At 69.8% G+C, this 230686-nt stretch carries 204 protein-coding genes, 5 tRNA genes, 1 other RNA gene, 8 pseudogenes and 1 riboswitch (2 of these 219 running past the window's edge); of the genes and pseudogenes, 100 read left to right on the top strand and 118 right to left on the bottom strand.

Annotated features, from left to right (window positions below):
• The 3 genes from QF027_RS42375 to QF027_RS42365 all read right to left on the bottom strand — a co-directional run.
• Positions 1 to 109, bottom strand: partial view of a DUF2218 domain-containing protein gene (locus tag QF027_RS42375; RefSeq protein WP_307080724.1) — the beginning only. The gene continues 221 nt to the left of window position 1, outside the view; the window shows 109 of its 330 coding nt (coding positions 1–109); it begins with the start codon at positions 107 to 109; its stop codon lies beyond the left edge, outside the window.
• A 108-nt stretch (positions 110 to 217) separates the two neighbouring features.
• Positions 218 to 1156 (bottom strand): carbohydrate kinase family protein, encoded by a 939-nt coding sequence (locus QF027_RS42370; protein ID WP_306973632.1) that lies wholly within the window; start codon positions 1154 to 1156, stop codon positions 218 to 220.
• Positions 1153 to 1830 (bottom strand): class II aldolase/adducin family protein, encoded by a 678-nt coding sequence (locus QF027_RS42365; protein WP_307080723.1) that lies wholly within the window; start codon positions 1828 to 1830, stop codon positions 1153 to 1155. Before QF027_RS42365 ends, QF027_RS42370 begins: the two co-directional genes overlap by 4 nt.
• An 80-nt stretch (positions 1831 to 1910) precedes the next feature.
• Here QF027_RS42365 and QF027_RS42360 point away from each other — a divergent pair, with 80 nt between their 5' ends.
• Both QF027_RS42360 and QF027_RS42355 read left to right on the top strand, forming a co-directional pair.
• The gene (locus QF027_RS42360) at positions 1911 to 2570 is read left to right on the top strand and encodes a TetR/AcrR family transcriptional regulator (protein WP_306973636.1); all 660 of its coding nucleotides are present in this window, start codon (positions 1911 to 1913) and stop codon (positions 2568 to 2570) included.
• A gap of 24 nt (positions 2571 to 2594) precedes the next feature.
• On the top strand, positions 2595 to 2864 hold the full coding sequence (locus QF027_RS42355) for a DUF1905 domain-containing protein (protein ID WP_373432470.1): 270 nt from the start codon (positions 2595 to 2597) through the stop codon (positions 2862 to 2864).
• A gap of 234 nt (positions 2865 to 3098) precedes the next feature.
• Here the strand turns inward: QF027_RS42355 and QF027_RS42350 are convergent, their stop codons facing one another.
• On the bottom strand, positions 3099 to 3263 hold the full coding sequence (locus QF027_RS42350) for a hypothetical protein (protein WP_306986857.1): 165 nt from the start codon (positions 3261 to 3263) through the stop codon (positions 3099 to 3101).
• 106 nt (positions 3264 to 3369) lie between these two features.
• Here QF027_RS42350 and QF027_RS42340 point away from each other — a divergent pair, with 106 nt between their 5' ends.
• Complete coding sequence (locus tag QF027_RS42340; RefSeq protein ID WP_307082687.1) at positions 3370 to 4425, top strand: glycoside hydrolase family 43 protein; 1056 nt, start codon at positions 3370 to 3372, stop codon at positions 4423 to 4425.
• Here QF027_RS42340 and QF027_RS42335 read toward each other — a convergent pair.
• The 5 genes from QF027_RS42335 to QF027_RS42315 form a co-directional block, all read right to left on the bottom strand.
• A complete protein-coding gene (locus QF027_RS42335; RefSeq protein WP_307080721.1) occupies positions 4415 to 6523 on the bottom strand; it encodes a beta-L-arabinofuranosidase domain-containing protein in 2109 nt (702 codons plus the stop codon). The two genes, QF027_RS42340 and QF027_RS42335, sit on opposite strands and share 11 nt — an antisense overlap.
• 201 nt (positions 6524 to 6724) lie before the next feature.
• Positions 6725 to 8602 (bottom strand): glycoside hydrolase family 127 protein, encoded by a 1878-nt coding sequence (locus QF027_RS42330; protein WP_307080719.1) that lies wholly within the window; start codon positions 8600 to 8602, stop codon positions 6725 to 6727.
• 4 nt (positions 8603 to 8606) lie between these two features.
• Positions 8607 to 8927 carry a carbohydrate ABC transporter permease gene (locus QF027_RS42325; protein ID WP_307082685.1) on the bottom strand — a complete coding sequence of 107 codons (321 nt, stop codon included), beginning with the start codon at positions 8925 to 8927 and terminating at the stop codon, positions 8607 to 8609.
• Between the two features lie 516 nt (positions 8928 to 9443).
• Positions 9444 to 10400, bottom strand: a complete 957-nt coding sequence (locus QF027_RS42320; protein ID WP_307080718.1) for a carbohydrate ABC transporter permease — start codon at positions 10398 to 10400, stop codon at positions 9444 to 9446.
• A 32-nt stretch (positions 10401 to 10432) separates the two neighbouring features.
• Positions 10433 to 11746, bottom strand: coding sequence for an ABC transporter substrate-binding protein (locus QF027_RS42315; protein ID WP_307080716.1), 1314 nt, complete (start codon positions 11744 to 11746; stop codon positions 10433 to 10435).
• A 173-nt stretch (positions 11747 to 11919) separates the two neighbouring features.
• On the opposite strand from QF027_RS42315, the gene QF027_RS42310 reads away from it, so the two are divergent.
• The 3 genes from QF027_RS42310 (at position 11920) to QF027_RS42300 (ending at position 17828) form a co-directional block, all read left to right on the top strand.
• Entirely contained in the window at positions 11920 to 12948 is a 1029-nt protein-coding gene (locus QF027_RS42310; RefSeq protein ID WP_307080713.1) for a LacI family DNA-binding transcriptional regulator, read from the top strand.
• A gap of 108 nt (positions 12949 to 13056) precedes the next feature.
• Positions 13057 to 16347 carry a discoidin domain-containing protein gene (locus QF027_RS42305; protein ID WP_307080711.1) on the top strand — a complete coding sequence of 1097 codons (3291 nt, stop codon included), beginning with the start codon at positions 13057 to 13059 and terminating at the stop codon, positions 16345 to 16347.
• On the top strand, positions 16344 to 17828 hold the full coding sequence (locus tag QF027_RS42300) for a family 43 glycosylhydrolase (RefSeq protein WP_307080709.1): 1485 nt from the start codon (positions 16344 to 16346) through the stop codon (positions 17826 to 17828). Before QF027_RS42305 ends, QF027_RS42300 begins: the two co-directional genes overlap by 4 nt.
• Here the strand turns inward: QF027_RS42300 and QF027_RS42295 are convergent.
• Both QF027_RS42295 and QF027_RS42290 read right to left on the bottom strand, forming a co-directional pair.
• Entirely contained in the window at positions 17817 to 19172 is a 1356-nt protein-coding gene (locus QF027_RS42295; protein WP_307080708.1) for an alpha/beta hydrolase, read from the bottom strand. The two genes, QF027_RS42300 and QF027_RS42295, sit on opposite strands and share 12 nt — an antisense overlap.
• A 127-nt stretch (positions 19173 to 19299) precedes the next feature.
• Positions 19300 to 19959 (bottom strand): GntR family transcriptional regulator, encoded by a 660-nt coding sequence (locus QF027_RS42290; RefSeq protein ID WP_307080706.1) that lies wholly within the window; start codon positions 19957 to 19959, stop codon positions 19300 to 19302.
• Between the two features lie 95 nt (positions 19960 to 20054).
• Here QF027_RS42290 and glyA point away from each other — a divergent pair, with 95 nt between their 5' ends.
• From glyA to QF027_RS42265, 5 genes are read left to right on the top strand one after another with little or no spacing between them, the layout of a single operon-like run.
• Positions 20055 to 21359, top strand: coding sequence for a serine hydroxymethyltransferase (gene glyA, locus QF027_RS42285; protein WP_307080704.1), 1305 nt, complete (start codon positions 20055 to 20057; stop codon positions 21357 to 21359).
• A complete protein-coding gene (locus QF027_RS42280; RefSeq protein WP_306973663.1) occupies positions 21356 to 22576 on the top strand; it encodes a sarcosine oxidase subunit beta family protein in 1221 nt (406 codons plus the stop codon). The genes glyA and QF027_RS42280 overlap by 4 nt, the downstream gene beginning before the upstream one ends.
• A gap of 18 nt (positions 22577 to 22594) precedes the next feature.
• Positions 22595 to 22876: a sarcosine oxidase subunit delta gene (locus QF027_RS42275; protein ID WP_037716130.1), complete on the top strand. Its 282-nt coding sequence runs from the start codon at positions 22595 to 22597 to the stop codon at positions 22874 to 22876.
• Positions 22873 to 25698: a sarcosine oxidase subunit alpha family protein gene (locus QF027_RS42270; protein ID WP_307080702.1), complete on the top strand. Its 2826-nt coding sequence runs from the start codon at positions 22873 to 22875 to the stop codon at positions 25696 to 25698. The genes QF027_RS42275 and QF027_RS42270 overlap by 4 nt, the downstream gene beginning before the upstream one ends.
• The gene (locus QF027_RS42265) at positions 25691 to 26311 is read left to right on the top strand and encodes a sarcosine oxidase subunit gamma (RefSeq protein WP_306973671.1); all 621 of its coding nucleotides are present in this window, start codon (positions 25691 to 25693) and stop codon (positions 26309 to 26311) included. Before QF027_RS42270 ends, QF027_RS42265 begins: the two co-directional genes overlap by 8 nt.
• Positions 26312 to 26383: 72 nt before the next feature.
• On the opposite strand, the gene QF027_RS42260 is transcribed toward QF027_RS42265, so the two are convergent.
• The 10 genes from QF027_RS42260 to QF027_RS42215 all read right to left on the bottom strand — a co-directional run bounded on the left by QF027_RS42260 (position 26384) and on the right by QF027_RS42215 (position 33623).
• A tRNA-Pro gene (locus QF027_RS42260) sits at positions 26384 to 26460 on the bottom strand.
• A gap of 91 nt (positions 26461 to 26551) precedes the next feature.
• Positions 26552 to 26917: an MmcQ/YjbR family DNA-binding protein gene (locus tag QF027_RS42255; RefSeq protein ID WP_306973673.1), complete on the bottom strand. Its 366-nt coding sequence runs from the start codon at positions 26915 to 26917 to the stop codon at positions 26552 to 26554.
• 30 nt (positions 26918 to 26947) lie between these two features.
• Positions 26948 to 27481: a GNAT family N-acetyltransferase gene (locus QF027_RS42250; RefSeq protein ID WP_306973675.1), complete on the bottom strand. Its 534-nt coding sequence runs from the start codon at positions 27479 to 27481 to the stop codon at positions 26948 to 26950.
• Complete coding sequence (locus tag QF027_RS42245) at positions 27478 to 28056, bottom strand: helix-turn-helix domain-containing protein (protein WP_307080700.1); 579 nt, start codon at positions 28054 to 28056, stop codon at positions 27478 to 27480. The genes QF027_RS42250 and QF027_RS42245 overlap by 4 nt, the downstream gene beginning before the upstream one ends.
• A 52-nt stretch (positions 28057 to 28108) precedes the next feature.
• Positions 28109 to 29011 carry a LysR family transcriptional regulator gene (locus QF027_RS42240; RefSeq protein WP_306973679.1) on the bottom strand — a complete coding sequence of 301 codons (903 nt, stop codon included), beginning with the start codon at positions 29009 to 29011 and terminating at the stop codon, positions 28109 to 28111.
• Positions 29012 to 29038: 27 nt separating this feature from the next.
• On the bottom strand, positions 29039 to 30232 hold the full coding sequence (locus QF027_RS42235; RefSeq protein ID WP_306973681.1) for a glycine C-acetyltransferase: 1194 nt from the start codon (positions 30230 to 30232) through the stop codon (positions 29039 to 29041).
• 14 nt (positions 30233 to 30246) lie between these two features.
• Entirely contained in the window at positions 30247 to 31275 is a 1029-nt protein-coding gene (gene tdh, locus QF027_RS42230; protein WP_307080698.1) for an L-threonine 3-dehydrogenase, read from the bottom strand.
• A 147-nt stretch (positions 31276 to 31422) separates the two neighbouring features.
• Positions 31423 to 31812 (bottom strand): SgcJ/EcaC family oxidoreductase, encoded by a 390-nt coding sequence (locus tag QF027_RS42225; protein ID WP_307080697.1) that lies wholly within the window; start codon positions 31810 to 31812, stop codon positions 31423 to 31425.
• A 32-nt stretch (positions 31813 to 31844) separates the two neighbouring features.
• Positions 31845 to 32558, bottom strand: coding sequence for an SDR family NAD(P)-dependent oxidoreductase (locus QF027_RS42220; protein ID WP_307080695.1), 714 nt, complete (start codon positions 32556 to 32558; stop codon positions 31845 to 31847).
• A gap of 126 nt (positions 32559 to 32684) precedes the next feature.
• Positions 32685 to 33623: a LysR family transcriptional regulator gene (locus tag QF027_RS42215; RefSeq protein WP_306973690.1), complete on the bottom strand. Its 939-nt coding sequence runs from the start codon at positions 33621 to 33623 to the stop codon at positions 32685 to 32687.
• 108 nt (positions 33624 to 33731) lie between these two features.
• On the opposite strand from QF027_RS42215, the gene QF027_RS42210 reads away from it, so the two are divergent.
• The 3 genes and pseudogenes from QF027_RS42210 to QF027_RS42200 all read left to right on the top strand — a co-directional run bounded on the left by QF027_RS42210 (position 33732) and on the right by QF027_RS42200 (position 35075).
• Entirely contained in the window at positions 33732 to 34022 is a 291-nt protein-coding gene (locus QF027_RS42210; protein WP_306973692.1) for a muconolactone Delta-isomerase family protein, read from the top strand.
• Between the two features lie 35 nt (positions 34023 to 34057).
• Positions 34058 to 34440: pseudogene (locus QF027_RS42205) on the top strand (YbfB/YjiJ family MFS transporter); the annotation flags it as partial.
• A 41-nt stretch (positions 34441 to 34481) separates the two neighbouring features.
• Positions 34482 to 35075, top strand: a complete 594-nt coding sequence (locus QF027_RS42200) for a GOLPH3/VPS74 family protein (RefSeq protein WP_306973694.1) — start codon at positions 34482 to 34484, stop codon at positions 35073 to 35075.
• Here QF027_RS42200 and QF027_RS42195 read toward each other — a convergent pair.
• The 7 genes and pseudogenes from QF027_RS42195 to QF027_RS42165 form a co-directional block, all read right to left on the bottom strand.
• Positions 35072 to 35675, bottom strand: a pseudogene (locus QF027_RS42195) (TetR/AcrR family transcriptional regulator). The gene QF027_RS42200 and the pseudogene QF027_RS42195 overlap by 4 nt on opposite strands.
• A gap of 53 nt (positions 35676 to 35728) precedes the next feature.
• Complete coding sequence (locus tag QF027_RS42190; protein ID WP_307080693.1) at positions 35729 to 36307, bottom strand: GAF domain-containing protein; 579 nt, start codon at positions 36305 to 36307, stop codon at positions 35729 to 35731.
• Positions 36308 to 36368: 61 nt separating this feature from the next.
• Positions 36369 to 36968 (bottom strand): GTP-binding protein, encoded by a 600-nt coding sequence (locus tag QF027_RS42185; protein ID WP_306973700.1) that lies wholly within the window; start codon positions 36966 to 36968, stop codon positions 36369 to 36371.
• The gene (locus tag QF027_RS42180; protein ID WP_057610221.1) at positions 36946 to 37317 is read right to left on the bottom strand and encodes a DUF742 domain-containing protein; all 372 of its coding nucleotides are present in this window, start codon (positions 37315 to 37317) and stop codon (positions 36946 to 36948) included. Before QF027_RS42180 ends, QF027_RS42185 begins: the two co-directional genes overlap by 23 nt.
• Positions 37318 to 37319: 2 nt before the next feature.
• The gene (locus tag QF027_RS42175; RefSeq protein ID WP_306973703.1) at positions 37320 to 37754 is read right to left on the bottom strand and encodes a roadblock/LC7 domain-containing protein; all 435 of its coding nucleotides are present in this window, start codon (positions 37752 to 37754) and stop codon (positions 37320 to 37322) included.
• Between the two features lie 68 nt (positions 37755 to 37822).
• Positions 37823 to 40699 (bottom strand): ATP-binding protein, encoded by a 2877-nt coding sequence (locus QF027_RS42170; protein ID WP_307080691.1) that lies wholly within the window; start codon positions 40697 to 40699, stop codon positions 37823 to 37825.
• 1147 nt (positions 40700 to 41846) lie between these two features.
• Positions 41847 to 43022, bottom strand: a complete 1176-nt coding sequence (locus QF027_RS42165; protein ID WP_307080689.1) for an MBL fold metallo-hydrolase — start codon at positions 43020 to 43022, stop codon at positions 41847 to 41849.
• A gap of 175 nt (positions 43023 to 43197) precedes the next feature.
• On the opposite strand from QF027_RS42165, the gene QF027_RS42160 reads away from it, so the two are divergent.
• Complete coding sequence (locus QF027_RS42160; protein ID WP_307080687.1) at positions 43198 to 44376, top strand: Glu/Leu/Phe/Val dehydrogenase dimerization domain-containing protein; 1179 nt, start codon at positions 43198 to 43200, stop codon at positions 44374 to 44376.
• Positions 44377 to 44426: 50 nt separating this feature from the next.
• Positions 44427 to 45050: a TetR/AcrR family transcriptional regulator gene (locus QF027_RS42155; RefSeq protein WP_307080684.1), complete on the top strand. Its 624-nt coding sequence runs from the start codon at positions 44427 to 44429 to the stop codon at positions 45048 to 45050.
• A 24-nt stretch (positions 45051 to 45074) separates the two neighbouring features.
• On the opposite strand, the gene QF027_RS42150 is transcribed toward QF027_RS42155, so the two are convergent.
• From QF027_RS42150 to QF027_RS42130, 5 genes and pseudogenes are all read right to left on the bottom strand, one after another.
• On the bottom strand, positions 45075 to 45860 hold the full coding sequence (locus tag QF027_RS42150; protein WP_306986462.1) for an SGNH/GDSL hydrolase family protein: 786 nt from the start codon (positions 45858 to 45860) through the stop codon (positions 45075 to 45077).
• 142 nt (positions 45861 to 46002) lie between these two features.
• A pseudogene (locus QF027_RS42145) lies at positions 46003 to 46721 on the bottom strand (DUF6250 domain-containing protein).
• On the bottom strand, positions 46705 to 47085 hold the full coding sequence (locus QF027_RS42140; protein ID WP_307080681.1) for a hypothetical protein: 381 nt from the start codon (positions 47083 to 47085) through the stop codon (positions 46705 to 46707). The pseudogene QF027_RS42145 and the gene QF027_RS42140 overlap by 17 nt, the downstream one beginning before the upstream one ends.
• Before the next feature lie 169 nt (positions 47086 to 47254).
• Complete coding sequence (locus QF027_RS42135) at positions 47255 to 48187, bottom strand: M23 family metallopeptidase (RefSeq protein WP_307080679.1); 933 nt, start codon at positions 48185 to 48187, stop codon at positions 47255 to 47257.
• A gap of 2 nt (positions 48188 to 48189) precedes the next feature.
• A riboswitch (cyclic di-AMP (ydaO/yuaA leader) is annotated at positions 48190 to 48361 on the bottom strand.
• Positions 48362 to 48658: 297 nt separating this feature from the next.
• Complete coding sequence (locus tag QF027_RS42130; RefSeq protein ID WP_307080677.1) at positions 48659 to 50734, bottom strand: alpha-galactosidase; 2076 nt, start codon at positions 50732 to 50734, stop codon at positions 48659 to 48661.
• Between the two features lie 207 nt (positions 50735 to 50941).
• On the opposite strand from QF027_RS42130, the gene QF027_RS42125 reads away from it, so the two are divergent.
• Positions 50942 to 51739: a tyrosine-protein phosphatase gene (locus QF027_RS42125; protein ID WP_307080675.1), complete on the top strand. Its 798-nt coding sequence runs from the start codon at positions 50942 to 50944 to the stop codon at positions 51737 to 51739.
• Between the two features lie 318 nt (positions 51740 to 52057).
• On the opposite strand, the gene QF027_RS42120 is transcribed toward QF027_RS42125, so the two are convergent.
• The 20 genes and pseudogenes from QF027_RS42120 to QF027_RS42025 form a co-directional block, all read right to left on the bottom strand.
• Positions 52058 to 52180: a DUF6126 family protein gene (locus tag QF027_RS42120; protein ID WP_306973723.1), complete on the bottom strand. Its 123-nt coding sequence runs from the start codon at positions 52178 to 52180 to the stop codon at positions 52058 to 52060.
• A complete protein-coding gene (locus tag QF027_RS42115; RefSeq protein ID WP_306973725.1) occupies positions 52177 to 52782 on the bottom strand; it encodes a helix-turn-helix domain-containing protein in 606 nt (201 codons plus the stop codon). Before QF027_RS42115 ends, QF027_RS42120 begins: the two co-directional genes overlap by 4 nt.
• A 72-nt stretch (positions 52783 to 52854) precedes the next feature.
• Positions 52855 to 54241 (bottom strand): annotated as a pseudogene (locus QF027_RS42110) (aspartate aminotransferase family protein).
• The gene (gene dxs, locus QF027_RS42105) at positions 54238 to 56136 is read right to left on the bottom strand and encodes a 1-deoxy-D-xylulose-5-phosphate synthase (RefSeq protein WP_306973729.1); all 1899 of its coding nucleotides are present in this window, start codon (positions 56134 to 56136) and stop codon (positions 54238 to 54240) included. Before dxs ends, QF027_RS42110 begins: the two are co-directional and overlap by 4 nt.
• Before the next feature lie 27 nt (positions 56137 to 56163).
• On the bottom strand, positions 56164 to 57321 hold the full coding sequence (gene ispG / locus QF027_RS42100) for a flavodoxin-dependent (E)-4-hydroxy-3-methylbut-2-enyl-diphosphate synthase (RefSeq protein WP_306973731.1): 1158 nt from the start codon (positions 57319 to 57321) through the stop codon (positions 56164 to 56166).
• A 4-nt stretch (positions 57322 to 57325) separates the two neighbouring features.
• A complete protein-coding gene (gene hpnH, locus QF027_RS42095) occupies positions 57326 to 58348 on the bottom strand; it encodes an adenosyl-hopene transferase HpnH (protein WP_037716058.1) in 1023 nt (340 codons plus the stop codon).
• 5 nt (positions 58349 to 58353) lie between these two features.
• Positions 58354 to 58995 (bottom strand): phosphorylase family protein, encoded by a 642-nt coding sequence (locus tag QF027_RS42090; RefSeq protein WP_307080673.1) that lies wholly within the window; start codon positions 58993 to 58995, stop codon positions 58354 to 58356.
• The gene (gene shc / locus QF027_RS42085) at positions 58995 to 60986 is read right to left on the bottom strand and encodes a squalene--hopene cyclase (RefSeq protein WP_307080670.1); all 1992 of its coding nucleotides are present in this window, start codon (positions 60984 to 60986) and stop codon (positions 58995 to 58997) included. Before shc ends, QF027_RS42090 begins: the two co-directional genes overlap by 1 nt.
• 121 nt (positions 60987 to 61107) lie before the next feature.
• Entirely contained in the window at positions 61108 to 62172 is a 1065-nt protein-coding gene (locus QF027_RS42080; RefSeq protein ID WP_306986463.1) for a polyprenyl synthetase family protein, read from the bottom strand.
• A 71-nt stretch (positions 62173 to 62243) separates the two neighbouring features.
• Positions 62244 to 63638 carry a hydroxysqualene dehydroxylase HpnE gene (hpnE, locus tag QF027_RS42075; RefSeq protein WP_307080668.1) on the bottom strand — a complete coding sequence of 465 codons (1395 nt, stop codon included), beginning with the start codon at positions 63636 to 63638 and terminating at the stop codon, positions 62244 to 62246.
• On the bottom strand, positions 63635 to 63775 hold the full coding sequence (locus QF027_RS42070; RefSeq protein ID WP_306973741.1) for a DUF6380 family protein: 141 nt from the start codon (positions 63773 to 63775) through the stop codon (positions 63635 to 63637). Before QF027_RS42070 ends, hpnE begins: the two co-directional genes overlap by 4 nt.
• Positions 63775 to 64725 (bottom strand): presqualene diphosphate synthase HpnD, encoded by a 951-nt coding sequence (gene hpnD, locus QF027_RS42065; protein ID WP_306973743.1) that lies wholly within the window; start codon positions 64723 to 64725, stop codon positions 63775 to 63777. The genes QF027_RS42070 and hpnD overlap by 1 nt, the downstream gene beginning before the upstream one ends.
• Positions 64722 to 65624, bottom strand: a complete 903-nt coding sequence (gene hpnC, locus QF027_RS42060) for a squalene synthase HpnC (protein ID WP_307080666.1) — start codon at positions 65622 to 65624, stop codon at positions 64722 to 64724. The genes hpnD and hpnC overlap by 4 nt, the downstream gene beginning before the upstream one ends.
• Positions 65625 to 66011: 387 nt before the next feature.
• Positions 66012 to 66824 carry an ABC transporter ATP-binding protein gene (locus QF027_RS42055; protein ID WP_307080664.1) on the bottom strand — a complete coding sequence of 271 codons (813 nt, stop codon included), beginning with the start codon at positions 66822 to 66824 and terminating at the stop codon, positions 66012 to 66014.
• The gene (locus QF027_RS42050; RefSeq protein ID WP_307080662.1) at positions 66817 to 67746 is read right to left on the bottom strand and encodes an ABC transporter permease; all 930 of its coding nucleotides are present in this window, start codon (positions 67744 to 67746) and stop codon (positions 66817 to 66819) included. Before QF027_RS42050 ends, QF027_RS42055 begins: the two co-directional genes overlap by 8 nt.
• 97 nt (positions 67747 to 67843) lie before the next feature.
• Positions 67844 to 68716, bottom strand: a complete 873-nt coding sequence (locus tag QF027_RS42045; RefSeq protein ID WP_373431049.1) for a glycosyltransferase family 2 protein — start codon at positions 68714 to 68716, stop codon at positions 67844 to 67846.
• An 8-nt stretch (positions 68717 to 68724) separates the two neighbouring features.
• A complete protein-coding gene (locus QF027_RS42040) occupies positions 68725 to 69504 on the bottom strand; it encodes a CDP-alcohol phosphatidyltransferase family protein (protein WP_266556869.1) in 780 nt (259 codons plus the stop codon).
• Positions 69482 to 70543 (bottom strand): iron-containing alcohol dehydrogenase family protein, encoded by a 1062-nt coding sequence (locus QF027_RS42035; RefSeq protein WP_306973755.1) that lies wholly within the window; start codon positions 70541 to 70543, stop codon positions 69482 to 69484. Before QF027_RS42035 ends, QF027_RS42040 begins: the two co-directional genes overlap by 23 nt.
• Positions 70531 to 71283 (bottom strand): phosphocholine cytidylyltransferase family protein, encoded by a 753-nt coding sequence (locus QF027_RS42030; RefSeq protein WP_306973757.1) that lies wholly within the window; start codon positions 71281 to 71283, stop codon positions 70531 to 70533. Before QF027_RS42030 ends, QF027_RS42035 begins: the two co-directional genes overlap by 13 nt.
• Complete coding sequence (locus tag QF027_RS42025; protein WP_307080660.1) at positions 71280 to 73073, bottom strand: DUF5941 domain-containing protein; 1794 nt, start codon at positions 73071 to 73073, stop codon at positions 71280 to 71282. Before QF027_RS42025 ends, QF027_RS42030 begins: the two co-directional genes overlap by 4 nt.
• 277 nt (positions 73074 to 73350) lie before the next feature.
• On the opposite strand from QF027_RS42025, the gene galE reads away from it, so the two are divergent.
• The 3 genes from galE to idi all read left to right on the top strand — a co-directional run bounded on the left by galE (position 73351) and on the right by idi (position 76174).
• Positions 73351 to 74313: a UDP-glucose 4-epimerase GalE gene (gene galE / locus QF027_RS42020; protein WP_307080657.1), complete on the top strand. Its 963-nt coding sequence runs from the start codon at positions 73351 to 73353 to the stop codon at positions 74311 to 74313.
• A 144-nt stretch (positions 74314 to 74457) separates the two neighbouring features.
• A complete protein-coding gene (locus QF027_RS42015; protein WP_306973764.1) occupies positions 74458 to 75393 on the top strand; it encodes a cation diffusion facilitator family transporter in 936 nt (311 codons plus the stop codon).
• A 187-nt stretch (positions 75394 to 75580) separates the two neighbouring features.
• Entirely contained in the window at positions 75581 to 76174 is a 594-nt protein-coding gene (gene idi, locus QF027_RS42010; RefSeq protein WP_307080655.1) for an isopentenyl-diphosphate Delta-isomerase, read from the top strand.
• Between the two features lie 6 nt (positions 76175 to 76180).
• On the opposite strand, the gene QF027_RS42005 is transcribed toward idi, so the two are convergent.
• Complete coding sequence (locus QF027_RS42005) at positions 76181 to 76690, bottom strand: ATP-binding protein (RefSeq protein ID WP_266392499.1); 510 nt, start codon at positions 76688 to 76690, stop codon at positions 76181 to 76183.
• Between the two features lie 401 nt (positions 76691 to 77091).
• Between QF027_RS42005 and QF027_RS42000 the strand changes: the two genes are divergently transcribed.
• Positions 77092 to 77856 (top strand): enoyl-CoA hydratase/isomerase family protein, encoded by a 765-nt coding sequence (locus QF027_RS42000; RefSeq protein WP_307080652.1) that lies wholly within the window; start codon positions 77092 to 77094, stop codon positions 77854 to 77856.
• On the opposite strand, the gene QF027_RS41995 is transcribed toward QF027_RS42000, so the two are convergent.
• Entirely contained in the window at positions 77828 to 78478 is a 651-nt protein-coding gene (locus tag QF027_RS41995; RefSeq protein WP_306973769.1) for a DJ-1/PfpI family protein, read from the bottom strand. The two genes, QF027_RS42000 and QF027_RS41995, sit on opposite strands and share 29 nt — an antisense overlap.
• A gap of 10 nt (positions 78479 to 78488) precedes the next feature.
• Positions 78489 to 79448 carry a GlxA family transcriptional regulator gene (locus QF027_RS41990; RefSeq protein WP_307080650.1) on the bottom strand — a complete coding sequence of 320 codons (960 nt, stop codon included), beginning with the start codon at positions 79446 to 79448 and terminating at the stop codon, positions 78489 to 78491.
• A gap of 113 nt (positions 79449 to 79561) precedes the next feature.
• On the opposite strand from QF027_RS41990, the gene QF027_RS41985 reads away from it, so the two are divergent.
• From QF027_RS41985 to QF027_RS41975, 3 genes are all read left to right on the top strand, one after another.
• A complete protein-coding gene (locus tag QF027_RS41985) occupies positions 79562 to 80431 on the top strand; it encodes an SCO6745 family protein (protein ID WP_307080649.1) in 870 nt (289 codons plus the stop codon).
• 101 nt (positions 80432 to 80532) lie between these two features.
• Positions 80533 to 80664, top strand: a complete 132-nt coding sequence (locus QF027_RS41980) for an LPFR motif small protein (protein ID WP_252100478.1) — start codon at positions 80533 to 80535, stop codon at positions 80662 to 80664.
• A 94-nt stretch (positions 80665 to 80758) separates the two neighbouring features.
• Positions 80759 to 83122 carry a Tex family protein gene (locus tag QF027_RS41975; protein ID WP_307080646.1) on the top strand — a complete coding sequence of 788 codons (2364 nt, stop codon included), beginning with the start codon at positions 80759 to 80761 and terminating at the stop codon, positions 83120 to 83122.
• Positions 83123 to 83201: 79 nt separating this feature from the next.
• Here the strand turns inward: QF027_RS41975 and QF027_RS41970 are convergent, their stop codons facing one another.
• From QF027_RS41970 to QF027_RS41950, 5 genes are all read right to left on the bottom strand, one after another.
• The gene (locus tag QF027_RS41970) at positions 83202 to 84845 is read right to left on the bottom strand and encodes an ABC-F family ATP-binding cassette domain-containing protein (RefSeq protein WP_306973777.1); all 1644 of its coding nucleotides are present in this window, start codon (positions 84843 to 84845) and stop codon (positions 83202 to 83204) included.
• Positions 84846 to 84893: 48 nt separating this feature from the next.
• Entirely contained in the window at positions 84894 to 85919 is a 1026-nt protein-coding gene (locus tag QF027_RS41965; RefSeq protein ID WP_307080644.1) for an oxidoreductase, read from the bottom strand.
• A 189-nt stretch (positions 85920 to 86108) separates the two neighbouring features.
• On the bottom strand, positions 86109 to 87809 hold the full coding sequence (locus QF027_RS41960) for a BCCT family transporter (protein WP_306973781.1): 1701 nt from the start codon (positions 87807 to 87809) through the stop codon (positions 86109 to 86111).
• Positions 87810 to 87897: 88 nt separating this feature from the next.
• Entirely contained in the window at positions 87898 to 89139 is a 1242-nt protein-coding gene (locus QF027_RS41955; RefSeq protein WP_307080642.1) for a M14 family metallopeptidase, read from the bottom strand.
• A complete protein-coding gene (locus QF027_RS41950; RefSeq protein WP_307080639.1) occupies positions 89136 to 91109 on the bottom strand; it encodes a Xaa-Pro dipeptidyl-peptidase in 1974 nt (657 codons plus the stop codon). Before QF027_RS41950 ends, QF027_RS41955 begins: the two co-directional genes overlap by 4 nt.
• Positions 91110 to 91270: 161 nt before the next feature.
• Here QF027_RS41950 and QF027_RS41945 point away from each other — a divergent pair, with 161 nt between their 5' ends.
• Positions 91271 to 92785 (top strand): M1 family metallopeptidase, encoded by a 1515-nt coding sequence (locus QF027_RS41945; protein ID WP_306973787.1) that lies wholly within the window; start codon positions 91271 to 91273, stop codon positions 92783 to 92785.
• A gap of 26 nt (positions 92786 to 92811) precedes the next feature.
• Here the strand turns inward: QF027_RS41945 and QF027_RS41940 are convergent, their stop codons facing one another.
• From QF027_RS41940 to QF027_RS41920, 5 genes are all read right to left on the bottom strand, one after another.
• Positions 92812 to 93498 (bottom strand): DUF6766 family protein, encoded by a 687-nt coding sequence (locus tag QF027_RS41940; protein WP_307080637.1) that lies wholly within the window; start codon positions 93496 to 93498, stop codon positions 92812 to 92814.
• A gap of 86 nt (positions 93499 to 93584) precedes the next feature.
• Positions 93585 to 93998, bottom strand: coding sequence for a hypothetical protein (locus QF027_RS41935; protein ID WP_307080635.1), 414 nt, complete (start codon positions 93996 to 93998; stop codon positions 93585 to 93587).
• Positions 93995 to 94930 (bottom strand): adenosine kinase, encoded by a 936-nt coding sequence (locus tag QF027_RS41930; protein WP_307080634.1) that lies wholly within the window; start codon positions 94928 to 94930, stop codon positions 93995 to 93997. The genes QF027_RS41935 and QF027_RS41930 overlap by 4 nt, the downstream gene beginning before the upstream one ends.
• Before the next feature lies 1 nt (position 94931).
• A complete protein-coding gene (locus QF027_RS41925; protein ID WP_307080633.1) occupies positions 94932 to 95414 on the bottom strand; it encodes a macro domain-containing protein in 483 nt (160 codons plus the stop codon).
• Between the two features lie 39 nt (positions 95415 to 95453).
• Positions 95454 to 96920, bottom strand: a complete 1467-nt coding sequence (locus QF027_RS41920) for an amino acid permease (protein ID WP_307080632.1) — start codon at positions 96918 to 96920, stop codon at positions 95454 to 95456.
• Between the two features lie 221 nt (positions 96921 to 97141).
• Here QF027_RS41920 and QF027_RS41915 point away from each other — a divergent pair, with 221 nt between their 5' ends.
• Positions 97142 to 97861: a MerR family transcriptional regulator gene (locus QF027_RS41915; protein WP_307080631.1), complete on the top strand. Its 720-nt coding sequence runs from the start codon at positions 97142 to 97144 to the stop codon at positions 97859 to 97861.
• Positions 97862 to 97901: 40 nt separating this feature from the next.
• On the opposite strand, the gene QF027_RS41910 is transcribed toward QF027_RS41915, so the two are convergent.
• The 6 genes from QF027_RS41910 to QF027_RS41885 form a co-directional block, all read right to left on the bottom strand.
• Complete coding sequence (locus tag QF027_RS41910) at positions 97902 to 99530, bottom strand: thiamine pyrophosphate-binding protein (RefSeq protein ID WP_307080630.1); 1629 nt, start codon at positions 99528 to 99530, stop codon at positions 97902 to 97904.
• Between the two features lie 248 nt (positions 99531 to 99778).
• Positions 99779 to 101956, bottom strand: a complete 2178-nt coding sequence (locus QF027_RS41905) for a 3-hydroxyacyl-CoA dehydrogenase NAD-binding domain-containing protein (RefSeq protein WP_307080629.1) — start codon at positions 101954 to 101956, stop codon at positions 99779 to 99781.
• 42 nt (positions 101957 to 101998) lie between these two features.
• Complete coding sequence (locus tag QF027_RS41900) at positions 101999 to 103213, bottom strand: acetyl-CoA C-acetyltransferase (protein ID WP_057610171.1); 1215 nt, start codon at positions 103211 to 103213, stop codon at positions 101999 to 102001.
• A gap of 18 nt (positions 103214 to 103231) precedes the next feature.
• Positions 103232 to 104374: an acyl-CoA dehydrogenase family protein gene (locus QF027_RS41895; protein WP_306973803.1), complete on the bottom strand. Its 1143-nt coding sequence runs from the start codon at positions 104372 to 104374 to the stop codon at positions 103232 to 103234.
• A 10-nt stretch (positions 104375 to 104384) separates the two neighbouring features.
• Positions 104385 to 105521 (bottom strand): CaiB/BaiF CoA transferase family protein, encoded by a 1137-nt coding sequence (locus QF027_RS41890; protein WP_306973805.1) that lies wholly within the window; start codon positions 105519 to 105521, stop codon positions 104385 to 104387.
• 109 nt (positions 105522 to 105630) lie between these two features.
• The gene (locus QF027_RS41885) at positions 105631 to 105960 is read right to left on the bottom strand and encodes an MmcQ/YjbR family DNA-binding protein (RefSeq protein WP_307082683.1); all 330 of its coding nucleotides are present in this window, start codon (positions 105958 to 105960) and stop codon (positions 105631 to 105633) included.
• Between the two features lie 91 nt (positions 105961 to 106051).
• On the opposite strand from QF027_RS41885, the gene QF027_RS41880 reads away from it, so the two are divergent.
• Positions 106052 to 107230, top strand: coding sequence for a saccharopine dehydrogenase family protein (locus QF027_RS41880; RefSeq protein WP_307080628.1), 1179 nt, complete (start codon positions 106052 to 106054; stop codon positions 107228 to 107230).
• A 7-nt stretch (positions 107231 to 107237) separates the two neighbouring features.
• Here the strand turns inward: QF027_RS41880 and mmpA are convergent, their stop codons facing one another.
• Together mmpA and QF027_RS41870 are read right to left on the bottom strand one after the other, a co-directional pair.
• Positions 107238 to 107396 carry a morphogenic membrane protein MmpA gene (gene mmpA, locus QF027_RS41875; RefSeq protein WP_306973809.1) on the bottom strand — a complete coding sequence of 53 codons (159 nt, stop codon included), beginning with the start codon at positions 107394 to 107396 and terminating at the stop codon, positions 107238 to 107240.
• Positions 107397 to 107495: 99 nt separating this feature from the next.
• Positions 107496 to 108185 (bottom strand): endonuclease V, encoded by a 690-nt coding sequence (locus QF027_RS41870; RefSeq protein ID WP_306973811.1) that lies wholly within the window; start codon positions 108183 to 108185, stop codon positions 107496 to 107498.
• Between the two features lie 42 nt (positions 108186 to 108227).
• On the opposite strand from QF027_RS41870, the gene QF027_RS41865 reads away from it, so the two are divergent.
• Positions 108228 to 108524, top strand: a complete 297-nt coding sequence (locus QF027_RS41865; protein ID WP_306973813.1) for a YciI family protein — start codon at positions 108228 to 108230, stop codon at positions 108522 to 108524.
• A gap of 3 nt (positions 108525 to 108527) precedes the next feature.
• Here the strand turns inward: QF027_RS41865 and QF027_RS41860 are convergent, their stop codons facing one another.
• Together QF027_RS41860 and QF027_RS41855 are read right to left on the bottom strand one after the other, a co-directional pair.
• On the bottom strand, positions 108528 to 108857 hold the full coding sequence (locus QF027_RS41860) for a plasmid stabilization protein (RefSeq protein WP_306973815.1): 330 nt from the start codon (positions 108855 to 108857) through the stop codon (positions 108528 to 108530).
• A 50-nt stretch (positions 108858 to 108907) separates the two neighbouring features.
• Positions 108908 to 110020, bottom strand: coding sequence for a WD40/YVTN/BNR-like repeat-containing protein (locus QF027_RS41855; protein ID WP_307080627.1), 1113 nt, complete (start codon positions 110018 to 110020; stop codon positions 108908 to 108910).
• Between the two features lie 240 nt (positions 110021 to 110260).
• Here QF027_RS41855 and QF027_RS41850 point away from each other — a divergent pair, with 240 nt between their 5' ends.
• Positions 110261 to 110677: an SsgA family sporulation/cell division regulator gene (locus tag QF027_RS41850; RefSeq protein ID WP_266510441.1), complete on the top strand. Its 417-nt coding sequence runs from the start codon at positions 110261 to 110263 to the stop codon at positions 110675 to 110677.
• An 810-nt stretch (positions 110678 to 111487) separates the two neighbouring features.
• Here the strand turns inward: QF027_RS41850 and QF027_RS41840 are convergent.
• Positions 111488 to 112135: a GOLPH3/VPS74 family protein gene (locus QF027_RS41840; protein ID WP_306973819.1), complete on the bottom strand. Its 648-nt coding sequence runs from the start codon at positions 112133 to 112135 to the stop codon at positions 111488 to 111490.
• 284 nt (positions 112136 to 112419) lie between these two features.
• On the opposite strand from QF027_RS41840, the gene QF027_RS41835 reads away from it, so the two are divergent.
• From QF027_RS41835 to QF027_RS41815, 5 genes are all read left to right on the top strand, one after another.
• Positions 112420 to 114042: an ABC-F family ATP-binding cassette domain-containing protein gene (locus tag QF027_RS41835; RefSeq protein WP_306973820.1), complete on the top strand. Its 1623-nt coding sequence runs from the start codon at positions 112420 to 112422 to the stop codon at positions 114040 to 114042.
• Positions 114043 to 114112: 70 nt separating this feature from the next.
• Positions 114113 to 114382, top strand: a complete 270-nt coding sequence (locus tag QF027_RS41830) for a DUF6194 family protein (RefSeq protein WP_373430930.1) — start codon at positions 114113 to 114115, stop codon at positions 114380 to 114382.
• Between the two features lie 129 nt (positions 114383 to 114511).
• Entirely contained in the window at positions 114512 to 115288 is a 777-nt protein-coding gene (ddaH, locus tag QF027_RS41825; protein WP_057610159.1) for a dimethylargininase, read from the top strand.
• Positions 115289 to 115492: 204 nt separating this feature from the next.
• Positions 115493 to 116473: an acyl-ACP desaturase gene (locus tag QF027_RS41820; RefSeq protein WP_307080626.1), complete on the top strand. Its 981-nt coding sequence runs from the start codon at positions 115493 to 115495 to the stop codon at positions 116471 to 116473.
• Between the two features lie 118 nt (positions 116474 to 116591).
• Positions 116592 to 116924: a hypothetical protein gene (locus tag QF027_RS41815; protein WP_307080625.1), complete on the top strand. Its 333-nt coding sequence runs from the start codon at positions 116592 to 116594 to the stop codon at positions 116922 to 116924.
• Positions 116925 to 117026: 102 nt separating this feature from the next.
• Here the strand turns inward: QF027_RS41815 and QF027_RS41810 are convergent.
• A tRNA-OTHER gene (locus QF027_RS41810) sits at positions 117027 to 117102 on the bottom strand.
• 84 nt (positions 117103 to 117186) lie between these two features.
• On the opposite strand from QF027_RS41810, the gene QF027_RS41805 reads away from it, so the two are divergent.
• The 4 genes from QF027_RS41805 (at position 117187) to QF027_RS41790 (ending at position 122136) form a co-directional block, all read left to right on the top strand.
• Positions 117187 to 117948, top strand: coding sequence for an IclR family transcriptional regulator (locus QF027_RS41805; RefSeq protein WP_307080624.1), 762 nt, complete (start codon positions 117187 to 117189; stop codon positions 117946 to 117948).
• Between the two features lie 95 nt (positions 117949 to 118043).
• A complete protein-coding gene (locus QF027_RS41800) occupies positions 118044 to 119237 on the top strand; it encodes a PP2C family protein-serine/threonine phosphatase (protein WP_306973831.1) in 1194 nt (397 codons plus the stop codon).
• Positions 119238 to 119728: 491 nt separating this feature from the next.
• The gene (locus QF027_RS41795) at positions 119729 to 121720 is read left to right on the top strand and encodes a nitrate- and nitrite sensing domain-containing protein (protein ID WP_306973834.1); all 1992 of its coding nucleotides are present in this window, start codon (positions 119729 to 119731) and stop codon (positions 121718 to 121720) included.
• Complete coding sequence (locus QF027_RS41790; RefSeq protein WP_306973836.1) at positions 121717 to 122136, top strand: roadblock/LC7 domain-containing protein; 420 nt, start codon at positions 121717 to 121719, stop codon at positions 122134 to 122136. The genes QF027_RS41795 and QF027_RS41790 overlap by 4 nt, the downstream gene beginning before the upstream one ends.
• A gap of 176 nt (positions 122137 to 122312) precedes the next feature.
• Here the strand turns inward: QF027_RS41790 and QF027_RS41785 are convergent.
• The 5 genes and pseudogenes from QF027_RS41785 to QF027_RS41765 all read right to left on the bottom strand — a co-directional run.
• Positions 122313 to 123062: pseudogene (locus QF027_RS41785) on the bottom strand (SDR family NAD(P)-dependent oxidoreductase); the annotation flags it as partial.
• A gap of 28 nt (positions 123063 to 123090) precedes the next feature.
• Positions 123091 to 123162 (bottom strand) — tRNA-Ala (locus QF027_RS41780).
• Positions 123163 to 123170: 8 nt separating this feature from the next.
• Positions 123171 to 123242, bottom strand: a tRNA-Glu gene (locus QF027_RS41775).
• An 8-nt stretch (positions 123243 to 123250) separates the two neighbouring features.
• Positions 123251 to 123322 (bottom strand) — tRNA-Gly (locus tag QF027_RS41770).
• A 41-nt stretch (positions 123323 to 123363) separates the two neighbouring features.
• Positions 123364 to 123612: a WhiB family transcriptional regulator gene (locus QF027_RS41765; RefSeq protein ID WP_266514717.1), complete on the bottom strand. Its 249-nt coding sequence runs from the start codon at positions 123610 to 123612 to the stop codon at positions 123364 to 123366.
• 373 nt (positions 123613 to 123985) lie between these two features.
• Between QF027_RS41765 and QF027_RS41760 the strand changes: the two genes are divergently transcribed.
• On the top strand, positions 123986 to 124777 hold the full coding sequence (locus tag QF027_RS41760) for a VOC family protein (RefSeq protein ID WP_306973838.1): 792 nt from the start codon (positions 123986 to 123988) through the stop codon (positions 124775 to 124777).
• 13 nt (positions 124778 to 124790) lie between these two features.
• On the opposite strand, the gene QF027_RS41755 is transcribed toward QF027_RS41760, so the two are convergent.
• The 3 genes from QF027_RS41755 to QF027_RS41745 all read right to left on the bottom strand — a co-directional run bounded on the left by QF027_RS41755 (position 124791) and on the right by QF027_RS41745 (position 127881).
• Positions 124791 to 125816: a LacI family DNA-binding transcriptional regulator gene (locus QF027_RS41755; protein ID WP_306973840.1), complete on the bottom strand. Its 1026-nt coding sequence runs from the start codon at positions 125814 to 125816 to the stop codon at positions 124791 to 124793.
• A gap of 164 nt (positions 125817 to 125980) precedes the next feature.
• Positions 125981 to 126895, bottom strand: coding sequence for an ornithine cyclodeaminase family protein (locus tag QF027_RS41750; protein WP_306973843.1), 915 nt, complete (start codon positions 126893 to 126895; stop codon positions 125981 to 125983).
• A 14-nt stretch (positions 126896 to 126909) separates the two neighbouring features.
• The gene (locus QF027_RS41745; RefSeq protein WP_306986468.1) at positions 126910 to 127881 is read right to left on the bottom strand and encodes a multicopper oxidase domain-containing protein; all 972 of its coding nucleotides are present in this window, start codon (positions 127879 to 127881) and stop codon (positions 126910 to 126912) included.
• Between the two features lie 198 nt (positions 127882 to 128079).
• Between QF027_RS41745 and QF027_RS41740 the strand changes: the two genes are divergently transcribed.
• Positions 128080 to 130578, top strand: coding sequence for a ThuA domain-containing protein (locus QF027_RS41740; protein WP_307080623.1), 2499 nt, complete (start codon positions 128080 to 128082; stop codon positions 130576 to 130578).
• Positions 130578 to 132770: an OmpL47-type beta-barrel domain-containing protein gene (locus tag QF027_RS41735; protein ID WP_307080622.1), complete on the top strand. Its 2193-nt coding sequence runs from the start codon at positions 130578 to 130580 to the stop codon at positions 132768 to 132770. Before QF027_RS41740 ends, QF027_RS41735 begins: the two co-directional genes overlap by 1 nt.
• Here the strand turns inward: QF027_RS41735 and ligD are convergent.
• Positions 132757 to 133782: a non-homologous end-joining DNA ligase gene (ligD, locus tag QF027_RS41730; protein ID WP_307080621.1), complete on the bottom strand. Its 1026-nt coding sequence runs from the start codon at positions 133780 to 133782 to the stop codon at positions 132757 to 132759. The two genes, QF027_RS41735 and ligD, sit on opposite strands and share 14 nt — an antisense overlap.
• Before the next feature lie 65 nt (positions 133783 to 133847).
• On the opposite strand from ligD, the gene QF027_RS41725 reads away from it, so the two are divergent.
• Entirely contained in the window at positions 133848 to 134909 is a 1062-nt protein-coding gene (locus QF027_RS41725) for an ATP-dependent DNA ligase (protein ID WP_306973852.1), read from the top strand.
• A 9-nt stretch (positions 134910 to 134918) separates the two neighbouring features.
• Here the strand turns inward: QF027_RS41725 and QF027_RS41720 are convergent, their stop codons facing one another.
• Positions 134919 to 136109 carry a zinc-dependent alcohol dehydrogenase gene (locus QF027_RS41720; protein ID WP_306973854.1) on the bottom strand — a complete coding sequence of 397 codons (1191 nt, stop codon included), beginning with the start codon at positions 136107 to 136109 and terminating at the stop codon, positions 134919 to 134921.
• Between the two features lie 184 nt (positions 136110 to 136293).
• On the opposite strand from QF027_RS41720, the gene QF027_RS41715 reads away from it, so the two are divergent.
• The gene (locus QF027_RS41715) at positions 136294 to 137319 is read left to right on the top strand and encodes a DUF3048 domain-containing protein (RefSeq protein WP_307080620.1); all 1026 of its coding nucleotides are present in this window, start codon (positions 136294 to 136296) and stop codon (positions 137317 to 137319) included.
• Here the strand turns inward: QF027_RS41715 and QF027_RS41710 are convergent, their stop codons facing one another.
• Positions 137320 to 137784 (bottom strand): MarR family winged helix-turn-helix transcriptional regulator, encoded by a 465-nt coding sequence (locus tag QF027_RS41710; protein ID WP_306973858.1) that lies wholly within the window; start codon positions 137782 to 137784, stop codon positions 137320 to 137322.
• Positions 137785 to 137917: 133 nt separating this feature from the next.
• Here QF027_RS41710 and QF027_RS41705 point away from each other — a divergent pair.
• The 7 genes and pseudogenes from QF027_RS41705 to QF027_RS41675 form a co-directional block, all read left to right on the top strand.
• Positions 137918 to 138203, top strand: a pseudogene (locus QF027_RS41705) (CoA-transferase); the annotation flags it as partial.
• Positions 138203 to 138433, top strand: a pseudogene (locus QF027_RS41700) (hypothetical protein); the annotation flags it as partial. The pseudogenes QF027_RS41705 and QF027_RS41700, both read left to right, overlap by 1 nt.
• A gap of 21 nt (positions 138434 to 138454) precedes the next feature.
• Positions 138455 to 139228 carry a protocatechuate 3,4-dioxygenase subunit beta gene (gene pcaH / locus QF027_RS41695; protein WP_306973860.1) on the top strand — a complete coding sequence of 258 codons (774 nt, stop codon included), beginning with the start codon at positions 138455 to 138457 and terminating at the stop codon, positions 139226 to 139228.
• 6 nt (positions 139229 to 139234) lie between these two features.
• Entirely contained in the window at positions 139235 to 139840 is a 606-nt protein-coding gene (gene pcaG, locus QF027_RS41690; RefSeq protein WP_307080619.1) for a protocatechuate 3,4-dioxygenase subunit alpha, read from the top strand.
• Positions 139837 to 141168, top strand: coding sequence for a 3-carboxy-cis,cis-muconate cycloisomerase (gene pcaB, locus QF027_RS41685; protein WP_307080618.1), 1332 nt, complete (start codon positions 139837 to 139839; stop codon positions 141166 to 141168). The genes pcaG and pcaB overlap by 4 nt, the downstream gene beginning before the upstream one ends.
• Positions 141165 to 142286: a bifunctional 3-oxoadipate enol-lactonase/4-carboxymuconolactone decarboxylase PcaDC gene (pcaDC, locus tag QF027_RS41680; protein WP_306973865.1), complete on the top strand. Its 1122-nt coding sequence runs from the start codon at positions 141165 to 141167 to the stop codon at positions 142284 to 142286. Before pcaB ends, pcaDC begins: the two co-directional genes overlap by 4 nt.
• Positions 142287 to 142335: 49 nt before the next feature.
• A complete protein-coding gene (locus QF027_RS41675; protein ID WP_307080617.1) occupies positions 142336 to 143127 on the top strand; it encodes an SDR family NAD(P)-dependent oxidoreductase in 792 nt (263 codons plus the stop codon).
• Between the two features lie 25 nt (positions 143128 to 143152).
• Here the strand turns inward: QF027_RS41675 and QF027_RS41670 are convergent, their stop codons facing one another.
• Positions 143153 to 145834, bottom strand: coding sequence for an ATP-binding protein (locus QF027_RS41670; protein WP_307080616.1), 2682 nt, complete (start codon positions 145832 to 145834; stop codon positions 143153 to 143155).
• Positions 145835 to 146131: 297 nt separating this feature from the next.
• Between QF027_RS41670 and QF027_RS41665 the strand changes: the two genes are divergently transcribed.
• Complete coding sequence (locus tag QF027_RS41665) at positions 146132 to 147142, top strand: DUF2510 domain-containing protein (protein WP_307080615.1); 1011 nt, start codon at positions 146132 to 146134, stop codon at positions 147140 to 147142.
• A 150-nt stretch (positions 147143 to 147292) separates the two neighbouring features.
• Here QF027_RS41665 and QF027_RS41660 read toward each other — a convergent pair whose 3' ends face one another.
• Positions 147293 to 147907, bottom strand: a complete 615-nt coding sequence (locus tag QF027_RS41660) for a TetR/AcrR family transcriptional regulator (protein ID WP_306973873.1) — start codon at positions 147905 to 147907, stop codon at positions 147293 to 147295.
• 232 nt (positions 147908 to 148139) lie between these two features.
• On the opposite strand from QF027_RS41660, the gene QF027_RS41655 reads away from it, so the two are divergent.
• Together QF027_RS41655 and QF027_RS41650 are read left to right on the top strand one after the other, a co-directional pair.
• On the top strand, positions 148140 to 148982 hold the full coding sequence (locus tag QF027_RS41655; RefSeq protein ID WP_307080614.1) for a phosphatase PAP2 family protein: 843 nt from the start codon (positions 148140 to 148142) through the stop codon (positions 148980 to 148982).
• Positions 148979 to 149926, top strand: a complete 948-nt coding sequence (locus QF027_RS41650) for a hypothetical protein (protein ID WP_307080613.1) — start codon at positions 148979 to 148981, stop codon at positions 149924 to 149926. Before QF027_RS41655 ends, QF027_RS41650 begins: the two co-directional genes overlap by 4 nt.
• 24 nt (positions 149927 to 149950) lie before the next feature.
• Here the strand turns inward: QF027_RS41650 and QF027_RS41645 are convergent, their stop codons facing one another.
• Complete coding sequence (locus QF027_RS41645; protein WP_306973880.1) at positions 149951 to 150814, bottom strand: phospholipid scramblase-related protein; 864 nt, start codon at positions 150812 to 150814, stop codon at positions 149951 to 149953.
• A 63-nt stretch (positions 150815 to 150877) separates the two neighbouring features.
• Positions 150878 to 152932 (bottom strand): phosphocholine-specific phospholipase C, encoded by a 2055-nt coding sequence (locus tag QF027_RS41640; RefSeq protein WP_307080612.1) that lies wholly within the window; start codon positions 152930 to 152932, stop codon positions 150878 to 150880.
• Between the two features lie 156 nt (positions 152933 to 153088).
• Here QF027_RS41640 and QF027_RS41635 point away from each other — a divergent pair, with 156 nt between their 5' ends.
• Entirely contained in the window at positions 153089 to 154387 is a 1299-nt protein-coding gene (locus QF027_RS41635) for an MFS transporter (protein ID WP_307082680.1), read from the top strand.
• On the opposite strand, the gene QF027_RS41630 is transcribed toward QF027_RS41635, so the two are convergent.
• From QF027_RS41630 to QF027_RS41585, 10 genes are all read right to left on the bottom strand, one after another.
• Positions 154334 to 155305 (bottom strand): sugar phosphate isomerase/epimerase family protein, encoded by a 972-nt coding sequence (locus QF027_RS41630; protein WP_307080611.1) that lies wholly within the window; start codon positions 155303 to 155305, stop codon positions 154334 to 154336. The genes QF027_RS41635 and QF027_RS41630 overlap by 54 nt on opposite strands.
• Entirely contained in the window at positions 155302 to 155913 is a 612-nt protein-coding gene (locus QF027_RS41625; RefSeq protein ID WP_307080610.1) for a nucleoside deaminase, read from the bottom strand. The genes QF027_RS41630 and QF027_RS41625 overlap by 4 nt, the downstream gene beginning before the upstream one ends.
• Before the next feature lie 21 nt (positions 155914 to 155934).
• Positions 155935 to 157443, bottom strand: coding sequence for a GMC oxidoreductase (locus tag QF027_RS41620; protein ID WP_307080609.1), 1509 nt, complete (start codon positions 157441 to 157443; stop codon positions 155935 to 155937).
• A 30-nt stretch (positions 157444 to 157473) separates the two neighbouring features.
• On the bottom strand, positions 157474 to 158619 hold the full coding sequence (locus QF027_RS41615) for an ROK family protein (RefSeq protein WP_307080608.1): 1146 nt from the start codon (positions 158617 to 158619) through the stop codon (positions 157474 to 157476).
• Positions 158613 to 159923 carry a carboxylesterase family protein gene (locus QF027_RS41610; RefSeq protein ID WP_307080607.1) on the bottom strand — a complete coding sequence of 437 codons (1311 nt, stop codon included), beginning with the start codon at positions 159921 to 159923 and terminating at the stop codon, positions 158613 to 158615. Before QF027_RS41610 ends, QF027_RS41615 begins: the two co-directional genes overlap by 7 nt.
• On the bottom strand, positions 159920 to 160741 hold the full coding sequence (locus QF027_RS41605; RefSeq protein ID WP_280861388.1) for a carbohydrate ABC transporter permease: 822 nt from the start codon (positions 160739 to 160741) through the stop codon (positions 159920 to 159922). Before QF027_RS41605 ends, QF027_RS41610 begins: the two co-directional genes overlap by 4 nt.
• Positions 160738 to 161679: a carbohydrate ABC transporter permease gene (locus tag QF027_RS41600; RefSeq protein ID WP_307080606.1), complete on the bottom strand. Its 942-nt coding sequence runs from the start codon at positions 161677 to 161679 to the stop codon at positions 160738 to 160740. The genes QF027_RS41605 and QF027_RS41600 overlap by 4 nt, the downstream gene beginning before the upstream one ends.
• Positions 161679 to 162977, bottom strand: a complete 1299-nt coding sequence (locus QF027_RS41595; RefSeq protein ID WP_307080605.1) for an extracellular solute-binding protein — start codon at positions 162975 to 162977, stop codon at positions 161679 to 161681. Before QF027_RS41595 ends, QF027_RS41600 begins: the two co-directional genes overlap by 1 nt.
• A 198-nt stretch (positions 162978 to 163175) precedes the next feature.
• A complete protein-coding gene (locus tag QF027_RS41590; protein WP_373432015.1) occupies positions 163176 to 164210 on the bottom strand; it encodes a chitinase in 1035 nt (344 codons plus the stop codon).
• Between the two features lie 770 nt (positions 164211 to 164980).
• Positions 164981 to 165187, bottom strand: coding sequence for a hypothetical protein (locus tag QF027_RS41585; protein ID WP_307080604.1), 207 nt, complete (start codon positions 165185 to 165187; stop codon positions 164981 to 164983).
• On the opposite strand from QF027_RS41585, the gene QF027_RS41580 reads away from it, so the two are divergent.
• The 5 genes from QF027_RS41580 (at position 165170) to QF027_RS41560 (ending at position 169244) form a co-directional block, all read left to right on the top strand.
• Positions 165170 to 166471 (top strand): helix-turn-helix domain-containing protein, encoded by a 1302-nt coding sequence (locus QF027_RS41580; protein ID WP_307080603.1) that lies wholly within the window; start codon positions 165170 to 165172, stop codon positions 166469 to 166471. The genes QF027_RS41585 and QF027_RS41580 overlap by 18 nt on opposite strands.
• A complete protein-coding gene (locus QF027_RS41575) occupies positions 166468 to 167040 on the top strand; it encodes a helix-turn-helix domain-containing protein (RefSeq protein ID WP_187827991.1) in 573 nt (190 codons plus the stop codon). The genes QF027_RS41580 and QF027_RS41575 overlap by 4 nt, the downstream gene beginning before the upstream one ends.
• Before the next feature lie 194 nt (positions 167041 to 167234).
• Positions 167235 to 167948 (top strand): ParA family protein, encoded by a 714-nt coding sequence (locus tag QF027_RS41570; protein ID WP_187827992.1) that lies wholly within the window; start codon positions 167235 to 167237, stop codon positions 167946 to 167948.
• A 602-nt stretch (positions 167949 to 168550) separates the two neighbouring features.
• Positions 168551 to 168808: a hypothetical protein gene (locus tag QF027_RS41565; RefSeq protein ID WP_187827993.1), complete on the top strand. Its 258-nt coding sequence runs from the start codon at positions 168551 to 168553 to the stop codon at positions 168806 to 168808.
• Between the two features lie 229 nt (positions 168809 to 169037).
• Positions 169038 to 169244 carry a hypothetical protein gene (locus QF027_RS41560; RefSeq protein ID WP_307080602.1) on the top strand — a complete coding sequence of 69 codons (207 nt, stop codon included), beginning with the start codon at positions 169038 to 169040 and terminating at the stop codon, positions 169242 to 169244.
• Positions 169245 to 170185: 941 nt separating this feature from the next.
• Here the strand turns inward: QF027_RS41560 and QF027_RS41555 are convergent.
• The 8 genes and pseudogenes from QF027_RS41555 to QF027_RS41520 form a co-directional block, all read right to left on the bottom strand.
• Positions 170186 to 170863: an HAD family hydrolase gene (locus QF027_RS41555; protein WP_307080601.1), complete on the bottom strand. Its 678-nt coding sequence runs from the start codon at positions 170861 to 170863 to the stop codon at positions 170186 to 170188.
• Between the two features lie 63 nt (positions 170864 to 170926).
• On the bottom strand, positions 170927 to 172207 hold the full coding sequence (locus QF027_RS41550) for a hypothetical protein (RefSeq protein ID WP_307080600.1): 1281 nt from the start codon (positions 172205 to 172207) through the stop codon (positions 170927 to 170929).
• Positions 172208 to 172250: 43 nt separating this feature from the next.
• Positions 172251 to 173555: an ATP-grasp domain-containing protein gene (locus QF027_RS41545; protein WP_307080599.1), complete on the bottom strand. Its 1305-nt coding sequence runs from the start codon at positions 173553 to 173555 to the stop codon at positions 172251 to 172253.
• A gap of 143 nt (positions 173556 to 173698) precedes the next feature.
• Positions 173699 to 174646: pseudogene (gene egtD, locus QF027_RS41540) on the bottom strand (L-histidine N(alpha)-methyltransferase); the annotation flags it as partial.
• Positions 174643 to 175824 carry an MFS transporter gene (locus tag QF027_RS41535; RefSeq protein ID WP_307080598.1) on the bottom strand — a complete coding sequence of 394 codons (1182 nt, stop codon included), beginning with the start codon at positions 175822 to 175824 and terminating at the stop codon, positions 174643 to 174645. The pseudogene egtD and the gene QF027_RS41535, both read right to left, overlap by 4 nt.
• An 80-nt stretch (positions 175825 to 175904) precedes the next feature.
• Positions 175905 to 176318 (bottom strand): hypothetical protein, encoded by a 414-nt coding sequence (locus tag QF027_RS41530; protein WP_307080597.1) that lies wholly within the window; start codon positions 176316 to 176318, stop codon positions 175905 to 175907.
• 211 nt (positions 176319 to 176529) lie between these two features.
• On the bottom strand, positions 176530 to 177777 hold the full coding sequence (locus QF027_RS41525) for an MFS transporter (protein ID WP_373432469.1): 1248 nt from the start codon (positions 177775 to 177777) through the stop codon (positions 176530 to 176532).
• A 700-nt stretch (positions 177778 to 178477) separates the two neighbouring features.
• The gene (locus QF027_RS41520; protein ID WP_187827160.1) at positions 178478 to 178789 is read right to left on the bottom strand and encodes a hypothetical protein; all 312 of its coding nucleotides are present in this window, start codon (positions 178787 to 178789) and stop codon (positions 178478 to 178480) included.
• A gap of 600 nt (positions 178790 to 179389) precedes the next feature.
• Between QF027_RS41520 and QF027_RS41515 the strand changes: the two genes are divergently transcribed.
• The 5 genes from QF027_RS41515 to QF027_RS41495 all read left to right on the top strand — a co-directional run bounded on the left by QF027_RS41515 (position 179390) and on the right by QF027_RS41495 (position 183986).
• Positions 179390 to 180148, top strand: coding sequence for a hypothetical protein (locus tag QF027_RS41515; protein WP_187827151.1), 759 nt, complete (start codon positions 179390 to 179392; stop codon positions 180146 to 180148).
• Positions 180149 to 181065: 917 nt separating this feature from the next.
• Entirely contained in the window at positions 181066 to 182016 is a 951-nt protein-coding gene (locus QF027_RS41510; RefSeq protein WP_307080595.1) for a quinone oxidoreductase family protein, read from the top strand.
• A 143-nt stretch (positions 182017 to 182159) separates the two neighbouring features.
• On the top strand, positions 182160 to 182999 hold the full coding sequence (locus QF027_RS41505) for an IclR family transcriptional regulator (protein WP_307080594.1): 840 nt from the start codon (positions 182160 to 182162) through the stop codon (positions 182997 to 182999).
• Between the two features lie 168 nt (positions 183000 to 183167).
• Positions 183168 to 183422 carry a hypothetical protein gene (locus QF027_RS41500; protein ID WP_307080593.1) on the top strand — a complete coding sequence of 85 codons (255 nt, stop codon included), beginning with the start codon at positions 183168 to 183170 and terminating at the stop codon, positions 183420 to 183422.
• A 21-nt stretch (positions 183423 to 183443) separates the two neighbouring features.
• Complete coding sequence (locus tag QF027_RS41495) at positions 183444 to 183986, top strand: hypothetical protein (protein WP_307080592.1); 543 nt, start codon at positions 183444 to 183446, stop codon at positions 183984 to 183986.
• Between the two features lie 56 nt (positions 183987 to 184042).
• Here the strand turns inward: QF027_RS41495 and rnpB are convergent.
• Positions 184043 to 184437, bottom strand: an RNA gene (gene rnpB / locus QF027_RS41490) — RNase P RNA component class A.
• 240 nt (positions 184438 to 184677) lie between these two features.
• Between rnpB and QF027_RS41485 the strand changes: the two genes are divergently transcribed.
• From QF027_RS41485 to QF027_RS41475, 3 genes are read left to right on the top strand one after another with little or no spacing between them, the layout of a single operon-like run.
• The gene (locus QF027_RS41485; protein WP_307080591.1) at positions 184678 to 185193 is read left to right on the top strand and encodes a hypothetical protein; all 516 of its coding nucleotides are present in this window, start codon (positions 184678 to 184680) and stop codon (positions 185191 to 185193) included.
• Positions 185194 to 185203: 10 nt separating this feature from the next.
• A complete protein-coding gene (locus QF027_RS41480) occupies positions 185204 to 185563 on the top strand; it encodes a DUF6233 domain-containing protein (RefSeq protein ID WP_307080590.1) in 360 nt (119 codons plus the stop codon).
• A 59-nt stretch (positions 185564 to 185622) separates the two neighbouring features.
• A complete protein-coding gene (locus tag QF027_RS41475; RefSeq protein ID WP_307080589.1) occupies positions 185623 to 186477 on the top strand; it encodes an ATP-dependent DNA ligase in 855 nt (284 codons plus the stop codon).
• A 193-nt stretch (positions 186478 to 186670) separates the two neighbouring features.
• Here QF027_RS41475 and QF027_RS41470 read toward each other — a convergent pair whose 3' ends face one another.
• Positions 186671 to 186952: a hypothetical protein gene (locus tag QF027_RS41470; RefSeq protein ID WP_307080588.1), complete on the bottom strand. Its 282-nt coding sequence runs from the start codon at positions 186950 to 186952 to the stop codon at positions 186671 to 186673.
• A 273-nt stretch (positions 186953 to 187225) separates the two neighbouring features.
• On the opposite strand from QF027_RS41470, the gene QF027_RS41465 reads away from it, so the two are divergent.
• The 6 genes from QF027_RS41465 (at position 187226) to QF027_RS41440 (ending at position 191944) form a co-directional block, all read left to right on the top strand.
• Positions 187226 to 187570 carry an SH3 domain-containing protein gene (locus QF027_RS41465; protein ID WP_307080587.1) on the top strand — a complete coding sequence of 115 codons (345 nt, stop codon included), beginning with the start codon at positions 187226 to 187228 and terminating at the stop codon, positions 187568 to 187570.
• A gap of 586 nt (positions 187571 to 188156) precedes the next feature.
• Positions 188157 to 188525, top strand: coding sequence for an SH3 domain-containing protein (locus tag QF027_RS41460; protein WP_307080586.1), 369 nt, complete (start codon positions 188157 to 188159; stop codon positions 188523 to 188525).
• Positions 188526 to 188861: 336 nt separating this feature from the next.
• The gene (locus tag QF027_RS41455; protein WP_307080585.1) at positions 188862 to 189425 is read left to right on the top strand and encodes a hypothetical protein; all 564 of its coding nucleotides are present in this window, start codon (positions 188862 to 188864) and stop codon (positions 189423 to 189425) included.
• A 58-nt stretch (positions 189426 to 189483) separates the two neighbouring features.
• Positions 189484 to 190116, top strand: coding sequence for a GNAT family N-acetyltransferase (locus QF027_RS41450; RefSeq protein ID WP_307080584.1), 633 nt, complete (start codon positions 189484 to 189486; stop codon positions 190114 to 190116).
• Positions 190117 to 190361: 245 nt separating this feature from the next.
• Positions 190362 to 190985 carry a GNAT family N-acetyltransferase gene (locus QF027_RS41445; protein WP_307080583.1) on the top strand — a complete coding sequence of 208 codons (624 nt, stop codon included), beginning with the start codon at positions 190362 to 190364 and terminating at the stop codon, positions 190983 to 190985.
• A 35-nt stretch (positions 190986 to 191020) separates the two neighbouring features.
• The gene (locus QF027_RS41440) at positions 191021 to 191944 is read left to right on the top strand and encodes an alpha/beta fold hydrolase (protein WP_307080582.1); all 924 of its coding nucleotides are present in this window, start codon (positions 191021 to 191023) and stop codon (positions 191942 to 191944) included.
• A gap of 861 nt (positions 191945 to 192805) precedes the next feature.
• Here the strand turns inward: QF027_RS41440 and QF027_RS41435 are convergent.
• Positions 192806 to 193861 (bottom strand): hypothetical protein, encoded by a 1056-nt coding sequence (locus tag QF027_RS41435; protein WP_307080581.1) that lies wholly within the window; start codon positions 193859 to 193861, stop codon positions 192806 to 192808.
• A 536-nt stretch (positions 193862 to 194397) separates the two neighbouring features.
• Between QF027_RS41435 and QF027_RS41430 the strand changes: the two genes are divergently transcribed.
• From QF027_RS41430 to QF027_RS41325, 22 genes are all read left to right on the top strand, one after another.
• Positions 194398 to 194727: a hypothetical protein gene (locus tag QF027_RS41430; protein WP_307080580.1), complete on the top strand. Its 330-nt coding sequence runs from the start codon at positions 194398 to 194400 to the stop codon at positions 194725 to 194727.
• Between the two features lie 486 nt (positions 194728 to 195213).
• The gene (locus QF027_RS41425; RefSeq protein WP_307080579.1) at positions 195214 to 195999 is read left to right on the top strand and encodes a hypothetical protein; all 786 of its coding nucleotides are present in this window, start codon (positions 195214 to 195216) and stop codon (positions 195997 to 195999) included.
• A 167-nt stretch (positions 196000 to 196166) separates the two neighbouring features.
• The gene (locus QF027_RS41420) at positions 196167 to 197672 is read left to right on the top strand and encodes a hypothetical protein (RefSeq protein ID WP_307080578.1); all 1506 of its coding nucleotides are present in this window, start codon (positions 196167 to 196169) and stop codon (positions 197670 to 197672) included.
• Between the two features lie 558 nt (positions 197673 to 198230).
• Positions 198231 to 199067: a hypothetical protein gene (locus QF027_RS41415; RefSeq protein ID WP_307080577.1), complete on the top strand. Its 837-nt coding sequence runs from the start codon at positions 198231 to 198233 to the stop codon at positions 199065 to 199067.
• 84 nt (positions 199068 to 199151) lie between these two features.
• A complete protein-coding gene (locus tag QF027_RS41410) occupies positions 199152 to 199493 on the top strand; it encodes a hypothetical protein (RefSeq protein ID WP_307080576.1) in 342 nt (113 codons plus the stop codon).
• An 86-nt stretch (positions 199494 to 199579) separates the two neighbouring features.
• Positions 199580 to 201004, top strand: a complete 1425-nt coding sequence (locus QF027_RS41405) for a DNA cytosine methyltransferase (protein WP_307080575.1) — start codon at positions 199580 to 199582, stop codon at positions 201002 to 201004.
• Between the two features lie 98 nt (positions 201005 to 201102).
• Positions 201103 to 201699 (top strand): hypothetical protein, encoded by a 597-nt coding sequence (locus QF027_RS41400; RefSeq protein ID WP_307080574.1) that lies wholly within the window; start codon positions 201103 to 201105, stop codon positions 201697 to 201699.
• Positions 201700 to 201811: 112 nt separating this feature from the next.
• Positions 201812 to 202672: a phosphoadenosine phosphosulfate reductase domain-containing protein gene (locus QF027_RS41395; RefSeq protein WP_307080573.1), complete on the top strand. Its 861-nt coding sequence runs from the start codon at positions 201812 to 201814 to the stop codon at positions 202670 to 202672.
• Positions 202673 to 202962: 290 nt separating this feature from the next.
• Positions 202963 to 203313 (top strand): hypothetical protein, encoded by a 351-nt coding sequence (locus tag QF027_RS41390; protein ID WP_307080572.1) that lies wholly within the window; start codon positions 202963 to 202965, stop codon positions 203311 to 203313.
• A 97-nt stretch (positions 203314 to 203410) separates the two neighbouring features.
• Positions 203411 to 204340: a hypothetical protein gene (locus QF027_RS41385; RefSeq protein ID WP_307080571.1), complete on the top strand. Its 930-nt coding sequence runs from the start codon at positions 203411 to 203413 to the stop codon at positions 204338 to 204340.
• Positions 204341 to 204457: 117 nt separating this feature from the next.
• The gene (locus tag QF027_RS41380; protein WP_307080570.1) at positions 204458 to 205213 is read left to right on the top strand and encodes a hypothetical protein; all 756 of its coding nucleotides are present in this window, start codon (positions 204458 to 204460) and stop codon (positions 205211 to 205213) included.
• 122 nt (positions 205214 to 205335) lie between these two features.
• Positions 205336 to 205548 carry a hypothetical protein gene (locus tag QF027_RS41375; protein WP_307080569.1) on the top strand — a complete coding sequence of 71 codons (213 nt, stop codon included), beginning with the start codon at positions 205336 to 205338 and terminating at the stop codon, positions 205546 to 205548.
• A 638-nt stretch (positions 205549 to 206186) separates the two neighbouring features.
• Positions 206187 to 207077, top strand: coding sequence for a hypothetical protein (locus QF027_RS41370; protein ID WP_307080568.1), 891 nt, complete (start codon positions 206187 to 206189; stop codon positions 207075 to 207077).
• A 403-nt stretch (positions 207078 to 207480) separates the two neighbouring features.
• Complete coding sequence (locus QF027_RS41365; protein WP_307080567.1) at positions 207481 to 207750, top strand: hypothetical protein; 270 nt, start codon at positions 207481 to 207483, stop codon at positions 207748 to 207750.
• Between the two features lie 224 nt (positions 207751 to 207974).
• A complete protein-coding gene (locus QF027_RS41360; RefSeq protein ID WP_307080566.1) occupies positions 207975 to 208592 on the top strand; it encodes a hypothetical protein in 618 nt (205 codons plus the stop codon).
• 121 nt (positions 208593 to 208713) lie between these two features.
• A complete protein-coding gene (locus QF027_RS41355) occupies positions 208714 to 209463 on the top strand; it encodes a hypothetical protein (protein ID WP_307080565.1) in 750 nt (249 codons plus the stop codon).
• A 113-nt stretch (positions 209464 to 209576) separates the two neighbouring features.
• On the top strand, positions 209577 to 210227 hold the full coding sequence (locus QF027_RS41350) for a hypothetical protein (RefSeq protein WP_307080564.1): 651 nt from the start codon (positions 209577 to 209579) through the stop codon (positions 210225 to 210227).
• Positions 210228 to 210325: 98 nt separating this feature from the next.
• Complete coding sequence (locus QF027_RS41345; protein WP_307080563.1) at positions 210326 to 210916, top strand: hypothetical protein; 591 nt, start codon at positions 210326 to 210328, stop codon at positions 210914 to 210916.
• Between the two features lie 68 nt (positions 210917 to 210984).
• The gene (locus tag QF027_RS41340) at positions 210985 to 211515 is read left to right on the top strand and encodes a hypothetical protein (protein ID WP_307080562.1); all 531 of its coding nucleotides are present in this window, start codon (positions 210985 to 210987) and stop codon (positions 211513 to 211515) included.
• A 53-nt stretch (positions 211516 to 211568) separates the two neighbouring features.
• Positions 211569 to 211973 (top strand): hypothetical protein, encoded by a 405-nt coding sequence (locus QF027_RS41335; protein ID WP_307080561.1) that lies wholly within the window; start codon positions 211569 to 211571, stop codon positions 211971 to 211973.
• A 58-nt stretch (positions 211974 to 212031) separates the two neighbouring features.
• Positions 212032 to 212439: a hypothetical protein gene (locus QF027_RS41330; protein ID WP_307080560.1), complete on the top strand. Its 408-nt coding sequence runs from the start codon at positions 212032 to 212034 to the stop codon at positions 212437 to 212439.
• Positions 212417 to 213229, top strand: a complete 813-nt coding sequence (locus QF027_RS41325) for a hypothetical protein (protein WP_307080559.1) — start codon at positions 212417 to 212419, stop codon at positions 213227 to 213229. The genes QF027_RS41330 and QF027_RS41325 overlap by 23 nt, the downstream gene beginning before the upstream one ends.
• Before the next feature lie 508 nt (positions 213230 to 213737).
• Here QF027_RS41325 and QF027_RS41320 read toward each other — a convergent pair.
• Positions 213738 to 214262, bottom strand: a complete 525-nt coding sequence (locus QF027_RS41320; protein WP_307080558.1) for a hypothetical protein — start codon at positions 214260 to 214262, stop codon at positions 213738 to 213740.
• Positions 214263 to 214614: 352 nt separating this feature from the next.
• Here QF027_RS41320 and mobF point away from each other — a divergent pair, with 352 nt between their 5' ends.
• The 3 genes from mobF to QF027_RS41305 are packed head-to-tail and all read left to right on the top strand — an operon-like array spanning position 214615 to position 220391.
• Entirely contained in the window at positions 214615 to 219444 is a 4830-nt protein-coding gene (gene mobF / locus QF027_RS41315; protein ID WP_307080557.1) for a MobF family relaxase, read from the top strand.
• Between the two features lie 16 nt (positions 219445 to 219460).
• On the top strand, positions 219461 to 219760 hold the full coding sequence (locus QF027_RS41310; protein WP_307080556.1) for a hypothetical protein: 300 nt from the start codon (positions 219461 to 219463) through the stop codon (positions 219758 to 219760).
• Positions 219761 to 219800: 40 nt separating this feature from the next.
• A complete protein-coding gene (locus QF027_RS41305; protein WP_307080555.1) occupies positions 219801 to 220391 on the top strand; it encodes a hypothetical protein in 591 nt (196 codons plus the stop codon).
• A 427-nt stretch (positions 220392 to 220818) separates the two neighbouring features.
• Here the strand turns inward: QF027_RS41305 and QF027_RS41300 are convergent, their stop codons facing one another.
• Genes QF027_RS41300 through QF027_RS41290 form a run of 3 tightly spaced genes read right to left on the bottom strand, consistent with a single transcriptional unit; the run spans position 220819 to position 227171 of the window.
• The gene (locus QF027_RS41300; RefSeq protein WP_307080554.1) at positions 220819 to 223920 is read right to left on the bottom strand and encodes a type I restriction endonuclease subunit R; all 3102 of its coding nucleotides are present in this window, start codon (positions 223918 to 223920) and stop codon (positions 220819 to 220821) included.
• A 3-nt stretch (positions 223921 to 223923) separates the two neighbouring features.
• Entirely contained in the window at positions 223924 to 225195 is a 1272-nt protein-coding gene (locus QF027_RS41295) for a restriction endonuclease subunit S (protein ID WP_307080553.1), read from the bottom strand.
• Positions 225192 to 227171, bottom strand: a complete 1980-nt coding sequence (locus QF027_RS41290) for a type I restriction-modification system subunit M (RefSeq protein WP_307080552.1) — start codon at positions 227169 to 227171, stop codon at positions 225192 to 225194. Before QF027_RS41290 ends, QF027_RS41295 begins: the two co-directional genes overlap by 4 nt.
• Before the next feature lie 531 nt (positions 227172 to 227702).
• Here QF027_RS41290 and QF027_RS41285 point away from each other — a divergent pair.
• Positions 227703 to 228872, top strand: a complete 1170-nt coding sequence (locus tag QF027_RS41285) for a hypothetical protein (RefSeq protein ID WP_307080551.1) — start codon at positions 227703 to 227705, stop codon at positions 228870 to 228872.
• Positions 228873 to 228978: 106 nt separating this feature from the next.
• A protein-coding gene (locus QF027_RS41280; protein ID WP_307080550.1) for a hypothetical protein crosses the window boundary here: on the top strand, positions 228979 to 230686 show its 5' portion. 188 nt of this gene lie beyond the right edge of the window; only the first 1708 of its 1896 coding nucleotides appear in the window; its start codon is at positions 228979 to 228981; its stop codon lies beyond the right edge, outside the window.

The raw sequence follows: 230686 nt of genomic DNA, 5'->3' as shown, positions 1-230686 counted from the left end.
CGCTCTCCTCGTCCCACGTGGTGCGGCTGCGACGCCCGAGGTGCGAGGCGAGCTGCTTGGCGTAGCGGTGCGGGCGGTCGGTGGCGACGCGGGCTTCGGAGCGGGGCATGGGTACTCCCGGGAGTGCGGTGGCGCGGTACGAACTCGATGCTGCCGCAACACCGGTCGCCCCACGTCCATTCCGCACCGCTCGCACACCGCGACGTTCGTGTGCGGCCTATGCGCGGGTCTTGCTCGTCATGGAGAACTCGTCGGCCTCCGCCAGGTCGAAGTCGCCGTGGTCGCTGCCCAGGCCCTGCGCCACCAGCGCCGCCGCGGCACTGCCCAGGATCGCCGCCTCGCGTGGCGTACGGCCCAGGCCCACCCCGCGCAGGAAGCCCGCCGAGAAGGCGTCGCCGCAGCCGGTGGTGTCGACGACCTCGACCTCGAAGGCGGGGATGGTCTCCGTGCCCTCGGCGGTGACCAGGAGGGCGCCGTCGCCGCCACGGGTGACCGCGACCAGGCCCACACCCCCGGCCAGGAACTTCTTCGCACCGGTCACCAGGTCCTCTTCCTCGCTGAAGCCGAGGACCTGGTCCTCGTTGGGGAGCAGGTAGTCGACGTACGGGAGCAGCGGTTCGATCTGGTCGAAGGTGCCGAGCTCACCCGGCGCGAGCAGGTCCACCGAGGTGATGACGCCGTGGTCCTTGGCGTGCGCCAGGATGCGGGTGGCGACCTCTGCGCCGATCAGCTCGGGGCCGCCGAGGTGCAGGTGGCTCGCCTCGGCGACCGCGTCCCAGGACACGTCGTCGAGGCCGTAGGTGATGTTGGCGCCGAGCAGGTGGAGGGTGGGGCGGTCACCGTTGGGGCGGATGGGCAGGACGGTCGCGGAGGTGGAGGTGTCGGTACGGCGCACGAGCAACGCGGTGTCGATCCCGGCCTTGTCGAGCAGCTGCGTGAGCAGGTCGCCCGTCGGGTCGGTGCCGATCGCCCCCGCGGTGCGCACCGAGGCGCCCAGCTTGGCGAGGGTGAGGGCGGTGCCCGCGGCCGTGCCGGCGGCGGTCATGCGGATGTCCTCGACCAGGGTCGCGCCCTGGCCCTCGGGTATCTCCTCGACCGGCCGTACCAGCACGTCGAGCACGTGCACACCCATGGTGACGACGTTCTGTGCCTTCATCGGTTCCCCTCCTGTGCGGATTGCGTGGTGCCGTAGTTGCGGGCGAGGGCGGCCTCGATCACCGCGATCTGCTGCTGTTCGTCGAGGATGCGGGGCTGTCCCAGGGCGGCCGCGCGCTGGTAGACACCGCAGGCCCACTCCAGGAGCAGCGCGTGCTCGACCGCCTTGTCGAGGGTCGGGGCGTGGGTGACCGCGCCGTGGTTGGCCATCAGGGCCGCACCGCGCCCCTCCAGCGCGGCGAGGACCGACTCGGCCAGTTCCGGGGTGCCGAAGGTGGCGTACGGCGCGACCCGGACGGTGCCGCCGAGGGCCAGCAACTGGTAGTGGACGCAGGGCAGTTCGTCGAGGACGAGGGAGAGCGCGGTGGCCATCGGGGCGTGGGTGTGCACCACGGCGGCGGTGCCGTAGCGGCGGTAGACGCCCAGGTGGAGGTCGAGCTCCGAGGTGGGCAGCAGGCTTCCGGCCGCGATCTCTCCGTCGAGGTCCACCACGGTCACCTGGTCCGGGGTGAGCTCGGCCAGGACGGCGCCGGTCGCGGTGATCGCCACGTGGTCCTCGACGCGCACGCTGACATTGCCCGCCGTACCGATGAGCAGGCCCTCGGCCCCCAGACGGCGGCAGGCGTCCGCCACGGCGGCCCGCTCCTCGCTCAGCACCGGGCTTGAGTCGGTCATGCGCGCGACGCTAACCTAAACCTGAAACAAAGTCACGTTCACGTTCGGAGGTTGTCACGTGAGTGAGCGAAGGTCGTCCCGTGGCTGAGTCCACCCCGGACGCCGACCCGGCCGCGTGGGTCACCGCCCTGCGCCGCACTCCCCAACAGGCCCGCAGCCGGGCCCGTTTGGCCAGGGTTCTCGAAGCCGCGGAGCGCATCCTGGTCGAGGAGGGTGTCGAGTCGCTCACCACGACCCGGATCGCGTCCGAGGCGCGGGTGTCGGTCGGCTCGCTGTACCAGTACCTGCCCGATCGCGGGGCGATCATCGACGCGCTCGCGGCCGGCTACTTCGCCAAGCTGGAAGCGGCGATGGACGCGCTCGTCGAGGCCGCGGCCGCCGAGCGCTGGGAGGACCCGGTCGGCGTGCTCATCGACGCGTACACGGAGATCTACCGCACCGAACACGGCTTCCGCGCCCTGTGGTTCGGCAGCGGACTGACCGAGCGGACCCGGACCGCGGACCGCGAGCACAAGCGCCGGATGGCCGACGGGATCCGCCGCATCCTGCTCGCCCTGCAGCTCGCCGAGGACGACGAGACCCTCGCCCGCGTCTGCCACGCCGCGATCCTCGCCGCCGACGCCCTCGCCCAGGAGGCCTTCCGCCGGGAAACGAAGGGGGACGCTGCGCTGCTCGAGGAGACCAAGATCATGCTGCGCGGTTATCTCACGGACATCGCGGCGCGGTACAACGGTTCCTGACGTCTTCTGCGCAACGGGGGTCCGATGCAGCTCACCTTCACCGGCCGGGTGATCGAATGGCGCGGCCCGGCGCCCTACTACTTCGTCCCGGTGCCCGACCAGGAGTCCGCCGACATCGGTGAGGTGGCCCTGATGGCCACGTACGGCTGGGGCGTGATCCCGGTCGAGGCCCGGATCGGTGAGGTCACCTTCACGACGTCGCTGTTCCCGAAGGACGGCGGCTATCTGCTGCCGCTCAAGAACGCGGTGCGGGGGCCGGAGGGGCTCGACGCGGGGGACGGCGGGTGGAGATGACGGTCCGCTTCTAGCCACCAGCGCAACCGCGGCGCACTGCGTCGGCGCGGCGACGCCTACCTGGCCGCGGTCCCGCGCGCCGCCGGGGAGATCCCCCGGGTCGTCACTCCGGCCGAACGCCCGGACGCCATGGTGGAGTTCGCCGAAGCGGCGCAGGGTCTGGCCGAGGCGACCAGCCGCCGGTACGAACTCCAGGAGCGGATCGACGGAGCGGGCTCGTCGCGGGATCCGCGGTCAGCCCTCGGACAGCAGGAGGCGACGGGCGCCGCCCTGGCGCGGTTCGAGGCCGCCGAACGCCAGCGGCAGCCCGCGGTCGAGGACCGGGTGGCCGGCCGGTGCGGCGAGGTCACCGCAGGCCCACCGGCTCGCCCTCACCACGGTCTCCGGGACCACGACCATGGGCCTGTGGCACCCGACGGCCCGACCCCTCGCGACCCTGGACGTGACCGACACCGACGAGTGGCTCATGGCCGTCGCCGCGCACGAGATCCTCGCCGGCCCGCTGATGACGACGGACACGTATCGTGCAGCCGTGACCGAGACCGAGCCCCTGCGGCTGCCCGACATGCCGTTGCACGATCCGTTCGTCGTCGCCGATGCCGAGACGCGGACGTACTACCTCTACACCTCCAACGAACCGTCCGTGTCGGGTGTGGAGGGCGTCGGGACGATGGTCTACCGCAGTCGGGATCTGCGGGACTGGGCGCGGCCCGTCGTCGTGTTCCGGACGGACGAGCAGGAGGGGATCTGGGCACGGGACGGCGGGTGGGCGCCGGAGGTGCACGCGTGGGGTGGCAGGTACTACCTGTTCACCACGCTGCACGACGAGGGCCGGGTGCTGCCGGTGCCGCCGGCCGGGCGGTGGGGCACGCCCTTCCAGCTGCCGAACCATGCGCGCGGCACGATCACCGCCGTGTCCGACTCGCTGCTCGGGCCCTTCACCGCCGTCGACCCGTCCGGGCCCACTCCGCCCGCACGTCTCATGACCCTCGACGGCACGCTCCACGTCGATCCGGCCGGGCAGCCCTGGATGGTGTACGCGCACGAGTGGCTGCAAACCGTCGACGGGACGATCGAAGCCGTCCGGTTGGCTCCCGATCTGACCGGAACGGTCGGCGAACCCGTCTTTCTGTTCAAGGGCTCGGACGCGTTCTGGCTCGGTGAGCAGATCCCCGCGGGCGTACCGCACCAGCTCGCGCCCTACGTCACCGACGGCCCGCAGCTCCACCGCACCCCTGACGGTGCCCTCCTCATGCTGTGGTCGACGTACGAGAAGAACACGGCCGGGCCGGACGGCACCGTCAGCGGCGGTTACGTGCAGACCTACGCCGTCTCCAAGTCCGGTGAGCTGACCGGCCCCTGGGAGCAGCGCCGGCCGCTGGTCCGGGACGACAGCGGGCACGGGATGCTGTTCCGGACCTTCGACGGCCGGCTGATGATGATCCTTCACCGTCCCTTCGAGAACGCGCGCGGGAAGCTGTACGAGATGCGGGTCGAGGGTGACGAGCTGCGGGTGCTGCGGCAGTGCACCGACCTGGACGGCGACGACATCAGCGCCTGAGGCCCGAGTTCTGCGCGGCGGTGATCACCCGGTCCCGTTCGGTGGTGCTCAACAGCCCTTTCACGGCCCAGGTATCGGCAAGAGCGCGTACCGCCTGCACGAACACTCCCGAGGACGCGAAAGGCGCCTGTGCCCAGAGCACGTCGAGGAAGGTCAGGCCGTCGCCGCGGGCGCGGTTCGGGACGCCCGAGTCGGTCCGGCCGAAGAGGATGAGCGGTTCGACGCGTTTGAAGTAGGCGTGGTAGCGGGTGTCGTCCGCGAGGTGGAAGGGGGCGAGGATGAGGCCGTGCGTGGTGAAGTGCAGCGGGCGGCCCTCGGGGCGGATCGCGTCGGCGAGGTCGCCGCGGAGTGTGAGGTCCTTGTATAAGGAGAACTCCCGGAAGGTCGTGGCCGGGCTCTGAGCGACCAGCAGGACCGGGCCGTGGAAGAGCGACTGGACCGTCGGATCGTCCGGGGCCCGCTCGACGCGCAGGCGGTAGGGGGTCGAGAGACCGACCCGGTCGCCGGTCCGCCAGTCCCGGTTCAGGGTGAGGTAGCTGCCCGGCACCGCCGCGACCCGCTGCCGTACGCCGTTGACCGTGACGGTGACGCCTGTCGTGGCCCAGGAGGGGATGCGGAGCTTCAGATCCAGTGTGCCGCCGCCCTCGCGGAAGGTCAGGGTGCGCACGCCCTCGTACGGATAGGCGCTCGTCTGCTCGACGACGAGCCCGCGTTCCGGCCAGCGCAGGGTCGAGGCGACGTGGAGGTTGACGTACAGGGCGGTGCCGTCGGCGGAGCGGAAGTAGATCGAGTCCTGGTACTTGGTGTGGTTCTCCATGCCGGTGCCGCCGCAGCAGGTTCCGGTGTTGTCGTACGCGCGCACCACCCCGGGGCCCATCCCGACGAAGTAGGTGGCCTCCGGGCTGCTCGTACTGGCAGCGTCCCGGCGGGAGGCGAGGATGTGGTTGGTCAGGCCTCGCTCGTAGTAGTCGGTGTACGCGGGGTCCGGGTCGTGGAAGAAGAGCCCGCGGCTCAGCTTGAGCATGTTGTACGTCGCGCAGGTCTCGGCGTTGTTGTCGCCCAGGGTGGCCGCGACGGCGCCCCGGGCCCGGAACATCTCGCCCTGTCCTGTGCCGCCCAGGCTGTAGGTGCGGGGGCCTGCGACCATGCCCCAGAAGTTACGGGCCGCGGCGGCGTACCGCTGCTCACCGGTGTGGTCGAACAGCCGGAGGTAGCCGGTGAACTGGGGGATGTGCTGGTTGGCGTGCCGCCCGTCGAGGATGTCCCGGTTCTCGGCACAGGCGTCCAGTAAGGCGGTGTTGTCGAAGCAGCGGGCGGCCGCGAGGTGTGCGGGGCGTCCGGTGAGGGCGTACAGGTCGGCCAGCACCTCGTTCATTCCGCCGTACTCACCGGCGATGTAGATCGACCACATGCGCTCCAACTGGGCCTTGGACAGCCGGCTCAGGCGGCTGTGCACCCAGTCGCCCATCGCTGAGGCCATCCGCAGCGCTTGCTGGCTGCCGCCCAGGGTGTGCGCGTCGAGCAGGCCTCGCATGATCTTGTGACAGGTGTAGTACGGCGCCCAGATCGTGGGGTACGTCGTGTAGCTCTCCAGCAGGATGAACTGCGTCTCCGGGTACGCCGCCAGATAGCCCGGATGACTCGGTTTCGGTGAGCCGTGCTCCGCGAAGGCCTGCCGGCACTCGTCCAGCGCGGTGACCAGGTAGTCCAGCTTGGCCTTGAGGGCGGTCTCCTGGGTACCGGCGTACGCCTGGGCGACGAGGGTCAGGAAGTGGCCGCCGTAGTGGCCGCGCAGGTTGCCGTCGGCGGTCTCCCAGCCGCCGGGCGGCCGGGCGCCCCGGCTGTCGAGGCCCGCGTTGGCGCGGAAGACGGCCAGGATGCGGTCGGCGGGGTAGGAGCGGGCGTAGTCGAGCATGAGGTCGCGCTTGCGGCGGAACACGCCCTCGCCGAGGGTCACTTGGCCGAGCGGGAAGGGCTGCACCGGCCAGTCGGGCGCCGCAGCGGCGTAGGACGGGGTGGCGATCTGCGCGAGGGGCACGGCGGCCGCTGTCGCAGCGGCCAGGCCCAACACGCGTCTGCGGGTGGGGGGCTGGGACATGCCGGTTCTCCGATCGTCGGTCTCGTCTGTGGGGGTCGTCGTCTGTGGGGGTCCTCGTCTGTGCCGGTCCTCGTCTCTGCCGGTCCTCGTCCGTGCCGGTCCTCGTCTGTGCCGGTCCTCGTCTGTGCCGGTCCTCGTCTCTGCTGGTCCTCGTCCGTGCCGGTCCTCGTCCGTGCCGGTCCTCGTCCGTGCCGGTCCTTGTCAGCGCCGGGTAGTCGGCAGCCACACACGCATCGTCGACGGGCCGCGGTTCGCCCAGGAGTGGTACGGCACCAGCACGATCCCCTGCCGCCGGGCGGCGGGCGCCTCGGCCCGGTCCGGTGGCCGGTACGGCCACACCTCGTCGTGCGGCTCGGCGAGTTCACCCGGCGCCACGACCGTGTCGTCCGGACCGTCCACCGGCTCGGCGGCGATGTCCACCCGCACGGCGTCGACCTCCCGTCCGTCCGGCAGGTCCACCGACTCGGCGCAGTACACCAGGGGGCCGCGCTGGACGGCGACCGTGCCGCGCACCGCGTCGATGCGGGGGTCCGGCCCGATCCAGCGCGGGGCGACGGGCAGTTCGAGCCGGATCTCGTCGCCCGGGCGGAAGACGCGGGTGACCGTCGCCGTGCCCGGGACGACGGTGCGACGGGTTCCGTCCGCGTCGACCAGCCGGGCCGTGGCCCCCTCCGTCCACGCCGGGACGCGCAGGGACAGGGTCCATGGACGGTCCGGGGACCGGGTGATCCGTACGGTCACGGTCCCGTCGGACGGGTAGTCGGTGCGGACGCGCAGGGCGACGTGGTCGACGGAGATCTCGGCGTCCGCGTACTGGTGGAGCTGGATGCCGTGGTCGTCGACGGAAGCCAGATACGCGGGCAGCAGGGCCAGGGTGCGGGCCACGTTGGTCGGGCAGCAGGACACCGCGAACCAGGGGGCACGCAGGCTCGATTCGGCACGTGGGCTCACGGCGTCCGCCGCCGGGACGGTGCCGCGTCGGCGGCGGTGCAGGGTGTTGGCGTAGAAGAAGGAGCGGCCGTCCTCGGAGGGTGAGGTCGCCACGACGTTGAACAGGGTCCGTTCGGCGAGGTCGGCGAAGCGGGGTTCGCCGGTGGCGAGGAGGAGTCGCCAGCTGAGCATCACGGAGGCGACGGCGGCGCATGTCTCCGAGTAGGCGCGGTCGGGTGGGAGGACGAAGTCGTCGCCGAAGGACTCGTCGCGGTGGTGGGAGCCCATGCCGCCGGTCAGGTAGGTGCGTCGGGCGACCGTGGTCTCCCACTGCCGTACGACGGCCGCCAGGAGGTCCTCGTCCCCCGTCTCCACGGCGACGTCTACAGCGCCGGCCGCGAGGTAGAGGGCCCGGACGGCGTGGCCGCGCAGGACAGGGGCCTGCCGGACGGGCAGGTCGTCCTGGTAGTAGGCGCGGCCGAACTCGCCGTCGGCGAGACTGCCTCGGCCTCGGCGGTCGATGAACAGTGCCGCCTGGTCGAGGTAGCGCTGTTCGCCGGTCGCTCGGGCCAGTTCGACCAGGGCGGTCTCGATCTCGGGATGTCCGCACACGCCGTCGATGCCGCCGGGGCCGAAGGTGGCGCACACGTGATCGGCGGCCCGCTGGGCGATCTTCGCCAGCTCGCCCTCGCCACGGGTGCGGATCTCCGCCACGCCCGCCTGGATCAAGTGCCCGTAGCAGTACAGCTCGTGGCCCCATTCGAGGTCGCTGTAGCGGGGCTGCTGGCCGGGGCGGCCGAAGGCGGTGTTGAGGTAGCCGTCGGGTTCCTGGGCGGTGGCGATCGTCTCGGTGATCGTGTCGGAGCCGGTGCCTGCCCAGGCCATCGCTTCGAGCAGCTTGTAGACGTCGGAGTCGGCGAACTCCCGTCCCCGCCGCTGCTCCACGGGTGCGCCGAAGTTGGCGGTCCAGCCGACGCGTTCCATCCAGTCGCGGCAGTGGTCGAGGGTGGCGGTGGCGTTGGCCTCCCTGCGCCGGGCCCAGAAGCCGCCGGTGATCCGTACCTCGTCGAGGCCGAGCGGCCGGAGGCGACCGCGACTCGGTGCGACCGGTACGACACGGTCCGTGTTCGTCTTCGACGTCGACTTCAACGCGTCATCCCTTCAGGGCACCCGACATGAACCCGCGCACGTAGTGCCGTTGCAGAAGCAGGAAAGCGAGGAGACAGGGCACGGCGAGCACCACCACGCCCGCCTCGGTGGCGCCGTAGTCGACGGCCCCCATGCTCTGTTGGCGCAGATTCGCGACGGCCAGCGGCAGGGGCGCCTTCTCGCTGTCGGAGATGAGGATCAGCGGGGCGATGAAGTCGTTCCAGGCCGCGAGAAAGGCGAAGAGGCCCACCGTGATCAGTCCCGGCCGCACCGCCGGGAGCAGCACCCGGCGCAGGGCGCCCGCCGTGCCGCAGCCGTCGACCAGGGCCGACTCCTCCAGTTCGCGGGGGACCGCCTCGAAGGAGATCCGCGATCATGAAGGTGGCGAACGGGAGTTGGAACATGGCCAGCACCAGGCTCAGCCCGATCAGGGAGTTCTGGAGGTGCAGCCGGCCGAGGAGGACGTAGAGGGGGATCAGGAGGGTGGCGTACGGGACCATGAGGATGGCCAGGGTCAGCAGGAACAGCAGGTTCTTGCCGGGGAAGCTGAACCGTGCGAAGGCGTAGCCGCCGAGGAGCGACACACCGACGGTGAGCGCGACCGTGAGGGCCGAGACGACGGTCGAGTTGAGGAGGTAGCGCCACAGTCCGGCGTCGTAGTCGAGGAGGGTGCGGTAGTTGCCGAAGCCGTAACCGGACTCCTGGGCGGTGCCGGGCTGGGCGCTGACGGAGGCCCAGGTGTTCCAGAGCAGCGGGAAGAGGAAGATGACGGCAAGGCCGGAGGCGACGACGTAGTACGGAGTCTGTCCGAGAGCCCGGGTGCGCACGGCGCGGTCTCCCTTCATGATTCGTCGGCGTGCCGCAGACCGCGGAACTGCGAGGCGTTGAGGAGGAGCAGAGCGGCCAGCACGATGATCGAAAGGGCCGCCGCGGTACCGAGGTCGAGCCGCTGGAACGCCTCCCGGTAGATCAACTGCACCACTGTCACCGTGCTGTTGTCCGGGCCGCCCTTGGTCAGGACGAAGAACTGGTCGAAGGCGAGCAGCGATCCGGTCACGCACAGCAGCAGGGACAGGGCGAGAGAGGGCCGCAGCAGTGGCAGGGTGATGGAGCGGAAGATCTGGCCGCGGCCGGCGCCGTCCATGCGCGCCGCCTCGTACAGCTCGTGCGGGATGCGCTGGAGGCCGACGAGCAGGATCAGCATGTAGAAGCCGGCGAACTTCCAGACGACGAGGAACACCGTCGACAATAGGGCGGAGGTCGGTGTGCCGAGAAAGGACACCGGGCCGTCGACCAGGCCGAGCTTCTCCAGGGGGCGGCTGAGGGGGCCGGTGGTCGGGCTGTACATCCCCCAGAACAGCAGGGAGGCGGAGGCGAGCCCGAGGGCGCCCGGCAGGAAGTAGACCGTGCGGAAGAAGCCGGTGCCGGAGCGGGACTCCTGCACCAGCAGCGCGAGGAGGAGCGCGAGACCGAGGAGGACGACGGTGACGATCCCCGTGTAGAGGAGTGTGAAGCGGACCGCTGGCCAGAACAGGGTGCTGTCGGTGACGTCCGTGTAGTTCTCGGGAGTGTTGCCGCCCCGGTCGCCGGCGAGCAACGGCCAGTCGTGGAGCGACATCTGGCCGACGAGGAGGAGGGGCAGGACGAAGAGGACGGCGACGAACACGGCTGTCGGGGTGGCGTATCCGAGGCCTTGGAGGGTGCGGGAGTGCCGGAGGATCCTGCGGCGCCGGTGTGGGGCGGCCGTCCGGACCGGGTGCTCGGCGGTTGCCGCCCGGTCCGGTGCCTTCACCTGCATGTCTCTCCTCAGCCGTAGCCCCTGCGGCATGCTCAGTCGGTCAGTGAGGCGGTGACGGCCTCGTTGTCCTTCTCGACCTTCGCCGCGTCACCGAAGACGGCGTCGCGCATCAGCGTCAGCCAGGGGCCGTTGGGGTCGTTGAAGGTCTGGCCGAACTTCAGGGCGTACGGGGTACGGCCGTCCGCCACCAGCTGGTTGATGGTGACCAGGCGCGGGTCGGCCTTGGAGTACTTGTTGGACGCGAGGTCGGTGCGGGCCACCACGTCCTTGTGCGCGGCGACCACGTCGACCTGTGCCTCGTCGCCCACGGACCAGGCGAGGAAGTTCCAGGCCTGGTCGGTCTTGTCGCTGGTGGCGGAGATGCCGATGGCGTCCCCGCCGACGAAGGTGGACTGGCCGCCGTCGGGCCCGGGGATGGGGGCGACACCGAGGTCGAGGTCCTTGGGCATCAGGCCCAGGGTCGTCGACGGCATGGGCATCACGCCGACCTTGCCCTTCGGGAAGACACCGGTCCAGGTCACACCGGTCTCGTCGCGGGCGCCGGGGGCCACGATGTCGTCCTGGACCCAGCCGCGGTAGGTGTCGTAGACCTTCTCGGCGGTGTCGGAGGCCAGGAGGGCCTCGGTGCCCTCCTCGTTCATCACGTCCTCGCCGGCGGCCCAGATCGACGGCCACCACGTGAAGACACCGCAGCCGCCGCAGTTGCCGCCGAAGAAGGTGCCGCTGACGCCACCGCCCAACTTGTCGACGGCCCGCGCCTGTTGGTCCCATTCGGCCAGCGTGGTGGGCGGCTTGTCCGGGTCGAGCTTCGCCCGGCGGTAGAGGTCCTTGTTGTAGAAGAGCACCGAGAGGTCGAGGGTGTGCGGGACGACGTACTTCTTGCCGTCGTACGTGCCGGCCTTGATGTGCGACTGGGCGAGGTCGTCCGCGAAGGGCAGGGCGTCGATGTGGTCGGTGAGGTCGGCGAAGAGCCCGCTGGAGGTGTAGTTCGGGACGAACACCACGTCGGAGGCGAACAGGTCGGGGAGGTCCTTGGAACCGGCGGCCGCGCCGACCTTGGCCTGGTAGTCGTCGGTGGGGACGACGGTCAGTTCGACCTTGTTCTTGTGATGGGCGTTGTACGCCTTGACCAGGGCCTCGCTCTGCGGGCGGGTCGCCGCGCGGGTCCACATGGTCAGCGTGGCGCCGTCGTCGACCCCCTTCGCGTCCGCTGTACCCCCTCCCCCGCCGCCCGAGTCGTCGTCCCCCGATCCGCAGGCCGTGGCCAGGCCGACCGTGGCGACCAGGGCGACTGCGGCGGTGACGAGTCGGCGGACGGGTCCACGCGATCCGAACGGGCTCCCCATGACGATCCCCCTACGTGACGAGCACCCGGAAGAAACGAGCCGAAAAGGCTTTCGTCAAGCTAGAACCGAGCTCACTGCCCGTCAATCCCCCGCGCAGAACAACGAGTTCAGGTGGGCGAGCGAAAATTCTCGCGTACGGTTGAGAGTGCGCGACGCGAGACAGGAGACCCCGCATGACACCCGCCCCCGGCCCCGCTCGTTCGCACACCGCCACCCTCACCGACGTCGCCAGGCTCGCCGGCGTCTCGGTGGCCACGGCGTCCAAGGCCCTCAACGGCCGCAGCCAGGTGCGCGCCGAGACCCGGCAGCGGGTGATCGAGGCGGCCGAGCGGCTGTCGTTCCGGCCCAACCAGCTGGCCCGGGGACTGCTCGCCGGGCGGACCGGCACCGTCGGACTGCTCACCAGCGACCTGGAGGGCAGGTTCAGCATCCCGATCCTCATGGGCGCCGAGGACGCGTTCGGCGCGGGCGAGGTCGCGGTATTCCTGTGCGACGCGCGCGGTGACGCGATCCGTGAGCAGCACCATGTGCGCGCGCTGCTCGGGCGCCGGGTCGACGGGCTGATCGTGGTGGGCAGCCGGACCGATCCACGCCCCTCCCTGGGCCGTGACCTGCCCGTTCCCGTCGTGTACGCGTACGCCCCCTCCGACGACCCGGCGGATCTGTCGATCGTGCCCGACAACGTGGATGCGGGCCGGATCGCGGTGGAGCACCTGCTGGCCTGCGGGCGCACCCGGATCGCGCACATCACCGGCGACCCGGGCTATCTCGCCGCGCGGGACCGGGCGGACGGTGCCCGGGAGGCGCTCGCGGGCGCGGGGCTCGACTTCGTCGGGGAACCGCGCTTCGCGGAGTGGTCGGAGGGGTGGGGGCGGGCGGCCACCGCGATGCTGCTGGAGCGGCACGCCGACGTGGACGCGGTGCTGTGCGGCAGCGACCAGATCGCTCGCGGGGTCATCGAGATCCTGCGGGAGCGCGGCCACCGGGTGCCGGAGGACGTGGCGGTCATGGGCTTCGACAACTGGCAGGTTCTGACCTCGGCCTCCCGGCCGCCGCTGACGAGCGTCGACATGAATCTGGAGCAGGTCGGACGGGCGGCCGCGCAGGCACTGTTCGGGGCGATCGACGGCATTCCCCGCTCGGGGGTGGAGACGCTGCCGTGCCGGGTCGTGATCCGGGGGTCCACGGCTCACCTGTCCTGAACCATGCGGTTGCCGAACTCGGTCATCAGCGACCTCTCTTGACACTCCATCAGCTCGCTCCTACGTTGCGAAAACCTTTTAGGTCGTTTCAGCAAAGGGGAGCATCCGATGCGAAGACGAACTCCGCCGCGAAGGCGAACCGGGACCGTCCCCCAGCGCCTCCTCGTGATCCTGGCGCTCCTCCTGTGTTCCCTCTCCCTCACGGCACCCGCCCATGCCGCGCAGACCATCGGGTTCCCCACCTTCACCGGGCCCGCGATCCCGGCCCCGCCCGTCGCCCAGACCACCGGCGACATGATGCGGGCCATCTACGACGCGGAGAGCTCGGGCACCGACTTCTGGATGGACCGGCTGCTGGCCCGCACCGGCGACGACCCGGCGGGACCCTGGCTGATGAGCCGCGGACGGGCCCTCTTCATGAAGGAGCACGACCCCGCCCGGCTCGGGTTCGCCGGCAAGGTCGCCTACTGGGAGAGCATCAACGACAACAGCGCCTACACGGTCGCGATCACTCCGGGCACCTTCACCGAACAGGTCTCCCAGCGCCGTCAGACACCCAGCCACTGGAAGAGCGTCCACACCAGCGGCTCGGTCTCGGTCGAGCAGACCAAGTTCATCACCGACAACAACGTCGCCGTGACGAACCTGTCGATCAAGAACAACGGCAGCAGCTCGACCACCCTGCAGTTGCGGGCGACTTCGCCGTACGCCACCACGGGCACCGGCAGCGAACTGACCGGCCAGGTCAACGCCTACAACAACCTCACCACCGTCCGGCCCCGGCTCACCGGCGACGGTTTCAGCGCGTCCGGCGGCGGCCTCAACCGGTCGGTGACGATCGCGGCCGGGGCCACGGTGACCGCCAAGGTGGTCATGGGCTTCGTCACCGACGAGATTCCCGAGTCGCTCAGCGAGTACCAGGCCTACGCGGGCTACTCCCCCGCGACCGCCTTCGCGACCCACGTCCGGGCCTACAACCTGTGGTGGGCGCAGAACGTGCCCTACATCGACGTACCCGAGCCGGCGATCAAGAAGAACATCTACTACCGCTGGTGGCTGATGCGCTTCAACAACCTCGACGCCGACATCCCCGGGCAGACGTTCCAGTTCCCGACCTCCACCGAGGGTGTCCTCGGCTACAACAACGCGATCGCGCTGACCCAGCCGATGCACATCGACGACCTCAAGTACCTGCGCAACCCGGCCTATGCGTACGGGGACTGGCTGAGCGTCGGCCAGGTGTCCAAGGGCGGGCGCTTCCTCGACAACCCGGGCGATCCGGCGAACTGGTCGAACAGCTACACCCAGTACATAGCGGAGGCGGCCTGGAAGAGCTACCAGATCCACGGCGGCCAGCCGGCGATCGCAGGTCAGCTCGCCCATTACGCCGAGGACGACGTGAAGGGACAGCTCGCCTACTACGACCACGACAACAACAAGCTGATCGAGTACGACTGGGGCGCCCTGACCGGCAACGACGCCGACGCGGTCTCCTTCCACTGGAAGCCCGGAAACATGGACCGCGCCGAGTCCGCCTACCAGTACAGCGGGGCTCTCGCCGCCGCGCAGGCCTACCAGGCGACCGGCAACACGGCCAAGGCGACGGAGATGCGCACGCTGGCGAACCAGATCAAGGACGCCATCGTCAACGTGCTCTGGAACCCCGACCGGCAGCTGTTCGAGCACCGGTTGAAGTCGACCAACGAGTGGGTGCCCTGGAAGGAGATCAACAACTACTACCCGTTCTCGGTCGGGGCGGTCCCCGACACCGCCACCTACAAGCAGGCGTTGCGCCTCTACGACGACCCCGCCCAGTACCCGGTCTTTCCCTTCTACACGGCCAACCAGGTCGACAAGAAGGCGGCCGCCGACGCGGGCGAGCCCGGCTCCAACAACTTCTCGACGATCAACTCCACCGTCCAGTTCCGGCTCTACTCCTCGGTGCTGCGCAACTATCCCAACTCCTGGACGAAGGCGACGGACTACAAGAAGCTCCTCTACTGGAACGCCTGGGCCCAGTACGTCGGCGGCGACACCCGGTGGCCCGACGCCAACGAGTTCTGGGCGGACTGGAACGGCAGCGCGATCACCTACCGTTCCTGGATCCACCACAACATCCTCGGCAGCAGCAACTGGACCGTGATCGAGGACGTGGCGGGGCTGCGGCCGCGCAACGACGCCAAGGTGGAGCTCTCCCCCATCGACATCGGCTGGGACCACTTCACGGTCAACAACCTCCGTTACCGGGGCGCCGACCTGTCGATCGTCTGGGACGACCCGGCCGACGGTGTGGTGCGCTACCCGGGCATCCCGGAGGGCTACTCGATCTACGTCAACGGCAACCGGGTCGCCACGGTCGGCTCGCTGGTGCCCTTCACCTGGGATCCGGCCACCGGCGACGTCACCACGAGCGGCACGGTCACCCACCACACGGCCGTCGCCGGGCTCAAGGCGCCGAACCAGGTCGTGCAGGACAGCCCGCGCATGGTCGACATGCTCGCCAAGGCCGGCGTCGACCTCACCGCCGACCTGACCGACCTCGCCGCCGAGGCGACCGTGTCCGCCTCCTCCACCGGCTCCGGCAGCACGGTGGGCGGAGCGGTCGACGGCTACCCCACCAACGAACCGTTCTGGGGCGCCGGCGGATCGGCCGCCCAGGACTGGTACGAGCTCAATTTCGGCACGGCCCGCACGCTCAACGAGGTGCGCCTGTACTTCAAGGACAGCCGCCCGGCGAGTACGGCCTACCGAGCACCGTCGGCGTACACCGTCCAGTACTACAACGGCATTTCATGGGTGGACGCCCCGAGCCAGACGAAGAGTCCGGCGGCACCGCGCGCCAACTACAACCTGGTGAGGTTCCCGGCGATCAACGCCCAGCGGGTCCGCATCCTGGCCACCAACGCGTCCGGTGCCAGGACGGGCCTGACCGAGGTCAAGGTGTTCAACCGGGGCGGGGCCCAGCCACCTGCCAACCAGGCACCCTCGGCGACGGCTTCGGCCTCGTACACCTCCTCCTGGGAGAGTGTCGCCGCGGTCAACGACGGCATCGATCCGCCCTCGTCCAATGACACCGTCAACCCGCGCTGGGGCACCTGGCCGGAGACGGGCCAGCAGTGGGCCGAGCTGACCTGGCCGACAGCGAAGACCCTGAAGAGGGCTGAGGTGTACTTCTTCGACGACGACCAGGGCATCGACATGCCCGCCGCCTGGAAGCTCCAGTACTGGAACGGCAGCGCCTACGTCGACGTGCCCGGGGCGAGCGGCTATCCGCTGGCCAAGAACCAGTACAACAGCGTCACCTTCACCCCCACCGACACCACCCGGCTACGCGTGCTGCTCACGAGCAACGGCACGAACTCCGTCGGCCTCCTCGAAGCGAAGGTGTACGGCCCGTGACCAGATCCAGAATCCTCCTGGCCCTGCTCGTTCTGGCAACGGCCCTGCTCGTCGCACCGCCCGCGTCCGCCGCCACCACCTTCACCTCGACAGGGGTGAACCAGAGCGGCGGCAACTGCCTGGATCTACCCGGGGGTTCGACGACGGCGGGTGCTCAACTCCGGGCGTTCACCTGCTCGTCGGGCGCCGACCAGAACCTCGTCTACACACCCGTCTCCGGTACGAGCGACACGTACACGATCACCACCCGCTCCGGGCAGTGCGTCGACGTCAACGGCGCCTCCACGTCGGACAATGCGGCGATCATCCAGTGGCCCTGCCACGGCGGGACGAACCAGCAGTGGCGGCTCGTCCCGGTGACGGTCGCGGGTACCGACAAGACCTTCAACCTGGTGTCCGTCGACTCCGGCAAGTGCGTCGCGCCGAGCGGTGGTTCGTCGGCCTCGAACACCAACCTGGTCCAACTGCCGTGCGCCACAAGCGGCGGCCGGGTGTGGCGACTGCCCGCCTTCACCGGCGGCGGCACCGCCCCGGGCACCTTCACCAACCCGCTCTCCCAGCACGGGCCCGACCCCTGGCTGACGTACTACGACGGTTCCTACTACCTCGCCACCACGACCTGGAACTCCACGGTCACCATGCGCAGGGCGAGCACCCTCGCCGGGCTCGCCACCGCCTCCGACCAGGTGATCTTCAACCTGACCCGGCCCAACGGGGCGGGCACGATGTGGGCTCCGGAGTTCCACCTGCTCGACGGACCCAACGGGAAGCGGTGGTACTTCTACTACACGGCCGGGCGCGAGCCGTACGACCTCGGCACCCAGCGCATCCATGTGCTGGAGAGCGCCGGGCTGGACCCCATGGGCCCCTACAGCTTCAAGGCCGACCTGCTCGACCCCACCCAGGACAACACCTGGGAACTGGACCCGAGCATCCTCCAACTCGACGGGAAGCTCTATCTGTTGGGCACCTTCTACAACGGTTCGCAGCCGATGTTCATCCGGCCGCTGTCCAACCCCTGGACCGCGAGCGGCACCCGGCGTGTGCTGTCCACGCCCACCTACAGCTGGGAGACGGTGGGCGGCGCGGTCAACGAGGGGGCCGAGGTGCTCCAGCGGGGCGGCAGGACGTTCATCGTCTACTCGGCCAGCCACTGCTCCACGCCCGACTACAAGCTGGGGATGCTCACCTACAACGGCGGTGATCCGCTCAGCTCCTCCTCGTGGGTCAAGTCGCCGGACCCGGTCTTCCAGCGGTCCAACGCTAACGGTGTGTACGGCCCCGGCCACAACGGCTTCTTCACGTCGCCCGACGGCACCGAGGACTGGATCGTCTACCACGCCAACAACTCCGCGAGCGGCGGCTGCGACATGAACCGCACCACCCGGGCGCAGAAGTTCACCTGGAACGCCGACGGCACTCCGAACTTCGGCACCCCGGTGGCGCTCGGGGTCACACTGACCGCGCCCTCAGGGGAGTAGTCCGGTGAGGAAAAGTGCGAGGGTGCGGGTGAACGTGTTGTGCTGCGGGGCGGCGAACAACGGGTCGAGATGGTTCATCCCGTTGTCCGTCTCGTACGTCGCGTACGGGATGCGCGAGTCGGCCACGACCTCACGGGCCGCCGAGACGATCGTTCCCCTGGCGTAGCTCGTCTGGAAGGCGTACAGCGGGACGTCCAGGCCTCCGGCGTGCTTCAGCCGCAGGCCCAGAGAGCGGGCCGTGTCGGTGTCGGCGTAGGGGTCGGTGACATCGAGGTCGACCGACAGCCGGGCCGGCCAGTACCACTCCCATACGGCCGGTTCGGGGCCGCCCGCGTACGCGGTGGCGACCCGGCCGATGGGGGTGATGCCGTCGTCGACCCAGCCGCGCGGTTCACCGCTGTCGGCCAGATGTCCCGAGTGCACGCTGATGTCGTTCGGCCAGCCGGCGCCGGCGTCCACCAGGGTGCCCAGCAGGCCCGCGTTGGTGACCGGGACCGGCGGCCGCAGGGCGTCGGGCATACGGGGCTGCAGGACCGAGGGGCCGTCCGGGTCGCGATGGGCGTACCAGCCCGCGAGCTGGTACCAGATCTGGGTGCTCTCCGCCCGGTCACCCAGTCCCACGGCGCTCAGGGTCATGTCGAAGACCGCGCCGTCCTCGATGGCCGCCAGCCGCTCCTTCACCTGCTCCGGCGAGTCGGCGACCGGCTCTCCCGTCCCGTCGAACGCACCACGCACTCCGCCGTCGACCAGCACCAGGGCAGCCACGTCCCGGTACCCGGGGCAGCCGTCGAAGTCCCAGGCGGCGTAGGCCATGGCGGTGGTCGCTCCCCATGAGTGGCCTCCGAGCACCACCCGCCGACCGCCCCGGGCGGCGGCCCGTACGACCGCGCGCAGATCCTCCAGCGTGCGGGACAGGCCCCACCCGGCGGCGAAGGCGGAGGCCGCGGGGTCCTGCGCACGGTAGTGACCGTCCAGGTAGTACGCGGCCGGGTCGGCGGTGCGGAAGCCCGAACGATCGGCGAGGTTCTCCTCCCGCCGGTCGAACGCCCACACCTGCACTCCCGGCACGGCCGCGACCAGGTCCCGGGCCGCCCACCGGAAGTCGTTCGCCGCCCCGAACATCCCCGGAACCATCACCAGCACCGTACGGGCCGTGTCGGGGCCGACCTTCAGCACATGGACGCGGTCCGTCCCCACCGGGCCGCCCCCGTCGCCCACGGTCAGCGGGACATACGGCTCCCGGACCGGTCCGGCGGCCGCGGCCGACCCGGCTCCCGCCGCCAACAGGGCGGCGCCACCGGCCATACCGCCCAGCACCGCCCTACGAGACAGACTTCCCGTCACTTCCGTCGTCCTCTCAACTGACCGCCCACAGACGCCGGATGACAACGTACGCCCCCAACCTGACGTGCCCGCACCCGGAATCGGCCGCGCACCTGATCAGCCCCGGAGGGGCCCCGGCCCGCCGGTCTCAGATCGCCTCGCGGATCGCCTGTTCGAAACCCGCGACGTGGCTGCGGGCGAGCCGCGCCGCCGTGTCGGCGTCGCCGGAGACGATCGCCTCGATCAGCGGTCCGTGCTCCTCGACATGGCCGGCCATGTCGGCGAGCCGGTCCACGAACAGGCACCAGATGCGGGTGGCCAGATTGTCGTGGCGGACGAGGGTGTCCTCCAGGTAGGGGTTGTGCGTGGCGGTGTAGATGGCGCGGTGGACCTGGAGGTCCAGGTGCATGAGCTGGCCGGAGTCCCGCCCGGGAGTCCCGGCGGTTTCGAGTTCCCGCCGCAGGGCCGTCAGGTCGGCCCGGTCGGCGGCCGTGGCGCGCCGCGCGGCCTGCGCCGCGGCCAGGGGTTCCAGTTCCTGGCGCACCTCGGAGATGTGCGCCAGGTCGGTGATGTTCACCTCGGTGGCGAAGGTGCCGCGACGGGGGTAGGTCGTGATCAGGCGTTCGTACTGGAGCCGTTTGAGCGCCTCGCGCACGGGCGTGCGTCCGACGCCGAGGGACTGCCCCAGCTGCTCCTCGTTGATCGGCGCGCCGGGGCGGATCTCGAGCATGACGAGCCGGTCCCGGATGGCGCGGTAGGCGCGCTCCGCGAGCGACAGCTCCTCGAGCTGGGTCGCGACCTGCTGCATGGATGCCCCCTTGACCTGTGCGGCGAGCTCCCATACCTTACCGCAGAGGCTGATATATCAGTTGCTCATTAGCTGGCTCTCAGGATGGTGCACAGATGGCAACGAGTACGTCGCTCACCACGCCCACCTCACCCCTCTCCCTGCCCCTCAGCGAGCTCGACCCGGACGTCGCCACCGCCGTGGCCGCCGAACTGCACCGCCAGCAGTCCACACTCGAGATGATCGCCTCGGAGAACTTCGCCCCGGCCGCCGTGATGGAGGCGCAGGGCTCGGTCCTGACCAACAAGTACGCCGAGGGCTACCCGGGCCGCCGCTACTACGGCGGCTGCGAACACGTCGACGTCATCGAGCGGTTGGCCATCGCCAGGGTCAAGGAGCTCTTCGGCGCCGAGGCCGCGAACGTCCAGCCGCACTCGGGCGCGCAGGCCAACGCGGCCGCGATGTTCGCCCTGCTCGAGCCCGGCGACACGATCCTCGGCCTCGACCTGGCGCACGGCGGGCACCTGACCCACGGCATGCGCCTCAACTACTCGGGCAAGCTCTACAACGTCGTCCCGTACCACGTACGCGAGTCCGACCTGCGCGTCGACATGGACGAGGTCGAACAGCTCGCCCTCGCCCACCGGCCCAAGATGATCGTCGCGGGCTGGTCGGCCTACCCCCGGCAGCTGGACTTCGCCGCGTTCCGCCGGATCGCCGACGCGGTGGGCGCGTATCTGATGGTGGACATGGCCCACTTCGCCGGTCTGGTGGCCGCAGGACTCCACCCGAGCCCGGTGCCGTACGCCGACGTCGTCACGACCACCACCCACAAGACCCTCGGGGGCCCGCGCGGCGGTGTCATCCTCAGCCGCGCCGACCTGGCCAAGAAGATCAACTCGGCGGTCTTCCCCGGCCAGCAGGGCGGCCCGCTGGAGCACGTGATCGCGGCGAAGGCGGTGGCCTTCAAGGTGGCGGCGGGCGAGGAGTTCAAGGAGCGACAGCGGCGCACGCTGCGGGGAGCGAAGATCCTCGCCGGACGGCTGCTCGCCGACGACGTCGCCGAGGCCGGGATCACGGTGCTGACCGGCGGCACCGAGGTCCACCTGGTCCTGGTGGACCTGAGGAACTCCGAGCTCGACGGGAAGCAGGCCGAGGACCGGCTGCACCAGATCGGCATCACCGTCAACCGCAACGCCGTGCCCTTCGACCCGCGCCCGCCGATGGTCTCGTCGGGCCTGCGGATCGGTACGCCCGCCCTGGCCACCCGCGGCTTCGGCGAGACGGAGTTCCGCGAGGTCGCCGACATCATCGCCGAGGCCCTGAAGGGCGAACGGCCCGACGACGAACTGCGCGCCCGGGTCGAGAAGCTCGCCGCCGCCTTCCCGCTCTACCCCCACCTCGACGGAGGCCCGGCATGACCGCCGAACCGCTGCCGGAACACCCGGACTTCCTCTGGCGCAACCCCGACCCGCGCCCCTCGTACGACGTCGTCATCGTCGGCGCGGGCGGGCACGGTCTGGCCACCGCCTACTACCTCGCCAAGAACCACGGCATCACCAATGTGGCCGTCCTGGAGAAAGGCTGGCTCGCGGGCGGCAACATGGCCCGCAACACCACGATCATCCGCTCCAACTACCTGTGGGACGAGAGCGCGGCGATCTACGAGCACGCGCTGAAGCTGTGGGAGCGGCTCCCGGAGGAGCTGGAATACGACTTCCTGTTCAGCCAGCGCGGTGTCCTCAACCTCGCGCACACCCCGCAGGACGTCCGCGAGGGCGTGCGCCGTGTCAACGCCAACCGTCTCAACGGGGTCGACGCCGAGTGGCTGGAGCCGGACGAGGTCGCCAAGGTCTGCCCCATCCTCAACGTCTCGTCCCGCACCCGGTATCCGGTGCTCGGCGCCACCTTCCAGCCGCGCGCCGGCATCGCCAAGCACGACCACGTCGCCTGGGCGCTGGCCCGCCGCGCCGACGAGCTGGGCGTGGACCTGATCCAGGGCTGCGAGGTCACCGGCTTCCTCAGGGACGGCGACCGGGTCGTGGGCGTCGACACCAACCGCGGCCGCATCCACGCCGGCCGGGTCGGTCTCGCGGCCGCCGGGCACAGCAGCGTGCTGGCCGAGCGGGCGGGCGTACGGCTGCCGGTGCAGTCCCACCCCCTGCAGGCCCTGGTCTCCGAGCTGCACGAGCCGGTGCATCCGACCGTCGTCATGTCGAACCACGTGCACGTCTACGTCTCCCAGGCCCACAAGGGCGAGCTGGTGATGGGCGCGGGCGTCGACTCGTACAACGGCTACGGACAACGCGGCTCGTTCCATGTGATCGAGCAGCAGATGGCCGCCGCCGTCGAGCTGTTCCCGATCTTCGCGAGGGCGCATGTGCTGCGCACCTGGGGCGGCATCGTCGACGTCACTCCGGACGCCTCGCCGATCATCGGCAGCACGCCGGTCGAGAACCTGTACGTCAACTGCGGGTGGGGAACCGGCGGTTTCAAGGCCACTCCGGCGGCCGGCTGGACCTTCGCGCACACCATCGCCACCGGCGAACCGCATCCGCTGAACGCCCCCTTCGCCCTCGACCGTTTCACGACCGGTGCGCTGATCGACGAACACGGCGCCGCGGCCGTGGCCCACTGAGGCATTGAGGAGAACGCCGTGCTGCTGATCACCTGCCCATGGTGCGGACCGCGGAACGAGACCGAGTACCACTACGGCGGTCAGGCCCATGTCCCCCACCCCGAGTCCCCCGCCGACCTCACCGACGAGCAGTGGGCCGAGTACGTCTTCTACCGCGACAACCCCAAGGGCCCCTTCGCGGAACGGTGGATGCACAGCATCGGCTGCCGCCGCTGGTTCAACGTCCTGCGCGACACCGCCACCCACGAGGTGCTGACCTCGTACCGGCTCGACGAGCCACGCCCGGGAGGGAACCGATGACCGACCAGCGCTTCCGGCTGCCGCGAGGCGGCCGTGTCGACCGCGGCACCTTGCTGCGATTCACCGTCGACGGACGGGAGTTGACCGGTCACCCCGGCGACACCCTCGCCTCCGCGATGCTGGCGAACGGGCTCGTCGAGGTCGCCCCCTCGCTCTACCGCGGCCGCCCGCGCGGCATCGTCGCCGCGGGTGTCGAGGAGCCGAACGCCCTGGTCCAGCTGGGCGGTTCGTGCTCGGAGGGCATGCTCCCGGCCACGACCGTCGAGCTGTACGACGGCCTGTCCGCCACCACGCTCTCCGGGATGGGCCGCCTGGACCTCACTCCGGATCCCGCCGTCTACGACAAGAAGTACGTCCACACCGACGTCCTGGTCGTCGGCGCCGGGCCGGCCGGTCTCGCAGCCGCCGCCGCTGCCGCCGCCTCCGGCGCCCGCGTGCTCCTCGTCGACGAGCGGCCCGAGCCCGCCGACGGGGAGCGTGCCGACGAGCTGCGCGCCGCGCTCGACGCCGCGCCCGAGGCCGTCGTACTGCATCGGACCACGGCCTTCGGGTCGTACGACGACAACTACGTGCTGGCGCTGCAGCGGCGCACCGACCACCTCGGCGCGGCCGCTCCCGAAGGCGTCTCCCGGCAGCGGCTGTGGCACATACGGGCCCGCCAGGTGGTCCTCGCGACCGGTGCGCACGAGCGTCCGCTGGTCTTCGCGGGCAACGACCGGCCCGGCGTGATGCTCGCCGGGGCCGTGCGCACCTATCTCAACCGGTATGCCGTGGCACCGGGTTCGCGGGCCGTGGTGAGCACGACCAACGACAGCGCCTATGACACGGTCGCCGACCTGTGTGCGGCCGGGATCCCCGTCGCCGTCGTCGTGGACGCGCGCCCCGAACTGTCCGACCGGGCCGCCGAGGTGGCCGCGGCGACCGGGGTACGGGTGCTGACGGGCAGCGCGGTGGTCGGTACGGCGGGCGAGCACCGGCTCACCGGCGTCACCGTGCGCGCCCTCGACGGCGAGGGCCAACTCACTGGTGAACCCGAGTCGTTCACCTGCGATCTGCTCGCCGTGTCGGGCGGCTGGAGTCCGGTGGTGCATCTGCACAGCCAGCGCCAGGGGCGGCTGCGCTGGGACTCCGGGCTCGCCGCGTTCGTGCCGGAGGGGGTCGTACGGGATCAGCAGGTCGTGGGGGCGGCACGGGGGACGTACGACCCCGACGACTGTCTGGCCGAGGGGGGGCGGGCCGGAGCACTGGCCGCGACAGCGGCAGGGTTCCCGGTCCCCGTACCGGCCGAGGTCGCGCGGCGCGCACCCGGCCCGACGCGCGCCCTGTGGCTGGTGCCCGCCCCCGACGGCGAGCCCGGCACCTGGGACAGCCACTTCGTCGACCTCCAGCGCGATGTCACCGTCGCCGACGTCTGGCGCTCCACCGGCGCGGGAATGCGCGGGGTCGAGCACGTCAAGCGGTACACCTCGCTCGGCACGGCGAACGACCAGGGCAAGACGTCCGGCGTCAACGCGATCGGAGTGATCGCCGAGGCCCTGGGTGGTTCGCTCGGAGAGATCGGCACCACGGCCTACCGGGCGCCGTACACGCCGATCGCCTTCGCCGCCCTGGCCGGGCGTGAGCGCGGCGAGTTGTTCGATCCGGAGCGGACCACGTCCCTGCACAGCTGGCATGTGGCGCACGGCGCGGAGTTCGAGGACGTCGGGCAGTGGAAGCGCCCCCGGTACTACCCGCAGACCGGTGAGGACATGGACGCGGCCGTGGCGCGCGAGTGCCGGGCGGCCCGGGAGGGGGTGGCGTTCATGGACGCCTCCACCCTCGGCAAGATCGAGATCTGGGGCGCGGACGCGGGTGAGTTCCTCAACCGGATCTACACGAACGCCTTCAAGAAGCTCAAGCCCGGCACGGCCCGCTACGGCGTCATGTGCAAGCCCGACGGCATGATCTTCGACGACGGTGTGACCCTGCGCCTCGACGACAACCGCTACTTCATGACCACCACGACCGGCGGCGCCGCGGGCGTCCTGGACTGGCTGGAGGAGTGGTCGCAGACCGAGTGGCCCGAGCTCGACGTGCACTGCACCTCGGTGACCGAGCAGTGGGCGACGATCGCCGTCGTCGGTCCGCGGTCGCGCGAGGTGGTCGCGAGTCTGGCCCCTGATGTCGATCTGTCCACCGAGGCTTTCCCCTTCATGGCCTTCCGCGAGACGACCCTGGCCTCCGGCGTCCCGGCCCGGATCTGCCGGATCTCCTTCTCCGGCGAACTCGCCTACGAGGTCAACGTCTCGGCGTGGTACGGCCTCGCGGTCTGGGAGGAGGTGGACGCGATCGGCCGGCCCTACGGCATCACCCCGTACGGCACCGAGACGATGCACGTCCTGCGGGCCGAGAAGGGCTACATCATCGTCGGCCAGGACACCGACGGCACGGTCACCCCGCAGGACGCGGGCATGTCCTGGGTGGTGTCGAAGCAGAAGGACTTCATCGGCAAACGGTCCTTCGCCCGCGCCGACACCGCCCGCACCGACCGCAAGCAACTGGTCGGCCTGCTCCCGGCCGACCGTACGACCCGGCTGCCCGAGGGCACCCAACTCGTCGCGGCGGACGTCTCCTTGGAGACCGTGCCCGTGCCGATGCTCGGCCACGTCACCTCCAGCTACCACAGCCCGGCCCTGGGCCGCCCCTTCGCCCTCGCCCTCGTCGCCGACGGACAGGCGAGGAAGGGCCAGACCCTGCTCGCCCCGGTGGGCGAGGCCCTGGTGCCGGTCGAGGTGACCGACTTCGTCCTCTACGACCCCGAAGGGACCCGGCGAGATGGCTGAACCGATCACGGAGGGACCGGTGGCCCTGCGCACGAGCCCCCTGTCCCACCTTCAGGAGCGGATGCGCGCAGCCGGCGTCGGCGGCGCCCGGGGCGTCACCCTGGCCGAGCTGCCGTTCGTCACGATGGTGAACGTGCGGGTCGCCCCCGCGTCCGAGGCGGCCCACCGGATCGGCAGGACCCTGGGGACGCCGCTCCCCCGCCGGTGCGGCGACACCGCCACCTCGGGCCTCCATACGATCCTGTGGCTCGGCCCCGACGAGTGGCTCGTGCTGTCCCGGGCCGACGCGGGTACCGTGACCGCCCAGGTACGGCAGGCCCTCGACGGCGCTCCCGGCTCGGTCGTGGACGTCTCGGCGAACCGCACCACACTGGAGCTGAGCGGACCTGCCGCCCGGGAGGTGCTGGAGAAGGGCTGCCCGCTGGACCTGCACCCCCGCGTCTTCGGTCCCGGCCGCGCGGTGTCGACCACCGTGGGCCCCATCGCGGTGCTGCTCTGGCAGCTCGACGACGGTCCGACGTACCGCCTGCTCCCGCGGTCCTCGTTCGCCGACTATCTGGCCCGCTGGCTCATCGACGCGATGAGCGAGTACGGCGGGCCGCGGGTCGCCTGACGGGCGCCCCACGGAATACGGAAAAGGCCGTTTTCTCATCCCTGAGAAAACGGCCTCCGACCTGCGTGAAGCTGGTCGGGACGACAGGATTTGAACCTGCGACCCCTTGACCCCCAGTCAAGTGCGCTACCAAGCTGCGCCACGTCCCGGTGCCCGCCTGACCTGGGGTTTCCCCTGGCCGAACGTGCAGAGAAACCATACCGCACTCGGGTCGGTGGTCGCGCACCCCTTTCGCCCTCCTCACCCCCTGGGCGGATCGGGCAGCCCCAGCCCCGGATACGCGTCGAGCAGCCCGGACGGCGCCGCCTGCCGCCAGGAGTCGGCGAGGATGTCCCGCAGTTCGCCGTCGTCCTCGATCGCGGCGAGTCGGGCGCGCACCCACGCGAACTGTGCCTCGTGATCGGCGATCCAGAACTTCCCCGGCTCGGCCAGCACCAGCTCGTCGCGCTCCTCCTTCGGACAGCGCACGGCGAGGGAGGTCTCGTCCTCGGGCAGCGTGGCGAACATCTTCCCCGCGACCCGGAACGTGGGCATGCTCCAGGCGATCTTCTCCGTCGTGTCCGGCAGGGACAGGGCGATACGGCGTACGTCTTCGGCGTCCGGCATGACAGGCACCGTAGCGGCTGCCACTGACAATCACCTGGTCGGAGCGGGCGCCCCGAGCCGCTTGTAGTACAGCGTCGTCGGCCGCAACACCCCGGCGGGATCGGCCGCGTAGTCGGGGATGACACCGGCGCGGGTCCAGCCGGCACTGCCGTAGAGGCGCTCGGCGGGGCTGTCGGTCTCGGTGTCCAGGTGGAGCAGGGTGATTCCGGCCGTGCGGGCGGCCTCCTCCGCGATGCCGAGGAGCCGCCGCCCGAGACCGTGCCCGCGCGCGTCCCGGTGCACCATCAGTTTGACAAGCTCCGCCCGGTGGCGGGAGTTGGGCTTGTCGGGGAAGGCCAGGCTGACGGTACCGACCGCGCGGTGACCGTCGTCCGCCGCCCACACCGCCAGACACCCCGCGGCCACCGCGTCCGCACGCTCCTTCCACCAGGCGACGGCCGCCGCCCGGTCCATCGGTGCGAGGAACCCGATGGAGGCGCCGCCGTCCACCGTGTCGACCAGCAGATCGGCCAACCCGTCCACGCGGGCCGGCAGTCGGACCTCGTCCAGGCGGGTGACGATCACGGCAGGACCACCGCCAGCACGTACCGCACCGGGTCGGGACCCGCGCACCGGAACCGTGTCGGTCCCCACACCCGCAGCCGCAGACAGTCCCCGGTGCCGAGGTGGTGCTCTTCGTCCTGGGCGGTGACGCCGAGCGCACCCTCCAGAACCCAGATGTGCTGCTCCAGGCCCGGCACGGGCGGCCGGTCGTAGGCGATGTCGGAACCGGCGGCGAGCCGTCCCTCGACGAGTTCGCCGCGCAGCCCGGAGTGCGGCGGCGACACGGACCGCCGTACGAACCCGGTGGCCCGGTCCTCCCACACCGTCTGGTCGGCGCCGCGAATCAGCAGCGCGGGCTCGGCCTCGACCTCGCTGAGCAACTGGGACATGGTCCGCCCGTACACCCCGCACAGCCGGTTCAGCAGCGAGGCGGTGGGGCTGATCTCGGCCCGCTCGGCGCGGGAGAGGGTGGACTTGCTGACGCCGCTGCGCTCGGCCAACTCACCCAGAGACCAGCCCCGTTCGGCCCGCAGGGCGGCGAGTCGGACGCCGAGGCGGGTGTCGACGGGGTCGGGCCCGGGTTCATCGCGTTTCATATTCGGGACGATATCCCATACGCGAGAAAGCCCGCTAGCCGTGGCCGTCTCCCTACCCCCCGGCAACGGCTCCGAGCGCGTCGAGCACAGGACGGATGAGGGGGTGCTCCTCCGCTCCCCGCCGCACGGCCGCGAAGACCCGGCGCGTCGGGGCGACCCCGTCCACCGGCCGTACGACCACCCCGGTGAGGTCCATCCCGATCAGCGCCGAACGCGGTACCAACGCCACCCCCGCGTCCGCCGACGCCAGTGCCACCACCGCACGGAAATCGTCCGACGAGTGCTCCAGACGCGGCTGGAACCCGGCGTTCTCGCAGGCCAGGACCACCACGTCATGGCAGGGGTTGCCCGGGTAGGGGCCGATCCACGGGTCCTTGGCGAGCTCGGCCAGCGGCACCTCGCCCGCGTCGGCCAGCCGGTGGCTCACCGGGACGACCGCGTCGAAGGGCTCGGCGTACAGGGGCACGTGGGCCAGGCGGGGATCGTCGGCGGGCGGGGCCCCGCGGTACTCCACGGCGACCGCCACATCGACCTGCCGGTCGAGGACCATCGGCAGGCTGGCGTCGCCCTCGGCGTCCTGGACGCGGAGGTGGATGCCGGGGGCCGTCGAGGCGAGGCGGGCCACCGCGGGTGCCACGACCAGGACGATCCCGGTCGCGAAGGAGGCGACCGTGACCGTGCCGGCCGCGCCCGAGCTGTAGGCGGCCAGCTCGGCCTCCGCCCGCTCCAGCTGGGCCAGGACCGCGTTGGTGTGGCTGAGCAGGATCTCGCCGGCCGCAGTCAGCCGTACGCCCTTCGCACCGCGCTCGACGAGCCGGTGGCCGGTCTCCTGCTCCAGGGCCGTGAGCTGCTGCGAGACCGCGGAGGGGGTGAGATACAGCGCGGCGGCAGCCGCCGTGACCGTGCGGTGGTCGGCCACCGCACGGAGGATGTGGAGCCGCCGCGCTTCGATCATGGGATCGATTATCGCAATTCGTCCGGACTAGGCCGCCAGCTCGGCCCTGGCCGCGACGAAGGCATCGACCGCGCGGTTCACGTCCTCGGTGGAGTGGGCCGCCGAGAGCTGCACCCGGATGCGCGCCTGCCCCTGAGGCACCACCGGGTACGAGAAGCCGATCACGTACACGCCCCGCGCCAGGAGCAGCTCCGCGAGGCGTCCCGCCTTCGTCGCGTCCCCGATCATCACGGGCGCGATGGGGTGATCACCGGGCAGGACGTCGAAACCCTCCTCCGTCATCCGGCGCCGGAACAGCGCGGTGTTCTCCCGCAGCCGCACCCGCAGGTCGTCCGCCGACTCCAGCAGGTCGAGGACCTTCAGGGAGGCCGCGGCGATCACCGGGGCGAGCGTGTTCGAGAAGAGGTACGGCCGTGAGCGCTGGCGCAGGAGCGCGACGATCTCGGCACGGGCGGCGACGTAACCGCCGGAGGCGCCGCCGAGCGCCTTGCCGAGGGTGCCGGTGACGATGTCGACGCGGTCCATGACGCCGTGCAGCTCGGGGGTGCCGCGGCCGCCGGGGCCGACGAAGCCGACGGCGTGCGAGTCGTCGACCATGACCATGGCGTCGTACCGGTCGGCGAGGTCGCAGATGTCCTTCAGCGGGGCGACGTAACCGTCCATGGAGAAGACGCCGTCGGTGACGATCAGCCTGCGCCGGGCGCCCGCGGCCTCCTTCAACTGCCGTTCCAGATCCGCCAGATCACGGTTGGCATACCGGAAGCGGCGGGCCTTGGACAGCCGGATGCCGTCGATGATGGACGCGTGGTTCAGGGCGTCGGAGATCACCGCGTCCTCCGAACCCAGCAGCGTCTCGAAGACACCGCCGTTGGCGTCGAAGCAGGAGGAATACAGGATCGTGTCCTCCTGGCCGAGGAAGGCGGACAGCCGCGCCTCCAGCTCCTTGTGGACCTCCTGCGTGCCGCAGATGAAGCGGACCGAGGCCATGCCGTAGCCCCAGCGGTCCAGGGCGGCGTGGGCGGCGGCGACGACCTCGGGGTGGTCGGCGAGGCCGAGGTAGTTGTTGGCGCAGAAGTTGAGTACCTCGCCGGGGCGGCCGCCCGCGGAGACGTTCACCGTCGCGGACTGCGGGGTGTCGATCACCCGCTCCGGCTTGTGCAGGCCGGCCGCGCGGATCTCGTCGAGGGTGGCGCGCAGGTCGTCGCGCACGGAGTCGAACATCATCAATCCCTACGTCAGTTGGTCCAGTCGAGGATGACCTTGCCGCCGCGGCCGCTCGCCGCGTCGGCGAACGCGGCCTCGAAGTCGCGGTAGCCGTACCGGCCGGTGATCACGGGGGCGAGGTCGAGGCCGCCCTCCAGGAGGACCGACATCGCGTACCAGGTCTCGAACATCTCCCGGCCGTAGATGCCCTTGATGGTGATCATCGAGGTGACGATCCGGGCCCAGTCGACCGGGAACTCCGCGGCCGGCAGTCCCAGCATCGCGATCCGGCCGCCGTGCGTCATGTTGGCGATCATGTCGCGCAGGGCCTCCGGCCGACCGGACATCTCCAGGCCGATGTCGAAACCCTCGCGCAGCCCCAACTCCCGCTGCCCGTCGGCGATCCGCGCCTCCGACACATTCAGCGCGAGGCTCACCCCGATCTTGCGGGCCAGGTCCAGGCGCTCTTCGCTGACGTCGGTGACGACGACGTTGCGCGCACCCGCGTGCCGGGCGACCGCCGCCGCCATCAGTCCGATCGGGCCCGCGCCGGTGATCAGCACGTCCTCGCCGACCAGCGGGAACGACAGCGCGGTGTGCACGGCGTTGCCGAACGGGTCGAAGATCGCGGCCACGTCGAGTTCAACGGGGACGCGGTGCACCCACACATTGGCGACGGGCAGGGCGACGTACTCCGCGAAGGCCCCGTCCCGGCCGACGCCGAGCCCGACCGTGGCCCGGCACAGGTGCCGCCGTCCGGCGAGGCAGTTGCGGCACTTGCCGCAGACGAGGTGCCCCTCGCCGCTCACCCGGTCGCCGATGGTGATCTCCGAGACATCGCGTCCGGTCTCCACGACCTCGCCGACGAACTCGTGCCCCAGGACGAGGGGCGTGCGGATCGCCTGCTGTGCCCAGCCGTCCCAGGACCGGATGTGCAGATCGGTGCCGCAGATGCCGGTGCGCAGCACCTTGATCAGTACGTCCCCGGGGCCGACGGCCGGCTCCGGGACGTCCGCGAGCCACAGTCCGGGCTCCGCCTTCTCCTTGACCAGCGCCTTCACGGCTTGGCTCCTGTGGGTGCGATCCGTGGTCGCGGTCATGCCGAGGCATGCCCGCGACCAGGGTGAGGGGTGGAATCGCTCAGCAATCTGCCGTACGACGCCCCCGTGGTCCATCGAGGATTTCTTAAGCGTCGCCACAGCTGGGCTTCACGCCCGCTGCGGGCCCTCGTCGAGGCGGGAGACCTGGTAGTGGCTGATGTACCAGTCGTCGCCCGCCCGGGTCAGGAGAACCGCGAGCTTGACCGCGAGGGTGGGCCGGTCGGTGAACGTGAAGTCGACGTCCAGGTAGCCCAGGACGAGGCCGTCGGCGGGGCGCCGCGTCTCGAGGATGCGGTACTCCGCCTTCAGGCCGAGCGGCTGGGAGTCGTAGTACTCGGCGACGCCCTGCCGTCCGACGCTGTAGGGATGCAGTCCCTGGAAGAGGGCGTCCTCGGTGAAGAGGGCGGCCACGCGCTCCGGTTGGTGGGCGTCGACAGCGGCCTTCCACCGGTCGAGGACCCCGCTCAGGATCCCCTTGTCGTCCGTCGAACTGGTCATGTCCGCTCCTTGGTCGATGAATTGACGGGTCGTCAGTGTCCGGCGCTCATGCCGCCGTCGACGTGCAGGATCTCGCCGGTGACGAACGGCGCCGTCTCCAGGAAGAGCACGGCGTCCACGATGTCGCTCATTTCGCCCATCCGTCCGACCGGGTGCAGGGCGGCGAGGAACTCGTGGGTCTCTTCCGCGTGCATGGGGGTCTTGATGGTGCCGGGCGACACGGCGTTGACACGGATGCCGCGGGTGGCGTACTCGATGGCGAGGGACTTGGTGGCGGACTGCACTCCGCCCTTGGTCAACGAGGCCAGCACGGAGGGAACCTGGGAGTCCGCGTTGTCGACCAGGCTGGTGGTGACGTTGACGATGTGACCGCCGCCCTGGGCGAGCAGGTGCGGGACGGCCTCCTGGGTGAGATGGAAGACGCCGGCGACGTTGATGCCCGTCACGGTGGCGTAGTCCTCGGCGGTGTACTCGGTGAACGGCTTGGCGACGAAGACGCCCGCGTTGTTCACCACGGTGTCGATGCGGCCGAACCGCTCCACGGCGGCCTCGACGACGCGCCCCGCGGTGGCCGGGTCGGCGATGTCGCCCTGGACGGTGAGGACGTCCACGTCGTCGACGGGTGCGATGGTGCGCGAGGTGGCGACGACGGCGTATCCGAGCTTGCGGTAGCCCTCGACGAGGGCGGCGCCGATGCCCTGCGAGGCGCCGGTGATGATCGCGACCTTCTGGCTCTGCGTGCTCATGGTGACCTTCTTCGAGTCGGGGACCGGTACTAGCCGACCGGTCGACTATTCGAAGGTAGGCCCGTCCACCGGGAGACGGAAGGACGGGCTTCCTACGGCCTGGGAGGCACTGCCTCCCAGCGCAGGTCAGCCGGGGGTCGCGTACGGATCGCCGGCGGGCAGCCAGGCGTCCGGGGCGTGGAGACCGAGGTCGCCGACGCCCTCGCACAGCGCGTCGACGACGGCCAGGACACCGGCGCGCTCCTCCTTCTCGCGCCACACCAGGGACCAGGTCCAGTAGACCTTCGGCCCGACGATCTCGCGGCGGACGAGGTCGGGCGGGAGCGGACTGGTCTGCCCCTTGGGCGAGTTGACGACGGGGCGGGTGCAGCGGCGCACGTGGTCGAAGAACGCGGGGCCGGTGATCGCGCCGTCGGAGATGCGTACCGGACGGGCGCCGGTCGCCTGCGCGAGCTCCTCGGCGTACACGTTCCAGGCGGCCCAGGCGGTGAGATCGTCGTCGATGAGTACATGGACGTCCCGGGCCGCCACGTCGGGTACGTCGCTGGTGTCGCCGCCCCTCGCGACGGCGTAGAGCCGGTCGGCGCCGATCAGCCGGGCCCGCAGCCCTTGCCTGCGGAGGTCCTCGGTGCGCACCCAGCAGACGGCGAGGTCCAGGCTGCCGTCGGCGACGCGCGCGGCCTGGGTGTGGGAGGGGGCGACCCAGGCGTCGAGGTGCACCTGGGCCACCGCTGACGTACGCGACATCAGGTCCGGGGGAAGCCAGTTGACGTATCCGAGCCGCACCGACTGCGAGCCGGTCAGGCTGCCGGCCCGGCGTTTGAGGTCGTCGGCGCGGTCGAGCAGGGCGCGGGTGTGCGGGAGGAGGGCGGCACCGGCCTGGGTGAGGGAGACCTTGCGGCGGTCGCGGTCGAACAGCCGGACGCCCAGGTCCCGTTCGAGGGCCTTGATCTGCTGGGAGAGCGAGGGGCCCGCGATGAGCAACCGCTCGGCGGCCCGACCGAAGTTCAGCTCTTCGGCTACCGCGACGAAGTACCGCAGCTGGCGCAGTTCCACGGGCGCCATCGTACGCCCGCTGGGAGGCTGCGCCTATCAGCAGCGAGGAAGCCGGTCGTGGCATCGGCGCAGGTGACGCGCGCACGATGGGCTCACCAACGACGAGCGGAGCGCGTCATGCGAGAGTTCCTGGTCGAGATCACCACCACCGTTCCCGAGGGCACCGCACAGGAGGAGGTCGACCGGCGGCGGGCCGCCGAGGCCGTCCGCGCGAAGGAACTGACCGCCACCGGCAATCTCGCCCGACTGTGGCGCCCCGTGGGCGAGTTGCGCAGCATCGGGGTGTGGCGGGCCGCCGACGAGGAGGAGCTCCACGAGAAGGTGCTCGGCACCCTGCCGCTGCGCCCGTGGATGACCCTCACCGTCACCCCGCTCGTCTCGCATCCCAACGACCCCGGCGCGAAGTGAGCGCCTCGTCCCCCTGGAGTCATACCGCCCGGGCGGCGGCGCCAATCGCGCTGCCCGCCCTGGTCGGCGGTACGGCCGCGGCGCTCGGCTCGGCGGTGCTGTTCGGCGCCACGTTCATCGGCGTCAGCTCGCTCGCCCTGGCCGTCGGAACGCACCTGCGGTTCCCTCGCTCGGTCGCTCTGCTGACCGCCGGGTACTCGGTCGGACGGATCCTGGGCCCGTCGGCCGCCGCTCCGATGCTGCACCACGGCTACCGTCGGGCCCTCCTCCTGGCCGCCCTCGTGGCCCTGGTCGCAGCCGCGGCGGCACCGTGCTGCGGATCGGTTTTCCGCACCACATGGTCGTAATGGCGCACACAGTCCCCGATCAGCAGCGAGAATCGACCGAGGGCGCCCGGCCCACCGCGGCCGGCCCCTGAGCACTCACCGCCGCACCCGGCCGACTGACATGGAGCCGCTGATGACCACCGCACGGGACCTCGCGATCGTCGTCCTCGATGTGGCCGCCGACAAGCCGGTGGAGCAGGGCGATCTGTCGCTCGTTCTCGCGGGAGCCGAGGTGCTCGACCTCCTCGAGGCCCACGCCCTCGCCCTGGACGGCGACCGCATCCTGCCCCTGGCCCCGTCCCCCACGGGCGACCGTCTGTTGGACGAGGCCGCCGAGGCGCTCGTACGCCAGGAGCCCTACGAGTCGGTCGAGGACTGGCTGTGGCGCCGGGGCCGCGGGTTGTCCGCGGCCTACGTCGACGACCTGGAGCGGGTCGGGCTGACGGCCCGCTCACGGGGCCGGCGGATCCCGCTGCGGACCGGGCGGACGGAGCTGGTCGACTCGGCGGCCAGGCGGCAGGCCGAGGAGCGCCGGGCGGCGGGCGAACCCGTCCTCGCCGCTCTGGTGTCCGCCGCCGGGATCGGTGACGAACCGGCCGGGGAACTCGCCGACGACGCGGCCACCGTACTGGCCGCGGTCGGGGACGCGGTGATGGAACTGGAGGCCGTACGCCAGCGGAAGGTCATCGAGGACGCCGCGTTCGACAACGTCTGGCGCGGTTACTAGGAGCCTGCGACGCCGAGCAGGGATCGGCAGTTGTCCCACAGGGGGCTCAGGCGCTGGGGGCTGTTGTAGAAGCTTGGCGAACATCACCTGGCCCTCCAGTTGGGCCACCACCGCCCGTGCCGCCTCCCGTGGGTGGGACACGGTGGCGTCGCCGCGGTCCCGGGCCTCGGCGACGACCGCCTCGACGATGTCGACCTGCGCGTCGAAGATCTCCTGCAGCCGTCCGCGCAGGGGCTCGGCGTGGTTGCTCAGCTCCAGAGCGAGGTTCCCGAACAGACAGCCCGAGACCGTGCCGCAGCCCTCCTGGACGGCACGCTGGCCGGCCTCGGTCTGCTCGAAGAGCCCGCGCAGCCGCCGCAGGGGGTCCGCGTCTGTGCCCAACACGGTTTCCCACTCCCACCGTTGGGCTGCCCAGTGCTTGTCGACGACGGCGAGCGCGAGGGCCTCCTTGGACTCGAAGAAGTAGGAGAAACCGCCCTTCGGCACCCCGGCCGCCTTGCAGATCTCGGCCACCCTCAGCGCCGAGTAGCCGCGCCCCTCGATGAGCGAGCGCGCGGCACCGAGGCTCTTCTGCCTGGCGTCACTGGTACGTCCCCACAGCAAGTCCACGAGGGTAGTGGACCGGTCGGCTGGCAGTGTGACCGTTCCGCCCGTCACAGCACCGGGAGCCCGTCGGCCTCCCGTCGCTCCAGACGCGCGGCCAGTTCCGACGCCGACAACTTGATGATCTCCAGACCGGACTTCCCCCAGGTCCGGGGCTGCACGTCCGCTGCGCACACCGTGCCCAGCACCATCCCCGCGGAGTCGATGAGCGGCGCGCCCAGATAGGAACGGATGCCGAACTCGTCGACAACCGGGTTGCCCGCGAACCGTGGGTAGTCACGCACGTCCTCCAGGACCAGCGCCTTGCGGCGGGCGATCACATGGGGGCAGAACCCATGGTCGCGCGCCATATAGCGGCCCACTGCCGGCTTGGCCTCGTCGCCGTCCGCCGGGGGCCGGGCCACGGGAATCCTGAGACCGGCGAAGAACTGCCGGTTCTCGCCGATGAAGTTGACCATGGCGTACGGCGCCCCCGTGCACTCGGCGAGCCGCTCGGCGAAGGCGTCCAGAGCGGGCTCCGGGCGCTCCCCGAGGCCCAGCAGGCGCAGCCGTCGCGCCCGGTCCGGGGCCTCCTTGTCCTCCGGGGTGAGCAGCAGACGACCGGCCGGGCGTGGTGGGTCGTAGCTCATGGGCGGGTTCCGTCGCTGTGGACGTCGGTCATATGCGGCTCCGTGGCGGTGTGTGCGGGGTTCACATGTGGGCGCCATGGCTCGGCGCGGGCGCCGGGCTGTGGGCGATGAGATGCCGTACGAGGGTGAGCAGGGTCTGCACACCGGAACTGGAGATCCGTGCGTCGCAGCGCACGATCGGGATCTCCTGCGGGAGGTCGATGGCGGCGCGGACCTCCTCGGGGTCGTAGCGGTACCCCCCGTCGAACTCGTTGATCGCGACGATGAATCCGAGGCCGCGCTGCTCGAAGAAGTCCACGGCCGCGAAGCAGTCCTCCAGTCTGCGGGTGTCGGCGAGGATCACCGCGCCGAGCGCGCCCTCGGACAGTTCGTCCCACATGAACCAGAACCGCTCCTGCCCGGGCGTGCCGAACAGGTACAGGACGTGTTCCGGGTCGAGCGTGATCCTTCCGAAGTCCATGGCCACCGTCGTCTCGACCTTGTTCTCGATACCCTCGAGACTGTCGGTCGCCGCGCTGACCGTGGTGAGCAGTTCCTCCGTGCTGAGGGGAGCGATCTCGCTGACCGCGCCCACGAAGGTCGTCTTGCCTACCCCGAACCCCCCCGCCACCAGGATCTTCAGTGCGGTGGGGAAGGGGTCAGAGCTGTCGTCGTAGTCCATCGAGCACTGCCTCCAGAAGAGCCCGGTCAGTCGGGTTGTGGGTGAACTCGGGGGGCTTGGTGGTCAGCGCCCCGCAGTCGACGAGGTCGGACAGCAGCACCTTGGTGACCACCGCCGGCAGCTTGAGATGGGCGGCGACCTCGGCGACCGAGACGGGCGCGCGGCACAGATCGAGGGCCTGCGCGTGCTCGGGGCCGAGGTAGCCGATGGGGGTGGCACCGGTGGCCCTCACGTGCGACAGCAGGTCGAACGCGATGGACGGCCGGGTGCGGCCGTTGCTGACCGTGAAGGGCCGCACCAGCCGACCGGCCGCGTCGTCGAGCCAGGGCCCGTCGCCGGCCGCCGCCACGCTCAAGGCCTCATCGCCGGGGATTCGACGGCGTGCTGCCGGGGCGCGGTCACCAGGTAGGGACGCACGCTCTTGACGAGCATCGCCATCTCGTAGCCGAGCACCGCCGCGTCGGCCTCGCGGCCGGCGAGTACGGCGAGACAGGTGCCGGAGCCCGCGGTGGTCACGAACAGCAGCGTCGAGTCGAGTTCGACGACGACCTGGCGGACGTCTCCGCCGTCGCCGAAGCGGACACCCGCGCTGCGGCCGAGGGAGTAGAGGCCGGAGGCCAGGGCCGCCATGTGGTCGGCGCTGTCCCCGTCGAGTCCGTGGACCGACTTCACGAGCCCGTCGCAGGACAGCAAAACCGCGCTGTTGGTGTGCGGTACGCGCTGCACGAGGCCGCTCATCAGCCAGTCGAGATCGGATACATGGCCGGTCGGCGCTTCGCTCGCCATGGTGGATCGACTCCTTGAGGTACGAAGGTCTGCGGGAACGCTGGGGGGTGGGGTGGACGCGGGTGTGGTCATCCGGCGGGTGCGCTCCCGTCGTGCCGGGGGGTGGTGCGGTCGAGATCGAGACCGTGCGCGTCGGATATGTGGGGCCGCTCCATGGGAGTTACGTCAATGGGGGCGGCGCCGGTCATGGGGGCGGCGTCCGTGTGGCTCGCGTCGAGGTCGAAGCCGAAGTCGAAGGAGGCGGACGGGGCGGGGGGCGGGCTGGGGCGGGGCTCCAGAGGGGCGGATGCCGCGGAGCCTGTGTCCGTGAGGGCCGCATCTGTGTAAGAGGTGTCCGTATGTGCGCGGCCCGTTGTCGCCCTGTCGGGCTGGGCCGAACCCATGTGGGCGGGGTCCATGTGCAAGGAGTCCATAGGGGCAGGGCTCTTGGGGGTGGAACTCACGGGGGGAGAGGTCATAGGGGTGGGGTCCATGTGTGCGGACACCGTGTGTGCCGGGTCCATGGGGTCGGCCCCCATACGCGGCGACGGCAGCGTCGTGGTCGATTCGCCGGGGGCCGGCTCCAGGTGCTGTTGGGCCTCGGCGAGGCTGATACCGCGCTGGAAGGCCGCCATCAGTCCCGGGTCGTGGCCGGCCGGGTACTCGGGGTCCTGCCGTGGCGTCGGGCCGCCGCGCAGCTGGGGTGCGATGTGCTCCTGGGCGCGGCGCCGGGGCAGTTGTGGCTTGCCCATGGTGCCGCGCACGGTCCCGGTACGCGGGGTGGGCGGCGCGGTCACATGCTCCGCGACCAGCCGCCGGTCGTGGGGCCTGATCCCGGGCACGGCCTCGGCGGGGGTCGGCCGCTCCGCACGGGCCCCACGCACCGGCAGCGGCGCAGGCCGCCCCGAGTGCGCTCCACCCCCCTTCGACCCGTTTCCACCACCGGGCTTCCGACCGGTCACGCCACCGTCCAAGGACCCGCTCCCACCGGACCAGGCCTCACCCCCAGCCGGTGCCTCCGAGCCACCGCCCAGGAAGGACCCACCGCCACTCGCCGATGAGTCACTGCCGCCAGGCACCCGCCCCCCGCCACCCGGTACCCCCGAGCCACCATCCAGGAAGGACCCACCACCACTCGACGGAAAGTCGATGCCGCCAGGCACCTGCCCCCGGGCATCCGACACGTCCCCGCCGCCATCCGGCGAAAACCCGCCACCCGACAGGCGGCCGCCGGCACTCGGAACGCTGCCTCCGCCACTCGGTGCCTCCGAGCCGCCGTTCAGGAAGGACCCACCGCCGCTCGCCAGCGGATCGCTGCCACCAGGCCCACTCCTCCCACCACTCGACGCAGCCCCGCCACCATCCAGGCCAGCATCCGGCGCAGCCCCCTCGTCGGCCGGTACGCCTCCGCCGCCGTGCGTCAGCGACCCGGCACCGTCGGCCATGGGTCCGCCGCCACTCGACGCGCGGTCGCCGTCGCTCGGCGGGCGACCACTGCCGTTCCGTACCGGCCCGCTGCCGTTTCGCACGACCCGGGCGCCCTGCGGCACCGCTCCGCCGCTCTTCGTCGTCGGTGCCGCACTGCCGTTGAGTCCGGACTCCGTGCCCCGGAGCTCCCCCCGGCGCGGGTCGACACCGGGACGCGGCTCGGCGGGCGCGCCCCGGTGCCGTGCCTCATGCCCGGGTCGCGGATGGGCCGGGCGCTGCGCGGACACGGTCGTACCCGCGGTTTCCGGCGACTGCGCACCGATCGCCGCCGGCGCCGAACCCAGCAGCGCCTGCGGCACCACGAGGACGGCCTGGACGCCGCCGTAGATGTTGGTCTGGAGCCGGACATGGATCCCGTGCCGCTTCGCGAGCTGTGACACCACGAACAGCCCGATGCGCCCGTCGGCCAGCAGGCTCGCGACGTTGACCTGGTCGGGATCCGCCAGCAGGGCGTTCATCCGGTGCTGTTCGGTGACGGGCATGCCGAGCCCGCGGTCCTCCACTTCGACGGCGAGCCCGGAGGTCACGAGGTTGGCGCGCAGCAGCACTTGAGTGTGCGGCGCCGAGAACACCGTGGCGTTCTCGACGAGTTCGGCCAGCAGATGGATGACGTCAGCGACGGCGTGCCCACGCAGCGTGCCGTCGATCGGCGGCACGAGTTTGACCCGTGAGTACTGCTCGACCTCGGCGATGGCGGAGCGCAGCACCTCGGTCATGGAGACGGGGTTGCTCCACTGCCGACGCGAGACGGCACCGCCGAGGACGGCGAGGTTCTCGGCGTGCCGACGGATCCGGGTGGCGAGGTGGTCGACGTGGAAGAGCCCCTTGAGCAGGTCGGGGTCCTCGATCTCGTTCTCCAGCTCGTCGAGGATGGAGATCTCGCGGTGCACCAGCGACTGAAGCCGCCTCGCCAGGTTGACGAAGACCTCCAGCTTCTGTTCACTGCCGGCCTGGCTGGAGAGCTGGGCGGCCTGGACGACAGCGGTGACGGCCCCGTCGTGGGCGCGGGCCAGGTCGGCGGCGAGCAGTTCGAAGTCGTCGGCGTCGTCGGGTGGACCGCTGCTCGGGCCGCGCCCCGGCGGAATCTCCCCGCGACGCAGCCCCTCCACCAGCACCCGCAGGTCGGCCTCGCGGCGCGCGCTGCTGCGGCGCAACGCGCCGACGCGGTCGCTCACCGTCTTGGCGGCGCGGTCGGCCGCCACGGCGGCGATGAGGATGGCCGCGAGGGTCACCGAGACGGCTCCGCCCAGGACTCCCCACAGAATGAGGCTGGGTTGTGCCCCGGTGGAGCGGACGGTGAACAGGACAGCCGCACATCCGCTGAGGGCGACCGCGATCGGTGGGAGCACGGCCAGCCGCAGCAGTTGCGGCCGTATGTGCGTCTCCGACAGCGAGGGGGCGGGGCGGGCGACCGGCCGCCCGTGCCGCCCGCCCTCACGGCGGTCTGCGCGTGCGGCCGGGGCACGGAGGTGAGACATCGGTGTCCTTGTAGTGGTCCGTCGGTCCTGTTGGCCGGAGGGTCCCGGGCCGGCCGGCCCGGTTCGGCGGGCTCCGGCGTGTGCCCCTGTGGGCTGCTGGGCGGGGTGCCGAGCGGGGCGCGCGGCGGCATGGTCGTCGGTCACCGGCGCGTCGCCTCCCTCCTCCCCGCACCGCGGCTGTTCGCCGTGGGCATGCGTCATGGCGTACCGGTCGAGAGAACGAAGACTTCAGCCCCTCATCGCCCGGCGGACACTCACAGTAGTCGCCAAGGCTTCAGGCGCGAGCGGCAGTTGACAAAGTCCCCCGCGGAGCGTCCCGCTCTGGTATGAGGTTTCGTACGACAGACCGACAAGGGGACCAGCCGGGAATCCCCGAACGGGTGAATACCGATCAGTCCTGGTCAGAAGCAGTCACATGCGTCCGGCGAGGCTCCAGGGCGTACGCGCACCCCGGCCATCGCGTCAGCCGTTTCCCCGAGTGCGAGAGAACCACCGACACCCCTTCGGAGCATTGGCCCGAGCCTTCCCGATTGTCACTGACCGTGTCGGTCCGCCTCAGCGCCGACCCACCTCAGTCGCCGGCCACGGCAGGGTGAGCCCGTGACGAAGCCGTGCGGGGTGCCCTCGTCCGGGAACGCGGTCAGGACCGGCAACTGCCGCTCGCCGGTGACGAACCCGACGTACCGCGCACGGCCGGAGCACAACCCGCTGACCCGCAATACGGCGTCCGTCAACACCGTCGCGGGTCTACGGCCGCCTCCCGTTCTGTCCCACAAGGCCCGCGGTCACATAGCGGCGAAGGACCCCCTGGCCCGGACGGTCACTGACGTCGCCCTGCCCCTTCCCGCACCTGCCCGCACCGGTCGGCCCCGACCGCACGGGCCGCCTCCACACCACGTCACCCGCGTCCACACACGGAGAACCACCACTTGCGGGGCAGGGTGCCGAGCCCGCCAGCGGCGGCGCGAAGCCCCTGCGTCCACCGCGGTGACGCACCCCGGCCACCGGCCACCGGGGCGCCACCCGATCCCCCGCGCCCTTCAGGTGACGGGGCCGCACCCACCCAGGGGCACGGGGAACCCCGCGTCCAGCCACCACCGGCCCGCAGCCGCCCCACAGCACGGTGAGGCAGATCCGCGACCGCGGATCAGACCTCTGCCACAGGTACGAGCTCCTCCGCCACGGTCGGCAAGGCCGCCCATCCTCCGGCCGGCGCCTTCGCCACCCCCCGCCACCAAGGATCGACCGCCGGGACGGCCCCGGGCTCGAACGGCTCCCCCGGCCGAGGCGTGGCCATCGCGATGCCCGCCTTGTGGGTCAGCAGCATCGTCCGATCCGCGGGTTCCGCCCAAGGATGGTGCGCGAGGTTGAACGTGCCCCAGTGGATCGGCAGCAGCACGCCCTCCGCCGCATCCCCGCCCTGCAGATCCAGATGAGACTGCACCGCCTCTTCAGGCGTCATGTGAATCTCCGGCCAGAACTCCGAATAGGCGCCGAGCTGGATCATCGTCGCGTCGAAGGGCCCGAACGACGCCCCGATGTCCTTGAACCCCTCGAAGTACCCGGTGTCACCGCTGTGGTAGACCCGGTGTTCCCCACTGGAGACGACCCAGGACGCCCACAGCGTGTGCTGGGTGTTCCGCAGCCCCCGCCCGCAGAAGTGCCGAGCCGGGGTGGCCGTCAGCGTCAGCCCGGCGACCTGGGTCGACTCGTGCCAGTCCAGCTCACGCAGCCGGTCGGCGGACACCCCCCAGTGCTCGAGATGCGCGCCCACACCGAGCGGCACGGCGAAGACGGTGTCCGTCCCGGCCAGTTGCTTGATCGTGGGCAGGTCCAGGTGGTCGTAGTGATCGTGGGAGATGACGATCACGTCGACCGGACCGAGCGCGGCGAGCGGCAAGGGCACGGGATGCAGCCGCTTGGGCCCGGCGAAGGGGAACGGAGAGCACCGCTCGCCCCATACGGGATCGAACAGCACCCGCCGTCCGTCGATCTCGGCGAGCACGCTGGAGTGCCCCATCCAGGTCAGCCGCAGTCCGGTGGCGGGCGGCTTGGAGAGGTCGGCGAGCGTCGTGGCATGTACCGGGATCCGGCCTTGCGGAGCACGCTGCTGCCGGGCGTCGCTGTCGAAGTAGGCCTTGGCGAACTCCATCGCCGGCCCGTCGGGCCGGGTCCGCGCGGTTCCGCCGGGGTTCTGGAAGACACCGTCTTTGAAGTGGGGGGATCTCCGGATACGCGCCATGCGCTCACCGCTCGGGTCCGCACCGAAGGCCGCGGGCTGCAGCGCGCGGAGCCCGGAACTCAGGGGACGGAAGCCGGTCACGGTACCTCCAGTGGAGTCGCTGAGGCATCCATTATGGTCCGCCCCTCTGACAGTGCCGGCGTCTGTCCGGTCACACGGGTAAGGACGCCGTCGGAGCGGATCACGTTGACAGAGCGCGGCCGGATGCCAATACTGACCCCCCGTTCAGTAGCCGTCCGCCCGTACCGGAGCCCGTGTGACCACCCCCTTGCTGTCGCTCACCTGGACCGACCACCTCACCGGCCACCAGGGCTTCCTGGTCGTCGACCGGCTGGTACGGGGTGTCGCCAGCGGCGGCCTGCGGATGCGCCCCGGCTGCACGCTGGACGAGGTCACCGGGCTCGCCCGCGGCATGACCATGAAAGAGGCCCTGCACTACGACCCCGAGGCGCGGTACATCCCGCTGGGCGGCGCCAAGGGCGGCATCGACTGCGACCCCCGGGACCCGGCGGCGTACGGCCTCCTCGTGCGCTACCTGCGCGCCATGCGGCCGTACATCGAGAGCCTCTGGACGACCGGCGAGGACCTCGGTCTCAGCCAGGACCTGGTGGACCGGGCGGCCGTGGAGGCCGGCCTGGTCTCCTCGATCCAGGCGGTCTATCCGCTGCTCGACGACGAGGCCACGGCCCGGCGGCGGCTCGCGGACGCTTTCGCCGTCGAGGTCGACGGCATCGGACTCGATGAACTGGTGGGCGGCTGCGGGGTCGCCGAGTCGGTCCTGGCGGCCCTGGACCTGGCGGGAGTGCCGCACGCGGGCACGCGCGTGGCGGTGCAGGGCCTCGGCACCATGGGCGGGGCCACCGCCCGCTTCCTCACGCGCGCGGGGCTCACCGTGGTGGCCGTCGCCGACATCAAGGGCACGGTCTTCAACCCCGAGGGGCTCGACGTCGAGGCGTTGCTGGCCGCCAGGGACACCTACGGCACCGTGGACCGCTCCGCCCTGCGCCCCGCCGACCGCGAACTGCCCGGCGACGCCTGGCTGTCGCTCGACGCGGAGGTACTTGTGCCCGCGGCGGTGTCCTACACGATCGACGTCGCCAACCAGGAGCGGATCAGGGCCCGTTGGATCGTCGAGGCGGCCAACATGCCGGTCCTGCCCGCGGCGGAGGCGCTGCTGGCCGCGCGCGGGATCACCGTACTGCCGGACGTCGTGGTCAACTCCGGGACCAACGCCTGGTGGTGGTGGACCCTGTTCGGTGACATCGGCGCGGACTCGGACGAGGCCTTCGCGCACATACGGCGTTCCATGCGTGCCCTCGTCGAGCAGTTGCTGGCCCGCGCGGAGGCGGACGGGATCTCGCCGCGCGCCGCTGCCCACGCGCTGGTCGCGGACCGGCTGCCGGTGATCGGGGACCGGTTCGGCTGGTACCGCTGACCTGGCGCCTCGGGGCGGCGCCCCACCGAGCGACGGCTTAGGGTGATCCCGTGGCGAGAGTGCGGTTGACAGTGGCCGAGCGGCGCGAGGAGCTGCTGCGGGCCGCCATCGAGCAGATCGAGGCGCGGGGCGTGGCGGCCGTCAGGATCGCCGACGTGGCCTCGGCGCTCGGAGTCAGCAACGCCCTGGTGCTCTACCACTTCGCCACGAAGGAGAAGCTGGTCGCCGCCGCGTTCACCTACGCCGCCGAGGACGATCTGGCCCATCTGCGCAAGCTCCTCGGCCGCCGTACCAGCGCCCTGCGTCGGCTGCGGGCGGCCGTTCGCTGGTACGCGCCGACGGGCCAGGCCAAGGGCTGGCGGCTGTGGATCGAGGGCTGGGCGGTGGCTCTGCGCGAGCCGGCGCTCCAGGAGGTCACCCGCGACCTCGACAGGCAATGGAAGGCGGCACTCGCGGAAGTGATCGCCGAGGGCGTGGCCGCGGGCGAGTTCCACTGCCCGGACCCGCAAGCCACAGCCCTGCGCCTCACGGCCCTCCTGGACGGCCTGGCCGTCCAACTGACGTCCTACGCGGGCGCGGTGCCCAGGTCCCGGGCCCAGACGTGGGTGGACGAGGCCCTGGGCCGGGAACTCGGGCTGGACGGCACGGGGGTCCGCATAGCGGCGGAGGAGTGAAACCCGCCCGGCCCCGGCCACAGCTCAAGCCACCGAAGCGATCCGCGTCTTGATGTCGTCCGGCGACAGCACACCCTTGGCCGTCACGTGGTCCCCGGAGGACTCCCCCCGCAGCCTGCGCCCGATCCACGGCACCAGATACTCCCGAGCCCAGTGGACGTCGTCCCGTCGCACGTCCAGCGGACCGCGCGGCGGAAGCGGCGGCCACGGCTGGTCCGGGTCGGCCGGGACCTCAAGGCCGAGGACCTGGCCCGCGCGGAGCGCCACACGCGTGTGCCCCTCCGGGGAGAGGTGCAGCCGGTCGCCGTCCCAGGCGCGCCGGTCCTGAATGGTCTTCAGGGACCACAGGTCGAGCACCGGACATCCGTACCGGTCGGCGACGGCCCGCACATGTCCGTTGTACGTGGCGATCTTGCCGCGCAGATGCTTGAGCACGGGAACACCACGTGTGTCGAAACCGGTCGTCACCATGACCGTGCCGCACGCCTCGGTGAGCCGGGCGATCGCCCGCTCGAAGCGCTCGGCGACCTCGTCGGGGTCGGTACCGGGGCGGATGATGTCGTTGCCGCCGGCGCAGAACGACACCAGGTCCGGTGCCAGTTCGACGGCCTGCGGAAGCTGGTCCTCGACGATCTGGTCGAGCAGCTTCCCGCGTACGGCGAGATTGCTGTACCTGAAGTCGCCCTCGGGCCGCCGGTCCGCGAGAAGTACCGCGAACCGATCGGCCCAGCCGACGAACGCCCCGTCGGGGCCGGGGTCGCCGACGCCCTCGGTGAAGCTGTCCCCCACCGCCACGTACGACCCGATCACTGAGCTGCTGTCATTCTTCGAATCGTCTGCCACAACCGTTCATGATTCACCTTCGAATGTGACTTACGCGACCGTAGGAAGGGCTTGACGGGCGGTGAGATAAGCCACTCCTAAAGTGTTCGCCAAACGAGGAATAGGTCTCTCATCGGGAATGTTGACGCTGCGACCGCCACACCCTGAAGTCGCGTATCCGGAAGTGGCTCCAGGTGGTCCGGAACGCGAAGTGCCCCCTCGTGTAAGGCTCCGGGTCGGTGTAGTCGAAGACGAGCCGCCCGTTGTCCCACCACTGCACCTTGGAGCCGTCGGAGACGATCCGCACCCGGTTCGGCTCGTTCGCGATGAGCAGCGGCTCGGTGTAGTCGTAGATCAGCGGCCGCACACCGGACTCTCCGACATATCGGCGCAGCCGTGTCGTGGTGTTGTAGTTGGCGCCGTAGCCCGAGTAGTACGTCTTCAGGTAGTCGTACTCCGCGAGCGCCCCGCCCCGCCGGGTGGCGAAGAGGTCGTCGGGGGACCGGACGTCGGCCGCGTTCCAGAAGTTGTTCAGGTCGGACACCCGGTCGTTGGCACCGCCCTCGGAGACGGGCGTGGCGGTGTACTCCAGGACGTACGGTCTTCGAGCGGCTGCCTGAACCAGATCGTCGCGCCGGCGGGCACGTCGACCTCCAGTACTCCGCGCTGCGCGGTGACCGTGCCGCCCTGCTCCAGTTCGACGGCCCAGCGGCCGAGGCCGTGGCGGAAGTCGTCGTGGGCGACGAGGCGACGGTGGCGGGGCGAGGCACTCGCGGCGGCCGCGGGGGCGAGGGCGGCCAGGGCGGCGCCGGCAGCGAGGGTTCCGAAGCCTCTACGTGTGGTCGTCATGAGAGACGGCTCCTTCCAGGGAGGGCCCGGGCACACGAAGGGGCTCGGAGCCCAGGCGGCAGTCGGTGTACGTGGATTGCGGAAGAGCCGCGCACGGTCCGGGCGACTCGGTGGTGTGGTCGGCGGGAGCGGAGACGAACCCGCCGAGCGGGGCGGCCTCGGCGTGGGTGCCCTGGTTCACCACGATCACATCGGCCCGGCGATCCGAACCCGCCCTGGAACCGGCACAGTCCCCGCCATACGCGCCGTACGCGGCGGGCACTCCCTCATCGCCCGTCTGGATCACCCCCTGCACCTCGTCGCCGCCGAAGGTGGCCGGCGCGAACCGCTGCTCAGGCCACCCCTCGTGAAAGCGCTTGCACAACTACGGGGTTCACTCTGTCCCCACCCTCCCCCGCCTGTCGACGCTCCGAGCTCGCCTGCCACAAGAACGCAATGAAGTGATCACGAAGGCGCGGACCGGCTCAGGGCCGGGAACACCGAAGGCCGGACCCGGGGATCGGGGTCCGGCCTTCAGTGGCGCAGGGGTGTTGTCAGCCGACGGCGACGCCCTTCGAGCGGAGGTAGGCGACCGGGTCCACGTCGGAGCCGTAGTCCGGCGTGGTGCGGATCTCGAAGTGCAGGTGCGGGCCGGTGACATTGCCGGTCGCGCCGGACAGGCCGATCTGCTGACCCTCGGTCACGGTCTGGCCGGCCGAGACGGAGAGCTGGGACAGGTGGGCGTACTGCGCGTAGTAGCCGTCGTTCAGCTTGATGACGACCTGGTTGCCGTAGGCACCGCCCCAGCCCGCGGAGACGACCGTGCCCGCGGCCACGGCCTTGAGCGAGGTGCCGGTCGGGACGACGAAGTCGACGCCGGTGTGGTAACCACTGGACCACATGCTGCCCGCCACGCGGTAACCGGTGCCGATCGTGGCACCAGTGACCGGCAGGGTGTAACCGCTGGAGCTGGTGGTGGCCGAGCTCTGGGTGGCGGCGGTCGACTTCGAGGAGGACTTGGACTCCGCCTTCTCCGTCTTCTTCGCCTTCGAGGAGGAGGAAGCGGAGGACTCGGTCTTCGTGGTGCTCGTCCTGGCCTTCTTGCCGATCGAGAGCTTCAGACCGGGGTGGATCAGTGACGGGTCGTCCCCGATGGCCGAGCGGTTGTCGGCGTACAGCTTCTTCCAGCCACCGCTGACATTCTGCTCATCGGCGATCTTCGAAAGATAGTCGTCGGCGCGCACCGAATAGACACGCACCGTGGAGGTCTTCGCGGCGTCCTTCTTCGCGGCCGTCTTTTCGGCGGACTTCTGCGAGACCGGGAGCGACTGAACGGCCTTTTCCGACACGGACTGGGGGGTGGCGGCGTGAGCGCCGGTTGCCCCCATGAACGGGAGGGCGAGAGCGGCGCCTCCGGTTCCGGCGATGGCTATCGAGCGGGCGAAGCGCTGGGACTTCGGACGGCGGTGCTTACCCTTCGCGGGCATGGTGAATTCCTCTCCGGCGCCTGCGAGGTGAGCTGTCGGGTGCGAGCTGGAGATGCCCGGCCGCGTCGAGACGCGACTTAACCCCAAGCCGTTCCGGAGACCGGAACAGGCGGAACTACCTGTGGGTCCCCCGCTCCTGCCGTGCACGGGTGAGTGAGTGAGCGGAATCCGTTCGGCGGCAGGATTGGGCGTCCGACCGGATCGGTGGCGAACGTAAGCGAACAAGACGCAAAGGGACAAGTGAGAGGTTCCCCGTGTGTGCGTTCCTGTTGATCCCTTAAGAGAATTACCGGTCACCCTGCGTGAATCGGACGCCCGTTACCCGGCCCGAATCCCCTTGAAAAGCCTGCACATTACGTGAACATGACGGGCGACACACCGTCACGGATATGACGCTCCTCACGTCACGAATTCACAGGAACCCTGATTTCGGAAGGAGTTGGAAGGAAGCTGTCAATTCGGACAGAAGCCCTAGATGCGGCGCAGCCGGATAACCATCGCATCGAGGTCACCGCGCAAACCGGTACGAAGTCCGTGATGGAGCAACACGGCTCCTCGGTGCACTTCGCCCGTTTCGGGGCATTCGTACGATGCTGTCGGGTCGAGTCCGCGCAGCCGCAGCGCCGGGGCGGGCTCGCCGTGCTGCTGCGCCTGGAGCCAGGCGAGGACGACGGTCTCGTCCCCGAGGACGTACTGCACCGCGCTCAGCCCGCCCCGCGGAGGCCGCAGCCGGTGGAGGTCGCCACGCTGCACCAAGGGCCGGATCTCCTTGTAGAGAGCCACCCACCGCCCCGCTTCGGCGAGCTCCTCCTCGGTCCACTCCGCGAGGTCCCCGCCGACCCCGAGCACTCCGGCCATCGCACTCACGAACCGGAACCGCAGCGAGCTCACCCGGTCGTTGAGCTGAGTGTTGGGGCTGTCGGTGACCCAGGCGGCCATCACGCGCGCGGGGTGGATCTGACTGAAGCCGTACTGAATGGCGAGGCGGTCGAGCGGGTCGGTGTTGTCCGAGGTCCACACCTGGTCGGTGCGGCTGAGCACCCCGAGGTCGATCCGGCCGCCGCCACCCGAGCAGGACTCGAAGGCGACGCCCGGGTGGGCTTCCCGCAAGCGGTCCAAAAGGGCATAGAAGCCGCGTACATGGTCGACCCACAGACGCTGCGGATAGGGGTCGCCGGGCCAGCCCGCATCCGTGAAGCAGCGGTTGAAGTCCCACTTCACATAGTCGATCGGGGCCGAGGAGAGCAGGGTGTCGAGCTGCCCCCACAGGTACTCCTGGACGTCCTCGCGCGCGAGGTTCAGCACGAGCTGATTGCGGAACTCCGTCCGCTTTCGTCCGGCTTGGTACTGCACCCAGTCCGGGTGGGCACGGTAGAGCTCGCTGTCCGGGTTGATCATCTCCGGCTCGACCCAGATGCCGAACTGCATGCCGAGCCCGTGCACGTACTCACCGAGCGGCTTGAGGCCGTTCGGGAAGCGGTCGGGGTTGGGCGCCCAGTCACCGAGCCCGGCCCGGTCACTGGTGCGGGCACCGAACCAGCCGTCGTCGACCACGAACAGCTCGACGCCCATCGCCGCGGCCCGCCGGGCGAGGGTGCCCTGCTGCTCCTCGGAGATGTCGAAGTTCGTGGCCTCCCAGGAGTTGAACAGCACGGGACGGTCCTCGTCCGCGCCCGGGATGACGTACGCCCGCTGGTAGGCGTGCCAGGCACGGCTCGCCCCGCCGAACCCGCCGTCGTTCCAGAGACCGGCGAAGACAGGGGTCGTGAACGACTCCCCGGCCGCCAGCCGGAGCAGACCCGAGTCGTCGTATCCGGCACCTCCGGTGATCTGCACGCGCGCGTCGGGGAGTTGCGCGACGGCGATCCGCCAGGACCCCGACCAGCCGAGGGCGACACCGTAGACCTCGCCGCGCTCCTCGGTGGCGTCGGTGTCGAGGGCGACCCAGGGCAGGTGCTGGTGCCCGGTGTGGCCGCGACGGCTGCCGATGATCTTCTCGCCGTAGGTGAGGGGGGTCTGCGTGAGCAGGGACTCGGCAGCCCAGCGGCCGTGCAGCTGGGACAGCCGCCAGCCGTCCTCACGATCGGGCAGGGTCCAGGTGGCGGAGTCGGCGCGCAGCAGCTCGACGGGGGCCGGCCCCTGGTTGTCCAGGGTCACCCAGCGCTCCAGGACGTCGTGACGCATCCGGTAGTGCAGCGTGACGGTCAGCCCGCCGTCGCGGAACCGCAGCCGCAGCTCGTCGCCCTCGGTCTCGTACGCCTCGAAGCTCCACTCGGTGCCGCGCCGCTCGTCGGTGCGCACGGACAGGGCCGGGCGTGTGAAGCGGGGGCCGCCCTCGACGGGGTACTCTTCGCGTCCGTCGAGCGGGGACTCGAAGGGCCAGTACTCGGGCAGCGGACGTACGGCGAGGGCCTCGGCGTCGGCCAGGGCGATCCTCGGACCCCAGTGCAGATGGAGCAGCTCGTCCTCGGCGGTGAGGTGCAGGGCGTAACTGCTGGCCGGCCCGGACAGAATCCACGTACGGCCGTTCTCAGCGATCTCCAGCATGGTGCCCCTCACAGATTCGAACAGGTGCCAACAGGTGCGCTCAGGCCCCAACATCATCAGGGGCCGACAGCCCTGGTCGCAACGGCTGTGGACAAGTCATTGCCCGGCCCTGTGGACAACTCATTGCCCCAGGAATCCATGTCGTATCGTCGAGAGCGTGCCCCGTCGACGAGCCGCGCCGACGGGGCCCGGCTGGGAGGAGCCCCCGTGACGCAGCAGATCCCGTCGACCGAACCGGAACTGGCAGGTGTCCGCAACTTCCGTGACGTGGGCGGGCTGCCGACGGCAGACGGACGGCGGGTGCGGTACGGCGTGCTCTTCCGCAGCGGTCACCTCGCACACGCGACGGAGGACGACGCGGCCTTCCTGGCCTCCCTGGGTCTGCACACGATCTTCGACTTCCGCAACGCGGCGGACCAGAAGCTGGAGGGCCCGGACGTCGAGCTGCCGGGCGTCGCCAATGTGAACCTGCCGCTGAGCGACCCGGCGGAGGGCACCTGGTTCTGGAAGATGGTCCGCGACGGGGACATAGAGCAGCTGCGCGAGCTCCTCGGCGACGGCAAGGCCGCGGAGCGCATGACCAATTCCTACCGCACGATGATCAAGGAGCGCACCGTCGAGCACTCCCGCGTGCTGCGCTCCCTCGCCGAGGACAGCGTGCCCGCCCTCATGCACTGCGCGGCCGGCAAGGACCGCGCGGGTCTGGCCGTCGCCGTGACCCTGCTCGCCCTGGGCGTGGAGCGCGAGGCGATCGTCGCCGACTACCTGGAGTCGAACGCCAAGCACCGCCGCTACAAGGTGCGCCGCACCAGCACGTCCGCCGACGCCTACTCCCCCGAGGTCATGGAGCTGCTCAGTCCCCTGTTCGAGGCGCGCGCCGAGTATCTGTCGGCGGCCTTCGAGACCATCGAGGAGACATGGGGCAGCGTCGAGGTGTATCTGGAGGAGGGACTCGGCCTGACTCCCGAGATCCGCGAGCGGCTGCGGGAGCGGCTGCTCGACTGAGCCGTACGGCCGCTACCGAACACTTACCCAGTGCTCCACCCTTCAGGGTGGGGGTGTAGGGCATTCTCGCCCCGGCGCCCCGTAGGGGCGCAGCGCCACTGCTGAAGTCGCCTTGTCCGACAACGTAGTTGGCGGACCTACCGCCGGACGGGCGGGAAGTCAGGCCTGTGGAGGCCCTGTAAGACCCCTCCGGGTGGCAGGGGCCCGTGAAGCAGGAACCCAAGGGAGCACCGCGATGGGGGTCCCCCCGGTTCGAGCGAAGCCGAGAACTGGGGGAGGAGCTGACCGGAATCACCTGCGTTCACGCAGGTGAGGGCGTCAATGTCGGGCTCCCACCTCGAAGAGGAAGTAGATGAAGGCCGCGAAGACGTGGCCGACCGCGATGTAGACGATGAGGCGCACCCACAGGGCGCGGGGGAACTTCTCCTCCATGTCTTTCATGGCGTCTCTCCAGGGGTGGGGCCCAGGCACAGCGTGGCCGTGGGACTCTGCAACAGGGTGTGGACGAACAGGAGCTCGACTCCGTCGGGATCCTGGGCGGCGATGCGGTGCGGGGTCAGCGAGTCGAAGTGCGCGCTGTCACCCGGGCCGAGCCGATGCGTGGTGTCACCGAGGCGCAGCCTGAGCCGCCCCTTGAGGACGTAGAGCCATTCCTCGCCGGGATGCACCCGCACGATGTCGCCCTGCGAGCCGTGCGGCACCTGCACCCGCAGGGCCTGCATCCCGCGGCCGGGCGCGCCGGCCTGGAAGTACGTCCAGCCGCCCGCCTCGGTCGCTTCCATGTCGGCCACGCGCACGACGGAGTCCCGCTCCGCGACCGTCTCGCCGAGCAGTTCCGAGACCGTCGTACCGTAGATGCGGGCCAGCGCGAGCAGCATCGGCAGCGACGGCTGGCGCTGACCGGTCTCCAGCCGGGAGAGATGGGCGGGCGACAGCCCCGCGGCACCGGCCGCGGCCTCCAGGGTGAGGGAGGCGCGGCGGCGCAGGGCGCGAAGCTGAGGAGCCACCGAGGGCAGCTCCGTGAAGGCTTCCGGAGGGCTCATACCTCCATTGGGCCCGAGTCTTGCCTCTGCGGCAAATCTCTTGCCTCAGAGGCAAAACATCAGGTCGGGCCGCTACCGGTTGGCCACCGCCTGCTTCACCAGGGTCTTGCTGAAGTCCCACATCAGGCCGCTGCCGCTGTGCGCGTCGTCCATGACGTCGGTGAAGGCGTCGACGAACCGGTCCACCTCCTTTCTCCCCGACGACGAGCGGCGGGATCAGCTTGATGACCTCCAGATGGTCGCCGGAGACCTGGGTGAGGATCCGGTGCCGCTGCAGAAGGGGGACGACCACCATCTGCGCGAACAGGCCCTTGCGCGCGGCCTGGAGCATGGTCCAGCGGCTGCGCAGCTTCAGCGACTTCGGCCGGCCGAACTCGATGCCGATCATCAGGCCGCGGCCGCGGACGTCGGCGAGCAACTCGTACTTGTCGATCAGTGCGGTGAGCCGGGACCTCAGCAGGTCGCCCGTGACGCGGGCGTTCGCGACGATCTGCTCGTTCTCCATGACGGACAGGACCGCGAGCCCGGCCGCCATCGCCTGGGCGTTGGATCCGAAGCTCGCCGAGTGCACGAGCACCCGGTCCATCGACGAGTAGACCTTCTTGAAGATCCAGTCCTTGCCGAGGGTGGCGCCGACCGGTACATAGCCGCCGGAGAGCGCCTTGGCCACGCACACCAGGTCGGGCTCGACCCCGTCCTCGTGCTGGTAGGCGTAGAAGTCCCCGGTACGGCCGAGCCCGGTCTGCACCTCGTCGGCGATGAGCAGCGCCTTGTGTGTGCGCAGCAGCTCCTGCGCGGCCCGCAGATAGCCGGGCGGGGCCTCGTGCACCCCCTTGCCCTGGATCGGCTCGACGACCAGGGCGGCTACGTCGCCCTTCTTCAACTCCCTCGCCAAAGCCTCGAGATCGCCGAGAGGTACGGCCGTGTCGGGCAGCAGGGGCGCGAATCCGTCCCGGAAGCCCGACTCGCCGTTGACCGACAGCGACCCGGTGGTCAGTCCGTGGAAGGCGTGGTCGCAGTACAGGACCCGGGGCTTCCCGGTGGCGTACCGGGCGAACTTCAGCGCGGTCTCCACCGCCTCTGTGCCGCTGTTGCCGAAGAACACCCGGTCCAGGTGCGGGCTGTGGGCGAGGAGCTTCTCGGCCAGCAGCCCGGGCAGCGGCTGGCAGTCGAAGCGGGTGAGGTCGGCGAGCTGGGCGTCGAGGACGTCGTGCAGTGCCTTGCGGACCACGGGGTGGTGGCGCCCCAGGCCCATGACTCCGAACCCGGCGAGCATGTCCAGGTAGTCGTTGCCGTCCGCGTCCCAGAAGTAGGCGCCCTCGCCGCGCTCGTAGACCTTGTCGAAGCCGATGGTGTGCAGCATGCGCGGGAGCTGGTGGTTCAGGTACTTGCCGTGCAGCTCGTAGCGCTCGGCTCCGCGCTCGGCCAGGAGTCTGCCGAGGTCGAACTCCGTGGTCATTCAGCCTTCTCCCTGACTTCGGTCTGTGCCTTCACGGCCAGACTCGCGCTGATCCGCCCCGCCACCTCGACCGGCGTCAGACCGATGTCGGCGAGCACCTCGCCCCGCTTGGCGTGCGCGAGGAACTGTTCCGGGATCCCGAACCGCCGTACGGGTACGTCGACTTCGGCGTCACCGAGCGCCAACGCGACGGCGGCGCCCACTCCGGCGGCCCGGCTGTTGTCCTCGACGACGGCGACCAGCCGGTGTTCCGCGGCGAGGCCCGGCAGCGAGGGGTCGACGGGCTTGACCCAACGGGGGTCCACAACCGTGCAGTTGATGCCCCGCGCTTCCAGCAGCTCGGCGGCCTGGAGGCACACCGGTGCCATCACACCGACGGCGACCAGCAGCACCTCCGGCCGCTCACCGCGATGCAGCACGTCCAGGCCACCGACCCGGTCGACCGCCGGCACCGAAGGCCCCACCGACTCCTTCGGGAACCGCACCAGGGTCGGCGCGTCGTCCACGGCGACCGCCTCCCGCAGCTGCGCCCGCAGCTGGTCGGCGTCCCGAGGAGCGGCGATCCTCAGTCCGGGGACGACCTGGAGGATCGACATGTCCCACATACCGTTGTGGGAGGCCCCGTCGACGCCCGTGACCCCGGCCCGGTCCAGAACGAACGTGACCCCGCAGCGGTGCAGGGCGACGTCCATCAGGAGCTGGTCGAAGGCCCGGTTCAGGAAGGTCGCGTACACGGCGACGACCGGGTGCAGCCCACCCGTGGCGAGACCTGCGGCGGAGACCGCCGCGTGCTGCTCGGCGATACCGACGTCCCACACCCGGTCCGGGAAACGCGCCGCGAACTTGCCCAGCCCCACCGGGTGCAGCATGGCCGCCGTGATCGCCACGACGTCCTCCCGCTCCTGGCCGATCGCGACTATCTCGTCGCCGAACACCGAGGTCCAGGAGGGGCCGTTGGACGGCGCGAGCGGCTCACAGGTGAGGGGGTCCATCACACCGACGGTGTGGAAGTGGTCCTCTTCATGGGCCAGGGCGGGCTCGTAACCGCGCCCCTTCTCCGTCAGGCAGTGGATGAGCACCGGCCCGTGGAAGCGCTTCGCGCGCCTCAGCGCCGACTCCACGGCCCCGATGTCGTGTCCGTCGATCGGGCCGACGTACTTCAGCCCGAGGTCCTCGAACATGCCCTGCGGTGCGAAGGCGTCCTTGAAGCCCTTCTTCGCGCCGTGCAGGGACTCGTAGACGGTGTTGCCGACCAGCGGGGTTCTGAGGAGTACGTCCTTCCCCCAGGCCAGCACCTTCTCGTAGCCGTCGGTCGTGCGCAGGGTGGCCAGGTGGTTGGCGAGCCCGCCGATGGTCGGCGAGTACGACCGCTCGTTGTCGTTGACGACGATGATCAGCGGCCGGTCCTTGGCGGCCGCGATGTTGTTCAGCGCCTCCCAGGCCATACCGCCGGTGAGCGCGCCGTCGCCGATGACCGCGACGACATGTCCCTTCGCCCCCTGCACCTGGCGGGCCTTGGCGAGCCCGTCGGCCCAGCCGAGCGCGGTGGAGGCGTGACTGTTCTCGACGATGTCGTGCTCGGACTCCTCACGCGAGGGGTAGCCGGACAGGCCGCCCTTGCCGCGCAGTTTGGAGAAGTCCTGCCGTCCCGTCAGGATCTTGTGCACATAGCTCTGATGGCCGGTGTCCCACACGATGCGGTCGACCGGTGACTCGAAGACCCGGTGGAGCGCGATGGACAGTTCCACCACCCCCAGGTTGGGCCCGAGGTGTCCGCCGGTCCTGGCGACCGCGTGCACCAGGAACTCCCTGATTTCCTCGGACAGTTCACCAAGATCCGACTCGGACAGCGCCTTCAGGTCGCGTGGTCCCCGGATGTTCTCCAGAATGGTCACGCTCGGGCCCCCTTCGGTCCGTGCTGTTCAACTCACGGTGACGGCCGGCTCCCCCGACGCGACGCCGTCCTGTTCCATCTGTTCGGCGATCTTCATCGCCTCCTCGATGAGGGTCTCCACGATCTTCGACTCGGGGACGGTCTTGATGACCTCGCCCTTGACGAAGATCTGCCCCTTGCCGTTGCCGGAGGCGACCCCGAGGTCCGCCTCCCGCGCCTCGCCGGGACCGTTGACCACACATCCCATCACCGCGACCCGCAGGGGCACTTCCATGCCCTCGAGACCCGCCGTGACCTCGTCGGCCAGCTTGTAGACGTCGACCTGGGCGCGCCCGCAGGAGGGACACGACACGATCTCCAGCCGGCGTTGCCGCAGGTTCAGCGACTCCAGGATCTGGATGCCGACCTTGACCTCCTCGGCGGGCGGCGCGGACAGGGACACCCGGATGGTGTCGCCGATCCCCCTGCTGAGCAGGGCGCCGAAGGCCACCGCCGACTTGATCGTCCCCTGGAAGGCGGGCCCGGCCTCCGTGACCCCCAGGTGCAGCGGGTAGTCGCACTGCTCGGCGAGCAGCGTGTAGGCGCTGACCATCACCACGGGATCGTTGTGCTTGACGGAGATCTTGATGTCCCGGAAGCCGTGCTCCTCGAACAACGACGCTTCCCACAACGCCGATTCGACCAGCGCCTCCGGGGTCGCCCTGCCGTACTTCTGGAGCAGCCGGCGGTCCAGCGACCCGGCGTTGACGCCGATCCGGATCGGCGTGCCGTGGTCCTTCGCGGCCCGCGCGATCTCCTTGACCTTGTCGTCGAACTGCTTGATGTTGCCCGGATTGACGCGTACGGCCGCACAGCCGGCCTCGATCGCCGCGAAGACGTACTTCGGCTGGAAGTGGATGTCCGCGATCACCGGGATCTGCGACTTGCGCGCGATGGTGGCCAGGGCGTCCGCGTCGTCCTGCGTGGGACAGGCGACGCGGACGATCTGGCAGCCGGACGCGGTGAGCTCGGCGATCTGCTGGAGCGTGGCGCCGATGTCCGAGGTGCGCGTGGTCGTCATCGACTGCACCGACACCGGGGCCCCGCCCCCGACCGCCACCGGTCCGACGTGGATCTGCCGCGACAGGCGCCGCTCGGCGATCGGCCGGACCGGTACCTCGGGAACGCCCAAGGAAATGGCGGTCATGGCGCTACTCGCGGTTTCCGGAGACCGTCTCGCGCATGGCGCGCAGCGACTCCTTGAGCGAGCCCATGGTGGCGAGGACGGCGGTGGGCTCGTAGCCGCAGTGCGCCATGCAGTTGGCGCACCGCGGGTCCTTGCCGCGGCCGTACTTGTCCCAGTCGGTCTCCTCGATGAGTTCGCGGTACGTCGGCACGTACCCGTCGCTCATCAGGTAGCAGGGCCGCTGCCAGCCGAACAGGGAGTAGTTCGGGATCGCCCAGGCCGTGCACGGGAAGTCGACCTTGCCCTCCAAAAAGTCCAGGAAGAGCGGGGAGTGGTTGAGCCGCCACTTCTTTCGGTTGCCGCCCGCGAAGGCCTTCTTGAACAGCTCGCGGGTCTGCTCAACGCCCAGGAAGTGCTCCTGGTCGGGCGCCTTCTCGTAGGCGTAGGCGGGCGAGATCATCATCTCGTCGACCTTGAGGTCGTCGTTGAGGAAGTTGAGCACCTCGATGATGGTCTGCGGGGTGTCGGTGTTGAAGAAGGTCGAGTTGGTGGTGACCCGGAAGCCGCGCTTCTTGGCCTCCTTGATCGCCTCCACCGCCTCGTCGAACACACCCTCCTTCGCCACGGACTCGTCGTGCCGCTCACGCAGCCCGTCGATGTGCACCGCGAAGGCGAAGTAGGGGGAAGGCTTGAACTTGTCCATCTTCTTGCGCAGCAGCATGGCGTTGGTGCAGAGGAAGACGTATTTCTTCTTGGCCACCAACTGCCGCACGATCTCGTCGATCTGAGGATGCATCAGCGGCTCACCGCCGGCGATGGACACCATCGGCGCACCCGACTCCAACACCGCCCCGACGGCCTGCGCCACCGGCATGCGCTGCTTGAGAACACCCGCAGGATGCTGGATCTTGCCACAGCCCTCGCATTTGAGGTTGCACGCGAAGAGAGGCTCCAGCTCCACGATCAAGGGGAACTTGTCCCGCTTGCGGAGCTTTTGTTCGGCCAAGTATGTAGCGACCTTGATGGACTGGCGCAGCGGCATGGCCATCTGGCTCACCTCCTGGGGAGCAGCAAGGAACGGTGCCATTCATGGAAAGCTGGAAGAACGGAACGAAGGACGCGGAAGGCTGATATTCCACCGCGTACCGTGCCGATCCGGACGAGTTCATATTGTGGAGCATCCACGACCACCCGGACGGCCGCAACAGGGTGCCCGCCCGCGCGCACGGCGCTCAGGAGTGTGGCCGCGGACTCCATGTCGACCGCGATCGCACCGGTCGCGAGAAGATCCGACCGCTCGTGACCGCGGACGACGTGATCGGAGCCGGTCAGCGGTCCGGTGTGCACGGTACGTCCCGGTACGGCCCGTACCAGCTCCTTGACCAGTAGGTCGGTCTCCACACAGGGAACGGTTCCGTCCGGATCCCGGGTCTCCTCGGCGACCACCAGATCGCCGGGGTGCATCCCTGGGGCGAGCCCCGCGCAGAAGCCGGTGGCCAGGACGGCGGCCCCGGCGAGCGCGGGGTCGGCCAGGCGCCGGGTGACGGACCGTTCCGCCGCCTTGGGGCCCATGCCCGTCCTGAGCAGGGTGACCGGCCCGCCGGCCCCGCCGCGGTCGCCGGTGCGCAGGGCGAGGTGCTCGATGCCGAGAGCGCAGGCGATCAGCAGCGGGGTGGTGGCGGGCTGGTTGCTCATCAGACCGCCTCGGTCCGGGAGAACGGTTCTCCGTGGACGTAACGGCCCAGGGCGGTGAGCGGGAAGACCTGCCGGTAGAGGTGGTAGTTGATGGAGAAGTCCCAGGGGAAACCGGTGCCGGTGAAGTAGGGCTCGTCCCAGGAGCCGTCCTCGCGCTGGGTGCTCGCGAGCCACTCGATGCCGCGCTCGACGGCCTTGGAGTCCTTCTCCCCCGCGGCCAGCAGCGCCATCAGCGCCCAGGCCGTCTGCGAGGCGGTGGAGGCGCCGCGGCCGCTCCACTCCTTGACGTACTTGTAGGAGCGCAGGTCCTCACCCCAGCCGCCGTCGTCGTTCTGCACCTTCTCCAGCCAGGTCACCGCCCGCCGGATCGCCGGGTGCGAGGCGGGCAGTCCGGCGGCGGTCAGCGCGGGGACCACCGACCCTGTCCCGTAGATGTAGTTGACGCCCCAGCGCCCGAACCACGAGCCGTCCGGCTCCTGTTCGGCGAGCAGCCACTCGATGCCGCGCCGGGTACGCGGGTCGTGGGAGAGCCCCTCGATCGCGAGCATCTCCACCACGTGCGCGGTGACATCGGCGGACGGCGGGTCGATGACCTCGCCGAAGTCGCAGAACGGCAGCCGGTTGGGGAACGGGCTGGTGTTGTCGACGTCGAATGCCCCCCACGCCCCGTTCTTCGACTGCATCCCGAGGTTCCAGCGCACCCCGCGCCCGATCGCCTTCTCCACCCGCTCCGGGTCGTGGTGCCTGACCCGGCGCAGCGCGAGGACGACCTCGGCGGTGTCGTCGATGTCGGGGTAGTTGTCGTTGTGGAACTCGAACGCCCAGCCGCCAGGCGGGAGTTGGGGCCGCTTGACCGCCCAGTCACCGGGCCGGACGATCTCCTCGCCGAGCATCCAGTCCGCGGCCTTGACGAGCTGCGGGTGATCGGCGGGCACGCCCGCGTCGGCGAGCGCGATGGTCGCGAGGCAGGTGTCCCACACCGGCGACTGGCAGGCCTCGATCATCCGGGACCCGTCCTCACGCCAGATGGCGAAGCGGTCCAGGGACTCCAGCCCGGCCCGCATGACCGGGTGTCCGAGATCGTAGCCGAGCAGGTGCAGCGCGATCACCGAATAGACGGCCGGGGGCTGGATGCCGCCCCAGCAGCCGTCGTTCTCCTGCCGCTCGATGATCCAGCGGGCCGCGCTGTTCATCGCGGCTCTGCGCAGTCGGCGCGGGGCGACCTTGCGCAGCTGGTGCAGCGCCCGGTCGAGACGCTGGAAGGCACCGTCCCAACTAGCCACCGGGGCGAGGGGCTTGGCCGGGTTCGGGTCGGCCGGGTCGAGGTGCAGCTCGTCGAGCGGGAAGGGCGCGGGCCGAACCGGGCGCTTCGCGGAGACGATCGTCAGCGGGACGATGGTCTGGCGGGCCCAGCAGCCGAAGTCGTAGATGTTGAGCGGCATCCACTGGGGGAAGTAGATGAGCTCCGGCGGGAGTTCGGGCAGGTCCTCCCACTTCCACCAGCCGAACAGGGCGAGCCAGATCCGGGTGAACACCCGGGCGGCGGCGATACCGCCCTGAGCGCGGATCCAGGCGGAGGCCTTCGCCATGTGCGGGGCGTCGGGCGCGTCGCCGTCCAGGCGCAGAGCGACGTACGCCTCGATGGTGGTGGAGAGTTCGCCGGGCCCGCCGTAGAAGCTGGCCCAGGTGCCGTCCTCGCGCTGCTCGCCGCGGATGAACTTGGCGGCGGCCCGGGTGGTCGACTCGTCGCGGATACCCAGGAACTGACGGAGGAGCAGGTCCTCGGCGTCCATCGTGACGTTCGTCTCGAGGTCGCCCTTCCACCAGCCCTCGGCGTCCTGCCGGGCAAGCAGGTGCTCGGTGGCGCGCTGGACGGCACGTACGGCGGCTTCTTGTATCCCGGCCGCCACGGGGGTGTCGAGGTGGGTTTCGCTGGCCGCGGCAGCGCGGGGCGGCAGGGCCCCGGTGCTTCCGTCGGTCGTCGCTGTCATGGCTTCCCCTTCGTGCAGTGTGCAATGTGGTGCTCTGCTGTGGGTCCGCCGTCGGCCGGTGCCTTTCCTTTCCTCGCAGCACCGGCCGGCGACTACGCGAGGGTTATTCGACCGATAGTGATCATCTCTTTCGTACGACGACGAAGTCGGCGAGCGCCGTGAACCGGTCCCGCACCGGGTCGGGCATGTCGATGGCGTTCAGGGCCTCGATGGCGACGGTGTGCTGACGGCGGGCCTCCGCCGCCGTCCACTCGCGGCCTCCGGCCTCCTCGATGAGGGCGGCGCGGGCCGCGAACTCCTCCTCCGAGAAGTTCTCGAAGTCGCTGCTCTTGGCGTCGGCGGCGAGGATCTCGCCGAGCCGCTCGGAGGCGGCACCGCCCGCCGCGAGCGCGGCCACGACCGGCAGGGACTTCTTGCGCTGACGCAGATCGCTCCAGGTCTGCTTGCCGGTGGAGACCGGGTCGCCCCAGATGCCGAGGAGGTCGTCGACGGCCTGGAAGGCGAGGCCGAGGTGGTAGCCGTACTTCTCCAGGGTGTCGGCGGTGCGGTCGTCCGCGCCGCCGAGCACCGCGCCGATGGAGGAGGCGCAGGCCAGCAGGGCGCCGGTCTTGTTGCCCTCCATCTCCAGGCACTCCTCGACGCTGACGCGGTCGCGGTGCTCGTAGGAGATGTCCTGGGCCTGGCCGTCGATCAGGGCGCGGGTGGCGGTGGTCAGACGGCGGGTGGCGCGGCCGGCCTCGACCGTGCCGAGCTCGAGCAGGACCTCGTTGGCCAGGGCGAACAGGGCGTCCCCGACCAGGATGGCCTGGGCGGGGCCGTGCACCTTCCAGACGGTGTCGCGGTGGCGGCGCTGCTCGTCGCCGTCCATCAGGTCGTCGTGCAGCAGCGAGAAGTTGTGGACCAGTTCGACGGCGACGGCGCCGGGGATGCCGGTCTCGGGCGGGGCGCCGGTGACCTCGGCCGAGAGCACCGCGAGGGCGGGGCGCACGGCCTTGCCACCGTCCCCGTCCGCGGGGTTGCCCTCGGCGTCGATCCAGCCGAAGTGGTAGGCGGAAACGGTGTCCATCGGGGGTGCCAGGCGGTCGACGGCCGCCTTCAGCTCCGGTGTGGCCAGGGTCCGGCCGCGCTCGAGGAGCGCGGTCACGTCCACCGCGGTCCTCGCAGCGGCTGTCTCTGCCGGGGGCACAGTGGGCACTGTCTCTCCTCTTGTTGCGGTACCGGAGGTGCTGGGGCCTGACGCGCCGTGCTGATCGAGCATCACGCGGCCTCCTCGAACTCGAAGAGACGGGCGGGGCGGGGCCGGCCCAGGGCGGCGAGGGCGGCGTCCGCCGCACTCACACCGCTGCGGACCGCACTCTCCATGGTCGCGGGCCACCCTGTGGCGGTCCACGCGCCAGCCAGGTAGAGGCCGGGGGCTTTCGTACAGGCGCCGGGCCGCAGCCGTCCGACGCCGGGGGCCGGAGCGAATGTCGCCGTGCGCTCCCGGGTCACGAAGAAGTCCTTCACCTCGGCGTCGCGCGCGAGCGGAAGCAGCCGCTCCAGCTCGGGCAGATAGCGCTCGCGCAGTGCGGCCACCGGCTCGTCGATCTCGTCGTGCGCGGCCGACTGGGACAGGGCGAGGTACTGGCCCTCGCGCAACCCGGAGGCGTCGGTGCGGTCGAAGACCCACTGCACCGGGGTCCCGAGGGCCGCGAAGAACGGCTTGTCGAGGACCTTGCGGTCGTAGACGACATGGACGTTGAGGATCGGCGCGGTGCCGATCGCCCGAAGATTTTCCGGGGCGTCGAGGGCGTCCTCCGGCAGCAGGTCACACGCCTCGCCCTGAGCGACGGCGAGCACGACCGCGTCCGCCCGGAGCGTCTCCCCGGGAACCTGAACGCTCCAAGTGCCGTTCTCGTCAGTAGAGATGGAGGTGACGCGTGTACGGACCTCGGTACGCACGCCCGCGGAGTCGAGCGCCTTGCGGGCGAGCCGGTCATGCAGTTCACCGAGCGGGACATGCGCCCAGCCGATGTCGGCCGCGCCCGGGTCGGACAGCAGACCGGTCTTGAACACCATCGCGGCGAGCCCCAGCGAGGCGTCGCCCGCGACCGCGTTGAGGGTGGCGACCCCGACCAGGTCCCACAGGGCCTCGACGGCACGCGCCGACTGACCGTGCGCGGTCAGCCAGCTGCCGAAGTCCTGTGCGTCCAGGCTCGGATCGGCGAGGTCGAGCCCCTTGAGCGCGAGCGCGGCGCGCCCCACCCTGGCCCGCTCGGCGAGCGAGAGATGCGGATAGGTCGCGAGGCTGCGCCCCAGATGCAGGGGCACCGGCAGCGCGTCGCGCCGCAGTCTGCCGAGCCGTCGGCCCGCGGGCCGGGCCACGTCGAGTACGGGCACGTCGAGCCGATCCTGCAGCGGCGCCAGCGCCGTTCCCTCGATGCGGTCGAGGAACCAGCGGTAGGCGGTGCAGCAGCGCAGGTAGACGTGCTGTCCGTTGTCGACGGTCAGTTCACCGCGCTGGAAGGAGAAGGCGAGTCCGCCCAGGCGTGGTCTGCCTTCGAGCAGGGTGACACGCACCCCGGCGTCGGCGAGCGCGAGCGCGGTGGTGATACCGGCGAGCCCACCGCCGATCACCACGGCGTCCCGCCCGGACTGCTGCCCGTCGGTCATCGCCCACCCTCCCCTGCGCGGACGCCGTGGTGCTTGAACGATGCACGGCCGGCCGTTGCAGTCAGGGACGCCGTCCTCGAGCGGAGGGTTGCGTGCCGCTTTTCTCCGGTGGCATCACCTTGGACCGAATTGTCCATCAGGCGCGCCTCCTGACGGCCTGCCGCATCACATGCCGTGTGTCCAGGCCGGACAGGCCGCGGACGGCGACGTACGCCTTCTCACGTCCGGGCAGCGAGACCCGGCCGCGCAGCACCGCCTCGGGGTCGCGCTCGATGCGGTCGAGCAGGCGGCGGTAGATGCCGGCCATGGCGGCGACACAGGCACCGCTGCGCCGGTCGAGCATGGGGAGCAGCCGGTAGCCCTCGGCGAAAAGGGCGCGGGCCCGTCGCACTTCGAAGTGCACGAGGCCCGCGAAGTCGGCGCCCTCCGGTGGTTTCGGCTCCTTGAAGCCGGCTGAGCAGCCGAACTTCGCGAGGTCGTCCGCGGGCAGATAGACGCGTCCGTCCTCGGCGTCCTCGCGGACGTCTCTGAGGATGTTGGTGAGCTGGAGCGCAAGACCGAGCGTGTCGGCATACTCCGGCGCGCGTTCGGCGGCGCGCGCCCCGGGTTCGGTGCCGAACACACCGAGCGAGAGCCGTCCGATGGCGCCCGCCACACAGCGGCAGTACACCTTCAGGTCGTCCCAGGTCTCGTAGGTCTCGCCGCGTACGTCCATCAGGACGCCGTCGATCAGCTCGTCCAGACCGCCCAGCGGGATCGGGAAGGTCTCTGCGGCATGCGCGAGGGCGACGGCCACCGGATCGGTGTCGTCCTCGTCGACCGAGCCCTCCCGCACCCGGGTCAGCGTGGCCCGGGTGTCCTCGAGTCTCGCGGTCTTCACGTCGGCCGCCAGCGGGCCGTCGCCGATGTCGTCGACGCGCCGCGAGAACGCGTAGAGCGCCGACATCGCACGCCGCTTGGACGTGGGCAGCAACCTGATGCCGTACGCGAAGTTGCGCGCCTGCTGCCCGGTCACGGTCTCGCAGTAGCTGTAGGCGGCGAGTACCGGTGCGGACACATGCGGTGGTGGCTCCACGGTCCGGATCACCCCTCTCCTCGCAGAGTGACGCCCACCTCGCGCAGCAGCTGGAGCTTGCCGGGCTTGGGCGGGCCGGGAAGTACGTCGTGTTCTGCGGCGGCGATCGCGCTGAGCGCCGCCCTTCCCCCCGCCACGAACCCTGCGAGCAGCAGTTTCAGTCTGCCGTGGACGCTACCCACCAGGGGGGCGCCTTCATTCAGGAGTTCGCGGGCGCGTTGTGCTTCGTATGCAACCAGAGCGCGCACCGATGCGCCCGCGGTTTTCGCGGCGAGATCCGCTTCCTGGACGTGAAAGCGCTTCATGTCCTCGGCGGGCAGATAGATCCGGTCGCGGCCGAGGTCCTCGGCGACGTCCTGGAGGTGTTCGACGATCTGGAGAGCCGTGCAGATCGCGTCCGAGAGGCGGATCCGCTCGGGGGTCGAGGTGCCGGTGACGGCGAGCACGAGACGGCCGACGGGGTTGGCGGACAGCTCGCAGTAGGCGAGCAGGTCGTCGTAGGTCTCGTAGCGGGTGACGAGCTGGTCCTGGCGGTTGGCGGCGATCAGGCCGAGGAAGGGCTCGGGGGTGAGCGAGCGGCGGCGGACCGTGGCCTGGAGGCGGCGCAGCAGGGGGTGGCCCGGGGTTCCGTCGAAGACCCGGTCCAGGTCGGCCTCGAAGGCGTCCAGGAGGAGCAACCGGTCCTCGGCCTCCTCGGGCGACACGCCGAGCAGCCCGGCGTCGGCTCCGCCGGGGGCCAGGTCACCGTCGCCGATGTCGTCGACGAGCCGGGCGAAACCGTAGACCGCGATGAGATCGGTGCGCCAGTCCTTGGGCAGGAAGAACGGAGCCACGGGGAAGTTCTCCCCCGCGGCCTTGTCGAGCGTGCCGCGCTCCGGATCGCCGGCGCGCGCCGTACCGGTTGCCGTCACCGCTCACTGCCCGGGGCAGGGACGGCACGGGCTGGGCGGAGCTGGGGATCTTCGGTCGCCATTGCCGTCACAACTCCCGTTCTACACCGCATACCCAATACAGACTATTTCGGACACGCCGCCCGGCCGTCCGCGCAGCGCCCCAGTCATCGGGTGTCGCGCATTATCGCCCCACTTGCCGCGATTAAGCACCCGTACAGCTTACGTTGTACAACGCGGCAAGGATCGTCGGGGTGTCCTGCACATCACAACAACACACCGATTGGCCCCAAGATTCCTAAGGGGGCCCGAAGTTGACGTTTCCTTTGCAGACGCGGGGCCCCGCCGGAACAGTTCCGGCGGGGCCCGGTCGAGCGGAGCGGTCCTCTTCGTCCGCGGCGCGGTGGACTACTTGCCCGTGAACTTCTCGTACTCCTTGATGACCTCGTCGGTCGGGCCGTCCATGCGCAGCTCGCCGCGTTCCAGCCACAGGACGCGGTTGCAGGTGTCACGGATCGACTTGTTGTTGTGACTGACGAGAAACACCGTGCCCGCGGTCTCGCGCAGCTCGCGGATGCGGGCCTCGGACCGCTTCTGGAAGGAGCGGTCACCGGTGGCCAGGGCCTCGTCGATCATGAGTACGTCATGGTCCTTGGCGGCGGCGATGGAGAAGCGCAGGCGGGCCGCCATGCCGGAGGAGTACGTGCGCATCGGCAGGGTGATGAAGTCACCCTTCTCGTTGATCCCGGAGAAGTCGACGATCTCCTGGTAGCGCTCCCTGATCTGCTCCCGGGTCATGCCCATCGCGAGCCCGCCCAGAATGACGTTCCGCTCGCCGGTGAGGTCGTTCATCAGGGCCGCGTTGACGCCGAGCAGGGAGGGCTGGCCGTGGGTGTAGACGCGGCCGCTCTCGGCGGGCAGCAGACCCGCGATGGCGCGCAGGAGAGTCGACTTGCCGGAGCCGTTGGAGCCGATCAGGCCGATCGCCTCGCCCTTGTAGGCGACGAAGGAGACGCCCTTGACGGCGTGCACCCTGCGCACGCCCCGCGCCGCCTCGTCGGAGCCTCGCTTGAGGATGCGGCTGAGCGCGGCGGTCGCGCTGCCCTTTCCGGTCTTGGCGCCGTTGACGCGGTAGACGATGTGCAGCTCGTCCGCGATGACGGTGGGGGTGTGCTCGTCCGCGACGGCGGGGGTGTGCTCGTCCCTGATGTCCTCAGCCACGGCCGTACCTTTCCTCCGCCTTCCAGAAGTACACGAAACCGCCCAGCGCGAAGAGCACGGCCCAGCCGCCCGCGGCCGCCCAGACGTGGTCGGGCAGATTCTCGGCGCCGTACTCGTCGATCAGGGCGAAGCGCATCAGGTCCATGTAGATGGCCGCCGGGTTCCACTGGAGCACCGTGGCGAGCCACTGCGGCTTGTCGGCCAGCATGATCGGGATCGAGAACATCACGCCGGACGCGTACATCCAGGTACGCATCACGAACGGCATGAGCTGCGCCAGGTCGGGGGTCTTGGCACCGGCGCGGGCCATGATCAGAGCCAGGCCGGTGTTGAAGAGGAACTGAAGGATCAGCACCGGGACGATCAGCGCCCAGGACAGGTCCGGGTAGTGGCCGAAGCCGATCGCCACGGCGAACAGCACGATCATCGAGAACAGCAGCTGCTGGAGCTGCTGGAGCGCGAAGGAGATCGGCAGGGAGGCGCGCGGGAAGTGCAGCGCGCGGACCAGACCGAGGTTGCCGGAGATGGCGCGGACGCCCGCCATGACGGAGCTCTGCGTGAAGGTGAACACGAAGACACCCGTGACCAGGAACGGGATGTACACGTCCTTCGACATGCCCCGGCTGGCGTTCAGGATGATGCCGAAGATGAAGAAGTACACGCCCGCGTTCAGCAGCGGCGTCGCCACCTGCCACAGCTGGCCGAGCTTGGCCTGGCTGTACTGGGCGGTCAGCTTCGCCCGCGAGAACGCGAGGATGAAGTGGCGCCGGTCCCAGAGCTGGCGGACGTACTCGACGAGTGAGGGCCTGGCGCCGCTCACGGTCAGGCCGTTCCGGGCGGCGAGCTGTGCCGCCGTCAGGCCTTCGTCGGGCGACATGGGCGCGCTCACCGCGACCGTGCCGTCGTGCGTTGTCTCACTCACTGATGGATAGCTTTCCTCTTCGGGATGCGCGGCCTGTGGGGGCTGGGCATGAGCGTGGGGCCGCGGTGCGGCCCGGTTGCTCTCAGGAACGAGCTTGTCAGATGACCGGGGGCCGGCCCAGTCGGGTCAGGCGCCAGACGGTACGCCACTTCATCGGCCTGCGCGGTCCGCACGGTGTGCTCCAGCCCTCCCGGAAGCCGCCGAACCACGCCTTGAGGGCGGGCCGCGAGGGGCGGCGCAACAGGGTGAGGAGCAGCCATACGCCGAGATAGACCGGGACCAGCGGCGCGGGCAGGTTGCGGCGGGCGAGCCAGACGCGGTTGCGGGCGACCATGCGGTGGTAGACCGCATGCCGCGAGGGCGCGGTCGTCGGGTGGTACAGCACCATGTCGGACCGGTAGTCGATCATCCAGCCCGCGTCGAGGGCCCGCCATGCGAGGTCGGTTTCCTCGTGGGCGTAGAAGAACTCGTCCGGGAGGCCGCCGACTTCGGCGAAGACCTGGGTGCGTACGGCGTTGGCGCCGCCGAGGAAGGTGGTGACCCGGGAGGAGCGCATCGGGTCGGCGGCCCGCAGCCGGGGGACGTGCCGGCGCTGGGTGACCCCGGTGTCGGGGTCCGCGATGCGGAAGCTGACGATGCCGAGCTTCGGGTCGGCATCGAAGGCCTGGCGGCACAGTTCGGCGGTGTCGTGGTTCGGGAGGAGGCCGTCGTCGTCGAGGAAGAGCAATATGTCGACGTCGCGGCCGCTGGGACCGAAGGCCTCGATGCCGACGTTGCGGCCGCCGGGGATACCGAGGTTCTCCGGCAGCTCGATCGTGCGGACGCCGTCGGGGACGTCCGGGACGGGCGAGCCGTTGCCGACGACGACCACCTGGACCGCGTCGCCGTCCTGCTTGGCGACCGAGTCGAGCAGGGCGCGCAGCTCCTCGGGGCGGTTGCCCATGGTGATGATGACCGCGCCGACCTTCATGCCGGTGCTCACTTCAGCCTGCTGGAGGCGAGGATCGACACGAGGTGCAGCAGGGTCTGGAGCAGGGCGATACCGGCGAGCACCGCGACGCCGAGCCGCGAGAAGAACAGGTCGTCGCGCAGCTGGTCCGCTATCGCGAGGACCAGGATCAGCAGGGAGGCCTCGATGCCGAGGATCAGCCGGTGGAACTTGAACGCGGCGGCGGCCCGGCGGGCCAGTGCCATGCCGGAGGAGCGCATCTCGGCGGCCGCCTCCTTGACCGGGGGCAGTCCGCCCTGGTGGCGGGCGACGCCGACCAGGTCGGTCTCGGCCTTGATCAGGATGGCGCCGAGGGCGGCCAGGGTGCCGAGGAAGGCCCACAGCCAGTCGATACGGCCGCTGCCGAACACATCGGCGGCGCGCAGACCGAAGCCGACGAGGACGGCGGCGTCGGTGAGGTAGGCGCCGACGCGGTCCAGGTAGACCCCGTTGAGCGAGTACTGCTTCTTCCAGCGCGCGATCTCGCCGTCGACGCAGTCGAGGAGCAGATACATCTGGACGCACACCACGCCGAGCACGGCTCCCGGGATCCCCGGCACCAGGAGGGCCGGGGCCGCGAGGACACCGAAGACGGTCATCAGGTACGTGAGCTGGTTGGGCGTGACCTTGGTGTTCACCAGGTAGCGGTCCACCCGCAGGGACACCTCACGCATGTAGAGGCGTCCCATCCAGTGCTCACCGCTGCGCCGGTCCTTGACCCCTGCGGGGTGGACGACCGGACGGAGTTCAGCTACCGATGGCCTTGACATAGTCGGTGTAGATGTCCTTGATCTGGTCGGTCTTGAGGTCGAGGTGTTCGAGGATGGTGTAGCGGCCGGGACGGGTCTCGGGAGCGAACTCCACGACGCGGACGAACTCCGCTGGCGTGAAGCCGATCTCCTCCGGCAGCACCGGCAGTCCGTGCCGGCGCAGCACCCCGGCCATGTACGCCGCTTCCTCGTGGGCTCCGCGCAGGTACATCGCGAAGGCCGCGCCCAGGCCGCACTGCTCGCCATGGGCGGCGGCGCGCTTGGGGTAGAGCAGGTCGAACGCGTGGTGGATCTCGTGGCAGGAGCCGGAGGCGGGGCGGGAGTCACCGGAGACGGACATCGAGATGCCACTGAGCACCAGCGCCTCGGCGAGCACCTGGAGGAATTCGTTGTCCCCGATGCCGCCGGGGTGACGCAGGACCGCCTCACCCGCCTGACGGGCCATGGCGGCGGCGAGGCCGTCGATCTTCTCGCCGGTGACGCGGTGGGACAGCTCCCAGTCCGCGACGGCGTTGATGTTGGAGATGGCGTCGCCGATGCCGGCCCGCACGAACCGTGCCGGAGCCTCGCGGATGACATCGAGGTCGATGACGGCCGCGATCGGGTTCGGCACACCGTAGGAACCGCGTCCGGCGTCGTTGTCCAGGGTGGCGACCGGCGAACACAGACCGTCGTGGGCGAGGTTCGTCGGTACGGCGACCAGGGGCAGACCGATGCGTGCCGCGGCGAACTTGGCACAGTCGATGATCTTGCCGCCGCCGAGTCCGACGACCGCGTCGTAGTGGCCGGCCTTCATGTCGCCGGCCAGTCGGATCGCGTCGTCGAGGGTGCCCCCGCCGACCTCGTACCAGGTGGCGCCGGGCAGAGTCGGCTCCAGACGCTCACGCAGCCTGACACCCGAGCCGCCGCTGACGGCGACGGCGAGCCGACCCGAGGTCGAGATGCGCTCGTCGGCGAGCACGCACGCCAGGTCGTCGAGGGCACCCGGGCGGATGTCCACGACGAGCGGTGCGGGGATCAGCCTTGTCAGTACCGGCACGCGATCTCCCGTCCACGGGCGAGATCGTCGTGGTTGTCGATCTCCACCCACGGGACGTCGCCGATCGGCGCGACGTCGATGCGGAAGCCGCGGTTCACAAGTTCCTGGTAGCCGTGCTCGTAGAACTGCTGCGGGTCGGTCTCCCAGACCGTCTTCAGGGCGTCGGCCAGTTCGGGGGCGGCGTCGCCCTCGATGAGGGTGACACCGATGTACTCGCCGGTGGCCTCGGCCGGGTCCATCAGCTTGGTGATCCTCGTCATGCCCTTCTCGGCGTCGACGACGACCTTCATCTCCTCGTCGGCGAGGGACTTCACGGTGTCCAGGGCGAGGATGATCCGCTTGCCCTCGCCGCGGGCGGCGAGCAGCGTCTTCTCGACGGAGACCGGGTGCACGGTGTCGCCGTTGGCGAGGATCACGCCGTCCTTGAGGGCGTCACGGCCGCACCACAGGGAGTAGGCGTTGTTCCACTCCTCGGCCTTGTCGTTGTCGATGAGGGTGAGCTTGAGGCCGTACTTCGCCTCAAGCGCCGCCTTGCGCTCGTACACGGCCTCCTTGCGGTAGCCGACGATGACCGCGACCTCGGTCAGTCCGATCTCGGCGAAGTTGCCGAGGGTCAGGTCGAGAACCGTGGGTTCGCCTTCTATGCCCGCGGGGCCCACCGGCACCAGAGCCTTGGGGAGGCTGTCGGTGTAGGGGCGCAGACGACGTCCGGCGCCGGCCGCCAGCACGAGGCCGATCATGCGGGTTCTCCTTCATCGTGTACGGCGGGCGCCCCAGCGGACACCCAGAAGCGGATGCTCTCGACGAGCACCAGCAGGGCCACCGCCACGGCCAGGACCGTGAGCGCGACCGTGAACTGCGAAGCGGTGAGCAGCGCGGCCAGGACGGTGACGAGCAGCGTCCGTCCCTCGTGCCCCCCGATGGCGCGCACCAGCCAGGCCGGGGGCGCTCCGGCGTTGCCGCGGATGCGGTACACCGTGTCGTAGTGATGGTAGGCGACGGCGGCCACCAGGCCGAAAGCCGCGGGAAGGGCTCCGTTCACGTCCGCTTTCGCCGCGAGGATCAGGACGGTGCCGTATTCGGCGGCGCGGAAGAGCGGGGGGATCAGCCAGTCGAGGGGACCCTTGAGGGGCCGCGAAACGGCTTCGGCGGACAGCAGGACGTACAGGCCGGCGACCAGGACGACCATCCAGGCGGGGCCCCACGCCCAGGCTGCCAGCGCCGTCGCGACCGCACCGGCGGCGGCGCTCAGCGGCGCCGTGCCACGGGGCGTGCCCGGCAGGATGCGCGCCAGCAGTCCGGCCAGCGGTCCGCTGTCCGCGAGGTCCGCCAGCGCCTGCGCCGCCCGGTCCGTCCGCTGTGCCTTCCTGGTCAGCGAGCGCAGGACCCGGCCCGCCGTCGTGTAGGTCGCCGCGAAGGCGCACCCGACGAGAAGGACGTAGAAGGTGATCCGCGGTGTCGTGACCGCCGTGAGCACCGCGATCATCGCCCAGCGCTCACCGATCGGCAGGACGATCATCCGCCGTACCCACACCGTCCAGCCGACGCTGTCGAGCTTGTCCGAAAGGGCCGCTGTGGGGCTGGTGTTGGCGGTCGCGTCGTGGTTGGCCTCGTTGAAGGAGAAGTCGACGACGTGGCGGCAGGTCTGCAGGATCATCGCCCCCAGCGCCAGCGCCCATACGTCGTCGCCGCCACGGGCCGCTCCCAGCGCGAGGCCCGCGTAGTAGGCGTACTCCTTGGCCCGGTCGAAGGTGGCGTCGAGCCAGGCGCCGAGCGTGGAGTACTGGAGGGAGTAGCGGGCGAGCTGGCCGTCGGTGCAGTCCAGGACGAAGGACGCGATGAGCAGGACGCCGGCGGCGACGAACCCGCCGCGGGTACCGGTGGCCGCGCAGGCCGCCGCTATGAGCGCGGTGATCAGGGAGGCCGTGGTGACCTGGTTCGGGGTCAGTCCGCGGCGGGCGCACCAGCGGGCGAGGTAGCGCGAGTAGGGGCTGATGAAGTGTGTGGTGAAGAAGCCGTCCCGGGACTTCACGGCCGACTTCAGGCGTACGGCCTCGTCGTCGACGTCCGCGACGGCCTGCCGTGCCTCGTTGCGGGCCTGCGGGTCGGCGGGGACGGCGGCGACCAGGCTGCCGAGCTCGGGTCGGTACACGTCGGCGCCGTCGTCGGCCAGCGCGGTGACGATGCGGTCGGGGAGGCTGTCGACAGCCACTGCCGTGCCGCCGCCCGCGGAGTTCTCGCGGGCCAGCGCCCGGGTGAGCGTCACGCGCCCTGCGGGCTGGGCGGTGACGGCACCGGGCACGGCGGCGAGCGGGAAGCGGGGGTCGGTGAGGCCGAGGCGCAGGGCGTGCACATGGCCGACGAAGCGGGCGTCGACGAGGGCGACCCGCTGCTCGCAGGGTGCCTCGGCGACCAGCCGCTCGGCGTCGGCGGCGTCCACGGCGACCAGCACGTCGAAGCCGAGGGACCGCAGATCACCCTCGATCGACGATCCGGGGACCGGCTGACCGGTGAGGATGGCGGTCGACAACCGAACTCACTCCCTGGGTGCCGACGCGCGGGCGCCGGTCATGTGCACGATGGGGGCGCCCCTTGGCTGCACCAGGCGGGCGGCATGTCGGCAGAGGCTATCGGATGCCAAGAAGACCGCGTTCACCGCCCGTTAACGGGCCGATCAACGCCGCCTCCCCCGGCCTTTGCCGCGATCATCATCGGTGATCCGGGCCCCCGCTCACAAACCGCGCCCCACAGAGCGGACATCCAGGACATCGCTGGGAGCCCCGAGCGTCGGCATAGGGTGGGCGACCATGACGTGGCTGATCACCGGCGGTGCCGGGTACATAGGGGCGCATGTGGCGCGGGCCATGACGGGGGCCGGGGAGCGGGCGCTCGTCCTGGACGACCTCTCGGCGGGCGTTCCCGCGCGGCTCCCCGCCGACGTGCCGCTGGTGCGGGGCTCCTCCCTCGACGGCGGCCTGCTCAAGCGGGTGCTGGCCGACCACGCGGTGACGGGTGTGGTGCATCTCGCGGCGCGCAAGCAGGTCGCGGAGTCGGTGGCACAGCCGACCCGCTACTACCAGGAGAACCTCGGCGGCCTCGCGACCCTCCTGGAGGCGGTCGCGGAAGCCGGTGTCGAGCGCTTCGTGTTCTCCTCGTCGGCGGCCGTCTACGGCAACCCCGATGTGGAACTGATCACGGAGGAGACGCCGTGCGCCCCCGTGAACCCGTACGGCGAGACCAAGCTCGCCGGGGAGTGGCTGGTGCGGGCGGCCGGGCAGGCGCACGGGATCTCCACCGTCTGTCTGCGCTACTTCAACGTCGCCGGGGCCGCGTCGCCGGAACTCGCGGACACCGGGGTCTTCAACATCGTCCCGATGGTCTTCGACCGGCTCACGCGCGGCGAGGCCCCGCGGATCTTCGGTGACGACTACCCGACGCCGGACGGCACCTGCGTCCGTGACTACATCCATGTGTCCGACCTGGCCGAGGCCCATCTCGCGGCGGCCCGGCACCTGAGCGGACAGAGCGGCGATCTGACGGTCAACATCGGTCGCGGCGAGGGCGTGTCCGTGCGCGAGATGGTCACGGTGATCGGTGAGGTGACCGGAGACCGACGGCCGGCCGTCGTGGAGCCCCGGCGCCCGGGAGACGCGCCCGTGTCGGTGGCCTCGGCCGCCCGGGCCGCCGAGACGCTCGGCTGGAGCGCGCGGCGAGGGGTGCGCGAGATGATCGACTCCGCCTGGCGGGGCTGGCTGCTGCACCACCACTGAGGGTGCCCTGACCTGCGCTTCGTTTCCGCAGGTCAGGGCACATGACAACGGTGTTCAGTGCCGCGTTGCCCGATACCCCCCGCCCGTAGTTCACTGTGATCCGGGACGGGCTGTTCCGGGACAAACGCGCAGGAGGCGGCTTCCATGGGGGCAGGGCACGATCACGGGCACTCGCATGCCCCGGCCGGCGGTACGGCGACCGCGGCGTACGTCGGCAGGCTGCGGGGGGCGCTGTCGATCACGCTCACCGTCATGGTGGTCGAGGTCGTCGGCGGCATCCTCGCGGACTCCCTCGCCCTGGTCGCCGACGCGGCGCACATGGCGACGGACGCGGTGGGCCTCGGCATGGCCCTCCTCGCGATCCATTTCGCGAACCGCCCGGCGACCGGCAACCGCACCTTCGGGTACGCCCGCGCCGAGATCCTCGCCGCCCTCGCGAACTGTCTGCTGCTGCTCGGCGTCGGCGGTTACGTCCTGTACGAGGCGATCCAGCGGTTCGTCACGCCGGCCGGCACCGAGGGCGGACTGACCATCGTGTTCGGCGCCATCGGTCTGGTCGCGAACATGATCTCGCTGACGCTGCTGATGCGCGGCCAGAAGGAGAGCCTGAACGTCCGGGGGGCGTTCCTGGAGGTCGCGGCGGACGCGCTGGGTTCGGTCGCGGTGCTGATCTCGGCCGTGGTGATCCTGACCACGGGCTGGCAGGCCGCCGATCCGATCGCGTCCCTCGTCATCGGTCTGATGATCGTGCCGCGCACCGTCAAGCTGCTGCGCGAAACCCTCGACGTCCTGCTGGAGTCGGCCCCCAAGGACGTCGACATGACGGAGGTGCGGACGCACATCCTGGCCCTGGACGGCGTGGAGGACGTCCACGACCTGCACGCCTGGACGATCACCTCAGGGATGCCGGTGCTGTCCGCGCATGTCGTCGTGCGCTCCGACGTCCTCAGCGCGATCGGTCACGAGAAGATGCTGCACGAACTCCAGAACTGCCTCGGCGACCATTTCGACGTGGAGCACTGCACCTTCCAGCTGGAGCCGAGCGGGCACGCGGAACACGAGGCGCGGCTGTGCCACTGACACACGTGTACGGTGCATGAAACGCCCGTCCTGGCGGAATGCAGCGATCCGGCGCACCTTTGCGTCCTCCACGCCAAAGCACCTCCCCGAGCGGTTCCCCGCCCGCCGCGCCGGGCACGATCAACTGCCGGGAGTGCCGGACGCGTGCGGCACACTTGGGGCGCTAAGACCGATGTGAAGGATGGGTATGCCGACCACACCTGCCACCACGACGCACACTCCGTCGAACGGCGCCGCGAACGCGATCCTGCTGGAACTGGTCGACGAGCACGGTGTGACGATCGGCACCGCCGAGAAGCTCGCCGCCCACCAGCCGCCGGGGCAGCTGCACCGCGCCTTCTCGGTGTTCCTCTTCGACGAGCGGGGCCGGCTGCTCCTCCAGCAGCGCGCCCTGGGCAAGTACCACTCCCCCGGCGTGTGGTCCAACACCTGCTGCGGCCACCCCTACCCGGGCGAGGCGCCCTTCGCGGCGGCGGCCCGGCGGACGTACGAGGAGCTGGGCGTCTCCCCGTCGCTGCTCGCCGAGGCGGGCACGGTCCGCTACAACCACCCGGACCCCGACTCGGGCCTGGTCGAACAGGAGTACAACCACCTGTTCGTCGGCATGGTGCAGTCCCCGCTCGCCCCGGACCCGGAGGAGGTCGGCGCGACGGCGTTCGTGACGCCGGACGAGCTGGCGGAGCGGCACGCGAAGGACGCCTTCTCGTCCTGGTTCATGACGGTGCTGGACGCGGCCCGCCCCGCGGCCAGGGAGCTGACGGGCGCCTCCGCCGGCTGGTGACCGCCCTCAGGACACGCGCACGGACTTGAGCGGCAGGGCGGCCCAGATCACCTTGCCGCCGCTGGACGTGTGCTCGACGTCGCAGACCCCGCCCGCCTCCCGGGTGACCTCACGGACCAGCAGCAGCCCCCGGCCCCCGGTCTCGCTGTGGGCGGCCTCCAGAGCGGTCGGCCGGTAGGGGTGGTTGTCCTCCACGGACACCCGCACCCACTCCGCGCCCACGGCCACCTCCACGGCGAGCATCGGCGAGAGCAGGGCCGCGTGCCGGACGGCGTTCGTGACGAGCTCGGACACGATCAGCAGGAGGCCTTGGACGAGGTCGTCCGAGACGGGCACTCCCTGGCGGTACAGCAGGTCCCGCACGGCGTGTCGCGCCTGCGGGACCGATGCGTCGACAGCGGGTGCGGTGAACCGCCACACACCCTCGTACGGCAGCGGATCCGGTGTGCCCGGGTCGAGGGGGTCTTCTCCGCCGTCCGGTGGGCGAGGGCCGGACCCGCGCCCATGGTCGTCCATTCTTCGGTCGCCACCCTTGCGCTCGATTGTCACCACATGTCGAGTGTTGGCAGCGCGTCACTCCACCCCGGATATCTGAACAGAAGTCAGCGGATATCGAGTGCCCCTGACCGATTCCGCGCAGAACTTTTCGGGGTGTGGCGGTTTGGCGGCGGCCTGATGCTGCTCGGTGACAGGATGCCGAGCCGCAGACCGAAGGCAGCGCGGCGAACATGGTCAGGGCCGCGGCCGCGGCCGCCGCCTCCGGCCGCCCGATGACGACGACGCCGGCCGCGAGCCGGCCGAAACCGCGGCTCAGTCTGGCTGTCTCGGGGTCTCCGCCTTGTTCACTGCCATGCGGGGCCTCGCGCTGCGGCCCCTTCTTGATCGAACGGTCGAGGCGTACGACTAGCATCCGACGCATGGAGCTCTCGGAGCCGCAGCTGCTGCACACCATCACCGACTCGGTCGCTACCGTCGTGGTCCACCATCCGGCCAAGCGCAACGCCATGACGGCCGCGATGTGGCGGGCGTTGCCGCCGCTGCTGGACACGCTGGCCGCCGATCCGGGCGTACGGGCTCTTGTGCTGACCGGGGAGGGCGGGACCTTCTGCGCGGGTGCCGACATCTCCACGCTGCGCCGGTCGCCCGAGGAGGCGCAGGGGCTTGCGGTGCGCGCCGAGGAGGCCCTGGCCGCGTTCCCGAAGCCGACGCTGGCGGCGATCCGCGGGCACTGTGTGGGCGGCGGGTCGCAGCTCGCGGCGGCCTGCGATCTGCGGTTCGCCGAGCAGGGCTCGCTGTTCGGGGTGACCCCGGCGAAGCTCGGGATCGTGTATCCGGCGTCCTCCACCCGGCGGTTGGTGTCGCTGGTCGGCCCGGCCGCCGCCAAGTACCTGCTGTTCTCCGGCGAGTTGATCGACGCGGAGCGTGCGCGGCGCACGGGCCTGGTCGACGAGGTGCTGCCCGAGGGTGAACTCGCCAAACGGGTCGGCGAGTTCACCCGGATCCTGGCGTCCCGCTCGCGGCTGACGCAGGCCGCCGCGAAGGAGTTCGCGAACGGCCGCACGGACCGGGACGCCCATTGGGCCGGGCAGGCGCGGGACAGCGGCGACACCGCGGAGGGGGTCGCCGCGTTCCTGGAACGCCGTCAGCCGCAGTTCACGTGGTCGGTTCCTGGCCCAGGATGAACCGGCTCCTCGACCGGATCAGCTCGACGACGTCCGCGGGCGCCTTCTGCGGGGCTCCGGCGTCGTAGGGCGGTTGCGGGTCGTACTCGATGCCCAGTTGTACGGCCTGGGCCACGAAGTCGCCGGAGATCCGGCCGAGCAGGGCGAGCCCCATGTCGATGCCGGAGGAGACCCCGGCCGCGGTGACGTACTTGCCGTCCGTCACGACCCGTTCCCCCGTCGCCTCCACCCCGAACCTCCTCAGTTCGTCGAGCGCCAGCCAGTGCGAGGTCGCACGACGCCCTTCGAGGCGGCCGGCGGCCGCGAGCAGCAGGGAGCCGGTGCACACGGACGTCGTCCAGGTGCTGGTGGTGTCGGCGACACGGATCCAGTCGAGGAGGGCCTCGTTCGTCATCTGCGGGGTCTGCCCCGGGCCGCCCGGGACGACCACCACATCGGGGTTGGGCACCTCGGCCAGGGTCCTGTCGGCGATCAGCGCGAGGTGCCCGCTGTCGGTGCGGACGGGGCCTGTCTCCTCGGCGACGAAGACGACCTCGGAGTCGGGGAGACGACCGAGGGTCTCGTACGGTCCTACGGCGTCCAGGGCGGTGAACCGGTCGTAGAGGACGATGGCGATCTGCACGGGAGTCCTTTCAGTGGGCGGGCGTCGGACGGAAGCGGCGGCGGTACTCGGACGGGGCCGTGCCGAGGGCTTTGACGAAGGCGCGGCGCATCCCCTCGGGGGTGCCGTAGCCGCTGGCGCGGGAGATCTCCTCGATGCCGTCGCAGGTGTCCTCCAGGAGGCGGCGGGCGTGCTCCAGCCGGACCCGGTCGACGTACCGGCCCGGCGTCATGCCGGTCTCGGTCTGGAAGGCGCGGGCGAAGTGGCGGGGCGAGAGACGGGCCCGGGCGGCGAGGTTCTCGACGCTCAGGTCGTCGGCGGGGTGCTCGGTGATCCACTGCTGGACCTCGCGCAGCGGCTCGCGCCGGGCCGTCTGGGCGGCGAGCTGGGCGCTGAACTGGGCCTGGTTGCCGGGCCTGCGCAGGAAGACGACCAGGTGGCGGGCGATGGTGAGGGCGGCGTCCCGGCCCAGGTCCTCCTCGACCAGGGCCAGCGCGAGGTCGATGCCCGAGGTGACGCCGGCGGACGTCGACACCTGCCCGTCGCGCACGTAGATCGGGTCGGGGTCCACCTCCACGGCCGGGTGGTCGCGGGCGAGCTTGTCGCTGTACGCCCAGTGCGTCGTGACGCGACGCCCGTCCAGGAGCCCCGCCTCGGCGAGCCGGATGGCGCCGGTGCACACCGAGACCAGACGCTCGGCCCGGGGGCCGTGCTCGCGCAGCCAGTCGGTGAGGCGCGCATCGGGGCGCCGGGTGCCCTGGCCGCCGGGCACCAGGAGGGTGTGCGGGGCATCGGTCTGCGCGAGGGTTTCGTCCGGTACGACGCTCAGGCCGCTGGAGGTGCGAACGGGAGCGCCGTCCAGCGAGGCCGTACGGATGCGGTACGTGCCCGGGGTGTGCTGCTCGGCCCCGGCGAAGACCTCCAGCGGGCCGGTGACGTCGAGGCTCTGCATGCCGTCGAAGAGGACGAAGAGAACGGTTCGCTGGGCCATGCCTCCGATTCTTGGGGGCGCCGACGATGGCGGCAATGACGAGTTCCCCACCTTTTCTGCCATCAGGAGCTCCCCCGTAGAGGGGATACCAAGCGGTCGGTAACCTGCACGCCATGACTACTGCCGTCCTGGAACCGCGCGCCGGCCGCCGCTGTCACAACCCGCTCAACTCCCTGCACGCCACGCACTACTTCTCTCCCGACCTGGGCAGGGAGCTGGCCGCGATCGGCGTCACGCACCCGAGGGCCGTCAACTTCGCGGTGCGGGCCGCGGCACTGGGGCCGGTCGGAGCGGGGGCGGTGACGGCCGCGTTCTACAACTACAAGCACGAGCTGGTGGCCGAGCACGTGCCCGCGGTGTGGCGGACCGCCGCGCCCGAACAGGTGCTGGCGGCACGCGTGCGTGCCGTCGACACGACCCTGCGCCGCCTGCTGGGTGAGGAGGCCGTGGCATCCGCCGAGATGGCCGAGGCCGCGCGGCTCGCCCTGCGTGCCACCGAGGCCTGCTCGCGCGTCGCGCGCCCGCTGTACTCCGCGCACGCCGATCTGCCGGTGCCCCAGGAGCCCCACCTGGCGTTCTGGCACGCCGCGACACTGCTGCGTGAGCACCGGGGCGACGGCCATCTCGCCGCCCTGATGTCCTCGGGGCTCGACGGCCTGGAAGCCCTGGTGACCCACACCGCGACGGGCAGGGGCATGACGCCGTCCTGGGTGTCCACCACGCGTGGCTGGACCCGGCAGGAGTGGGACGCGGCCGTCGGACGGCTCCGGGAGCGCGGGCTGCTGGACGCCGACGGCGAGCTGACGGAGCGGGGTGTGGCCCTGCGGGAGGAGATCGAGGCCGAGACCGACCGGCTGGACCGGGCCCCGTACGAGCACCTGGGGGCCGAGGACGTGCGGCGGCTGACGGAGCTCGCGATCGGGTTCGCGCGTGCCGCGATGGCCGCGGGGGCCTATCCCGCGGACCTGATCGGCAAGCGCTGAGCCATGACGGCCCAAGTCTCAGCATCGAAGATTGCCGGGCCGTCACGGAGGTACCCGTTCTTCTCCCGGTCGTGGTGGCCGGGAGAGGAAAGGGGATGCACATGTTCCGCGCGATCGCAGACGTACTGCGCCAGATCGGTGGCGCCATCGCCACCGTGGTGACGCTGCCGTTCCGGGCGCTGGCCCGGCTCTTCGGCGGTGCGTCCAGCTCCACGAGGAGCCGCAGGGCCTGATGACCGCGGTCGGATGACCGCGCCCTGATCCCCGACTGTCGGTGCCGCCTGCCACAATTGCCGCGCAACCTCAGTGAGAAGGCGGTACGGGATCGTGACGACACCCGGGTCCAGCGGGTCCACCAATGCAGGGTCGATCGAAAGCAGGATCGCCGAGGAACTCGGCGTACGGGAGCGGCAGGTCAAGGCTGCCGTGGAACTGCTCGACGGCGGTTCCACGGTTCCCTTCATCGCCCGCTACCGCAAGGAAGCGACCGAGATGCTCGACGACGCGCAGCTGCGCACGCTCGAGGAACGGTTGCGGTATCTGCGGGAGCTGGAGGAGCGGCGGACCGCGATCCTCGACTCGGTACGCGAGCAGGGCAAGCTCACCGAGGAGCTGGAGGCGCGGATCCGGGGCGCGGAGACCAAGGCGCGCCTCGAGGACATCTACCTGCCGTTCAAGCCGAAGCGCCGCACCAAGGCGCAGATCGCGCGCGAGGCCGGCCTCGAGCCGCTCGCCGAGGGCCTGCTCGGGAACCCGGGCATCGCTCCGCTCGCCGCGGCCGCCGCGTTCGTGGACGCCGACAAGGGTGTGCCCGACGCGCAGGCCGCGCTCGACGGCGCCCGCGCGATCCTGACCGAGCGCTTCTCGGAGGACGCCGACCTGATCGGCGAACTCCGCGAGCGCATGTGGGTGCGCGGCCGTCTGGCTGCCAAGGTGCGCGAGGGCAAGGAGGAGGCGGGCGCCAAGTTCGCCGACTACTTCGACTTCTCCCAGCCCTTCACCGACCTGCCCTCGCACCGGATCCTGGCGATGCTGCGCGGCGAGAAGGAGGAGGTCCTCGATCTCGTCCTGGAGCCGGAGGAGGCCACGGAGGGGCCTTCGTCCTACGAGGGCATCGTGGCCCACAGGTTCGGGATCGCCGACCGCGGCCGTCCCGGCGACAAGTGGCTGACGGACACGGTCCGCTGGGCCTGGCGGACCCGCATCCTCGTGCACCTCGGCATCGACCTCAGACTGCGGCTGCGTACGGCCGCCGAGGACGAGGCGGTCAACGTGTTCGCGGCCAACCTCCGCGACCTGCTGCTCGCCGCCCCGGCCGGCACGCGCGCGACGCTGGGCCTGGACCCCGGATTCCGTACGGGTGTGAAGGTCGCCGTGGTCGACGCGACCGGCAAGGTGGTCGCCACCGACGTCATCCACCCGCATGTCCCGGCCAACCGGTGGGACGAGGCGATCGCCAAGCTGGCCCGGCTGGCCAAGGAGCACGCGGTCGAGCTCGTCGCGATCGGCAACGGCACGGCGTCCCGCGAGACCGACAAGCTCGCCGGTGAACTGATCACCAAGCACCCGGAGCTGAAGCTCACCAAGGTGATGGTGTCCGAGGCGGGCGCCTCGGTGTACTCGGCGTCCGCGTTCGCCTCGCAGGAGCTGCCGGACATGGACGTGTCGCTGCGCGGCGCGGTCTCCATCGCGCGCCGGCTCCAGGACCCGCTGGCCGAGCTGGTGAAGATCGACCCGAAGTCGATCGGCGTCGGCCAGTACCAGCACGACCTGTCCGAGGTGAAGCTGTCGCGTTCGCTGGACGCGGTGGTGGAGGACTGTGTGAACGGCGTGGGGGTCGACGTGAACACCGCGTCCGCCCCGCTGCTCGCCCGGGTCTCCGGAATCACCTCCGGGCTCGCCGAGAACATCGTGTCGCACCGGGACGCCAATGGTCCTTTCAAGGCGCGCACCGAGCTGAAGAAGGTGGCCCGGCTGGGTCCCAAGGCGTACGAGCAGTGCGCGGGCTTCCTGCGGATCCGCGGCGGCGACGACCCGCTGGACTCCTCCAGCGTGCACCCCGAGGCGTACCCGGTGGTGCGGCGCATGGTGAAGACCGCGGGGCAGGAGGTCGGTTCCCTCATCGGCAACACGGGTGTGCTGCGCTCGCTCCGGCCGCAGGACTACGTGGACGAGACGTTCGGTCTGCCCACCGTGACCGACATCCTCAAGGAACTGGAGAAGCCGGGGCGTGACCCTCGGCCCGCCTTCAAGACCGCCACCTTCAAGGAGGGCGTCGAGAAGATCTCCGACCTTGTCTCCGGGATGGTGCTGGAGGGCGTGGTCACCAATGTGGCGGCCTTCGGGGCGTTCATCGACGTCGGTGTCCATCAGGACGGTCTGGCGCATGTCTCCGCGCTGTCGAAGACGTTCGTCAAGGATCCGCGAGATGTGGTGAAGCCCGGTGACATCGTCAAGGTGAAGGTGCTGGAGGTCGACATCCCGCGCAAGCGGATCTCCTTGACGCTGCGGCTGGATGACGAGGCGCAGGCGAAGCCGTCCGGTGGGGAGCGCCGTCAGCCGCAGCGGGGTGGGCGGCCGCCTCAGCAGCGGCAGCAACCGCAGCGGCAGGCGCCTGCTCCGGCCAACAGTGCGATGGCCGATGCTCTGCGCAAGGCCGGGCTGCTCGAATCCAAGAAAAAGGGGCGGTAGCGGTTGCGGGGAACTGCCGGCCGATTGTGGCTGGCCGCGCCCACGCGGCGGAGCCGCATATCGATACAGCCCCGCGCCCCTAGCGGGTTTCCGTCACCTTGCCCGATGAGACCTCCAGGCGGCGGGTCACGTGGACCGCGTCCAGCATTCGGCGGTCATGGGTGACCAGCAGCAGGGTGCCCTCGTAGGCGTCCAGCGCCGACTCCAGCTGTTCGATGGCCGGCAGGTCCAGGTGGTTCGTCGGCTCGTCCAGGACCAGGAGGTTGACGCCCCTGCCCTGGAGCAACGCCAGGGCCGCCCTCGTACGTTCGCCGGGCGACAGCGTCGCCGCCGAGCGCAGGACGTGGTCGGACTTCAGGCCGAACTTGGCCAGCAGGGTGCGGACCTCCGCCGGTTCCGTGTCGGGGACCGCCGCGCCGAAGGCGTCCAGCAGGGCCTCCTCGCCGTGGAAGAGCTTGCGGGCCTGGTCGACCTCGCCGATCAGGACGCCGGAGCCCAGGGAGGACTGGCCGGCGGTCAGCGGCACCCGGCCCAGCAGGGCGCCGAGCAACGTCGACTTGCCGGCGCCGTTCGCGCCGGTGACCGCCACCCGGTCCGCCCAGTCGATCTGGAGGGACACCGGGCCGAGGACGAAGTCGCCGTGGCGGACCTCGGCGTCCCGCAGCGTCGCGACGACCGCGCCCGAGCGCGGGGCCGACGCGATCTCCATCCGCAGGTCCCATTCCTTGCGCGGCTCGTCGACGGCGTCGAGGCGTTCGATCATCCGCTGGGTCTGGCGGGCCTTCGCGGCCTGCTTCTCGCTGGCCTCGCTGCGGAACTTACGGCCGATCTTGTCGTTGTCGTTGTTCGCCTTGCGGCGCGCGTTCTTCACGCCCTTGTCCATCCACGAGCGCTGCATCTGCGCCCGGTCCTGGAGGGCGGCCCGCTTGTCGGCGTACTCCTCGTAGTCGTCCCGGGCGTGCCGGCGGGCCACCTCCCGTTCCTCCAGGTAGGCCTCGTAGCCGCCGCCGTAGAGGGTGATCTGCTGCTGGGCCAGGTCGAGTTCGAGGACCTTGGTGACGGTGCGGGTGAGGAACTCGCGGTCGTGGCTGACCACCACCGTGCCGGCGCGCAGGCCCTTCACGAACCGCTCGAGGCGCTCCAGGCCGTCCAGGTCGAGGTCGTTGGTCGGCTCGTCGAGGAGGAAGACGTCGTAGCGGGAGAGCAGGAGGGAGGCGAGGCCTGCTCGTGCCGCCTGGCCGCCCGACAGGGACGTCATCGGCTGGTCCAGATCGACCGCGAGGCCCAGCGCACCGGCGACCTCCTCGGCGCGTTCGTCGAGGTCGGCGCCGCCGAGGTCCAGCCAGCGCTCCAGGCTGGTGGCGTACGCGTCGTCCGCTCCCGGCGCCCCCTCGACCAGGGCCTGGGTCGCCTCGTCCATCACGCGCTGGGCCTCGGCGACTCCGGTACGGCGGGCGAGGAACTCCCGCACGGTCTCGCCCGGGCGCCGCTCGGGCTCCTGCGGGAGGTGCCCCACGGACGCCGTAGGCGGGGAGAGCCTGAGCTCCCCCTCCTCCGGCGCGACCAGGCCCGCGAGCATCCTGAGCAGCGTGGACTTGCCCGCGCCGTTGGCCCCGACCAGGCCGATCACATCTCCGGGCGCGACGACGAGGTCGAGCCCGCTGAACAGGGAACGGTCGCCGTGGCCGGCGGCGAGGTTCTTGGCGACAAGGGTGGCAGTCATCAGACCGCCGATCCTAATGGCCGCGGCGGATGCCCGACGCTTCGCTTCTCAGCGGGCCATCGCCTCCACCAGGACGCTTCCCGAGGTCCGCGCCACCAGGAACGCTTCTCCCTTCACCGCCTTGGCGTCCAGGGCGATACGGTGCCGGCCCGCTTCCAGGACGCCGTCGAAGACCTCGTGAGCGTGCGTGCGGTACAGCCGGTCGAGGCGGTACGCCGTCAGGCGCACCCGGCACGGTGAGGTGACCTCGACGGCCGCCTCGCCGTCGGCGGCGACCAGGCGGGCCAAGCGGCGCCGTTCGACGGGGCTGCGGTCCAGGGCGTGCTCTATCTGGGCCACGAGCAGCGGGACGATCGGGGCGAGGCCGTCGACGTAGGTCACGTCGACGCCCGCGCGGTCGAAGGAGGCGCGTACGGCGGTACGTTCCTCCTCGGTGACCGGGCGGCCGAAGGCGACCGCGCCGTACCCGCGCAGTTCGTCGGCGTGGACGGCGCCCACCTCACGGGTGATGTCGGCGCCGATGCCGATGGTGCGCAGGGCGGCGGCCAGTTTGGCGAGGAGGGCCACGCGGGCGCCGATGAGCAGGACGCGGCGGCGGGCGCCCCCCGGGCCGGCGCCTTGGAGCAGGGAGTCGAGCGCCGCGCGGTACTCGGCGCCCTGGAAGCGGAACGGCCCGATGCCGTGATAGCCGTTGCGCCGGAGGTCCACGGCCTCCTCGGTCTGCCAGGCGAAGTCCCGCCAGATGAAGTCGTCGCCGTCCCGCTCGATGACCGCGGTGACGGCTCCGCAGGCGAGGTCCTCGCACTCGGGGCAGCCGTAGATGACGTGACGACCACTCGGAAGCGGAGCGTCCGTCTCGCCCAGGAAGCTGCGGACCTGGGCGGTGAAGATCGCGGGTGGGACGTCGGAGGCGAGTGGGGAGACGGCATCGAGGTCGGAGAGCTGGAAGAGGAGCGGGCGGCCGTCGACGATGAAGTCCACGAAGTCCCGGTGTATCTCGAAGTCACCGTTGGCGAGGACTCCACCGGCACGCATCGCCGGTGCCAGGCCGAAGGTCGCGTATGCGGCAGACATGGTGTGAGTATTCCCGGCTTGAGGCCGGTCTGAGCACGGCATGCGTCATTCCGCTCACGCCGGGCGGCGCGGTCGCTCGACGTGCACCTCGGCGTGCACGAGGAGTTGGCGGCGTGGCCCGGCGTCAACGGCGTACGCCTGGTCGAAGAGGGACAGGTCGCAGGGGGTGTGCCGTCGCGCGCGGAGGACTCAGCTGTGGTCGTGGCCCAGCGGGTCGCCCTCCGTCTCGGTGCCGGGGCCCGGACCGATCTGGATCCCGAAGTCGCCGTCGTACTTCCTGTGGCCCTCGATCACGGCGAGTTCGACGGCCTCGGAGCCCATCTCGCCGCGCACGATCAACGGGTCCCGGCGCAGGTCGCGCATGAGGGCGACGCACATGCCGATCATCACGAGCACGAAGGGCGCGGCGGCCAGGATCGTGAGATTCTGCAGGCCGGTGAGCGCGTCGCCCTGACCGCTGCCGACGAGCAGCATGATGGCGGCGACCGCGCCGGTGACCACACCCCAGAACACCACGACGAATCGGCCGGGTTCGAGGGCGCCCCGCTGGGAGAGCGTGCCCATCACGATGGACGCGGCGTCGGCTCCCGAGACGAAGAAGATGCCCACCAGGATCATCACGAGCAGGCTGGTGGCGGTGGCGATGGGAAACTCCTGGAGCACACCGAAGAGTTGACCCTCCGGAGTCGACTCACCGCCGAGCGCGCCGCCCTCCTTCAGCTTCATGGCCGTACCGCCGAAGATCGCGAACCAGACCAGGCTGACCGTGCTCGGCACGAGGATGACACCGCCGACGAACTGCCGGATGGTGCGGCCGCGGCTGATGCGGGCGATGAACATGCCGACGAAGGGCGTCCAGGAGATCCACCAGGCCCAGTAGAAGACGGTCCAGCTGCCGAGCCAGTCCGCGACGCCCTTGCCGCCGCTGGCCTCGGTACGTCCGGCGAGCTGGGGCAGGTCGCCGAGGTAGGAGAAGACCGAGGTGGGCAGCAGGTCGAGCACGATGATCGTGGGTCCGGCGATGAACACGAAGACCGCGAGGATCAGGGCGAGCACCATGTTGGTGTTGGACAGCCATTGGATGCCCCGCTCGATGCCGGAGACGGCCGAGAGCACGAAGGCCAGGGTCAGCACGGCGATGATCGTGACGAGCAGACCGGTGCTGACGTCGTCCATCCAGTCCAACTCCTGGAAGCCGGAGCCGATCTGGAGGGCGCCGAGACCGAGAGAGGCCGCGGAGCCGAAGACGGTGGCGATGATCGCGAGGATGTCGATCACCCGGCCCACGCCGCCGTTGGCGTGCTTCTCCCCGATGAGCGGGGTGAAGACGGCGCTGATGGTCTGGCGCCTGCGCTTGCGGAAGGTGCTGTAGGCGATGCCGAGACCGACCACCGCGTAGATCGCCCAGGGGTGCAGGGTCCAGTGGAAGAGGGTGGTGGCCATCGCCGTCTCCATGCGTTCACCGGAGTTGGCGGGACTCGTACCCGGAGGCGGGGTCGTGTAGTGCGAGAGCGGCTCGCTGACGCCGTAGAACATCAGGCCGATGCCCATGCCGGCGCTGAACATCATCGCGACCCACGACACCGTCTTGAACTCGGGCTCCTCGCCCTCGGCGCCCAGGTGGATACGGCCGTAGCGGCTCATCGCGAGCCACAGGGCGAACACCACGAAACACGAGGCGGCCAGCATGAAGGCCCAGCCGCCGTTGTGGATCAGCCCGTTGAGCATGGAGGTGGAGACGTCCTCCAATGAGTCCGTCGCCGCCCAGCCCCAGATCACGAAGGCCAGGGTGATGGCGGCGGTGACTCCGAACACCACCCGGTCGGTCTGGTGGCCGAGAGTCCCCGCGGGGTCTCCCCGGCCACCTCTCTTCTTCAGGTCTTCAGTCATCTGCGGCACCTTCCCCTGGGGCGGTGGATACGCCGGCTTTCACACAGTTCCCCAGGACCTACCACAGGTGCCGCAGAACTCGACCGATTCAGCAGCCGCTGTCGGGCTCCCCGGCCGTGAGGTGATACGGGGCGCGTTCGTCGAGAAGCAGCGGGACGAGGGCGCGCAGGGGTTGGCGAACCGGGACGTAGGTGCCCTTCGTCCGCACTCCGTGCAGGGCGAGTTCGTCCTTCCACTCCAGGTACTGGGCGTCGGTGAGCCGGTAGCCGCAGGGCGGGTCCTGGATCACCTCGGCCGGTTCGGGCGGGTCGTTGTCGGCGCCGCCGAGGTGGACGGGGCCCGTGGAGGGCTTGTGGCGGGCCTCGGTGGTGGCCTTCTCGACTTGCCGGCGACGCTCGTCGGCGAAATCGAACAGGCCCTTCAGTGCAGCCAGTTGGGAGTTCACCCGGCGTCGGTTGTTGCTCGCCTCGGCCGTGTCCGTCAGGGGCTCGACCCGGCTCTCGATCAGCAGGCCGATCGCGTGCTTGACGCCCGACATGTTGCGCAGGATGCGTTCCTGGCCGTCGCCGGCGACCTGCTTGATGGGGTCGCCGGTGACCGGGTCGGTCCAGATGCCGTAGGTGCCGGTCGTGTGGCCGGCCTTTTCAGCGGCCGGACGTACGTACGCCTGGGACAGGGTCTCGGCCTCGTCGTGGACGGCCTGGTCGGTGTTGAGGTTGCGGGGCCAGAGGTCGAAGAGGTCCTTGTCGTAGTACGGCGGTGTGGCGGAGTACTCGTGCAGGTCGTAGATCACGTCCGGTTGCCGGTCGCGGACGACCTTCGCCATGGCGCGGGCCTCGGCGGTGGCGAGGGCGAGGTGGTCGCGGTTGATGTCGACGCCGTCACTGTTGCCACGGGTGTCGGCGGCCCGGCCGTCGGGGTTGGCGGTGGGCACGACCAGCACGGTGGTGCGCTCGAGGAAACGCCGGGTGCCGGCGTCCTTCGCGTACGCCAGGTCGCGGACCGTGGTGAGACAGCCCTCGCGCCCGGACGGCTCGTCGCCGTGCTGGCTGCACACGAGGAGGACCTTGTCGGTGGCGTGACGGGCGCCGACCTGGACGAGGTGAAGAGGGCGGCCCTGTTTCGTCGTACCGATGCGGCTGAGGGAGACCCGGCTGCTCGCCCGGTCGACCTCGGTGAGGAAGCCCCGCTCCTCGGACTCGCTCGTCCAGCGGGCGCCGTTCGACTGTTCGAAGCCGGTGCGGGGTGGGGCCTCGGTGGCTTCGGCGGGAATCGCGACCAGGGAGGCGACCAGGGCCGCCGTGCTCACGGTGACGGTTCGGATCGTCATCCTCCCTCCGGGACGCGGTGGGTGGTACGCGGGGCCCGGACTCCGTCAAGGGCCCCTGCCGTCTCCGGTACGGCGGTCTCGGCGCCCTTCGTGGCACGGGCGAAGGCGGCGGCGCCGCCGACCAGCGGGACGCGGGCCGAGGTGCGGGACAGGTCGATCGTGAGGGTGGGCTTGGTGGACGGCGGGTCGATGAGGTCCTTGTCGGTGCCCGCGACGATCAGGGCGAGGCGGTGGCCCGCCGGGACGACGTGGTCCGTGGCACCGAGGTCCAGGGTGATGGTGTACGCCTTGCCCGGGGTGAGCGGGACGCCCTTTCCGGAGTCGGCGTAATTGCCGAGGTCGGCCCAGCCACGGCTGACGACCGTGTGGTCGACGGCGGTGGTCTTCGCCTGCGTCTCCTTGAAGCAGGCGCTGTCGCCGGATGTGCTGAGACCCCAGCAGGTGCGGTTGGTGAGGGTGGTGATGCCTTCGCCCGCGGCCGCGTAGTCGCGGATGGTGTCGGGGCCGAGATCCACGAGTACGGCGGAGAGGTGGGCCGTGGTGGTGGTCGGGCTCGCCGTCACGGTGACCTTGGAGGAGCCGGACAGGCGGAGGCCCTTGGTGAGGGTTCCGGTGGTGAAGCCCGCCTTGTCGGGGGTCGACGTGTCGATCCGGGCGGCCCAGTCGGTCTCGCTCAGCGCGGGGTCGTCGGTGAAGGTCTCGGTGCCCTTGGCCTTGGTCAGGCCGAGGGTGCCGACGCCGGCTTGGGAACCCTTCGCGGGGCGCAGGGTCGTGGCGGCCGTACCGCGCGGGGGCCAGGACTTCGAGGTGGCCCACTGGTCGGGGTGGCGTTCGATGGCGGCCATGGGTTCGCGGTCGATGCCGTTGTCGTATCCGAGGAGTTCGTGATCGAACCAGCGGTGCAGGGTGTCGACCCATGGCGCGCGGCGGAAGTCGAAGGGGTCGACGTGGCCGGTCTGGGAGAGCCAGATCTTGCGCTCGACGCCGTTCTTCGCGAGGGCGTCCCACCACGGACCGAGGTGCTGGAGGCGGACGTTGAGATCCTGCATGCCGTGGATCGCGAAGACGCTGGCCTTGACCTTGCGGGCGTCCTTCACGTAATCGCGCTCGGTCCACAGCGGCGTCCGGTCGCCGGTGCGGGGCGCCTGGTCGACGAGCTTCTGCTGGACGGCGGCGCACTTGGCGCGGGCGTCGGGGCTGTCGACGTAGTCGGAGAGCCAGTCGGGGCCGGAGTCGTAGAGCGGGGCGCCCTGGGAGAAGTAGTAGTCGTACCAGGTGGAGATGGCGCTGATCGGGACGATGGTCTTCAGGCCCTCGACCCCGGTGGCGGCGACGCCGTTGGCGATGGTGCCGTCCCAGCTCTTGCCGATCATGCCGGTCCTGCCGTTGGTCCAGGTGGCCTTGGCCTTCGCTGTGCCCGTGCGACTGGTGTAGGCGGTGGCTCGGCCGTTCAGCCAGTCGACCACCGCCTTGGCGGACTGGATGTCGGAGCGGCCGCCGACGTCCACACAGCCGTCGGAGCGGTTGGTGCCGGCGAGGTCGACACCGACGAAGGCGTAGCCGCGGGGCACGAAGTAGTTGTCGTAGAACAGCGGCATCTGGACGACGTCGCCCTGGGCGTCGTACGTCTTCAGCTGGCTCTCGTTGCCGCGTCCGCAGCAGGAGTAGTAGGGGCTGGCGTCCATGATGACCGGAACCTTGCGACCCTGCTGGGCGGGTTCGCGGGGCCGGACGATGTCGACGGCGACGCGGTCGCTCTTTCCGTCGCCGTCGCCGTCGAGCCGGGTGTCCACCCAGACGGCCTCGCGGACGGCGTTGCCGTACGAGTAGACCGGTCGGCTCTCTCGTGGGGCCGTCCGCGCCTGTGCTTGTGCGGTCGCGGGCGCGAGGAAGGTCGCCAGCAGGGCGGCGGTGGCCGCGGCTGCTGTCGCGAGCGGTCTCCAGATCATGAAGCGCGTGCGTATCGACATGCGCGGACGGTACAGCGGTCAACTCCCCTGCAAAAGAGCGCACCTTGAGACCATGACGGCCGAATGGCGATCGTGTGACACGGGTGGCGATGGACACCTCCAGCTCACAGGTGGTGAATAGGCTGCGGACAGACTTCGTGCCCCTACGACTTGGAGCTTTCGTGCACCGCAGACTCATCGCACCGGGCGCACTCGCGACGGCCTCCCTGATGCTGGCGATCCCGGCGTCGGCAGCGGGCTTCTCCCCTGGCGCACCGGGCATCGGCGACCCCTACTACCCGGCCTACGGCAACGGCGGATACGACGTCTCCCACTACGACCTGCGGCTGAAGTACCAGCCGGCCACGGACGAGTTGGAGGGTACGGCGACTCTTCTCGCGCGCACCACGCAGGATCTGTCCCGCTTCGATCTGGACTTTCTGCTCGACGTGAGCGAGGTGCGGGTCAACGGCGCCAAAGCGTCGTTCACGACCTCCGGCGAGCACGAGCTGGAGATCACGCCCAAGTCGCCACTGGTCAAGGGCACTTCCGTGACCGTGGTGGTCCGGTACAGCGGGGTGCCGTCGTCGAAGCAGGCGTACGGCTTCACCAGCTGGCACCGCACCCCCGACGGCGGGGTCGGGGCGAACGAGCCCGAGGCGGCCTGGTGGTGGTTCCCGAGCAACGACCACCCGCTCGACAAGGCCACCTACGACGTGTCGGTCCTGGTGCCGGACGGCAGCCAGGCCATCTCCAACGGGACGCTCCAGTCGACGAGTTCACGCCTCGGCTGGACGCGCTACAGCTGGCGCTCCGACAAGCCGCAGGCCACCTATCTCGCGACCCTGGCCGTCGGGAAGTTCGACGTCACGACCGGGACGACCGACGGTGGGATTCCGGTCGTCAACGCCTACAGCAAGGACCTCGGGGCCAACTACGGCGCGGCCCGGGCCAGTGTCGAGCGGACCGGGGAGATCGCCGACTGGCTGAGCGGGTACTTCGGGCCGTATCCCTTCGACGCACTCGGCGGATATGTGCCGAACACCACCACCGGGTACGCGCTGGAGACGCAGACCCGGCCGTTCTACAGCCCGCGGCAGTTCGCGAACGGATCCAACACCTCCGTGGTCGTGCACGAGTTGGCCCACCAGTGGTACGGCGACCTCGTGTCCGTGCGTGGATGGAAGGACATCTGGGTCAACGAGGGCTTCGCCCGGTACGCGCAGTGGCTGTGGTCCGAGCACGAGGGCGAGGGGACGGCGCAGGAGCTCGCCGACTACGTGTACGCCTCGCATCCGGCCGACGACGCGTTCTGGACGGTGAAGCCGGGTGATCCCGGGCCGGAGAACCAGTTCGACATCGCCGTCTACGACCGGGGTGCGCTGGCCCTGCAGGCGCTGCGGAACGAGATCGGGGACGAGGCCTTCTTCGCCGTGCTGAAGGGCTGGCCGCAGAAGTACGCGTACGGCAACGCCTCCGTCGCCGACTTCCAGAGGTACGCCGAGGAGGTGTCCGGGCAGCCGCTGGCGGCGCTGTTCGACACGTGGCTGTTCCAGCCGTCGAAGCCGGGTGCACCGGCGGCGCGGAGCGCGTCGATCGCGAAGGCGGCGGAGGCCGCGGACGCCTCCGTACAGCCGAAGTCGTGGAAGAAGATCGCGGCGACGAACGACGTGCACGAGCACGGGCACGGCGAGTAGGGCCTGGGCGTTGCCTGGGGGCGGTCCTATCCTTCGACCCCCGTCGAGGTGTGGGCCGCCCCGACCGGCTTGGACTCCGGCGAGCCGCGCTGTCTGAGGTAGACGGACAGGATGGCCATGGAGGCCACCGCGAGGAGCTCGGACTGCCAGTTCTGAAGGGTGCGGCTCCAGAAGTCCGCGGACCCTATATAACTGCCCCAGCTCGTGGGGGCCTGGAGCCGGCGGAGCTGTTCCTCGTTGTAGGCGGCGACGCCGCTGATCGACTGGGCCAGCCAGGACAGGACGAAGATGGTGCCCATGACCAGTCCGAGGGAGTGGGAGTAGAGCGCCTGGCGCAGTCCGCCGGCACCGGCCCATCGGGGGGAGTTCCGGTGGGCGTACTGTCCGACCTGCTGATCCTGGTCGGACTCCCGTCCTGCCTTGTGCATCTTCTTCGACTCGGGAGAGCCCCTTTGAAGGAGCCAGACGGTCGCGGTGATGTAGAGGAAGAACTGCAGATACTCCGACTGCCAGTTCTCCGTCACGTCGACGGCGAAGTCGGAGGACATGAGGTATTCGCCGAACCCGACCTGGGCGAGTCCTTCTGTGGTGAGCTGGTTGTTGAACTCCGCGTAGCCCGCGATCGCCTGTCCGGCGAGGGCCAGCAGGAATCCGATGCCGAAGGCCAGGCCGAGGCCGTTGTCGCGCAGGAAGCCGCGGGTGCGTGTGGTCATCGGTGCATCAGCCCCATGACGGTGAAGTAGACGAGGCCGCTGAGGACGACGACCAGACAGAGCGTGAACATGGTCCGCATACGCCGTCAGCCTCCCTGGAGCGTGCACTGGTACGGCCGGCCCGGGCGGGGTGTGCAGCCTGCGGCGACGACTTTCCAGCCGTCGGGGAAGAGGGAGAGGAAGAGGGTGTCCGTGTCCAGGACGATGCGGGCCTGTCTGCCGTAGAGGTCCACGCGGTGGGTGGTGCCGCCGACGGGGATCTTCTGGGAGGCGATCGTCTTTTCGCAGCTCGCTTCCTCGGACTCCTCCAGTTCGCTGCGGGTTTCCGGTGCGAGCGCCTCGCAGAGGCCGTTCGGGTCGTCGGCGCGCAGCAGCCGCTCGAAACCGGCGGCCGCGCTCTCGGCGTCCGAACGGCGTTCTCCGACGCTTCCGCAGCCCGCGAGGGCCGGTCCGAACAGGACCAGGAGTGTCAGCGTGCCGATCCGGAGCGCGTTTCTCACGCGGACCGGGTACCCGATTCCTCCCGATTCAAGGAACCGGCCACGCGGGCGAGAAGTGCGTCCCTGGTGATCGCGTCCGTCTCCGTCGACGGCACGGTGCAGGCGTGGGCGCCGGCCACCGCGCCGTACAGGGCGCAGCGGTGCGGGGGCTCGCCGGTCAGGCGGCCGAAGAGGAAGGCGGCGGCGAAGGCGTCCCCGACGCCGTTGGAGTCGATCACGGGGGCGGGGGGTGTGACCGGCGGGATGTGGGTCAGCTCGTCGTCGGTGAGGAGGTACGCGCCCTCGGCGCCCGCGGTGGCGACGACCACTTCGGCACGGCCGCGCGCGGCGATGTCGCGCAGGGTGTGCTCGGGGTCGGTGAGGGCGGCCGCGGACAGGAAGACCACGTCGGCGGCGAGGGCGAACGGCTCGTGGTACGGGTTCTCGCCGTCCCAGTCGTGGAGGTCGGTGGAGAGGGTGGCCCCGGTGTCGCGGAGGAGGGGAAGTGCGTGGGCGCAGGGGTGGGTGATCGAGACGTGGACATGGCGGCTCGCCTCGGCGAGGGGCCTCAGGGTGTCCGGCGGGATGCGGTCGTCGGGGTGGGCGCGGCTGGTGTCGTACAGGGACAGGCGTCGGCCGTCGGGGCCGACGAGGTTGACCGCCCGCTTGGTCCCGGCGGGCTGGGGTACGGCGGTGAGGGCGATGCCGCGGTCGCGGTGGAGGGCGCGGACGAGGTCGCCCTCGGGGTCGTCGCCGAGGAAGTCGAGGTGGTGGGTGTTCAGTCCGAGGGCGCCGAGGCCCACGGCGACGAAGTCCCCGGTCTGTCCGGCGCGGGCGCGGATACCGGAGTCGATCATGTAACTGTCGGCGTAGGGCAGGGGCAGCGCGGGAACGTACACGATGGTGTCCACCCCGGCCCCGCCGAGCACGAGCACGTCGATGTCCCGGCTCATCTCAGCCCTCCCCGTGGTCGTAGACGGTGACGGCGACACCCCGCTTCACCAGCCGCTCGTTGATCAGCGGCTCCACGCGGGACCACTTTCCGCCGGCCAGTCCGCACCCTATCCGTGGCATGTGCACGGAGGCGCCGAGTTCCACGGCCTTGTCGGCCAGCCGCCAAAGGGACTGGTCGATCGCCTCGTATCGGACCGGGACGCCCTTGCTGCCGCGCCGTATCCCCCGCTGTCCGACCATGTTGGCCACCCAGACATACCGCTCGACCTGCACGAACTGCACGGCGCCCAGCCCGAAGTCGTTCGCCGCGCGCCCCCGGTGCCAGGCGCGGTAGGCGGCCTCCGGCTCGGGCCACCTGCGCGACACCGCGACGACGAAACCCTTGCCCCAGCCCCCGAGGTCATTGCAGACGTGCGCGATCAGCTTGGTGCCCTTCACCGACGGAGCGGTGGCGTCGCCTCGGATGTATGTGATCTCCCCCATGACGCCACCGTAGAGGGCGCCACTGACAAGGGGGCCTCGTCAGTCCGTGAGGTCGGTCAGTTCGCGGTCCGTCGTCCGTTCGACCCTGCGGCGGATGCCGAACCAGCCGCCCACCAGGAGTGCCGCGATCGCCGGGATCAGCAGGAGCGTCCTGCGGCCGACCTCGGGGTCGTTCCACATCATGCCCAGGCAGGCCAGGAGGAAGGCGATCGTGGTGATCTCCGTGGCCGGGCTGAACGCCAGGCGGAAAGAGGGGCGGGTGACCAGGCCCGCGCGGGCACGGCGGACGAAGACCAGGTGACAGATCATGATGATCACCCAGGTGCTGATGACGCCGAGGGAGGCGACGTTCAGCACGATCTCGAAGGCCTGGCTCGGCACGAGGTAGTTCAGGCCGACGCCGAGGACGCAGACCGCGCAGGTGAGCAGGATGCCGCCGTAGGGGACCTGGCTGCGGTTCATGCGGGCCGTGAACTTCGGGGCCGAGCCCGCCGTCGCCATGGAGCGCAGGATGCGGCCGGTGGAGTACAGGCCGGAGTTCAGCGAGGACATCGCCGCGGTCAGGACCACCAGGTTCATCACGTCACCGGCAGCCGGGAGCCCGATCTTCGACAGGACCGTGACGAAAGGGCTCTCGTCGGCCGAGTAGACCGAACCCGGCAGGAGCAGGGCCAGGAGGACGACCGAGCCGACGTAGAACAGGCCCACCCGCCACATGATCGAGTTCACCGCGCGCGGGACCACCTTCTCCGGTTCCGCCGTCTCCCCCGCCGCGACCCCGACCAGCTCCAGCGCGGCGTAGGCGAAGATCACGCCCTGCATGACGAGGACGACCGGCATCGCGCCGTGCGGGAGGACGCCGCCGTTGTCGGTGATGACACTCGGGCCTGGTGTCCCGTCGCCCACCTCGTGCCGGGTGGCCAGCAGGAAGATGCCGATCAACATGAACCCGACGAGCGTGGCGACCTTGATGATCGCGAACCAGAACTCCATCTCGCCGAAGATCTTCACCGAGATCAGGTTCACGGCGAGGACCACGGCCAGCGCGATCAGGGCCAGCGTCCACTGGGGGACGTCGGTGAACAGGCTCCAGTAGTGCGTGTAGAGCGCGATCGCGGTGATGTCGGCGATGCCGGTCGTCGACCAGTTCAGGAAGTACATCCAGCCGGCGACGTAGGCCCCCTTCTCGCCGAGGAACTCGCGCGCGTACGACACGAAGGACCCCGAGGAGGGGCGGTAGAGGACCAGCTCGCCCAGGGCACGGACGACGAAGAAGGCGAAGACGCCGCAGACCAGGTAGGCCAGCGCCAGCGCCGGGCCCGCGGTGTGGAGGCGTCCTCCGGCGCCCAGGAAGAGGCCGGTGCCGATCGCGCCGCCGATGGCGATCATGTTGACGTGGCGGGCCTTGAGGTCCTTGCTGTAGCCGGCGTCGCCCGCGTCGGCGGGCACCCGGGCCACGTCGGTGCGGGCGGCGGCCTGTGCCGATTGCACGGCGTCCTTGCTCACAGGTGGTTCCACTCTCTGGTGCGCCCCGGCAGGTCTCGCTCGGGTTTCCGGACGTGCGTCGGCCTGTACCGCTTCGGTGAAGGGCACAGGCCGAGGGCTCGCCTTCCCGGGAAGGCGCCCCGCACACGGTGGCGGACGTCACAGAGGCAGACGTCTGTTGTCGGGAGGGGTGTCACAGCAACAGGTGTCACAGCAATGGTGAGACAGCGATACTGCTCCACATGACGACCGACACCTCAACCGACGCCGAGGAGCCGACCCTCACCGTCGACGAGCTGGCCGCGCGGGCGGGGGTCACGGTCCGCACGGTGCGTTTCTACGGCACGCGAGGGCTGCTGCCGCCGCCGGTGATCGGTCCGCGCCGGGTCGGTCACTACGGCCGCGAGCACCTCGCCCGCCTCGCGCTGATCGAGGAGCTCCAGCACCAGGGCATGACCCTGGCGGCGATCGAACGCTACATGCAGCAGCTGCCGGCCGACCTGAGCCCCCACGACCTCGCGATCCACCGGGCGGTGGTGGCCTCCTGGGCCCCGGACGCCGTGGAGGTGGTGACGCGCGAGGAGCTCCGGCGGCGGGCGGGACGGGAGCTGAGCGACGACGACCTGGAACGGCTCGCCGCGATGGACGTCGTACGGCGGGACGGCGACGGGTACCGCGTCGACCTGGGCCTGCTCCGGCTCGGTGTCGGACTGCTCGACGTCCCGCTGTCGCTGGAGGCGATCCTGGCCTCGCGCAAGGTGCTCATCGAGCACTCCCGGGCCGCCGCGCACGAGTTGTCGCAGCTGTTCCGGAGCGAGGTGGCCCAACGCGACGCACAGGACGTGAAGTCACTGTCCGCCCACATGGAACCCCTCGTCGTGCAGGCCCTGTTGACGACCTTTCAGCGGTCGCTCAAGGAGGAACTGCGGGAGTGGACGTCAGAGGTGGGCAAAGGCTCCTGACACGTTGCGGATCGGGCCGGTACGGGCGCGCGGACTTCGGCTACGGCCGCAGCGGTACGTCGACGAGCAGCGGCCCGGTGAGGTCGCTCGCTCCGGCCACCAGTTCCTTCAGGTGGTCGGCGCTGTCGGCCCGGATCGCGTCGACGCCGAAGAAGCGGGCGGCCTGGGTGAAGTCGAGGGGGCCCAGTTCGGTGCCGGGGCAGGTGCCTTGGATGCCCATCGCCCGGTAGGTGTCCTGGAGCGTGCGGTAGACGCCGTTGTTCATCACGACGAACAGGACGGGGGTGTTCTGGTGGGCCGCGCTCCACAGGCCCTGGAGGCCGAAGAGGGTGCCGCCGTCGCCCAGGACGGCGACGACGGGGCGGTTCGGTTCGGCGAGGGAGCGGCCCACGGCGGCGCCGACGCCCCAGCCGAGGCCGCCACCGACGGTGTGGGTGTAGCTGCCGGGGTTCTCCAGTCGTACGTGCCTGCGGAGCAGGAGGCCGACGGTGATGGCCTCCTCGACGACCACGGCGTCCGGTGGCAGACCGCTCGCCACGGCGTGGGCCGCGGCCCGGGGAGCCAGTGGGGCCGGGGAGTAGGCGGCGCGGGCCGCGGACTCGGCGCGCTCGCGTTCGGTGGCGTGGTGTTCGCCGGCGCGGAGGATGCGGGCCTTCGCGGTGGGTTCGGGTACGCGGTCGCGGAGCAGGTCCGCCAGGCGGTGCAGGGAGGGGGCGAGGGCGCCGACGAGGCCCGTGTCGGCGGGGAAGTTGCGGCCGATCTCGTCCGGGTCGGAGTCGAGTTGGAGGACGGTGACGCCGGGGGGCAGGGCGGGGCCCGGTGTGTAGTGGTGGGGGGTGAAGGCGTGGGCGCCGGCGATCAGGACGGTGTCGTAGGGGGCGAGGGCCGCGCGGACCGCGTCGTGGCGGGGTGGGAGCATGCCCGCATACAGGGGGTGTGTGGTGGGGAAGTCGAGGGCGTCCGCCATGGGCTGGTGGTGGACCACGGCTCCGCAGGCCTCCGCCGTGCGGACGAGTGCGCCGAGGGCGTCCTCGCGGGCCACTGCGTCGCCGGCGACGATCACCGGGCGGGCGGCCGATCCCAGGAGGGCTGCTGCTCGTTCGATGCCGGGGGCCGGGCCGAGCGGGGGTGTGGGGGTGCGGGGTGGGACCTCCAGTTCCACGTCCTCCTGGAGGAGGTCCATGGGAAGGGAGAGGAACACCGGTCCTGCGGGCGGGCGTTGCGCGAGGGCGAAGGCCCGGCGCAGGGCCAGGGGGAGGTCCCGGGCGTGCTGGATGTCGTACGTCGCCTTCACGGCGGGGGTTGCGAGGCCGATCAGGTCGCCGGAGAGCATGGGGTCCTGCTGGAGGTGGCGGCGGTCCTGTTGGCCTACTGTGACGACGAGGGGGGTGCGGGAGCGGCGGGCGTTGAGGAGGCCGATGAGACCGTTGGCGAGGCCGGCCGCGATGTGGAGGCTGACGAAGGCGGGGCGGCGGGTGGCTCTGGCATAGCCGTCGGCCATGGCCACGACCGAGCCTTCGTGGACGCCGAGGACGTACTCGGGGGCGTTCTCTGTCTGCGCGAGTGCGGCCAGGAAGGGGAGTTCGGTGGTGCCCGGGTTGCCGAAGACGCGGTCCACGCCCTCGTCGCGGAGGATGTCCAGGACGGCGAGGGCGGGGCGGTGACCCATGGGGGCTCCTCGTGGCGGGAGTGAAGGTGCGACCGGCTCGCAAGCCAGCGTCGGGGAGCCCGGGGGTGCGGGGCAAGGGGCGGATCAGCCGTACGGTTCACTTCGGCCGGAGGGACTCGTCCCGCACCTCCCGGGCGGGCTGAGACCTGCGGGCCTGTGCCTGGAGACGCGGTGGGACGGGCTGCGCCGCCCGCCCCCCTGCCGCCGGGCGAGCCGCACTCGCCCACCCGGCGTTCATGGCATGGGTGTCACCGGTCCCCGAAGCGCTCCCCGTTCTCCGCCTTCTCGACCAGCAGCGCCGGCGGCGTGAACCGCTCTCCGTACCGCTCCGCCAGTTCACGGGCGCGGGCCACGAAGCCCGGGAGGCCGCCCTCGTAGCCGTTGATGTACTGCAGGACTCCGCCCGTCCAACCGGGGAAGCCGATGCCGAAGATGGAGCCGATGTTGGCGTCGGCGACCGAGGTCAGCACTCCCTCCTCCAGGAGTTTGACCGTGTCCAGGGCCTCGGAGAAGAGCATGCGCTCCTGCATGTCCCTGAAGGGGATCTCCGAACCCGCGCGCGTGAAGTGTTCCCGCAGGCCCGGCCACAGGGAGGTGCGCCTGCCGTCGTCGCCGTAGTCGTAGAAGCCGCCGCCCCCGCTGCGGCCCGTGCGGCCGAACTCGTCGACCATGCGGTCGATGACCGCCTCCGCGGGGTGGGGTGTCCAGGTTCCGCCCGACTCCTCCACCGCCTGCCTCGTCTCCTTGCGGATCTTGCGCGGGAGCGTGAGCGTCAGCTCGTCCATCAGCGACAGGACCTTCGCCGGGTAGCCCGCCTGTGCCGCCGCCTGCTCGATCGACGCGGGTTCGATGCCCTCGCCGACCATGGCCACGCCCTCGTTGAGGAAGTGGCCGATGACGCGGGAGGTGAAGAAGCCGCGGGAGTCGTTCACGACGATCGGCGTCTTCTTGATCTGCCGGACCAGGTCGAAGGCACGTGCCAGCGCCTCCTCGCCCGTCCTCTCCCCCTTGATGATCTCGACCAGCGGCATCTTGTCGACCGGGGAGAAGAAGTGCAGGCCGATGAAGTCCGTCTGGCGCTCCACGCCCTCGGCCAGCGCGGTGATCGGCAGGGTCGAGGTGTTGGAGCAGAGCAGAGCGTCCGGCTCGACGATGTGCTGGATCTCCTGGAAGACCTTGTGCTTCAGCGCCGAGTCCTCGAAGACGGCCTCGATGACCGCGTCGCAGCCGGCCACGTCCTGTGGGTCCGCCGTCGCAGTGATGCGGGCCAGGAGCGCGTCCGCCTTCTCCTGGGTCGTCCGGCCGCGGGAGACCGCCTTCGCGCAGAGCTTCTCCGAGTAGGCCTTGCCCTTGGCCGCCGCCTGCGGGGTCACGTCCTTCAGGACCACGTCGATGCCCGCGCGGGCGCACGAGTACGCGATGCCCGCGCCCATCATCCCGGCGCCGAGTACGGCCACCTTGCGGACCTGCCGGGGGGCCACGCCCTTGGGGCGGTTGGCGCCGGAGTTCACCGCCTGGAGGTCGAAGAAGAACGCCTGGATCATGTTCTTGGAGGTCTGACCGGCGGCCAGCTCGACGAAGTAGCGCGCCTCGATGACCTGTGCCGTCTCGAAGTCGACCTGGGCGCCTTCCACCGCTGCTGCGAGGATGTTGCGCGGGGCCGGGTAGGGCGCGCCGTTGGTCTGCTTGCGGAGGGTCGCCGGGAAGGCGGGGAGGTTCGCCGCGAACTTCGGGTTCGCGGGCGTGCCGCCGGGGATGCGGTAGCCCGGCTTGTCCCAGGGCTGCTGGGACTCGGGGTTGGCGTCGATGAAGGCGCGGGCCTTGGCCAGGAGTTCGTCCTGTGTGATGGCCACGTCGTCGACCAGGCCGTTCTGGAGGGCGCGCTGCAGGGCGTACTGGGTGCCCTGGAGCAGGACCTTCAGGAGGGCGTCGGCGATGCCCAGGAGACGGACCGTGCGGACGACTCCCCCGCCTCCGGGGAGCAGGCCGAGGGTGACCTCGGGGCAGCCGATCTTGGAGCCGGGTGCGTCGAGGGCGATGCGGTGGTGGCAGGCGAGGGCGATCTCGTAACCGCCGCCCAGGGCCGCGCCGTTGATCGCGGCGACGACCGGCTTGCCCAGGGTCTCGATGCGGCGCAGGTTGCGCTTGATCGCGAGCCCGCCGTCGAAGAGTTCCTGCGCGGTCCCGGGCGTGACCCGGATGAGGTCGCGCAGGTCGCCGCCCGCGAAGAAGGTCTTCTTGGCGGAGGTGATGATGACGCCGCGGACGGTGTCCTTCTCCGCCTCCAGGCGGTCGGTGATCACCGCGAGGGAGTCGCGGAATGCCTGGTTCATCGTGTTCGCGGACTGGTCGGGGTCGTCGAGGACGAGGGTGACGACGCCGGTGCGGTCCTGTTCCCAGCGGATGGTCGTGGACTGAGTGCTCATGTGGAAGTGCTCCGTGTGATCCGTCGTATCCGTGGGAGGGGGTCAGATGCGCTCGACGATGGTGGCGATGCCCATGCCGCCGCCCACACAGAGCGTCGCGAGGCCGTACCGCTTGTCCTGGCGCTCCAGTTCGTCGATCAGGCTGCCCAGGATCATGGCGCCGGTGGCACCGAGCGGGTGGCCGAGCGCGATCGCGCCGCCGTTGACGTTGACCTTGTCCAGCGACAGGCCCATGTCCCGCACGAAGCGCAGGACGACCGCCGCGAAGGCCTCGTTGATCTCGACGAGGTCGATGTCGTCGATGGTCAGTCCGGCCTTGGCGAGTGCCTTGCGGGTGGCGGGCGCGGGGCCGGTGAGCATGATGGTGGGTTCCGAACCGGAGACCGCCGCGGACACGATGCGCGCGCGGGGGGTGAGGCCGTAGCGTTCGCCGACCTCCTGGGAGCCGATCGCGACCAGCGAGGCCCCGTCCACGATGCCGGAGGAGTTGCCTGCGTGGTGGACGTGGTCGATCTTCTCGACCCAGTGGTACTTCTGCAGGGCCACGGCGTCGAAGCCGCCGAGGTCGCCGATGTCCGCGAAGGACGGCTTGAGCTTGCCGAGGGAGTCGGCGGTCGTGCCCGGTCGCAGGTGCTCGTCGTGATCGAGGACGGTCAGGCCTGCGCGGTCCTTCACCGGGACGACGGACCGGTCGAAGCGGCCCTCTTTCCAGGCCGTGGCCGCGCGCTCCTGCGAGAGGGCCGCGTACTCGTCGACGTCACGGCGGGAGAATCCCTCGATCGTGGCGATCAGGTCGGCGCCGATGCCTTGCGGCACGAAGTTGACGGCCAGGTTGGTCATCGGATCGTTGAACCAGGCGCCGCCGTCGGAGGCCATCGGCACCCGGGACATCGACTCGACGCCGCCCGCGAGGACCAGGTCCTCCCAGCCCGAACGCACCTTGGCGGCCGCCATGTTGACGGCCTCCAGGCCCGAGGCACAGAAGCGGTTCTCCTGTACGCCCGCGACCGTGTCCGGGAGCCCGGCGGCGACGGCGGCGATCCGGGCGATGTCGGAGCCCTGGTCGCCGACCGGGCCGACGACGCCGAGCACGATGTCGTCGACCGCGGCCGGGTCCAGGTCCGGAAAGCGGGCGCGGATCTCGTGGATGAGTCCGACGACCAGGTCGATGGGCTTGGTGCCGTGCAGGGCGCCGTTCGCCTTGCCGCGGCCGCGCGGGGTGCGGATCGCGTCGTACACGTACGCTTCGGTGCTCACGGGAAGCCTTTCGGAGAGTCAGCTCAGGAGGGAACGGCCGATGATCTCTTTCATGATCTCGGTCGTGCCGCCGTAGATGGTCTGGATACGGCCGTCGGTGAAGGCCTTGGCGACCGGGTACTCGCTCATGTAGCCGTACCCGCCGTGCAGTTGGAGACAGCGGTCGGCGACCCGCTTCTGGAGCTCGGTCGCCCACCACTTGGCCATGGAGGCGTGGACGGCGTCCAGTCCCCCCTCGGAGTGGTCCTCGACGCAACGGTCGATGAACGTCCGCGTGACCGCGCACTCCGTGGCCATCTCGGCTATCTCGAACCGGATGTGCTGCTTGGTGGCGAGCGGTCGGCCGAAGGCCTCGCGCTCCTTGACGTACTCGGTGGTGATCTCCAGGAGGTGTTCGGCGGCGGCGATCGCGGAGACGGCGATGCTCAGGCGCTCCTGCGCGAGGTTGGTCATCAGGTGCCCGAAGGCGCCGTTGTGTTCTCCGAGGAGGTTCTCCTTCGGCACGCGCACGTCGTGAAAGAACAGCTCGGCCGTGTCCTGGGCCTTCTGGCCGATCTTGTCGAGGTTGCGGCCGCGCTCGAAACCCTCCATGCCGCGCTCGACGACCAGCAAGGACAGTCCGCGGGCACCGCCCTCGGGCGTCGTCCTGGCGACCACGATCACCAGGTCGGCGATGATCCCGTTGGAGATGAACGTCTTGGAGCCGTTCAGCAGCCAGTGGTCGCCCCGGTCCTGCGCGTGCGTGCGGATGCCCTGGAGGTCGGAGCCCGCGCCGGGCTCGGTCATGGCGATGGCGGTGACGAGCGAACCGTCACAGAAGCCGGGCAGCCAGCGGCGCTTCTGCTCCTCGGTGGCGAGGCCGGTGAGGTACGGGCCGATGACGTCGTTGTGCAGGCCCAGGGCGAGGCCGGGGGCACCCGCGCGCGTGAACTCCTCGGCCAGGACGGTGGCGTAGCGGAAGTCGGTCGTGCCGCCGCCCCCGAACTCCTCGGGCACGGCGAACCCGAGCAGGCCCTGCTTGCCGGCCGCCCGCCAGGCCTCGCGCGAGACGATGCCCTCCTTCTCCCACTGCTCATAGTGCGGCAGGACCTCCCTGGCCAGGAAGGCGCGCACGGTCTCGCGGAACGCGTCGTGCTCGGGGGCGAAGAGCTGCCGCTTCATTCGGGGCCTTTCATTCGGGACCGCTCACAAGATCCGGTACGTCCCAGTCGCGTGCCACGTCCGCGGTGTCGGCGCCTGCCGTGGCGGGCCCCGTGCGGACGGCCGTGGGGGTCGCCGAGAAGCGGGGCGCGGGCGCGGGCTGGGTGATGCCGCCGTGGTCCGTGAAGGTGCCGCGGGCGGCGAGGTGCGGGTGGTGCGGAGCCTCACGCAGCGACAGGACGGGCGCCACGCACGCGTCGGTGCCCTCGAAGACGGCCGTCCACTCCTCTCTCGTACGGGACTTGAAGCGGGCGGTGACCGCCTCGCGCAGTTCGCCCCAGCGGGTCCAGTCCTTGCGGGCGTCCTCGAAGTCCGGCAGGCCGAGCAGGTCCAGGAACAGGTCGTAGAACTGCGGCTCCAGCGCGCCCACCGCCATGTACTTGCCGTCGGCGGTCTCGTAGGTGCCGTAGTACGGGCAGCCGCCGTCCAGGAGGTTGGCGCCGCGCCGGTCCTGCCAGCCGCCGGCGGCGGTCATGGCGTGGATCATCGCGGCGAGGTGGGAGGTGCCGTCGACGATGGCGGCGTCGACGACCTGGCCGGTGCCGGTCGCGCGCGCGTGGTGCAGGGCGGCGAGGACGCCGACGACTAGGTACAGGGAGCCGCCCGCGTAGTCGCCGAGGAGGTTGGCGGGGACGGCGGGGGGCCGGTCCGGTTCGCCGATCATGCCGAGGGTGCCGGTGAGCGCGATGTACGCGATGTCGTGCCCGGCGCGCTGGGCGAGCGGCCCTTCCTGGCCCCAGCCGGTCATCCGGCCGTAGACCAGGGCGGGGTTGCGCGCGTGGCAGTCCTCGGGGCCGACGCCGAGGCGCTCGGCGACTCCGGGGCGGTTGCCCTCGATCAGGATGTCGGCGCGGGCGGCGAGGTCGAGCACGCGCGCGGGGCCGTCGGGGGCCTTGAGGTCGACGACCACCGAGCGTTTGTTGCGGTTGGTGATGTCGTAGGCGGGGTCGATCGACAGGGCGGCGCCACCCGGGCGGGACACGCGGACGACGTCGGCCCCCAGGTCGGCGAGGAGCATGGCGGCGAACGGGCCGGGCCCGATGCCGGCCAGCTCGACCACGCGTACGCCGGCGAGCGGGCCGTGCCCGGGCGTCGTTGCCGTTGTCATCCAGCCCCCATAGGCGTGACACAACTGATGTAACACCAGTGATGCTATGAATGCGTTCCAGTGGACACAAGACCTGAGCGAGCAAGCGCTTAGCCAATTATGGGCCCGGTCACCGGGCGTCGGGCTCCGCTATCAGCCGTTTCGGCGCGAGCGTGCGACAGCTCTCCTCGACCCAGTCGCACAGCAGGTCCGCTGCCGGGGCGGTCAGCGCGTGGGCGTGGGCCTCCGCGTCGCTGAGCTTCACCGTGACGCCTATCGGGTGGCTGCCGTCGCTCACGCCCAGGATGACGAAGACCTTCTTGTCGACCTTGGTGACGGTCGCGCCCCAGGGGCGGTATCGATGTGCGGCTCCGCCGCGTGGCTCCGCGACACCCGGCAGCCCCAGGGCGAACTCGCGCACTTTCACCCACTTCTTCAGGGCATTCCTGGGCACGGCCACCGTCCCACCTCCGGCCTCGTCGTCGGGCTCCGCACTCTTCACGCTAGCCTCGGCCTCCGACAACGGCGCGTGCGGCGGGACCAGGAGTGTCATGAGCAGGCTGAAAAAGGCGGACCGTCCCTACGACATCGTGCTCTTCGGAGCGACCAGCTTCGCGGGAGTGCTCACCGCGGAGTACCTCGCCGCACACGGCCCGGACGATCTGCGCTGGGCGATCGCCGGCCGCAGCGAGGACAAGCTCCGGGCGCTGCGCGAGAAGCTGCCCAAGGGCACGGACGTCGAGGTGCTCACGGCCGACGCCTCGGACCCGGAGTCACTGCGCGCCCTCGCCGGGCACGCGCGCGTGGTCGCCACGACGGTCGGCCCGTATCTGACGTACGGCGAGGAGCTCGTCGCCGCCTGCGCGGACGCGGGTACGGACTATCTCGACCTCTCGGGCGAGCCGGAGTTCGTGGACCTGATGTACGTCCGGCACGACGCACGCGCGCGTGAGACGGGCGCACGGCTGGTGCACGCGTGCGGGTTCGACTCGATCCCGCACGACCTGGGGGCGTACTTCACGGTCCGGCAGCTGCCGGAGGGCGTGCCGCTGACCGTCGACGGGTTCGTGACCGCCGACGCCACCTTCTCCGGCGGAACGTTCGCCTCGGCATTGAACCAGTTCGCGCGGGGCCGGCAGATGATGGCCGCCGCCCGGGACCGCGGACGGCACGAGCCGCGCCTGGTGGGCCGACGGGCCACCACGCCGACCGGAGCCCCGCGGTACGCCCAGGAGATCGGCGCCTGGGCCCTGCCCCTGCCGACCATCGACGCGCAGATCGTGCGCCGCTCCGCGAAGGCCCTCGAGCGCTACGGCCCCGACTTCCGCTACCGCCACTATGCGGCGGTACGGCGGCTGCCCATGGTGGTGGGCGGGGTCGCGGCCGTGGGCGCTCTGTTCGCGGCGGCCCAACTGCCGCCCGCCCGGCGCTGGCTGTCCGACCGGGTCAAGCCGGGTGACGGGCCGAGCCCCGAGAAACGGGCCAAGAGCTGGTTCACCGTGCGCTTCGTCGGCGAGGGCGGTGGGCGCCGGGTGTTCACGGAGGTGGCGGGCGGCGACCCCGGATACGACGAGACGGCGAAGATGTTCGCCGAGTCGGCGCTGTCCCTGGCCTTCGACGACCTGCCGGAGACCGCCGGTCAGGTCACGACGGCGGTGGCGATGGGGGACGCGCTGATCGAGCGGCTGCGACGGGCCGGAATCACCTTCCGGGTGGCGTCGAGCCGGTGAGCCCGCGTCAGAAGGACCAGCCCGCCACCGTGTAGATCATCCCCGCGATCCAGCCGAGTCCCGCGAGCACACCGAGGACCAGCGCGGCGGTCACCGCGCGCTCGACGGGCCGGTCGGGGTCGGCGAGGGGCTTGGGAGAACGGTGGGTCATGCGGTGCGTCGTCATGCGGGACAGCCTGCCGATCACACCGGGCTGCGCACATCCGTACAGATACTCAGACGACGTACTCAGTCTCCCCTGGCTCCGTCTCCTCCTGGAGCGCGGTCAGGCGGTCGCCTCCCGCAGCGCCTTCCGGCACAGCGCGTCCGCCCTGCGGGTCGTCTCCGGGAGCCGGTACGCCGGCGTGAGCGCGAGGGTGTGGGCGCAGGCGTTGTCGAGGCTCACGCGGTGGCCGACCGATACGAAGACCGGCTTCACGGCCTCGCGGGTCCGCAGGGCCCGGCCCACCTCCTGCCCGTCCGCCAGCAGCGGCGCCCACGCGCCGCGCCGGGCGCCGGGATCGTCGTAGGTGAAGGCGAACGGGTTCTTGGCGACGCCGATGGTCGGCAGACCGGTGAGCACGCCCAGGTGGCTCGCGAGGCCGAAGCGGCGGGGATGGGCGAGGCCGTAGCCGTCACAGACGACCAGGCCGGGCGGCCCCGGCAGGGCGCCGAGGGCGGCGAGGACCGTGGGGATCTCCCGGAAGGCGAGCAGGCCGGGGACGTACGGAAAGGAGATCCGCCCGACGGCCGTGGCCTCGGCGACGACGTCCAGGGTCACCGCGTCCAGCACCACGGCCGCCGCCGCGACGACGTCCCGTTCGTCGTCGTAGGCCACGTCGACCCCGGTGACGTGGCCGGTGCCGGGCGGCGGACCGGGCTCGTCGAGGACCGTCCTCGCCCTCAACTCGTCCTGGACCGCGCGGGCCTGCTCCTCGGTCGCGGGCCAGCCCGCGGGAATGTCTACGGTCGTCATGGTGGGGACGAGGGTACGGCGAGGCGGCGTACCCTCGCGATCATGTTCGTACTGGAACTGACCTACACCGCCCCGCTCGATGCCGTGGACGCCGTGCTGCCGGCGCATGTCGCCTGGTTGGACGAGCAGTACGAGCGAGGTGTCTTCCTGGCGTCCGGGCGCAAGAATCCCCGCGACGGCGGCGTGATCATCGCCGTCGCGGAGGACCACTCACGGATCCAGGAGATCGTCGCGGGTGACCCGTTCGTCACGGCCGGGGTGGGCGCGTACCGAGTCACCGAGTTCGCCGCGACGAAGACGGCCCCCGCGCTGGAGGGGTACCGCGAGACCCTGGGCTGAGGGTCAGCTCTTGCCGCCCAGGGCACGCTGGAGCTGGCTCTTGTTCATGTCCGAACGGCCCTTGACCCCCTTGCGTTTGGCTTCCTCGTAGAGCTGGTCGTAGGTCGGACCCTGGGAGCCCTTGCCGGACCGCTGGCCGCCCCGCTTGCCCGAGGACATGTCCTGGGTCGAGGTACGGCTGGCGGACTTGGACTCGCCGGACCGGGCGCGTTCCTTGTTGACCGTCCGCGCCGCGATCTCCTTGGCCCGTCCGGTGCTCTCGCCCCGGTCCTGGGCGCTCTCCTTGATGTGCTCGTACTGACGCTCGCGCTTGGAGCTCGAACCGGCTGGCATATGGGATCACTCCTTTCGCCGTCGGCGACCGGGTACCCACATTCCGCCACTCAGCCCTCCAGACGTGCCACCCGTCCCTTCTCCCCGGCCGCCCAGCAGCCGCCGTCGAGCGAGCAGTCCACGGTGTCGTACGAGCCGGTGTCGACGGTCCGCCAGGTCCGGCCGCCGTCCCGGGTGAGGTCGGTGCCGGTGGGGCCCACCGCGAGGGCGGCGGTGCGGCTGTGCGGGAGCCAGGCCACTCCGGAGCGGTAGCCGTTCACCGGGACTGCGGCGGGCCGCCAGGCGGCGCCCCCGTCGCCGGTTCGGGCGGCGGCCTGCGGCGAGCTCTGGCCCGGGCGGTAGTCGCCGCCGACCGCGAGTCCGTGCACGCGGTCGCGGAAGGCGAGCGCGAAGACACCCTTGGCCGGGTCACCCGCCGGGATCGGCGTGTCGGAGGCCGTCCAGGTCAGCCCCCGGTCGGCGGAGTGCAGTACACGCGCGCGTGCCGCCCCGCCGGTGGCCAGCCAGACGTCCCGCGGCCCGGAACTGACCAGGCACTGCCCGCTGGCCGCGAAGCCGGCCTCGCCGTCGAGCGCGGCCGGCATCCCGGTGTTCGGCAGCACCTTCCAGGAACGGCCACCGTCGGAGGTCGACAGGATGCGGAACTTCCCGTCCACCGGGTCGCTCATGGCGAGGCCGTGGCTGCGGTCGAAGAAGGTGAGGCAGTCGTAGAAGGCCTTGGCGTCGGTGTTGCGGAAGGACTCGGTCCAGGTCGCGCCGCCGTCGTCGGTGCGGTACACGCGGGATGCCTCGCCCTCTCCGATGGCCAGGACCACGGCCCGGCGCGCGTCGAAGGACTCGATGTCCCGGAACTGGAGTTCGGCGGTGCCGGGCGGCGAGACGTTTCGCCAGCTCGCGCCGCCGTCCGTGGTGCGCAGCACGGTGCCCTGGGTACCGGCCAGCCAGGCGGTGTCCCGGCTGACGGCCGACAGCCCGCGGAAGCGCACCTCAGGGGTGCCGCTGTCCTTGAGCTCCCAGTGCGGAGTGCGGCCGTCGGGATCGTGCGCCTCGGCCGGTACGGCGGCCAGGGCGGCCAGCACCGCCGCACAGGCCACCCCTACGGCGATGGTCCGGCTCGTCAGGCCCGTCCGTCTCTTGCCTCGCGTGTTCCCCAAGCGCCTCATGGCGGGCGAAGCTAGCCCACGCTTCCGGCGCCGTCCAGATGCCCTCCGCCGGCCGCCTGCCGGTGCGGGGGGTGTCACAAGTGCCTCTCGGGGCACGGGAGAAGGACTGGATCACACCCGTGCATGAAGACGGTGACAGAGGTCACTCGACTTTCGTGTACACGGATTGGCTCATTCCGTCGTCTCTTCCAGTGCCCGTCCTCACCCGGAAGCCCTCCAGCCGTCACAAGGGAGCACGCGTTGTCCACCGTCATCGAGCAGCCTGTCGAGGCCCGTCTCGTCGCCGCGGCACCGCGGATGCCGAGCATTCCCGCCACACTGCACTACGACCGCTGCGATCCGTTCGCGGTCCGAATGACCTTCCCCGCCCCGGCCACCCTGGAGGGGGTCGAGGTCTGCTGGACCTTCAGCCGCGATCTGCTCAGCACCGGCCTGCACGAGCCGGATGGCCACGGCGACGTCCGGGTGCGGCCGTACGGCTACGACCGCACCGTGCTCGAGTTCCACGCCCCCGAGGGCACCGCCGTCGTGCATGTGCGCACGGGTGAGCTGCGCCGGTTCCTGGAGGCGACGAACGACCTGGTGCCGACCGGCCTGGAGCACCTCCAGCTCGACCTCGACCACGACCTGGCGGAGCTGATGCGGGACGCCTACTGACGCGGGCCACCGAAGAGGGCGTTGCGCTCGCCGTGGCGAGCCCATCGGCCGGCGCGTCGTCGTCTCCGCGTCCTGCAGCTCCCGCGCGGCGCGGCGGACCAGGGCGTGTGCGGCAGGCACCGGAGGGCGTCGTGCGCAACGAGCCGGTGCTCGGCGACGGGAGGGTGCCGGATCCGGCCATGACGTTCGGCGGTCCGTTCACGCCGTCGACGAGGAGTTCGACGGCCCCCGGGTCGACGGCCCCGGGGACGAAGATCCCGTCGGCAGCCACGGCGAGGTAGGCGGCGGCCCGCTCCAGGGTGCGGTCCTCCCCCACTGCCTCATCCCGGCGCCGCGCGGGAACGTGTTGATCCGGGCGTTCACGAACAACGCCACGCCCTCGGCGTCGGCGGCCCCGGGGACGAAGATCCCCTCGGCAGCCACGGCGAGGTAGGCGGCGGCCCGCTCCCCTCCGGGCGCTGCGCTGGAATGTGTCGATACGGGCGTTCACGAACAACGGCACGCTCTCGGCTCGGCGGCCTCGCGGGCCGCGGCGATCTCTCGGCCTGCTCACCGATCACCCGTAGCGGCTCGCCCCTCGTACAGTGCATCCTCGATGCTCACCCCGATCGCGCCCGCCGCGAGCGCGGCCCGCACGGTGTCGGCTACGCCCCGAGGTCCCGCGCGTAGCCCGCTCTCGAAGTCCACGGTCACGAAACGCCGACCACGACGGCGATCCGTCTCACGGTCCCCAGTGGCGCCCAGGGCCCACGAGAGCCCGGCGCCGGTGGCCACGGCGGCGGCGCCACGCCGGTGTTCAGGCTCCGGAGTTCAGGCTCCGGCCGAGGCCGCCGCCACCGCCCCGCGCAGCTCATGGACGACCTTCCGCAGCGCCGGGGCCGCCTGTCCGCTGCGCTCGATGAGTTCCTCGACCCGGGTGTCGTACGACGCCTTGCGGGGCAGCAGGGTCCGCAGCCCGGCGGCCGCCGCGAGCGCGACGACGGCCGCGTCCCGGTCTGAGATGTCCACGGCCGGGACCGGCCCCCGCAGGATCCCCCGTGCCTCCTCCTGGAGCGCCTCCACCGCGGCCGGGCGCGCCAGGTCGTACTCGACCGTGGGGAATAGCCCGAGGGCCCGCTTCTTGCGCGCCCGCAGAGATCCCCCGGCGGCGAGTTGTTCCCGTACGGCGTCCAGGGTGATCCGGCTGTGGAGCGTCACCCAGGACCGCCACCGGTGCGGCCGGGATTCGCGGACCAGTTCGAGAAGCCCGTCCAGGACGGCGTCGCCGGTGGACGCGTCCATGTCGACCGGCGTGGTGATGCCGTCGTCGTCGACGAGAAGCCCGCGCTGGGCCAGCTCGGTAAGCGCACCGGCGCGGACCAGCTGGGGGATCTGGCTGGCACCGGTGATCTCGGACTTCGAGGTGTCCCAGGCCAGCAGGTAGAGGTGGGCCGGCAGGGAGAGCGGGCCGACGGGCACGGGGGCCTCCTGGGGAGCATTAACTCGTTGACAGCCCTGCGGCCGCCTCGTACGTTGTACAACGGTTCTGTTGTCGTCGATCGGAGAAGGACGTTGCTCGTCTGAGGTCCTGAGACACCGTGTCACACACCTGAGGTGTGTGCGCTGCGTGCGACCTCGGCACACGAGCCGTTCCGACGAGCCGGACCCTGCCGGTGCCCTCCGGTTTCCTCTCGTCTCCCGTCGCCGCGGGTGTCTCGATACGCGTTTGCCCCTTCTCGCTTCGAGCAACCGCGGAGACTCGTATGTCTACTTCCATCACCTGCACCTCGCTCGCCTTCTCCTGGCCCGACGGCACCCCTGTCTTCGAGGGCCTCGACATCGCCTTCGGCCCCGGCCGGACCGGTCTCGTCGGCGTCAACGGGTCGGGAAAATCGACCCTGTTGAAGCTCATCGCCGGTGAACTCACCCCGGCCGACGGCGCCGTGCGCGTGGCGGGCGAGGTCGGTTACCTCCCGCAGAACGTCACGCTCGACACCGGCCTGAAGGTCGACGAGGCGCTCGGCATCGCCGCGCAGCGCGCCGCCCTGCACGCCATCGAGGCGGGTGACGTGGCCGAGGAGCACTTCGAGACGGTCGGCGACGACTGGGACGTGGAGGAGCGGGCCCTGGCCACCCTGGGCGAACTCGGGCTCGGCCACATCGAGTTGGACCGCGGGATCGGCGAGGTCTCGGGCGGCGAGTCGGTGCTGCTGCGGCTGGCGGCGCTGCTGCTGCGCCGCCCTGACGTCCTGCTTCTCGACGAGCCCACCAACAACCTCGACCTGTACGCCCGCAGGCGCCTGTACACGGCCGTCGCCTCCTGGCCCGGGGTCATGGTCGTGGTCAGCCACGACCGCGAACTCCTCGACCTGGTCGACCAGATCGCCGATCTGCGCTCCGGGGAGGTCACCTGGTACGGCGGCAATTTCTCCGCCTACGAGGAAGCCCTGGCCGTCGAACAGGACGCGGCGGAGCGGATGGTGCGGGTCGCCGAGTCCGACTTCCGCAAGCAGAAGCGCGAACTGGCCGATGCCCAGGTCAAGTTGGCCCGGCGCAAGCGGTACGGCCAGAAGATGTTCGAGCAGAAGCGCGAGCCGAAGATCGTCATGGGGGCGCGCAAGCGGTCGGCACAGGAGTCCGCGGGCAAGCACCGCATCATGCACGAGGAGAAACTCGCCGAGGCCAAGGACCGGCTCGACGAGGCGGTGGAGGCCGTGCGGGACGACGACGAGATCCGCGTCGACCTGCCGTACACGGCCGTGCCGCCGGGCCGTACGGTGCTGACCCTGATGGACCTGGAACTCGCCCACGGCGCACGGGTGAAGGGCGGGCTCGACCTGCGGGGCCCCGAGCGGGTCGCGCTGATCGGGCGCAACGGCGCGGGCAAGACGACGTTGCTGCGCACGATCGCCGGGGACCTGGAGCCGGTGTCGGGCGAGGCGACGGCCCATGTCCCGCTCCGCTTCCTGCCCCAGCGACTGGACGTCCTCGACGGCGAGCTGTCGGTCGCCGAGAACGTGGCCCGGTTCGCGCCGGGTGCCACCAACAACCGGGTGCGGGCCCGTCTCGCCCGCTTCCTGTTCCGGGGCGCCCGGGCGGACCAGCAGGCGTCGACGCTGTCCGGTGGCGAACGCTTCCGGGCGGCCCTGGCCGCGCTGATGCTGGCGGAGCCCGCACCCCAGCTGCTCATGCTCGACGAGCCGACGAACAACCTCGACATGGCGAGCGTGCGACAACTGACGTCAGCCCTGGAGTCGTACGAGGGCGCGCTGGTCGTGGCCAGTCACGACCTGCCGTTCCTGGAGTCGATCGGCATCACGCGCTGGCTGATGCTGGACGGTGAGCTGCGGGAGATCACTCCGGAGGCCCTGGAGTTCCCCGCGTAGCGTCCACGGCCGTGACGACGGCCGCCCGATCCGCGCCCGCCCGGAGCAGCGCCACGCTCCGGGCGGGCGCGTGAACCACCCCGACGACAGCGCGTCCGACCTCGACCCCCCGGGCCGCCGGCGGGTCAACGTCCATGTCGGCCGTACGGCGCTTCCGGAACTCCTCGGGGGGCGTTACGACCTCGCGGCGGCCGACGTGGTGCTGCCGCACCCGGTCTACGGCCCCCTCGGCTGGATCTGCGTCGTGAATCCGGGCGAGCGGAGGACCGGGACCGTCGTACGACTGCTGCGTGAGGCCCACGAGGCGGCACGCGCGCGTGAGGCGCGGCGGCGCTCGTGAGCCGTGGAGCGTCTCAGGAGGGCCACAGCCTGACTACGGGGGTTTTGTCGACACGGACCGGCGCTGCATGATGGCTGACCGGCGCCCGTCACGGTGCCGTCCCTGTCCCGCCGATACGGAGTTCCCCTCGTGCCCAGCAAGAAGGCCCTCGTCCGCCGCCCCAGTCCGCGCCTCGCCGAAGGTCTGGTGACGCACGTCGAGCGGGAGAAGGTCGACGTCGACCTCGCGCTCGAACAGTGGGAGACGTATGTCGAGGCCCTGCGCGCGCACGGCTGGGAGACCGTCGAGGTGGACCCGGAGGACGACTGCCCGGACTCGGTGTTCGTCGAGGACACCGTGGTCATGTACAAGAACGTCGCGCTGATCGCCCGCTCCGGCGCGGAGTCCCGGCGCGAGGAGACCATCGGCGTCGAGGAGGCCGTGGCGCGCCTGGGCTGCTCGGTGAACTGGATCTGGGAGCCGGGCACCCTGGACGGCGGCGACGTGCTGAAGATCGGCGACACGATCTACGTCGGCCGGGGCGGGCGTACCAACGCGGCCGGCGTCCAGCAGCTGCGGGCCGCCTTCGAGCCGCTCGGGGCCCAGGTCGTCGCCGTACCGGTGAACAAGGTGCTGCACCTGAAGTCGGCGGTCACCGCGCTGCCCGACGGAACCGTCATCGGGCACATCCCCAAGGTGGACCGGCCCGCGCTCTTCCCGCGCTTCCTGTCCGTGCCCGAGGAGGCCGGCGCCCACGTCGTCCTCCTGGGCGGCCCCAAGCTGCTCATGGCGGCGAGCGCGCCGAAGACGGCGGAGCTGCTCACCGACCTCGGTTTCGAACCGGTTGTGGTGGACATCAGCGAGTTCGAGAAGCTCGAAGGATGTGTGACGTGTCTCTCAGTTCGGCTGCGGGACCTGTATGCCTGATCGGGCACGCGCGGCATTCCACGGCCCCGGACCTGCGGTTCCCGGGGCCGCTTGTCATACCCGGGGAACACCGCTGATCAGGGGTCTTTACGGCGCGCTTAACCTACGGTCTCGTAACCTACGGTTTCGTAGCCTACGATTCCGTAGGTTCCCGGCCCGCTCGCCGATCCCCTCAATTGTTCGCCGCGTCCCTCTGGAGTACCTGTGACGATCACTTCCCCTCACCTCGGCAGCCCGTCCTCCGCCTGGACCGACGCGCGACTGCTGTACGCGCTGGAGGAAGTGGTCGAGACCGAACTCAACCGGCATCTGAAGGTCACCAAGGACTGGATGCCGCACGAGTACGTCCCGTGGAGCGACGGCCGCAACTTCCCCGGTTTCTTCGAGGACGGCGAGGCCTGGGAGAAGGGCCAGTCCAAGGTCACCGAGATCGGCCGGATCGCCCTCGTCGTGAACCTCCTCACGGAGGACAACCTCCCCAGCTACCACCACGAGATCGCCTCGCTCTTCGGCCGCGACGGCGCCTGGGGCACCTGGGTGCACCGCTGGACCGCCGAGGAGGGCCGGCACGGCATCGTGATGCGCGACTATCTGCTCGCCTCGCGCGCGGTGGACCCGGACAAGCTGGAGCAGTTCCGGATGGCCCACATGAGCGAGGGCTTCGAGTCGGACAACCGCCACTCGATGCTGCACTCCGTGGCCTACGTCTCCTTCCAGGAGCTCGCGACCCGCGTCTCGCACCGCAACACCGGCCACCAGTCCGGCGACCCGGTCTGCGACCGCATGCTGGCGCGCATCGCCACCGACGAGAACCTGCACATGGTCTTCTACCGGAACCTGCTGAAGGCGACCTTCGAGCTGGCGCCCGACCTGACGATGATGGCGGTGCGCGACGTCATCGTGAACTTCCGGATGCCCGGCCACGGCATGCCCGGCTTCGAGCGGGCCGCCGCGCAGATGGCGATCGGCGAGATCTACAACATGCGCATCCACCACGACGACGTCCTGCAGCCCGTCCTGCGCTTCCTGAAGGTCATGGAGATCGACGGCCTCGGCCCCGAGGGCCAGAAGGCGCAGGACGAACTCGGTCTGTACATGGGCGGGCTGGACGCGGAGGCCCTGAAGTTCGACGAGAAGCTGGCGGCGCGCAAGGCGCGGATGGTGGCTCGCGCGGCAGGGGCCTGACGCCGATCCGGCCGGTCTGCCGAATAGCCGGTGCGGGCCGCCCGCCGCCTGGGTCATCGTGCGGCCATGCACGTTGGCGTGCTGCCACCGCCATGGGCCGGCCAGAAGCGCGGCGTCCATGGTGCTGGGAGGCCGCGACTGGCAGACGGTCACCGCGGCCGACCGCGAGCGGCCGTTGCCCAGGTACGCCCGCTGGGCCCTGGCCGTACGCCAGGACTGCCCGCCGGCGTTGCGCGCGCAGTTCGGCAGCCACCCCAAGTTCACCCACCGGGTCCGGCAGGCCGGCGTCCTGGCCGGCCCCGGTGCGTACGGGACCGCGCACGGACCCGCCGCGCAGCTGCTGAAGGTGCTGCCCCTGGGCCAGGTGATGTTCCCCGCGCGCGTACGCGACGCCGAGGACGCCCTGCGCCCCGTCGTGCGCGAGCACCTGGGCGACCGCGAGGAGGCCTGAGCGGTGCCGGCGCAGCTCCTCGACACGTTCCACGGAACGGCGCCGGAGCCGATCATGAGGGCGGGCGCGAGCGGGCGCGAGCGCCTGACCCTGCCGGAAAGGGGGCGGGGCGGCTGGTTCGAACCAGCGTGTTCCGGATCCGGAGCCGATGCGCCTGCCTCTGCGCTAGGGCCCCGCCCTTACCGTGCAGCACGTCGATGCGGCGGCAAGCCGAGAAGGAGCGCGCCTTGCCTGCGTCGTGTGCTCGGCGCACGCTGGTCGTATGGGTGCTCACGACGGTGGCCCTACGCTCATCACTTCCGTGCAGCGTGCCCTCCGCCTGCTGGAGGCGGTGAGCGCGCACGAGAACGGTGCGCCGGCGAAGAAACTGGCACGTGAGACGGGACTGCCCCTGGGCACCGCCTATCACCTGCTGCGGACGCTGGTCCACGACGGATACATACGGAAGCTGGACGACGGCGGGTTCGTCCTGGGCGACAAGTTGCAGACGCTGCACACCACGGGCCGCGGGCAGGTGTTGCTCAGCCGCGTCCGCCCCACGCTCGCCGCTCTGCGGGACGAGCTCGCGACCGCCGCCTACCTCACCTTCTACGAGGAGGGCGAGATTCGAGTCGCCGAGATCGTCGACGGCCCCCAGGCGCCCCGCGTCGACCTCTGGGTAGGATTCGAGGACGCGGGGCACGCCACCGCGTTGGGCAAGTCCGTGCTGCGAGAACTGGATGACGCCTCACGCAAGGACTACCTCTCCCGGCACCCCCTCGCCGACCTCACACCACGGACCATCACCAGCCGTCCGGAACTGCTCCGGAGACTCGACTCCTCACCCGTGGCCCCGGCCGTCACGGACATGGAGGAGTATGCCCTCGGTACGGTCTGTGTCGCCGTGCCCGTCTACAACGGGGACACACTCGGCTCGCTCGGCGTCTCACTGCGGGCGGACCGGCTCTCACGACTCGAGGAGATCCTGGCGCGGCTGATCCCGGCCGCGAGTCGCGTGACCAGGGGTCTCTCGCTCACTATCTGAAAATCCCCTCCTTGTGGCGCCCGAGCCATACCTCTTTCCTGGATGAAAGAGACATTTCAGCAGCTCCCGCACAAGGTGAGGACTACAGACGAAGCATGAGTCAGGTTCGAAACCACGGCGGCGACCCATGGCTGATTCGGCCGTTCAGGAACCGAGTGGCCGGTCCCGGGTCGGCGACCCGGAAACGTGCCGTCGCACAGTTGGCCGCCGGTACACCCGCACTGCCCGTGCTGATCGTCTCCGTCATCGTCCTCATCGACGTCGTGTGCGGAGCAGGGACGATCTGGCTGCCACTGCTCGCGGCCGGACCCGCGCTGGCCGCCACCACCGGCGGGCCGCGCGGAGTCCTCTGTGTCGGCCTTCTCGCCGCGGTACTGGGGGCGACGCTCGGAACCGCGGACGGCGTTCCGGGACATGAGCTGACGGCGGTACTGTCCGCCCTGGCGGCCGTCACGCTGGCGAGTGGCCTCGCCAGCGCGTTGCGCGGGCGTCGTGAACGGGTGCTCGCGGCCGTCCGCTCGGTCGCGGAGGCCGCCCAGCATGCGCTCCTCAAGCCCGTACCGGCGACAGTCGGTCCGTTCCAGGTGGCCGTCCGCTACAGCGCCGCGGCGGCGGAGGCCCGTATCGGCGGGGATCTCTACGCGCTGGTGCCCACCCCGTACGGGGTCAGGCTGATAGTCGGCGATGTGCGCGGCAAGGGGCTGCCGGCCGTGGGGACCGCCGCACTCGTACTCGGTGTCTTCCGAGAGGCCGCCTACGACGAGCCCGATCTCCTCGCCGTCGTCGGCAGGATCGAGCGGAGCCTCGCGCGCAACCTTGGTGTTGACGACTTCGTCACCGCCGTGGTCGCCGGGTACCCGCGCGCAGGCCATCTGGAGGTGGTCAACTGTGGTCACGCGCCTCCGCTGCTGGTGCGCGAATCCGGCACCGTCGTGGCGGTGGAGCCCGCCCATCCGGCCCCGCCCCTCGGGCTGCGCGCCCTCACCGACGAAACCCCCAGCCTCCAGGTGCTCGCTTTCGCCGACGGGGATCAACTGCTGCTCTACACCGATGGGGTCACCGAGGCCCGCAACCACAGCCGTGAGTTCTACCCGCTCGCCGAAGGGCTGGCCCGCCACTTGTCCGTCGAGCCGGCCGACACCCTCACGGCGCTCCATGACGAACTTCTGGCGCATGTGGGCGGCCGACTGCACGACGACGCGGCGCTGCTCCTGCTCCGCAAACCGGCCGCTTCCGCAAGCGAAGCGCCGTTCCCGAAGCGGTGTCGGACGCCGGTCGCGCCACTTTGACCTGCGGAAACGTCGACTGTAGGGTGCCCGGCCCGGGAAAACACCCCTCCGCAGTTCTCGCATGTTCGCGGGGCTTCCCGTCCGATCGGGCCGTGGATGCACAACGAGCCGGCGAACACTCCCGCTGACCAAGCCGGGCCCTGCAGTAAGCGACCACGCCCCGATGCGTCGGGCAGAGGGCGGTGCCGACACCGCTTGCCTCTGACGCCGAGCACCTGTCCTGTCCTGCACGGTCACACTCTCCTGGCCTGCGGTGTGAGGGCGGCGCAACTGAAGTTCCCACAGGGGCTAACAGGTCGGAAACCGGCCGCTACGGCAGTCGCGCTAGTTTCGTGCCCATGAGGGTGTGGACGCCATCTCGGCCGTTACTCGGCAGGCTCGGCACAATCGGCAAGGGCAGTCCCGACAGGGGCAGTTCAGGGCGTAGCCACAGCGGCCGAACGGCTCCCGGCCGCCGGCCGGTGCCTGGCTGGCGCAGCATCAGAGGCCGTGTGGCGGTGGTCATCACGGTTCCGATCTGCTTGCTGCTGGCCGTGGCCGGTCTGGCCGTCTACGGCCGCGCCGAGGCCCTCGGCGACGCCCGGACGACCCGTGCCGAGGTCGGCCTCAGCCTGCGGGTCCAGGCGTTGGTACACCAGCTGCAACGCGAACGCGGCCTGACGAACGGCCTGTTGGGCGGCGAGGAGAGGTTCCGCACACCGCTCGCAGCTACTCGTAAGCGCGTTGACACGGCGCTGCGCGCAATGCGCCCCGAAAGCGCCGTAGAGGATGTCATCCAGCGGCACTTGCGGCGCCTCGCCGCAATCCGGGCCGCCGCCGACAAGGACACCGCTGCTGACAGGGACACCTCCGACCGGACCGGCACCCTCGCCTTTTACACCGCCGCCGTCGACGCTCTCAACGCCGTCGATCCGGTGGCGGAGACCGCGACGCGCGCCGACCGTCAACTGAGCGACGGCCTGGCGGCGTTACGGGAACTGGCCGCAGCCAAGGAGTCCGTCGCTCTCGAACGCGGTCTCCTCAACGGCGTGTTCGCCCAGGGTTCCTTCCACGGCCGCGAGTACCTGGCCTTCACCGAGGTGCGGGCCGCGCGCGTCGCCGCCCTCGCCCGCTTCCGGCAGGTCGCCACCGCACCCCAGCGCGCTGCCCTGGAGAACGCCTTCGGCACCGAGGACGCCGAACGCGCCACCGCCTACGAGAATCAGGCGGAAGGCGCCGCCGACGGCTCCGCCCTGCGCGCCGACGCCGGCACCTGGTGGGACGCGATGACCGTACTCGTCGACGATCTGTACGCCGTCCAGCGGTCGGTCGGCGACGACGTACGGGACCGGGCCGACCGGCTCAGCCACGACGCCGAGCTGGGCCTCGCCGCTTATCTCGTCGGGGGAACGCTCATGGCCGCCCTCGTGGGCGGCCTCGCCGCTTTCGCCTCACGTTCCCTCACGCGCCCGCTCGGCGCACTCGCCGAGGCCGCCCACGACGTGGCGCGGAACCGGCTGCCCGCAACCGTCGCCCGTATCCAGCAGTCTCCGCAGGACCCTGTGGACCTTCTCCCGTCGGCGGACGCGCGGGACAACCCCGATGCACGGCTGCTGGGCGGCCCGGCGGAGATCGCGGAGGTCGCCGCGTCCCTGCAGCAGGTGGAACGCACCGCCCTCCATCTGGCCGCCCAGCAGGCCGGTCTGCGCCGCAACACCACCGAATCGCTCGCCAATCTCGGCCGCCGCAACCAGAACCTCGTGCGTCGCCAGCTCGGCCTCATCACCCGCCTGGAACGGCAGGAGCTCGACCCGGACGCCCTCGCCGAGCTCTTCGAGCTCGACCACCTCGCCACCCGTATGCGGCGCAACGCCGAAAGCCTGCTGGTCCTGGCCGGGCAGAATCCGCCGCGGCCCACGGCAGCACCCTCCGACGGCCTGGAGGTCGTCCAGGCCGCCGTCGCCGAGGTGGAGCAGTACCGCCGGGTCCTGATCGCGACCGTGGAGCCGGTGCGGGTGCGCGGGCACGCCGTCGCCGATGTCGCCCACCTCCTCGCCGAACTCATCGAGAACGGGCTGACCTTCTCGCCACCGACCGAACCGGTCGAGGTGCACGGCTGGTACGACGCCGAGGACGACACGTACAGCTTCGCCGTCGTCGACCACGGCGTCGGCATGTCCGAAGCCGACAAGGAACGCGCCAACGCCCGCCTGTCCGACTCCGGCGAGGAAGCCCTCCTCGCTGCACCCGCCCGGTTCCTCGGCCACCTCGTCGTCGGCCGGCTCGCCCACCGCCTCGGTGAAGGCGCGCAGGTCCACCTCTTCGACACCACCGGCGGCGGCCTGTCCGCACTCCTTGTCCTTCCCGGCCGCCTGCTCGCTCCGGCGCAGGACCACTCCGCCACACCCCCGCCCGCCAAGCCCGCTGTCTCCCACCTCCTCAACGGCTTCCGAGCAGGCGTCGCCCGTGCCGAGGCCCGAAGCGCACAAGGAGTCTCACCGTGACCACCGCCGTCCAGAGTTTCGGCTGGCTCATCTCGGAGTTCGCACGCACCACCGACGGCGTCACCGACGCTGTCGCCGTCTCCGCCGACGGCCTGCTCATGGCCGCCTCGGACAGCCTCGGCCGAGATCGGGCCGACCACCTGGCCGCCGTGGTCTCCGGCATCACCAGCCTCGCCCAGAACGCGGCGGCGACGCACGGCTTCCACGGCATGAAGCTCGTCATGATCGAAATGCTCGGAGGCTTCCTCATGGTCGGTCGCATCCGCGACGGCAGCTGTCTCGGCGTCCTCGCCGCCGAGGGATGCGACGTCGGCTTGGTCGGCTACGAAATGGCCGTCCTCGCCGACCGCGCCGGCGAACTGCTCACCCCGCAGTTGATACGCGCACTGAACTCCGCGCCCCTGGCCGCGGGATAGTTGCGCCGCGCTTCGGCCAGCCACCCGCGTCGCAGGACCGGGCATCCGCGACAGATCTCCAACCTCCGCGCGCACCGCATGTGGGCCACGAGCGACAGAGGCCCTTCCGTCCGGCGGACGGAAGGGCCTCCGACCAGGTGGGTCTCTGTGCCCCCGGCAGGATTCGAACCTGCGACACCCGCTGCCCGCCGTACCCCGTCGGGCAGCGCGTCGTGCTCGCCGGCGGCGAGGAGGGCGTACGACTCGGGCGGCCGGCGTACCGTCTGCGCGGCGTTGTTGACGAGGATGTCCAGGGGGACGCCCTCCTGGCACGGGTCCTCGCACAGGCCCAGTACCTGGCGCGGGTCGCGCAGGTCGACGGCGATGACGGTCAGCCGGTCGAGCCACCGATCGCTGCCCGGCTCGGCCCGTAATCGGCGCACGGGGGCGGGAAGCGGCTCGTCACCAGGAGTTCCGCGCCCTCCCGGAGCATCATCAGGGCCAGCTGAAAGCCGATCTTCACGCGGCCGCCGGTGAGCAGCGCGCGGCGCCCCTCGAGGTCGGTGGTCAGAGCCCGGCGGGCCGTGTTGTCGGCGGCGCAGCGGGGGCCCAGGCGGTGAGAGAAGGCATCGACCTGTCGACAGGGACGACTTGCACACAGAGCAATTGCGTGGCTTACGGAAGACGCCCGCGTCGCCGGACACGGCCAGCGGCGCGTCCTCGCGCCGGTCGCGGGCACCGGTCGCGGTGGCCGCCATGGACCCGGCGTCGGCGGCGGCCGTCTCGGCGCCCCGCGTCTTGCGCCGCCGCAGCCGCCCGTCGCAGGCGAAGGACGCGGCGACCTGCTCGGCGCGCGGCCGCACCGGGTCGTCGACGGGCAGTTCGCGCAGCCTGCCGACCGTACGGTGGAAGGCGGCCAGCTCGTCCTCGCCGATCACGTCATCCATACGTCCCCGCCCCGTTCGTGCCCTGTCGCGGGCCGGGTCAGATTCGAACGGACGTTCCCTTCATGCGATGAAGGTGCGCCTGCCTCTGCGCTACCGACCCCTTGCCATGGGCCCCGGCCGGATGCGAACCGGCGTATCCGCCCTGAGAAGGCGGCGAGTCTGCCTCTGCTCTACAGGGCCCGCGGACACGGCGCGGGGATCGGATGCGAACCGATGTGTCTCGCCTTGGCAAGGCGGTGCGCCTGCCTCTGCGCCACGCCCGGATGCTCCGGGATCCTCACCGAACTCCCGGCCCGTCGGCTCATCGGTTTTCCACCCGCCTGATCGCCAGCCGTTCCTTCTCGGAGAGGCCGCCCCAGACGCCGAAGCGTTCGTCGTTGGCCAGGGCGTACTCGAGACAGGCCGAGCGCATCTCGCACATGCCGCAGATGCGCTTCGCCTCTCGTACCGAGCTGCCCGGCTCGGGAAAGAAGAAGTCCGCCCCGGTCTGCGCGCACAACGCCTGCGCCTGCCAGGCGGGGTCGGTCGGGGTGATGGTGTCGATGTGCATGGCCGAGATCGTGCCGGGCAGCGAAAAACGTTCGATCAACGCGCGATCAACGGCGCCGTTCACGGGCTCCGGCCGCCTTGATGGTCCCCCGCCCGACGCGGAGTCGCACGGCGGCGCGCGGAATCGGTTCACCCGGGGTGTCTCCGCACCGGCCGGTGCGCTTGCCGTCGGTGTCACCGAACCGCGGCGGCGTCCCGGCCGCGCGTGACCACGGTCCGCCCGCCCGTAGCGGCGATCCTGCGCGGATCGTCACCGTCGTCCCGGCTCGCGCCGCCCTTTCTCGTGGCCCGTCGCGGCGTCCCGGCGGCGATTGTCAGTGGACGGTGCAAGACTCGGCAGTGCAGGCAACGGGACCCCTCAGAGGAGGGCAGAGATGCTCACGACCCGTTACGTCACCGGCGCTCCGAACTGGCTCGACCTCGGCACCCCCGACATCGACGGCGCCACCACCTTCTACGGCGCTTTGTTCGGCTGGGAGTTCCAGCCGGGCCCGCCCGAAGCCGGCGGTTACGGCTTCTTCCAGCTCGCCGGCAGAACCGCCGCGGGCGGCATGCAGACCACACCGGAGCAGGGCCCGCCCTCCTGGACCGTGTACTTCCAGACCCCGGACGCGGACGCCACCGCGAAGGCGGCCGAGCAGGCGCACGGCTCGGTGCTGATGCAGCCCATGGACGTGATGGACCAGGGCCGCATGGCGATCCTCGCCGACAAGGCGGGTGTGCCCTTCGGCGTCTGGCAGCCCAAGCAGAACAAGGGGCTCCAGATCACCCAGGAACCGGGCTCGCTGTGCTGGGTCGAGCTGTACACGGCCGACCTGCCGATGGCCGCCTACTTCTACCGTGCGGCTCTCGGCCTGGAGACCTACGGGGTCGACTTCCCGGGCGGCACGTACACGACCGTGCTGCCGGACGGGCAGGGCGAGGACGCCATGTTCGGCGGCATCGTGCCGTTCGCCGACGATCCACTGGAGGCGCAAGCCGGGGCGTACTGGATGCCGTACTTCGAGGTCACGGACACGGACGAGACGGTGGCGAAGGCACAGGAGCTGGGCGGCAGCATCCGGCTGCCCGCCACGGACGTGCCGGGTGTCGGCCGGGTCGCCAAGCTGGCCGATCCGTACGGCGCCCGCTTCGCGGTCATCAAGAGCGTGCCGCAGCAGACGTGACCGGGGCGGGGGATCACGCCGAGGCGCGGCGGATCAGCGTGGTCGGCAGGACGACACCGGCCGGTGTGGCTCCCCCGGTCCGGCGGTCGAGGTCGCGCAGCAGCAGGCGGGCCATCAACCGGCCCATCTCCTCTATGTCCTGACGGACCGTCGTCAGCGGCGGATCGGTCTGTTCGGCGACCGGCAGCATGTCGTCGAAGCCGATCACCGCCACGTCCTCGGGCACCCGGCGCCCCCGCTCGCGCAGCACGCGCAGGGCGCCGGACGCGGTGAGGTCGTTGGCGGCGAACACCGCGTCCACGTCCGGGCGCCGGTCGAGGAGTTCGCGCATCGCCCGCTCCCCGCCGGCCGGGGTGAAGTCGCCCCGCACGACGAGCTCCGGGTCGGCGTCGCCCATGACGTCCCTGTAGCCGTCGAGCCGGTCCGCGGCGGAGGTCTGGTCGAGGGCGCCGGTGATGTGGGCGACACGGGTGCGCCCGAGACCGACGAGATGCCGCACGGCCTCGCGGGCACCGCCCCGGTTGTCGCTGTCGACGTACACGACATCCGTCGTCCCGTCGCTCCACCCGGGCCGTCCGCCGAACACCGTGGGGACACCGGCCCGTTGGACCAGTTCCGGCAGCGGGTCGTCGAGGTGCAGCGAGAAGACGAGCGCGCCGTCGACATGGCCTCCTGCGAGGTAGCGTCCGACGCGGGCGTGGTCGTCGCGGCCCTCGGTGAGCAGCAGGACGAGTTGATTGTCGTGGGCGGTCAACTCCTTGCTGATCCCCCGGAGTTGCAGCGCGAAGAAGGGGTCCGCGAAGACCCTGGTCTCCGGTTCGGCCACGACCACGGCGACGGCGTCATGGCGCCGGGTGACAAGACTGCGGGCGGCCTGGTTGGGGACGTAACCGAGCTCGTCGACGGCCCTGCGCACCCGCTCGACGAGCGGCTCCCTGACCCCGTCCCCGCCGTTCACCACCCGGGACACGGTGGCCCGCGACACCCCGGCCCGGGCCGCCACGGCCTCCAGTGTGGGGCGCGGCGCTGTGTCGGTCACTTCGGGGCTCCTCGTCGGCGGGTGCGGATCAGGATAGCCCCGGACGAGGGCACTGGTGAGAGCGCTCTCGGGGTGGGTGAAAGAGGCTTGCGCACCGGATCGCCCTCGGCGAGGATCACTGCATGACGACGAGAAAGGCCCAGCTGGACATCTCGTGACGGGATTCAGGCCAGCAGATCCACCCGCCGTCCGATCCCCTCCCGCCCGGCCCGCCCGTACGCCGTCCAGGCCAGCGCGAGGTCCTGCCAGGGCATGCCCACGGGGGCGTAGACCGTGCGGTCCCTGTCGGTCGTCCGGCCGGGGTGCTCGGACCGCGCCACCTCGCCGAGGGTCGCGTCGGCGGCCCTCAGCACTCCCACGGCCGCCGCGAGTTCACGATCGTCGACCACCAGGAGCGCCGCGTCCAGCAGATCGGCGGCCAGCTCCGCCTTGCCGGGCTCGTCCACACCCAGGCTCGTGAAGTGCTGGCCCGGCCTGGTGTCCCGCAGGTGCAGCAGTGGTTGCCTCGACCAGGTCGCCGACAGGACGATGTCGGCGGCCGCGGCGACCTCCGCGGCGGAGGACACCACCCGCCCACCGTGCCGCGCGGCGAACTCCGCGGCGCGGTCGGCCGACGTGTCCTGGACGACGAGGGCACTGCGGGGCCGTAGCGCCGCGAGGCCCCGCACCGTCAACTCGGCCTGTGCGCCCGCCCCGATCACTCCGACGACGTCTCCCCGGCCGGCGAGCAGATGGGTGCCCAGGGCGGCCGCGAGGCCTGTGCGCCAGGCCGTGACCGTCGCCGAGTCCAGCAGCGCCAGCAACTCGCCGTCGGCACCACTGTGCAGACAGATCACTCCGCGCAGGGCGGGCCGGGCGGCGGGGAACTTGGCGTTGACCTTCACCGTGTAGGCCGCGATGCCGGGGAGCAGGCCAGGGATCAGTGCGGTGGCCGTACCGGGGAACGGGAGGTCCGTGCGCACCCGTTGTCCCGCGATCGGCACCGCCTCGGCGTGCCGGAAGCCGTCCCGCAGAGCCTCGATGCAGGCCTTGGGCTCCAGCACCGCTTCCAGATCACCGCGTGTGAGAAGAAGAGTCACCCGTCCATGATCCGTCAGTGCGCGTGCCCGGCCTGGTGCTCCGTGTGCTCGTGCGGCTCGTACCCGGGGATCGTGCCGTCCGTCTTCTTCACCAGGAACAGGCCCACCATGCCCATGTCGGAGTGGCTCTGCACATGGCAGTGGTACATCCACGCGCCCGCCCCGACCCCCTCCCCCGCGATCACCTGGAAGCCGAAGGAGTCCGCCGGGCCCACGATCTTGTTGTCGATGACCTGGCTCGGGTCGTCGGGGCCGGTGAGCATGCCCGTACGGTTGTCCGCCCAGCGGTGACCGTGCAGGTGGAAGGTGTGGTAGTACTCGCCGTGCGTGATCATCACGAACTCGACCCGATCGCCCACCGTGGCCTCGAAGTCGGGCCCCGAGTGAGCGGGCTTGTTGTTGATGAGCATGTCGTTGAAGACGATCGTGTGGGTCGCGTCCGGGAGGACATCGCCCTTGCGGCGGACGATCACGGGGCCGTAGAGGCCCTTGCGGATACCGCCGGTTCCGTGTTCCGTGCCGACCACGTGATCGTGGTAATGCCAGTAGCCCGCGCTACCCGCCCGCCAGGTGCCGTCGCTCCGGCGTCCCGGCACATGGGTGCGCCAGGTGTAGGTGCGGGTGCCGCCCGGTTCGACGTCGCTCTTGTTCAACTGGGTGCCGTCGCTGGAGATCTCGTAGTCCAGGCCGTGGACGTGCAGGCTCGCCCTGACGTCCATGGTGTTCTCGAAGTCGATGTGCAGGGTGTCGCCCTCGTTGAGCTCGATCAGCGGACCGGGGATGGTCGCCTTGCCCTTCTCGAGGCCGTAGCCCATCTGCCCGTCGGCGAGCTTCTCGGCGTACAGCTTGATGCGCTTGACCTCGCCGCCGCCCGGGGCCGCCTTCGCCGGACCTGTGTCGCTCCGGGCCTCCGGCGCCAGGGACAACGATGTCGCGACGGCCGCACCGCCGAGCAGCACCCTCCGGTTGAACCCACGTCTGTCCAGTGCACCCACGCAGAACTCCCCACCGTGATACGTGTTTTGCGGAGACGTAGCTGTGATGAACCTGTGAGACGGTACCGGCCTGAGAGCCGTTTATCCACACTCAGGACAAAGTTCGTGCGATCCCGGTCATAGGTATTGGCGCGTGACGCAAAGGGGTCTAGCTTCCATGGCGCTGTTGCTGTGACCGAGGAGGTGCCCATGCACTTACGAGGGTTGAGCGCGAGAAGCGGAGGAAGCACGACAAGACGGGTCTGGACGGCCACCGTGACCGCGGGGGTCGTCGCCGCCGGGCTGATGTCCGGACCGGCGGCGGGGGCGCTGCCTGCTCCCGATCCGTCCGCGACAACGATGTCCGTCAAGTCGCCACCGGGCGGCGCCAATGTACGGGTGCTGGTCTTCTACGGGTCCGCGGCCGCCGGGGAAGAGTCACCGGTCGTCAACGCCGGGATCGCCGCCGTCGAGAAGATCGGGCTGTCCGGTCCGGTGAATCAGCGGTTCGAGACCGAGGCCACGGACGACGCCAGGGTCTTCACCGACGAGCGGGCGCTGGGGAGTTACAACGCGATCGTCTTCCTGACCGGCGGCGGCGATGTCCTCGACCCCGACCAGGAGGCGGGCCTGGAGGCCTACATGGAGGCGGGCGGCGGCTTCGTCGGCATCCATGACGCGGCCCGCGCCGAGCCGTACTCCGACTGGTTCACGGGCCTCGTCGGCGCCCGTCCGGCCGCCGCCGGCCCGACGGCCGTCCAGCGGGCCATCGTTGAGGTCGGCGACCGGCAGCATCCGGCGACCAGGGATCTCCCGGTGCAGTGGAAGCGTCCCGACCAGTGGTTCAACTGGACGAAGAACCCGTCCGGTGACGTGCACACCGTGGCCCGGGTGCGCGAGTCGACCTACCAGCCCGGCGCGAGCGCCAACGGCTGGGACCACCCGGTGAGCTGGTGCCGGGACTACGACGGCGGCCGGTCGTTCTACACCGGCATGGGCGGCACGGTGGCCTCGTACGACGAGACCGACTTCCGGACCCATCTGCGCGGTGCGCTGCTGTGGACCTCGCGACTCGTGCAGGCCGACTGCAAGGCGACCATCAACGGCAACTACAAGGCCGAACGCCTCACCCAGCCCAACCAGGCGGGGCAGAGCGACCAGATCGGCGAGCCGCACGGCCTGGTCACCGCCCCCGACGGGCGCGTCCTGTTCATCGGCCGGGGTGGCGCCGACTCCTCCCAGCCGGTGATCACCGACTGGAACAACCCGGACATCGGCAAGGGCAAGGGCCAGATCCACGTCTACGACCCGGCGACCAAGAAGGTCACCCTGGCGGGCGAGTTGACCGTCTTCGGCAACAAGGGCGGCGGCGACGAGCTGGTGAAGGTCGAGGAGGGGCTGCTCGGGATCGAGCTCGACCCGCGCTTCGAGCAGAACGGCTGGGTGTATCTGCACTACACCCCGCACGCCCAGCTCAACCGTGACACCCGGATCGCCGAGCGTCGGGTCTCCCGCTTCACGCTCGACCTGACCACGAACAAGCTGGACCTGAACAGCGAGAAGGTCCTGCTCAAGTGGCCGGTCCAGGTGCACAGTTGCTGCCACGCCGGCGGCGGGATGTCCTGGGACTCCAAGGGCAACCTGTACATCGCGACCGGCGACAACAACTCCAGTGGCTTCAGCGGCGGTTACTCCGGAAACAACCCGCAGCCGAACTTCAAGGGCGTCTCCTTCGCGGACGCGCGCCGCACCGCCGGCAACACCAACAACCTCAACGGCAAGATCCTGCGCATCCACCCGGAGCCCGACGGGACGTACACGCTGCCCGAGGGGAACCTCTTCACGGGCAAGGAGACCGAGGAGGGCGGCGGCAAGACTCGCGGCGAGATCTATGTCATGGGCGTCAGGAACCCGGCCCGCATCTTCGTCGACAAGAAGACCGACATCCTGTACGCGGGGTGGGTGGGCCCGGACGCGAGCGCGCCCTCGACGACCTGGGGCCCGGCCAAGTACGACACCTTCGCCGTCATCACCGAGGCGAGCAACCGGGGCTGGCCGTACTGCATGGGCAACAAGCAGCCCTACCGGGACCGCAACCTGCCGGATCCCGACCAGCCGCTGGGCTGGTACGACTGCGACCACCCGAAGAACGAGTCGCCCAACAACGACGGTCTGGTCAACCTCCCGCCGGTCACCGGCAACAACATCTGGTACTCGCCCCAGGGCGGCGCCCCGGACTACCCGCGCGACGCGAACGGCATCCCTTCCTACAAGCAGGAGGACGCCAAGTACCTGCTGCCGTGGCTCAAGGGCGGCGGCCAGGCCGCGATGAACGGGCCGGTCTACCGCTACGACACCGCCTCGGCCACCAGCACCGTCAAGTGGCCCTCCTACTGGGACGGCAAGTGGTTCGTGGGCGACTTCTACGACGCCGACCAGCCACGCAACGCGGTCATCACCGATCCGAGGAACCACAGGGACGGCGGACTGCCCGTCCACTCGGAGTCGCTGAAGAAGATCGTGCCGATCGGCAACGACGGCATCAAGAACCTCATGGACTGGAAGTTCGGTCCGGACGGCGCGCTGTACGTCCTCGACTACGGGCGCGGGTTCTTCACCTCGGACGCCAAGTCGGCGCTGTGGCGGGTCACTTACCAGGGCGGCGGGCCCACCCCGGCCGCCGGCCAGCTCGTACGGGGAGGGCAGTGATGCGCCGACAGAGACCTCTGACCGTCCTGCTGGCCGCTCTGCTGATGATGCTCGGCCTGCAGTCGACATCCACAGCACAACCCGAGCGGACAGCCGCAGCGGAGCAGGTCCTCACCTGGACCGCCGGCGACGACATCACCAAGTACACCTCCGCCCCGACGACGGCCGTCGCGGGCACGGCCACGATCGTCTTCGAGAACAGCACGGCCACCGGCAACACCACCGGTATGCCGCACACGTTGACCTTCGTGACCAGCGACCCGGAGTTCAACAACGACGTCGAACTCAACATCCTCGCCAACCCGAACGACGACATGGGCGGCCGCCACACCGCCGAGGTCACGCTCACCCCGGGCCGCTACTTCTACCACTGCACGATCCCGGGCCACGGGCAGATGCAGGGCATCCTCGTGGTGACCGAGGGCAGCGGCGAGGACACCACCGCACCCTCGGCGGCGGCCCAGGTGACCGGCACGCAGAACGCGCAGGGCCAGTACGTCGGTTCGGCGAGCGTGGCGGTCACGGCGACCGACGAGGCCGGCGGCTCCGGTGTCGACCGGATCGAGTACGCGACCGGCGGCACGGGTGCCTGGCAGCCGTACACCGCCCCGGTCGTCGTCGACCAGGTCGGCAGCCACACGGTGCGTTACCGGGCCGTCGACAAGGCGGGCAACGTCTCCGCGGAGAAGAGCGTCGACTTCACGGTCGTCGCCCCGCCCTCCGACGACACCGCCCCGCCGGACACCTCGGCGACGGTCAGCGGCGAGCAGAACCCCGACGGCACGTACCTCGACATGGCGACGGTGACCGTGTCGGCCTCCGACACCGGATCCGGGGTCAACACCATCGAGTACGCGGTGAACGACGGGAGTTGGCAGCCGTACACCATGCCCGTGATGGTGCATCAGGTCGGCACCCACACCGTGCGCTACCGGGCGACCGACAAGGCGGGCAACGCGGCCGCCGAGAAGAGCGTCCGGTTCACGGTGGTCGCGACGGCCCCGCAGGACACCACCCCGCCGGCGACCGGTGTGACCGTGGACGGCACGCGGAACTCCGACGGGGCGTACGTGGGCAACGCCAAGGTGACCGTGAGCGCCACGGACGAGGGCGGTTCGGGTGTCGCGGGCGCCGAGTACTCGATCGACGCCGGACCGTACCTGGCGTACACCGCTCCCGTGGTCGTCGACCGGGCGGGCACCCACACCCTGGCGTACCGGGCGACGGACAAGGCGGGCAACACCTCGGCCGCGCGCACGGTGACCTTCACGGTGGTCTCCGGTCAGGTCCCGGCACCCAACTGCGCCGAGTTCGACGAGCGGTTGACGGTGATCGTGGGCACGGTCGACAGCGGGGTGCCGAACCGGATCACCAACAGCCGGTGCCGGATCAACGAGTTGATCGAGGACGAGAAGGAGTGGACGTCCCACGCGCTGTTCCTCAAACACGTGAAGACCGTCCTGGACAAGCTCTTCAGGGACGGGGTCGTCGACGAGCGCGAGTACGACGCCATCGACGCGGCGGCCCGTGAGTCCGGCATCGGCAAGCCGGGGCAGACCGAGGGCTACCGCACGATCCTCGACGGCAGCGCGGCGTCCTTCGCCAAGTGGCAGCAGGTGGGCGGCGGGTCGTTCGCACCCAACGGCGACGGGTCGATCACCTCCGGCACCACGAAGGACGGCCTCGGCATGCTCTGGTTCCCGGAGCGCAAGTACGGCGACTTCTCGCTCAAGCTCCAGTGGCGGGACGACGCCCCGGGCACCGGGAACGCCAACTCCGGTGTGTTCGTGCGGTTCCCGTGGGTCCACGACCACCCGGAGGAGCCGCGGCCGGAGTGGGCCGCCATCAAGTACGGCCACGAGGTGCAGGTGCTCGACCGGCCCGACGGCGACATGTACAAGACCGGTTCGGTCTACGGTTTCGACCGGGTGGGGCTCGCCGGTGCCGGCGTCACCCAGAAGGGCACGTGGAACGACTACGAGATCCGTGTGGTCGACCAGCACTACTCGGTCTACCGCAACGGCGTACTGATCAACGAGTTCGACAACATCGCCGGTCAGGACTTCTACCCGGCCCGCTCGGACGACCCGGGCACGGACGGGCGGCGGTTCGCCTCCGGCTACATCGGACTCCAGGTCCACAGCACGACGGACGTGATCTCCTACCGGGACATCAGGATCAAGGAGCTGTAGAACCGGGCTTCCTGGCCCTGCTCGGCTGTACCCGCTTGGGCTCCCCCGGCATCTTCGGATACTCGGGCGGGTACGGCAGATCACCTAGCCCGTGGTCGTGCTCGTCACGGCGGGCCAGGTCCAGCAGGGCGTCCAGCGAGAACGCGTGATCGTCCATGTCCGCGTGCACATCGCCGAGTTCGGCGAAGCGCGCGGGCATGGTCGCGATGTCGAAGTCCTGCGGGTGCGCCTCGCCGACCTCCTCCCAGCGCAGGGGTGCGGAGACGGGGGCGTGCGGGCGGGGCCGTACCGAATAGGCGGAGGCGATCGTGCGGTCGCGGGCCGTCTGGTTGTAGTCGATGAAGATGCGTTCCCCCCGCTCCTCCTTCCACCACCTGATGGTCACGTGGTCCGGCATCCGGCGCTCCATCTCACGCCCGACCGCGATCGCGGCCCGCCGCACCTGCGTGAAGGTCCAGCGCGGTTCGATCGGCACGAAGACGTGCAGGCCGCGTCCGCCGGAGGTCTTGGGCCAGCCGCGGAGGCCGCCGAACTCCTCGAGCACCGACCGCAGTTCATGAGCCGCGCGCACGGCGTCGTCGTAGTCCGTGCCGGGCTGCGGGTCGAGGTCGATGCGGAGTTCGTCGGGGCGGTCGACGTCGTCGCGGCGGACCGGCCAGGGGTGGAAGGTGAGGGTGCCGTACTGGGCGGCCCACAGGACGGCGGCCTCCTCGGTCGGGCACATCTCGTCGGCGCTGCGGCCGCTGGGGAAGGTGATGTGGGCGGTCGGGATCCAGTCGGGCATGTTCTTGGGCGCCCGCTTCTGGAAGAAGTTCTCGCCGGTCACGCCGTCCGGGTAGCGCTCCAGGGTGGTGGGGCGGTTGCGCAGGGCGCGCAGGATGCCGGGGGCGACGGCCTGGTAGTAGCGGGCGAGGTCCAGCTTGGTGAAGCCGCGCTCCGGGAAGAAGATCTTGTCCGGGCTGGACAGCCGTACGGTCCGGCCGCCCGCCTCCAGTTCCACCGCGTCACCCATGCGAGCCACGGTAAGCGAGCTCGGCATATCGGGCATTTCGGGGCGGGCGCGTGCAGAATCGGACCATGGATCTGCCGGTGATGCCCCCCGTGAAGCCCATGCTCGCCAAGTCGGTGGCGAGGATCCCGCCGGACATGCACTACGAGGCGAAGTGGGACGGGTTCCGCGCCATCGTCTTCAGGGACAAGGCCGAGGTCGAGCTGGGCAGCCGTACCGGCAAGACGCTGACCAGGTACTTTCCCGAGCTGGTGGAGGCACTCGCGGCGCGTCTGCCCGAGCGGTGCGTGATGGACGGCGAGATCGTGATCGCGCGGGACGGCCGGCTGGACTTCGACGCGCTGACCGAGCGCATCCATCCGGCGGCCTCGCGGGTGCGGACGCTCGCCGAGCGGACGCCGGCCTCCTTCGTCGCCTTCGACCTGCTGGCCCTCCAGGACGAATCACTGCTGAACGTCCCGCTGACCGACCGCAGGAAGCTGCTCACGACGGCTCTGTCCGGGGTCACGGCCCCGGTGCACGTCGCGCCGGCGACCACGGACATCGACGTGGCCCGCCATTGGTTCGAGCAGTACGAGGGCGCGGGCCTGGACGGTGTCATCGCCAAGCCGCTCACCCTGCGCTATCTGCAGGACGAGCGCGCCATGTTCAAGATCAAGCACGAGCGCACGGCGGACGTCGTGGTGGCGGGCTACCGGCTCCACAAGAGCGGCCCCGTCGTCGGCTCCCTGCTGCTCGGGCTCCACGACGACCGGGGCACCTTGCAGCATGTCGGCGTGTCCGCCGCCTTCCCCATGAAGCGGCGCGCCGAGCTGATCGACGAACTGGAGCCGCTGCGGATGGAGGACGCCTCCGGGCACCCCTGGGCGGCCTGGGCGGAGGAGGCCGCGCACGAGAGCGCCCGGCTGCCCGGGGCGCCGAGCCGCTGGTCGGGGAAGAAGGACCTTTCCTGGGTGCCGCTCAGGCCGGAGCGGGTGGCGGAGGTGGCGTACGACCACATGGAGAACGGCGTACGGTTCCGCCACACCGCCCGCTTCCGCCGCTGGCGGCCCGACCGGACGGCCGAGAGCTGCACGTACGCGCAGCTCGAGGAGCCGGTGCGGTACGACCTGGACGAGATCCTGGGCTGAGGCGCCGGGTCAGGGCCGCATCAGCACCTTGACCGCGCCCTCCTGCTTCTTCTGGAACATCTCGTACGCGTGCGGGGCGTCCGACAGCGGCACGTGATGGGTGGCGAAGTCGTCGACGCCGAGCGGGTCCTCGTCCGTCAGGTACGGGATGATCTCGTCGCTCCAGCGCCGCACGTTGGCCTGGCCCATCCGGATCTGGATCTGCTTGTCGAACATGGTGAGCATGGGCAGCGGGTCGGCCATGCCGCCGTAGACGCCGGTCAGGGAGAGCGTGCCACCGCGGCGCACGAGTTCGATGGCGGTGTGCAGGGCGGCGAGCCGGTCGATGCTGAAGCGCTCGGCGAACGGCCCGCTGAGCTTCCTGGGCAGCAGGGCGGAGGCGTTCTGGGCGAGCCGGGCGGCCGCGCTGCCGTGGGCCTCGGTGCCGACGGCGTCGATGACGGCGTCCGGGCCACGTCCGTCGGTTTCGTCTCGGATCGCCTGGACCAGCTCCTTCTCGCTGTCGAAGCTCCTGAGGTCGTACGTCTCCACGCCCCGCGTGCGGGCTCGCCGCAGCCGTTCGGTCACCAGGTCCACGCCGAAGACCCGCCCGGCGCCGCGTACCTGCGCGACCCGGCAGGCCATGTCGCCGATGGGACCGAGTCCGAGCACGGCGACGCTGCCGCCCTCGGGGATGTCCGCGTAGGCGACGGCCTGCCAGGCGGTGGGCAGCACGTCGGAGAGGTAGACGAAGCGGTCGTCCGGTGGGCCCTCGGGAACCTTGATCGGTCCGAACTGGGCCTGCGGGACCCGCAGGTACTCGGCCTGGGCGCCCGGTACGGCGCCGTAGAGCCGGGTGTAGCCGAACAGGGCGGCGCCCATGCCCTCGCTGGTGACCTGGGTGGTCTCGCACTGGGTCGGCAGCCCGGTCATGCACATCCAGCAGTTGCCGCAGGCGATCTGGAAGGGCACGACGACCCGGTCGCCCACCGCGAGGTCCGGCACCCCGGCGCCGACCTCCTCGACAATGCCGATGGGTTCATGGCCGAGGATGTCACCCGGCGTCATGAACGGTGTGAGCACCTCGTAGAGATGCAGGTCGGAGCCGCACAACCCGGTAGAGGTGATCCGGATGACCGCGTCCGTCGGTTCCTTGATCTTCGGGTCGGGCACCTCCTCCACCCGTACGTCCCGCTTGCCCTGCCAGGTCACAGCCTTCATCGCCGGGCACTCCCTCCGTCACCTCGCGTGTCGGTCCTGGGTAGGCGCCCCGGGTACCCGGGGCGCCTCCGTCGAACCGCGATGCAGGGCCGATCGGCGTACTCGACGCGACTAATCAAAAACAGACGGGTATGGCCACCAATGAACTTATAAGCGCACAATCAAAGACACGAGACGGGCGGGCATGGTGGGCATGGTGGACACGGAGCACAGGGGGCGCGCGCGACGAGCCCGTACGGCGGCGGCCCTGCTGACCGTCACGGGCCTCTTTGCCGCGGGCTGCACGGGACACGGCACACCCCGTGCCCCGGACGACGACGGACGCGGACAGTTCCGCACGGATCGACCCAGCACTTCTCCACCGAACACATCGGAACCGAGCGAGGAGGCAGACCATCCCTCCGTGCTCGCCGTGAAGATCGACAACGTGCGGGCGGCCCGCCCGCAGACCGGCATCGACTCCGCCGACGTCGTCTATGCCGAGCAGGTCGAGGGCGGGCTCAGCCGCCTCATGGCGGTGTACGCGACGAAGCTGCCGAAGGCCGTCGGCCCGGTACGCAGCGCCCGCGAGTCGGACCTGGAGCTGCTGCGGCAGTTCGACGACCCGACGCTCGCCTTCTCCGGCGCCCAGGGCAAGCTGATGCCCCTGATCAACGGGGCGCCACTGGTCGCCCAGACCCCCGAGAAGGCGTCCCGCGCCTACTTCCGGGGTGCCGACAAGGCCTCCCCGCACAACCTCTTCCTGCGCCCTGAGCGCCTGGTGCCCGCCACGCCGGGCGCCGCCGCGCTGACGACCGGCTTCCACTACGGCCCCGCGCCCGCCGACGGCACCGAGGACACCTCGGAGACGGTCCGCTTCCCGGCCGCCCGCTTCACCTTCACCTGGTCGCAGAGCCGGGAACGCTGGCTGGTCTCGATGGACGGCACCCCGGACGTGACGTCCGACGGGAAGCGGCTGGCCCCGGCCACGGTCGTCGTGCAGTACGTGAAGGTGCGCAAGTCCGCCTTCCACGACTTCCTCGGCAACAACACGCCGTACACGGTGACGGTGGGCTCGGGCAGGGCGAAGGTGCTGCGCGACGGCCGCGCGTACGACGTGAACTGGAAGCGGGCGAAGGCCACGGACGGTACGGAGTTCACCACCGAGGACGGCTCTCGGGTGAACTTCGCCAAGGGCCAGGTCTGGATCGTCTTCGCGAAGGCGTCCTGATCAGGGCTGGGTGACGAGGGGCTCCGCGGGATTGCGGAGCCCCTCCGCCGCGTCCGCGACCCGGCGGATCAGCTCGAAGAACTGGCCCTGTTCCGCCGTGGAGAGCGGGGCCAGGAAGACCTGGTTCATCCGGGCGGTGCGCACGGTCAGCTTGCGGTGGGTGCGCACCCCGTCGTCGGTCAGGCGCAGCAGGAAGCGGCGGCCGTCCTGGGGGTCGCGGACCTTGTCGAGCAGTCCGCGCCTGCCGAGCCGGCTGATGACCTCGGCGATGGTGGACCGGTCGAGGCCCACCCGCTCCCCCACCGTGCGCTGGTCGAGCCCCGGTTCGGCGACCAATGCGTTCAGGACCGCGAACTGCGGCGAGGTGATCTCCTCGGAGACCATCGTGTTCCACAGCAGGTAGTGCGCCTGCTGGAGCCGCCGGGCGAGGTGCCCGGGGTGGGTGGTGAGGTCCACCGCGGCCATGTGCGCTCCCGAGTCGTTTTGGTTGGTGCACTGAAGAGTAGTGAGCCTTGACGCCAGGCTGCCACAGTGGCAGCTTAAGAGAAACCTCGCTGAAATAGTCAGTGCACTGAGCAACGGACATGGGGTCGCGCGGATGGACGAAGTGGTCGCCACAGCCGCTGGGGCGGTGGCCGAGGCCCTGTACGAGCAGGGCACCGGCTCGCCGTCGGTGGTCTCCGACAACCGCGGGGCGATGGACTCGGGCCTCGCGGTCCTGCTCGCGGCCGGGCGGATCGCCCGCGTGACCGGCTCCTGCATCGGCGCCGACAAGGAGTTCGCCCGCAGTACCTGGCCGGTGAGCCGGAGGTCGAGATGATCCCGCAGGGCACGCTCGCCGAACGGCTGCGGGCGGCGCCGGGACCTCCGCGTTCTTCACGCCGCCGAGTGGCCCGGGTCCGACCCGGGGATCCTCAACCCGCAGGACGGGGCGATCGCCCTCGGCCGCCCTCCCCCACTCTCGGCCTCTCTCGAGCGGGGTGACCTCCATGGAGCCTCCGGTGCCCGCCTGGCCGGCACGGTCGCCCATCAACCCGCCCGCACGGGCGGCGGAGTCGGCGTCACCACGCTGTGCATCGGCGTCGGCCAGGCTCTCGCCCTCGTCCTCGAACGTCACCGAAACGCAGGAATCCCCATGACTCTCACCCAGCACGACATCGACCGGGAAATCGCCGCCGAGCACGCCGCCTACGAGAAGCGGCTCGCCGACGGCGCTCCCGTCGAGCACCAGCCGCGCCGCGACTACGCGCCGTACCGCTCCTCGGTGCTGCGGCACCCGAAACAGCCGCCGATCAGCATCGACGTGTCCCAGGACCCGGAGCTGGTGGAGCTGCACTCGCCCGCCTTCGGTGAGCGGGACATCACCGAGATCGACAACGACCTGACCCGGCAGCACACCGGGGAGCCGATCGGTGAACGGATCACCGTCGAGGGGCGGCTCCTGGACCGCAACGGCCGTCCGCTGCGCGGGCAGCTGGTGGAGGTCTGGCAGGCGAACTCGGCCGGCCGCTACGCCCACCAGCGCGAGCAGCACGACGCCCCGCTGGACCCGAACTTCACGGGCGTCGGCCGCACGCTGACCGACGACAGCGGCTTCTACCGCTTCACCACCATCCAGCCGGGCCCGTACCCGTGGCGCCAGCACGTCAACGCCTGGCGGCCGGCCCACATCCACTTCTCGATCTTCGGCACGGCGTTCACCCAGCGGCTCGTGACGCAGATGTACTTCCCGAGCGACCCGCTGTTCCCGTACGACCCGATCATCCAGTCCGTGACGGACGACGCGGCCCGTCAGCGGCTCGTCGCCACCTACGACCACAGCCTGTCCGTGCCGGAGTTCTCGATGGGTTACCACTGGGACATCGTGCTCGACGGGCCGCAGGCCACCTGGATCGAAGAAGGACGCTGAACCGCCATGACGAAGATCGACACAAGCCGCCCGGAGACCGTGCTGCCGACCCCGTCGCACACGGTCGGCCCCTTCTACGGCCACGCCCTGCCCTTCCCCGGCGGCGGTGACATCGCGCCCGTCGGCCACCCGGACACCATCGTCCTCCAGGGCTACATCACCGACGGCGAGGGCAACCCGCTGCCGGACGCCTTCGTGGAGCTGTGGAGCGCCGACCCGGACGGCAACGTCCCGCAGGTCGACGGCTCGATCCGGCGCGACCCCGCGAGCGGTGGCTACCTGGGCCGCAACGGCGTGGAGTTCACCGGCTGGGGTCGCATCCAGACCGACGCCAACGGCCACTGGACCGCACGGACACTGCGGCCGGGCGCGCGGGGGCGGAGCGCGCCGTACATCAGCGTGTGCGTCTTCGCGCGCGGGCTGCTGGTGCACCTGTACACCCGGATCTACCTGCCGGGCGACGAGGCGGCCCTGACCGCCGACCCGCTGCTGGCCCGGGTGCCTGCGGAGCGGCGCGACACGCTGATCGCGCGTCCGCTGGGCGAGGGCACCTACCGTTTCGACATCCGCCTTCAGGGCGAAGGCGAAACGGTCTTCCTGGAGTTCCAGTGACTTCTCCCGATCCGGACACCGGCCTGTTCGCCCCCGGGTGGGCAGGCTCCCCCGCCGCCTCCGCGACCGCCGACGGCTCCCACCTCCAGGCGCTGCTGGACGCGGAGGCCGCACTGACCCGGGTGCAGGCCCGTCTGGGGCTCGCCCCGGACGCGGCGGCCGACGCGGTGACCGAGGCGGCCCACGCGGACCGCTTCGACGTACGGTCCCTCGCCGAGCGTGCGCGCGCCGGCGGCAACCCCGTCATCCCTCTGGTCGCCGACCTCACGAAGGCGGTCGGTGAGGAGTACGGCTCGTACGTGCACCGGGGCGCGACCAGCCAGGACATCCTGGACACGGCGACGATGCTGGTGGCGGCACGCACCCTCGGCCTGCTGCTGGCGGACCTCGACCGCGTCCAGCGGGCCGTGGCCCGGCTCGCCGCCGAGCACCGGGACACCGCGATGCCGGGACGGACGCTCACCCAGCACGCCGTACCGACGACGTTCGGCCTGAAGGCGGCAGGGTGGCGGGCGCTGGTGCTGGACGCGCGGGACCGGGTCGCAGCCGTGCGGGACTCCCTCCCCGCCCAACTCGGCGGCGCCGCCGGGACATTGGCGGCCTTCACGGTGTACGGCACCGAGGACACCCAGGCGCTCACGGCGGCCTTCGCCTCCGAGCTCGGTCTCCGGGCTCCGCTGCTGCCCTGGCACACCCTGCGCACCCCGATCGCCGACCTCGCCGGGTGTCTCGCCTTCACAGCCGGAGCGCTGGGCAAGATCGCCGCGGATGTACTCGTCCTCGGCCGTACCGAGATCGCCGAGGTCGCGGAGGGCAGCGGTGGCGGCTCCTCAGCCATGCCACACAAGGCGAATCCCGTACGGGCCACGCTGATCGCCGCCGCCGCCCGGCGCGCGCCGCAGCTCGCGGCCACGCTGTACGGCTCGCTCGCCGCCGAGGACGAGCGGCCGGCCGGAGCCTGGCACGCCGAGTGGGAGCCGCTCAGGGACCTGCTGCGGCTGGTCGGCGGTGCCGCCCGGGACACCGTCGAACTGACCGAGGGACTCCAGGTGCACGGCGACACCATGCGGGAACACCTCGATCTCACCCACGGGTTGATCGTCTCCGAGCGACTGTCCGCCGAGCTGGCCCCCGTGCTGGGCCGGGCCCGCGCCAAGGCACTGCTGACGGAACTCGCCAAACGGACCTACGCCGAAGGTCTGCCGCTAGGTGAACTCCTTTCCCGGGAGCCTGAGTTGAAGGATGTCGACCTCGGCGAGCTCACCGACCCCGCCCGCTACACCGGCTCCGCCGGAGCCCTCACCGATCGTGCTCTGGAGCGACCTTGACCGAGAAACTCCTCAACCACCGCGCCGAGGGCCCCGCTTCCGCTCCCCCGCTGCTGCTCGGGCCGTCGCTCGGGACGTCGTACGCGCTGTGGGACAAGGTGGCGCCCGAGCTGTCCATCAGTCACCGGGTGGTCCGCTGGGACCTGCCCGGGCACGGCGGTTCATCGGCCGATCTGATCGGTCCCGGCGCCACCGTGGGTGGCCTCGCCGACCTGGTGCTGGCGCTCGCCGACTCGCTCGGCATCGAGCGGTTCGGGTACGCGGGGGTGTCGCTCGGCGGTGCGGTCGGTCTGCACCTGGCCGTACATCACCCGGAGCGCGTCGCGTCGCTGGCGGTGATCTGCTCCTCGGCCCACTTCAACGGCAGCAAGCCGTGGGAGGAGCGGGCCGAGCGCGTCCGCCGGGAGGGGGTGCAGTGGCTGCTGGAGAGCGCGAACTCCCGTTGGTTCGCGGGTGACTTCAGCGTTCCGGAACTGATCCGCGACCACGCCGAGGCCGATCCGTCGTCGTACGCCGCCTGCTGTGACGCCCTGGCCTCCTTCGACCTGCGCGACCGGCTGGCCGAGATCTCCGCGCCGACCCTGCTGATCGCCGGCCGTCAGGACCCGGCGACCCCGCCGCCCCATCTGCGGGAGATCGCCGACAGGGTGCCGCGCGCCACGCTCGTCGAACTCCCGGGGGCCTCGCACCTGGCACCGGCGCAGTGTCCGGAAGCCGTCCTCACCAGCCTGCGCGCGCACCTCGGCGGGGGTGCCAAGCGGGGCATGGAGGTGCGGCGCGAGGTGCTCGGGGACACGCACGTGGACCGGGCACAGGCCCGGCAGACCCCCTTCACCGCCCGCTTCCAGGACTTCATCTCTCGCTACGCATGGGGCGAGATCTGGACCGACCCGACGCTCAGCCGCCGCGAGCGCAGCATGATCACACTGACGGCGCTGGTCGCGCACGGCCACTACGACGAACTGGCCATGCATGTACGCGCGGCGCGGCGCAACGGGCTCACGCCGGAGGAGATCGGCGCCGTGCTGCTCCAGACGGCCGTCTACTGCGGGGTACCGGCGGCGAACTCCGCGTTCGCCACGGCGCAGCGGGTGCTGGCGGAGGAAACGGAAGGGTGACCCCGGCAGTGGCAGGCGCGGGATGTGACGACGTGCCTACGGTAGGGGCATGTCGACCATTCTGATCACTGGTGCCACCTCCGGTCTCGGCCGCTACGTCGCCTTCGAACTGGTCCGTTCCGGTCACCTCGTCCTCGCCCACGGCCGTGACCCGGGCCGCACCGCGAGCCTGGTGGAGGAGCTGCGGTCCGAGGGACAGGCCGAGGGCTTCGTGGCCGACCTGGCGTCCCTGGCCCACGTACGAGATCTGGGCGCGCGGGTCGCCGAGGCCCACCCCGGACTCGATGTCCTGATCAACAACGCGGGCGTGGGCGCGGGTTCGCCCGGCTCGGGCCGGGAGGTGAGCGCCGACGGTCATGAACTGCGCCTGGCGGTCAACTACTTGGCGCCCGTCGCCCTGACACGTGCACTGCTGCCGACACTGAAGGCGAACGCCCCGTCCCGGATCGTCAACGTCGGTTCGGTGGGGCAGGAGCCGGTCGCCTTCGCCGACCCGGAGTTCACCCAGGGCTACGCCGGTTTCGCCGCGTACTGCCGCGCCAAGTTCGCCCTGGCGGCCCACACCTTCAGCCTGGCCGAGGAGTTGGCGGACGCGGGGGTCGCGGTGAACGTCCTGCACCCGGCGACGTTCATGGACACGGCGATGGTCCGGGAGGGCGGGGTGGCCCCGTGGTCGACGGTGGCCGACGGTGCTCCGGGAGTCCTGGCCCTGGCCACCCAGGACTTGGGCACGGGCCGCTATTTCGACGGGACGAGTCCGGCGCGGGCGCACGAGGAGACGTACGACAGGGACGTGCACAAGCGCCTGGGTACGCTGACGGACCAACTGCTCGCGCTGTAGCTCCCCCGTCGAACACGTCACATGGTCACGGCACCCCACCCACCGTCTCCAACACCTCCCGGGCCTGCGCCACCAACCCGTCCGCCCCGCACGAACGCGCCAGCGCCAGGCCCCGATTGAGCTCCACCACGGACCGCGCCGCGATCCCGTACTCCACCCGAGCCGCCGCGTGCTCGTACTGACAAGGCGAGGCCTCGAGATGAGCCACCGCCTGCGCGGCCAGCCGAACCGCGCGCTGGCCGGTCTCCAGGGCGGCTGCGCAGCGCAGGGCCTCGCCGATGGCCGTGTCGGTGCCGAGACGTTCGGCGTGCCGGCGGACGTCGGTGGCGAGCCGGGCGGCGCGGCTCGGGTCCTCCGTGGCGAGGGCGCGGACGAGGTCGAAGGCCCAGGGGACGAGCACGGGATTGTGGTGCCCGCGGACGGCGGCCGCCTTCTCCGCGGCCTCCAGTTCGTTGATGCCGTCCTTGGTGCGGCCGACGGCGAGCAGGAGGCGGCCGCGCACGGCCCGTGGGTCCGGCAGCACTATCGTGGACGGATAGGGCGGGGTGAAGCCGTATCGTTCGGCGACGTCCCAGGCCTCGTCGGTGTGGCCGCGGGCGAGCAGCGTGTCGATGAGATTGCAGGTAGCGGTCCAGTACAGGGGAAGTCCGCGGCCGACGCGTTCGGCGATGGACAGCGCCTCGCGCAGGGACTGCTCCGCGTCCGCGAGGCGGCCGCGCCTGCGGTGCCCGACACCGACGTAGGCGTGTGCCAGGGCGAGGTGTCCGCCGCTCCAACCGGCGCTCACATAGCTGCGCACGGCCTCGTTGTAGAGGCTTTCGGCGCGGTCGAGGCAGTCGGTGTACGCGTACGCGTTGGCCAGCATCAGGAGCAGTTCGATGCCCCACTCGGTGCCGGTCCAGCCGAGCCCGGGAGCCAGGCGGCCGTTGACGAGGGCGCGATCGCACAGCTCGATGACCTCCTGGGCGCCCTCTCCGCGCATCAGGGCGTCGAAACCGCGCAGGATGAGCAGCGCACGTTCGGAGTTGTCCCGTCCGGTGCAGGTCCGGGCGAGTTCGGCCAGGCGCTCGGACCGGCCGGGTGTGGCGGCATCACCGGCGTGGATGCCGTCCCACATGATGTGCACCGCCTCCAACCGCATCTGGGCGGGACCGGGTTCGAGCCGGGCCGCCTCAGCCTGCACCATGCGGACGGCCTCCTCCAGCTGGTCGTTGTGGACCAGCGCCTGGGAGAGGCGGACGACCGCGTCCACTCGGTCGTCGGCGTCGAGGCCGGGCATGCCGAGCGCGGCTCGCATGTGGCCGATGGTCCTGTCGGGCATGGTCAGCAGACTGGCGCAGCCGAGTTCGTAGAGCAGGCGCGCGTGGACGTCGGGCGAGGGCGGTTCCAGCAGGGCGCGCTCGAGGCAGCGGCGGGCCGCGTCGGGGGCGCCGACGACGAGGTGCTCGCGGGCGGCCTCGCGCAGCTTCTGGACGAGTTCCTCGTCGTCGTCCGGGTGGACCTGGAGGAGATGGCGGGAGGCGGCCGCGGCGCCCCAGCCCAGGTCGGTGACCATCTGGGCGGCTATGCCGTGCATCGCGGTGCGCAGGGCGGCCGGGATGGAGTCGTACACGGCGGTGGCGATGAGCGGGTGGACGAATTCCAGGTCGCCCTCGTCCGCGGGGCTGTTCGCCGGGTCGGGTGCGGTGAGGATGCGGGCCCTGCACAGCAGTTCGGCGCAGCGCACGGCGTCGTCGCGGCCGAGGGTGGCGAGCTTGGCCACCAGGTCGACGGAGATGCCGGTGCCGAGGATGGCGGCCGCCCAGGCGAACCGGGTGGCGTCGATGCCGAGTTCCTCCAGGCGGGCGACGAGGCCGCCGCCGCGGGCCGAGCGGTTCAGGGCGCGTAGTTCACCGGCCGCGCGCTCGGTCGGCTCCAGTTCGCTGTCCCGCACCTTGGCGAGGAGTTCGACGGCCTCGTAGGGGTTGCCCGCGGTGACGGCCCAGACCTCGCGGCAGAACGCGGCGTCGGCGTGCTCACCCAGGGTGGCGCGGGTGAGTCCGGCGGTGGCGTCCGGGGTCAGGGCGCTCAGGCTGGTGGCTGGGAGGCCCGTGGCGGCGACCGCGTCGAGCAGCCGGGCGCTCTCGCCGGTCATCTCGCCGGGGCGGCGGGCCACCACGACCAGGACGGACAGGTCGTCCAGGCGCTCGGCGAACGCGGCGAGCCAGCGCAGGGTCTCCTGGTCGGCCCAGTGGGCGTCGTCGATCATCAGGACGAGCGGCCAGTCGCGCCGGGAAAGCCGACGCACCAGGGTGACCAGGCCGTCGGTGACGCCCTGCGGGTCGGCCTGTCGCTCACCGGGGTCGGTGAGGCCGAGGGCGGGGCCCGCGATGCCGTACCAGTCGCCGAGGTATTCGCGGGCCTCCTGAGGCATCAGCGACATGAGGGCGGGCTGCAGCAGCTGTCGTACGACGTTGAAGGGGACGGACCTGAGGGTCTCGCCGCCGCGGGCCGACCAGACCGTGCAGCCGCGTTCTTCGGCGAGGCGGCGGGTTTCGGCGAGCAGGGCGGTCTTTCCGAAGCCGGCCTCGCCGGTGATCATCAGCAGGCTCCCGGAGGAGGAGTCATCGGCACCCAGCGCTTCGATGGCCCGTACAACGGCGGCGAGTTCCTCGTCGCGCTCCCACAGCGAGGCCGGGGCGGCCGCAACCGGCCGTACCTCCGTCATCCCGCTACCTCCCCAAGTCGCCCGAACGACGTACAGATCTCGAGCGTAGCCGTCCGGGTGCGGAAGCGCAGGGCGGTCAGGGCAGCTCTTGCCTTCACGGGTGACGTCCGGTACGGGAAGGCGACGCGCCCGCCCCGCGACCTGCCGTCGACAAAGCTGACCATCAGTCAGTCGTCGACCGGGAGACGCGTGGAGGGCGCCGCCCGGGGGGTTCGGGCCGGCCCGTCGGTCGAAGTCGGCGGAATCGGCCGGCGCCCCTCTCATCCCTCTTTCACCGAGGGCTCATACGGTGGGGGCATGACGCAGGAGACTCCCCCCGGGTGGTACCCCGATCCCGGGCAGACAAGTGACGGTCCCGCCACCGAGCGCTGGTGGGACGGCAAGGCGTGGACGGAGCGGACCCGGCCCGCCGGATCGGCCGCCGCATGGGGTCCCCCGGAACAGGTCGCGAGCCCCGGGGACCCCGGACAGTACTCGGCCTATCCGCCGTATCCCGCTCAGCCGCCCGCCGGGTCGCGGCGCGGCCGCATGGGCATAGCCGTGGCGGTGGCCGTCGTGGTCCTGGCGAGCATTGGCGTGGGCGTGTACGCGCTGGCCGACAACGGCAACGGCAACGGCGGCACCGCCAACTCGCAGGCGCCGGGGGGTCAGGGCGGACCCGGCGGCACCGGGGGCCAGGGCGGACCGTTCGGCGGCAACGGAGGGTCCGGCGGTTCCGGCGGCAGCGGGGGGTCCGGGGGCGCGTCGCCCTCCCCGCAGGAGTCCGAGGCGCCGAAGATCGAGAGCGGTTCGGTGACCGACTCGATCGACGGGATCAGCCTGCCCATCCCGGACGACTGGTACGGCCAGGAGATCTCGGCCGGCGCGTCCGTCACCTCGAACGACTCGTACGCCTGCCCCGGCGACACCTCCGAGAAGTGCACGAAGGGCGGTGCCTACTCGGCGCCCGCCCTGGCGCTGGGCACCAAGGGCAGCACGGCCGAGCAGATCGCCAAGGCCGACATCGAGGCGAACGCCGAGCAGTCCTACGGCGGCAAGACCTACGGCTCGATCACCTCGCACGACGTCCTCGCCTCCGAGGCGGTGACCGTGGCCGGGCAGAAGGGCTACAGGGTCCGCTGGAAGGCGGTCACCAGCAAGGGCTCCGACGGCTATGTCGAGTCCCTGGCCTTCCCGTCCCCGGCGAACCCGCAGCAGATCGTCGTGGTGCGGTTCGGTGTCGACGTCGAAGAGGGCCAGACCGTGATCGACGACATCACCAAGGGGATCAAGGTGTCGACGGGCGGCGGCAGCGGCCAGGACGTCTGACGGCCGGTCCCCGGACACCGGTCGGCCGGGTGGGGCGCCTCTCCGCTCGAGAGGAACCCCACCCGGCCGGGGGGTGCGCGCCGCCCCCGTCCCCACGGTGCGGCGCGAGCAGGTCACCGTCCAGTCGTCCGGTGGACGGCGGCCTGGGTCTCAGGTCAGTCCGAGTGCCGGCAGTACGGCCGCCTCCACGAAGCGGACCAGGTAGTCCGGGTCGGCGTACTCCCCGTCGATGACGGGCCGGGCCCGGATGACTCCGAACATCTGGGCCGGGACGTACTCCAGCGCCGGGTGACCGGTGGCGATCTCACCCCGCTCGACCCCACGCTGGAGAATGTGCCTGAGCGCGGCGATCTCCGGATCGACCAGCGCCTCACGCAGGGCCTGCGCGAGCTCCGCGTCCTGCGTGACGGCGTGGCCGAGCGCCTGGAGGAGCTTGGTGTCGTGCATCGACCACCGGCCCGCGGCCCGGGCGGCCTCGCGCAGATCGTCGGCGAGCGATCCGGTGTCGATCCCGTCGAACTTCGACGTGCGGCGGGAGCGCAGGGCGGCCACCACGAACTGGGGCTTGGTCTTCCACTGCCGGTAGAGGGTGGACTTGCTGCAGCGGGTGCTGCTGGCGACGCCCTCCATGGTCACGGCCTCATATCCGCATTCACGGATCTGTTCGAGCACAGCGTCGAAGAACTCCCGCTCACGCTCGGGCGTGATCTTGGAGCGGCGCGAGGCGGCGACCGTCTCCGGTCCGTCCGCGGCCTGCGACGTCATCAGCTCATCCCCTCATTCGCCTCGGCGGCCGGCCTGCTTCGAGGCCGCCGCGTTTCATTCCCGGATTCCAGTGTGTCCTATGTCTATCGATACGCCAGTGTACCGGTACCCGGTCGTATCGGTACACTGGCGTATCGGTACGATGTCGTATCGATGAGTTTCGGAATCCGGACGAGTCACCAACTTGTTCAGGTTTCAGTAATCGCACCACCATCAGCGAAGGGGCCGGGGGATGAATGCCCGCACCGAGCCTGCAGAAGCGAAGCCGAGCGCCATAGCGCGGCCGCCGCTCGTCCGTGAGTTCCTGCTCGTCGCAGGACTCTTCCTCGTCTACAAGTTCGGCCGGCAACTGGTCACGGGCCACACCACCGAGGCCTACCGCAACGCCGGCCGCGTGTGGCACTGGGAACGCGTCCTGGATCTGCCCGCAGAGGGCTCGGTGCAGTCGCTGCTGCTGCACGGCGACACCTTCGCGCACGTCGCGAACACCTACTACGCGACCGTCCACTTCCCGGCCACGGTCGCCTTCCTGGTCTGGCTGTACCTCAGGCGCCCCGCCCACTACGTCTGGGCCCGCCGCATCCTCGCCCTGCTCACCGGCGCCGCCCTGGTGCTGCACCTCGTCTTCCCGCTGGCCCCGCCGCGGATGCTCGCGGCGGCCGGCCTGGTCGACACCGCGAAGATCTACGGCCCCTCCGTGTACGGCCCGCCGCAGACCGACACCCTCTCCAACCAGTTCGCGGCGATGCCCTCGCTGCACTTCGGCTGGGCCCTGATGGTGGCGATCGGCCTGATCGTGGCCACCCGCTCGCGCGGACGCTGGCTGTGGCTGCTGCACCCGCTGGTGACCCTGCTGGTGATCGTCGGTACGGCGAACCATTACTGGATGGACGCGGTCGTGGCGACGGCTCTGCTCGGCGCCGCCCTCGCGATCATTCGCCCCCGGACTTCGTCCGGGGGGACCCCCATCTCGCTTCGCTCGCCGCACCGGACGGCCACCACTGCGGGCCGGGCGCAGAAGAAACCCGCCCCGGCCGAACCCAAGGAGAACGTCCTGGTCGGAGCGGGCCGATGAACGGCACCCTGCTCGCCCTCGCCCTCTCCCTGCTCTCCTCCGTCGCCTACGCGGCCGCCGCCGTCGCCCAGGAGCGCCTCGCCTCCCGCAACCCCGGCTCGGGTGTGCTGCGGATGCTGAGCTCGGGCGCCTGGTGGGGATCGGTCGCGCTCAACGCGGCGGCCGCCCTGCTGCACGTCGTCGCCCTCAAGTACGGCCCCCTGACCGTGGTCCAGCCGCTCGGCGCCCTCACTCTGGTCGCCGCGGTGCCGCTGGGCGCGCGGATCGCGGGACGCCGGGTCAGCGCGACGGAGTGGCGCGGCACCGCGTACACGCTGGCCGGCCTCGCCGCGATCCTCGTGGTGGCGTCGGGGTCCGCGCCCGGGAAGGTGCTGAGCACGTCCGAGGCGGTGGCGGTGGCGGCGGTGACGGCGGCCCTGATCGGTCTGCTGGCCCGCCCCGGCGCCCGGCCCGGTATACGGCACGCGTCGGCGTCCGGGGTCGCCTCGGGGGTGGCCTCCGCGCTCACCCAGACCGTGACGGTGGCCGCGACGGACCGTTCCGAGTCACTTCTCAGCGTCCAGGTGATCGGCGTGGCCCTGCTTGTCGCAGCCTTCGCCGCGGGCGGACTCCTGCTCTCGCAGACGGCCTACCGTGACGGCCTGGGCGCCCCGCTGGCGGTGGTGACCCTGGCCAACCCGGTTGCCGCCGCGGTGATCGGACTGTCCCTGCTGGGCGAGAGCCTGCGGGGCGGCGCGGCGGGTGTGCTGCTCGCACTGGCGGGAGCCGGCCTGGCGGCATGGGGTGTGGTGCTGCTGACCCGGATGTCCCCGGTGCCGGCGGACGACGACCACCCGGTGGCGGCGGTACTGGCACTGGAACCGTCGACGGCGTCCGTGGAACCGGCGCTGCGGGAGAAGCGTGTGCCCCGGCAGTCGGAGCCTGGACACCTCACACCGCTGTAGGGACGCTCAGCGCCGCGGGGACGCTCAGCCGAACCCGCGGGCGTCCTGCTTCAGCGCCGTGTCGACGGTCAGCGCGGTGGCGAGGACAAGGCTCAGCAGCGGCTCGGGCAGCTGGTAGTGGATCTGCAGCACGTAGTTGTCCGCGGTCGTGAACATCGTCTTGGCGAGCCCCTCCCACGTCTTCGTGATCCGGGCCACCTCGTTCCCGGTGTGGTCGACGATCGCGAAGTTCCAGGCCCGCCAGTTCTCCGCCTTGATCGCGCCGACCTGCTGCCCGTTCACCATCATCGCGAAGTTGATCTTCCCGATCATGTTCTGCTGGACGATCTCGCCGACCGGCGAACCGTCCGGACGCTCCACGATCACCCGCGACTTGAAGATCTTCCCCGGCCGGGTCAGCAGCATGACCGGCTGCCCGTGGGCGTCGCGGATCTCCAGCCTGATCTTCATGAACTGGTCGATGCTCCAGAGGAACCGCACGATCTTCCGGAAGGCACTCTGCCCGACCTGGGTGACGGAGCCGACCTGGTTGCCGTTCTGATCCATGACCTTGTACTCGTTGGTCAACTCGATCAGCTTGGCCTTCTGGTTGACCACGAGCACCGGCTCGGAGAACAGCGTGCCGCCGCCGGGGCCGCCCCCGGTGACCCCGGCCTGCTGCTGCACCTGACGCTGCACGCGCGGGTCGGGACCGGCCGACTGCTGAGGCATCTGCGGCACCTGCTGGACCGGCGGGGCCTGCACGGCCTGAGCCTGGGCCTGCCCCGCCGCCTGCTGGTCCTGGTGGGTGTGCTGGGTCCACTGCGCCCCGTCCCAGTAACGGAGCGTCTGGGACGCTCCGTGCGGATCGGGATACCAGCCTGCAGGTGTGTTCGAATGCGTGGTCACCGGGGCACACTACCCCGGGACCACGGCGATCCGGCCAGGTGAACGACCGCTCCTGCGGCGGCTTTACCTGGTGATTACGGCCGGATCACTCACTCCGGTACGCCCGTTCTCGACATGTCCGGCGAATCGCCTGAGGAACGCCGGATCGGCGTCGGAGGTGACCGTCAGGTCGTACCAGCGACGGCTCCTGGCGAGGCGGAAGGTGTGCCGGGCGGTGGCACCTGCCCGCACGGTGAAGGTCCTCGCCGGGTCGCCGTAGCCGCTCACGACCTTCAGACGGACCGTGCCGGAGCCCTTGTTGGTGAACGTCAGCTCGACGTCGTCACCGTCGTATCGGGCGGTGGCCTCGGGTCCGGCGGTCCCGTTCGGCCCCTTGAAGACGCGCAGGAAACCGGCCGGGCCGTGCACGGTCAGGTCGTACGACCCCTTCGAGTACGCCGAGTTCCAGGTGTCCGAGACGGTCTTGCCGGCCTCGGTGGTGTAGCTCCAGGGCCCGTCGGTGCGGTTGCCGGAGGTCACCAGGAACGCGGCGCCCACCTCGGCGCCGGAGGCGAAGGTCAGCGTGAACCTGCCGTTCGCTGCGTCCACCGAACCGTCCACGTGCGGGGCGTACTTCAGCGGGCGGGCGGGGCGCAGGCCGCGCTCCTGCTTCGGCAGGGCTCCGACGGCGGGCGGGGCGGGCACGTAGTCGGGGTGGCGCTCGCGGTCCGGCGGCTCGTAGCCGTCGGTGTCCGGGAGGGCGACCGGCCTGGTGTCCTTGCGGGAGAAGTCGAAGGCGGAGGTGAGGTCGCCGCAGACCGCGCGCCGCCAGGGCGAGATGTTGGGCTCGTGGACGCCGAAGCGGCTCTCCAGGAACCGGATGATCGAGGTGTGGTCGAGCGTCTCGGAGCAGACGTAACCGCCCTTGCTCCAGGGCGAGACGACGAGCATGGGCACGCGCTGGCCGAGGCCGTAGGGGCCGGCCGGGTGGCTGCTGTCGCCCTTGAACAGGTCGAGAGAGGGGTCGACCGTGGACTTGCCCTGGGCCGCGGAGCCTGGCGGGAAGGCGGGGACCACGTGGTCGAAGAAGCCGTCGTTCTCGTCGTAGGTGATGAACAGGGCGGTCTTCGCCCATACCTTCGGGTCGGAGGTGAGCGCGTCCAGGACCTGGGCGATGTACCAGGCGCCGTAGTTCGCGGGCCAGTTGGGGTGCTCGGTGAAGGCCTCGGGGGCGACGATCCAGGAGACCTGGGGCAGCTTTCCGGCCTTCACGTCGGCCTTGAGCTGGTCGAAGTAGCCCTCGCCCTTGGTGTAGTCCGTGCCGGTGCGGGCCTTGTCGTACAGCGGGTCGCCGGGCTTGGCGTTCCGGTACTGGTTGAAGTAGAGCAGCGAGTTGTCGCCGTAGTTGCCCCGGTAGGCGTCCGGGATCCAGCCCCAGGAGCCGTTCGCGTCGAGGCCGTCGCCGACGTCCTGGTAGATCTTCCAGGAGACGCCGGCCTTCTCCAGGCGCTCGGGGTAGGTCGTCCAGCCGTAGCCGACCTCGTCGTTGCCGAGGACGGGGCCGCCGCCCTGGCCGTCGTTACCCGTGTAGCCCGTCCACAGGTAGTAGCGGTTCGGGTCGGTCGAGCCGATGAACGAGCAGTGGTAGGCGTCGCAGACGGTGAACGAGTCGGCGAGGGCGTAGTGGAACGGGATGTCCTCGCGGGTCAGGTACGCCATGGTCGTGGAGCTCTTGTTCGGGACCCATTTGTCGTACTTGCCACCGTTGAAGGCGGCATGTCCGTCGTTCCAGCCGTGCGGGAGGTCCTGGATGAACTGCAGGCCCAGGTCGTCGGCGTCGGGGCGGAACGGCAGGATGTCCTTGCCCTTCGCGTCCTCCTGATGCCAGACGGACTTGCCGTTCTGCAGGGTCACCGGGCGCGGGTCGCCGAAACCGCGAACACCCCTGAGCGAGCCGAAGTAGTGGTCGAAGGACCGGTTCTCCTGCATCAGGACGACGACGTGCTCGACGTCCTCGATCGTCCCCGTGCGGTGGTGGGCCGGAAGCGCGGCGGCGCGCTGGATGCTGCTCGACAGGGCGGTGAAGGCCGTGGTGGCACCCGCGAGTTGCAGGAATCTGCGCCGGTTGACATCGGACATGGGTGAGGGACCTTTCCATCCTGCGCACCGATGACCGGAACGAGACGGAAGGTGCGCGCAGCGAGTGTTCCAAGTGCAACAAACGTCAGGGAAGGGTCCGGTGGCGCTGATGTGAAAGTCATGGGTACGGGAGGTGTGCCGGACCTCGATCGGGGGATGGTCGCGATCATGACAGAGACGCCACTTCCGGACGCGCCGCCCACAGAACGACCCGTACGGCAGCTTCTCGCCGCCTCCGTGGGCAATGCCGTGGAGTGGTACGACTGGTACGCCTACACGTTTCTGGCCACCTACATCGCCGGCGCAGTCTTCCCCAAGGGCGCGGACAACTCGCTGGTGCCGCTGCTGTCGACGTTCGCGGTGTTCGCCGTGGGGTTCTTCATGCGGCCGGTCGGCGGACTGCTGATGGGGGCGATCGCGGACCGGCACGGGCGGCGCTCGGCGCTGACGGTCACCATTCTGCTGATGGGCGGCAGCAGTCTCCTGGTCGGACTGACACCGACGTACGCGGCGGTCGGCGTCCTCTCCCCCGTCGTGCTGGTGCTCGCGCGGCTGCTCCAAGGTCTGTCCGTGGGCGGGGAGTTCGCGGCCTCGACGACCTTCCTGGTCGAGTCGGCGCGGCCCGGCCGACGCGGGCTGTTCTCCAGCTTCCAGTACGTCTCGACGACGGCCGGGCAGCTTCTCGCGTCCGGGACAGCCACACTGCTGGTGGCCACGCTGAACGAGGGGCGGATGGACAGCTGGGGGTGGCGCGTCCCGTTCGTCCTCGGGGCCGTGCTGTCCCTGGTCGGGTTCTGGATCCGGCAAGGCGCGCGGGAGACGCGCAGCGAGGAGCAGCGGCGGGCGCCGCGTCCCGGGCTCCTTGAGGGGTTGCGACGCCATCCGCGCGAGTCCCTGCTGATCTGCGGGATCACGATGGGCGGCACGATCGCGTACTACACGTGGACGTCGTATCTGCCGACGTACGCCGAGCTGAATGCCGGTGTCGACAAGTCGGACGCGTTGCTCGCAGGGACGATCTCGCTCGCCTTCTTCGGGGTGCTTCAGCCGCTCGGCGGTTTGCTGTCGGACCGCTTCGGGCGCCGGCCGTTGCTGCTGTTCTTCGGGCTGGGCTTCGCGCTGCTGAGCGTGCCGCTGCTGCACGCGCTGCGGGACTCCTTCGTGGTGCTGCTGCTCGTGCAGTGCGCGGGGATGGTGTTGCTGACCGGGTTCACGTCGATCAGCGCGGCGGTGAACGCGGAGGTGTTCCCGGCGCGGGTGCGGGCGGCCGGGATCGGGTTCCCCTACTCGTTGACGGTCGCGGTGTTCGGGGGGACGGCACCGTATGTGGGCACGCTGTTCAAGGAGTTGGGGCACGCGGGAGTGTTTCCGTGGTACGTGGCCGCCCTCTGCCTCGGCTCGTCACTGGTCTATCTGCGGCTCCCGGAGACCGCCCACGGAGAACTGCGCCGCTAGCGCCCGCTTCGCCACCGCCGTTCCCGACCTCAGCGCGGCCACCGGATCGGCGGCCTCGTCCAGTTCGATCAGGACCGTACCCGCGCCGGGCGTTGCGGACATCGCGTCCGCCCAGCCCTCCCAGTCGACGATCCCCGTGCCCAGCTCCGTCATGTAGGGCTGCTGCCGGGAGTACACCGTGTCGTCGATCGTGAGGTGGACGTCGATCGGGGCGACCGCGTCCTTCCAGTGGGCCAGGGCTGTGCGCGGAGTGTGGCGCCGGGCCACCGCGACGGGGTCGCCGCCGCCCAGGGCGATGTGGCAGGAGTCGGGGCACAGCCAGACATAGCGCGGGTCGGTCAGGGCCATGAACAGGTCGATGTCCCGCTCGTACCAGAGGGTGCTGTGGGACTCGGTGTGGAAGGCGAGCCGCACCCCGTACCGGGACACCGCCTCGCCCACCGCGTGGGCGATGTCGGCCATGCGGGTCATGTAGGCGGCGTCGACAAAGAAGGGCGGGCGGGTGCCGTACGTCGTCCTCATCGGCAGTCCGGCGACGAGGACGTCGGCGCCCACCTCGGCGAGGAACGCGGCGCGGCGCTCGGCGTCGGCGACGATCGCGGGGAGGTTGTCGCCGTGCCGCCAGTCGGGGGCGTCGCTGTCGGCGACGAAGGCGCTGACGACGGCCAGGCCCCTGTCGGCCAGTTCCCGGCGGAACGCCTCTGCGCTGCCGTAGGCGCGCAGGGCCGCGTCGATGTCGCCGGGCGCGAACGTCAGCTCGAGGCCGGTGACCTCGGTCTCGGCGAGCGTGTCCAGCACCCGCTGCCAGAAGCGGTCCGGGTGATCCGCAGCCCAGTCGCGGACCGCGTCGGCGGAGTCGAGGCCCCAGAATCCGGGGTGGTAGAAGGTGATGACGTCGGTCGCGAAACGAGGGCTCATTCGGTTCCCCCGCGCGCGTTGTAGACGACGACCTCGTCGGACTCGTCAACGGCCTTGCGGTAGTTGCGGAACACCGCGAGCGCCTCGTCCCTCAGGACGTCTCCCACGACCTCGATGCCACGTGTCTCGAACTGCTCGGCCCAGTCGGAGCCGACCGGGCCCTCGTCGAAGGTGGTGATCTCCTCCAGTTCCGGGCCCTGACCCGCGACCACCAGGCCGCGTACCCCGGACCACATCGTGGCCCCGTAACACTGCACGCAGGGACGCCAGTTGACGACCAGCTCGTGAGACGGCAGGCCGTCCCCGCCGAGGTCCCAGCTGCCGGTGGCCATCTGGGCGAGGCCTAGCGCGACGACCTCGGCGTGCGCGCTGGAGACTCCACTGGACAGGACGACGTTGACGCCGACGGAGACGATCCGGCCGGACGCGCGCTCGGCGACGAGTGCGGCGAACGGACCGCCGTTGCCCTCGCGCCAGTTGCGGTCGGCGAGGCGGTGCACGAGACGCATCCGGTCCTCGCGGGAGGGGACGGTGGCGGGCACGTCGGCGAGTTCGTCGTCGATCCAGGCGGGCAGGGCCACGTGGTATTCCCTGGCGATGTCGATCACGGTTCGGTTCCTCTCGGTGGTTCAGGTGCGTGCGGTGACGGCACGGGCGGCCCGTACCGCGGTGACGGCGCCGGTCAGGGTGACGTTGGCGGCCATCGCGGTGGGAACGACTCCGTTGCCCGCCAGGTACAGGTTGTCGAAGCCCCACACCCTCCCGTCCGGGTCGCACACGCCGGTGCCGTCGTCGGTGACGCCTGCCCGGACCGTGCCGGTGAGATGCAGTGAGGAACCGGGCGGCAGCACGGTGGACTCGGTCGCGGGATCGAAGGGGCCGAACTCCTGGGCGACGGACCGGACTTCGTCCAGCGCCCGGCGGATCAGCGCGCGGTCGGTCTCGGAGTAGCCGAACTCGACGCGGATGCGGGGCAGCCCGGCCAGGTCGGTCTCGCTCGCCGAGAACACCAGCCGGTTCTGCGGGCGCGACTCGACGGGGACGTACAGCGACAGACCGACGGAGTGCGCGAGGGGCCGGCCGGCCTCGTCGACGTAGGTGCGGTTCATGATCTGGCCGTGGAAGGGCTGGGCGGGTCCGTTGCACGGCAGCCACAGCGAGTCCGTGCTGAACTCGCCGGGGCGCGGCAGGGGCAGGGCACCGGGGTCGAGGCCGAACCGGTCGAGGTCGAGCAGGACGCGGGCGGTGACGAAGGCGTGCTCGTTGAGGTGACGGCCCAGGGCCTTTGGGCGGATGCCGGAGGCGTACAGGAGTTGCGGGGTGCGCAGGGCGTCGGCGCACACCACCACGGTGCCGGCGCGGAGTTCGGACTCGGTGCCGTCGGCGACGCGGCGCAGGCGGGCCCCGGTGACCCGGCCGGCGTCCCGGCCGAGGGCGGTCACGAGGGTGCCGGTGAGCAGGGTGAAGGCGGGATCGCCGCCCTGGGCGAGCGCGGGGAAGATCGTCCCGGGTGCCGTGCGGGGCATGGGGCCCGACGGTGTGGGGGTGACGGCCATGGGCATGGGCTGCGGGGCCCGGTCGGCGGGCCCGACACCGCCGTAGCGTCGACGCAGGACGTCGAGGACGAGTTCGCCGACCTTGGTCGGGCCGATCGCCGCAGGTGTGACGCCGAGCAGTCGGCGTGCGGTGTCGAGATCGGCCGCCCAGGCGTCGGGGTCGCCGAAGTCGAAGGTCTCGTCGTCGGCCGGCCACGGCGTGGCGGCGGTCCAGTGGACGCCCATGCCGCCCGCGTTCCAGGCGAGCGCGGCCTGCGGCATCGCCTCGGCGTCCTCGCCGAAGGCGAGCGCGTGGAACATGCCGGGGGCGAGGTCGGGGAGGCTGCCCGCGGCCTCACGGACCACCTCGGCTCCCGTGTACATGCCCTGGATGCCGGTGGCGACCTTTTCGTTGTAGCGGGACCACAGGTCGGGGTCGTCGAGGTCGTGCAGGTGCCGCCCCGGGGTACCGCCGATCGGGCTGCCGCCGTCGGCCATGGTGATGTGCAGCGCCGGATCGCTGCGGCGCAGGAGGCGGGCCACGAGGGAGCCCATGATGCCGCTGCCCACGATGAGGACGTCGGTGCGGGGGGTGTGGGTCAAGTGGAGCTCCGTGTACGTGTGGTGTGGGGGTCAGGCGACCGGGCCGAGCGGTCCGAACAGCTCGGTGTCCATGCGGTCCAGGGCGAGCTTCACCGCGCCGATGAGCGGGGCGTCGTGGCCGAGCGCGGTGGCGCGCAGTTCGACCGCGGGGGTGCGGGCGTCCCGCAGCGCGGCCCGTACCCGGGGCAGCAGGACGTCGGCCGCGTCCTCCAGTCCGCCGCCGAGGACGATGAGCGAGGGGGCGACCGTCCAGGACAGGGTGGTGAGGATCGACGCGATGTTCTCCACGAACTCGTCGACCTCGGCGAGCGAGGCGGCGTCGCCGTTCCGGGCCGCCTCGAACCGGGCCAGGGCGAGGGCGCGTTGGGCGGGCAGCGGTGAGGTCAGGGCGGCGACGGGCCGGTCCTCGACCGAGCCGGCCGGCATCGAGCGGGCTTCGACGATCTCTCCCGCGGCTCCGTCGAGCCCGCGGTGCACGGCCCCTCGGATCAGGATGCCGAGGCCGGTCCGGTTCCCGAGCATCGCCCATACGACGTTGTCGTGATCGGCTGCCACTCCCCGCCAACGCTCCGCCAGCGCACCGAGGTTGGTGTCGTTGTCGGCGAACCAGGGCACCGGGACACGCCGGCCGAGCTCCTCGGGCAGGTGCACGCCCTCCCAGCGCGTGGTGTGCACCAGGCGCCGTACGACTCCTTCGTCGTCGATGGCACCGCCGCCGGCGATGGCCCCGGCGCGCAGCCGGTCCACCGAGCCGCCGGCGTCTTCGAGGGCCTGGAGGACCAGTGCGGCGGCGTCGTCGAGAGTGGTGCGCGGGTCCTTGTAGGCGCGCAGCGGCCGGTGTGCCCGGCCGAGGATGTGGCCGCGCACGTCGGCGACGACGGCGGAGACATCGACGGTCGTGACGCGTACGGCGGCCAACAGGGCGTGTTCGGCGCGCAGTTCGTAGCGGCGGGCCGGGCGTCCGGCGCAGCCGCTGTTCGGCACCCGGTCGAGTTCGGCGACCCAGCCCGCCTCGACGAGCGAGTCCAGGATCAGCTCGATCGTGCGGCGGGACAGACCGGTCTGCTCGGCGAGTTCGGTGAGTTTCCTCGGTCCCGCCGACACCGCCAACGCCCGCAGGATCACGGAGGTGTTGACCCGTCGTACGGCGCTCTGGTTCATGCCGGCCGTCAGCACGGCTCCCCTCCCGTCACCGGGTCGTACACGCCCCGGGTGTCGGCCGCGAGCGGTCGGCCGTATGCGCGGGCCGGGTCGCCGAGCCGCCCGGTCGCCCTCCCCCAGGTCGGGGACTGGCCGCGGACGAAGTCGACGAGGTCGGTGTGCATCCGGGCGGCCAGCGCCACCGGCGGGTTCGGGCCGAGCGCCTCGGGGACGCCGGGCGCGTCGAGCACGTCGAAGAAGAAGGGGAGGTCGACGCAGTGCACGGCGCCGCCGAGGGCCGGGGAGGGCCATTCGAAGGAGTACAGCCAGGTGCCGGCGGGGGACGCGCGGCGGGCGGCCGCGGTGCGGGGGCACGCGGAGCGGAACAGGGTGTCCGTGATCCGGGTGCCGGCCGCGCGCGACCCGCTCTCGCTGTCGCCGTCGAACTCGTCGCCCGTGGCGCCGAGCAGCAGCGGGACGTCCTGTCCGTGCCCGGCCAGCCCCTCGGCGAGCGGCAGCGGCAGGATGTCGTCGCCGACGACCGGACCGAGCACGAGCCGGTCGTCGTCCCCGCGCAGGTCGAGCACGCCCCGCTGGAGCGACTCCGGTGCGCACAGGGCGAATCCGGCCCGGGTGGGCGCCACGCCCAGGTGCTCGCCGAGCCGTGCGAGGACGTCACGGACCCGGGTCGCTTCCACTTCGAACAGGCCGCCGGACAGACTGACCGCCCGCTGGAACCTGCCGCGCCCGGCGGGCGACGACAGCAGCGCGAGCGCCATCGCTCCCCCGGCCGACTGGCCCGCGACGGTGACCCGGTCCGGGTCGCCCCCGAACGCGGCGATGTTCTCCCGCACCCAGTCGAGCGCGAGGAGCACGTCCCGCAGCCCGAGGTTGGTGGGGACGTCGTCCAGTACGGCGAATCCGTCGACGCCGAGCCGGTAGCCGACGGTGACGGTGACGACGCCGTCGCGGGCGAAGGCCCGACCGTCGTACCAGGGGCTCGCCGGGCTGCCCGCGAGAAAGCCGCCTCCGTGGATCCACACGAGCACCGGGCAGCCGTCCGCGTCGGGGGCCGTGACGGAGACGTTCAGTATGTCGTCGCCCGGCACCGACGGCTCCGGGATGGTGGTCGTGGTGAACAGCGGCACGCGCTGCGCGGTGGCTCCGGGGCGGGTGGCGTCGTACGGCTGTGTGAGGCGCCCGCGTGGGGCCGGTGCGGCGAACCTCCGTGGGCCGGTGGGAGCTTCGGCATAGGGGATGCCCAGGAAGCGCCGCACGTCTCGGTGCCGGCGGCCGACGACCGTGCCCGCCGGGGTCCGGACGGTGACCGGCGTGCTCATCGCAGCCCCGTTCCCGCGATGCCCTGGACGAAGTACCGCTGCAGGAAGAGGAAGAGCACGAGCACCGGCAGCATCACGACGATCGCTCCGGCGAGCAGCAGGCCGTAGTCGGTGACGTGGGCCGCGGCCTGGCTGGTGGCGGCGAGGCCGACCGGGAGGGTGTAGGTGGACATGCTCTGGGCGACGACCAGCGGCCAGATGAAGTTGTTCCAGGAGTTGAGGAACGACATGATCGTGATCGTGGCGACGGCGGGACCGGCCAGCGGCAGGAAGATCCTGAAGAAGATCCGGAACTCGCCCGCGCCGTCGATGCGGGCCGCTTCGAGGAGTTCGTCGGGGACCGACAGGGCGTACTGGCGCACGATGAAGACCGACAGGGGAAGCGCCGCGCCGGGCAGGGCGATTCCGGCGAGGGTGTCCGCGAGGCCCAGGTCCACGGTGATCACGAACTGGGTGACGAACACCGCGGTGAACGGCACCATCATCGCCGCCATGACCGCGCCGAACGCGAGCCGCCGGCCCGCGAAGTCGAGCTTGGCGAGGGCGTATCCGGCGGCCGACGCGGCCAGGATGTTCCCGGCCACCACGATCAGCGCGACGACGACGCTGTTGACCAGGAACCGCCCGAAGCCCTGGGTCTCGAACAGCCGGGTGAAGTTGCCGAAGGTGAGGTGGTGCGGGAACAGGGCCCCGGGGTCGGAGCGGATCTCGTCCAGGCTGCGCAGCGAGCCGCTCACCCCCCACGCGAAGGGCAGCGTCGTGAGCAGGGCGCACAGCACCAGGGCGGCGTACATCACGGGGCGGGCGGCACGGTTCATGTGCGGGACCTCAGCAGCCGGAACTGGACGACGCTCACCACGGTCACCAGCGCGAGCGTCACGAAGGAGGCCGCCGAGGACATCCCGAACTGGCCCGCCCCGAACTGGCGGTAGGTGTACAGCGCGACCGACTCGGTGGAGCCGAGCGGGCCGCCTCCGGTGAGGAGGTAGGGCTCGTCGAAGACCTGGAGGTAGAAGACGGTCAGCAGGACGGAGACCATGAGCGTGGTGGGCAGCAGCAACGGCAGGGTGATGTGCCGGAGTTGGCGCCACCGGCCGGCCCCGTCCAGGGCGGCGGCCTCGTACACGTCCCGCGGGACGGCCTGGAGGCCGGCGAGGAACAGCACCATCGCGATGCCGAAGTTGCGCCAGACGCCGAGCAGGATCACGACCGGCATGGCCAGATCGGGATCGTCCAGCCAGTTCGGTCCGGCGAGTCCGATCGCGCCGAGCAGCTTGTTGACGGTGCCGTCGAGGTGGAAGGCGTACTGCCAGATCAGCGCGACGGCGACGACGTTGGTGACGACGGGCGCGAAGAAGACGGTGCGCAGGACACCGCGCAGCCGGCTGATGCCGGAGTTCAGCGCGAGGGCCAGGGTGAAACCGATGCCCATCGTCAGCGGTACGCCCACGGCCACGAAGAGGGCGGTGTTGAGGATGTCCCGGACGAAGGTGTCGTCCTGGAACAGCCGGAGGTAGTTCTCGACGCCGGTGAAGTCGACGGCGAACGGGGTGCGGAGGTCGGCGCCGCGGATGTCGGTGAGGCTCAGGGCGAGTGCGGCGACGGTCGGGATCGCCGTGTAGACCAGGAAGACGAGGCCGAAGGGGGCGAGGAAGAGCCAGGCGACGGCGGTGCGGCGGGCGCGGGACACCTTGTGTGCCGCCGTCTTGGGCACGGCCCTGGCCCTCTTGGTGGCCGGTACGAGAGTCGTGGTCATCACTGCGTGCCCGTGCCGACGCTCTCGGCGTACGCCTGGATGTTCGCGGCCGCCTTCGCCGCGGTCTGCTTGCCCTTGGCGACGGCCTCCACCTCCTTGCCCAGCCGGGTCGCGACCTGCTGCCACGTGCTGACCTGCGGGAACGCACGGGTGTTCTTGAGCTGGGTGAAGAAGGCGGCCAGCAGCGGCTGGCCCTTGATCGCCGGGTCGTCCCAGGCGGAGATGACGGCCGGCAGCGAGCCGTACCCCTTGTACTGCGCGACCTGCGTGCTGGGCTTGGCCAGATACCTGACGAGCTTCCAGGCGGCGTCCGTGTTGCCGCTGTCGGCGAGGACGCCCCAGGTGCCGCCCGCGGAGAAGGAGACGCTGCTCGACGCTCCGGCGGGCAGGGGGGCGGTGGCGACGTGGGAGGCCGTCCAGCCGCTCTTCTTGGCAGCGGTGTCGAGCTGACCGATGACCCAGGGCCCGGTGATCATGCTCGCCGTCTTGCCGGAGACGAAGTACGGCTGTGCGTCGAGGAAGGTCGGCCCGCTGGTGTCGGCCGTCCCGGCGGTGAAGAAGGACGCGTTGTAGTCGAGGGCGTCGACCATCTGGGGCGTGTTCAGGTTCCACTTGCCGGCGGAGGTGACGAGTGAGGCTCCGGCCTGCCAGGCGTACATGGCGACGTCCTGGCCGTTGAAGATGTCCCACCCGATGTCGGCCCCCAGTGCGTGGGCCGCGCCGGCGCCCTGAAGGGCCTTGAGGAAGGGCTCCATGCCGGCCCAGGTGGTCGGCGCCTCGACGCCCGCCTTCTTGGCCAGATCTGATCGGTAGACGAGCGCGTACGTGTACGCGTACCAGGGCACCGTGTAGGCCACGTCGTCCACGACCCCGGCGTCCCAGAGGCTCTTGAAGAAGCTGCCCGGATCCACCAGGCCCTCCGGCACGGGCCGCAGGGTCGACGAGTCGAGGAACTGCGCCTGCGACTCGGGGAAGAACTGGGCGACGTCCGGTCCCTTGCCCGCCGCGATCGCCGCCTGGAGCTTGGTGTAGTACTCCGCGTTCGGGATCAGCGTGGTCTTCACGACCAGGTCGGGGTTGGCGGACTTGAACGGCTTGACGACCGTGCCGAGCACGTCGGCGTCGCCCTGGGCGGCCCAGACGTTCACGGTGCCGGTGGCCGGGGACGCGTCGACCTTCTTGGCGCCGGACGCGGCGGCCGCGTCGTCCTCGCGCCCGCAGCCGGACAGGGGAAACGCGGCGCCGAGGGCCATTCCGGCGGTCAGCCGCAGGGCGGTGCGACGGGAGAGGTTGGGCACGGGGACTCCTGTGACACGAGATTCCTCACGAGTACTGAGGGCGGTGGCGTGATGTGTCCCGACGCTATGAACCGCGTGTTTCGGCCACGTGGCGGTCCTCACCCCGAATAATTTCGGAACTTGTAGCGAAATCGGTGTGGCGAGGGCCCGGTGCGCAGGATGCGCACCGGGCCCTCGCCGCCGCCCTGGGGCGTGCCGCTACCTGTGACCGCCGCTCGTGAACTGCTCGAAGGTGTGGCTGAAGGCCCAGGTGTCCTGGGCGATGCCGGAGCAGGAGTCGGATCCGCCGGTGCCCGGGCAGCCGCCGTTGTCGCGCTGGAGTGCCCAGAAGGAGAGGGTGTTGATCTTCTTGGCCTCGGCCCACTGCTCCACCGCGACCGCGTTCTCGACGGTGAAGGTCTCCTCGGGGCCGTAGTCGTCGATGCCGGGCATCTCGATGACCCCGATCATGCTCCACAGCTTCGCGGAGCTCTTGTGCGGGTAGAGCGCGGCAAGCTGGCCGTGCAGGCCCTCGGCGGCCGTCCGGGTGTCGGCCGCCATGTCGTGCGTGGCGCCGTCGTAGTAGTCGAACGTCATGAGGTTGACGACATCCACGCGTGCGCCGTTGTCGACGGCGTTCTGGAGCACGGCGAGGCCGTTGGCCGCGAGGCCGGTCGTGGAGGTCGGGAGGGTGTAGGAGAACTGCACGGTGCGGCCCGTGCGTTCGGCCCAGCGCTGGACCTTCGCGATCGCCTTGTTGCGGCGGTCGATCCCGGCGGCGTTGTTGATCGAGTCGCCCTCGACATCGAGGTCGATGCGGCTGATGCCGTACGTCGTGACGAGGCTCTTGAACACCTCGGCGATGGCGTCGACGCTGGTGCAGCTGTCCGCCAGTTCGGTGCCGGTGGTGTCCGCGGTCCAGCCGCCGAAGGAGGGGATGACGTCGCCGCCGCGCGCCTGGATGGTGGCGATGTCACGGCCGAAGGACGCCTTCGAGATCGGCTGACCGCTCTCGCCGTTCCAGTAGGCGGTGCACGAACCCGCCGTGGCCGTCTGGAGGAACGCCAGCGTGAGGTACTTGTTTCCGGAGGCGGCGGCGAGTGCGGCCGGGCTCTGGCCGGTCCACGACTCGAAGTAGGGCGCCGCCACGTGGGCGGGCAGGGGCTTGCCGAAGGCCGGGAGCGAGGGCGAGGAGGACGCCGCGAGTGCGCCCCCTCCCCCCAGTCCGACGAGCCCGGCGGACAGAGCGCTCACGCTCAGACAGGACAGCAACGCACGAAGGTGACCAGGTCGTCTCACTGACGCTCCCAGGGGGAAAAGGGCATGCGGGGACAGCGGAATGGCCGAACCGCGGGGAAGAAGAACCGTGCCCATAATTGGACTAGACCATATAACTGTCAAGGTTCTTTACAGTTACTTGCCGAGTCCGCCTCAGCAGGTTGTCCGGCCTTCCTCTTCCGTGAGACGGAAGCGGTGTTGCCGTGCCCCTGCGAACGCCAAGACGATGCCACCACCACGACAGACGGGAGCCGCAACGATGCCGCACACGACCGCCTTCGCCAGGAACCAGTGGTACAGCTAGCGCACCTTTCTGACCTGCGCTTGTGTGGGGGCGATGAGGCTGTGACCTGCTAGGACGGGTTACAGAGGCGATCGGAGGCAGTCAGAGGAAAACACTCTGATTCGACCCCGGTTCGACCCGGGCCGCTCAGAGGCAGTCAGAGGCATCAGCCTCCAGAACTGGCTCTGAGGGACCCGAGTCGACCGGTGTGGATCACGAGTGGTGACTCTGGCAGGACCTCAGATTCGCCTCCGTCGAGCCGCGGTAGGGACGCCTGCCTCCAGCGAGGCCAGGTACACGAAAGCCCCCAGGATGGCCGTCCTGGAGGCTTCGTTGGCACCGATTGGAGGTCGGTTCCGGGCACCACCCGTGGTTTTTGCGGGCCCAGGTGGCGTCCATGTCTTTGCGAGACGACCCCAGAATGCCATACGACGCACCCTCTTCGCACTACTCGCAGAAGGCTTCACGTCCAGCAAACTCCCAGCCAGAGGCAGTCACAGGCACCCAAACCTCCCGGCAGGGACTCGTCGGCCTCCCCCGCGCCGCCGCTGATCTGGTCCTTCTCGGAGACCTCACCGGTCGTTACGCAGCGGGCAGCTACAGCAAGCTCGACCGTAACGGACGAGTGGTCCATCGCGAAGATCGACAGGGCATGGCCGAGCACGGCCATCGGATTACTGCGGCTATCGCCTGCCACGTCGCCCGGGTCGGGGGCACCGTCGATCAGTTGACGCAGCTGCTGATGCACCCGGATCACGAGGGTGGCAGGCACACGCAGAACATCGCGCTGCGCTCTGGTCAGGCACGCGCCCTCGCGTACGTCCGTCGAGTCTGGGACAGCGCCTGCGCAACGGTCCACAGCACGGTAGAGGTTGGCTCCCGCCAGAACTCCCACGAGGATCTCGCTGCCCTTCGCGCCCGTATCGAGGTCACCCCGTGGCGTGGGGAGCGAGGACGCACCGCCTTGCGAGTGCTTCTCGCTCATCTCAACTTCGCCGAGACCGCTGGTGGCCGTCTGCACGCCGCGAGTGAGCGCCAGGCCGCCGAGGAGGCCGGGATCTCGCGGCAGACGCTGCGCAACGCATACGAGACCGTGCTGAGGCCAGGAGGGTGGCTGCGCCGGCTGCGGGTCGGCCATGGCAGGGATGGCTCCACGTGGTACCTCGGCAACGGCCCTGGTTCCTCCACACACTCATCGTCTTCTCGTCAGAAGACCACTCAGTTCCCCCCCGACCCGGCACTTGAGGAGTGGTCCACCTCCGAGACGGCCGCCCCGGCCGACGTCGACTCCACTGTCATCAGCCACCTGATGGCCCACGATGCCTTCGCCCACCACGGCCTGGGCAGCTCCGCTCTCTTGATCCTCGGAGCCTTGCACGCACGCCCTAACCAGACCGTCAGTGAACTCGTCATCACCTCCTCCGTCTCACGCGCCACCGCCTACCGGGCCCTCCGTCGCCTCGCGCGCCACGGTCTGGTGCACCACATCGGCGAAGTCTGGTCACTGGCCCCCCGGGCCTTGCAGGGCTTCGGTAACAGCCATCCGGAGGCTGTTACCGACCGGCAAGTCGTGCCCTCGCACGGCTGGGACCTGGTCGCCCACCGATGCGGAACTGCAGGTACCGCGGCGAGCCGAAGGACACTCCACGCCGCCGAACGAGCGGCGTATCGGGAGGCGCTGGAGCGACTGTTGGAGCACCGCAGCAGGGCCCTCGTTGTGGTCCGCGACGGCCATCAGGTGTTGGTACCCGCCCTGCGCCCGGACGAGGTCCCCACGCCATGGCGCGGGCCCGGCGGCCTCGTCATCAACCCGGCGACAGGGCGAATCGATCCGGCATGGCGGGTTGCCAGCGATGGGCGCTTGATCCTCATCACCACCACTGACCAGCGCAGTTACGACGAACTAGCCGCCGCACACGCCGAAGCACTCAGGGAATGGGAGTCCGTTGCATGAACACGCAGCAGTCGACGCCGGATGAGGACGACGTAGCCATCACGCCGGAGACCTTGCGCACCCGCTACGAATCCGGAGCCACCGTCGACGAGCTCGTTGCGAGCAGCAGGTTGTCGTACGGCACGGTGCTCAACCGGCTGCACGAGGCCGGGACCGAGATGCGCACATCGTGGCAGACCCGCCGGATGCGCCAGGATCCACAGGCGCGCCAGCGTCTCGCGGCCCACCTGCGCACCCTGTACGAGCAGCGTGGCGCGACCCTCACCGAGCTCGCTGCAGTCGCGGGAGACACGAGGCGTGCTGCCCGGCGCCTGCTGATCGAGGCCGGCGGCACCGTGCGCACCACGCAGCAGACGCTGCGGATGCGCACCGCAACGCGGGCCGCCGAGCGGCAGAAGCTCGCGCGGTCCCTGCGGGCACGGTACGAGGCCGGCGCCTCCGTGCCAGAGCTTGCTGAGGACTGCAACTACTCAGTGGCCACGGTCTACCGGCTCCTGCACCAGGCCCGCACTCCCATGCGCCCCCGGCACCGCCACGGCCCCTCGGACGGGACGAGGAAGCGGTCATGAGCGCACTGGCCCTCGCTGACGTTCCCTGCGGTACCGCTCGCCACAAGGTCCCGCCCATGCACCATCCCGGCTGCAGTTGCGCGGCAAGGGCTCCCCCGCTTCGACCGCATTCTCAGCCATGTCTCCGAAGCAATGTCGACGTCGTCGACCTGCGCAAAGTCAACAGTCCTTCCAGTTCAGGAGATCAAGCACACGTGAACGAGAACACCCGTCACAAGACCCTGGCGGCGGCCACAGCCCGCGCCTGGGACGCCTTCGTGATCGTCGTCGGCATGCTCAAGGGCGGCACCGGCAAGACCACCTCCGCCTGGTTCATCGCCCTCTACTACGCCGTCGTCCTGGGGCTGCCGACGCTGCTCCTGGATGCCGACGCGACCAGTCAGTCCGCCTATGACTGGTTCAAGGTCGCCAAGGCCGAAGGCTTCGAAATCCCGGAGAACCTGGTGGTCGAGCGGTACCCGTTCGATGACATCGCCGAGTACATCCGTGAGAAGCGTGCCGAGTTCGGCGCGATCGTGGTCGACGCCGGCGGCGGGAGCGCGAAGCTGTTCCACGAGGCTGTTACCGAGGCGAACCTGCTGCTCGTGCCGGTCGCTCCCACCAAGATCGAGCGTCGCAAGCTCGTGGCCACCTTCGACGAGGCCGAGCGCGCCGCCGCCCGCAACGAGCGCGACGTCACCGCCCACGTGGTGCTGGTCAAGGCCGACGACCGCACCAGCCTGCCCCGCACGGCGAAGGACAAGCTGCTGGAGCCCGTCGAGGGCGAGGGCATCGGCCCGGACCGCGACGAGCCGTTCCCGCTCGCCGAGACGACCATCCACTCGTGGGTCCACTACATGGAGGCCTTCGGCGAGATCCCGACCGAGCTGAGCGAGTACGCCGAGCTGATGAAGGAGCTGACGGCATGACCGAGCGTATGAAGCCCCCGGCCCGCCGCGCTGGCCGCACCCTCGGCGGCGCCAAGAAGACGACCCCTCCTCCCCCTCCCCCGGCCGCCGAGCTCACCCCCGAGCAGTTCGCTGCTGAACGGGCGGCCGACCAGGGCGATGTCCGTCCCGCTGCCAACGAGTCCCAGGTTGAGCCCGCTCCTTCCCCGGTTCCCGTCGAGGGGTCGGCGCAGGGCCGGACCGGGACGGTGTCCGAGGCGCCGCAGGCTTCTGCCCAGCCGAACGGTGAGGCCGCGCCGAGCGGTCCCGTGCAGGAAGCGGTCTCCAGTCAGCCGGCGCACCAGGCCGTCGCCGCCCCCGAGGTGCGGGGGGAATCCGCTGAGGGTCAGGCAGAGCAGCAGGTGCAGCCTGTGGTCTCGGCTGTCGAGCCCGCAGCCCCTGCAGTTCAGCCCACTCACCCAGCCGAACCCGTTGCACAGCACGGGCCGTCTCACGTCACGTCCGCGGTTCCTGGCATGGCCCCGGCCGCCGAGGTGGCAGTTCGCTCGGCAGTTCCTCCGGCCGCGGCTGGTACGGCGTTCCCGGTGAGGACCGATGCTCCAGGGGCCCACCGGGAACAGGACGTGCGATCGGAGGCAGCGCCGAGCGAGGGAACACCGTGGGCTCAGGGCCCCGGCCGCCCCAAGGACATTCCCGAGACTGCTGTCGTTCTCAACCAGCGCATCATCGCGCGGGAAAGCCTCGACTCGTCGGTCCCCGCCGCGCTGAAGCTAAAGAAGCGGATCAAGCGGTTCGCTCTGGACAACGAACTCGATCACCTGCCCATGGGCGACATCGTCTCGGTCGCACTGGACGAGTGGCTCACCGCCCGCGGGTTCTAACGCGCATCCATCCCCTGGGGTAGCCGCGAACGCTTCTCTCGTTCGCGGCCACCCGTCCTACCGACTATTCCACTAGTCCACTAGGCGGCTAGCTAGTCGCCTAGTGGACCGACCGGAGCGCCCAGTGCCTGATCTCTCGCACCATGCCCGTCAACTGCGCGCCGTGGCTGACGCCCTCGAAGCGCAATCCGACCTGGCTGAGGACCCCTTGGTCCCTCATCCTGACACCTTGGAGATCATTAACGGTCGTCATACCACTCGCGGGCAAATCAACTACGCCGTCCCCGACGATCTCCAACTGCAGCGGCGTATCCGCCGTTATCACGCGGACCACGGTGTCCAGCACGGCGACATCGTCGCGCTAGCCCTCGACGCCTTTCTTCGTGCCAAGGGCTACCCGCCTGCCCTCAAGCCCACCAGGGTGGACCCGTCGTGAGCGGAGCGGACGAGCAACTCCTGTTGGAGCGCGTCGCTCCTCAGTGCCAGCCCGTGAACACGGGTGCTAAACAACTCTCGCTTCTTGGGGAGCCGATGCCGATTCGGCTCCCTGCGGAACTTTGGCGTGCCTGGTTAAACGACGAGGACGTTGTCGCACGGTTCGAAGTCAAGCGTTACGTCAGGTCGGCGGATCAATGCTGGCCGTGGTGCCACGCCGTCAGCTCTACCGGCCACGGTTCCTTTCATGCCGCGAGCCTTCCTGGACCGTCCCGTCGTGGAACCGTGCCGGCTCATCTGTTCGCCTACCAACTCGCCAACGGAGTAATAGACCGCACTGGCTGGACCGCTGCCGAGGACCCTGTCGTGTGCCACACCTGCGACTTCCATGGCTGTACCAATCCGGCCCATCTTCGGCTCGGAACGCCAGCGGAGAACCGTGCGGAGTGGTCGCTGCGAAGGCGCAATCCCCACGGCCCTCTTGCAGATACGCGTGGGGCGGCTGGGCGGACACGTGCCATCGCTCAGGCGATTCGTGCCGGGCTCGAAGCGGGACAGTCGCCCGAGAGGATCGAGCAACTCATCCGGGCTGCAGAGGAGGCAGGCCACCCCCTCACCCTCTGGTGAAGTACTGCGGGCGCCGTTTCTCCCGGCTGCCGATCAGTGGAGACCGCACCGAACTGCGGGCAAGGTCGGCCGCCCTTTCCCTCTCCGCCCCTACGTCGCGGAGAAACACTGACCGTCCTGCCCGACGCTCCGTCCGACGGCCCTCCATCTCTCTCTTCGTGGGAGGGATTGGGGGCCGATCTCCACGGCATCCCACCACACCTGGCCAGCCCGGCACCCGACCGCGCCCCGTGGTGACGGGCGGACAACAGGTTCGTTGTCTCGTGACCGACGTCTGTTGAGGCTTGCTCAGGGATCAGTGGAACCCAAGATGAGTCAGTTCAGGCTGTGAGCGTGAGCCACGGCAAACGCCGCTGCCTGCGCAAGGGAATCTGCAACGGGTACGCCGCTGCGGCGGAGAATGTCTGGGTGCGTCAGGCCGCCGGCGTAGGGCACGGGGTGAACCTGGTTGGCCAGAGCAGCCCGGACATCATCAACAGCATCACCGATGAGAACGATCGGGCGGTTCCCGATGGTCCGTTGCAGCATCGCCACGTGCTTCGCGAGAGGCTGTCGCTTACTCCTGGCGGAGGGTCCCGTACGTCCGTCGACGCGCAGGAACAGGGAGGCGATGCCCATGTCGGCGATGTGACGGGTCAGCCCATTGTGGGCGCTCAGCGACAGCACGGAATGGCTGCAACCGCTGCGGATCAGCCTCGCAAGGAGGTCCTCGGTGCCAGGCACGAGCTGGGCTGGCGGTCGTCGGGAGTGGAAGGTCTCGAACGCCATGTTCGCCTGCGTTCGCTCCCGATCGGTCAGAGCGCGACCGAGTATCGCGGCACACAGGGCGGGGGCCGATGTGGCGAAATGGCGCCGGATAGTGTCGAGATCGACCGGCTCTGTGCCCAGCGAAGCCAGGGCTGCGTTCACTGCGCCGACCTGACGCTGGACGTCGTCGGCGAGCGTGCCTCTCCATCCCCACACGAGGTGTGGCCGGTTGAAGTTCCGTGGCACGGGACGTGCCTTCCTCTCTTGATCAGGTGAAGGGTAAGGCTCTGTTGTTGAAGTTTGAGACATTCACCGATGCCGGATTTTGTGAAGATCCGCCATGACGGCCTGGATACAGTGGTAGTCCTTCTCGATCGCCCCGGACCTCGCATGCGCAAGGACGATCTCGCAGGCCTCCCCGCCGGGCAGGGTCGGCGCACTCCTGGAGATGAACGAGCTCGGGTCCACGTCTACACACGCCGTGGTGGGCAGTGCGGCAAAGGTCTGCAGCAGCCCCGGCCCAGGTACACCTCCCTGCGGAACGTTCACGTAGATACGAGCCACGCGGTAGCGAGGGACGTATCTACCGCTTCGGTAGGTGGAGAGGGCTCCGTCCAACGTTGCGTCGATCGGGTCGAGCCCCGATATCTCCCACACGGCCTCATCGGCACGCGATCGGTTGGTGACGACGCTGGCGGACAGCAGGACCGGGCCGCGCTCAGGATCGAACGCGACGTGGCATGACATCGGCCCCGATGCCACGCCGAGGGCGTCCAGAGCACTGCACACATACAGGGACAGCCGACGGGCCAGGAGATCGTGCCGGTGGAGTAGGTCGGTTCGGGCGAGCAGTCCCGTTGGAGCGTGAAGGTGTGCCCAGATGCCGGTAACAGCGTGCTGAGGACCGTCTGGGCCGAGCCGCGTGACGCTGTCGACCACGTAGTGCCGCCCCTCCACTAGCTCTCGCAGGACGAGGGAGGCGTCCCCGCTGTGGCGGTAGGCAGACTCCTGTAGCTGCGGCCAGACAGCTGTGATCTGCTGCTTCGTAGAGCAGATAACCGGCCGCCCAGGCACACCGATCGCGGCGGAGGCCAGCTGGTAGGCAGACGCCTGATGGCAGTCGGTCCAAGAAAGAGCCTCGGCGACGCTGGCGGTGCGCAAGGCGCGGGGCGCGGTAATCCCTGCCTGGGACAGGGCTTCTGCCTGAACACCGCGGTCCGTTCGGAGCTGGGTCGATCCAGGGATGCCGCTGCCGGGGAGTCGGAGTTGCCAGGCGATCCGCTCGGCCAGCTCAACGCCTACCGGGCTTGCGGCCACCACGGCATCGACTCCGACCGTCCGCAGCTTCTTGACGGTGCGACGCAGGTCTCCGGCGTACTCGATGACGTCGGAGTATCCCTCGTCGGGCGCAACACCGCTGTATGCAGGAGGCCGTGCGTCAAAGCCCAGGATGACCGCGACGGCGTCGCGTCCCCGCCGCGCCAGCACGTCAGCGTAGCCGGAGCCGGCTTGCGGAGCGATGACCGCGACGGCCGTCGTCCCAGCCGTATAGGGGGCAGGAGCCGCGACTGCAGCGCGGGCGATGGTCATCGGGCAGCCTCCAGGGCAGATCGATGCGGGGCGGTGGTAGAGATCACCGTGTGCAGCTCGTGATGTGGGCGGGGCGGGAGATACGGACGGAGAGGTGGTCGGCGACCAGGTCGAGTCGTTTCGCGCAGTCCGCGGCCGTGGAGCCGGTGACGATCCAGTGCGCGATGCGGTCGTCGATGCTGGCGCGCGGTGGCGCGGTCACCTGAGTGCCGACGTCGCGCGTCCAGACGAGCCGTTCAAGCCACAGCTGATCTTGTATGGCTCCGTGTAGGTCGAGCTGTGCGACGTAGCCGGATTGGCCGGGGTACAGGAAGCCGATCGCGGCGGCTTCCGAGCGGGTCGGGGTCAGGTCGGGTATGTCGCCTGCGGCAAGGGTTGCCAGTGCCTGGGGCAGGTTGACGCCGGTAGCCCGTTCGACGAGGAGCGGGATGAGGTCTCCTGCGGGTCGGCCGTTGACCTCGATCACCCGGGGACCGTCGGTGGTTATCCGCAGCTCGATGTGCAAGACGCCCCGGGTGAGCCCGAGAGCCTGCACTGCTCCGGTCACGATGTCGGCGAGGACGGGGTCGGTGAGCAGTGGGTCCGCTGCGTCGACGCTGTGTGCGATCTCCTGGAACTGCGGTTCGGGGCCCAGGGTCTTGCGGGTGATGGCCACGATCTGCAGCTGCTCCGGGCCGAGGACCACGGTCTCCACACTGATCTCGGGACCGCGCAGGTATTCCTCGACCAGGGCGCCGGGCACGGACCAGGCCTCCAGGCCCAGGACGCTGTCCACCAGAGCACGGTGGAAGGCCGCGCGTACGTCCTCGTCGCTGTCGGCCCGCAGGACTCCCGCGCTTCCAGCCCGGCCTCGCGGCTTGACGACGACGGGGTAGCCCAGTCGGCGGGCGATCTCCACCCCCTGGTCGGCGTCCTCCGCAAGGAACGAGCTCGCAGAGGGGACCCCGTGCGCTGCCAGAAGGCGCCTCGTGGTGGCCTTGTCACGGCAGGCAGTAGCCGCTGATGGGGAGTTGCCCGGCAGTCCGAGTTGGTGTGTGAGCCGCGCCGTGAGTTCGACGAAGTGCTCCATGTAGGTGGTCACGCCGACCACACCGAGCTGGACCGCGGCAGTCTTGAGGAAGGCCTCCGCGGCCTCATGGTCGCGCAGGTCGACGGCCGCCTGGGCGGCCAGATATGGGCGGGCCCAATTGGGTGGGGCCTGGTCGACGAGCACCACAGGTCGGACGCGGGCGATCTGGCGCAGTACGTACTCACGGAATTCGGGTGCTCCGGCACCCAGCAGCAAGATCGGGCGGGCAGAGAGGTCTTGCTTGCCGGACGACTGCGCATCGGTTGCGCTTGCCTTCATTGCGGTGCGGCCTTTCACATCGAGGAACCGGGGGCTGCTCTGTGCGGTGTGCGCAGTCGTCCGCAACCTCATGACGAACCCCCACTGGCGGAAGGCCAACGCGACGCGTACGACCCGAGCCCAGCCGATGGAGCAGTAGGTCGAGCGAGTGCGAGGCCGTACAGCCGGCCGGCGGTCCACCACCGCGTGAGTCCCAGCCCCGACAAGGCCAGTTCGCGCCGCACTCCCTGTTCGCGGAACTTGGCCGACACCTCCGTCCGTATCTCCTCGCCGACCGCGAAGTCGACCGCCAGGTCGAGGGCGGGAATCTTGACGGTCTGGACTGTGCGGGACCGCAGCCGCATCTCGATCCACTCGTTGGCCGCGTCCCACCGGGCCACGTGATCGAAAGCATCGAGATCGAAGTCGGCGCCAAGCGCACGGTTCACGACGCCGAGTACGTTCTTGTTGAACGCCGCCGTCACGCCGGCCGCATCGTCGTACGCGGCGAGCAGCACCCGCTCGTCCTTGACCAGGTCGGTGCCGAGCAGGAGTGAGTCGTTGGGCGAGAGCAAGGAGCGTATGGACGCCAGCAACGTGGCGCGCTCGGATGGCAGAAGGTTGCCGATCGTGCCGCCCAGAAACGCCACGAGCCTTGGCCCGGGCGTGCCTGGCTGGACCAAGCCCGCTGTGAAGTCGGCGATCAGTGCGTGGACGTTCAGACCGGGCCGCTGCCCAACCAGCGCGTGTCCCGCCTGGGTGAGCGCGCTCTCGCTGACGTCCACCGGCACATACGTGTCGAGGTCGGGCATGGCGTCCAGCAGGTGCCGCGTCTTCTCGGACGAGCCGGAACCCAGCTCGATCAGGGTGCGCGCGCCGGTCGCCGCGGCGATGTCGGCGGATCTGGCGATCAGCAATTCGCGCTCGGCACGTGCGGGGTAGTACTCAGGCAGCTCGGTGATCTTCTCAAACAGCTCGCTGCCGTGTTTGTCGTAGAACCACTTCGGCGGCAGCGTCTTCGGGGTGCGGGTAAAGCCGCGCAAAACGTCGGCGCGCAGGGCCGCATCCGTGGCTTCCTCGGGCAGGGTGCGGGTGATCAGGAATGGGCTCACAGAGTGGGCTCCTTGGCGCGTTCGGGGTCAGGCGTGGGCGGTAGCGAGTGCAGGAACGTCGGGTGGAGGCGCCTTCGGGCAGTGCCGAGAATGAGCGCGCCGGCAGCTGCTCCGGCGGGGAGGAGGAGCTGTGTTTGCGTGATGCCTGCGGCAGCTGTGCCGATGGCGCACCCGATGTCCAGGGCGGCGACCAGAAGGGCGTGGGCTTCCGTGGCGTGTCCAGCCGGTGCGAACGTGCTGGTCATGACGAAGGCCGCGCCGAGCAGGGGGGCCATGGCCAAGCCGGGGATCGCTGCGGAGTACAGCGTCGTTGCGGGGCTTTCTGCGACGATCATGGGGAGCCAGCCGACGGCGAATCCGGCTGACAGGACGATCAGGTGCCTGCCTGCGCTTCCGCGCCAGGCTCGGGCCCCGTAGGCAAGCCCGCCCAGGACAGCCCCGATCGAGAGGGTCGCAGGCAGGCCTCCGGACAGTTGCGGGGCATCGAACTGATCAGCCGACTGCACGGCCAAGGGGGTGAGGGCACCGATGGTGACTCCGACACACGCCATCGCCGCGTACAGCACCCGCAGGCTCTGCGACCGAATCGGCCCGAGCCAATCGGGTTGGCGGGCAGCGGAGTTGGCGCCGACGGCGCGGGAGGCTGGCGTGCAGACGAACAGGGCGGTGCCGATGGCGCCGACGGCAGCGGTCGCCACGAGGGCGCCGGAAGCCGACGTCGCCGTGGCGATGGTGGCCACCAGCAGTGGTCCGACGACGTAAATGAGCTCCTCAGTCGCGGAGTCCAGGGCCAGCGCCACCCGCTGATGGGCAGGCGACGGCATCATCCCCCCGGCACCCCACAACGTTCTGAGTGCTGGGTCCAGCGGCGGCCGTGTTACTCCCGCGACCACCACAGCGGCCATCGCCCACCAGGCCTCCGTAGGCTCGGTGGCCAGGGCGAGGAAGGCCGTACCGCTCAGGGCGGCGCCAGCGGTGAGCGTTCGCCTCTGGCCGTACTGGTCGACCAGGCGGGCATAGCAGGGGCCTCCGATGGCGTTGGCCACCAGGTACACCGCGGCAAGTAGGCCGGCGGACGTTCCGAATCCGGCTCCGTGATCGGCGCTGAGGAGAATCGCCAGCGGGGCCATGCCGGTCGGCAGGCGCCCGATGAGCGTGCCGACAAGCAGCCGCGCCACGTGGGGCACCTGCAGGACGTCGCGGTACCGGACCGTGGGGAGTGATCTGCTGGCGGGCGTTCGCCCGCGTTCCAGTACCGTCACGGCTGCCGTGCCTGGACCTGTCCGCCGGTGATAGCTGGCGGCGAATCCGGCGCAGTGGCCGCGGGGTGGAAGGACTGCTCCCATCCGGGGGTGTTCCACCAGGCGCTGTGGGCAAGGCATCGCAGGGCCCAGCCCATGGCGCCGACCTGCCCGTTGAAGAGGTCTTCGTTGGTGGCCGCGGCGAGATCTCGCTTTTGATTCCACTCGGTGTAGAGGTCGAGCATTCCCGCCGCGAGTTTCCTCTCGGCAAGGCAACCTGTGGCCTCGACTTCGGCGAGGCGCCGGGCAACGAACTGCGCGAATCTGGCGTCGCGCTCGCGGGCCCAGTTGTCGTCGGGAGGTAGGGCCGTGAACCGAAGCCTCGTCTGCCTGTGTGTCCCGTTCAGCATCGTCTGACGCGGCGTCCTCATCGCGAGTCCACCAGGTGTGTGTCGCATCGTGCGTCGTACTCCTTCTGCAGCGGTGGGATGTGACGGTGTGTGGAGGGCGATCCGCCTTGCCGGTCTGCACGTGGTCGGCGAGTAGGCGGCGATTCCGGGGCAGCTGAGGGAGCACAGGCGATCGGCCCGCGGCTCGTGACGAGCCGCGGGGTGGTGTTGCAGGCCGCGACGGCGCGGCCCTTCACGCGTAAGTCCGTGGTGTGCGTGACGGGCGGTGCAGGAGCGCGGCCAACGGCAGGCAGAGTGCTGCCCCGAGGAGTCCGGACATGAGGGTCGTCACGGCGACGAGGTGGTGGCCGCCGTGGGCGAGGGCCCATCCGCCGAGTGCGGGGGCGCACAGAACCGCGGCCGCGAGCGTGGTGCCCCAGATGCCCGCGTAGACGCCTCGGCTCGACGGCGGCGCGATCCTGTTGAGGACATCGGTGGCGGCGACGAAAGCGATGATCTCGCCTGGTACAGCCAGCGCCGCGGCTGTGCTGTATCCGATGGTCGAGGACGCAAGTCCTGCGGAGCCCATCCCTGCACCGAGGCTCAGCCCGCTCGTGCCGAGTAGCCCCACCATGGGGTCGGGGCGCCTGGCGCGCCGCACGAGCCAGGGATTGAGAAGCGGCGACAGTCCGATCACGGCGGCGGCGCTGGCGACCTGGGTCCATCCGTAGGCCGTGGGCGGCAGGCCGTCCTGGGCCATCATCATCGGGAGCACGGAGAACAGGGCAGCGACTGGGATCAGCGTCAGAAGGCTCGCCAGCCACAGGAGCCACAGGAGGGGGTCCGTAAATGCTTCCTGATGCCCTTTCGGCCTGAGTGCCTGTGCCGGGGTGGCCGGTGGGATGACACGAAGTACGACGATGGCGAATGCGGCGCACACGAGTGCGTTGCACCAGAACAGCGCCGGGATGCCGATCGGCCCTGCGAGGGCTCCGCCCACAAGCCCGGTGGTGGCGGCGCCCAGGTTGACGGCGAAGTGCCTCCAGCCGGTGATGCGGGCACGACCCGGTTCGTCCGGGATGGTGTCGGCGACAAGGGCAGACACGATCGGGCGGGGCGCGTCGTAGACAAGGCCGGAAAGGGCAGCGGCAATGCCGAGGGCCATCGGGGTGCGTGCCTCGGCGAGGAGCGGGAAGCTCACCGCGGCGAGCGTCATTGCGCTCGTGAGGGTGGCCCGGCGGCCGATCCGGTCGGCCAGCCAGCCGCACAGCAGTTGGCCGGTGAACCAGCCGACGCCCCATAGCGCCAGGACCGTGCTCGCAATCGCAGTGTCCAGATGCAGGTCATCCAGGCGGTAGGGCAAGTACGGGTAGACGAATCCCGCGGCGCGCACGGCGAATGTCCCGATGAGCAGCGCCCAGATGACCGGAGGCCACCGTTTCGGCGCTAGGGACGGGGATGACTTGATCGGTGTCTGGGCGGATGAGGTGATCGCGGGCACAGGGACTCCAGTTAGCCGAGGGGCTGCTGCGGCGCCTCACGGCACGGGGGTGGGAACCGGAATGAGTGGTCCGGTCAGCTCCCGTCGTCGCGATCAGTCCTTGCGTGGGGCTGAACGCCTGTTGATGCCAGGGGCGTTGGGTTGGAGTCCCGGGGCCCGACTCGGTGTTCGGCTTGAGCCAGGTCACGTACAGGCAGCCGACTGCCAGGAGTCCGGACTGCTGGCCCAGGGCGGTCACAGCAGAGGAGTGCGGTGCGGTCGAACGTCACGGATCGCACCGCGCCATTAACCGACGGCTCTCGTTCTCGGCGGTCGAACAGGGCCTGCAGGGGCGTGCCAGGTGGTTCGCGGAAGAGCTGGGGCCGCCGCTGCCGGAGGCGCGCGAAGGCCTTCAAGCGAGTGGTACGCCGGTGTCGAAGGATGTCCACGGATGTCTCCGTACGAAGTGGAGGCGAAGCTTCTCGGCGGCTGTTACCGGTCTCTGCCGTGTCACGGGCCCGGCGGCCGCATCACGGGTGCCGTGCACTGCGATGCGCGGTCGAGATGCGGGGGCTGGACGGCGGAGGGGCGCCACCGCAGCCTGCGGTGGCGCCCCTTGGGGAGCCGAGGACCGTACGGGGGGTGGGTCCTCGACTGGTCTGGCCTGCGAGTCAGAACGCGGCAGAGCCGGCCCGGTCTCAGTGAGTGCGCCGCAGGTGACTTACGGGCGCTTCGGGTACGCCGGGGGCGGGGAGACCTCGTAGGGGTTGACGCAGTAGTAGATTGCGTACCCGCGCACGCGCTTGCCGTCCGATCGGCGTGTCACGGTCCCACGGGAGTACCAGGTCTTCTCCTTGACCTTGTAGGCGAACTGGTCGACCCGGACCTTGTCGCCCTTGTAGCCGATGCCGACCACCGTGCTGCCCTTGCTCGGGCTCTTGTGGAACTTCACGGCACTACACGACACCTTCATGGTCCCGGTGTCGTACGCCTGCGCCGCCGGCGCAGCGGCCAGGCCTCCACCGGCGATCATGAGGCCGAGTGCTCCTGCCGCAATCCTGCGGCGGTTCAGGACGATCAAGGTGGTCCCCTCACAGATGCTCGGGCGGCATTCCTGGATGCGGGGTCATCGGAGCGCGTCCGCGCCCCTCCCGAATGGCAGTCGGCGGGCATGAGAGCGCCACCGCCCTCCACATCCATAAACACCTGTAGATGACAGGCCTCGACCATAGCTGTCGATCCTCGACGGGTCGACCCCCTTTCATAAACATATGGAGAGGATCAGAGGGATAGCGAGCGGGACTGTAGAGCACTCCATCGCGAGCGCCGCCGGGGTGCGCCGCCGGTCGGAGGTCAGAGCAGGCCCTCCCACTAGTCCGATATGTGCTAGATTCACCTAAACACCTGTAGAGAAAGAGGTAAGGGCAGCCTGCGGCTTCTCATCCTGTGAGAGGGTCACAGGAAGCACGATCCACATCGGTGGACTAGACCTATCTGCGGGCTCAGAGCTGCAACGCGAGAGCGCTTGACGCGACCTGCCCGCGAAGTGATATTCACGTGCGTGGATGGCGACAGGGTTCGCGTATCTTCCGCATAATGATCAAGCCACACAGGAGAGGGGGAGGGGCCGACGATGCCCGAAACCGGCGGTGACGGCGCCAACGAGCCGCCGCGCACGCTCGCGGAGAAACTGTCACGGCTCCGTGAAGCACGCGCGCCTGAAGGCGGGAGGCCGCCATCCTGGGACGCGCTGGCAAAGCAGATCGCCGACGCGACCGGCGTTGCAGTCTCGGGCGCCTACCTCTGGGAGCTGGGAACCGGCAAGCCGGGGACCAACGTGACCCTGAAGCACCTCAAAGCCTTCTCGGAGTTCTTCGGCCGTCGCGTCTCCTACTTCGTCGATGACGAGGTGGCTTTCGAGGACGACGCGCAAGCGCAGCTGGCCCTCCTGGAGCAGCTGCGGCGTCTGGGCGTCAAGCAGATCCGGCTGCAGAACATGGAGGGCGACGCCGGCCCGGAGGCGGTCACGGACCTCCTCGGGCGGCTGCAAACGCTCGACATTCTGCGTGACACAGATGTCCGGGACATCGCCCTACAGGTGACCCGCTTGACGGCTGAGCAGCGTGAAGCCCTCGGCAGCCTCGCCAGTAAGCCCTCACTACTTGATGCTCTCCCCCGCACGATTGGCCTACTCGAAGCAGCGACTGGGCTCACTGACGAGCAGATCACTTCGGCCACCTGGGCCCTTGGCCAGCCCGACGCCTTCCAAGCCCTCCAGGACGAGGGCGTATTGAAGATCGCGCGACAGTGCCACGAATTGCTGCCGTCGAGCAGGGACGCCGTCCTGTCCATGATCGCGCAGCTTGGGCGCCTGGAAAGCGGCAAGGCATAGGAGTTGGGCCGTCCCCGAAGGGACGGCCCCCACACTCCTGACCCTAAGCGGCGTCGCCGCCATCGCGGTACGGACCCAACCGGAGGTATTCCGCGATCAGTTCACGCGGAAGTAGGGGCATCAACCGGCTCGCTGCATCGAGTGTCATCTCGTCCGCTTCTTCCACTGAGCCAGCCTCTAGCACTGACCAGCCCTGGAGATCATCCGAACCTGCGGAGACGGGATGAAAAAGCACGGTTCCGTCCCCAGTAGCGAGCCATATCCCGCTCGGAGCATCCCGCTCGCTCTCCTCGCCGCGGCCGGCGAGGACCTGTCCCCGTTTCCGGTTATGCCGGATCTCACCATTTTCGGCAGGATCCGCGAATTCTTGCGGATTCAGGGATTCCGCGCCTCGCGGCCCCCTATCCAGCACTCCGTTTCGATTTTCCCGCCGGTTCCCGCCCGGCTCCGTCATCGCTATCGCCCCCGCGGTCTATTCTTTCCTTCTGTGCATTGCGCGACTGCGGCTCATTCCCCGATAAGTACACGCGCTCTTCTCCCGTTCGATACGGGGTGACACTTTGCTCGGTCCAGAAAGCCCGGCCGCCCCCCTGGTACAGGATCCCAGGCGCGGCAGCGTCGAGCCATCCGGCGCGCGGTGTCCCGGTCGATGCGGACGATCGCCCTCCCCGCGCTTTGATTCCTACCCTTGCGAATATGCCTTCGTCAACGAGGAAACACAGAGAGTCGCGTACAGCACCTATCTTTCTCACGTGGTGAGAAACGAGCCTCTCAAACGCATCTCATGTGGTGAGAAACCGGTTCCCCTTCTCATCACGTGAGAAACGGAGGGGTTTGCAAATGCTTTACGGAAGAGTCAACTCCATCGCATAACCTGGAAAGGCAGACATACCAAGATCCAGCCCACAGGGAGAAGTGTGCGCGCCATCAGGATGGAGCAGTTCGGTGGTCCGGAGGTGCTACAGGTGGTCGAGGTCCCCGACCTTGAGCCACGAGGCGCCCATCACCTCTTGCAGGTGAGCCGTGCAGGGGTGAACTTCGCCGATATGCATGTGCGGGGAGACGACTACCTGGCCCCCGTGACGCTGCCCTACATTCCGGGCAACGAGGTGGTCGGCCGCACGGCAGAAGGCAAGCGCTTCGTCGGGCTCACCCAGGGCGGTGGCTACGCCGAGCAGGCCCACGTCCACCGCCGCACTTCGTGGGAAGTACCCGACCACGTGAGCGATGAGCAGGCAGTCGCCCTGTGCCTGCAGGGCAACTCGGCCTACCACCTTCTGCACACCGTCGCCGATGTGCAGAAGGGCCAGACCGTGGTGATTCCGGCCGCTGCGGGCGGCTTGGGCTCCATTGCCGTCCAGTTGGCCAAGGGCATCGGCGCGAAGGTGATCGCGTTGGCGAGCACCAAGGAAAAGCGCCAACTCGCTGAAGACCTCGGTGCGGACGCAGTCGTCGACTCCACCAGCGAGAACCTCACCGAGGAGATCAAGGAGGCTGCGGGCGGCCCGGTCCAGGTCGCGCTAGAGATGACCGGCGGACCTACCTTCCACTCCATCGTCGCCGCCCTCGCCCCGCGCGGCCGGCTGGCTGTGTACGGATACGCGTCGGGCCAGACGACGGACGTGTCGACCAAGGTGCTGATGGAGCGCTCAATCGGCGTCATCGGATTCTGGCTGCCGTCGCTGTACAGCGACCGGAGCGCACTGCCCACCAGCATGAACGCGCTTTTCGACGCCGTGCGGGACGGCTCGCTGCGCCCGGTCCTCGGCCAGGTCTACCCGTTGAGCGAGGCAGGTGCTGCCCACGCTGCTCTGGCCTCTCGCACGCACACCGGAAAGCTCTGCCTGGATACCGTTCAGGGTAGTTAGAACCTCAAGTTTTCCTCAAATTGCCATCCGTCTGGAACACGAGTGCGACGTGAGACGTCGTTCAACTAGGCGTCCATGTGAGGGACTCGGTGGGCCGCACTCCGGCGGCGAGCGCGGCCCACCCGACGGGAGGTAGCGGCTGCATGACCGGCAACGAAATCTCGAACACCTCTGAGACGGGATCACGCCTCGTCGACAGATTCATGCGCGTCCAGAAAGCCTTCGCTCAGCTCGGAGGCGAGGTGCACGGCACAGGCGAGATAGCCAAGGCGGCTGGCCTGGACGACTCCACGACCTCCCGCATCCTGCAGTCCGGCGTCTATGGCGGCTTTTTCGAACGCATTGGCCATGGCAAGTACCGACTCGGTGCCACTGCGGCGCACCTCGGCATGCACGCGCTCGCCCACGCACCGGCCAAGGACGAAAGCACGCACGCGAGCCTGGAGGAGCTGCGCGAGGCGACCGACGGCGGCCTGGTCTTCCAATACATGCTGGCACCTTTCGGGGGCGCCCAGCGACAGTGCATAGACATGGCCGTGGGCGATTCGGACCTGGTGGAACTCGGTATGACCGCCCTCGACATCCTGTCCATCACACGCTCGCTCCGTACCGGAGCCAGCGGCCGGACCATCCTCGCCTACCTCCCTGATGCCATCCAGGAACTGGTTCTGGCCGAACCGATTCCGGCCGAAGCCGGTCCGGGCGTCTACCGCGACGACGATGAGCTCCTCGCCTCGCTCGCAGACGTCCGCGACCGCGGCTACGCCCTCGGCTACGAAGAGTGCATGCCCCTGTGGAACTCGTGCGCGGCGCCCATCGTGTGGGGTGAAGCGATCATGGGGGCTGTCCTCTTGCTCAAGCCCGCGACGGTCATGCCTGAGGCACCCGGCACGGTGATCGAGGCCACGAAAACAGCCGCCTCCAAACTCAGCAACAAACTGAGCCATCTGTCGGAGCCCATGGCCATGATGCTCAGGTCGTGACAGCTGAGCGGACTGCACCAGAAATCGATGCGCCGACCGGCAAAGCTCATCGCTAGGGTGGAACGCATGAGCGGACATCAGGAAGTTCACTCCGTCGCTCGGGTTGCGGCCACCCTCCGGACGGTACTGGCAGGGTTCCGCCAAGGGGGCGAGGGAGCCCTCCCTCTGTTGGTCGGAGAGCAGGAGGGCGGCGAGCCGGAGGCTGTCGTCCTGCCCTACGACCTGTTCGTCGCCCTGTGCCGGGGATTGGAGCGAGCCGAGGATCTCGACCTCGGCGATCTCGCAGCGAACCGGCTGGCCGATGCTCCGGCCCCTGGAGAGGGGCTGACCACGGAAGCCCTGGCCCGTCTCGTCGCCGAGGCGCAGCCCGAGGACGCCGATGACCTCCTCCGGGCCGGCGGAGCGTCGGCGCACGAGGACTGACGACGGTAGGACGGAGAACTCGTGGTGGCGTCCGACCCCTATCGGGGAGATCACCTGACCGAGGTTGGCGCCGACATCCTGAAGCTGAAGAGCTCGCAATTGCGGAAGCTGGCCGTCATCCGCATTGCGCAGCTGACCAGCGGTGAAGCCAAGGGTGAACGTTTGGAACGCATGCCCGACTCCTGGCCGACGGAACTGAGGGACTGCTGGAAGCTGTACTTCGACGAGCAGGAGAATGACGTAGGCCGACGGCTCAACCAGGCCGCGCCCCGCTATCGCATCGTCTACCGCTTCCTCGATCCTGTGCCCGACCCCAGGGATCGCGACCGGCGGCCACGCCTGCAGGTGCTCGCGGTAGGGCCCCGCTACCAGGCCGAAGCGTACGAGCGAGCCGTCTCCAGGCTCGCTCAACCTGCGGTAGCCGGAGAGCGCTCAGTCCAGCCAGCACGCCGGTCTCCTCAGCGTCGCGAGCAGCCCGCTGGGGAACGCAGGAGGCGAGCCGCCCAGGAAGACCAGAGGCAACAGCCTCATCAGAACCCGGCGCGCCCGCAGCGCCAACGCTAGTGATCGTCCCCCCGGTCGCGCCTTCTGCCCGCTGGCGAGTGCCCGGCGTGAAGCGGCAGACGAGTCGAGCTGTACGCCGGATTCTGTCACCCGGTCGCCTCACGGCGGCCGGGGAGACGGCCATCCATCTAGGGCCGACGTTGCCGCCAGCCTCATGCGGTCTACCCGCGGACTCGGGCGAGCAGCCCTCGAACGTCCGCGCAGGAGCACCTGGGTGCTCCCTCTTGACCTTGCTCCGGGTGGGGTTTACCTAGCTGCCCAGGTCACCCTGGGCACTGGTGGTCTCTTACACCACCGTTTCACCCTTACCGGGGACCGAAATCCCCGGCGGTCTGTTTTCTGTGGCACCGCGGGTCACCCCGGGTGGCCGTTAGCCACCACCCTGCCCTGTGGAGTCCGGACGTTCCTCGGCGGGACGCATTGGTCCCAACGCGACCGTCCACTCGGCTCGTCTGCCGCGCTGACCATTTGTAGAGGACTGAACCGCTGGCCCGCGCCATTCGGTGCCAACCTCATGAACTGTGGTCAGGTAAGCCGGGTCGCGTTGCCGAAACCCTGCCCTCTCAAGACCGGACGTGCGGGGTCGCAGGACAGACCGAGTCGCGCTATGTTCGAACACACGAGCGAGTAGCGTGAGGCGATAGAGGCTGCCGCGCCGATCCCGGAGGAGGTGCCGGGGTGGCGGGAGACGGTGACGAGCCGTACAGGGCTGTGGCTTGAGCTGCTGTGGGACGGCCAGCGGGAGCGGACGGAGATCCTTGAGGTTCTGGACCTGCCCGGCCACCGCGCACTGCTGACCATCGTGAACACGCGCCGCCCCGGCATCCGAATGGCGTGGGTCTACTGGGATCCCGACGGCATGCGCCTCATCAACGAATGGCACAGGGGGGCGTCCGCGACGGCCGAGACGGAGCAGGACGAGGGGGACGCACACCGTATCGGCGTCGGGGAGATGTCCGACTGCTTCACCGGCGACTGGACCACCTTCCAGCCACACCGCGACGTGGAGGTGCGCGCCGGAGGCCGCTGGCACCGCGGCCAGTTGCTGTGCCGCTACCACGGCCCGACCGAGGACCGGGCCGTAGTGACAGTCGAGGTGCTGTTCTGGGAGCCGGACTGGCAGACCATGGTGACGTACAAGCGGATGTACCGGTGGGACGCGCAAGCGATCAGATCCCCTGACGCTGACCAGCCAAAACCAATCTAGACTCGAACACGTGAACGAAGCCCTTCCGACCCGACTAGAGCTCCTGCACTTCGCGCGTCGCGTGGTCGTGCAGCAGGCACGGGCGAGCCTCGCGCAGCTGGATGCGTGGATCGCCGCAGAGGAGCGCAGGGAGGCGGAGCGGCGCACGGGCGAGGCGCAGCGCCCGCCGCCGCCTGAGTGGCTGGTGGAACGGGGCATCGGCGCGGGGAGTCCGCCGACGCGTATCCATCGGGGCGGCTGCCACATGGCGCAGGGCGTCCGGGTCAAGGCGATCTCGCAGGAGCAGGCGAAGCGGGCGCTGTACGCGGACGTGGAGTTGGCATGCCCTCACTGCAACCCGGACACGGAGCTGCGGGTGATCCCTGGCTAGGTCGGCAGGCGGTGCAGCCGCGGAGGTCGGAGGCTGATTGTGTGAAGTTCCCCGTACAGGTGGCGCTCGCTGAGCTGGTTCCCCGGCTGCCGGTCGGGCCGAACTGGTGGTACGAGGTCAAGCTCGATGGGCACCGCACGGTGCTGTGGCGGGAGACGGGCACGGTGCGGCTTCAGGCTCGTTCCGGGCGGGACGTGACCGCGTCATGGATGGACATTGCTGTCGCTGGGATGGAGCTGCCGCCGGGCGTCGTCCTGGACGGCGAGGCGGTCATCGTGGTGGACGGCAGGATCTCGTTCGAGGCTGCGCAGTCCCGCGCTTTGTCGTCGCCGTCGCGGGCGCGGCGCCTGTCGGAAGATCATCCGGCCCTGTACATCGTGTGGGATGTGCTCGCACTGCCGACGGGGGATGTACGGAGTCGGCCGTACGAGTACCGGCGCGGGGCCATGCTCGATGTGCTGGCGGGTCTTCCGTCGCCGTCACGGATTCAGGCAGTGTCGGCGACGGACGATGCGGAGGTGGCCGAGGTCTGGTCCGACTCCCTCCAGGGCACGGGTGTTGAGGGTGTCGTCGCAAAGCTCTCGACGTCGCCGTACCGTCCGGGGCGCTCCTCCTCGTGGAAGAAGGTGCGGCATTTCGAGACGGTCGATGCGGAGGTGATCGGCTACACGGGGCCGGCGGCACGCCCGCGCACGGTAGCGGTCCGTCTGCCGGACGGGCGTACGGCGCTCTCCCAGGCGCTCGGCGCGCCGCTGGCCGCGCAGATCGCTGGGCACCTCGCCATTTCGCCGGCTTCCGGGCGTGGCCGTACGGACACAGGCGAGGCGTACATGGCGGCATCGCCGGACCTCGTCGTCGAGGTCCTGGCTGGGACGTCGAGACACGCGGTAGTCACAGTGACGCGACTCCGCTGAGGGCACGCTGCCAGAGCCGTATCAGCCAGCAACGGACTTCACCAGCCCTGCCATGCACGCACGCTCATGACGGCCAGGGGTGTTGGCTTAGCAACTTCCTTGGCTGCAAAGGGGTGACCAAGTGCCTGATCCTCACTGTCTCCGACTTCGGCCAGGTCGCTCGCGCGAGTGAGGACGAGGTCCTTTACCGCAGTCATCGGTCCAGGTAGGCAGATAGGAGGAGTTCGGCCTCCGTGGAGAGCTTGGCGACCTTGATCTCGTCGCCGTCACGGTAGGTGAGGCTCCCCGGTACGTCTCCGACGCTCGGGTGATAGTCGCCACGGGACAGCGTGGTGAGGACTGTCGCGCCCAATCCCTCGCGAAGCGGAAGCGACATCGCAAGGGGGATTGCGAGGTCGACGGCGGGATCTGCGAGAGCGGCGTTGACGAACTCGCGGATCCCGTCGGTGGTCATCAACTTCTGCTGTCCGGTCACAGACCCAGTATCGGGCCTTCCGATGTCTCAACGCTTGGTTGACCGACCTGCACCCCAACGGCTACGCCCGTCTCCCGAGACGCCAACTGCGGCGCCCTTCAGCCGGCCCGCTGGGGAGAACCCTCACCGGCCCACGTCATGCACACATGTTGATAGACCCAAGATGCAGGAACGCTGTTTTCAGAGACGAGTGGCGACTTAACATAAACGCCTGTTGATGAGGTCGCCTTGCGCGGCCTGAGGTCGTACGCATCAAAGAGGGAGTCCTCGTTCATGACCGCGTTCCGCCGAACCGCCGCCATGACCCTGTCCACCGCTCTCCTCGCGGGGGGTGCGATAGCACTGGCGCCGACCGCGTCCGCTGCCAGCTCTCCCAAGTGCACATACAACGTGACCGACTTCACGGGGGTGGTGGATGGGGACGGAGTCAACTACAGGACCGGCCCGAGTACCGGCTACACGGCGAAGGGACGGCTCTACGACGGCGACCGCCTGCGTATCTACTGCGGCAAGAGCAACTGGTACTACAGCAAGTTGACCAAGCGCTCGAAGGGGGGCTTGGCCAAGGGGACCTCTGGCTGGATCCGCAGCGACATGCTCTACCAACTGGCCGGCTGAGCGACTCAAGGGAACCGATGCTGTGGGTCACGTCTGTCGCGTCGGACTCCCGGTTCCGATGTCGGTGCGGTATCAGACCCCACACGCACCGGGAAACCGCAGGTGAAACGCCCCCTGCTCCGGCGCATCGAGCTCTCGTCCCGAGGAATCCGACACGGGGCCAGACAACGGCCCGACGACACAGAACGGGACCAGCCGGAAAACCACTGGTCAGAACTGGTCCCCGGCACCCGCGGAGTCCGCGGAGTCCGCGCGAAATGTAGGCGCGTGCCGTGAGGTCATCCCGACCGACACGAGTGCCCGTAGCGCGACAAGTCCATCCGGAATCTACATCCGGGCGGCTTTCGCGGGACCGAACGACCGAGGCAGCACGGACCTGAAAGCTGCTACTCGGGCCACGAAATTCCGGCCTTGCATGCGGGAGTTCGAGCGCGCCAGCGCATCAAGTTTGCCTGACGGTCAGTCAGGCACCGTGCCACACCACCCGATCGGTGCGGCACCTCATCCCTACGCCTGGACCGGGCCGCATTCCGTACGCCTCCCGATCCGGCAAAGCCCAAGTAACTCATCTGACGAGAGGACTCTCATGACGCTCCGCACTCCTGCGCGTCTGGCCGCCTCGGCCGTGCTGGCCATATCGGTGACGGCCGGTGTGGCGGCGACGGCGACCACCGCCTCGGCCGCCCCTTCCAAGGTCGGCCGCAGCGCCTGTACCGAGTCGGTGAAGCTCAACACCACCGTCTCCACCACCGTGCGGTTCCGCACCGGGCCGGGGACCAAGTACACCGCGACCGGTCAGCTCGCCAAGAACACGCGGGTCTACTGGGACTGCAACAAGGGCTCGACCGGCAGCGGCAAGAGCTGGGGATACGTGAAGGTCAAGTCCGGCGTGCACAAGGGCGAGACGGGCTGGGTGGCTCGCATCTACATCAACACACCGATGCAGTTGGACTGACCCGCCATCCCGCTGTCCGGGGCGCTTGCGGCTGCGCGGCGACGGCCTGTGCAGCCGCAGCGAGAAACCGGCAGCAATGCGAGACGAAGCACACGCGACGGACTGGGACGCCGACGAGTCAGTTGGTCAGGGACGAGCCCACGACATACGTGTACGGAACCACGGAGGACCAGGCGAAGGTGTGGCGGCTCTTCGCCGTAGGTCGTCGCAGTCCTGCCCATGTCGAGATCAGCGCTGCCAAGAGAAGGCCGGGTCTCGTGCCAGGAGCGCCGCCGGCCAGCCCGCAATAGGAGAAGCGAGGAAGACATGCGTAGGTGGACTCGTGCTGTTCCGACGGTGATCGGTGCTTTGGCCCTGGCCGTGGTGCTGACCGGATGCAGCGACGACGATTCGGCAGCAGGGCGCCCGAATTCCGCCTCCAGCACGGCACAGGAGCAGACGACGTTCCGTCTCGGCCAGGCCAGTCCGGTGCAGGAGAGCACCGTGCAGGACTCTGCCGGCGCCACCTACAGGGTCACGCCTACCAAGGTGGTGACCGGCAGCGCAGCCGACGTGGACAACTCTGGGCTGGAGAGGGACGCGAAGGAGGGACCGCAGGTCCCTGTGTTCGTCTGGTCCACGCTCACCCACGAGGGCGGCAAGGCCATGCGCGTTGGTGACATGGACGACGACCTGGCCATCAAGACCAGCAGTGGCCAGCGCACGCGTGCCCTCATCGTGCTCCTTGGCCAGGCGAAATGGCCCAACTGCCCAGCTTTCGACAGCGACAAGAAGCTCGCGGCGGGGCGGTCGGAGCGGATCTGCACCACCTTCCTCATCCCGGAGGGTCAGCGGGCTAGCGCGGTGGAGCTCACGCAGGGCTACTACAAGGAGCCCCTGGAATGGCCCGTGAAGAGCTGACCGGACGTCCACGAAGCAAGTCACGAGGGAAACGGCACCGGGCCAGGAGGAAGACCGGATGACGAAGAACGGCACTGGCTCGGAAGTCACTGGTCAGAGCGACAACCGCTCACCGTTGACCCAGGATGCACTAGAGCCCGCGTCCGCCGTGCCGCAGCTGCCAGTTTCCTCGCTGCTGCTCGATCCCCCGCCGCTGCAGATGACCACGCGCGCGAATCGGGTGACGCTGACCCGGATGGCGTGTATCGAAGACCTCGACCAGGTCAACGAGATGCATGCCAGGTGCTCGCTGGATTCGTGCTATGCCCGCTACAACGCAGCTCGGCAGGCTGTGACGACCCGCGAGTGGTGGCACCTCTGCGACCGGGCGAACGGCACGACCTTGATCACCACCCCGGTTCATGACCGGTCCCGCGTCATCGCCGTCACCCACCTGCTGCGCACCTCGGCCCCCCATGTCCGAGAACTCGGCATCCTCGTCGAGGACTCCTGGCAGGGACAAGGGCTGGGCACGGTTCTCACGGGCTACATGGTGAACCTCGCCCGCACCTACACCCTCGACTGCCGGGCCATCACAGCCATGACGGGACGCGGCAACCAACGGATGCTGTCCATCCTGCGGGGGCTGAACGCCGAAGTGGAGCCCACGAGCGGGCCGACCGTCGACGCGCTGATCCGCGTGGAGGAGTAGGCCATGCGCAAGGCCATCCTCCAGACTCCTGCTTCTCGTCGTGCCGGGATCCACCGGGCCGGTCGGCATCGAGATCGTCGGCCTCACGCACGGGCCATCGTCTTCCGTCATCACCGGGGCAGCAGCCGGCGAGGTCGTGGCGTACCGGCTCGGAGGATTCCGCAGGACAGACCGGGTTCGGAGCGCTACCGGTCATCTCGGGGGCTGACATCGCGCAACACCGCCGGCTGTTCCTGACCAGCCGCATGAAGACATCCGACGCTGAATTGGAGATCTCCTCAGTGCCCCCGCTCCTCACTGATGTCAGACACGACACGCCCTTCATCCTGGACGACGGCTCGGTCGCGTACACCCGCGCGGCGGTCGTCGAGGACTACCCGCTCGTCGAGGACCTGCATGCCCGCTGCAGCGCCGCGAGCCTCGTCGGACGGTACGGAGCCCGCCGTCCCGGATTCTCCGCCGCCGAGTGGCGGCGCATGGCGGACAGCCCGCGCAGTCGGGTGCTCCTCGTCACCCCAGACCAGTCTGATCGCGTCGTGGCCATGGCGTCGATGGTCGAGCGCTCCAACGCACCGGAGGTGTGCGACGTGGCGATGCTGGTCGCCGACCGCTCTCCGGATGCCTACCAGTCGCGTGGGCTCGGTACGCGACTGGCCGATCTTGCTGCCGACCTCGCCCGCGACACCGGATTCAAGTCCCTCGCAGTTACCTCGCTGTGGACGAACTGGCGGATGCTGCTTATCGTCGAGCACCTCGGCGGCCCGGTCCTGCCCCAGACCTCGTATGTGCGCAACATGGCGATGCTCGGCTTGCTGCCGAACTCCGGCCTGGACGTCGCCGACGAGATCGAGCTCCGGATCGAGCTGTGAGGGCGGCTACGTTGTCCCGCACGGAGCGGTCTACCGTGGTGACCGACGACGGGGCCCGGCTGACGGTGTACACCGATGGTCCCCTGCGAACCGACGTGACGGTGATCCTCAGCCATGGGTTCATGGTGACCGCGGACGCGTGGAGAATTCAGGCCCGCGCGTTGTCCGCTCGCGGCCTCCGGGTGGTCCGCTACGACCAGCGGGCCCACGGCCACTCCACAGGCGGTGAAACCGCCCCCACCATCGACCGCCTCGGCGCCGACCTCGCCACCGTCATCAGCACTACGGCCCCTCACGGTCCGGTCGTCCTTGCCGGACACAGCATGGGCGGGATGGCAACGCTCGCCATGGCCGTCCGTCAGCCGCTGCTCATCAAGAGCCGCCTTCCACGGGTAGCGCTGATCTCGACAGCATGCAGCAAGGCTCAGCTGCTACCGGGCAATCACCCGCTCCACTGGGCCAAGGCAGCTGCCCGTGCGAGTTACTCGTATCCCGTCTGCTGGCTGCCCCCGGCCGCCGATGTCGTACGCCGTCGACTCCCGAGCCGTCATCCGTGGGCACTTCGCCGCGATGCGCAGTACCGTGACGACGTCCCGCCTCCCAGCCGGCAGGCAATCCGTCGTACGCACACGGAACCGATCGCACGGTTGTGGAAGTCGCTGCGCTCCTACACCACGGCAGAGCGACTCCACGCTCTTGAGGACCTCGGTGACCGGGTCGAGATCATCACGGGTGAATCCGATGACTGGATACCTCTGTCCCAGACGCGTGAACTCGCCCAGCAACTGCCGAACGCGCGCCTCCACGAGCCCGTGTCGGGCGCCGGGCACAGACTGCCCTCCGACAGGGTCGGGCACGCCGTGGTCACCCAGGTTCTGATCCGGATGGCCGAGTCGGCCCTCGGCGAGGCCGAGGGGATGAGCACGGGACAGACCCTCTATCGAGGTGAACGCAGATGAGTCGAGACCGTCAACCACCTGCCGCTCCGTTGTCCATCCGGCTGGGGCCCGACACGGTGATGACGCTCCGGTTCGTCTCCGAGCCGACGGAGCCACGTCGCCGGCGCGGAGACCGCGGTCAGGGGTCCGGCCGCCCCGCCGAGTCCGGACCGCGGGGACGCGCGCCGACTCCGGATATGGGGCGTAGGTAGGGGGCGGGCCCGGGCCCTCGGCGCTCACCGACAGAGTGGTGACGGTGGACGATCGGTCCCGGCCTGCAGCGAGCTGATTCCTCAATCCTTGGTCTTCTCGATCACTGCGGATCGGAGCCTCAGGATCAACCCGAGGCCCGGCTTCCTCCCGGCATCCCTGGCTGAACCGGGGCTCGTCGGTCAACCCGACGAACTACGATGACGGCACGGTCGACGGAGGGCAGGCGATGGGCTTCATCAGGATCTCCGAGGACGCCGATTCGTGTTCGGGCTGGCGTTCCGTGTGGGACGAGGGCGAGCCGCGTAACGAGGGCTGGGAAGCCGTGTCCACGAACAACCGGGGCTGTCTACGAGGTCCGGCTTGATGGTGTCCCGAAGGGGCGTGTGATCGCCCGGCATCCCTTCGACGGAAGGCCCTGCTACGGATACTTGTTCCAGGGGGAGCTGGGCCTGGCGCCTGAGCAGGTGGTGAAGGTGGGGCTCCCCGCCCTATCCGCGCACAGGCCCGCTGAAGATGTCGCTGCGTCGCACAGCACCGGAGTGCCCGTACCCGCCGAGAGGAAATTGCCGGTGGCCGTCAGGCGATAAGGCCACCACGACGGCGGAAGTACGGTTTGTAGACGGCGAGCAGGATCCCTTCAGCACGTTCGGGCTCTTCACGCCGTGGGCCTCAACGCTTCCAGGTTTCTGTGAGGCGGTCTGGTGCAGGTGTCAGGGCTGTCGCGTTCGGCCGCCATCTGGCCGTGAACGGGAAGGCATTGCCCACCCAGAGCACGCCGGCCAGCTCGGGGGGCATAGCCCACCGGGGCGGGTTGCCGGGCTGGAGATCGATGGGGGCATGGATGAAGGTGTCGCCGTAGTTGAACTGCACGGTCACCGTGTGCTCGCCGTTGAGGAGACAGTCGAGCTGTTCGATGCCGAGGCCTGTGAACTTGTCGGCGCCTGCGGCGACGATCAGAGGCAGGCCGGTCTCCTCAGCCAGGGCACGGTACTTGCGCACCTTTTCGTCGATTCCCGCGACCAGTGGCTGAGCCGAGACGACTCCGGCCATGCTGCTGGGCGGTACCAGGATCGTGCGCATCGCCGGCGCACGCATCGTCATCCCGGTCTGCCGATCGGCCTGCAGGAGGAAGGTGTAGCCGTGGCTCGGGAACTCCGTCCGATGCAGTGGAGACAGCAGGTACCGGCGCAGCTCCTGGGCGATCCTCTTCGCCGTGCGCGCGTCCGGCGGTTCCAGAGGGCGGTCATGAGGGCCGGCCACGGTCAGCACCACCGGTACGGGGATCTCTTTGACTCGCTCGACGAGGTTGTGCCAGGCCCGCATTCTCCCGTACATCTCCTTCGACGGGCTATGTGTCAGGACCTCGACCAGGGCGAGCGGCTCACCAGCTTCGTCAAGCACGGTCCAGTCCGGCGTCTGTGTGCCCCAGAGTCGTTCGTACTCCACCCGGAGGCCTGACGCTCGGAGTGCCTCGCCAGCGGCAAGTTCAATGTGATCGCTCCAGAAGTTCTGATCCCGCCAGAGGTTCCTTGCGTAGGTCTCGGCGTCCTTCTCCGGCAGCAGCGCCAACTGTGCGTCCAGCCAGACCCGCCAGGTCTCGTATTCGTTCTCCACGGCGAGGTCGTAGGACAGAGGCCGGCCCTCAGGACGGCGGTGGCCGTATCGGCGCCTTTGTTCAGCCACGAAGTCAGGGCCAAACCGGCGAGCCGGCTGTGCGGTCGTCATGGGAAGGGAGTATGAGCCCTCCTGGCTTTTTCCCGCATCTGAGTTGGCCGCCAGTACAGCGTGTGATACGGCTCCCGGAACGGTGATGGCCATTCCTGAAAACAATGCAATGGGTCCGGACCGATGGGTGGTTGGCGCACGTGGCCGAGTGCGGGTGGTGTCCCTCCCGGCTGCCGATTATGGGAGACCGCAGCGGACTGCGCGCAAGGTCGGCCGCTCACTTTTTCTCCGCTCCTACGTCGCGGAGAAAAACTGACCGTCCTCCCCTGCACTCCGTCCGGCGGCCCCCCCCAAAATCTCTCTTCGCCGGGAGGGGCCGGGGCCGATCTCCACGGCAACCCACCACGCCAGGCCAAGCCCGCCATCCGACTGCGGGACGCAGGACGGAGCGAACCACAGACCACCATCAACGATCGCATTTGCCCAGCACAAGGCCCCTTTTCAGGTTGACCACCCTACCCCCGAAAGATAGATTTACCTATGTAAGGACGGGGCAGGGCAAAGCCCCGGGAACCCACTCTCGACCAGGAGTCTCCGTGGACCTGAAGGACTTGAAGTCGCCGATCCGGCTGAACGAGACCACCGAACTCAAGGCGGTCTTCGACCCGGTCTTCCGCTCGTTCTCAGCGCAGCTGTGGCGCGACGGCTCTCCGGCCGGACTGCTTGGAATGGCTGGCGAGTTCACCCACCCCGACGACGTGCTCGACGCGGTCGATGAATTCCTCACCGAGCGCGGCGAGAGCGAGCTGACAGAGGAGCAGATGACCCGCTTCGGCGGCACGCTGATCATGGCGAAGGGCGGCCCTGACGCCGCAATGCTCCAGATGGCCATCGAGCACCCCGAGAACTTCATCGTCCTCGACTGACCACGCCCCCGCCGGGGGCCAGGGCCGTCACCTTGCCCGGCCCCCGGCTGCGGGCCCGCCCGTCGGCGGGGCACCGACGAATCTCCGTACGCGCACCGACGAAAGGTAGGAGTTTGCTCGTGACGAATCAGGACGAGGCCATCACCGAGCTGCGGGGCACCGACGTGCCGAGCGCATCAATCGAGATCACCCTGGCGGACGGAACGACTGCCAGGTGGACTGTGCACGCCGATGATCCTCGGATCGGGGATGTCGAAAGCGTCCTCGGACCCCCGGACACGACCAGGGCTTGAAACCGGCACCGACACGCATGCGCGGCGGAAGTGTCCTCCAGCAACGCGGGGAGCGACCTCGCGCAATGGCAGAGCCACACCTGGTCAGGGAGGTCCGTCGGTGCACCTCGGCCCGGCGCCTCCGTCAGCGCGATGCCATGCCGACCGCGTGCCCTCACGAGCTCCCACCGGAAACGAAGGGATCAGCTAGACCTTGCGTACTCCAGCAGCCATCGCGCAGCGCGCCGCCACGATCCTCGGCGGCAACTGGGCGGCCGAGCGCGGCCACTACGGGGTCAACGGCCGCTTGACAGCGCCCGAGACCGGCACCTTCACCCTCCACGTCGACGACCACGGTCATCTGGTTCTGGAGGCCGCTCTCGACCGCTTCGGCGAATTCGGCGAATTCACCTTCTTCGGCGAGATCGCCCGCTTCCCTGAGCCCCCCGCCGAGGAACGTGCCGAGGACGTCGCCCGCGGCGTCGCCAAGGCCATCCGCCAGCACTTGGCCAACGCCGAAGACGAGGGCGAGTCATCCGTGTGCCGGGAACTGAACCTGGAAGCCCACTTCTCCGCCGCGGACTACAGCGACCCGGAGATGCCCTGCCACCCGAACGTCACCATCGCAGGGGCCACCGGCTTCTTCTACATCGACGAAGCCGGAGTCCTGCGGGTTTCCGTCCACCTTGACGGGCTCACCGAGATCGGCATCCGGCTCTGGGGCGAGGACTCCGTGCCCATGCAGATCACGCTCGACGGCGGAGTCGTGTTCGCCTCCACCGGACGATGGGTGATCCAGTTCCAGCACCCCGACGACGGCGGGGACGACGGGCTATGGGAGTACTCGATCCCAGCAGACGAGGCCCCGACCGAGGCTGCGGCCCGCGCAGTCGCGCAAACCCGATTCGAAGCCGACATCAAGTCCCACAGCAACACAAGTGCCTGGGACGGCACCACGATCCGCAGCGTGCGGTTCACGGCCGACCAGCCCAAGACGTGAGGCCCTCGGAACCGGCTGCCGGTCGGACCGAAGCAGCCAGGCGGCCGACGACCTGACACCGGCCGAGCGGATGCCGCCCGCCTCCCACGCGGGCGGCATCCGGTGCCCAACGCCTGGACTACGGGCGGTCGTTCCCACCTGACGGAGAGCAGCGGCATCGCCAAGACGTGCCCGACCTGCTCGGACCCGAACGCAGATTCACCTACGTCGTAACGGGGGCAGGGCAAGGCCCCCGGAACCCACCTTCGGCAAGAGGTAGACATCACATGGGTGCCCACAGCCCCGAACTGCTCCAACTCGACCTTTGGGACGAGCATCTCCCCACTGCGGTCGGCGTCAAGCCGCCGACCGTCCTGTCCTACGGATTGGGGGCAGATTCGACACTGGTCTTGATTGAAATGCTGCGCGACCCGCTCAGCTACGGCCTGGAGCCAGACCTCTCCGACCTAATCGTGATCACTGCCACTGTCGGCTCGGAATGGGAGGACACCATCAGGCTCGTCGAGGAACACATCTTTCCCCTCCTCCGGCGGCATCGGGTGCGCTATATCCAGGTCGCGCGGTGCGGTCCGTACGAAGCGGACGGCTGGGAAGTCCTTGCCGACTCCCGCGCCCCGCACAAGTTCATCCCGCGTGGACGCTGGACCCTCATGGACGAGCTCTCGCTCAACGGCACCGTCGTCCAGGCCGCCGGCGGGAACACGTGCTCGCTGAAATACAAGGGGTGGCCATTGGACCAGTGGGGGCTGGCCGAGTTCCCCGACAGGCCGTTCCGGAAAGTCGTCGGCTACCACGCCCGCGAGCGGAAGCGGGCCACAACGTATGACGCGTGCCAGCAGAAGGAGAACACCAAGGCCCGCAGGACCATCTGCACCGTCGAGTACCCGCTCATCGAGCAGGGCTGGGACCGCGACGTCGTGGAGACCCGGCTGTTCACCGAATTCGGCTTGTGGTGGCCCAAGTCGTACTGCACGTTCTGTGTCTATTCGGGCTCGTGCGCCTCCCGGCCAGCCCATATGGCGCGGTTGCGCGACCACCTTCAGCAGGCTGTCGAGGTGCTGGCCCTGGAGTACACGTCGATGGCGCTGAACGAGAACGGCTCGTTCTACCCGAAGGAGACCCTGTACGACCGGGTTGCCGAGGACGGCAACACCGCGGCGCTCCGGGCGCTGGAGGACCATCTGGCTTCCGCGGAATGGGCTCTGTACCGGATACGCCGTGTATTCCCAGCGGCCCGCACCGACAGCTGCCGAGAGCGGCACGGCGACTCCTGCCGCTCCCCGTGGCCCGGCTGCCTCGCCCCCGACACGGGCGAGCGGACACTGCCGTGCGTGCAGTGGCACGGACCCGTCTGCCGCGAACCGCAGCAAGCGTGCCGCGACGCGTCCCGGAAGGGGAAGGCGAGCCGGTCAGTCGAGGTCGTTTTCAGGGGAACGCGCGCGCAGGTCGATCACCTCATACGCAGTCGCGCCCAGGACGGCGGCGAGCACGTCGAAGAAGGACTCCTGCACCCCCTTGGCCATGTCCGCAGTCAGGCCGTCTCGCGCGGTTCACGTTTCCCTACCGTTGAGGAGTTCCACGCAATCGCCCCGAGCGGGGTGATCGAGAAACAGAAGGACAACTTCGAGAAGCTGTGGCGGGAGACCTGCCGACAGCTCAGGCTCCCCGCCTGATCCCGCAGACGGCACTGCCCGGCTTCACTCCCTCGGCGTCACGGCGAGCCGGCCAGGGCATTCCCTCTTCCCGGCTTTCCGAGTGTGGGGCCCTCGGCGGGAGGGGTGCAAGGACGGGCTTCGCCGCATCCTTGCACCCCTCCCGTTCGGGCCCCTCATTTCTTTCGCCGGGAAGGGGAGAGGGGTACTCAACGGCACCACACGGCAGTCGGTACCGCACCGTGGCCGAGTGCAGACCGCATAGATGGGAACCCTCGGCCGCAACTCGACCGGCACGCAAAACGCATCCAACTCCCCTCCCGATACTCGCGTTCTGAGGTTGACCCACCACCCAAAGAAACGTAGCTTTACCTATGTCGGAAGGGGGCGGAAGTGAAAGGCGAAAGTTCGCCCGCCCAGCTCGACAGCAAATAGATCCACCCCGGTTACCGATCCTTGAAAACTCCACAGAGAGCTCAATTTTAATCCGCAGCACATTGACGTGATTTCAAGAACCGCAATTCCAATGGGGGCAGGGCAAGCCCCCAGGAACCCACGCTCAGGAATGGAGTCACCTACGTGACCGAAAACCCCATTTCCATGACCGACCTCGCGACCGCCATCCGGGAACGCGCACAGCTTGAGGCACACGGGCTCTACGGCAAGCAGGTCGTATTCACCCTCCCCAGCTCTGGGGACCAGGTGACGCTGTGGCCCGCGCCGCCCAAGCCCACGTCCCGCCCGGTCTTGAACCTGCTCTGGATGCGCCGCAACCCACAGGAGGCTGTCGTCGACCGCGGTGAACTGCCCTGGACCAGCGACGCCAAACCGTTCGTGGACTGGGCGATCAGCATGGCCTACTCGGCCGATGAGATCGGCCCCCAGTACGCACCCGTCCTTACCACACTGCACGAGCACGGCATCAGGGGGAACGTCGTCCCCGTTCAGGGCGTCGGCTTCCTCATCCGAGTCGACCTCCCGGACTCCACGCACCTGATCACCGGAGGACCCGAGGGCCTTCCCAGCCGTGCCGACCAGGTCAAGCAGTGGCACGTGCAGCACGAGGGCGTAGACGAACACATCGCCGTCGTCCACCACGGCCCCGACCTTCACCAGATGATCAACGACACCAAGCGCTACCTCCAGGCAACGGCCATCCGCTACGGCGGCCGTCACCCGCTCGGGGCCCCAGCTCCCGCAGAACAGGAGGACGGGCCGGACAAGCTCTACGGCCTCATCTCCGATCTGTCCGGCCTGCGACGCGCCGACCGCGCGACCCCCGGCGGTGCCCTGATGACGATCTTCGACGCCGACGGCTACAACGGCGCCACCATCGCCGTCCCGGCCGAGATCGTGACCCGCATCAGCCGCCTCCTCGCCGTCGAGCTGCAGGTCATCGAGACCTACGGCGGCTAGCAGTCGACGCACACCCCCCAGCGTGCCGGGCCCGGAGGGCAAACCGGGCCCGGCACGCGCGAACCCACAAGGACGGATGGACACATGACCCCCCGCATTCCCCCGGCCCCCAACCACTGGCGCCGGGCCCTGACCGGCTACACCAGCGGCCCGGAACCGGCCACGCTTCCTGACCACCTTCAGACGGCCCCGCTGCTTTGGGCGTCCCCGCCCTGGTTGCCGAGCTGGAACCCGGCAGGCCGACGGCCCGCCTTCAGCGCCGAGGACCCCCGCTTGCGCATCACCCGCCTCCTGGCGGCCGAACTCGGTACCCGTTCCGCCTACGACCTGATCCGCGCTGCGGAGACACGCAGCTTCCAGGTGGTCACGGTCGAGAACGTCATCGAGACCGCGGTCTGGCTCACGTCCCGGACCGTCGGCATGTGATTGCTTCCGAACTCTTTCAACGCGTCAGGCCCGGAGGGCAAACCGGGCCTGACGCGCCCCGGAACCCACACTCGCAGGAAGAGAATTTGAGTCTCACTTTCACCGACATGTATGCGGGCGCTGGCGGCTCCAGTACGGGCCTAGTCAACGCAGGCCTTGAACTCAGACTCGCGGCCAATCATTGGCAAGTTGCGGTCGACACGCACACGGCCAACCATCCCGACGCAGAGCATCTTTGCGCCGAGATGGAGTACTACGACATGAGGCGGCTCCCGAAGACGGACATTCTTTGGGCGAGTCCCATCTGTACGGAGATAAGTCCAGCAGGGGGCCGCCCACGCATCAAGGGACAGTTGGACGACGAGGAATGGAAATCCCTCCCGGACAAGGCGTTCCAGCGGACACGGGCCACTGCGTTCGAAGTCATCCGAGCCGTGCAACTCCACCGCTACAAGGCCGTATTGGTCGAGAACGTCATCGAGTTCGCGACCGATTGGGAATTGTTCGACTGGTGGCTGGCTGGAATGGCGCAGCTGGGCTACGAATACCAGATCGTCTGTGTCTCGTCCGCGCACATCGGAGACGAGTTCAATCTTCCCGCTCCGCAGTGGCGCGACCGGCTGTACATCGTGTTCACGCGGATCGGGGTCCGGCTACCAGACGTGAAGCCGACGCCGCTCGCTTTCTGCGAGGTCTGCGACGAGGACGTTCACGCGGTGCAGACCTGGCGCAAGCCCCGTAAGCCCCGCAAGGGCCAGAAGCCCCGGAGGAGTGGAGTCGGCAAGTACGGCGTGCAGTACGACTACACGTGCCCCTGCGGCCACGGGGTCGTGGAGCCGTACGTCCAGCCCGCGTCCTCCATCATCAACTGGGACGACGAAGGCATTCGCATCGCCGAACGTGCCGAGCACGGGCTTGAGCCGCTTGCCGAGAGCACCATTGCTCGCATTGAGGCGGGGCTGGAGATGTTCCCCGAAGACCCCTCGGTGTTGACCCTGAACCACAGCGGACATGACGGCAGGGCATTCCGGCCGGACACGGCCCCGCTTCCGTCCCGGTGCGCGAAGATCGGGGAAGGGCTGCTCCTCCCGCCCGGGGTCCTCCCGTACGCCACGTCGTCGCCGGATCTGGCGGCTCCGCCGTTCGTCATCGAGCTCCGCAACCACGGCAAGGCGCGGAAGATCGACCGGCCGCTGTCCGCGGTCATGGCGGGTGGCAACCACCATGGACTGGTCATCCCGTACCGCAAGGGCGCGAAGGCCAAGCCGACGTCCGAGCCGCTGCACACCCTCTCCACGCACGACTCGGCCGGTCTGCTGCGTCAGGCGGCACGCATCGAGGACTGCCACTTCCGAATGCTCAAGTGGCGCGAGCAGATGAACGCCCAGCGCTTCCCGCCCGGCTACATCGTCACGGGCACCAGCGACGCAGCCAAGACGGTCCAGGCCGGTAACGCGGTGAGCTGCAACGTCGCGCAGTGGCTCGGCGAGCGCGTGGCCGCCGTTCTGTAACTCCCGGTGGAGCCGCCGAAGGGCGGCTCCACCCCGACCCATCCAGCCGGGCCCGGAGGGCAAACCGGGCCCGGCGCCCACACATTGATGGAGCGCCCATGCCTTACCCCGACCCCCGGCACGTAGCCCGCGAAGAAGTCGCCCGCACCATCCAGCACACCCGCACCGGACAAGCCGCGATCCGGCTCCTGCTCACCCGAGACATCCGGCCCCAGGTGACGCGTTCCCGGCCCAGCGAGTCGCCGTGGGTGGACGTGTCGTTCAACCACGCGGCCACCTCCGGCCGGTGGTCCAACACCTACACACGCAACGGGCACAACGTCCGCTTCACACTCCTGCCGCTCGACCTGGTACCCGCCATCCTCACCGCTGTCGGCGGCACCCCCGACAGCCAGGAGGCCGCCTATCACGACCCGACGGATTACGAAGGCGACGCGGCCAGGTGGCTGGACCAGCACACCGCCGGTCTCCTGGGCGTGGTCGACAGCCGTCCCCTCCCCGGCTACGACGAAGAGGCGTCCGACACTCCGACCTACACCTCCGAGTTGTCCGCGCGCTGGCAAGTGGAGGTCGCACTCCTGGAGTTGTCCGGCCCCGACATGACCGCCGTGTGCAACCTGGAGATTCTGCGCCTCAGCGAGGCCGCAGCGCACGCCGTCATCACCATGTACGTGCACCTGATCTCGCCCCGCTGATCCAGCCGGCTGTCGTGGCAGGCGCCGCCTCGGCACGGCCACAGCAGCCGGACTCACCGCCCTTGCTGCCCGGCTCCCAGGCGGCCCCACTCAACAACTCTGGGAGAAACCCATGCCGAAGAACACCTTTCCCCCTCCACCCTGCGGCAGCCCGTGCGGCGCCCAACTCGAACTCTTCGCCCCGCCGGCCGCACCCGCGGCTCCCGTCGAGTGGGACTGGGAAGACCACGACGTTGTGGTCGTCGGCGACAGCGGCGGGAAGGACAGCGGAGCCCTCGTGCACGAGGTGTGCACACAGGCCGACAAGGCGGGCCAGCTGCACAAGGTCAAGCTGCTGCACTGCGACCTCGGTCGTACGCCGAACGGGCACCTGATCGAGTGGCCGGGCGCGCTGGAGGTGGCCCGTGGCCATGCCGCCCTGTACGGCGTGCCGCTCGCCGTCCGCCGCAGCAAGCGGTGGCCGTCCCTGTGGGACCGCATCATGGACCACGGCAACTGGCCGGGGTATTTTGCTCGATTTTGCACGAGTGACACAAAAACGGCCGTCGGGCGCGATTTCGTCGACGAGCTCGGCGCCGAACTGCGGCTCGGCCGCCCCATCCGGGCCGGATACGCCATGGGTATGCGGGCCGAGGAGTCCCGGGCTCGCGCGAAGAAGCCGGTTGTCGAGCAGCACCGGATGACCGCGAAGACGTTGCGCGTCGTTACGACCTGGCTGCCGGTCCATCACCTCAAGACTTCCGAGGTCTGGGAGATCCACCGTGACCACGGGATCCCCTGGCACCCCGCCTACGAGCGGGTGGGGCGGCTCAGCTGCCGGGCGTGCCCGCTGGCGAAGAGAGAGGACCTGATCGAGTCCGCTCGGGTCAATCCGGAGCTCTTCGACGAGTACGCGGGGGCCGAGGAGCGCATGGGCAAGCCGTTCAAAAAGAACCTCACCTTGCGGCGGATCATCGAACTCGCTCGCAGCTGACCGGACCAGGGCAACAGCGAACCCAGCCGCCGCAAGGTCGTTCCGGGACTCGGCGCGGCATGGATGCCTGGAGATCCCCAAGGGGCCCGAGGTTCGGGGTCCCAGAGAAGCGAAACACCGTTGACCCCCTGGGCAGGAGAACATAGATTTACCTATGTCAAAACGGGGCCTTCGAGGGCTTTCTCAGCTTCGTCAGGCCGCCAGAGCGACCGTCTCGATTCCCAGCCGGAGCCCGGCAGGGCAAAGCCGCGCACCGGCGCCGAACCCACAACCGTGAAAGGCAATCAGCCATGGACTTCAACGGGCCTCTCCCCATCGAAGCGCCCACCGACTACTCCACTCTCATCAAGTCGACGCAGGCGGAGATTGGACTCGCTCACCTGACCTACGCCCTTCGCTGGGTCGGCGAGGACGGCACCAAGATCGACGGTGAGGGCAACGTCGTCACGCCGGGCTGGGCTACCGCGCCCGACGGCTGGGCAACGTTCAACACCTCCTGCGCCCCCGAGCTGGCCGGACAGATCTGCGTCAACCTCCTCATCTACGTGCTGGAGGCCGCCGGATCCAACGGCCTGAAGCGCTCCCTGCGAGAGCTGCTCGGCGCCCTGGCCGAGGCCCTCGACGCCGAGGCCCTCGACTAGCAGCACAGATCCACATCTCTCCGGTGCGCGGTAGGGCAAAGCCGCGCACCGGAGCCGGACCCACAACCTGAGAGAGCACCCCATGCAGAGTCACGCCATGCGTACCGCCGCCCGGGAGCGGCTCACGGCCGCGCGGCATCAGCTGGATCTGACCCTGGCCGTGCTGGCCCTCCACCGGAGGGCGGCAGCGAGGCACCAGCGACAGATCAGCACAGACAGCCGTCTCTTCCAGTTCCGCTCCGAACAGCGGCTCCTTCCTCCCGACTTCAGCAGCAAGTGGCTCGAAGCTGCGGAGACGGAGCGGATGGACCGCGAGCAGTCCCTCCGGGAGGAGACAGCCCTCACGGCCGCCTACGAGGTCGTCGCCGCCACTCATCGGTTGACTCTCGGCGCGGCTCACCGCAAGCTGCACCCCGTGCCCGCGCACGGCACCGTGATCGCACCGGCGAATCCGGTCGCGCACGCCGTCAACTACACGGCTGCTTACGCCAGTTCCCACGACGGCGACGAGATCGAGCACCCCGCTTCCCTGTCTGCCGACCGCGTCGAGTTCGTCCTCGGCCAGTGGCAGAAGATCCCGTATGCACGGATCCTCCTCGATGCGTCGTGCACGTACACCGTGGCCCTGCCCGGCAGCTACATCGAGATGCGCCCGGTCGACGAGCCCGCGCCGACCGAGGGCGACGTGCTGCACGCCGCCCTCGGCGCGTACGGCGTGCCGTCATACCCCATGCGGGAATGCGGCATCACGTATCGCGTGATCCCGCTCGACATCGCCGCCACCGGGGAAGACGTCCACACGGGCCCGCGCCTGTTCGTCAAGTCTGACGAAAGCGCCGATCGACCGGTCGATGCCCACGACGAGCCGTGGACGATCACCCTGCACGACGCCCACGGCGACCTGATCGACACGCTGTACAGCGGTTCCCACGTGCCCGGGGGCATCGCCGAGGAGTCCGCCGACTGCGCGAAGTTCGCCGCGTCGTGGATCCGCGACAACGCGCGTGCCCACCTCCCCAGGACCTGACCCATCCCCCGAGTCCGGGACGCGGACACGCGCACGGCCGTCCGCGTCCCCGGTATCGGCCCATCACTTTTCCAGCCGGCGAACTGCCGTCCGGCCTCACCCGAAAGGCAACCGAGCATGGACACCCCGTCCCGCATCAAGACCCGCACCGACCGCGGCGAAGCCGCGGTGTGGGAATACCTCGACACCTCGTGTGTCGGCGCCGTCTTCAACCAGGACCCCGCCGTCCGCGGTATGCGCGCCGTCCTGGCCTACGGCCGAGACCAGTGGACGGCCGGGTGGGAGGTACTCCGCACCAGCCCTGCTTTCCGCAGCGAGGCGGAGAACGCCATCACTACCCTGTTCGGCGACGTCCTGCACTACTGGACCCGCCGCAGCTTCAACAACTTCGACCTGCTGCAGCACCGTATCTGGGAACTGCGTGGGGAATTCGAGACCTTCGACTTCGGCAGGTTCGTCGACGAAGAGGAACTCGCGGCCCTGGCCCCCTCCGACGTGAGCGAGGTCATCGCCCGCTTTCTGGCCGATCTGCTGCTGTGCGCAGAGCGGCTCAACCTCAGCTCCGAAGACCTCTTCAAGAACGGACTGCGGTTCTTCGTGGCCGACCTGAACCAGCTGAAGTTCGGACAGCTCCCGCGCGCCGAGCAGCAGGCGCACATCGCCCTGGCCACCCTGGCGGACCTGAAGCTCATCGTTGACTTCCGGCCGCACGGCGACGAAGGCAGCGGCATGTGGCACGTCCAGGAGAACCCGCTCGAAACCACGTTCCTGCGCACCGGGGAAGTCGCCGCTTATGCCGAGCGACGCCGCACGCTCCTCCGGCCGCGCCCGGAGAAGCCCGGAAGCACCCGGAGCGATTCGTCCCCGCGCTGACCGCACCCCTCGTCCACCGTCCGGCAGGGCAAGCCGAGTGGCGGACCCGGAACCCACGCCGTTCCTGGCGGACGGGCGAATCCTCCCGCCCGCCAGGAACGGCCCCCGAGCGGAGTCTTCCTATGACCACCACCGCGAGCACCCCAGCCGACCCCGGCGCGGGCTTCGAGCGGGCAGCACGCCAGGCCCTGCGCCTGATCGCCCCGGCCAGGTTGCGCCTGGTCTCCTCCCGGCCCCGGCCCACAGCCAACGCAGTCCCCTCCACAGATGCCGACGTGGAGGCTCTCGCGATCAGCGTCGGCGTCCTAAGCCCCGTAGACGCCAGGCCCCGCTGACCAGTCCTGGCTGGTCAAGCTGGGCGGCTTGGCCACTGTCTACTCCCTCGCCCACGCCTCCGGCAGCGCAATCCCGACCACGTTGAAAGGCATGCCTCCCATGGACAACCTTGCGGCCATTCCCGTCGCCGCCGTGCTGCTGCACGCCCTGGCCGTCCGTGAAGTCCCTGGGTTCCTGGAACTCGGAGAGGACTTCGTCATCGCCCACCCGCCGCACCTTCCCAGGACAAGGCCCTGGACAGCGAGCACATCATCCTCTGCACTCCCCGCTATGTCAGCGGCCCCGTTGCCCAGTACACGGGCGGCTGGTACGCCACGGCATACGAGGGCTACGACGGCTCGGACTACTGCGATATCGAGCGGGTCTATGAGGCACAGCCCGGATGGGACCTCATGGCCCACGCCGCCGCGTGCGCGGAGGCCGTCGCCGAGTGGTTTGCCTCGCGCCGGACAAGCGCCGAAGCGTCCGGAGACGAAAGCGGGGCCGACGACACGGACGAAGTCCGTACCAGCACCACCGAAGTGTGCTGACTTGGGCAAAGCCGCCGGCCCCTGGAACCCACAATCGGAGATCTCCATGGAGAGCCCGTTGCAGTACCAGACAGTGTAGGGCCTTGCATAAGACAGGATGAGCCTCGATGACCACGACCAGAACACAGTTCGAACAGCGGCTCGCCGAGCTACGGCGCGACGCCCAGGAGCTCACCCGCAAGGACTTCGCGCACCTCGCCGGCGTCGCCGAGAAGACGGTCCGGAACTGGCTGGACGCCGACCCGGACTTCGCTTCCACAGCCCGCACCGGTCCGCGACGGGTCCAGCTCTTCCCCTTTGACGAGGGCGCTCAGTGGGTGCGCGAGAAGCTCTTCGGCCCCAACGAGCGGGCGCCGGAAGTGAGCCCCGGGCCTCGGCTCGCCGCAGAGCCCCATCGCATGCCCCACACGCCCGGCGAACGGTGGCGCTGGGTGGACATGGCGCGTCTTCGCGGCGTGACGCCGACTGCCGTACGGCTGCTCGCCGCCGACTACCGGGACCACCCCGAGCGCCCATTTCCACCGCGCGACGAGTACGACCGCATGTTCGACGCCAGCGAGGTCTCCGCCTGGTTCCTCTGGTACGACACTACCCGTCCGGGATACACCGGCCCACGGCCCGCCGAGATCTCAGCCGAGTCCGGCACGAAGGACACCCGCCGCAAAGAGGTGATCAGGCGCCTGAACGCGGCGATCGACAAGGGCGAAGACCTGACCACCCAGGTACTTGCCCGGGAACTCGGTGTGAGCGCCGACGTCACGGCCCGCTACTTGCGGCAGGCAGCCGAGGCTGTTCTCCCCGCGCGCGGTCTGATCTCGCGCAGCCAGATCGCCGAGCGACTGCCCAAGACGTCCGCCGCACTCACGCCCGAGCAGCGCCGGGAGCGGGTGAAGACCCTCCTCAAGCGCAAGAACGCCCCCACGCCAGTCATCACGGTGGCGGACACGCCGTACTACAACGAGACGGACATCGCCGAGCTTCTCGCGCCCCCCATGTGACCCCGCCGACCGCGGAGCCCCCGAACGGACAGGCCTCGGTCGACACTCTCACCTTCGCATCCCGGCGATCGAGTGTGGGGCCCTCGGCGGACGGAGCGCAAGGGCGGGCTGCGCCGCGCCCTTGCGCTCCGTCCGTTCGGGCCCCGCTTTTTCTTTGCCGGGATGGGGAGGGGGGCATCCACCGGCACCGGACCGGGGGCGGCTCAGCGCCGTGGCCGGGCGCGGCACCGCGAAACTATGCGCGGCTCCACCGCCTTGCGGCCAGGGTGAAATCCGCAGAGATTGACCCCTGTTGGGCCAGGATTTCACGTTGACCACCCCACCCAAGGAAGATAGATTTACCTATGTCGAGAGGGGGCAGGGCAAAGCCCCCGGAACCCACGATCCACCGAGGAGATTCACCTTGGCCGAGGACACCGAAGACACCGAGCAGACCGAGTTCTGGATGGTGTGCGAGACCGGCGACATCGAGCCGTTCGACGACTACCACGACGCCTACGAGGCCCTGACCTCCGCCGTCAAGCGTGACGTCAAGGAGCACGGCGAGGAGACGGCCCGCGAGTCGGGTGTGATCCACCCGTACGGCTACACGATCAACGTCATGCGCGACGGCCGTGACGTCACGGAGGACTGGGAGCGGAACGAGCCGTACAAGCCGCTGAGCATGGACTGAGCGGCGCCCGGCTCCAGCTTGCCAGCAGCGAGCCGGGATCTACCGAATCGCCGGGATGCGCGGCTGCGCCCACGCGCGAGCTCGCTCGTGAATGTCGTCGGACGCACGAGCCGGCCGGAACGCCGCGCCCGGCACCCATCCCCCCTCTTCCGCTCTCCAGGGCGCCCACGCGCCCCGCAGCTTCCGGCCGGGGAGCAACCGGCCTGCTTCGAAAGGACCCAATCATGCGTATCGCCATCGCCCCGCACGCCGTCGAGGCGCGCGCCGCGCACGGCGGATACTCCGCCTTCCCTGTACGCGTGGCCCCTCTGCTCGCCATGCGCCTCACCGTGATGCGGGAGTACGCGGCATCCCGCAACCACCTCGCGGTCTGGGCCGACACCGCCAAGCAGGTTCACGAGGCCATCGCCGCCGTGTGCTTCGCCCAGGTCGCCCGTCGCCGCAAGTACCGCCGGATCGCCAGCCGCGTCGCGCTGGACGCCATCGTGGCGTACGAAAAGGCGTACGCCGTCTCTCTCTCGCGCGACGAAGCGGGCCACTACCACCCCGAGCCCGGCACCGAATACCCGTTCGCCGTCTCCGACATCGGCCGCGCCGCCGCCGATCTCCTCGGCGACGAGTGGTTCGCAGACTCCGGTTCGTGGGGCGTGCGCGGCTACCTCCAGGCAGACGGCGAGAGCGGCGGCTACACCCTCGCCGTTTCCGACAGCGGAGTCCTGTACGTCGAGACCCTCCCCGAGGCACACCGAACCGACGTCGTCGATGTGTGGTCCAGCGACAAACTCGGCGACATCGCCGCCCGCGTCGCTGACACCATCCGCGAACTCCGCAAGGGCGACTGACCCGCCCCGAGCGACCGTGCCCCCGCCACGAAACCGGCCGGGGCACGGCCGCCGCGCCCCGGCTCCACCACCCGCCCGGAGACCGACCGGGCAGTCCCCCCGAGTGAGAGGAACCCGCACGATGACCAGCAAGACCGAGCCCAACGGCTACACGGTGCACGCATTCAACGCGGCCGGTGACGTCCTCGGACTCGACGGCCCCCAGTCGGCCGGAAAGCCGCGTGAGGGCGTAGACGGCCAGACCGCCGGACAGTCCCTGTTCATCGAGACCGGTCACCGGCTGGAGGGCAACGGCCTTCCGGTGCGCGACCGGACCCGCTGGTACGTCGTCACCGATCACAAGACCGGCCGCCACACCTGCCACGGACGGCCCGAAGGTGTCGAGCCGGGCACCCTGGGCGCCCTGGTGCGCTACCTCGAATTCTCACCGGCTGAGCGGGTGGCGCTCACGATGCTCGAACACGCCACCGAGGGCACCCCGTTCTGCGGCTCGTGCGAGGACACCGGCACCGTGACCCTGTACGACGGTTCCACCGACGGGGTCATCGGCAGCCGGGCGTGTGAGGACAAGGCATGCATCCAGCGCGGCCGGGCGCGGGCCCGGATCGCTGAACAGCGCCACACGGGAGAGCTGTTCATCGGGCATGAGGTGTTCACGCCGCACATCTGCTCCGAGTGCCACTACGGCGGTTACACGCCCGTGCCCGGCCTGTACGCGAGCACAGGCCCGGTCTACGTGTGCACGGCGTGGGAGTGCGGTCACACGGTCGACCGGAGCGCGTTCGAGGTCGCGGACGGCGAGAGGTTGGCCGAGGCGAACAACCGGCTTCACACCGCCCGTGCCCGCCGCCACGACGAACCCCCCTTCTAGGCACCGCAGCCCCCCGCCACAGACGGTGTGCGGCCCGATCGAGTCGGGCCGGGGAGCACCGGGCCACCCCATCCGGGGCACGGCCCCAACCCCACAGAGAGGAACACCACGACATGACCACGCAGGACGAACACCCCGCGGCTCACCGACTCGCCACGGACGGCACCGACCGGCGGGAGTGGACGGAGGCTGAGGCGCTGGAGCGCGACCGGCGGGCCGAGGAGCGCACGCGGCCGGTGACAGCGGAGCTGGTACGGAACCGGGGCACCCGGGAAACGGTGGTGTGGCTGCTCGACGAGTCCGGCACTTTGCGCACCACGGCGCACGTAATCCGGCTGGACATCCGCCACGACGTCCCCCAGGACGACGCGGAGGCAGCGGCAGCCCGTGCGCTGGTGAAGGCAGGGTTCCGTCCCGTGCTCGGCTGGACGTGGACGGAGGTAGGGGCGGACGCCTCCCGGCGCCGGTGGCGTATCGCGATCGAGCCGACGGCCGACTACCTGTCGTACGTAGAGCGCCGCTACGGTCCGCGTCCGGAGATTCCGGCTATCGACGGCGCCACCGTCACGGCGCGCACGCAGCGCGGATGGTGGGACGTCACCACGTCCGACGGTGAACGGTACGCGCTCACGTGGTCGCCGCAGATCGGCGGCGACCGGTGGACGGTGTGGGGCGGGGAGAACTTCACCCGGCTCGTTCGCTCCACCACCGACCAGGCGAAGGCGCTGTTCGTGCTCCGCCACCCGAGCCACGCTCGCGTGTGACGCGGTGGCCCCGGGGTGGTGCAGTCCCCGGGGCCGCGTATGGGCCGGTGTCCAGCTCACGGACCGGCCCCAACTCCCGAGAACCGAGAGGATTCCTCATGCCCGCTGATGCTTCCGCCACCGACGCCAAGACGGTTGCCGTCCCACTGACCGGCATCGCAACGCAACGCCCCGCCCGGCGCGGTGACGGATGGCGCCTGAGGCTGGCCGCGCTCGTCGGACGCGGTTCCACCCAGGCCGCCGCGAAGAGGCACCTGGCCGAGCAGATCGCGTTGATGGCCGAGACGATCGCCGCTGAGCCCGCATTCGCCCGGGACGACGACGGCGCCCTGATCGTCGCTCTCGACCGGCCTTGGGGCATCGAGTGGTACCGCGCCACCGACACCCACGCCCGGCGGATCTCGACCGGCGACCGGCACGCGGAGGGTCCCGCCGCCGATCTGGCGCGCGTCGACCACTACACGCTGCTGCCCGCATATACGTCCGGCCGTACGGACGGAGCACCGCGCCCGACCCTGTTCACCATGGCCGAGATCGAGAAGGCCCTGAACACGGCGCACGACCGGGCGCACGGACACACCGACGACACCGCCGCCCTGGACATCTTCCGGGGGGCCCTCAAGGCGCTGCTGATCAACCCGGCCTCGGAATACCCGCTCCCGGACGACAAGGCCGCCGCCGACGCCTGACCCAGAGCAGTCAGCCGGCCCGGGGCACGACCGCCCCGGGCCGCCCGCCACCGAACGGAGCAACCCCCGTGGGACTGCGCATCCCCCGCTTCCATCCGCTCTCCGACCTGCCGCTGTTCGAGACACAGCGCGCGCTGCGCGGCCACAACTTCTACCCCGGCGCGCGCGTGCTGCGCTCCCTCGCACCCCGTGACCCGCGCCGCAAGCCGGAAGCATCGCCGTACATCGTCTACCACTCCCCGTGGGGCCACCTGGTCGTCACCGAGATCAACCCCGAGAACCTGAACGGCTATGGCTGGACGTGCCGGTCGAGCTACCCGGACGGCGCCGAGTGGGGAGACCTCGGGTACCTGGGCGAGTTCGAACGACGGCGCGGCAGGCCATGGGAGTTCTGGGAGCGCGACCTGTTCTCCGACGATGCGAACGCCGCCGCCGCTGTCGCCCGCATCCTCCAGCGCTACGACCCGCCGGTACGGCGCGACGCGCAGGAAGAGCCCGAGCGCGCGCCCGCCGCCCCGGCGGAACCGGCAACGCCCCCGGCCGCCGCGCCCGTTGCCCGCGTGCCCCGCACGTCCCGGGGCGTGATGAGCCGCCGCTGAAACAGACCGTCGACCCTTTGACGCCCTCCCCTTACGCCGAGAAAGGCACCCAAATGTCAGACCGGATCATGTCGGCCGATGAGTTCGCCATCCTCCTACAGGAGGTCAACGCCGACATCGAGCGCGCTCGTGACCTGATCCAGCCGAGACTCAGCGAACACGTGGGCCTGGACGACTTCACCGACCGCGAGTTCCTCGAAGTTCGGGGAACCTTCACGTCCTCCACCTTCATGCCGAACACCCAGGAAAACCGGCTCTCGCTTGAGCGCCGTGCCCTGCCCTTCGGCTACGACGTGATTGGTGGGCTGGACGTCGCGCTCCTGGCGTTCCAAGACCTCCCGTGGATCGCCCCCAGAGACCTTCACGCCCTGGCGGAAGGGGCTTCGGTCGCTTGGCACGCGCGTCTCCCCTGGGACCGCCTCACCGAGTGCCCGTGCATGGCTTCGCGCCGCTCCTGATCATCCGGCCCGGGACACCACCGCTCCGGGCCACCGCCACTCTCCCTAGGAGCAGAGCATGAGCCGCGCACCAATCGAGTGGGACGACGACGCGCTGATCTACGACTACACGGTGCTGCGCATGTCCACGCCCGCCCTCGGGCGTAAGTACGGCGTGCACCACGCCAGCGTGCACCGGCGCCTGCTCGTGCTGGCCGGACAGGGCAAGGTGCGCATGCGCAACGACCGCGAGGCGAACGCCGCACGGCGGCCCCGTTTCACAGATGCCGAGTTGGAGCCTGCGGCCAACGAACTCTCAGTGCCCCTCGACCAGTTGCGTGACGTTCTCTCCCGGCACCACATCATCGCGCACCAGCCGAAGAGCCAGCCCGTGCCACGTGTCCCGGACCGCCAACTCCCTCCCCCTGACGCACCCACGATTCACAAGGAAGGAACCCAGCATCGTGACCGCCACGCCCCCCGATGAAACGACCGCCGAACCGCGCCCGACCTGCCGCGCCGACGGCACGCCCTTGAGCATCCAGCTCTTCACCGTGGAGGGAACCAGCTACGGCCCGTACGTCGGTCTTCCGCTGCGCGACCACTGGACGCCGTACTCCGCCCACCTGTTCACCCGTGAGACAGCCGAACTGATCGTGTCAGACATGCACCGCGACGAGTGCGGCATCACCGCCCAGTTCGCCGACGACGGCACGCTGACGTTCACGGTGGACGCCGACGACATCGAGCCGGGCAGCACCGTCACGGTCCGGCCGGACGAGCACGGCCGGTACGAGATCGGCGGACTGTGGTCCTGGGATGAGTGGGGCGACCACGTAGAGCACACCGCATGGCAGGCCGCGCTTGCCCGGGGCGCCGCCGAGTACAAGTGGACGGCCGACAAGTGCACGGCGCAGCCCGAGGGGCTTGACCACCTGTACGCCATGAGTCGCGAGGAAGCGCACCGCGTCTCCCTGCACCGTGACGAGCCCGCGACCGCGCCCCCCATCAGTCTCGCCGAGTTCAAGCGCCGCGCCATGCACTGCAAGACATTCACGGTCGAACACCACCGCTTCCCCGAGCGGAGCGGACCCCGTGAGCTGGACAGCATCAGCATGTCGCGCATCCGCGCCACACGGCCCGGAGTGGACCGTCAGGAGACCCACACGGCATGGCCGAAGGCGCGCCTGTGCCGCATCGAAGGGAACCGCATCACGTTCCTGCACGACAAGGACGGGACCGACTTCTTCACCTACGTGTTCCCGTTCGAGGTCTGAGCGTCGCAGAGCAGACAGCCGGCCCGGGGCACACCAAGCCACGGCCCCTGTACCGACATCCTCTTCGTCGGTACAGGGGCCGCGGCTTTGTGCGTTCGCTGCTTGTTCTGTCGTCCCTATTGGTGTGGCGGCTGCGTCACCCAGGACTGCGGGTTTCGAGCAGTCGGCCCGGGGGGCGCTGCGACAGGGTACTGGGGCACCTGCGGCGCGGGGTGGGCGGCCGGTACCGGCTGCTGTGGGTAGTGACCGGTCTGGCTCCCAGGAGTGGGTGGCTGGGGTACCCAGCGGAGCTTGGTCCCCCCGTACACCGTGACGCTCCAGGAGGGTTGGTCGCTGAAGAGGCGCCACATGGGCTTGCCGTCGACCGTTGTCTTCTCGTAACGGCCAAGCCGGAAACCGATCGTCGTCCCCCCTTCGTCCTCCACCTCCATCCTGAGGCCGATCCACTCGGGGTCGAGGTCTTCGATCGGCCGTTCGGTCATCCCGTTGGGTGTCATCCCTTCCCCTCTCATACCGATGCCGCGCTCTGCTCAGCCGGCTCAGACAGCACCGGGTCAGGAGAGGACGCGACCGCCTCGTTCTTGGGCGTGATCGGATCGGTAACAGGCTGGCCCGCTGCCGTCCCTTGTGCGGTCGTCTTCGCCGTTGCGGCGCCATGGTCCGGCTTCCCGGCTTCCTCTGTCTTGCCGGACCTGGCGGCGGCGACCTTGCGGACGGTCTCCACGGGCTCTCCGAGCCGATCGGCGACCGAACGAACGCCGTCGAGTTCGAGCATCTGGCCGACGCTCTCGGCTTGCTGACCCTGTAGGTCCCGCTTCGTGACCTCGGCCGCGCCACGAAGCCGGGCAGCGTACGCGGCGATCTTCTCCTCAGTCGTTGTGGTGACGTCCTCGATCTCCTGCGCCGCCACTTCGTAGTCGGTGGCCAGGTCCTCCAGCCTCCGTTCGCGCTCCCAGTGCGCGGCCCGGCGCGCGCGTACTCGCTCGCGGGCCTCGACCTCGCGCGCCGATTTCCGCTGCCTCCGTTGTGCCATCGAACTCGCCTCCCCTCAGCGATGGGTTCCGGGTCATTGTGGCCGATGAATCGACCCTCACCCAGGGGGAAATTGATGGCCATTTTCGAATGACACACCCAGAGGCATTCAGAGGCATTCAGAATGAGTTGATCTTGCTTGTGGATAACGCTAACTGCGCGGTTTTCCGCAGGTCCGCTCAGGAGAGCGGACCTGCGGAAAACCGTGGGCGCTTCGCGGTCCGCGAAGAAGGAAGGTGCAGGTCGGTGAGTTGGCTCGACTCGTTCCTCGCTCGCCAACTCCCCATCCCTGCACCCCCCTTCTTCGCGGTCAAAGCTCTTGCATTCACAATGACACAAGGTAATCTGAGTGCATGATGACCATCCACAAACTCTCAGCTGGGGATGGCTATCGCTATTACACGAGCGAGACCGTCACCGGAGATGTGCGCCGTTCCGCAGACCGCGACCTGGGCGATTACTACACGGCAGAAGGAAATCCACCGGGCGTGTGGGTAGGCGGTGGAATCGCTGAACTGGGCGTGTCCGGGACGGTGACCGAGCGGCAAATGGAGGCCTTGTACGGCGAGGGGCTGCACCCGAACGCGGACGAGATCATCAAGGCAGCTGTGGACGAGGGCCTCTCGCCCGCTGAGGCCACTCGCCGAGCCCGGCTGGGGCGTCGCTACTACCGGTACGACCAGAACGCCGGCCCGCTCGCGGCGAAGATCCAAGATGAGATCGAGGCCTTCGAAAGCCGCCAGGGACGGGAGGCCACCGCCGACGAGCGCAGGCAGTTGCGGGCCAAGGCCGGCGCCATCGCCTTCCGGGCGGGCTTCGGCCGCTCGCCCAAGGACGCCGAGGAACTCACCCGGTACATCAGCGCCAACACCGCCTCGAAGCAACAGGCGGTTGCCGCCTACGACCTCGTCCTACGGGGGCCGGAAGAGATCAGCAAAGGACTGTTCGGCGACGGTGACGAAGATGTCTGCCGGATCACGATCGAGTGCGACGAGGAGGCGGTCCTTGAGACGGTCGCCTGGATCGAGGAGCACGCTCTCGCCACCCGGACCGGCATCAACGGCGTTGCCCAAGAGGACGTGAAGGGCGGACTGGTCGCCACCCTCTTCCGTCACCACGACAACCGGCTCGGCGAGCCCCTTCTCCACCACCACCTGGTTGTGGCGAACAAGGTCCGCGGGGCCGACGGCAAGTGGCGGTCGATCGACGGGAAACTGCTGTACGCGATGGCAGTTGCCGCCTCCGAGTACTACAACCAGCTCCTGGTCGAGAAGGTGTGCGCGCAGCTCGGGCTGGAGGCCGAGGAGCGCGAGGTCACACCGGGCAAGCGTCCGGTGATGGGAATCAAGGGCTTCGACCGCGGGGTGCTGCAGCCGCATTCAAAGCGGACGCGGGACATCGGCCGGCGGCTGGAGGAACTGCTACAGGCTTACCGCCAGGAGCACGGCAAGGAGCCGGGAACGGCGGCCCGGATGGCGCTCATCCAGCAGGCGACGCTGGAGACGAGGCCGACCAAGACGAAGGGGCGGTCCCTGGCCCAGTTGCGTGCGATGTGGCGCAGGCAAGCCATCGCCGCGGTCGGCCGGGAACGGGTCGATGCGCTGCTGCGTACGGCGCAGGCCCACGCGTCCCACTCCGGTGACGGCAGCGGTGGTCTCGCTGAGATCGACGTGACGCAGGCTGCTGAGGACGTCCTTGCCGTGGTGTCCGAGGAGAGAGCCGTGTGGGGCGAGCGGCATGTGCTGGCCGAGGCACGACGCCACGTCGTACGGCTCAGCCGGGGCCGCAGCACCGCGGCCGACGGGCTCGCCGAGCGGATCACCGAACGCGTGCTGTCGCATGGTTCACTGAGCATCACGCCGCCCGACCTGCACCGGCCCTTCGCCCCTCTTCTGCGGGCCGACGGCACGAGCATCTACCGGCGCCGCGAGTCCGTCCTGTACACGTCCCGGGAGGTCTTGGCCGCTGAGGATCGGGTCCTGAACGCGGCGCGCACCGTGGTGGTCCCCGCGCTCGCCGGGGACCGGTTCGCGCAGGTCGCCGACAGTTTCCAGGGCCATGAGCTGGACGCCGGGCAGCGTCGGCTCGCGAAGGCGTTTGCTTGCTCCGACCGGCTCGTTGTCGGCGGCATCGGCCCGGCCGGCGCGGGTAAGACGACTGCCTTGCAGCTTGTACGCGATGCGGTGGCCGCCGGGGGCGGACGGCTCATACCTCTTGCCCCGTCCTCACGCGCGGCGAAGGTCATCGAAGGCGACCTCGACACTACGGCGTACACGCTTCATGGCTGGCTCGCCCAGCGCGAGCGGCTGACCGAAGGAAGCATCGTCCATCGCGTACTCAGGCGGCGCAGAGGCAAGCGCAAGAAGGCTTCCGCAGAGGAGTACGCGCTCCGCCCGGGCGACGTCATCGTGGTGGACGAGGCGGGCATGGCGGGTTCGAAAAACCTCGCACGCGTCGTGGCCGAGGCTGAGTTCGCCGGCGCGTTGGTCCGGCTCATCGGAGATCCCGCGCAGCTCGGTTCTGTTGAGTCGGGGGGCCTGCTGCGCCAACTCGCCCGCGACGTAGGTGTGGTGGAACTGGAAGAGCTTCACCGCTTCCAGACCGAGGGCGAAGGGGAGGCAACCCTTGTCCTGCGCGATGGTGACCCGGCCGATGCCTGGAGCTGGTATCTGGAGCAGGGGCGGGTTGTGGGCGGCAGCCGCGAGGAGATGCTCAACGCCGTCTTCGCGGCGTGGCAACGCGACATCGAGGCCGGTGTGAACGCACTGATGATGGCCGACGACGGCGAGATGGTCCGCGAACTGAACCTCCGGGCCCAGGCCTTCCAACTCGCCTCCGGACGGCTCGATCTGAGCTGGACGGCCAGGTTGCGCGACGAGCTCCAGGCCGCGGTCGGAGACGTCATCGTGACCCGGAAGAACCAGCGCAAGCTCTCCTTGCTCGGGGGCCGCGACTTCGTGAAGAACGGCGACCAGTGGTTGATCGAGCGGATCGACCGGCGCGGCAACGTCCGCGTCCGCCACACCGGGCACGGCGGGCGGATCGTCCTGTCAAGCGGCTACTTGCGCAGGCACGCCGAGCTCGGGTACGCGTACACGACCCACCGCGCCCAGGGCATCACTGTGGATGCCGCCCATGGCGTCATTACCGCCCGCACCTCGCGGGAAGCCGCCTACGTCGAGGCGACCCGCGGTCGCCAGTCCAACCACGTCTATGTCGTCACCGACGAGACCCAGAGCATGCGTGACGTGCTGGACAGCGTGGCCCACAGCAGCCAGGCCTCCATCTCGGCCCACGAGATGATCGAGGTCGAACAGGAACGCGCTTACAGCATCGGCCAGCTCGTCGCCGAATACACCGACGTCTACGCCCGGGCCACCAGCCAACGGCTGCAGAACCTCATCCGTCGTGTCCTCGGGCCTGAGGCTGAGATGTTCATCGCCGCGGACGCCTGGGATGTCGCCGAGCGGTCGCTGCGCGCGGCCGAGGCCGAAGGCTGGGACCTCGGCCGGCTCATCCGGATCGCCTTTGACGAGAGGGACTTCGCCGACGCCGAAGACGCTGCCGCGGTGCTGGCCTGGCGCATCGACTACCGCATTGAGGAGGGGCGAAAGGCGGCCGAAAGTGCCGCCCGAAGGGAGGCCGAGCCGGGCAGCAGTCGCCCGCTGAAGACGCTCAGCAGGGAGCAGCTGCAGCGCCTTCTGGAACTCGCCGAGCTGCACCGCCGGACCGCTCTGGAGGAACTGCTGCGTGCGGATGCCGCAGTCGACAGCCAGCCCCGGCCGGTTGTTGTGGACGGACTTCCCCATCCCGCGTGGCCCGACCGGGCACACGGGCACCTCACCCGGGCCCAACTCGCCGCGGCCATTGCCCACGTGCGCGCCAGGATCCGCCGCGCGGAACACGAAGGCGACCACGCCGCCGAACGCGCCGCTGCCGCGGAACACGCACTGCTGCGGCACGAACAGCGGTTGCGCAGGAAGATGCCCGTACGCGAACGGATGCGCGAGGACTGGCAACGTGAACCCGGTCGCGGCGGCAGCCACACGGCAACGCAGCCCGTGGAGGTCACGCGCGCCGAGCGCATTGTCAACCTGCACCGCCAGGACGCAGCCAGGGAACGGCTCAGGCGTGCCCAGCTCATCGCCGCCAAGATCCGAGCTGAACAGCGGCTACGCGACGAGCTCCCGGACGGTCCGGCACCTGTCCCGGACAACAACGGCCACCTGCCTGACTGGATTGCTCCGTCGGCCGCCGTACGAGACATGGACACCCCAGAGGGCTGGCGTCAGCACCTGGTCGAGCGCCGCTTCGTACTCTCCGAGCGACTGCAGCAGATGGGACTTTCCCTGGTCGAGTCCCCGCCGTCGTGGGCTCGGGTCCTCGGCCCGGTCCCCGCCGCGGGAACCGAACTGCGCGAACAGTGGTTGCGCACCGCAGCGGTGGCCGAAGTGTGGCGCATCCGCCATGCTCTGGCAGACGACGTTCCCGGCATTGGTGAGCAGCCGGCTGATCCCCGCGACGCCCATGCCTGGTCGATCTTCCAGCAGCGCATCGCCGAGGTTGGCCGCCGTGCCCGCGCGTCCGCCGCCGCGCGGCATCGGCCCGACGAGCCGTCCGGCGGGATGCGGATCGCCGCCCGCACGGCCGAGAACTTCCAGTACCGGCTGCTCGACGCCCATATGACCGAGCCGGAAGACCGGGAGGCGGTATCGGCTGCCGCCGCAGCATTCGCCGAACTCGCCCTGCGCCGGGCGCTGGAGGGGCAGGAACCTGTTGAGGAATGGGTCGAGCAGATACCTGCGCCGGACTCGGAGGACAGCACTCAGCAGGAGCAGTGGCAGCAACTCGTTGCAGCTCTCGCCGCCTATCGGATGCTGAACCAGATCGACTCCGGCGAGCCTTTGGGAGAGACTCCTGATGAGGCCGAAGAGCGGGAGCTGTGGGCCGAGTTGCACGAGGCCATGACGCTCTTCCAGCGGGCCCGCATCCAACAGCGCCTGGAAGAAGTCCGCGCCCACCGAGACGCCGAACGAGCGCGGCGCGGCCTGACCCCCGTCGCACCAGGCGTGCCGTCGGACGATGCCGTCCGCCGGCGGCGGGCCGACACCGCACAGGACGAACAGAACCACCACCGGCGCCGCGGCCCCAACTCGGGACCACGCAGGGGACCGGGAATGTGAGTGAGGAGAAGAAGCAATGGACGAGAAGGACGCGAAGGCCAACACCAACGAAGGACTCACCGCGCAGCAGCGGGAACTGCTCACGCAGTTCGCCGCCCGGCGAGCCGCCCGGATGGCCGTGACCTCTGGACAAGCACCAGAGCAGTCGGAACTTGAGTCCCGTCTCCGCGAGATGGACGAGGCCTTCGCGGCACACCCAGACCGCGACAGCCCGCTCGTTCAGGAGAATCACGAACTCAAGAGGTACACAGCGATCCTCGAAGAAGCCATACGTGCCTTGATGGCCGGCGAATTGGTCGCAGACGCGAGGCAATAGCCATGGAGGCCGGTACTTAAGAGCTCGGACCGCGGTTCGCGTGACCGGTCTGACCTATGTCCTTGCCGTCACACGGCAGGTCAGCGGTCGGTGCACCGAGTGGCCAGACGCCCCGGCTATCGTGATTCACATGCCGTCGACGCACCTGCTGATTATCGGAGACCGAGCCGCCCTGAGCTGGGTGCTGACCGAGCAGCGGATGGCGTTCCCGGCGGGGCGGTCAAGGGCGGCCCGTGTGTTGGAAGAGGGTGACGAGATCTTCCTTTACACCACCAGGAGTTGCTTCCGGAACCCGACGCGTGACCTCGGACGCGTCATCGGCAGGGCTGCGGTCGCAAGTCCGGTGCGGGCTCTGGGTGAGCCGGTGACCTTTGGCGAGCGCTCCTTCACGGAAGGCTGTCACCTGGAGGTGTCCGGACTGGCCCGGTTCCGTGAGGGGCTGGTTCTGCGTGATCTGGTACCGCGGCTGTCGGTCTTCCCAGATCCGGCTACGTGGAGCGTCCGCATGCGGCGGGCGTCGCTGACTCTCCCGCCGGGCGACGCCGATCTGGTGCGTACGGAGCTGGAGCCGCTGTTGGGCCCCTACGACGAGGCCGTCGAGGAGTACCGCTGGGGGTCGGTTTCGGCTTGAGCAGGAGCACGGCTCTCAAGGCACCTTCGGGAACCCCTCAAGCTACGACGTGCGCACCCGCCCCGCTCACAGGCGTGACGGCAGGTCGTGTTGACTGCCATTCGACAGGACATAACAGCTCGTCCGTATTGGCGAGTACCGCCCCGTCCCCTGACTCGCAGGGCCGGTGGGCCAGGCGGTTACACGCCTCGGTCAATAGCCGTATGGTCTGCGGGGTTTGACCAGCCCCCGGGCCTCGTGGGGGAGGAACTCTCCCATTCGGTCTCGTCCGACCAGAGCCCCAGCGGGTCGGAGTATCAACGCGCCAGTCGTATGGACGACACGAACGTGCCCGCATTCAGCCGGGCGGAGGACGGAGCGACGGGCGGCCGTTCGCGGCTGGCAGTCCAGATCGTCGGTCGAGGTGCAGAGCACCTCGACCGTTCCATCAGCTGTCCTCCTGCCCTGCGTCCAGACGCACGCCGTGGAAGGCGCCCGCGATGATGCTGTCCAGGCCCTTGCCATCGCCGACGACCTCAGCCACTACCTTCCCCAACTCCCCGGGGGCGGCAAGCAGGGTGTCGAGGATCCGGTCACGGACCTTCTCGGACTTCAGGAAGTTCTCCAGGCTGTTCTCCAGCGCCCGCGACCTCAGCACCTCATCCGACTTCGCCGCCTGGATAACAAGCGCCATCAGTCCGGCGACGGCGGACTCCGACAGGTCGTCGAACAAGGTGTTGAGGGTGTCGATGACCTCCAGAAGCGGGACCATCTCAGGGTCCTTCACCTTGGCCGTGCCCAGCGCGCTCGGCCCGGTCAGCTTGTCGCCCTTCTCCGTAACCGAGGCGTTCGTGACGCCCTTGTCCTTCTGCTCGATGGCGACCAGCCGTGCGCTTGAGATGTCGATTTCGTCGTGCGTCCGCTCGGCCTTGATCCACTGAGCGAGTTCACGACAGAACGCGCACAGGTCCTCCAGCGGGGAGCCGGAGTAGTCGTACACCTGAGACAGGAAGTCGTATAGCCGCACGAACGAGGAGACGTTCTTCCGGAACTGCTCCAGCCGCTCCACGGCCTGAGTGTCCTCGTCGTGCTCGGCCTGGTCCCATGCCTGGGCGAACCGGTCCTGCGCCCGACTCATCGCTGCGGTGATGGCATTGCGGTCACCGTCCTGGGCGCCCTGGACGAACTGGGCCACGTCCTGCGTGTCGAAGATCCCGAAGGTTCGCAGCCCCACCGCCAGCACGTGCAGCTGGTTCGGGTTGGTCTCGGTCTCGATCTCGGCTTCTTCGTAATACTTCGCGAACTCCGCCCGGATGTCCTTGGGCTCGTTGACGAAGTCCAGGATGAACACCCGGTCCTTGACCAGGTTGCCTGATCGGAAGGTGCGGTTCAGACGCGAGAGGGTCTGCACCGCCTGGATGTTGTCCAGGCGCTTGTCGACGTACATCGCGCACAGTAACGGCTGATCGAACCCAGTCTGGAACTTGTCCGCGGCTATCATGACGCGGTAGTTCGGCTCGGCGAACGCCTCGGCCAGGTCCGGGCCAGCTCCCGGGTTCATCTTGGCTTCGGAGACCTCGTCGTGGATGCCGGACTCCGGGTCGTCCAGGGTGCCAGAGAACGCGACCAGGGTGCCCAGGTCGTAACCCTTGGACTTGATGTACTTGTCGATCGCCAGCTTGTACCGCAGCGCGTGCTTGCGTTCCGAGGTCACGATCATCGCCTTGGCGTGGCCGCCGAGCAGGCTGGCCACGTTGGCACGGAAGTGCTCGACGATGATCTCAACCTTCTGGGCGATGTTCGTCGGGTGCAGGCGTACGAACCTCTTAAGGGCCTTTGCTGCCGCGGCCTTCTCGACCAGGTTGTCTTCGTCGTCAGCGGAGACGTTGACACCATTCTTCTTGATCGCCTCAGCGATCTGGTAAATGGTCCCGTAGTTCTGGTAGCGCGGCAGGACGTCCAGGATGAACCCCTCCTGGATGGCCTGCTTCATCGAGTACACGTCGAACGCGGACGGCTTCGCGTCGGGCGTCTCGCGGCGCCCGAACAGTTCGATCGTCTTGGGCTTCGGGGTGGCGGTGAATGCGAAGAACGACACGTTCGGGGTCGGGGCGTCGGCAAACGCGTTGATCGTGTCCTCGGCGTCGACCTCCGCGCCCTCGTCGACTTCCTGACCGCCGGCGCGCAGTACCTGACGCACTTTCTTCGCCGTGGCGCCGGCCTGCGAGGAGTGCGCCTCGTCCGCGATGACCGCGAACCGGTGCCCGGCCAGCGAGTCGTCCTGCGACAGGAGCTTGAGCACGGCCGGGAAGGTCTGAATGGTCACCACCACGATGCGGCGACGGTCCTGCAGGGCCTTGAGTAGCGCACGTGACTTGGAGCCCTGGTCAGTGCGGGCCCGCTTGTCGACGTTGTAGACATAGTCTGGCTTGCCCTCGATCTGAAGAACCGCGCGCTGCATCTGATCGTCCAGCACCGTGCGGTCAGTGATCACCACGACCGTGTCGAAGACCTTGCGACCGGTGTGGTCGTGCAGGTTCGACAGGCGGTGTGCAGTCCATCCGATCGTGTTCGTCTTGCCCGACCCTGCCGAGTGCTGGATCAGGAACCGTCCCCCCACGCTCTCCGCTTTGATCTGTTCGACCATCCGCGAGACGGCCTGCCACTGGTGGAAGCGCGGGAATATGACGTTGGTGGAGGTCTTGCGCTCACGCGTGATCGCGTTCGTGCTGGTCTTGACGTCCACGAACAGCGTGGACCCGAAGATGTCCAGCCACGTGTCGCGGGCCATGACCTGCTCCCACAGGTACGCGGTGGCCGGCCCGTGCTCGTTGACCGGGTTGCCCGCGCCGCCGTTGTTGCCCTTGTTGAACGGCAGGAAGTAGGTGTCCTCACCGACCAGTTGGGTGGTCATGCGGACCTCGGACTCGGTGACCACGAAGTGCACCAGCGCCCCGGTACCGAACGCCAGCAGCGGCTCTCCCTTCGGGTTGCGGTCTTGGGCGTACTGCTTGACGGCGGCGTCAATGGACTGCTTGAAGTTGGTCTTCAGCTCGAAGGTGGCCACCGGGACGCCATTGATGAACGCGACCAAGTCGATACTGTCGTGAGGCTTCTGCCGCGAGTAGTGCACCTGCCGCATGATCCGCAGACGCACCTTGTCGTAAGCGGCCATGCGCGTGGCGTTCGTCGGGTCCGCCGGGCGCCACTGGACCATCTTCAGCTCGTCGCGCAGCCCCACGGGGACGTCCGAGCGCAGCAACTGCAGGGTCCCGCCAGGGCCACCGCCCCTGTTGTCCAGCGGGGTGGAGCGTAGCTGCACGATCAGGTCCAGCAGAGCCTCCTTCGCTGAGTCTGCCCGCGGGCCGGAACCGATGCTGCGCTTCCACGCCTGCGGGTCCAGGTCCTTGAACCAATCGAAAACGTCCTCTGGGAACAGGGCACGTTCAGCGTCGTACCCCTCCCCGTTCGGGGAGTACTCCCACCCATGGGCGGCCAGGTATTCGCAGATGTGCTGCTCAAACTCCGACTCGTAGGTCAGGTCCACCATGGCTCAGGCCTCCTTGGGGATGTCGATCTGGCCGGTCACGGCCGCAGTGATGAGCGCGCTACGGCGCTTCCTGACGAGCTCGATGTGCCGCTGCGTCTTCGCGATCAGAAGGTCGATCTCCGCTGTTTCCTCGTCCAGGTGCTTGAGGATGCGACGCTGTTCAGCGGGCTCAGGAACATTCATCGGAAGGTTCACGATGTCGTCCCTGCTGATGTTCAGCATCGAAGAGCTCGCGCCAGACGCGGCCATCTCGATCAAGTCCCTGATTCGGCGGCTGGCCAGCAGGTGGGCGACATAGCGGGGCAACGCCTTGGACTCGTCGAGGGCTAGAGCGTAGAGCTTGTCGCTCAGCATGAGCCGTGGGTAATCCCCGGACACCACTGCCGCGCTACCGACAAGGTCACGGGTGTTGGCTCGGGCGACCAAGAGATCGCCGCGCCGCACCACGGTCGACGGACGCGGCTCCAGGTCTTCGGGGAGCTCTTTGTTCTCTTCCGGTCGGAAGACCCCGCGGTTGGCTGCCCCGGCTTTCAGGACTGCCCAGGTCTGGACTCCATCAGCAGGCCAAGGAAAGCACTGCGGGCTCCACCCCTGTCGAACGGACCGCACCAGGTGTTTCAGCCGTGTACCGGGCGCCGCCGGCACGACCTCCACGAGCTCATGCTCCACGACAGCTTGACGTCGTTCCTGCAGCTGTCCAATGAACCGCTCCAGCGCGGCAATGAGCCTGTCGATTTCTGCAGTCTCGCGATCCAGGTGGTCAGCGATGGCGCGTTGCTCAGGACCGGAGGGAAGCGGGAGGGGAATAGCGGCCAGCTTCTCGGCCGTCAGGTGCGGCATGGAGACGACGTTGCAGTACCTCCGGATGAACCCGGTGGCGCGCAGGGCGATCAGGTAGTACGCAAGGAATCGTCCATCATTACCAGTTTTCGACCGGACACGGTTGATCGAGTTCTGGAACCCCCAGCCGTCGAGGTCTTCACCGACGTACGCGGCACGTCCGAAGCCCCCCTGCCCGCCCTCGACCACGACCACGTCACCCTGCCGAAGGGTGAGGTCGTCCAGCTCAGAGGGTGAGAACCACATTTCCTTCACGTCGTCCAGAGCAAGGACGCCGTCGGGCTGGACGTTGGCCGCCCTCATGTATGGAGCAAGGACGTCTTGGCCTGTGTCTTTTGCCTGGAGCATCTTGCCGAGAGTGACGCTCCCCAGGTGCTTGACCTTACCGATCGTCCACGGCGGCTGGGTGTCTCCCCAGGGAAGAGGTGTGCTCACTTGCTTGCCTCCACCTTGTGCAGCAGGCCGAGGATCTCCTGCAGGGACTCGTCGAGGTCGGCGTCGATCTCAGCGAGGGTGCGCGGGGGCACGTACTTGTAGAAGTGGAGGGTGAAGGGGATCTCGTAGCCCACCTTGGTCTTGGTGTTGTCGATCCAGGCGTCCTCGATGTGCGGCTTGACCTCCGCGTTGAAGTACGCCTTGATGGTGGCGTCCTTGGCGTCGTGCTTCTTGGGGTGCCCATTCCAGCCAAAGGGGACGATCTCGGTATCGCGGAGTGGAACGTCGGGCTCCGGCTCCCCCTTGTTCTTACCGGACTGGAAACGGCAGATGTCGGCGTTCTCGTCGCGCTCGCCGAGGGTCTGCCACAGGGCCTTGCGCTGCGCGGAGGTCAAGCTGATGCTGCGGGAACCGAGGTGCTTGCCCAGGTCGTTGAGGAAGTCCTCACGGTTGAGGTACTGGCCCCCGTTGAAGGAGTTCAGGGCGTCGATGAGGCCGTCGATGTTGCCTAGGGTCTTGTGCTCAGCAACGAGGGCGACCCGTTCAGGTGTGGTCTCGAAGTTCCGCCGCATAGGCCGCTCGACGGTGATCTGCCAGAAGGCGAAGTCGAGGTTGTCGAAGATCTTGGACGTGTCCGAGGACTCCATGTCCGCGTACTGCTGGAGCACGCGCTCACGGGCGGCGTCGTTGATCTTGACGCGCTTGGAGCCCAGGGACTTGTCCATCTTGGCGCCCAGGGCGGTGGCGTCGATGAGCTGCACCTTGCCCTTGCGCTCGGGGCGCTTGTTGTTGTCGAAGATCCATAGGTACGTGGGAATGCCGGTGTTGTAGAACATGTCGTTCGGCAGCGCGACGATGGCTTCGATCAAGTCGTTCTCCAGCAACCACCCTCGGATGTTGCTGGCGCCGCTCCCGGCGCCGCCGGAGAACAGCGGGGAGCCGTTCAGGACGATGCCGGCTCGGGCGCCGCCGTCCTGGCTGTCAGCGGGGTTCATCTTGGCGATGGCGTGTTGGACGAACAGCAGGGCGCCGTCGGAGGTCGGGGGCAGGCCGGCCCCGAAGCGACCACTGAAGCCCCTCTTGTGCTCCTTCTCCACGTCCTCGGCGATGTTCTTCCAGTCCACGCCGTAGGGCGGATTGGAGAGGATGTAGTTGAACCTGTCGTCTGGGAAGAGGTCCTTGGTCAGGGTATTGCCCAGCACGATGTTCTGGGGGTTCTGGCCCTTGGCGAGCATGTCGGAGCGGCACATGGCGTAGGACTCGGAACGCAGTTCCTGCCCGTACAGGAGGAGCTCGGCGTCCGGGTTCATGCGGTGCAGGTGCTCCTCTGCCACGCTGAGCATGCCACCGGTGCCGACGGTGGGGTCGTAAATGCTACGGATGGCGTCGCCGGACAGCGCATTGTCGTCCTCGGCGAACAGCAAGTCGACAAGCAGGTTGATCGCGTCGCGCGGAGTGTAGTGGTCACCGGACTCAGCGTTGGACGACTCAAAGTCCATATAGATGAGGTGCTCGAACAGCTCACCCATCTTGGAGTTCGGCACGGCCTTGGGCGACAGGTCGAGATCGCGGAACTGGCGGACGATCGTGGCGAGGATGCCGCCCTTCCTCATCCGTTCGATGTGCTGGGGCAGGTGGAAGTTCGCGAAGACGTCGATGTCGCTGCTGAACCCGCGCACATACTCCAGCAGGTTGTCGGCCATGTCGTCGCCGGAGTCGTACACCGAGGCCAGGGTGTGCTTCGTCGTGTTGTAGAACTTCACACCGCCAGTGAAGGACTTGATCATCTTCACGCGCAGCGTCTCGTTCGGCTGCTGGGCGATGATCGCGGCAACCTGGGCGCGGTGGGGTGCCATGACGCACTCCAGGCGGCGCAGGATCGTCATGGGCAGGATGATGTCGCCCGCCTTGTTGCGGGCATAGACACCGCGCAGGGTGTCCGCGATGGCCCAGACGTCCTTTTTCAGGTCGACCACTTGAGTTGTCCTTCCTAGCGCGGATACAGGGGGCACCCGCTGAGAGGCTGACCAGTGATGGCACTGGTCCACACACGAAAATGTAGATGGTGCCACTGACAGGACCGGCGCCATTCCAGAAGTGACGCCCGTTTTGAGTTAGAAGTCCTATTCACGCCGTCCGTTGTCCGCCCGATTACCGAGCGGGCAGCGCTTCTCTGCCTTCACAGCGGCATGGCAACCAGGGGTAGCAAGCCGAGGGAGGGCCGAGCCGCCGGCGGTGCCTCTGGCGCCGTGCCCTGTATGCCGATCCTCCTGCCGTAGTCGGGCGGGCGGCCCGGTCGCCGGACCGCCCGCCCGAACCGGCCGGCTGGGGGCGCGGTGGGTAGCGGGGGCGTGGGCGTGCTCCGTGGCTGACCTCGGGGATCAGGCCGTAGACGAGGACACACGAGGCGTCGATACGGCCAGGCCGTGGACGTCGGTGGGCATGCCCCGCAGAGGCGGAGTGATCCGTTCGGTCGTGCTGTTGCGGACGGGCCGTAGGCTTCCCCTATGAGTTCGGTGCGCGCCCGGGTGTGGCGCTTCACGGTTGAGAAGGGAAGCGCGGGGGCGGAAGCCGTCCAGGCCGTCGAGGTCGGGCAGGGCCCCCTGCCTGTGTCCTTGGCCGCCTTGGTCAACATCAACGCCCTCGCCTGCGACCTGCGCAAAACGGTTGACCAGCGTGTGCGTGACCATGAGATCAGCCTCCTCCTCAGCTACATCACCAGCAGCTCGGGCGGTGCGCTCGGGGTCGACTGTTCCGCGCTCGACTCCAGCTCCGGCCACATCCGACGCTTCGTCAGCGAGTGCACCGGGCTGGGGGTGATGAGCGCCGCCAGTGAGGCACTCTTCGACTGGAAGCCCGGGGCCAACGGCCTTAGCAGCTTCGACGTCTTGCCTGGAAAACTCGTCGGAACCTACGCGAAAAAGGGCGTACGGCCCGACCTTCTGTACGACTTGGCCGCCGGGCCGCTCGCCGGAGAGGCACGGGGCCGACGCCGCGACCACAAGCAGATGCTCCCAGCTGGGCAGGGCACCCGGCCGCAAAAGGCACGCTTGGAGAAACTCGCGCAGTGGTCCGTCGACCACAACGAGCATGCCTACTTCATGAGTTGGGTCTGGCTCGGCGCGGGCGGCGTCTATGTCGACATCTTTCTGCCCGACGACTCCCCGGCCACGGCCGGACTCAAGACCGGGTGGATCGATGTACCAGGCAGCGCACAACCCTGGCGGTTCCGTGTTCCCCGGGATCCCCGTCGGCGTACGGACCTGGAGCAGGACTCTCTCGCGGCAGGGGCAGACTCCGCGCCCGAGTCCGGCGGCGAGGGGTCGGCCGATGCAACCGGGGCCGCCGCCGGAACGGCGATCAGCCGAGCCGCGGTAGTGGTCGAGGAGGCGATGAAGCGGTCCTTCGCACGCGAGGACACGCTTGGCACGTTCTCCGGCGTAGAGGTCCGTGGCCGGTGGATCCGCGGCGACGCGGTCGGACAGGCACACCACGAGGTCCTGCTGGGCGTCCTGGGCGAGCGAGTGCCGGTGGACCACCGGGCCCAGCGCCGCCGTCTGGCCTCGCAGACCGACCGGCTCGATGTGTTCCTCGAAGGCCGCCTCCTGACCCTCGTGCACCCCGTCGACAGCCCGCGGCCGAGCTGGGACCGGATCCGATCGGAGCTGCTGGAGTAGACGGGTCACAGATCGGCTGCGGTTCTGATCTACGTCACACACCGCCTTTAGCCGTCTTGCGGCAAATGCCGCGCTTTCCGCGGGGGTTGTCCGCGATGATGGTGGGGTGCGAGTGACCCGACTGCTGATCACGGACTTCCGGGGCTGGAAGTCCCTCGACCTGCGCCCCCGCGATCACGCGGTCGTGGCCGGCGTGCCCCGCGCTGGGCGTAGCGATGTCATCGAGGCACTGGCGCGCGTACTCGACCCGGAAGCTGCACACGGCCCCTCCCTGTCGGATCTCCACCAGACGGCGCCTGAGGAAGGAGAGGGCGAGGACCAGACTTCCCAGTTCGAAGCAGGCTCGGAGGCGGCATCGCCTGAGTCGGCGGCGCCAGTCCGGGCGTCCACGGCAGAGGTGGAGGTCACCCTGTCTGATCTCGACCCGGAGATCGAGCAACTGGTCGATGGCTACCTCCAGCCGCTCGATGCAACGGGGATGGCCTCCGAGGACGACGAGGCGGACCCGTCCGCTCCCCAGTGTGTTCGTCTCACCTATCGGCTCAGCTACGACCACGAGACCGAGGCGCTGGAGTCCGTCGTCTACTATCCGGCGCGCAGCAATCCGGAGACCAACCATCTTCTACGGGTGCCGGCTGCCGTGCGCCGCGCGCTTCCGGTCATCACCCTCAATGCGGGAGTCCCCCTGCAGCTTCGAGCGGGCGGCAGCCTGCGACGGTACATCGAGGAGCGCGACCCAAAGGCTGCCGTCGCCGCCTTCGAAGTCCTGCGCGAAGCCGTCGGCGAGGCCGTGACCGCTCTGTCCAAGGACCCGGCCATCACCGAGGCCGTGGACGCCGTGCTCGCCGTGGGCGGCACCGGGAAACGCCTCGGGGACAGCCCGATCGCCGCCGGGGACGTCGGTTTTCTCGCCGAGGACGGATCCGTCAGCGCACTGCTGCGTACGCTGCGGGCCGCGCTAAGGCTGGACACCGCCGGACCGCTGGCCCTGACGACCCACGGCAGCACCGTGACCGCCGTCCTCTCCATGGCCGAGGCCATGCTGCTCGCGGACGTCCCCGGCGCGGTCGTACTCGCCGATGACTTCGGGGACCAGCTCGACGCCGCCACCGCCGAGCATCTGGCCTCGCTGATCCGTAACCGGTCCGGACAAGCCTGGCTGTCGACCCGCCGACCCGAAGTGGCCCGCGCATTCGAACCCGGCGACGTGGTTCGCCTCGTCCGCCACGGCGGCCAACGGACCTACCACCAGCTTCCGCAGGTCAGCGACCGTAAGCAGCTCGTCGCCCACCGCCAGCTCCACACGCAGCTGCTGCCCGCGCTCACCGCGCCCGTCGTCGCTGTCACCGAGGGGCCGCACGACGTCGCGGTCCTCGGCATGACCAACCGGCGCTACCCTCCCCACAGGCTGCCCCTGTCCGCCTACGGTGTCCGGCTCGTCGCTGCAGGGACGGGGGCCGACGGCGGCATCGACCAGGTCCCTCAGATCGCCGATCTCGCCAAGCAGCTCGGCTTCCGAGTGATCGGCGTCGTGGACGCCGACAAGCCCTCGCAGCAGTCGGCTGATCAGCTCGACAAGGTAAAGAAGTCGTGCGACGTCGTCATCCAGCTACCGGAGAAGACCGCGATCGAACGCGCGATCACCGCCGGCGTCCGGCTGGCTCAGCTCGCCGCGGCCAGCTCGGTCCTGACCGTCTTCGGGCAGCCGGATCCCCTGGCCGTCGAAGCCACCGAGCAGACCGTCACGAACCTCTGCGTGACACTCCACAAGAAGGGCCTGCACGAGCCCTTCCTCGACGCCCTCTACCGCGAGC

It is taken from the genome of Streptomyces canus, assembly GCF_030816965.1.
GTDB lineage: Bacteria > Actinomycetota > Actinomycetes > Streptomycetales > Streptomycetaceae > Streptomyces > Streptomyces canus_E.
The sequence above is the reverse complement of the archived record's forward strand: the minus strand, read 5'-3'. Positions and strand labels throughout refer to the sequence as shown.

Coding starts and splice junctions, on each gene's coding strand:
- QF027_RS42370 (WP_306973632.1), bottom strand. CDS start 1,156: ATGAAGGCACAGAACGTCGTCACCATGGGTGTGCACGTGCTCGACGTG.
- QF027_RS42365 (WP_307080723.1), bottom strand. CDS start 1,830: ATGACCGACTCAAGCCCGGTGCTGAGCGAGGAGCGGGCCGCCGTGGCG.
- QF027_RS42355 (WP_373432470.1), top strand. CDS start 2,595: ATGCAGCTCACCTTCACCGGCCGGGTGATCGAATGGCGCGGCCCGGCG.
- QF027_RS42350 (WP_306986857.1), bottom strand. CDS start 3,263: ATGGTCGTGGTCCCGGAGACCGTGGTGAGGGCGAGCCGGTGGGCCTGC.
- QF027_RS42340 (WP_307082687.1), top strand. CDS start 3,370: ATGACGACGGACACGTATCGTGCAGCCGTGACCGAGACCGAGCCCCTG.
- QF027_RS42335 (WP_307080721.1), bottom strand. CDS start 6,523: ATGTCCCAGCCCCCCACCCGCAGACGCGTGTTGGGCCTGGCCGCTGCG.
- QF027_RS42320 (WP_307080718.1), bottom strand. CDS start 10,400: ATGCAGGTGAAGGCACCGGACCGGGCGGCAACCGCCGAGCACCCGGTC.
- QF027_RS42315 (WP_307080716.1), bottom strand. CDS start 11,746: ATGGGGAGCCCGTTCGGATCGCGTGGACCCGTCCGCCGACTCGTCACC.
- QF027_RS42310 (WP_307080713.1), top strand. CDS start 11,920: ATGACACCCGCCCCCGGCCCCGCTCGTTCGCACACCGCCACCCTCACC.
- QF027_RS42305 (WP_307080711.1), top strand. CDS start 13,057: ATGCGAAGACGAACTCCGCCGCGAAGGCGAACCGGGACCGTCCCCCAG.
- QF027_RS42290 (WP_307080706.1), bottom strand. CDS start 19,959: ATGCAGCAGGTCGCGACCCAGCTCGAGGAGCTGTCGCTCGCGGAGCGC.
- glyA (WP_307080704.1), top strand. CDS start 20,055: ATGGCAACGAGTACGTCGCTCACCACGCCCACCTCACCCCTCTCCCTG.
- QF027_RS42280 (WP_306973663.1), top strand. CDS start 21,356: ATGACCGCCGAACCGCTGCCGGAACACCCGGACTTCCTCTGGCGCAAC.
- QF027_RS42270 (WP_307080702.1), top strand. CDS start 22,873: ATGACCGACCAGCGCTTCCGGCTGCCGCGAGGCGGCCGTGTCGACCGC.
- QF027_RS42265 (WP_306973671.1), top strand. CDS start 25,691: ATGGCTGAACCGATCACGGAGGGACCGGTGGCCCTGCGCACGAGCCCC.
- QF027_RS42255 (WP_306973673.1), bottom strand. CDS start 26,917: ATGCCGGACGCCGAAGACGTACGCCGTATCGCCCTGTCCCTGCCGGAC.
- QF027_RS42245 (WP_307080700.1), bottom strand. CDS start 28,056: ATGAAACGCGATGAACCCGGGCCCGACCCCGTCGACACCCGCCTCGGC.
- QF027_RS42240 (WP_306973679.1), bottom strand. CDS start 29,011: ATGATCGAAGCGCGGCGGCTCCACATCCTCCGTGCGGTGGCCGACCAC.
- QF027_RS42235 (WP_306973681.1), bottom strand. CDS start 30,232: ATGTTCGACTCCGTGCGCGACGACCTGCGCGCCACCCTCGACGAGATC.
- QF027_RS42225 (WP_307080697.1), bottom strand. CDS start 31,812: ATGACCAGTTCGACGGACGACAAGGGGATCCTGAGCGGGGTCCTCGAC.
- QF027_RS42220 (WP_307080695.1), bottom strand. CDS start 32,558: ATGAGCACGCAGAGCCAGAAGGTCGCGATCATCACCGGCGCCTCGCAG.
- QF027_RS42215 (WP_306973690.1), bottom strand. CDS start 33,623: ATGGCGCCCGTGGAACTGCGCCAGCTGCGGTACTTCGTCGCGGTAGCC.
- QF027_RS42210 (WP_306973692.1), top strand. CDS start 33,732: ATGCGAGAGTTCCTGGTCGAGATCACCACCACCGTTCCCGAGGGCACC.
- QF027_RS42200 (WP_306973694.1), top strand. CDS start 34,482: ATGACCACCGCACGGGACCTCGCGATCGTCGTCCTCGATGTGGCCGCC.
- QF027_RS42190 (WP_307080693.1), bottom strand. CDS start 36,307: ATGAGCTACGACCCACCACGCCCGGCCGGTCGTCTGCTGCTCACCCCG.
- QF027_RS42185 (WP_306973700.1), bottom strand. CDS start 36,968: ATGGACTACGACGACAGCTCTGACCCCTTCCCCACCGCACTGAAGATC.
- QF027_RS42175 (WP_306973703.1), bottom strand. CDS start 37,754: ATGGCGAGCGAAGCGCCGACCGGCCATGTATCCGATCTCGACTGGCTG.
- QF027_RS42170 (WP_307080691.1), bottom strand. CDS start 40,699: ATGTCTCACCTCCGTGCCCCGGCCGCACGCGCAGACCGCCGTGAGGGC.
- QF027_RS42135 (WP_307080679.1), bottom strand. CDS start 48,187: ATGCCCGCGAAGGGTAAGCACCGCCGTCCGAAGTCCCAGCGCTTCGCC.
- QF027_RS42130 (WP_307080677.1), bottom strand. CDS start 50,734: ATGCTGGAGATCGCTGAGAACGGCCGTACGTGGATTCTGTCCGGGCCG.
- QF027_RS42120 (WP_306973723.1), bottom strand. CDS start 52,180: ATGAAAGACATGGAGGAGAAGTTCCCCCGCGCCCTGTGGGTGCGCCTC.
- QF027_RS42115 (WP_306973725.1), bottom strand. CDS start 52,782: ATGAGCCCTCCGGAAGCCTTCACGGAGCTGCCCTCGGTGGCTCCTCAG.
- ispG (WP_306973731.1), bottom strand. CDS start 57,321: ATGACCGCCATTTCCTTGGGCGTTCCCGAGGTACCGGTCCGGCCGATC.
- hpnH (WP_037716058.1), bottom strand. CDS start 58,348: ATGGCCATGCCGCTGCGCCAGTCCATCAAGGTCGCTACATACTTGGCC.
- QF027_RS42090 (WP_307080673.1), bottom strand. CDS start 58,995: ATGAGCAACCAGCCCGCCACCACCCCGCTGCTGATCGCCTGCGCTCTC.
- shc (WP_307080670.1), bottom strand. CDS start 60,986: ATGACAGCGACGACCGACGGAAGCACCGGGGCCCTGCCGCCCCGCGCT.
- hpnE (WP_307080668.1), bottom strand. CDS start 63,638: ATGACCGACGGGCAGCAGTCCGGGCGGGACGCCGTGGTGATCGGCGGT.
- QF027_RS42070 (WP_306973741.1), bottom strand. CDS start 63,775: ATGGACAATTCGGTCCAAGGTGATGCCACCGGAGAAAAGCGGCACGCA.
- QF027_RS42045 (WP_373431049.1), bottom strand. CDS start 68,716: ATGAAGGTCGGCGCGGTCATCATCACCATGGGCAACCGCCCCGAGGAG.
- QF027_RS42040 (WP_266556869.1), bottom strand. CDS start 69,504: ATGTCAAGGCCATCGGTAGCTGAACTCCGTCCGGTCGTCCACCCCGCA.
- QF027_RS42030 (WP_306973757.1), bottom strand. CDS start 71,283: ATGATCGGCCTCGTGCTGGCGGCCGGCGCCGGACGTCGTCTGCGCCCC.
- galE (WP_307080657.1), top strand. CDS start 73,351: ATGACGTGGCTGATCACCGGCGGTGCCGGGTACATAGGGGCGCATGTG.
- QF027_RS42015 (WP_306973764.1), top strand. CDS start 74,458: ATGGGGGCAGGGCACGATCACGGGCACTCGCATGCCCCGGCCGGCGGT.
- idi (WP_307080655.1), top strand. CDS start 75,581: ATGCCGACCACACCTGCCACCACGACGCACACTCCGTCGAACGGCGCC.
- QF027_RS42005 (WP_266392499.1), bottom strand. CDS start 76,690: ATGGACGACCATGGGCGCGGGTCCGGCCCTCGCCCACCGGACGGCGGA.
- QF027_RS42000 (WP_307080652.1), top strand. CDS start 77,092: ATGGAGCTCTCGGAGCCGCAGCTGCTGCACACCATCACCGACTCGGTC.
- QF027_RS41990 (WP_307080650.1), bottom strand. CDS start 79,448: ATGGCCCAGCGAACCGTTCTCTTCGTCCTCTTCGACGGCATGCAGAGC.
- QF027_RS41985 (WP_307080649.1), top strand. CDS start 79,562: ATGACTACTGCCGTCCTGGAACCGCGCGCCGGCCGCCGCTGTCACAAC.
- QF027_RS41980 (WP_252100478.1), top strand. CDS start 80,533: ATGTTCCGCGCGATCGCAGACGTACTGCGCCAGATCGGTGGCGCCATC.
- QF027_RS41970 (WP_306973777.1), bottom strand. CDS start 84,845: ATGACTGCCACCCTTGTCGCCAAGAACCTCGCCGCCGGCCACGGCGAC.
- QF027_RS41965 (WP_307080644.1), bottom strand. CDS start 85,919: ATGTCTGCCGCATACGCGACCTTCGGCCTGGCACCGGCGATGCGTGCC.
- QF027_RS41960 (WP_306973781.1), bottom strand. CDS start 87,809: ATGACTGAAGACCTGAAGAAGAGAGGTGGCCGGGGAGACCCCGCGGGG.
- QF027_RS41955 (WP_307080642.1), bottom strand. CDS start 89,139: ATGACGATCCGAACCGTCACCGTGAGCACGGCGGCCCTGGTCGCCTCC.
- QF027_RS41950 (WP_307080639.1), bottom strand. CDS start 91,109: ATGTCGATACGCACGCGCTTCATGATCTGGAGACCGCTCGCGACAGCA.
- QF027_RS41940 (WP_307080637.1), bottom strand. CDS start 93,498: ATGACCACACGCACCCGCGGCTTCCTGCGCGACAACGGCCTCGGCCTG.
- QF027_RS41930 (WP_307080634.1), bottom strand. CDS start 94,930: ATGAGCCGGGACATCGACGTGCTCGTGCTCGGCGGGGCCGGGGTGGAC.
- QF027_RS41925 (WP_307080633.1), bottom strand. CDS start 95,414: ATGGGGGAGATCACATACATCCGAGGCGACGCCACCGCTCCGTCGGTG.
- QF027_RS41915 (WP_307080631.1), top strand. CDS start 97,142: ATGACGACCGACACCTCAACCGACGCCGAGGAGCCGACCCTCACCGTC.
- QF027_RS41910 (WP_307080630.1), bottom strand. CDS start 99,530: ATGGGTCACCGCCCCGCCCTCGCCGTCCTGGACATCCTCCGCGACGAG.
- QF027_RS41905 (WP_307080629.1), bottom strand. CDS start 101,956: ATGAGCACTCAGTCCACGACCATCCGCTGGGAACAGGACCGCACCGGC.
- QF027_RS41895 (WP_306973803.1), bottom strand. CDS start 104,374: ATGAAGCGGCAGCTCTTCGCCCCCGAGCACGACGCGTTCCGCGAGACC.
- QF027_RS41890 (WP_306973805.1), bottom strand. CDS start 105,521: ATGACAACGGCAACGACGCCCGGGCACGGCCCGCTCGCCGGCGTACGC.
- QF027_RS41880 (WP_307080628.1), top strand. CDS start 106,052: ATGAGCAGGCTGAAAAAGGCGGACCGTCCCTACGACATCGTGCTCTTC.
- mmpA (WP_306973809.1), bottom strand. CDS start 107,396: ATGACGACGCACCGCATGACCCACCGTTCTCCCAAGCCCCTCGCCGAC.
- QF027_RS41870 (WP_306973811.1), bottom strand. CDS start 108,185: ATGACGACCGTAGACATTCCCGCGGGCTGGCCCGCGACCGAGGAGCAG.
- QF027_RS41865 (WP_306973813.1), top strand. CDS start 108,228: ATGTTCGTACTGGAACTGACCTACACCGCCCCGCTCGATGCCGTGGAC.
- QF027_RS41860 (WP_306973815.1), bottom strand. CDS start 108,857: ATGCCAGCCGGTTCGAGCTCCAAGCGCGAGCGTCAGTACGAGCACATC.
- QF027_RS41855 (WP_307080627.1), bottom strand. CDS start 110,020: ATGAGGCGCTTGGGGAACACGCGAGGCAAGAGACGGACGGGCCTGACG.
- QF027_RS41835 (WP_306973820.1), top strand. CDS start 112,420: ATGTCTACTTCCATCACCTGCACCTCGCTCGCCTTCTCCTGGCCCGAC.
- QF027_RS41815 (WP_307080625.1), top strand. CDS start 116,592: ATGGTGCTGGGAGGCCGCGACTGGCAGACGGTCACCGCGGCCGACCGC.
- QF027_RS41805 (WP_307080624.1), top strand. CDS start 117,187: ATGGGTGCTCACGACGGTGGCCCTACGCTCATCACTTCCGTGCAGCGT.
- QF027_RS41800 (WP_306973831.1), top strand. CDS start 118,044: ATGAGTCAGGTTCGAAACCACGGCGGCGACCCATGGCTGATTCGGCCG.
- QF027_RS41765 (WP_266514717.1), bottom strand. CDS start 123,612: ATGCACATCGACACCATCACCCCGACCGACCCCGCCTGGCAGGCGCAG.
- QF027_RS41760 (WP_306973838.1), top strand. CDS start 123,986: ATGCTCACGACCCGTTACGTCACCGGCGCTCCGAACTGGCTCGACCTC.
- QF027_RS41740 (WP_307080623.1), top strand. CDS start 128,080: ATGCACTTACGAGGGTTGAGCGCGAGAAGCGGAGGAAGCACGACAAGA.
- QF027_RS41735 (WP_307080622.1), top strand. CDS start 130,578: ATGCGCCGACAGAGACCTCTGACCGTCCTGCTGGCCGCTCTGCTGATG.
- ligD (WP_307080621.1), bottom strand. CDS start 133,782: ATGGGTGACGCGGTGGAACTGGAGGCGGGCGGCCGGACCGTACGGCTG.
- QF027_RS41725 (WP_306973852.1), top strand. CDS start 133,848: ATGGATCTGCCGGTGATGCCCCCCGTGAAGCCCATGCTCGCCAAGTCG.
- QF027_RS41720 (WP_306973854.1), bottom strand. CDS start 136,109: ATGAAGGCTGTGACCTGGCAGGGCAAGCGGGACGTACGGGTGGAGGAG.
- QF027_RS41715 (WP_307080620.1), top strand. CDS start 136,294: ATGGTGGGCATGGTGGACACGGAGCACAGGGGGCGCGCGCGACGAGCC.
- QF027_RS41710 (WP_306973858.1), bottom strand. CDS start 137,784: ATGGCCGCGGTGGACCTCACCACCCACCCCGGGCACCTCGCCCGGCGG.
- pcaH (WP_306973860.1), top strand. CDS start 138,455: ATGACTCTCACCCAGCACGACATCGACCGGGAAATCGCCGCCGAGCAC.
- pcaG (WP_307080619.1), top strand. CDS start 139,235: ATGACGAAGATCGACACAAGCCGCCCGGAGACCGTGCTGCCGACCCCG.
- QF027_RS41675 (WP_307080617.1), top strand. CDS start 142,336: ATGTCGACCATTCTGATCACTGGTGCCACCTCCGGTCTCGGCCGCTAC.
- QF027_RS41670 (WP_307080616.1), bottom strand. CDS start 145,834: ATGACGGAGGTACGGCCGGTTGCGGCCGCCCCGGCCTCGCTGTGGGAG.
- QF027_RS41665 (WP_307080615.1), top strand. CDS start 146,132: ATGACGCAGGAGACTCCCCCCGGGTGGTACCCCGATCCCGGGCAGACA.
- QF027_RS41660 (WP_306973873.1), bottom strand. CDS start 147,907: ATGACGTCGCAGGCCGCGGACGGACCGGAGACGGTCGCCGCCTCGCGC.
- QF027_RS41655 (WP_307080614.1), top strand. CDS start 148,140: ATGAATGCCCGCACCGAGCCTGCAGAAGCGAAGCCGAGCGCCATAGCG.
- QF027_RS41650 (WP_307080613.1), top strand. CDS start 148,979: ATGAACGGCACCCTGCTCGCCCTCGCCCTCTCCCTGCTCTCCTCCGTC.
- QF027_RS41640 (WP_307080612.1), bottom strand. CDS start 152,932: ATGTCCGATGTCAACCGGCGCAGATTCCTGCAACTCGCGGGTGCCACC.
- QF027_RS41635 (WP_307082680.1), top strand. CDS start 153,089: ATGGTCGCGATCATGACAGAGACGCCACTTCCGGACGCGCCGCCCACA.
- QF027_RS41630 (WP_307080611.1), bottom strand. CDS start 155,305: ATGAGCCCTCGTTTCGCGACCGACGTCATCACCTTCTACCACCCCGGA.
- QF027_RS41610 (WP_307080607.1), bottom strand. CDS start 159,923: ATGAGCACGCCGGTCACCGTCCGGACCCCGGCGGGCACGGTCGTCGGC.
- QF027_RS41605 (WP_280861388.1), bottom strand. CDS start 160,741: ATGAACCGTGCCGCCCGCCCCGTGATGTACGCCGCCCTGGTGCTGTGC.
- QF027_RS41600 (WP_307080606.1), bottom strand. CDS start 161,679: ATGACCACGACTCTCGTACCGGCCACCAAGAGGGCCAGGGCCGTGCCC.
- QF027_RS41580 (WP_307080603.1), top strand. CDS start 165,170: ATGGCCGAGCACGGCCATCGGATTACTGCGGCTATCGCCTGCCACGTC.
- QF027_RS41585 (WP_307080604.1), bottom strand. CDS start 165,187: ATGGCCGTGCTCGGCCATGCCCTGTCGATCTTCGCGATGGACCACTCG.
- QF027_RS41575 (WP_187827991.1), top strand. CDS start 166,468: ATGAACACGCAGCAGTCGACGCCGGATGAGGACGACGTAGCCATCACG.
- QF027_RS41550 (WP_307080600.1), bottom strand. CDS start 172,207: ATGACCATCGCCCGCGCTGCAGTCGCGGCTCCTGCCCCCTATACGGCT.
- QF027_RS41545 (WP_307080599.1), bottom strand. CDS start 173,555: ATGAAGGCAAGCGCAACCGATGCGCAGTCGTCCGGCAAGCAAGACCTC.
- QF027_RS41530 (WP_307080597.1), bottom strand. CDS start 176,318: ATGAGGACGCCGCGTCAGACGATGCTGAACGGGACACACAGGCAGACG.
- QF027_RS41520 (WP_187827160.1), bottom strand. CDS start 178,789: ATGATCGCCGGTGGAGGCCTGGCCGCTGCGCCGGCGGCGCAGGCGTAC.
- QF027_RS41515 (WP_187827151.1), top strand. CDS start 179,390: ATGCCCGAAACCGGCGGTGACGGCGCCAACGAGCCGCCGCGCACGCTC.
- QF027_RS41505 (WP_307080594.1), top strand. CDS start 182,160: ATGACCGGCAACGAAATCTCGAACACCTCTGAGACGGGATCACGCCTC.
- QF027_RS41465 (WP_307080587.1), top strand. CDS start 187,226: ATGACCGCGTTCCGCCGAACCGCCGCCATGACCCTGTCCACCGCTCTC.
- QF027_RS41460 (WP_307080586.1), top strand. CDS start 188,157: ATGACGCTCCGCACTCCTGCGCGTCTGGCCGCCTCGGCCGTGCTGGCC.
- QF027_RS41450 (WP_307080584.1), top strand. CDS start 189,484: ATGACGAAGAACGGCACTGGCTCGGAAGTCACTGGTCAGAGCGACAAC.
- QF027_RS41445 (WP_307080583.1), top strand. CDS start 190,362: ATGAAGACATCCGACGCTGAATTGGAGATCTCCTCAGTGCCCCCGCTC.
- QF027_RS41435 (WP_307080581.1), bottom strand. CDS start 193,861: ATGACGACCGCACAGCCGGCTCGCCGGTTTGGCCCTGACTTCGTGGCT.
- QF027_RS41410 (WP_307080576.1), top strand. CDS start 199,152: ATGACCCCCCGCATTCCCCCGGCCCCCAACCACTGGCGCCGGGCCCTG.
- QF027_RS41400 (WP_307080574.1), top strand. CDS start 201,103: ATGCCTTACCCCGACCCCCGGCACGTAGCCCGCGAAGAAGTCGCCCGC.
- QF027_RS41395 (WP_307080573.1), top strand. CDS start 201,812: ATGCCGAAGAACACCTTTCCCCCTCCACCCTGCGGCAGCCCGTGCGGC.
- QF027_RS41390 (WP_307080572.1), top strand. CDS start 202,963: ATGGACTTCAACGGGCCTCTCCCCATCGAAGCGCCCACCGACTACTCC.
- QF027_RS41385 (WP_307080571.1), top strand. CDS start 203,411: ATGCGTACCGCCGCCCGGGAGCGGCTCACGGCCGCGCGGCATCAGCTG.
- QF027_RS41380 (WP_307080570.1), top strand. CDS start 204,458: ATGGACACCCCGTCCCGCATCAAGACCCGCACCGACCGCGGCGAAGCC.
- QF027_RS41375 (WP_307080569.1), top strand. CDS start 205,336: ATGACCACCACCGCGAGCACCCCAGCCGACCCCGGCGCGGGCTTCGAG.
- QF027_RS41370 (WP_307080568.1), top strand. CDS start 206,187: ATGACCACGACCAGAACACAGTTCGAACAGCGGCTCGCCGAGCTACGG.
- QF027_RS41360 (WP_307080566.1), top strand. CDS start 207,975: ATGCGTATCGCCATCGCCCCGCACGCCGTCGAGGCGCGCGCCGCGCAC.
- QF027_RS41355 (WP_307080565.1), top strand. CDS start 208,714: ATGACCAGCAAGACCGAGCCCAACGGCTACACGGTGCACGCATTCAAC.
- QF027_RS41350 (WP_307080564.1), top strand. CDS start 209,577: ATGACCACGCAGGACGAACACCCCGCGGCTCACCGACTCGCCACGGAC.
- QF027_RS41345 (WP_307080563.1), top strand. CDS start 210,326: ATGCCCGCTGATGCTTCCGCCACCGACGCCAAGACGGTTGCCGTCCCA.
- QF027_RS41335 (WP_307080561.1), top strand. CDS start 211,569: ATGTCAGACCGGATCATGTCGGCCGATGAGTTCGCCATCCTCCTACAG.
- QF027_RS41330 (WP_307080560.1), top strand. CDS start 212,032: ATGAGCCGCGCACCAATCGAGTGGGACGACGACGCGCTGATCTACGAC.
- QF027_RS41320 (WP_307080558.1), bottom strand. CDS start 214,262: ATGGCACAACGGAGGCAGCGGAAATCGGCGCGCGAGGTCGAGGCCCGC.
- mobF (WP_307080557.1), top strand. CDS start 214,615: ATGATGACCATCCACAAACTCTCAGCTGGGGATGGCTATCGCTATTAC.
- QF027_RS41310 (WP_307080556.1), top strand. CDS start 219,461: ATGGACGAGAAGGACGCGAAGGCCAACACCAACGAAGGACTCACCGCG.
- QF027_RS41300 (WP_307080554.1), bottom strand. CDS start 223,920: ATGGTGGACCTGACCTACGAGTCGGAGTTTGAGCAGCACATCTGCGAA.
- QF027_RS41285 (WP_307080551.1), top strand. CDS start 227,703: ATGAGTTCGGTGCGCGCCCGGGTGTGGCGCTTCACGGTTGAGAAGGGA.